We start from the raw sequence: 222,552 nt of genomic DNA, 5'->3' as shown, positions 1-222,552 counted from the left end.
AGCATGCCCCGCATGTACGCGGCGTTGTCGCCGTTGCGGAACAGCCCCCACTCCGGGTAGGAGACGGGCTTGCCGTGCGCCTTCGCGAAGTCGACGTGCGCCTGGAGGCCGTAGGGCTCCTTCACCTGCTCGTCGAACGTCATGCCGCGCGGCTGGTCGTAGGAGTCCATGCCGATGATGTCGACGGTGGCGTCGCCGGGATAGCACCGCGTCCAGGGCACGGCGTCCCGGCCGCGGCTCGGCGCGAAGTCGAACCGGAACTTCTGACCGGGCACCGCGCGCATGGTGGTGACGATCCGGTTCCAGTACGTCTTCCAGGCCTCGGGGTCCGGTCCGCAGCGGTGGGTGTAGGTGGTGCCGTTCATCTCCCAGCCGAGCACCAGGACGGTGTCCGGCACCTTGAGGGCGACGAGGCGTTCGGCGAGGGCGCGGAAGTGGTGGTCGAAGCGTCCGGCGGCGCCCTGGCGCAGCAGTTCGCGCACCTCGTCGTCGTCGACGTGCTCCTCGTTGCGTTCCATCATGGGCACGTTGAGGACGAGCATCCTGTCGGCCTTGCGGGTGCGCCAGTCGGCCCACACGTCGAGGAAGCCGGGGGCGCCCTCGATGTTGTTCCAGCGGTCGCCGGGCAAGTAGGTGTGGCCGACGCGCAGTTCGGCGCCGCCCAGCCAGTGGCTCAGCGCGGCCATCCGGGCCACGCCGCGCGGGCCGTAGTCCAGGTACGCGCCGAAGGCCGGGGCGGACTCGGCACCGGGTTTGGCACCGGGTTTGGCACTGGGGCCGGGACTGGGTTCGGTACTCGGTTCGGCACTGGGTCCGGACGCGGGTGGTTCGCCGGCGGCGACACCGGGGACCGCGGCCAGGAACACCGCCGCCGCGACCGCCGCCGCGGCGTGCGCGGGCCGCCGCCGCCCGGACCGGGCCCGTGACTGCCGTACGGCCATGCCGGCCTCCTTGGATCGCCGCGAATCACGCCTCCGTTACTGACACTCAGTCATATGAAATGCCATCACGCCACCGCCGTTACGGCGTTCGAGTGCGGCGATCGCCCGCACCGGTGAACCGCCTCCGCGGCACTCGCTCGCACAAGCCCGAATCCGAAGGATGTCTCCCGTGTCGCTGTTCGACACCCGGGTCCCCGCCGTAGTGCTGCGGACCGACCGGAATCCCTTTCACCACGGAACGCTGGGTGCCGTGCGCTCGCTCGGCCGCGCGGGGGTGGACGTGCACGTGGTCGCCGACTGCGCCGGGAGCCCGGTCCGCGCCTCCCGTTACCTGAGCGAGCTGCACACCCCGCCGCCGCCCGGCGCGTCGCCCGCCGAGATCGCGGCGACCCTGCGCCGCGTCGCCGCGCGGATCGCGCGCCCCGCCGTACTGATCGCGATGGACGACGCGTGTGCCGTGGCCGTGGGCCGGGCGCGGGCGGAGCTGGCGCACTCGTTCCTGCTGCCGGACCAGCCGGACGGGCTCGCGGAGCGCGTGGCCGACAAGGCGGAACTCGCCGGTGCGTGCGCGTCCCTGGACGTCCCGCACCCCGAGACCGTCGTCCCGGACGGCGCGGCGGAGGCGGCGCGGGCGGCGTGGCGGCTGGGTCTGCCGGTGGTGGCGAAGTGGAGCCGGCCCTGGCTGGTGCCCCCGGGCGGCGGGCTGCGCAGCACGGTGCTGGTGCGCTCGGCGCGGGAGGCCGGGGAGCTGTACGGGCGGGCCGAGGAAGCCGGGAGCCGGCTGCTGCTGCAGGCGTTCCTGCCGCCGGGGCCCGACCGGGACTGGTTCTTCCACGGGTACGCCGACCGCACGGGAGTGGTCCGGGCGGGCGGCCCCGGCCGCAAGACGCGGGCCAGGCCGCGCGGCGCGGGTCTGACGGCGGTGGGCCGCTGGACGCCGAACCCGGAGGTGCGGGCGCTCTCCGAACGGGTCGTCGCCGAGCTGGGCTACCGGGGCGTCCTCGACCTCGACTTCCGGCGCTGCGGCACGACCGGCCGCTATCACCTGCTCGACTTCAACCCGCGCCCCGGCGCCCAGTTCCGGCTCTTCGCCGACACCGCGGGGCTGGACGTCGTACGGGCCCTGCACCTGGACCTGACCCACCGACCGCTGCCTCAGGGGGCGCCGCGGCCGGGGCGGGCGTTCGTGGTGGAGAACTACGCGCCGCTGAGCGCGCTGCGTCCGGCCGGCGCGGGGCGCGGGGGCCGCGAGCTGGCCTGGTACGCCCGGGACGACCGGGCGCCGGGCCGGGCCCTGTGGGCGCTGTGGGGCCGGCACGTGAGCGCCCGGCTGCGGGACCGGGTGCACCGGGCCGGCGCCCGCCCGGACGCCACGGCCCCGGCCCGGGCCCGCGTCGTGCGCCAGGCCTCCGCCCCGGCCGCCGACCGTACCGGCGCCTCCGGCCGCCCGGAGGAGGGCCACGCGGACCGCCCCGACCCGGACCGGGCGGGCAGCCACTGACCCGCCCGGACACCGGGGACGGAACCCCGGCGCCCCCCGACGGCCCGTGCCAGGCCGGCCGAGGGCGTCGGGTGGACAGCGGCACGACCGGCAAACGGCCCGCCACAACGTCCGCGCCGACCGCCCGAACGGACAACGGACCGCCACCCCACCCGAAGCCCGCACGACAACGCCCCCGAAGGCCCGTGCCGGCCCGCGCCAGGGCGTCGGGTGGGCAGCGGCACGACCGACGGCCGGCCCCGCCGCCACCGCGCGGACGAGCGCGCACGACGACGCCCCCGGCGGCCCGTGTGGGGGCCGCCGGGGGCGTCGGGGCGCGCGGGGCGGGGTCAGCGGCCGGCGGCCGCCCGGCCCCGGCGGTACAGGATCGCTCCGCCCGCGATCAGCACGGCACCGGCGGCCGCGGCACCCAGCGTGCCCTCACTGCCGGTCTCGGCCAGGACGGGCGGCTGCTCCGTCTGGGGAGCCGGCGGGGTGTGCTCCTCCTCGCCGGGGGGCGGGGGCTGCTCCTCCTCGGGGGGCGGGGGGTGCTCCTCCTCGGGAGGCGGCGGGGGCTCCTCCTCGCCGTAGCCGGGAGGCGTGGTCGGGGGCGGCGGCTCCTCCTCGCCGTAGCCGGGGGGCTCCTCCTCCGAGGCGTTCTCGCACTCGTTGCCGAAGACCGGGTTCAGCGCGGCGATCACGTCGACGGTGTTGCCGCAGAGGTTGACCGGCACGTCGACCGGGATCTGCGTGCTGTTGCCGGAGCCCACGCCCGGCGAGCCCTCGGTCACGCTGTCCGCGTGGGACCCGCCGCCGGAGGACCCGGTCGAGGACGAGGACGACGCGTCCTCGCCGTACCCGCCGTCGTCGCCGTGGCCGTCGGTCTGCTCCTCCGAGGCGTTCTCGCACTCGTTGCCGAAGGCGGGGTTCAGCGCGGCGATCACGTCGATCGTGTTGCCGCAGGCGTTCACCGGCACGTCGATGGGCGCCTGGAGGGCGTTGCCGGACACGGCGCCCGGCGAGTTCGTGGCGGCTCCGTCCGCATGCGAGTCGGCAAGGGCGGGGCTGCCGCACAGGGAAAGGATGCCCGTCGCGGCGGCAGCCGCGACCATCCCCCTGCTCAGGGTCTGTCGCACTCTGGTTGTCTTCCTGCTTGGAGAGATGAGAGATGAGAGATGAGAGATCGTCGGAGAACGATGCGGAGCGATCCGGAGTGACGGGCCGCGGAAAGGCGGAAGGCCGGCCCGAACCAAACGAGTTGGCCTAGGCCGGCCGTGACGCAGCCGGTCGGTGCGGAACTGCGTCAGTCGTTCACGCACACATTGCCGAACGCGGGGTTCAGCAGACCAACGACGTTGATGGTGTTGCCGCACACGTTGGCGTCGACGTTCACCGGGATCTGGACGACGTTGCCGGACAGGACGCCCGGGGAGCCGACAGCGGCCCCCTCGGCGTGTCCGTCGGCGAAGGCCGGGGCGGCCATGCCGAGGGCCATGATCGCGCCCGCGACGACAGCAGCGCTCTTCTTCATGAACTTTCCCTTCTCTGCGGTCATGCCTGAATGACGGCCGAAACCGCGCGAGCACAGCATTGACGGCTCGCACCATGACCTGCAGCCTGCAAACGAGGAATTGACGGACGAAGAAACATCCGAACGTGGGACACCCCGTAATTCACTCGGATGCCCCACGACTCGGTCCGGCCGTTCCCCCAAGAGAGCGACGACGTCGATCCACTCTCCGGCGAAATCCCGTCCCGTTCACGGACGGGCGGCCCACGCGGAAGTCAGCGGGCCGCCCGTACCGGGCCGGGCTGGGCTCAGCGGCCCTCGCCGTTCGCCGACAGGACCGACAGGTCCTCCAGGACGTGCGACAGGGCGCCGTCCCGCTTGGCCTGCGTGGAGTTGTCCGCGCACTGCTGGTTCAGGTCGTCCGCCAGGACGTTGATGTCCTGGATCGGCACGAGGTTGATGACGGCGACGTTGACGTCCTCGACACCGAGGCACGGCTTGTTCAGCGTGCCCTCGACCAGCGACAGCTGGGGGCTCATGTCGCCCTTGGTCGCCGAGTTGCCGAACGCCGACTCGGCGCCGTTGCCGTTCAGCACGGCCGGCCCGTTGTCGTCCCCGATGGCCAGGGCCTGGGGAGCGGCGGCAGCCGACATGCCGATCACAGAAGCGGCAGCCGCCGCGGCGACCATTGCCTTCTTGAGCACTTCGCGTTCCTTTCGTCGTAGCGACGCACTGTCCTACGGCCTCATCAACCCGGTGCGCCATGATTGGTTGCGGGCGTTCACCCGGTTGGCCCGCACGGGATCTCAAAAAGAACCCAAGAATCGCCGGAATCACCGGGGCGGAACGCAACGCCGTACACACTTCCCGCTGTCCGCCGTCGGAGTGAACGAGAGAAACCCGGACGGACTCACGGAGTTGACCAGAGCGCTCCGGTGGACGGGGTTTCCTCAGAAAGGACTGGCCAGTGATCAAGAAGGTAGTTGCCTACGCGGCGATCGCCGCCTCCGTCATGGGCGCCTCCGCTGCCGCGGCCCCGCAGGCGATGGCGATCGGCGACGACAGCGGGCCCGTCGCCGCCAACGGGAACGGCGCTTCGCAGTACTTCGGCAACTCGATGACCACGGGCAACATGAGCCCGCAGATGGCGCTCATCCAGGGCTCCTTCAACAAGCCCTGCATCGCGGTCAGCGACATCCCGGTCAGCGTCATCGGTCTCGTGCCGATCCAGGACCTCAACGTCCTGGGCGACGACATGAACCAGCAGTGCGCGGAGAACTCCACGCAGGCCAAGCGCGACGGCGCGCTGGCCCACCTCCTGGAGGACGTCTCGATCCTCTCCTCCAACGGCGAGGGCGGCGGTCGCTGACAGCGGGCCCCGGGGCGGGCCGCCGAGCACTTCGGCGGCCCGCCCTTTCGCATGTTCGCGGCGCCGGGTGCGGGTCAGCGTCCCGGTGTCGCGTACAGCGCCTCGATGTCGTCGGCGTACGCCGCGACCGCCGCGTGCCGCTTCACCTTCAGGGACGGGGTGAGCAGCCCGTTCTCCTCGGTGAACTCGCCCTCGACCAGCCGGAAGGCGCGGATCGACTCGGCCCGGGAGACGGCCGCGTTGGCGTGGTCGACGGCCTTCTGGACGTCGGCGCGCATCCTCTCGTCCCGCACCAGCTCGGACAGCGGGGTGTCGGCGGGCAGCTTCCGCACCGCCAGCCAGTGGGCGACGGCCTCCGGGTCGAGGGTGATCAGCGCGGCGACGAAGGGGCGGTTGTCGCCGACGACCAGGCACTGGGCGACGGGCGGGCGGCTGCGCAGGCGGTCCTCCAGGACGGCCGGGGAGACGTTCTTGCCGCCGGAGGTGACCAGCAGGTCCTTCTTGCGGCCGGTGATGGTGAGATAGCCGTCGGCGTCGAGGGAGCCGAGGTCGCCGGTGGCGAACCAGCCGTCGGTGAGGGCCGCGTCGGTGGCCTCGGGGTTGCCCCGGTAGGCGCCGAAGACGATGCCGCCCTTGACCAGCACCTCGCCGTCGTCCGCGATGCGCACGGCGGTGCCGGGGACCGGCGGGCCGACCGTGCCGGGGCGGGGGCCGAGCGGCGGGACGATGGTGGCGGCGGCCGTGGTCTCGGTCAGGCCGTAGCCCTCGTAGACCATGATCCCGGCGGCGTAGAAGAACAGGTTGAGGTCTCTTTCCAGCGGGGAGCCGCCGCTGATGGCGTACCGCATCCGGCCGCCCAACTCCGCCCGCACCCGGCGGTAGACCAGCAGGTCGTACAGGGCCCAGCCGGCCCACAGGCCGAGGGTGGGGCCCTTGCCGCGGCCCAGGAAGCGTTCCAGGTGCGCTCCGCCGAAGCGGACGGCGAGGCGGTGGGCGCGTTCGAAGGAGGCGCCGCGGCCGATCTTCTCCGCGGTCGCCCGGCCGGTGTCGTGGATCTTCTCGAACAGGTACGGGACGCCGACCAGGAAGGTCGGGCGGAACGACTTGAGCGCGGGGCGCAGTTCGTCGGGCTTGATGCTGGGGAAGTGGCCGATCTCGATGCGGGCCAACAGGCAGGCGATCTGGATGGTGCGGCCCAGGATGTGGGCGAGCGGCAGGAAGAGGAGGGTCGAGGCGGTCTGGCCGGTGACCTCCTTGAAGATCGGGTGCAGCAGCTCGACCGTGTTGGCGGCCTCGGCGTGCAGGTTGGCGTGGGTGAGGACGCAGCCCTTGGGGCGGCCGGTGGTGCCGGAGGTGTAGCAGACGGTGGCGACCGCGTCCGGGGTGAGGGCGGTGCGGCGCTTGGTGACCTCCTCGTCGCTCACGCCCACTCCGAGGGCCGTGAGGTCGGCGAGGGCGCCGGCGTCGAGTTCCCAGACGCTCGGGTGCTCGGGGTGGTCGTCCGTGCCGGCCCGGACGGTGGCGGTGTGGGCGGCGGTCTCGGTGACGACGTGCCGGGCGCCGGAGTCGCGGACGATCCACTCGACCTGGTCGGCGGAGGAGGTGGCGTAGACGGGAACGGTCTGGCCGCCGGCCGCCCAGATCGCGAAGTCCAGGACCGTCCACTCGTAGCGGGTGCGGGACATGACGGCGACCCGGCCGCCGGGTTCGAGGCCGGCGGCGATCAGGCCCTTGGCCACGGCGGTGACCTCGCGGGCGAACTCCGCGGCGGTGACGGGCCGCCAGACCCCCTCCACCTGGCGGCGCAGGACCACCGCGCCGGGGGCCTCGGCGGCGTTGGTGAACGGGATGTCGGCGGTGCTGCCCTCGGTGGGAGGGGGCGCGAGGGGGGCGGTGCGGGCCTCGCGGACGGTGCCGCCCGCGTCCCTGACGGTCTCGGTCCTCGCACGGGACGCCGGACCACCGCGCCCCTTCGCCCGTTTCAGGTCCCTGCGTACGCCCATGACGGCTCCCGGTCGCGGTCGGACTGCTGCGCTGTCGCGTGAACTCCTGCGAACTCACTCACGAACTTACTTCGGAGTAAACTTACTCACGCGTAAGGAAACGTCAATGGGCGGACGCACCCCTGGGGTCAGGTCAGCCGGTCCGCCTCCTCGATGGCCTCGGCCAGCTCGCGCACGTCCTCGTCCTCCGTGCGGTCCGCCAGGCCGTCGGCCCGCTCGGACAGTTCGGACAGGCCCGGCGCGCCCGGCAGGGAGCTGCGGTCGCCCTCCGAGGAGCGGAGCGCGTCGGCGAAGTAGGCGGCGGTCGCCGTCACCCGCAGCCCGCGCCCGGCCTCCCAGACCGAGCCGTCGAGGGCGTCGGTCTCCACGACGCCGGACTCCTCGTGCGGGTCCCGGCTGTCGGGGTCGAGCCAGCGGACGGTGGCCGTGGCGAGGTGGCCGTCGGCGCCCGGCCTGGTGCGGACGGCGTAGAGGGCGGTGACCGTGTGGCCGGGACCGACCTCGCCGCCGTCGACGCGGTCGTCGCGGAAGTCCTCGTCGGCGACCTGGCGGTTGTCGTAGCCGACGAGGCGGAACTCGGCGACGGTCTCCGGGTCGAAGGCGACCTGGGCCTTGGCGTCGCGGGCCGTCAGCTCGATGTGGCTCGGGAGCTGCTCGCAGAACACCTCGCGGGCGTCCTCCGGTGTCGAGACGTACGCGGTGTGGCCGTCGCCCTTGTCGGCGAGGCGTTCCATCAGGGCGTCGCCGTAGTCGCTGCCGACGCCGACGCCGAAGAGGGTGATGCCGTGCTCGCGGCGCTCGGTGGCGATGCGTTCGAGGATGGTGTCCGCGTCGGTGTCGCCGGTGTTGGCGAGGGCGTCGGAGACGAGGACGACGCGGTTGGTGACGCCCTCGCGGCGGCCCTCGACGGCGGTCTCGTAGCCGGTCTCGACGCCCGCGCCGAGGTTGGTGGAATCGGTCGGCTCCAGGCTGTCGATGGCGTCGTGGACGCGGCCTCGGTGGTCGCCGAGCCGGGTCATGGGCAGGACGGTCTCGGCCTCGGCGCTGAAGGTGACGAGCGCGACGGAGTCGTCGTCGCGCAGCCGGTCGGTCATGGTGCCCAGGGCCTCCCGGGCGAGGTCGAGGCGGCCGGGTTCGCCCATGGAGCCGGAGATGTCGATGACGAAGGTCAGCGCGGCCGGCGGGCGTTCGCCCTGCCGTTCGGCGGAGCGGGTGGCCAGGCCGACGCGGACCAGTGACCAGTCCTCGTCGTCGGTGCGGGCGCCGTCCACGGTCACCGAGAAGCCGTCGCCGTCGGGCCGCTCGTAGTCCTGGCGGAAGCTGTTGACGAACTCCTCGGGACGGACCGTCGCCGGGTCGGGCAGCCGGCCCTCGGACAGGGTGCGGCGGGCGTAGCCGTAGGAGGCGGTGTCGACGTCGAGGGCGAAGGTGGAGAGGTGGTCGGGGTCGGGCGCGATCTCCCGGGAGTCCCCGTTCTTGCCGGCCTCTCCGTTGGCCGTGTCGCCGTCGTAACGCTGTTCGCCCTCGCCGCGCGGGCGGTCGGGGGCGGGCATCGGGGCCGAGCCGCGACGCCGCGAGTCGACCGTGGTGTCCTTCGCCCCACTGGCGGAGTCGTCCCCTCCCCCGCAGCCGGTGAGCAGCACTCCGCCCGCCAGGGTGAGCGCGAGCAGTGCGGTCGTGCCGCGCCGCCCCCGCTTCCCGTGCGTCCCGTACCGGTTCATCGTCCGTCCCCCTGTGCTTGTTCGGCGCCGGTGTACGTGACTGTGACGGGGCGGCGGGGCGAAACGTGCGGCACGGGGTGTTACGGCTGTGTCTCGAAGCGGGCACGCGGGCGCCGTGCCGAGACCGGTGGGTGATCCTCCGTTGACCTAGGACACGATGTCCTTGCGGGCGAAACTCCGGAAGGCCAGGGCGAACAGCACCAGCGCGTAGGTCACGGAGACCGCCGCGCCCTGGATCATGCCCGACCACTCCGGGTTCGGCTGGACGGCGTCCGCCCAGGCGAACTGCCAGTGCGCGGGCAGGAAGTCGCGCCAGTGGCCGAGCGCCGTCACGGCGTCCAGGACGTTGCCGACGATGGTGAGGCCGACGGCGCCGCCGACCGCGCCGAGCGGTGCGTCGGTGCGGGTCGACAGCCAGAAGGCGAGCCCTGCGGTGACCAGTTGGGACACGAAGACGTACGCCACGACCACCACCAGGCGCTGCGCGGCCGTGCCCGGCGCGAGCGAGCCGCCCGTGGGGACGGCCAGCGGCCCCCAGCCGTAGGCGACCGTGCCCACGGCCAGCGCCACCACGGGGAGCAGCACCATCGCGGCCAGGCTCAGCCCGAGCCCGACGGCCAGCTTGGAGGCGAGCAGCCGGGCGCGCGGCACCGGCGCGGCGAGCAGATAGCGCAGGGAGGACCAGCTCGCCTCGGACGCCACGGTGTCCCCGCAGAAGAGGGCGACCGGCACGACCAGCAGGAAGCCCGCCGAGACGAACAGGTTGACGGCGGCGAAGTTGGCGCCGGAGGCGGTGGCGGTGTCCATCAGAGTGATGCGGTCGCCGGGGCCCTCCGGCTCGCCGCCGATCGCGAAGGCGACGACGAGGACGAACGGCAGGACGGCGAGGATCGCGCCCATGACCAGGGTCCGGCGCCGCTTGAGCTGGCGCACCAGCTCCACCCGCAGGGGCAGGGTGCGGCCCGCCCGGTAGCCGTGCGCCGAGTCGGACGCCGACGCCGGTCCGGGCGCGGGCCCGGTCGTCGCCGGCTTGGTGGGCGTGCTCATGCGGAACCTCCGATCAGGGTGAGGAAGGCGTCCTCCAGGCGGCGGTGCGGGCCGACCGACGCCACCGGGATCTCCAACCGGACCAGTTCGGCGACCAGGCCGGGCGCGGTGCCGCCGGGGTCGAGGCGGACCAGGAGCCCGTCGTCGGTGTGCACGACCGAGGCGACGCCGGGCAGCGCGGCGACCTTGTCCACGAGCGGTTCGTCCACGGGCAGGCCGGTGCCGACCAGGAGGGTGTCGCCGGAGCCGACGATCTCGGCGACCGGGCCGGCCTGGACCAGCCGGCCCCGGTCCATGACCACGAGGTGGGTGCAGGACTGCTCGACCTCGGCCAGCAGATGGCTGGAGACGATCACGGTGCGCCCGGCGGCGGCGTAACGGGTCATCACCTCGCGCATCTCGCGGATCTGGGGCGGGTCGAGGCCGTTGGTCGGCTCGTCGAGGATGAGGAGGTCGGGCAGGCCGAGCATGGCCTGGGCGATGGCGAGCCGCTGGCGCATGCCCTGGGAGTAGGTGCGCACCGCGCGGGCGAGCGCGTCGCCGAGCCCGGCGATCTCCAGCGCCTCGTCCAGGTGGGCGTCCTCGGGCGGGCGGCCGGTCGCCCGCCAGTACAGCTCCAGGTTCTCCCGGCCGGACAGGTGCGGCAGGAAACCGGCGCCCTCGACGAAGGCGCCGACCCGGGACAGCACCGGGGCGCCGGGCCTGATGGCGTGGCCGAAGACCCTGATCTCGCCGTCGTCCGGTTTGATCAGGCCCATCAGCATCCGCAGGGTGGTGGTCTTGCCCGCGCCGTTGGGTCCGAGCAGGCCGAGCACCTGCCCCTTCTCCACGCGGAAGGACAGCTCCCGCACCGCGTACCGCTCGGCGGACCCGGCGTAGCGCTTGCTCAGGCCGGTGATCTGCAGGGGTACGTCGGCGAGCGCCGGGTCGGGTGCGGGGGCGGTGGTGCGGCGGCGGCCGGTCCACAGCAGGACCAGGGCGACGGCGGCACCGGCCGGGGGCAGCCACCACACCCAGGCGGGCAGCGGGGCGGCGGCGGTCGTGACGCCGGGGGCGGTCGGCACCTTCAGGTCGCCGTCGAGGGAGACGGTGTACGTCGCCGGCGCGGCCGGGGAGGCGTAGCCGAGGTCGGTGGAGGCGAGGACCAGGCGGAGGCGGTGGCCCTTCTCCACCTCGTGGTCGATCGCCGGGAGGGTGACCGTGACGTCCCTGCCCGCCTTGGCGTCCTCTACGCGGACGGGGGTGACCAGTTGGGAGGGGAGCACGGGTGCCGTGCCGCCGGGGCCGACGTCGTACACCTTGGCGAAGAGCACGGCCTCGTCGGTGGTGGAGCGGACGTGGACGGTGGCCGTCGGGGAGCCGGTGATCCGCAGGTCGTCGTCGACCGGGGCGGACTCGAACGCGGCGTACTGGCCGGGGAAGTCCAGGGAAACGCCGACGCCGAGCGAGGAGAGCTGGGAGAGCCCGCCGGCGCCGCCGATGCCGGGCAGGGCGGAGACGGCGGGCGGGTTGGCGCCGGCCGGGTTGTCGACGCTCTGCTCCCGGCCGTGCAGGGGCACCGACCGCTGTCCGTTCGTCAGGCCCGGGTAGTGGTCGGCGCTCGCGCCGCGCAACTGGGCCTGTCCGTCGGTGGAGTCGATGCCTCCGGTGCGGGTGACGCGGAAGGCGGGGCCGGTGTCGGCGCCCTTGTCGTCCTTGAGGTAGCGGTCGAACCAGTCGTCGATGCGCGCCTGGACGCGGTCGGTCTCCATGTCGCCGCCGTCGTGGCCGCCCGCGATCCAGTCGACGTCCACGGGGGCGCCGTTCGCCCGGATCGCCTTCGCCGCGGCGTCGGCCTGGCCGAGCGGGAACAGGGAGTCGGTCTGGCCCTGCACGAGCAGGGTGGGCACCTCGATACGCTCGCCCACCGCCTGCGGGCTGCGCGCTTCGAGGAGCTTCACGGCCTCGGCGTCGGGCGTGCCGGACTCCGCGACCCGCTGGTACATGTGGCACAGGTCGGCCTCGAACCGGTCGCAGCCGCCGCCGGAGTTGACGAAGATGCCGGCCCACAGCTTCTTGAACACGCCGTTCGGGAACAGCGCGTCCGCGAGGTTCCAGTACGTGATCGCCGGGGCGACGGCGTCCACCCGGGTGTCGTGCCCGGCCGCGAGCAGGGCCACCGCGCCGCCGTAGGAACCGCCCGCGATGCCCACGCGGGGGTCGCCGTCCTTGTCGAGCCGGACCTGGGGCTGCCGGGCGAGCCAGTCGATCAGGCGGGAGACGTCGGCGACCTCGCCGTCCGGCGCGTTCAGCCCGATCTTCCCGGTGGACTTGCCGAAACCGCGCGCCGACCAGGTGAGAACCGCGTACCCGTCCCTGGCCAGGTCCTCGGCCTGCTCCCGTACGTCGTCCTTGCTGCCGCCGAAGCCGTGCGCGAGCAGGACGGCCGGGCGGGGGCCGCCGGAGCCGGCCGTGAAGTACGAGGTGTCCAGGCGGACGCCGTCACCCACCGCCACGACCCGGTCGGCGCGCCGGACCGGGGCCGGATCGTCACCGGCGACGGCCGTCCACGTCCCGGCTCCGGCGAGCACGACGACGGCGGCCGCGGCGGAGAGCATCCGCCGCGGCCCCCGTAGCAGCCCTCGCACGCGGGGCAGTCGAAGATCCATGCGTCAACGGTACGGGCCGACGCCGACAACGACCGCCCTCCCGGGGGTGAACCGGCGGCCCTCCCACGGAAGTACGCGGCCGGCCCCACGTACCACGGGCGCGGTAGTCCGGGCGGGGCCGGCAGGCCCGTCCGGGCCGGTCAGGGTCGGGGCGGCAGCCGGGCTGCGGGGCGGCCGGGCTGCGGGGCGGCCGGCCTGCCGTCACGGCCCGGTGGGCTGCCACGGCCCGATGGGTGGCCACGGCCCGATGGGTGGCCACGGCTCGATGGGTGGTCACGGTCGGCGCGCAGTCACGGCCGGCGGGTGGTCGCGGCCGCTGGGGGCACGCCGATGCGCCGTCCCCGCCCGACGAGCGGTCCCGGCCCGGCATCCATCCCCGCCCGGCGACCCTCGTGGCCCTACGGCCCTCGTGGCCCTGCGACCCTCATGGCCCGGCGACCGGCCGTCGGCCTCCGGTGAGCCCGCCGTCGGCCTCCGATGAACCGGTCGTCAGCCTCCGGTGGGCCGGTCAGGGGCCGGCGGGCTCGCGGACGTCCTGCGGGACCGTCACCAGCCAGCGCGTGTCGCGGCGCGGGCGCAGGTACAGGGCCCAGTAGAGGGTGGCGACGGCCGCGATGCCGCCGGTCCACAGCAGGTGGCTCACCTCCTGCTGGGTCAGGATGTAGGCGAGGACCGCGATCAGCAGCACCGGCATCGCCGGCCACAGGGGCATGCGCCACGCGCGCGCGTGCCGGTGGGCGCCGCGCCGGGCCCCGAGGGCGGCGACGGCGACCAGCAGGTACATCGCGGTGACGGAGACGCCGGTGACGCCGTACAGCGTGTCCAGGTCGACGTAGCACAGCGCGGCGCCGGGCACGCCGACGGCGAGGGTGGCCACCCACGGGGAGCCGAACCGGCCGAGCCTGGCGAAGAGTCCGTTGACCGGGGCGGGCCAGGCCTTGTCGCGGGCGGAGGCGAACAGGACGCGCGAGTTCTGGATGACCATGACGATGCCGGCGTTGATGATGGCGAGGGCCACGCAGAGGCTGACGAAGGTGCCGACGGCGGAGTTGGACCAGGCGGCGACCATGGCGCCGATGTCGCCGCCGGTCAGCTCGGCCAGGTCGGACGCGCCGAGGGTGATGGCGGCGACCGGGACCAGGATGATCACGGTGGAGATGGCGAGGGTGGCCAGGACGGTGCGGGCGACGTTGCGGCGCGGGTTCTCCAGTTCCTCGGAGAGGTAGACGGCGGTGGAGAAGCCCTGCGTGATGAAGAGGGCGATGGCGAGCCCGGAGACGACCAGCATGGCCGTCACGGGGTCCGTGCCGCCGTGGGCGCCGCCCACCTCCATCGACAGGAGGCTGCCGGGTCCGCGCTCGGCGTGGGCGAAGCCCAGCACAGCGACGACGGCCGCGGCGATGACCTCCAGGACCAGGAAGACGCCGGTGATCCAGGCGTTGGCGCGCAGGTCGAGCAGGCCGGCCAGGGTCGCCAGGAGCATGACCGCGGCGCCGGCCAGGGACGGGTCGAGGTGCAGGACCGGTTCGAGGTAGTCGGCCGTGCCCATCGCGATCACCGGCGGCACGATCATGACGACCAGCAGGGACAGCACGAAGACCAGCCAGCCCGCGAGGCGCCCGGCCATCGTGGACACCATGGCGTACTCGCCGCCCGCGCTGGGGACGAGGGTGCCCAGCTCCGAGTAGCAGAACGCCACGGCGACGCAGAGCAGGGAGCCGATGGCGATGGTGAGCGCGGTCGCGGTGCCGAGCGAGCCGAAGAGGTCGGGGACCACCACGAACAGGGTGGAGGCGGGGGTCACGCACGAGAGCGTCAGGAGGGTGCCGCCGACGACCCCGATGGAACGCTTCAGCGCCCCAGACTCCTCGGGTGCCGGGGCGTCCGGGGGCGCGGCGGCGGTCTCGACGGGGCGGAGCGTGTCGGTCATGGAGCGGTTCCGATCGACTCGTGCGGCGTGGTTCGCGAGGGAGCGCTATCGCCTCCGGCGGCTGGTCGTACGTGGTTCTGGTTCGCTCCCGACGCCAGATGGAATACCGACGAAAACCGCTGCGTCAATGGGTGTTTACCTACGGAAACCGTTGATCGAAACCGTCATCCAACCGGAAACAGCAACATGCCCCTTGACGCCACGGGGCTTTGGGGCGTGCGGGAACCGTAGGGCCCGGGGCAAAAAAACGTGCCGTCGTCCGGTATCCGGACGCTGTCGGAGGGGGCCGGTAGAGTCCTTCGCACAGATGAATCACAGGAACACGGCAACGGGGTGGGGACTCATGAAGCTGAAGTACACCGCGGCCTGGGTGGGGTTCACGGCGGCCGCGATGGTCATGGCGACGGCGTGCGGCTCGGAGGGCGCGAAGACGGCGGCCGAGACGGCCGACAAGGCCGTGGACAAGGCGGACACGATCATGGCGGCCCTCACCCGGGCCACCGACCGGACCGAGGAACTGGGCTCCGCCGAGGTCAGGACGACGACCACGCTGGAGGCCACCGGCGGCGGGCCGGTCTCCATGGACGGCACGTACTCCTGGGGCGACGGCGCGGCCATGGACGTCGAGATGGACACCGCCGCCGCGCAGATGAGCGCCCTCCAGGACGACCCGACGACGCGGGTCATCATGGTCGACGGCGCCTATTACTACGACGTCGATCCCCAGCCGAACGGCCCCCTCGCGGGCAAGGAGTGGATGCGTGTCGACGTCGCCGCCGTGACGGGCGAGGCGGGCGCCGACAACATGGCGGCCAACGCCGACCCGACGGCGGGGCTGCGTTACCTGGCCGCTTCCTCGGAGGTGGAGAACCTCGGCGAGGAGACCGTCCTCGGCAAGGAGACCACGCACTACCGGGGCAGCGTCGGTGCGGAGCACATCGAGAAGTCCAAGCTCACCGAGGCCGAGAAGAAGGCCGCCATCACCGCCCTGCAGGCGAACGGCGGGAAGATGACCTGCGACATCTGGGTCGACGGCAAGGACCTGCCGGTGCGGATGTCGCAGACCGGCGCCGGGATGACCGTGAAGATGGACTTCGTGAAGTTCGGGGCCACCAAGGAGATCACGGCCCCGCCCGCCGCCGAGACCGGCGACCTCACCGAGCAGGTCAGGGAGCAGCGGGACGCGGCGATCGGCCAGTGAACCGCCGCTGACGCGCCGGCGCCCCCGGCCCGCCGTGCCGCTCGGCGGGCCGGGGGCGCCTGCACGGCCTTGGACGTCGCCGGCCTTGGTCGTTGCGCGGCCGTAGTGACAGCGCGGCCTCAGCGGCAGCACGGCCTCAGTGGCAGCGCGGCCTCAGTGGTTGCGCGGGAAGCCCAGGTCCACGCCCGCGGGGGCGTCGGCCGGGTCCGGCCAGCGGGTGGTGACGACCTTGCCGCGGGTGTAGAAGTGCGTGCCGTCGTTGCCGTAGATGTGGTGGTCGCCGAAGAGCGAGTCCTTCCAGCCGCCGAAGGAGTGGTAGCCGACGGGGACCGGGATCGGCACGTTCACGCCGACCATGCCGGCCTCGATCTCCAGCTGGAAGCGGCGGGCCGCGCCGCCGTCCCGGGTGAAGATCGCGGTGCCGTTGCCGAACGGCGAGGCGTTGATGAGGGCCACGCCCTCCTCGTACGTCTCCGCGCGCAGCACGCACAGGACGGGGCCGAAGATCTCGTCCTGGTACGCCTTGGCGGTGGTCGGCACCCGGTCCAGCAGGGAGAGGCCGATCCAGTGGCCGTCCTCGTGCCCCTCGACGGTGTACCCGGTGCCGTCCAGGACGACCTCGCAGCCCTCGGCCGCGGCGCCCTCGACGTAGGAGGCGACCTTGTCGCGGTGCGCCTTGGTGATGAGCGGACCCATCTCGGAGGACGGGTCGGTGCCCGGGCCGATCTTGATCTTCTCGGCGCGCTCGCGGATCTTCTCGACCAGCGTGTCGCCGACGGCGCCGACCGCGACGACCGCGGAGATGGCCATGCAGCGCTCGCCGGCCGAGCCGTAGGCCGCGCTGACCGCGGCGTCGGCGGCCGCGTCGAGGTCGGCGTCGGGCAGCACCAGCATGTGGTTCTTGGCGCCGCCGAGTGCCTGTACGCGCTTGCCGTTCGCGGAGGCGGTGGTGTGGATGTAGCGGGCGATCGGCGTCGAGCCGACGAAGGAGACCGCCTGGACGTCCGGGTGCTCCAGGAGGCGGTCGACGGCCACCTTGTCGCCGTGCACGACGTTGAAGACGCCGTCCGGCAGACCGGCCTCGGAGAGCAGTTCGGCGACCTTCACGGCGGCCGACGGGTCCTTCTCGCTCGGCTTGAGCACGAAGGTGTTGCCGCAGGCGATGGCGATCGGGAACATCCACAGCGGCACCATCGCCGGGAAATTGAACGGCGTGATGCCCGCGACGACACCGAGCGGCTGCCGGATCGAGGACACGTCGACGCGGGTGGCGACCTGCGTCGACAGCTCGCCCTTGAGCTGGACGTTGATGCCGCAGGCCAGGTCGACGATCTCCAGGCCGCGCGCGACCTCGCCGAGCGCGTCGGAGTGCACCTTGCCGTGCTCGGCGGTGATCAGCTCGGCGATCTCGTCGCGGTGCGCGTCCAGCAGGGCGCGGAACCGGAAGAGGATCGAGGTCCGCTGGGCGAGGGAGGACTGACCCCAGGTCAGGTATGCCTCCTTGGCGGCGGCGACCGCGGCGTCCACCTCGTCGACGGAGGCGAAGGCGACCTTGGTGGTGACCTCGCCGGTCGCCGGGTTGGTCACCGGCCCGTACGTGCCCGAGGCGCCTTCGGCGGTCTTGCCGCCGATCCAGTGGTTGACGATGTTCGTCATGACCGAGAACTCCTTCACAGATGGCGGCGGCGACGGGTCGAGACGTGCCGTGGGTACAGCGCGTGCCGCTCGTACGGCTCGTGCCGTACGTGGTGCTCGTGCTGCTGTTCGCTGGCCGGGACCCGCGACGGTCGGGGCGCGGTCTCGGCCATGACTCCATCCCAGCAGCCGGGCGCCGTGGGCGCGCCCGACACTGTGTCTGCGGTTTGGCCGTCCGCGTAGACACGTGGGGCAGTGTGGCCGCCCCCCGCCGGGACGCGACGCGGGAACCTCCGGCGCGGAGCCGGTGCGAGCGGGGAGTTGGCGCTCGTGCCTCGCTCCTGCCAGGGCGAGGCCGCCTTCCCGCGCCGGAGGCGTTCGGTGGGGGAACCGGCGCCCCGGCCGTGTGCCGTCGGGTCGTGCGCCATCGCGTTCCCTCCTTGCCCGCGCCCTTGCGTCACCCCGGTTTCTAGCCCCGCGCGTGCGGCCTGTCAATGTTTTGTCCGGACATTCGGACGACGTGTCCCAAGTGTGCGTCGAGAGACCGTCGGGGGACGCCGAAACGGAACACCTCCGACCGCCGCGGTCAACGCGCCGCGCCCGACCGACGGCGTACGCCTGTGTGGCACTCGTGTCACAAAAGCACCCTTCGTGTCACACATGTCACGCGTCTGCGGGTCTTGCGTCACACCCCGGTACGGCCCCTGACCGCCCCTCACCCGACGTCGTTCACCCGGAACAGGCTTGGTGATCGCCGGCGCAGCGCCCGGCTCCCCCCGGCGGCCGTCCCCGGTCGCCGCCGCGGCGCGCGCAGGGAGGTGCAGCGAGTGACCGACCGAAGGCTCTGGTCCTACAAGGACATCGCGGCCCACATCCACGTCCAGCCGGACACGGTGCGGTCGTACCGCAAGCACGGGCTGCTGCCCCCGCCCGACCACGTGGAGGGAGGAAAGCCGTACTGGTACGCGGACACGGTCCGGGCCTGGGTGGCGTCCCGCCCGCGCAACCGGAACAAGTAGGGGCGCGGTCCCTACGCAACAAGCACTGCCGGAAAACCGTTCGGTGCCCCGCGGCCGCTTGGGGCACAGTTCGGGCCATGGACTTCTCCGTCAAACCCGTACTGACCGGTGACCGGACCGTGCTGCGGCCGTTCACCGAGGCGGACGCCGAGCGCATGTGGGAGATCGTCAACGATCCCGAGGTCGCGCACTTCACCGGCGCACCGCCGCGCGAGCTCACCCCTCGGGTGCTGCGCGACTGGTACGGCACCCGCAGCGCCCAGCCCGACCGCCTCGATCTCGCGGTCACCGACCCCTCCGACGGGGAACTGCTCGGCGAGGTCGTGCTCCACGACTGGGTGCCCGCGGACCGCAGCTGCACCTTCCGCACCCTGATCGGCCCCCGGGGGCGCGGTCGCGGCGTCGGAACCGAGGCGACCCGGCTGATCGTCGGCCACGCCTTCGGGGAACTCGGCCTGCACCGCGTCCAACTGGACGCCTACGCCCACAACCACCGGGCGCTGCGGGTCTACGAGAAGGTCGGCTTCGTGCGCGAGGGCGTGCGGCGCGAGGTGGAGCAGCGGGACGGGGTGTGGGTGGACGAGGTCCTGATGGCCGTCCTCGACCACGAGTGGGCCGTGCACCGCGGGCACCCCGATGTCCCGCGACGGCACGACGACCCCCGCCCCGGCCACCCCGGGTCGGCCGTCACGGCCCGATGACCGTCAGCGGGGCGGCAGGGGCTCGATGACCGTCACCGCTGCGACAGGGGCTCGACGACCGTCGTCACGGCCGCAGCGGCTCGACGACCGTCATCGCGGCAGCAAGGGCTCGATGACCGTCACCCCGGCGCCGGGCGCCGTCCCCATCGCGGCGAGGGCCGCCGGGACCGCGTCCAGGCCGATGGTGGACGTCACCAGCAGGTCGGGCCGGAGCACTCCGGCGCGGACCAGTTCCAGCATCGGCGGATAGGTGTGTGCGCGGCCATCCCGTGGCTGCCCAGCAGCTCCAACTCCAGGGCGACCGCGCGGGCCATCGGCACCGGGGTGGTGCCGTCCGCCGAGGGCGGCAGCCCGACCTGGACGTGCCGGCCGCGGCGGCGCAGGCCGGTCACGGACGCGGCGCAGGTGACGGGCGAGCCGAGGGCGTCCAGCGAGAGGTGGGCGCCGCCGCCGGTGAGGTCGCGGACGGCCGCCGCCGTGTCCGGCGTCCCGGAGGCGTCCACGCACTCCACCGCGCCGAAGGTCCGCGCCAGCTCCAGCGCGCGGGCCGACACGTCCACGGCGACCACACGCGCACCCGCCGCCGCCGCGATCATCACCGCGGACAGCCCGACGCCCCCGCAGCCGTGCACCGCGACCCACTCCCCCGCCGCGACGCGCCCCTGCTGCACCACGGCCCGGAACGCGGTGGCGAACCGGCAGCCGAGCGAGGCGGCGGTGGCGTACGACATGCCGTCGGGCACGGCGACGAGGTTGACGTCGGCGTGGTCGAGCGCCACGTACTCGGCGAAGGAACCCCAGTGGGTGAAGCCCGGCTGGGTCTGGCGCTCGCACACCTGCTGGTCCCCGGCCGCGCACGCCGCGCAGCTCCCGCAGGCGCAGACGAAGGGCACGGTCACCCGGTCACCGGGCCGCCACCCGGTCACCCGGTCGCCGGTCGCCTCGACGACGCCGGCGAGTTCGTGGCCGGGCACGTGCGGCAGCGCGATGTCCGGGTCGTGACCCTGCCAGCCGTGCCAGTCGCTGCGGCACAGCCCGGTGGCCTCGACCCGCACCACCACGCCGTGCGGCGCGGGCGCGGGGTCGGCGACCTCGCACACCTCGGCCGGCTCCCCGAAGCGCTCGAACACGACCGCGCGCATCCGTCACCCTCACTTCCGTACTGTCGTGACGGTCGCGGCGTGCCGCGACCGTCGTGGCGGGGTTCGCGCCCCCTCGCCCCTCATCTCACGGCAGGCTCATCCGAAGCCATACCCCCTAGGGGTACAGTGGAGGTGAAGTGGTCCAGCCCGGACCCGCGGGTACCCGCCCGCGCACGCCCCCTCGACGAGGAGTAACGACATGACCGCCCAGACCGACACCGCCCAGGACTCCGTCACCACCGTCTACAAGGTGAGCGGCATGAGCTGCGGCCACTGCGAGGGCGCCGTTTCCGGCGAGATCTCCGAGATCGCGAGCGTCGGCTCCGTGCAGGCCGTGGCCTCCACCGGCGAGGTCACCGTCGTCTCCGAGGCCCCCCTCGACGACGCGGCCGTGCGCGCCGCCGTGGACGAGGCGGGCTTCGAGCTCGTCGGCCGGGTCTGATCCCGGCACACCCACCCCCGTCCTGGAGTCCGGACCATGACCAGCACCACCGCGGACACCCGCACCGCCCCGACGGCGACCGATCCCGCCCCCGGAACCGATTCCGGTCCCGGCCCCGCGGAGGTCGAGCTGCTGATCGGCGGGATGACCTGCGCCTCCTGCGCGGCCCGCGTCGAGAAGAAGCTCAACCGCATGGACGGTGTCACCGCCACGGTGAACTACGCGACGGAGAAGGCCCGGGTCAGCTACCCGGCGGGCACCGAGGTCGCCGACCTGATCGCCACCGTCGTGAAGACCGGGTACACGGCCGAGGAACCGGCGCCGCCCCCGGAGCCGTCCGCCGACGAGGTGGACACCGGGGCGAGCGGCACCGGGGACGACCCGGAGCTGTCGGCGCTGCGTCAGCGCCTGCTGGTCTCCGTCCTGCTCGCCGCGCCCGTGGTGCTGCTGGCGATGGTCCCGGCGCTCCAGTTCGACAACTGGCAGTGGCTCTCGCTCACCCTGGCCGCGCCCGTCGTGGTCTGGGGCGGGCTGCCCTTCCACCGTGCCACCTGGACCAATCTCCGGCACGGCGCGGCCACCATGGACACACTGGTCTCGCTCGGCACGCTGGCGGCGTTCGGCTGGTCGCTGTGGGCGCTGTTCTTCGGGGACGCGGGCATGCCGGGCATGCGGCACGGCTTCGACCTCACCGTCTCCCGCACCGACGGCGCCTCCGCGATCTATCTGGAGGCCGCCGCGGGAGTCACCGCCTTCCTCCTCCTCGGCCGCTGGCTGGAGGCCCGCTCCAAGCGCCGCGCCGGCGCCGCGCTGCGTGCCCTGATGGAGCTGGGCGCCAAGGACGTCGCGGTACTGCGCGAGGGCCGCGAGGTGCGGATACCGGTCTCCCGGCTGGCCGTGGGCGACCGGTTCGTCGTACGGCCCGGCGAGAAGATCGCCACCGACGGCACGGTGACCGAGGGCGCCTCGGCGGTGGACGCGTCCCTGCTGACCGGCGAGTCCGTGCCGGTGGACGTGACCGTGGGCGACGCCGTCACCGGCGCCACGGTGAACGCCGGGGGCCGGCTGGTGGTCGAGGCGACCCGGGTCGGCGCGGACACCCAGCTGGCGCGGATGGCGAAGCTGGTGGAGGACGCGCAGAGCGGCAAGGCCGAGGTGCAGCGCCTCGCCGACCGGATCTCGGGGATCTTCGTCCCGGTCGTCCTGCTGATCGCGGTCGCCACCTTCGGCGGCTGGCTGGGGACCACCGGTGACACGGTCGCCGCGTTCACCGCGGCCGTCGCCGTACTGATCATCGCCTGCCCCTGCGCGCTGGGGCTGGCCACGCCGACCGCGCTGCTGGTGGGCACCGGCCGGGGCGCCCAGCTCGGCATCCTCATCAAGGGCCCGGAGGTACTGGAGTCCACGCGCCGCGTCGACACCGTCGTCCTGGACAAGACCGGCACCGTCACCACCGGCCGCATGACCCTGCACGAGGTGTACGCCGCCGACGGCACCGCCGAGGAGGAGCTGCTGCGGCTCGCCGGGGCCGTGGAGCACGCCTCCGAGCACCCCGTGGCCCGTGCGATCGCGGCCGGTGCCGAGGAACGGCTCGGCACGCTGCCCGGGGCCGAGGGGTTCGAGAACGTCCCCGGACGGGGCGTACGGGCCCGCGTGGCGGGCCGCGAGGTGGCCGTGGGGCGCCTGTACGACACCCTCCCGCCCGAGGTGTCCCGCGCCGTGGACGAGGCCGAGCGGCGGGGCCGTACGGCCGTCGTCGTCGGCTGGGACGGCGAGGCGCGCGGAGTCGTCGCCGTGGCCGACGCGGTCAAGGAGACCAGCGCGGAGGCGGTGACCGAACTGCGCCGCCTGGGGCTCACCCCCGTCCTGCTGACCGGCGACAACCGACGGGTGGCCGAGTCGGTCGCGGCGGCCGTCGGCATCGACGAGGTGATCGCCGAGGTGCTGCCCGAGGAGAAGGTCGCGGTGGTGGAGCGGCTGCGGTCCGAGGGCCGTACGGTCGCCATGGTCGGCGACGGCGTCAACGACGCGGCCGCGCTCGCCGTCGCCGATCTGGGTCTTGCGATGGGCACGGGGACGGACGCGGCGATCGAGGCGGGCGACCTGACGCTGGTGCGCGGGGACCTCAGGGTGGCGGCGGACGCGATCCGGCTGTCCCGGCGCACCCTGTCCACCATCAAGGGCAATCTCGTGTGGGCCTTCGGCTACAACGTGGCCGCGCTGCCGCTGGCCGCCGCCGGACTGCTGAACCCGATGATCGCGGGCGCGGCGATGGCCTTCTCGTCGGTCTTCGTCGTCACCAACAGCCTCCGCCTGCGCGCCTTTCGGTGATCCGCGCACTCGTCCGCATTTCACGCAGGTCGTGGGGCTGAGCCTCTGGAGTCCGGCACCCACCTCACATAAGCTCTTCACAAGGCTCGCGCATCTTCCTTACGCTTGAGTCCCGCACGACGTACGGGGCTCTTGCGCACGTAAAGGACATATGCAAGAGACGCAGATCACAGTGATGCGAACGTAACCATCGAAGGGGTTCGAGGGTCTAAGTTGGCGATGTCAGGCAGCGTCTTGGGGGGCGCGACCTGGCATCTGGGGATGTCTTGGGGGACTTTCCCAGAGCTGCGTTGCCGGGGCACGTACACCGGGAAGCTTTGAGCGGCCCTCCCGGGCGTGCGCTGTCCCGGCAGACCGCACGAAGAGCACGACACAGCGATTCAGGCGCTGTCCTCACAGACGCCCGGCCGGATCCCGTGGGGGGAATCCGCACCGGGACATGGGAAGGCGCCCTGGTTCGTCGGCCCGTGGGGGGACCGGCGCCAGGGCGCCTTCTTTCTTACGTCGGGGCAAGCGCCCGAAGGGGCGCGGGACTGTGCGGATATGCGGCTGCCGCCGCGCGGGCGCGACCAGCCACACGACTGCCGCAGCCGCCCGCACCCCTCAGCGACGCACTCTTAGGCGCACTGCACCGGCACCGGCAGGTGTCAGCGTGCCTCGACGGGGACGAAGTCGCGCTCGACGACGCCCGTGTAGATCTGGCGCGGGCGGCCGATGCGGGAACCCGGCTCCTTGATCATCTCGTGCCACTGGGCGATCCAGCCCGGCAGCCGGCCGAGGGCGAACAGGACCGTGAACATCTCGGTCGGGAAGCCCATGGCCCGGTAGATGAGGCCGGTGTAGAAGTCGACGTTCGGGTAGAGGCTGCGCGAGACGAAGTAGTCGTCGGAGAGCGCGTGCTCCTCCAGCTTGAGCGCGATGTCCAGCAGCTCGTCGGACTTGCCGAGGGCGGAGAGGACGTCGTGCGCGGCGGCCTTGATGATCTTGGCGCGCGGGTCGAAGTTCTTGTAGACCCGGTGGCCGAAGCCCATCAGGCGGACGCCGTCCTCCTTGTTCTTCACCTTGCGGATGAAGGAGTCGACGTCGCCGCCCGCGTCGCGGATGCCTTCCAGCATCTCCAGCACCGACTGGTTGGCGCCGCCGTGCAGCGGGCCCCACAGGGCGTTGATGCCGGCGGAGATCGAGGCGAACATGTTCGCCTGCGAGGAGCCGACCAGGCGGACGGTGGAGGTCGAGCAGTTCTGCTCGTGGTCCGCGTGCAGGATCAGCAGCTTGTCGAGCGCCGCGACGACGGTCGGGTCGGGCACGTACTCCTGCGCCGGGACCGAGAACGTCATGCGCAGGAAGTTCTCGACGTAGCCGAGGTCGTTGCGCGGGTAGACGAACGGGTGGCCGATCGACTTCTTGTACGCGTAGGCCGCGATCGTCGGAAGCTTCGCGAGCAGCCGGATCGTGGAGAGGTTGCGCTGCCGCTCGTCGAACGGGTTGTGGCTGTCCTGGTAGAACGTCGACAGCGCGGAGACGACCGACGACAGCATGGCCATCGGGTGGGCGTCGCGCGGGAAGCCCTTGTAGAAGTTCTTGACGTCCTCGTGCAGCAGGGTGTGCTGCGTGATCTCGTCCTTGAACGCGGACAGCTGGTCGACGGTCGGCAGCTCGCCGTTGATCAGCAGGTAGGCGACCTCGACGAAGGAGGAGCGCTCGGCCAGCTGCTCGATCGGGTAGCCGCGGTACCGCAGAATGCCGGCTTCGCCGTCCAGATAGGTAATGGCGGATTTGTAGGCGGCGGTGTTGCCGTATCCGCTGTCCAGCGTCACCAGACCGGTCTGGGCGCGGAGCTTCCCGATGTCGAAGCCCTTGTCGCCGACGGTGCTGTCGATCACCGGGTAGGTGTACTCGCCATCGCCGTACCGCAGTACTACAGAGTTGTCGCTCACGTCTTCCCTCACCGACGTAGTGCCTCATCTTCGAGGTGCCCTGACTGTCTCTACCATCCCCCACTTGGCTCAGGAGAGTGCACTCGGGGTCGACCATCGGGCCTATTGGCGGCACTCAGTGCCGCCAACTTGCTCATCCTGCCCCCTGCGGGGCCCATCCGGAAGTGCTGTGTGACCTTTCCGACTCGTTTGATCGATCATTTTTTTCACACGGGTCGGGAGGTTTACGGGAAGGCTTCAGGGCCGGGGGCCCACCAGCCGGAAGTCGAGCGCCGTGCAGCGCCGTCCGGCCGACACCGTCCGCACCGCCTGACCGATCGCCTTGCGCGATCCGACGAGCACGACCAGCTTCTTCGCCCGGGTGACCGCCGTGTACAGCAGGTTCCGCTGGAGCATCATCCAGGCGCCGGTCGTCACGGGGATCACCACCGCCGGGTACTCGCTCCCCTGGGACCGGTGGATGGTCACCGCGTAGGCGTGCGCCAGCTCGTCCAGTTCGTCGAAGTCGTACGGCACCTCCTCGTCCTCGTCGGTCAGCACCGTGAGGCGCTGGTCCACCGGGTCGAGCGAGGTGACGACGCCGACGGTGCCGTTGAAGACGCCGTTCTCGCCCTTCTCGTAATTGTTGCGGATCTGGGTGACCTTGTCGCCGACCCGGAAGACCCGGCCGCCGAACCGCTTCTCCGGCAGGTCCGGGCGCCCCGGGGTGACGGCCTGCTGGAGCAGCCCGTTCAGCGTCCCCGCACCGGCGGGTCCCCGGTGCATGGGTGCCAGCACCTGTACGTCCCGGCGCGGGTCGAGCCCGAACTTCGCGGGGATGCGCCGCGCGGCGACGTCCACCGTGAGCCGCCCGGCCTCCTCCGTGTCGTCCTCGACGAAGAGGAAGAAGTCCTTCATCCCGTCGGTGACGGGATGCTGCCCGGCGTTGATCCGGTGCGCGTTGGTGACGACCCCGGACTGCTGCGCCTGCCGGAAGACGCGGGTGAGACGGACGGCGGGAACAGGGCTGCCCGGGGCCAGCAGATCCCTGAGCACCTCTCCCGCCCCCACGCTGGGCAGCTGGTCGACGTCCCCGACGAGCAGCAGATGGGCCCCCGGCGGCACGGCCTTCACGAGCTTGTTGGCGAGGAGCAGGTCCAGCATCGACGCCTCGTCCACCACCACCAGGTCGGCGTCGAGCGGACGCTCCCGGTCGTAGGCCGCGTCGCCGCCGGGCTTCAGCTCCAGCAGCCGGTGCACGGTGGACGCGTCGGCGCCGGTCAGCTCGGCGAGCCGCTTGGCGGCCCGTCCGGTGGGCGCGGCGAGCACGACCTTGGCCTTCTTCGCCCGCGCCAGCTCGACGATCGACCGCACGGTGAAGGACTTGCCGCAGCCGGGCCCGCCGGTGAGGACGGCGACCTTCTCGCTGAGCGCGAGCCTGACGGCCGCCTCCTGCTCGGGCGCGAGGTCGGCGCCCGTGCGCCCCTTCAGCCACCCGAGCGCCTTGTCCCAGGCCACGTCCTGGAAACCGGGCATCCGGTCCTCGTCGGTGTGGAGGAGGCGGCGCAACTGCCCGGCCAGGGCCAGCTCGGCCCGGTGGAAGGGCACGAGGTAGACGGCGGTGATCGGCTCACCCCCCTCCGGGTGCGGCACCTTCTCCCGCACGACCCCGGGGTCCTCGTCCGGCTCCTCCGGCTCGGCGGCCAGCTCGCCCAGGCACTCGATGACGAGCCCGGTGTCCACCTGGAGCAGCTTCACCGCGTCGGCGATCAGCTTCTCCTCGGGGAGGTAGCAGTGCCCCTGGTCGGTGGCCTGCGACAGCGCGTACTGCAACCCGGCCTTCACCCGCTCCGGGCTGTCGTGCGGGATCCCGACGGACTGGGCGATCTTGTCGGCGGTGAGGAACCCGATGCCCCAGACGTCGGCGGCGAGCCGGTAGGGCTGGTTCTTCACGACGGAGATCGATGCGTCCCCGTACTTCTTGTAGATCCGCACCGCGATCGACGTGGACACCTCGACGGTCTGGAGGAAGAGCATGACCTCCTTGATCGCCTTCTGCTCCTCCCAGGCGTCGGCGATCTTCTTGGTCCGCTTGGGCCCGAGGCCGGGCACCTCGATGAGCCGCTTGGGCTCCTCCTCGATGATGGTGAACGTGTCGAGCCCGAAGTGCTGCGTGATCCGGTCGGCGAAGATCGGCCCGATCCCCTTGACCAGCCCGGACCCGAGATAGCGCCGGATGCCCTGCACGGTGGCGGGGAGCAGCGTCGTGTAGTTCTCCACGTGGAACTGCTTGCCGTACTGCGGGTGCGACCCCCAGCGCCCCTCCATCCGCAGCGACTCCCCCACCTGCGCGCCGAGCAGCGCGCCGACGACGGTGAGCAGGTCGCCGGCGCCTCTGCCGGTGTCGACGCGGGCGACCGTGTAGCCGTTCTCCTCGTTGGCGTACGTGATCCGCTCCAGGACGCCTTCGAGCGTGGCGAGCCGCCGCTCGCCGGGGGCCGCGGGGGGCTGGGTGGGCATGATCCGACGGTACCGGTGGGGACTGACAGGGGCAGCCGTGACCGGCTTTAGCGGCGAGCGGGCGACTTGAGGGCTTCGAGGAAGGGGGCGAAGGCCTCCGGCGGGAAGGTGAGGGTGGCTCGGGCGGGGGCCTTGCTGTCACGAACGGCGACGTGGGCGGCCGACGTGGCTATCTCCACGCAGTTGTTGCCGTCGCCCTCGCCCGAGTATGACGACCTACGCCAGTTGCCCATGGGTGCTCACAGCTCCTTCGTCAGCCGGTGGATGAAGTCACGCGATCGATCCGGGTTGAGCGAGACCTCCTCTACCTTACGGAAGCGCGTTCGATAGGCGCCGAGTTGGGCCTCGGAGTCGATGAGGAACGCGCCATGGGGAGCATCGCGAGCCACCGTGTCCAGCTTGCGTACAACCCCGCCGACATACGTCATCGTGCTTGAGGCCCTGGCGAACCCGTCCAGATCGAACGGGATGACCCGCAAGGTGACACGGTCGGACTCGGAAGCCTCCAGAAGGTGTACGAGCTGAGACCGCGTGGCGGCACGATCGCCCACCCTGATACGGAGGGCCGACTCGTGGATCACGACGTCGTGAGGAAATGCGGCCTTGCTCTGCCGCGTCAGACGGTGACGCACACGCAGTTCCAACTCCTCACTGGTCAGTTCGGGAATCCTCGATGAGAAGACGGCCCGGGCGTAGTCCTCCGTCTGCAACAAGCCGGGCACATACAGGACGGCGACGTCCTGCTGGAAGGCCGCGTAGTGATCCAGCTCCGCCAGATCCAGAAACGGCGTGGGCAGCAGTCCTCGGTACTCCTCCCACCAACCCTTCGTGCGGTCGGTGGCCATTTCCGCCAGGGCATCGACGAGGGCCTCGTCCGTGCAGGCGTAGTGAGATGCCAGGCGCCGGAGCCGCTGCTCACTGACTCCCGACAGCCCCGACTCAATCTGGCTGATCTGCACGTTGCTTACGCCAAGCATGCTCGCCGCCTGCCGAGCCGTGAGGCCGGCCGCCTCGCGCAGTCTGCGCAGTTCCACCGCCAGGCGCAGTTGCCGCGCCGTTGGTTCGCGCCTCGTGGGCAATGGCCGCTCCTCACCTCAACGCGTCTGCTGACACGACTCGTTCGGGGGGAAGATTACGCGACCGGCTTGCTCCGCCGAAACTTTCAGGTCTACCGTCGGTGACGCGACGCACACCGTGCGACACCGGGTCACCGGCCCGCCCTCACCCCACCGCCCTCTGCGAGGAGTCCCGCATGCCCGAAAACGAACCCTGGGAGTACTCCCTCTACGTCCCCAACGACCTGCGCGCCGTCACCATCAGCCGCCGCACCCTCCGGCTGGTCCTCACGATGCACGGCCTGATCCGCCTCGTGGACGTCGCCGAACTGCTCGCCACGGAGCTGGTCTCCAACGCCGTACGGCACACCAAGGGTCCCGCCGCCCTCCGCATCCGCTGGTCGCCGCCGGGCACGCTGCGGATCGGGGCGTGGGACGCGGATCCCGAACCGCCGGAGCCGCCCGCGAAGTTCGAGAGGGTGACGGAGCTGGAGGAGGGGCGGGGTCTGGCGCTGGTGCGGGCCTGCGCCGACGTATGGGGCTGGCACCCGCTGGCCAGACAGGGCAACCGGGGGAAGTACGTGTGGTGCGAGCTGTCGGCGGCCTGACATCGGCGCTGTCAGTCCTGATCGGTAGGGTCCGGCGCATCCCTGCCTGAGCGATCAGGTTCGAGGCCGACGTTCAAGGGCGGTCTAGGGTGGCCCCTATGCGATGGGGGGATCGCCCGGCTTGGATCCGGTGCACGGCCGCGGTGTACGTGGTCGGGTTTCTGGAAGGGACGGGAGCGCACGGGTACGTTCTGGCGACGGGCGGACTCAATGCCTACGACTACGCACCGATGCTCGTCCAACTCTTCTTCCACCTGCTCTTGCTGCTGGATCCGCTGGCCGCACTGGTGATCATCCGCGCCCGCCCCGGTGGGCCGATGTTCGCTGCCCTGGTCATGCTCGCGGATGTGGTCGGCAACTGGAGCATCGCCTGGAGCGCGGTCACTGCGCATCCCACCGCGTTTCTCCGACCGGTAGGGCTCCTGCCGATCACGCTGTTCGGCATCTTCGTCCTGCTCACGGCACTTCCGCTTCGCCGAGCCTTCAAGGGCCCGGGCTCCTGCACCACGTCAACCCGCGGATCGGTCTGCGGGAGACCGACGTTCACACACTCGTCGGCTGGTACGACTTCATCGCACATGCCTGACGACCCGGCAAGCGGGGGTGGTTGAGGACGGCGGCCACCCCACCCCGTAGCCGGTCAGCCCGTGATCGAGAAGAAGAGCGTGTCCTGGGTGTACCAGTCGATGTTCTGCGTGGCGTACTCCCACTCCTTGTGCTCGAAGTCGAGTTTCTCGATCACCTCGCGGACGTCGTGGCGGAAGTCCTCGTTCATCCGGTCCAGCACCGCGCGGTAGGCGTCCGCCATCGGCTTGGCCCTGGCCAGCGGGAGCGTGCCGATGTGCGGGCCGTCCACGGGATACGGGAGGGAGAAGGGGATCTCGGCCGGCGGGCCGGAGAAGAGGTGGTCGTGCAGGAGGAGGTCGGCGTCCACGCCCAGGCGGCGCAGCTCCTCGTCGAGCAGCCCGAAGAAGGTGGAGGGCTTGGAGTACACGCCGAGGTCGGACGGGTCGGAGGCGTTGGAGTCGATGACGAGCTGGAGCGCGTGGTGGTAGGCGCTCGCCGCGCCCTCCGCCGTCGCGCTCGCGTGGCCGGCCACCAGGTGCTCCAGCGCGTCGGGTATGGACAGGCCCAGGTCGATGTCCTGCCTGTCCAGGTCGTGCTGGCGCTGCCGCGCCCGCTCGCGCATGCGGCCGAGACGGCGTTGCTGATCGGCCGTCAATTCCCCGGCGCTGCCCAGGAAGGCGAGGACGTCGGCCTTGTCGGCCGTGCTGTACGAGATGATCCGGCTCATGATCGGCATACTGCCAGTCGGCACTGACAGCGGCCCTCACAGCGCCGCGAACAACCCCGCCAGCGGGGCCGGTGTGCGGGCCGGGTCCAGGGCCTCCACCAGCACCCGGCCGTAGCGGATCTTGCGGCCCGCCTTGGTGCCGAGGAAGCGGCGCAGCTGTTGCTGGGCCGCGCGGCCCTGCTGGGCGGGCTGCTGGAGGAAGGTCTGCAGGCGCCGTGACTCGCCCTCTGCCTCGACGAGTTCGGTCACCGTGCTCACGCCCAGCGCGCGGATCAGCTCGTCCTCCAGGTCGGCCGCGCAGACGAAGAGGCTCTGCGGTGACGCGTCGGCGCGCTTCAGGGCCCGGGCGTAGAAGTCCTGCTCCCGTTCGTCGCACAGGCCCACCAGGCGGAGGTCCAGGCCGGAGGGTCCGAGGAGGCCGGCGAAGCGGCCGACGCTCATCGCGCCACCCATCGGGAGCACGCAGACGCCCTCCGCCGCCAGGTCCCGGCCGTGCCGTGCGGCCATCGCGTCGACGGCCGCCACGTCGCTCGGTCCTTCGAGCAGGACGGCGGTGTGGACGAGCAGCCGGTCGGCCAGGTCGTGGGCCGGACCGCCGGGGCCGCCGGCCGCCCACGCGGTGACCGCCTTCCGCAGTGCCCCCATGTCCGTCATGGGGAAAGTCTCCCGCCGTTGCCCGGCGTCGCGGTAGTGGGTTTTGACATGCAGCCGGTTGGCTGCCTATCGTTAAAGGCAGCCAATGGGCTGCATGTCAGAGGGGCGGAGATGGACGAGGTCTTCAAGGCGCTGGCCGACGGCAGCCGGCGACGGCTGCTGGACAGCCTGAACGCGCGCAACGGGCAGAGCCTGCGCGAGCTGTGCGCCGGGCTCGACATGACCCGGCAGTCGGTCAGCAAGCACCTGGCGGTGCTGGAGGCGGCCGGCCTGGTCACCACCGTGCGGCGGGGCCGAGAGAAGCTGCACCACCTCAACGCCGAACCGATCAACGCCATCGCCGAACGCTGGATCAGCCGCTACGACCGTGAGCGGGTGCACGCACTCGCCGACCTCAAGCACGCGCTGGAGGAGACCGCCATGGACAGCAACGCGTTCGTCTACACGACCCACATCAGGGCCACCCCGGAGAAGGTGTGGCAGGGGCTCACCGACCCGGCCTTCACCCGCCGCTACTGGGGGCTGGAGTTCGGCACCGACTGGGCGACCGGGTCGCCCGTGGTGTGGCGGGAGCGGGGGGCCGAGACCGCCCACCCCGAGCAGGTCGTCCTGGAGTCCGACCCGCCCCGTCGGCTGTCGTACACCTGGCACACCTTCACGCCGCAGTGGGCGGCGGCCAACGGGATCGACGACGAGACCCTGGCCGGGCTCTCCGCCGAGCGGCGCTCGAAGGTCGCCTTCGACATCGAGGACCTCGGCGGCGGCTCGGTGAAGCTGACCGTCGTCCACGACGGGTTCGAGCCCGGCAGCACCGTCCGCGAGATGATCCAGCACGGCTGGCCGGCCCTGCTGTCCAGCCTCAAGACGCTGCTGGAGACCGGAGAGGCGCTGCCGGAACCGCGCTGAACCGGTCAGCCTCGCCGAGCCGGCCGCCGGTCAGCGGCTCAGGGCCGTCGCCTCGCGCATGTACGACAGCTTCTCCGGGTTGCGCACCGCGTAGAGACCCGTGATGCGGCCGGCCTCCATGCGGACCGCGACCACGGTGTCGAGCTCACCGTCGAGCCTGATGACCAGGGACGGGTGCCCGTTGACCTGGGCCGGGTCCATGGTCACCGCGACGGGCAGCTTGACCAGGCCGCCGAGCACGAGGCGGGCCACCTTGTCGGCACCCACGATGGGCCGCAGCACCGCCTGCTTGATGCCGCCGCCGTCGCCGAGGAGGACGACGTCCGGGGAGAGGATGTCGAGCAGGCCCTGCAGGTCGCCCGTCTCCACCGCCCGCTGGAACGCCGCGAGCGCCCGGCGGGACTCCGCCGCCGTGACCTCCCCGCGCGGGCGGCGGGCCGCCACGTGCGCGCGGGCGCGGTGCGCGATCTGCCGGACGGCGGCCGGGCTCTTCTCCACCGCGTCGGCGATCTCGTCGTAGCCGAGGTCGAACACCTCGCGCAGGACGAACACCGCCCGCTCGACGGGCGCCAGCGTCTCCAGGACCAGCATCATCGCCATCGACACGCTGTCGGCCAGCTCGACGTCCTTGGCCACGTCGGGCGTGGTGAGCAGCGGCTCGGGCAGCCAGGAGCCGACGTAGGACTCCTTGCGGCGGCCGAGCGTGCGCAGCCGGTTCAGGGACTGGCGGGTGGTGATGCGGACCAGGTACGCGCGCCGGTCGCGCACCGCGCCGAGGTCGACGCCCGCCCACTTCAGCCAGGTCTCCTGGAGCACGTCCTCGGCGTCGGCGGCCGAGCCCAGCATCTCGTAGGCGACGGTGAAGAGCAGGTTGCGGTGCGCGACGAAGTCCTCGGTGGCCGCGTCCGCACAGCCGCGGTCGCCGGTCGCGTCGGCCTGTTCGCGTCCGTTGTCCTCGCTGGTCACCAGCTTCTCCCGTTCGTTCGGTTCCGGCGGTGTCACGCGCACAGGACACCGGCCGGCGTGATTCCGTGACACCCGACGGGGGTGGCCTGTGTCACATCGATGGTCTGTCACGGGATGGCGGGGCGCCGGTGTCTTGTGTGCGTCACCGAGGCATCGACACAGCGAGGACGAGATCATGGACACTCGATTCAACCTCTTCGAGAACGAGTTCGCCGGTCGGTTCGCGAAGCGGTTCGCGGGCATGGGCATGCTGATGCACGAGTCCGCGCTGCCGAAGGCGACCCAGGAGCTGGTGTCGCTGCGGGCCAGCCAGATCAACGGCTGCGGCCACTGCATCGACATGCACGTCAAGGAGGCCGCGGCCGCCGGGGAGAGCGCGGTCCGGCTGCACCTGGTCGCCGCCTGGCGCGAGTCCACCGTGTTCACCGAGGCGGAGCAGGCGGCGCTGGCCCTCGCCGAGGAGGGCACCCGGCTCGCCGACACGCACGAGGGCGTGTCCGACGAGACGTGGGCCCTGGTGCGCAAGCACTACGACGACGACCAGGTCGCCGCGCTGATCTTCCTGGTCGCCCTGATCAACGCGGCCAACCGGCTCGCCGTGATCACGCACCAGAAGGGCGGCTCGTACGAGGCGGGGATGTTCGCGACGGCCGTGGCGGACTGACCTCGCGGAGGACGGTTTCGGGCGGCACCCAGGGCCGAGTTGCCCGGGTGCCGCCCGTTTTTCCGGGCGCACCCCTGACCGGTCACGATTCGGCATCGGCGCCGGCCCGCCCCTTGAATCCGCTCGTGTAATCGTTTCCAATCCTCCGTGTAATCGATTCCACGAGGAGGTGGAACGACGATGGCGAGCATCAAGGACGTTGCCGCCGAGGCGGGCGTCTCCGTCGCCACGGTCTCGCGGGCGCTCAACGGCCACCCGTCCGTCAGCCCCGCCGCCCGCGCCCGCGTGCTGGCCGCCGTCGAGACGCTGGGCTACCGCCCCAACGCCGTCGCCCGGTCGCTGCGCACCGACCAGACCCGCACCCTCGGCCTGGTCATCAGCGACGTGATGAACCCGTACTTCACCGAGCTGGCCCGTTCCGTCGAGGAGGAGGCCCGCGCGCTCGGCTACAGCGTCATCATCGGCAACGCCGACGAACGCCCCGACCTCCAGGACCACCACGTCACCACGCTGCTCGACCGGCGGATCGACGGACTGCTCGTCTCCCCCACCGACGGCGGCTCCCCGCGCATGCTGGACGCCGCGCGGGCCGGGACGCCGATGGTCTTCGTCGACCGGTGGATCCCCGGCGTGGACGTGCCCGTCGTCAGGTCGGACGGGCGGGGCGCGGTGCGGGACCTCGTCGCTCACCTGCACGGACTCGGGCACCGCCGGCTCGCGATCATCGCGGGGCCCGCCGCCACGACCACCGGACGCGAGCGCGTCGACGCCTTCCGCGAGGCGCTCGCCGCCCACGGGCTTCCCCTCCCCGACGCCTACATCGGGCAGGGCGACTTCCAGGCCGGCAGCGGACGCCGGGTCACCGAGGGCTTCCTCGACCTGCCCGAGCCGCCCGAGGTCGTCTTCGCCGCCGACAACCTGATGGCGCTCGGCGCGCTGGACGCCGTACGCGCGCGTGGGCTGCGGATTCCCGAGGACATCGGGCTCGCCGCGTTCGACGACATCCCGTGGTTCGTGCACACCGATCCGCCGGTCACCGCGATCGCCCAGCCGACCCGGGAGCTCGGAAGGGCCGCCGTACGCGCGCTCGTCGAGCGGATCGCGGGGCGGGCCGGTGAGTCCGTCGCCCTGCCGGCGCGGCTCGTCGTGCGCCGCTCGTGCGGCGAGCCGGACGGCGCCACCCCCCACCAGTCCCCCTCCCCCGTACGAAGGAGTACGCCGTGAGCAGCCGCAGTCCGGACGAGTTGCTGCGCATCGAGGGCATCCGCAAGACCTTCCCCGGCGTGGTCGCGCTCGACAGCGTCGACTTCGACCTGCGCCGGGGCGAGGTGCACGTGCTCCTCGGCGAGAACGGCGCGGGCAAGAGCACGCTCATCAAGATGCTCTCCGGCGCCTACACGCCCGACGCCGGGCGGATCCTGGCCGGTGGCGAGGAGGTGCGCATCCACGGTGCGCAGGACTCCGAGCGCCTCGGGATCGCCACGATCTACCAGGAGTTCAACCTCGTCCCCGATCTGACGGTGGCCGAGAACATCTTCCTGGGGCGCCAGCCGCGCCGGCTCGGCATGATCGACCGGAAGAGGATGAACGCCGACGCCGAGGTGCTGCTGGAGCGGGTCGGGGTCAACGTGTCCCCGCGCGCGCGGGTGCGCGAACTCGGCATCGCCCGGCTCCAGATGGTCGAGATCGCCAAGGCGCTCAGCCTGGACGCGCGCGTGCTCATCATGGACGAGCCGACCGCCGTGCTGACCTCCGAGGAGGTCGAGAAGCTGTTCGCCATCGTGCGGCGGCTGCGCGAGGACGGCGTCGGGATCGTCTTCATCACCCACCACCTGGAGGAGATCGCCGCGCTCGGCGACCGGGTCACCGTCATCCGGGACGGCCGGAGCGTCGGGCAGGTGCCCGCCTCCACCCCGGAGGACGAGCTGGTCCGGCTCATGGTCGGCCGGTCCATCGAGCAGCAGTACCCGCGCGAGCGCACCGACGCCGGTGAGCCCCTGCTCAAGGTGGAGGGGCTCACCCGGGACGGCGTCTTCCACGACGTCGGCTTCGAGGTGCGGGCCGGTGAGGTCGTCGGCATCGCGGGGCTGGTCGGGGCCGGGCGCACCGAGGTCGTGCGGGCGGTGTTCGGCGCCGACCCGTACGACGCCGGGACCGTGCACGTCGCGGGTGCGCCGCTGCGCCGCCACGACGTGAACGCCGCCATGGCCGCCGGGATCGGGCTCGTGCCCGAGGACCGCAAGGGGCAGGGGCTGGTGCTCGACGCGTCCGTCGAGGAGAACCTCGGGCTCGTGACGCTGCGCTCCAGCGCCCGCGCCGGACTCGTCGACCTCAAGGGGCAGCACGCGGCGGCCGAGCGGATCGCCGGGCAGCTCGGCGTGCGGATGGCCGGGCTCGGGCAGCACGTGCGCACGCTGTCCGGCGGCAACCAGCAGAAGGTCGTCATCGGCAAGTGGCTGCTGGCCGACACCAAGGTGCTGATCCTCGACGAGCCGACGCGCGGCATCGACGTCGGCGCCAAGGTCGAGATCTACCAGCTCATCAACGAACTGACGGCCGCGGGCGCCGCCGTACTGATGATCTCCAGCGATCTGCCGGAGGTCCTCGGCATGAGCGACCGCGTGGTCGTCATGGCACAGGGGCGCGTCGCGGGCGAACTCCCCGCCGAACAGGCCACCCAGGACGCCGTGATGGCGCTCGCGGTGAGCACGCACACCAACGGAACGGACGGAACGGAGGCCTCCCGTGGCCACTGACACGCTCAAGAGCAAGCCGGGCGCGCAGGGCGGCGCCACGGGCGGCCTGCGCCGCCTGCTGCTCGACAACGGCGCGCTGACCGCGCTGATCGTCCTCGTCATCGCCATGTCGGCGCTGTCCGGGGACTTCCTGACCGCCGACAACCTCCTCAACGTCGGTGTGCAGGCCGCCGTCACCGCGATCCTCGCGTTCGGCGTCACCTTCGTCATCGTCTCGGCCGGCATCGACCTGTCGGTCGGCTCGGTCGCCGCGCTGTCGGCCACCGTGCTGGCCTGGAGCGCCACCGAGGCCGGGATGCCGGTCGCCCTCGCCGTGCTGCTGTCCGTCGCGACGGGCATCGCGTGCGGCCTGGTCAACGGCTTCCTCATCTCGTACGGGAAGCTGCCGCCGTTCATCGCGACGCTCGCCATGCTGTCGGTGGGCCGCGGCCTGTCGCTGGTCATCTCGCAGGGCTCGCCGATCGCCTTCCCGGACTCGGTCTCCCACCTCGGTGACACGCTCGGCGGGTGGCTGCCCGTGCCCGTCCTCGTGATGATCGTGATGGGTCTGATCACGGCGTTCGTCCTCGGCCGGACCTACATCGGCCGGTCCATGTACGCCATCGGCGGCAACGAGGAGGCCGCGCGGCTGTCCGGGCTGCGGGTGAAGCGGCAGAAGCTCGCCATCTACGCCTTCTCCGGCCTGTTCGCCGCCGCCGCGGGCATCGTGCTCGCCTCCCGGCTGGCCTCCGCGCAGCCGCAGGCCGCGCAGGGCTACGAACTCGACGCCATCGCCGCCGTCGTCATCGGCGGCGCCTCGCTCGCGGGCGGCACCGGCAAGGCGTCCGGCACGCTGATCGGCGCGCTGATCCTCGCGGTGCTGCGCAACGGCCTCAACCTGCTGTCCGTCTCCGCGTTCTGGCAGCAGGTCGTCATCGGTGTCGTCATCGCGCTCGCGGTGCTCTTCGACACGCTGCGCCGCAAGGCGGGCGCGGTCACTCCGGCCGCCGGGGCCTCCGGCGGCGGCAACCGGGGCAAGCAGGCGCTGACGTACGTGATCGCCGCCGTCGTGGCCGTCGCCGTGGTCGGCGCGACCTCGCTGCTGCACAACGGTTCCCCGGGCGGCAAGGACCAGAAGATAGGGCTGTCGCTGTCCACGCTGAACAACCCGTTCTTCGTGCAGATCAGGAACGGCGCCGAGGAGGAGGCGAAGAAGCTGGGCGTGGACCTGACGGTCACGGACGCCCAGAACGACGCCTCCCAGCAGGCCAACCAGCTGCAGAACTTCGTCAGCGGCAGCCTGTCCGCGATCGTCGTCAACCCGGTGGACTCCGACGCGGCCGGCCCCTCGGTGCGCGCGGCGAACAAGGACGACATCCCGGTCATCGCCGTGGACCGCGGCGTCAACAAGGCCGAGACGTCGGCGCTGATCGCCTCCGACAACGTCGAGGGCGGTGAGCTGGGCGCCAAGGCGCTCGCCGAGAAGCTCGGCGGCAAGGGCACCATCGTCATCCTCCAGGGCCAGGCCGGCACCTCCGCCAGCCGGGAGCGCGGGGCGGGCTTCGCGGCCGGGCTGAAGGAGTACCCGGGCATCAAGGTCGTCGCCAAGCAGCCCGCGGACTTCGACCGCACCAAGGGCCTGGACGTGATGACCAACCTGCTCCAGGCGCACCCCGACATCGACGGCGTCTTCGCCGAGAACGACGAGATGGCGCTGGGCGCGATCAAGGCGCTGGGTTCCAAGGCCGGAAAGTCGGTCCAGGTCGTCGGCTTCGACGGCACGCCGGACGGGCTCAAGGCGGTCGAGGCGGGCACGTTGTACGCGTCCGTCGCGCAGCAGCCGAAGGAACTGGGCAGGATCGCCGTACAGAACGCGCTGCGGGCTGCCGAGGACAAGAAGGTGGAGCAGACGGTGAAGGTGCCCGTGAAGGTCGTCACCAAGGAGAACGTGGCCGGCTTCGAGGGCTGAGACCGGCCCTCGGGACCCTGCGGAATCCAGCGGGAATCACTCGAATCGGAGAACGATTGATGTACGACTACGACCTGCTGGTCGTCGGGTCGGCCAACGCCGACCTGGTGATCGGTGTCGAGCGGCGGCCGGGGGCCGGCGAGACGGTGCTCGGCTCCGACCTGGCCGTCCACCCGGGCGGCAAGGGCGGCAACCAGGCCGTCGCCGCCGCCCGGCTCGGCGCCCGTACGGCCCTGCTGGCCCGGGTCGGCGACGACGACTACGGCCGGCTGCTGCTGGACTCGCAGCGGGCGGCCGGCGTCGACACGGTCGGTGTGCTGGTGGGCGGCGCCCCGACCGGCGTCGCGCTGATCACCGTCGACCCGTCCGGGGACAACAGCATCGTGGTCTCGCCGGGGGCGAACGGCCGCCTGGCGCCCGGGGACGTACGGGCGGCGGCCAGTCTCTTCCACGCCTCCCGGGTGGTGTCCACGCAGTTGGAGATCCCGCTGGAGACGGTGGTGGAGGTGGTCCGCTCGCTCGCGCCGGACAGCCGGTTCGTGCTGAACCCGTCGCCGCCGCGGCCGCTCCCGCAGGAGGTGCTGGCGGCGTGCGACCCGCTGATCGTCAACGAGCACGAGGCGAAGGTCATCCTCGGCGACGCCCTGGTCGGCGAGCGTCCCGAGGACTGGGCCCGCATCCTGCTGGCCAAGGGCCCGCGTTCGGTGGTCGTGACCCTGGGCGCCGAGGGGGCGCTGGTCGCCTCGGCGGCCGGGGGTGTGGTCCGGGTGCCGTCCGTGAAGGTGGACGCCGTGGACACCACGGGTGCGGGCGACGCGTTCACCGCGGCACTGGCCTGGCGGCTCGGCAGGGGCGAGTCGCTCGCCGACGCGGCGGCCTACGCGGCCCGGGTGGGCGCGGCGGCGGTCACGAAGGCGGGCGCGCAGGAGTCGTACCCGACCGCTGCGGAGGCCGAGGCGCTGTGAGGAAGGCGGGGATACTCAACCGGCACCTGGCGGGCGCGCTCGCCGAACTCGGCCACGGGGACGGTGTCCTGGTGTGCGACGCGGGGATGCCCATTCCGGACGGGCCGCGCGTCGTCGACCTGGCCTTCCGGGCCGGGGTGCCGGCCTTCGCCGAGGTGCTGGACGGCCTGCTGGCCGAGCTGGTCGTCGAGGGCGCGACGGCGGCGGCGGAGGTCCGGGAGGCGAACGCCGAGTGCGCCGCGCTGCTGGACGGGCTCTTCCCGGCGCTCGAACTCGTCCCGCACGAGCGGCTGAAGGAGTTGTCGGCGGGCGCACGGCTCGTCGTGCGCACCGGGGAGGCCCGGCCGTACGCCAACGTGCTGCTGCGGTGCGGCGTCTTCTTCTGAGAACACCTCCGAGAACGCCCGAGAACTTCGAGGGGGCCCGGTCGACGACCGGGCCCCCTCGGGTTTCCCCTCCCCTGCAGAACCCCGCGGATTTTCCCCCCCGGGTACCCCCACGGGAGTTCTGATGCCAAGTACGACCCGCGCGGAGGCGGAAGGGTTGCACGGGTCGCCGGGATTATTTTCCGGGCGCCCCGTCCCCCGCGTGCGCGGCGAAGCGGGCCGCCGTCTCGGCCAGCACCTCCCGGCCGTCCCGCGCCCACAGTTCCTCGTTGAACAGCTCGACCTCGATCGGGCCGCTGTATCCGGCCGCCTCGACGTACGACTTCCACTCGCGCATGTCGATCGCGCCGTCGCCGATCTGGCCGCGGCCGTTGAGGACGCCCTCCGGGAGAGGGGTGGTCCAGTCGGCGAGCTGGAAGGTGTGGATGCGGCCGCCCGCGCCGGCCCGGGCGATCTGCGCCGGGGCCCGGTCGTCCCACCAGATGTGGTACGTGTCGACGGTGACGCCGACCTGGTGGGCCGGGAAGCGTTCGGCGAGGTCCAGGGCCTGGGTGAGGGTGGAGACCACGCAGCGGTCGGCGGCGTACATCGGGTGGAGCGGCTCGATGGCGAGGCGCACGCCGTGCTGTTCGGCGTACGGCGCCAGTTCGCAGAGGGCTTCCGCGATGCGTTCGCGGGCCGCGTTCAGGTCCTTGCTGCCGGCGGGGAGGCCGCCGGAGACCAGGACCAGGGTGTCGGTGCCGAGGGTGGCGGCCTCGTCGACGGCTCGGCGGTTGTCGGCGAGGGCGCGGGCGCGCTCCGCCGGGTCGGTCGCGGTGAGGAAGCCGCCGCGGCACAGGGTGGTGACGGTGAGGCCCGCGTCGCGGACCAGCTTGGCGGCCGCCTCGACGCCGTAGGCCTGGACCGGCTCGCGCCACAGGCCGACGTTGCCGATGCCCAGGTCACCGCAGGCGGCGGTGAGTTCGGGCAGCGAGAGCTGCTTGACCGTCATCTGGTTGATGCTGAAGCGGGTCAGGCCGGGATCGCTCACTGGTTCACTCCGTACAGGCTCAGCAGGTTGCGCATGCGCTCCTGCGCGAGCTTCGGGTCCGGGAACAGGCCGAGGCCGTCGGCGAGTTCGTAGGCGCGGGCGAAGTGCGGCAGAGAGCGGGCCGACTGGAGGCCGCCGACCATCGTGAAGTGGCTCTGGTGGCCGGACAGCCAGGCCAGGAAGACCACGCCCGTCTTGTAGTAGCGGGTGGGGGTCTGGAAGAGGTGGCGGGACAACTCGACTGTGGGGTCGAGGAGTTCCCGGAAGCCGTCGACGTTCCCGGTGTCCAGGACACGGACCGCTTCCGCCGCCAGCGGGCCCAGCGGGTCGAAGATGCCCAGCAGGGCGTGGCTGAAGCCCTGGTCGTCGCCGGCGATCAGCTCGGGGTAGTTGAAGTCGTCGCCGGTGTAGCAGCGCACGCCCTGCGGAAGGCGGCGGCGCAGGTCGACCTCGCGCCGGGCGTCCAGGAGGGAGACCTTGATGCCGTCGACCTTGTCGGGGTGGGCGGCGATGACCTCCAGGAAGGTGTCCGTCGCCGCGTCCAGGTCGGACGAGCCCCAGTAGCCCTCCAGGGCCGGGTCGAACATCGGGCCCAGCCAGTGCAGTATCACCGGTTCGGTGGCCTGGCGCAGGAGGTGGCCGTAGACGTCCAGGTAGTCGTCGGTGCCTTTCGCGGTCGCGGCGAGGGCGCGGGAGGCCATGAGGATGGCCTGGGCGCCCGACTCCTCCACCACCGCGAGCTGTTCCTCGTACGCCGTCCGGACCTCCGCGAGGGTGGTGGTGGCCGTCGCGGTCAGCTGGTCCGTGCCCACGCCGCAGGCGATGCGGCCGCCCGCGTGCTTCGCCTCGGCGGCGGAGCGGCGGATCAGTTCGGCCGCCGTGGGCCAGTCCAGGCCCATGCCGCGCTGGGCGGTGTCCATCGCCTCGGCGACGCCGAGCCCGTGCGACCACAGGTGGCGGCGGAAGGCGAGGGTGGCGTCCCAGTCGACGGCGGCGGGCCCGTCGGGGGTGGTGTCCGCGAACGGGTCGGCGACGACGTGCGCGGCCGAGAAGACCGTACGGGAGGTGAAAGCGCTTCCCCCGCCGGTCCCCGGAACGGCCGGGGGTGCGGTGCGGGGTTCGTAGGCGCGCAGGGTGCCGTCGGGGTTCGGGAGGTGGAGGGTCACAGTCCGATCTCCGGTACGTCGAGGCGGCGGCCCTCCGCCGAGGACTTCAGGCCCAGTTCCGCGAGCTGGACGCCGCGGGCGCCGGCCAGCAGGTCCCAGTGGTAGGGGGCGTCGGCGTAGACGTGCTTGAGGAACAGCTCCCACTGGGCCTTGAAGCCGTTGTCGAACTCACCGTTGTCCGGGACCTCCTGCCACTGGTCGCGGAAGACCTCGGTGGCGGGGATGTCCGGGTTCCAGACCGGCTTGGGGGTGGCCGAGCGGTGCTGGACACGGCAGTTCCGCAGGCCCGCGACGGCGGAGCCCTCGGTGCCGTCGACCTGGAACTCGACCAGTTCGTCGCGGTTGACGCGGACCGCCCAGGAGGAGTTGATCTGCGCGATCGCGCCGCCGTCCAGTTCGAAGACGCCGTAGGCGGCGTCGTCGGCGGTGGCGTCGTAGGGCTTGCCCTTCTCGTCCCAGCGCTCGGGGATGTGGGTGGCGGTGAGGGCCTGGACGGACTTCACCCGGCCGAACAGCTCGTGCAGCACGTACTCCCAGTGCGGGAACATGTCGACGACGATGCCGCCGCCGTCCTCGCTGCGGTAGTTCCAGGACGGGCGCTGGGCCTCCTGCCAGTCGCCCTCGAAGACCCAGTAGCCGAACTCGCCGCGCACGGAGAGGATCCGGCCGAAGAAGCCGCCGTCGATCAGGCGCTTCAGCTTGAGCAGGCCGGGGAGGAAGAGCTTGTCCTGGACGACGCCGTGCTTGATGCCCGCGTCCCGGGCGAGCCGGGCCAGCTCCAGGGCGCCGTCGAGGCCGGTGGCCGTCGGCTTCTCGGTGTAGACGTGCTTGCCCGCGGCGATCGCCTTCCTGATCGCCTCCTCGCGGGCCGAGGTCACCTGGGCGTCGAAGTAGATGTCGATGGTGTCGTCGGCGAGGACCGCGTCCAGGTCCGTGGAGACGTCGGCGAGTCCGTGCCGCTCCGCCAGCGCCTTCAGCGCGTGCTCGCGGCGGCCGACCAGGACCGGCTCCGGCCACAGCACGGTCCCGTCGCCGAGATCGAGGCCGCCCTGTTCGCGCAGCGCCAGGATGGAGCGGACCAGGTGCTGGCGGTAGCCCATGCGCCCGGTCACACCGTTCATGGCGATACGCACCGTCTTGCGTGTCACGTCATTCCCTTCGTACGAGCCGTGCCGCGAGCCCCGGATCAAGTTCGAGCCGTACAGCAAGCGCTTTCTATGTAAGACGAAGCTAGCCTGTGAACGGTGGTCTGGACAAGACCGCGGTTCGGGTGAGTTGTTCGAGGGGGCGAACGGCGGCGGGCGGTGGCCGTAAGGTCAGCCGGTACGACGTTCGACTCACACGCGCGATGCGGAGGACGAGGACATGACGGTGACACTGGCGGACGTGGCGGCCCGCGCCCAGGTCTCCCCCGCGACGGTGTCGCGCGTACTGAACGGCAATTACCCCGTGGCCGCCTCCACCCGGGAGCGGGTGCTCAAGGCCGTCGACGAGCTGGACTACGTGCTCAACGGCCCCGCGAGCGCGCTGGCGGCGGCCACCTCCGACCTGGTGGGCATCCTCGTCAACGACATCGCCGACCCGTTCTTCGGCATCATGGCCGGCGCCGTCCAGTCCGAGATCGGCGGGCCGGGCGGCAGAGCGGGCGGCGAGAGACTCGCCGTGGTCTGCAACACCGGCGGCACTCCGGAGCGCGAGCTGACCTACCTCACGCTGCTGCAACGACAGCGCGCGGCGGCGGTCGTGCTGACCGGCGGCGCGATGGAGGACGGGGTCCATCAGGCGGCGGTGGCGGCGAAGCTGCGCAAGCTCACGGAGGCGGGGACGCGGGTCGTGCTGTGCGGGCGGCCGCCGGCGCCGGACACCGGGGCGATCGCGCTCACCTTCGACAACCGCGGGGGCGGACGGGAGCTGACCGAGCACCTGATCGGGCTCGGGCACCGGCGACTCGGCTACATCGCGGGCCCGGAGGAACGCACCACGACCCGGCACCGGCTGGAGGGCCACCGCACCGCCCTCGCCGCGCACGGCATCGAGGAGGACCCCCGCTGGACGGTCCACGGCCGCTACGACCGGCAGGCCGGGTACGAGGCCACGCTGGAGCTGCTGCGCAGGGACCCGACGCTGACCGCGGTCGTCGCCGCGAACGACACCGTCGCGCTGGGCGCGTGCGCGGCGCTGCGCGACTCGGGGCTGCGGATCCCGGACGACGTGTCCGTGGCCGGCTTCGACGACCTGCCGTTCAGCATCGACGCGGTGCCCGCGCTGACGACGGTCCGGCTGCCGCTGGCGGAGGCGGGCGCACGGGCGGGGCGGGTCGCGATGGGGCGGGAGGACGCGCCGGTGGGGGGGATCGCGACGGTGCGGGGGGAGTTGATGGTGCGGGGGTCCTCCGGACGGCCGCGGGGGTGAGACGGGCCGTTGGTGACGCGGTGGGCCCGCGTCGGGGTGGCCGCCCTGGGGGCTGCGCCCCCAGACCCCCGCTTCGGCCTGGACGGCCTCGTCCTCAAACGCCGGACGGGCTGAGAGTGCCGGCCCGCGTCCAAAGGTTTTCACCCGCACGCGTCGACAGGTAAAGCCAGTGATCGCGGGTACGCTCCGTGGGCATGAAGCTGGCGTTCTCCACCCTCGGTGTTCCCGGACTGCCCCTCAACGACGTGCTGGGGCTCGCGACCGCGCACGGTTACCACGGCGTCGAGTTGCGCGCCCACCCGGAGGAGCCGGTCCACCCGGGCCTGGGTCCCGACGAACGGGCGGCGGTGGCCGCGCAGTTCGAGGCGGCGGGTGTCGAAGTGCTGGGGGTGGCGGGGTACGCGCGGGTCGCCGCGCCCGGTGACGACGAGGCCGTGATCGCCGAGGTGCGGGGCCTGCTCGACCTCGCCCGCGACCTGGGCGCCCCGTACATCCGGGTCTTCCCCGGCGGCGGCACCGAGCAGAGCGCCGAGGAGGCCGACGCGGTGGCCGCGCGGCGGCTGGGTACGGCCGCCGAGTACGCCAACGAGCTCGGCGTGCGCATCCTGCTGGAGACCCACGACTCGCACCGTACGGGCGCCGACGCGATGCGCGTCCTCGGGCTGGTGGGGCACCGGCAGGCCGGTGCCCTGTGGGACGTGATGCACACCTGGCTGGGCGGAGAGCAGCCCTCCGACTCGTACGCGGCGCTCTCCCCGCACCTGGGCTACGTCCAGGTCAAGGACATCGCCTCCGCCGAGGACACCACGCCGCTGGCGCTGGGCGCGGGGGTGCTGCCGCTCACCGAGGTGGTGGACGTGCTGTCCCGGCACGGGTGGGACGGCTGGCTGTGCTGGGAGTACGAGAAGCGGTGGTACGAGTCGGCCGCCCCGCTGCCCGAGCTGCTGGGGCAGGGGCGCGAGCACCTCGCCCGGCTGCTCACGGACGCGGCGTGAGCGAGGCAGGCGGCACCGCACCGGACGGCGCCTACGCGGACCGTACCTCCGCCCACCGCGCCGCCGCCGCGCGCACCCGGCCCTCCAGCCGCTCCCGGCATCCCGGCCACTCCGCCGCCGTGATCGAGTAGATCGCGGAGTCGCGCAGCCGGCCCTCCTCGCCCGGCACGAAGGAGCGGGACCAGTTGCGCAGGACGCCCTCGAAGCGGGCGCCGGTCTTCTCGATCGCGGCGCGGGAGCGCTCGTTGCGGGCGTCGGTCTTCAGGTCCACGCGGGACACGCCCCAGACCTCGAAGGCGTGGCGGAACAGGAGCAGCTTGGCCTCGGCGTTGACGCCCGTGCCCTGGGTGGACCGGGCCAGCCAGGTGAAGCCGACCTCGACGGCGTCGAGCGCGTCGTCGGTGCGCCAGGAGCGGGGTTCCCAGTAGGCGGTGGCGCCGACCGCGCGACCGGTGGCGAGGGACACCTGGGCGTAGGGCGCGAGGCGTCCGGTGGCCGCCGTGGCCAGGTGGCCGTCGATGTAGGCGCCGACCTCGTCGGGACGCGGCACCGACGTGAAGTCGTAGGTGCCGCGGTCCTCCCGCGCCGCCACCGCCAGGTCGGCCGCGTGCCGGTGGTCCAGCGGCTCCAGTCGTACCAGCGTGCCTTCGAGGACCGGGCCCTTCAGTGCGAATGTCACCCGACGGATTCTTCAGCCGGGGCGGGGACCCGTCCAGCGAATTCCGGGGAGGTGCGAACAATCGCCTCCCGGGCGCGCCTGCGGGCGGGGGTGAGCGTCGTCAGCGCCACCCCGCCCACCAGCAGGGCCGCCGCGCACCAGCGCAGGGGGGTCACCGACTCGCCGAGGAAGAGGGCCGCCGACGACATGCCGAAGACCGGGACCAGCAGCGAGAACGGCGCGACCGTCGAGGCGGGGTGACGGCGCAGCAGCCAGCCCCAGGCGCCGAAGCCGAAAACGGTGGAGACCCAGGCGACGAAGAGGATCGTGCCCGTCCCCTGCCAGTCCAGGGCGCGCAGGGCCGCGAGGTCCTCGGCGGGGCCCTCGGTGAGCAGGGAGAGGGCCAGCAGGGGCAGCACGGGGACGGTGGAGACCCACACCATGAAGTTCAGCGCGTCGGGCGGGGACGCCTTGCGGGTCAGGACGTTGGACACGCCCCATGCCGCCGCCGCGCCGACCACCATCAGGAACGCGCCCAGCGGTCCCGAGGTGCCCTCGTCGACCGCCGCGACGCCGATGCCGGCCAGCGCGACCAGCATGCCCAGGGCCTGGACGCGGGAGGGGCGTTCACGCAGGACCGCGGCGGCGATCACCGCGGTGAACACCGCCTGGATCTGCAGCACGAGGGAGGACAGCCCGGCCGGCATGCCCGCGTCCATGCCCACGAAGACCAGGCCGAACTTGGCCACGCCGAGGACCAGTCCCACCGCCACGATCCACTTCCAGGCCACCTTCGGGCGGCCCACCAGGAAGACGGCGGGCAGCGCGGCCGCCAGGAAGCGCAGGGCGGAGAAGAGGAGCGGCGGGAAGTGGTCGAGGCCGATCTCGATGACCGTGAAGTTCACGCCCCAGACGGCGGCGACGAGCACGGCGAGGAAGAGGTGGGAAGGTCGCATGCGTCGAGGATCCGCCGGGGCGACCGTGTAGCACCAGCGATGATTACTGCATGGTTGGATGAAGCATTGCTGTTGAATTGTTGCTGTTGAATTACTGCCGGTGAACGCCCTTCACCGTCCCGCCGTCCGTTCCCCGGGAGCCGCCGTCATGCTCGACCTCCAGCGTCTGCGCGCCCTGCACGCCGTGTCCGTGCACGGAACGGTCGGGGCGGCCGCCGCCGCGCTCGGCTTCACCCCGTCCGCCGTGTCGCAGCAGATCGCCAAGCTGGAGCGGGAGACCCGGACGGTGCTGTTCGAGCGGGAGGGGCGCGGGGTGCGACTCACCGACGACGCGTGGCAACTCGTCGGCGTGGCGAGTGAGTTGCTGGCCATCGTGGAGCGGGCGGAGACCCGCCTGGAGGAGCGGCGCGGGGTGCCGTCGGGGCGGCTGACGATCGCGGCGTTCGCGTCGGCGGCGCGTGGTCTGCTGCCGTCCGTCCTGGCCGACCTGACGGTGCGCCACCCCGCGCTCGACGTGCGGCTCACCGAGGTCGACCCGCATCTGTCGGTGGACCTGGTCGCCAAGGGGGCGGTCGATCTGGTGGTGGCGCACGACTGGGACATCGCCCCGCTGCCGGCGCCCGCCGGGGTGGAGCAGGCGCGGATCGGGGAGGACCTGTGCGACCTGCTGGTGCCCGAGGGACACCGCCTCGCGGGACGGAGCGCCGTACGGCGGTCGGAGCTGGGTGGGGAGCGGTGGATCTGCCAGCCGCCCGGGCGGGTGTGCCACGACTGGCTGATGCGGACGCTGCGGGGCGCCGGACACGAACCTGACATCGTCCACCAGGCGGACGAGAACCCGACGCTCGTCGCACTGGTCGCCGCCGGTCTCGGCGTCGCCCTCATTCCCCGGCTGGGGCGCGGCCCCCTGCCCGCCGGGGTGGTGGAGGTACCGCTCGACCCGATGCCGGTACGGCGGCTGTACGCCCTGTGGCGCACGGGCGCGGCGCGCCGCCCGGCGATCGCGGAGACGGTCCGCACACTGCGGGCCCACTGGCCGGACGCCTCGGCCCACACCGCTCCGTCGACCCCGGCCGGCTCCGCCCGACCCGGGCAGCATGGAGCAAGCGCCTTCTAAGCGCTTGGCCGCGCTTGGCCTCTGTGCGGTCCCTTGACTGGCAGAAACTTCCCGGATATTGGTGACTCCTTGGCAGTTTCCTTCACCAGCTCTCCGGAAGGAGCGCACGTGCACCACAGCAGCACGGCCGGCACGGGAAGCACCGCACAGCCCTCCAGACGTACCGTCCTCACCGCCACCGCGGTCGTCACCGCGGCCCTCGCGGCCGGGGGCGGCACGGCGCACGCCGACGCCCGTAGGCCCGACGACGACAAGCTCCGCGCGCTCATCTCCCGGATGACGCTGGAGGAGAAGGTCGGCCAGCTCTTCGTCATGCGGGTCTACGGACACTCCGCCACCGACCCCGACCAGGCCGACATCGACGCCAACCTGAAGGAGATCGGCGTCCGCACCGCGGCCGAGCTGATCGCCCGTTACCGGGTCGGCGGCATCATCTACTTCGCCTGGGCGCACAACACCCGGGACCCGCACCAGATCGCCGACCTGTCCAACGGCATCCAGAAGGCCTCCCTGGAGCAGCCGCGCGGTCTGCCCGTGCTCATCTCCACCGACCAGGAGCACGGCATAGTGGCCCGCGTGGGCGAGCCCGCCACCCTGTTCCCGGGCGCGATGGCCGTCGGGGCGGGCGGGTCGTGCTCCGACGCCCGTACCCTCGGCCGGATCGCGGGCGCCGAGCTGAACGCCCTGGGCATCCGCCAGGACTACTCCCCCGTGGCCGACGTGAACGTCAACCCGGCCAACCCCGTCATCGGCGTACGGTCCTTCGGCGCCGACCCGGACGCGGTCGCGGAGCTGGTGGCCGCCGAGGTGACGGGGTATCAGCGGTCCGGCGTCGCCGCGTGCGCCAAGCACTTCCCCGGGCACGGCGACACCGCCACCGACAGCCACACCGGCTTCCCGGTCATCACGCACAGCCGGGAGGAGTGGGAGAAGCTGGACGCGCCGCCCTTCCGCGCGGCGATCGAGGCCGGCATCGACGCGATCATGACCGCCCACCTGATGGTCCCCGCGCTCGACGACTCCGGCGACCCGGCCACCCTCTCCCGCCCCATCCTCACCGGCATCCTGCGCGAGGAGCTGGGCTACGACGGGGTCGTGGTCACCGACTCCCTCGGCATGCAGGGCGTGCGGACCAAGTACGGCGACGCGCGGGTGCCGGTGCTGGCGCTGAAGGCCGGGGTCGACCAGCTGCTCAACCCGCCGGACCTGCCGCTCGCCTGGAACGCCGTCCTGACGGCGGTCAAGGACGGCGAGTTGACCGAGGCGCGGCTCGACGAATCGATCCTGCGCGTGCTGCGGCTGAAGGCCAAGCTGGGGCTGTTCGGGGACGCGTACACCAGCCGCCGGGACGTCGACCGGACCGTCGGCACCCGGGCGCACCTGGCCGCGGCCGACCGGATCGCCGAGCGGACCACTACGCTGCTGGTCAACGAGGGGCACCTGCTGCCGCTGTCGCGCCGCGAGCACCGCAGGCTGCTGGTGGTGGGCGCCGACCCGGCCTCGCCGTCGGGCACGACGGGGCCGCCCACCGGTGTCCTCGCGGGCGCGCTCACGGAACTGGGCTTCACGGCCACCGCCCTGTCCACCGGCACCGCGCCCTCCGCCGCCGTGATCGACCGCGCCGTCGCGGCGGCCGGGGACGCCGACGCGGTGGTCGTCGCCACGTACAACGTGACCGCGGGCAGCAGCCAGCGCACCCTGGTCACCCGCCTGCTGGAGACCGGGAAGCCGGTCGTCGCGGTCGCCGTCCGCAACCCGTACGACGTCGCCCAGCTCCCCGACGTCCCCGCCTTCCTCGCCGCCTACTCCTGGACCGACGTGGAGGTACGGGCGGCGGCCCGCGTGATCGCCGGGCGGGCACGACCACGCGGGAAGCTACCGGTGCCGGTGGTCCGGGCGGACGACCCGGACACGGTGCTCTTCCCACTCGGACACGGCCTGACCTACCGGCCGTAGCGCGAGGCGCCGGTCCGGTCGCAGGCGCGGGGCGCGGTCCGGCCATGCCCCGGGCCGTCATCCGGTCGTCGGGCGGGGCGCGGTCAGGTCCAAGGCGCTGGGCGGCGGTCCGGCCATGCCCGGGCCGCCATCCGGTCGTCGCGCAGGGCGCCATCCGGTCGTGCCCCGGGTCGCCATCCGGTCATGGGCGCGGCTCGCGATCCAACCGAGCCCCGCATCGCCGTCCGGTCACAACGCGGCTCGCGGTCCTGCCGTGCCCCGGGCCGCCATCCGGCCGAAGCGCGGGCCGCCATCCGGTCGTCGCGCAGGGCGCCGTCCGATCGTGCCCCGGGTCGCCATCCGGCCACGGCGCAGGGCGCGGTCCGGCCGTAGGCGCAGGCCGCCGTCCGGCCGTAGCGCGGGGCGTCGTCCGGGCGTAGTGGTCGTGGTGCGGGCTGCGACGCGCGCCGGGGGCGCTCCCGTGCTCCGTGCGCGAAGCCTCTCGCGCGGCTGGCGTGCGCCCGTTCCGGCGGGCCACGCTGGAGCGGGGACCGCAGGGGGGCGGCGATGCGTGAGCGAGGGGCTGCCGGGGGGCTGTCGGCGGTGTTGGTGGCCGCGGTATTGAGCGGGGCACTGACGGGGTGTCACGGGGCGTCGGTCGGTCCGGCGGGCAACGGAGCCCGCGGGGGGTCGGCGGGCTCCGCCGAGGTGCGGCCGTCCGGATACGGGGCGGTGTTCCTGGCGGTCGGCGAGTGCAGTTCGTTCGGCACGGTCGACCCGACCGAGGTGCCCTGCGACAGCGAGCGGGCGGCGGCCCGGGTGGTGGCCCGGGAGGGCGGCCGCGCGAGCGCCGGACCGCCGTGCCCGGCCACCACGGACTTCGTCCTGCACATCAGCGAGCGGCGGCCGGCGGCCGACGAGGACGGCGACGGGGCCGTACCCCTGGGGTACGCCTGCATGCGCAGGTTGCAGCCGCCGCACCCCGGTGACCCGGGCGGCGGGGGCGGCCCGCGCACCATCGTCGGAGACTGCGTCCGCGACATCGGCGGCGGCCGGGTCCGCGAGGCGGCGTGCGAGGCCGAGGGCGAGCGCGCACCGCGGTTCAAGGTGGTCGAGGCGGTCGCCGACCGGGCGGACTGCCCCGCCTCGACCCGTCTGTACGTCCGGCTCGGCGGCGCGCACCCGGTGGGCTGTGCCCGGCCGCTGTGAAAGCGGCGGCCGGGCAGAGCCCACCGTGCCGGAGGAGACGCCGCTACGGGCGCAGCGCCGGCTCGCGCTCGACGTTCCGCTTGTCGAGCCTCGCGTCGAACGTCGCCAGCGGCTCGGCCGCCGACGGGTTCTCCCGGACCTCGGCGGAGGCGACGCCCGCCCAGTCCAGGATGCGGGCGGTGGCGAACGCCTTCTGGTCGGGCACCAGACCGGCCACGTTCGCCCCGTGGTTCATACCGGGCGCGGTCATGACGTAGGAGTCGCGCGCACCGTGCCCGAGGCGGAAGCGCTCGGCACCCCACGGGTCGTTCTCGCCGTACACGAACAGCATGTGCCGGGCGTTGTGCCGCACCCAGGTGTCGACGTCCCGCATCGCCCACGGCTCGAACTTCATCGGGATCGAGCGGGGCACGAAGTTGCGCGGCGGCTGGTAGCCGTAGCGGATGTACTTCTTCTCGATGTGCGGGAAGTGGATCGTCGGCGCGCCCAGCTGCGTGCCCGCCTGGTAGTAGTACGGCGTGTAGGTCTGCAGGCCCTGGTCGGTGTAGGCGGAGAAGCCGGAGATGGTGTCGACGGAGTCCCAGATCGCCTCGTCGGTGGCGTGCTTCGCGTCGGCCGGGATGTCCGCGCAGTCGGCGAGGGTGCTGTACTGCCAGAAGCCCCACACGTAGTCGAGGACGACGGCCTCGTAGGCGCGGTCGAGGCTGCCGATGGTGTCGAAGGTGTAGCCGTTCTCGGCCGCGTACGCCGCGTACTTCTGCTCCAGCGGCGCCCGGCGCACCAGCGCCTCGCGCTGCACGCCGTTCAGCTTGTCGCGGCACTCCTCGGTGCCGACGCGGGCGAAGAAGCGGTCGTAGGCCGAGTCCTCCTTGTTCACCACGTCGTTGGGGGCGACGTAGGCGACGACGCCGTCCATGTCGCGGGGGTAGAAGCGCTCGTAGTAGGTGGCGGTCATGCCGCCCTTGGAGCCGCCGGTGGAGATCCAGTTCTTGGAGTAGAGCGGCTTCAGGGCCTTGAAGATGCGGTGCTGGTCGCTGGCGGCCTGCCAGATGTCCAGCTTGGACCAGTCGGCCGGGGCGGGCCGGGACGGCGTGAAGTAGCGGTACTCCATGGAGACCTGGTTGCCGTCCACGATCTGGGTCGGCTCGCGCCGGCTGGGGTTCGTGGAGACGTTGTAGCCGCCGGTGTAGAAGACCGTCGGCCGGTTCACGTCCTTGTGCAGCACGGTGATCCGCTGCTGGAACGTGCCCTTGGACGGGTGCCGGTGGTCCACCGGCTGGGTGTAGTTGAGGACGAAGAAGCGGTAGCCGGTGTACGGCTTCTCCTCGATCAGGCTCATGCCCGGTATGGACAGCAGCCGGTCCTTGATGTCGACGGCCTTCGGCTCGGCGGCGGTGGCCGCCCCCGCCGTGCTGACGGTGCCTATGAGCACCACGAGCGCCAGCAGCCATCTGAGCGCCTTGCGCATGCACCCTCCCTGTGAAACCGATGTCCGCCGGAAGCTATCGGAGCAACTCCCGTGGCACCAGAGTCAGCAGAGGATCCAGCCGGAGCTGACCGAGGACTTGGACACCTTGCCGGTCACCCAGACACAGCGTTTCCCGGCGTGCACGGTCACCGGTCCGGCGCGATGGGCGAACCGGCCCGAGTCCACGACCGCGCGGCTGCCCCGGGCCCGCACGCCGACGGACATCTGCCGCTTCGTGCCCGGCTTCTTGGGGACGGTGACGGCGCAGACGTATCCGCCGCGTTTGTGGACGAGGACGGATCCGGTGGCGAAGTGGAGGGTGCGCACCTTGCGGCCGGGGCACCCCGTGGCGGCCTGCGCCTGCTGCGGCAGCGCGACGGTGAGCAGCGCGGCGGCGCTCAGCACGGCCGTGCCGAGCGCCAGCCGACGGCGGGTTGCGGCACCGTCCCGGCCCACTGCGGTCCCCCTCCGTGGCGTGATCACTGACGACGGCACGGTCTGTGACGACGTACGGGTGTACGGACGCAGGACACGTGTCGCACGGTTGCGCGAGCGGTGCGGCGTCTCGCTCGCGTCAGCGCGTCGCGCCGACCGGCTCCTCCGGTTCGGACGCGCCGACGAAGGTCCGCCACAGCCGCGCGTACCGTCCGTCGAGGGCCAGCAGTTCGTCGTGCGTGCCGTCCTCGGCGACCCGGCCGCCGTCCATGACGACGACGCGGTCCGCGCGGGCGGCCGTGGTCAGCCGGTGGGCGACGACGAGTGTCGTACGGCGTCCGGCGATGCGGTCGGTGGCCTGGTTGACCTGTGCCTCGGTGGCCAGGTCCAGGGCGGCCGTGGCCTCGTCGAGGAGCAGCACGTCCGGGTCGACCAGTTCGGCGCGGGCCAGCGCGATCAGCTGCCGCTGTCCGGCGGAGAGGTTGCGGCCCCGCTCGGCGACCTCGTGCAGGTAGCCGCCCTTGAGCGTGGCGATCATCTCGTGCGCGCCGACCGCCCGCGCCGCCGCCTCCACCTCGGCGTCGGTGGCGTCGGGGCGGCCGTAGGCGATGGCGTCGCGCACGGTGCCGGGGAAGAGGTACGCCTCCTGCGGGACGACGCCCAGCCGGTGCCGGTAGGAGGTGAGGTCGAGGGCGCGCAGGTCCTGGCCGTCGACGGTGACCCGGCCGCCGGTCGGGTCGTAGAACCGGGCCACCAGCTTCACCAGCGTCGACTTGCCGGCGCCGGTCTCGCCGACGAAGGCGACGGTCTGTCCGGCCGGGATGCGCAGGTCGATGCCGGAAAGGGCCGCGTCCGCCTCGTCGGCGCCGCCGTACTTGAAGTGCACGTCCTCGAAGGCGATCTCGCCGCGCAGGCCGGTGACCTCGGAGGGCTGGTCGGCGGCCCGGGTCGAGGTGGGCTCGCGCAGCAGCTCCTGGATGCGGCCCAGCGAGACGGACGCCTGCTGGTAGCCGTCGAAGACCTGGGAGAGCTGCTGGACCGGGGCGAAGAACAGGTCGATGTAGAGCAGGTACGCCACCAGCGCGCCGGTCGTCAGCGTGGCGTCGTCGATCCGCGCGCCGCCCACGACCAGCACGGCCGCTGCGGCGGCCGAGGACAGCAGCTGCACGAACGGGAAGTAGATGGAGATCAGCCACTGTCCGCGGATGCGGGCCTGCCGGTAGCTGTCGCTGCGCTCGGCGAACCGCCGCCCGCCGTCCCGCTCGCGCCGGAAGGCCTGCACGATCCGGAGGCCCGCCACCGACTCCTGGAGGTCGGCGTTGACCGTGGACACCCGCTCGCGGGCCAGTTCGTACGCCTTCACGCTGGCCCTGCGGAAGAAGTACGTGGCGACGATCAGCGGCGGCAGGGTCGCGAAGACGATCAGCGCGAGCTCCACGTCGATCACCAGCAGGGCGACCATGATGCCGAAGAAGGTGACGACCGAGACGAAGGCGGTGACGAGTCCGGTCTGCAGGAACGTCGACAGCGCGTCCACGTCCGTCGTCATCCGGGTCATGATCCGGCCGGTCAGCTCGCGCTCGTAGTAGTCGAGGCCGAGCCGCTGGAGCTGGGCGAAGATCTTCAGGCGGAGCGAGTACAGGATCCGCTCGCCGGTCCGCCCGGTCATGCGGATCTCGCCGGTCTGCGCCGCCCACTGGGCGAGTACGGCGAGCAGCCCGAGCAGCGAGGACGCCCACACCGCGCCGAGGGCGGCCCGGGTGACGCCGTCGTCGATGCCGTTGCGGATCAGCACCGGCAGCAGCAGGCCCATGCCCGCGTCCACGGCCACCAGGGCGAGGCTGATCAGCAGCGGGGTGCGGAAGCCGCGCAGCAGGCGCCGCAGGCCGTACGAGGACTCGGGGCGCACCGCCTGCTGCTCGTCGATGTCCGGGGTGCCGTTCGCCGGGGGCAGCGCGTCGACCTGGGCGAGCAGCTCCGGGGTGGCCGGGGTGCCGGCGAGGGCGGTGTCCTTGGGCGCTCGGTCGCCGGTCCACAGCCGGGGGGTGACGCCGCGCTCGGCGTCGAACTCGGCGTCCAACTCGTCGCGTACCGAGGTGTCCTCGGTCTTCTCGGCGGGGCGGGTGTGGCCGGGCGAGACGCCGCCCAGCTCGTCGGGGTCGGTGAGCAGACGCCGGTAGAGGGCGGAGCGCTCCTGGAGTTCCTCGTGGGTGCCGAGGTCGGCGAGGCGGCCCCGGTCGAGGACGGCGATGCGGTCGGCGAGGCCGAGGGTGGAGCGGCGGTGGGCGATGAGGAGCGTGGTGCGGCCCCGCATCACCTGCTTCAGCGCCTCGTGGATCTCGTGCTCCACGCGGGCGTCCACGGCGGACGTGGCGTCGTCCAGGACCAGCAGCCGGGGGTCGGTGAGGATCGCCCGGGCGAGCGCGACGCGCTGGCGCTGGCCGCCGGAGAGGGTCAGCCCGTGCTCGCCGACGGTCGTGCCGTAGCCCTCGGGCAGCTCGGTGATGAAGCCGTGGGCCTGCGCGGCCCGTGCGGCGGCCTCGATCTCCTCGTCGGTGGCGTCGGGGCGGCCGTAGGCGATGTTGGCGCGGACGGTGTCGGAGAAGAGGAAGGAGTCCTCGGGCACCAGGCCGACGGCGGCCCGCAGCGAGTCGAGGGTCAGCTCGCGCACGTCGTGGCCGCCGACGAGGACGGCGCCGCGCGTCACGTCGTAGAAGCGCGGCAGGAGCAGCGAGACGGTGGACTTGCCGGAGCCGGAGGAACCGACGACCGCGAGGGTCTCACCGGCGCGGATCTCGAAGGAGAGCCCGTCGAGCACGGGCCGCGACTCCCCGTCGGCCGTGTCGTAGCCGAAGGCGACGTCGTCGAACTCGACGGTCGCGGGCGCGTCGGCCGGGAGGGTCTTGGTGCCGTCCTTCATTGCCGGCTCGGTGTCGATCAGCTCCAGGACGCGCTCGGTGCCGGCGCGGGCCTGCTGGCCGACGGTGAGCACCATGGCCAGCATGCGGACCGGGCCGACCAGCTGGGCGAGGTAGGTGGAGAAGGCGACGAAGGTGCCGAGGGTGATGTGTCCGCGGACGGCCAGCCAGCCGCCGAGGGCGAGCATGGCGACCTGTCCGAGCGCGGGGACGGCCTGGAGGGCCGGGGTGTAGGTGGCGTTCAGCTTGATGGTGCGCAGCCGCCCCGCGAAGAGCTTGCGCCCGACCTCCCTGAGCTTGCCGGTCTCCTGTTCCTCCTGCCCGAAGCCCTTCACCACGCGTACGCCGCTCACCGAGCCGTCGACCACTCCGGCGACGGCGGCGGCCTGCGCCTGCGCGTACCAGGTGGCGGGGTGCAGCCGGGTGCGGCTGCGGCGGGCGATGAACCACAGGGCGGGGGCGACGGCCAGCGCGACCAGGGTGAGCGGCAGGGACAGCCACGCCATGATCACCAGGGAGATCAGGAAGAGCAGGACGTTCCCGATGGTCATCGGGAGCATGAAGAGCAGGCCCTGGATCAGCTGGAGGTCGCTCGTCGCCCGCCCGACCACCTGCCCCGTGGACAGCTCGTCCTGGCGTCTTCCGTCGAGCCGGGTGATCGTCCCGTACATGTCGGTGCGCAGGTCGTGCTGAACGTCGAGGGCCAGCCGGCCGCCGTAGTAGCGGCGGATGTAGGTCAGGGCGTAGACGGCGAGCGCGGCGCCGACGAGCAGACCGGCCCACACGGCCATGTCCCTCGTCTTGGCGCCGATCACGTCGTCGATGATCACCTTGGTGATCAGGGGGACGAAGGCCATGACGGCCATGCCGCCCAGCGAGGCCCCCAGGGCGAGAACGACGTCCTTGGGATACCGCCAGGCGTACCCCGCCAGTCGTCGTACCCAGCCCCGTTGCGCGTCCACGCCGTGCCCTCCGGTCGTTCGTCCGGTCGTCCTGCTCACCTGATCTACCGGAAGGCACCAACACGGGCGAGCGGGGATTTCATCCCGCCGCAATGATCGGCCGGGTGATCAGGCGCGTACGCGGAGCCCGAGGAAGCGGGTGGTCTGGACGTCGTTCTGGTTGTCGTCACTGACGACGAGCACGTCCGTACGGCCTCCGGAGCGGCCGGTCACGGTCATCCCCTCGAAGTTGTCGAGGAGCGGGTTGGGCTGCGGCTGCCCGGCGGTGGCGCCGAGGGTGGGGCAGTCGGCGAGGTCGGCGAGGAGCCGTTTGCGCAGCGCGGTGCCGTGGCCGGGCCGGTCGGCCAGGTGGAGGCGGACCGTGTTGCCGACGCCGGCGGTGAAGCCGCGCTCCAGGACGAGGAGGCGGCCGTCGGGGGTCGCGGTGACCTCCGAGACGCCGAGGCCGGGGTCGGTCCGGTAGGTGTAGCCGGCCCCGAGCCGGAAGTCGCCGTGCCGCGTCCGCTGCCACGTCTGGAAACGGACCAGGTCGGCCGGGTCGCCGTCCAGCGGGTACTCCATCGAGGCGAGCAGGGTCCGTCCGCCCGGCAGGAGCGTCAGCCCCTCGAAGCTGCCGTTGGCCCTCGCCCGGCCCTCGGGAGCGGTGCGCAGGTCGTCGGGCACGGGCAGACGGCCGAGCAGCTCGCCGGTGCGCGAGTAGCGGCGGACGGACGGCTCGGTCTCGGAGGAGACGAGGTACGTGCCGTCCCGGTCGACGACCAGTCCCTCGGAGTCGAGCGCGGCGCCGTTCTCGTCGGCGAGCCGGATCACGCCGCGCGGCTCGAGGGTGCGGGCGTCCAGCCGGAAGAGGGAGGAGCGGTCGGAAAGAGCGGCCACGGCGCCGCGCCGGTCGGGGGCGAGGGCGGAGAGGTTGCCGACGTACGTGCCGTCGTACGTCGTCTTGTCGAGGACGTCGGAGTAACCGGTCAGGGAGACGGCGGGCGAGCAGGCGTGCCGGGGCGGCCGGTCGTGCGCGGCGGCGGCCGGTCCGGCGGCGACGAGGCAGCCGGCCGCCGCGAGGCCCGCGGTGAGGGTGGCGAGGGAGGTGCGGAGCATTCTCGGACGCATGGCCGAAACCTTAAGCGGGAGGAATGGCCAAGAGTTGGCCGTTTTGCGAAGGGCAGGGTTCGGCGGCGTACCGGTGGCAAGTAATGAGCCATGCCGGAGCAGAACGAGAGCGGCCACAGGTTGGCCGGTCGGCTGTACGCGACGATGCGGGTGCTGAAGTCCCTCACCGAGCCTTCCGGGCCGAAGCCGGTCGGCGACGAGGAGTTCGCTGGGCAGGACAGTCCGAGGGAACGCGTCCAGGCCCTGAAGCTGGACCTCTTCAACGATCTGGTGGCCACCGTCCAGAAGGGGCGGCACGCCAAGGCTGTCGGCGAGATGTTCCGCGCGATGCCCGCCCTGGTGCCCAGGCAGAGCGTCGCCTTCGACAAGAACCTCGGTGAGCGCGGACTGGCCGAATTCAACGCCGGATACCGCGCCCAGCTCGCCGAGCTCAAGGAGGCTTACCCCGAACTGGTCGAGTGAGGGCGGACCGGCCCCCGCGCGCGACGTCGTCACGCAATCGACACCGTCCGTACACCCCACCTCCTACATGTCCATGTCACGCTCGATCTACCGCAGGAATCCACACGCGTAGATCGGACACCCCACATGCTCGCGATACGCACCCGCCGCCGGAGGGCGGCAGCCCTCGCCACGGCCGCCGTACTGGCCGCGGTCGCCGCCCCCTCGCTGACCGCGACCCCGGCCACGGCCACGACCGCATCGGCGGCCACCACGTCATCGGACTATGACTCGACGTACTACAAGGACGCGATCGGGAAGACCGGCGACAGCCTCAAGTCCGCCCTGCACACCATCATCAGCGACCAGACGAAGCTGTCGTACTCGGCGGTCTGGGACGCGCTCAAGGCCACCGACGAGGACCCGGACAACAGCGGGAACGTGATCCTGCTCTACTCGGGCGTCTCCCGCAGCAAGTCGCTCAACGGCGGCGACACCGGCGACTGGAACCGCGAGCACGTGTGGGCCAAGTCCCACGGCGACTTCGGTACCTCGACCGGACCCGGCACGGACATCCACCACCTGCGCCCCTCGGACGTCCGGGTCAACAGCGTCCGGGGCAACAAGGACTTCGACAACGGCGGCAGCGCGGTCAGCGAGGGCGGCGGCAGCCTCACCGACTCCGACTCCTTCGAACCCCGCGACGCCGTCAAGGGCGACGTGGCCCGCATGATCTTCTACATGGCGGTCCGCTACGAGGGCGGCGACGGCTTCGCCGACCTGGAGGTCAACGGCCAGGTCGACAACGGCAGCAACCCGTACATGGGCAAGCTCTCGGTACTGAAGGCGTGGAACGACGAGGACCCGCCGGACGCCTTCGAGGAGCGGCGCAACCAGGTCATCTACGACGAGTTCCAGCACAACCGCAACCCGTTCGTCGACCACCCGGAGTGGGTGGAGTCGATCTGGTAGGCGGTCAGCCCACGAGGTCGGCGTAGACGATGATGTTGTCCGGACGGTGGCCGTCGGTGATCTCGCCGCCGCAGGTGATCAGGCGCAGCTCGGGACGGTCGGTCCTGCCGTAGACCTTGTCGGTGGGGAACGCGTCCTTGTCGACCTGTTCCAGCGCGGTGACGGCGAAGACCGCCCGGGTGCCGTCCTCGCGGGTCACGTCGATCGTGTCGCCGGGCTTGATCTTCCCCACGTTCCGCATGACCGCCGGGCCGTTCACGGTGTCGAAGTGGCCCACGAGGACGGCCGGTCCGGTCTCACCGGGAGTGACGCCCTTCTCGTACCAGCCGATGCGGTCGGCCTGCGGGACGGAGGGGACCTCGATGGTGCCGTCGTCGTTCAGTCCGAGCCGGAGCAGGGGTGCGGTGTCGACCCCGGCGGCGGGGATGGCGACGCGCACGGGCACGGAGGCGGGCATCGCGGCCGGGGTACTCGCCCCGCTCGGCGCGGGCGTGCCGGGCGCGGCGGCGGACGGGGCGATGTGCGGGGGCGGGGTGGCCGCGTGCCCCTCCGCCCCGCAGCCGGCGAGTGCGGCGGCGCAGGGCAGGACGAGCAGGGCCGCGGCCAGGCGGCGTCCGGCGGTCAGGCGCATGGTCGGGTCTCCTGATGGCCCTGGTCCGGCGGGCCGGACCAGGGTGCGGGTGGTGGCTCGCTTCAGCGCGTGGCGGCCGGCCGGCGGCGGCGCAGTGCGACGAAGCCCAGACCGGCGGCACCGGCGGCCGCGGCGGCCCCGCCGATCGCCACGAGCGACGAGTCGCCGCCGTCCGCGGCCTCGTAGCCCGCCGCGACGCCGCCCTTGGGGACGACGGACGTCTGGACGGTGCCGCCCTGCCCCGCGGCGCCCGACTGGCCCGACTCGTCGGTCCGGTAGGTGAAGCCGCACCCCTCCGGCAGGCTCGGGAACGAGGTGACCGACGCCGGGTGGCCGCCGCCCTCCATGTTCGTCCGCAGCTGCGGGTGGCTGCTGTTGGGCTTGAGGATCTCGGCGAGGAAGCCGGCGCTCGCGGGCAGCTTCGGGTGCGTGCGGTCCAGGGACAGGCCCGGCAGGTAGCCGTCCTCGCCCGCGCCCTTGAAGCGGACGGAGGGGCCGGAGGGGCTGATCGTCAGGACCGCGGCGGTGCCGGCGCCTATGTTCTGGGTCTTCGTCGCCACGCAGCGGACGGGCGTCACCGGACCCTGGCCGTCCGAGCCGCCGTCGGTGACCGAGGGCGTCGGAGTCGGCGAGGTGACCGGCGTCACCGGGCCCTGACCGGGGGAGCCGCCGTCGGTGACCGAGGGCGTGGGGGTCGGCGTCGGGGAGGAGTCGGCGACGGCGGTCAGGGCGGAGCCCAGGACCATGCCGGTCACCGCGACGGCGCCGACGGCTCCGCGCAGCACGCGCCGGCGGGGGGAGGACACAACGGACGGGGAGGAATCAACAAAAGCGGGCGCAACGGTCTTCTTCAAGGAAGTGCAACCTTTCCGGTCGGCATGATTCCTTGACGCTATAAATCGCCTACGGGTGGAACCGTGTGCTCCGCGTCACAGCACTGTCACAGGTCGCGCGCGAACCCTCCACATCTCGTGACGTCCCGTCAACCCAGGTGTGTCGGCGCGAACATCCGCAGGACGGCCGGGAGGACGACCACCGAGGGGCCCGGTGCGGCCAGGGCCTTCGCGAGGTCGGCCGCCAGGGTCTGCGGGGACGTCCGCACGCCCGGCACCCCGAACGACTCGGCCAGCGCCACGTAGTCGGGGCGGGTCAGCTCCGTCGCCGTCGGCGCGCCGAAGGCGTCGGTCATGTACTCGCGCAGGATGCCGTAGCCGCCGTCGTCGACGATCAGCCAGGTGACGTTCAGGTCGTACTGGCGGGCGGTGGCCAGCTCGGCGACGGAGTACAGGGCGCCGCCGTCGCCGGAGACCGCCAGCACCGGGTGGGTGGGGTCGGCGACCGCCGCTCCCAGGGCGGCCGGGAAGCCGTAGCCGAGGCCGCCGGCGCCCTGGGCGGAGTGCATGGTGTTCGGGGCCTTGGCGTCGAAGGCCGACCACGCCCAGTAGGCCAGGATCGTCATGTCCCAGAAGGACGGGGCGCCGGGCGGGAGGGCCGCGCGGACGGCGGCCAGGACGTCCTGCTCCAGGGTGAGTTCCTGGGCCGCGATGCGGTCGCGGACCTTGTCCAGTACCGCGCGGACCCGCTCCGGGGCGCTCGGGTCGGTGCGCTCCCCCACCGTCTCCAGCAGCGCCTGGAGGGCGAGGCGGGCGTCGGCGTGGATGCCGAGGGCCGGGTGGTTGGACTCCAGCTTGCCGAGGTCGGCCTCGATCTGGATCACCCGGCCGCGGGGCTTGAACGTGTGGTAGTTCGAGGAGAGTTCGCCGAGGCCCGAGCCGACGACGAGGAGGACGTCGGCGTCCTCCAGGAAGTCCGTGGTGTGACGGTCCTCCAGCCAGGACTGGAGGGAGAGCGGGTGCGTCCAGGGAAAGGCGCCCTTGCCGCCGAAGGTCGTGACGACGGGGGCCTGGAGGCGTTCCGCGAGCTGCCGGAGCTTCTTCGCGGCGTCGGCCCGGACGACGCCGCCGCCCGCGACGATCGCGGGGCGCTCCGCGCGGGACAGCAGGTCGGCGGCGACCGCGGTCAGTTCGGGGCGCGGGGGCAGCTCCTCGGGGAAGGTGTCGCCGCCGGTGACGACCGGGACCGCCGTCTCCGCGAGGAGGACGTCCTGCGGGATCTCCACCCACACGGGACCGTGCGGGACGGTCAGCGCCGAGGTCCACGCCTCGGCGATGGCGGACGGGATCTGGGACTGGGTGCGGACGGTGTGGACGGACTTCACGACACCCCGGAAGGACGCCGCCTGGTCGGGGAGTTCGTGCAGATAGCCGTGGCGTCCGCCGCCGAGGCCGGCCGTCGGGACCTGGCTGCTGATCGCGAGGACGGGGGCGGAGGCCGCCCGCGCCTCCTGGAGCGCGGCCAGGGAGGTGAGGGCTCCCGGGCCGGTCGACAGGAGCAGCGGGGCGGCCTCGCCGGTGACGCGGCCGTAGGCGTCGGCGGCGAACCCGGCGTTGTTCTCCACCCGCAGGCCGATGTAGCGCAGGTCGGAGCGGCGCAGGGCGTCGAACATGCCGAGGGCGTGCTGGCCGGGCAGGCCGAAGACGGTGGTCGCGCCGAGCCCGGCCAGACTCTCCACGACCAGGTCTCCGCCGTTGCGGCCGGGAGGCGGGTTCAGCGCGGCCTCCGTCTGGGCGGCGGTCGGACGGAGTACCAGGTCGTGGTCGTGGGTCACTTCGCTGCCTTCTCCTGGGCGATCTGGCGGGACATGATCGTCGTCAGTTCGTACGCGGTGTGGGAGGCCGCGACGGAGGTGATCTCCGCGTGGTCGTAGGCCGGGGCGACCTCGACGACGTCGGCCGAGACCAGGTTGCAGGAGGCCAGGCCGCGCAGGATCTCCAGCAGCTCGCGGGAGGTCATGCCGCCGGCCTCGGGGGTGCCGGTGCCGGGGGCGTGGGCGGGGTCCAGGCAGTCGATGTCGATGGAGATGTACAGCGGACGGTCCCCGATGCGCTGCCTGAGCTGGTCGGCGATCTCGTCGGCGCCGCGGCGGTAGACGTCGGCGGAGGTGACGATGCCGAAGCCCATCTTCTCGTCGTCGGTCAGGTCCTGCTTGCCGTACAGCGGGCCGCGGGTGCCCACGTGGGAGAGGGCGGAGGTGTCGAGGATGCCCTCCTCGACGGCGCGGCGGAAGGGGGTGCCGTGCGTGTACTCGGCGCCGAAGTAGGTGTCCCAGGTGTCCAGGTGGGCGTCGAAGTGGAGCAGGGCGACCGGGCCGTGCTTCTTGGCGACCGAGCGCAGCAGCGGCAGGGCGATGGTGTGGTCGCCGCCGAGGGTCATCAGGCGGGCGCCGGTGCCGAGGAGGTCGTCGGCGGCGGCCTCCACGGTCTCGACGGCCTCGTTGATGTTGAAGGGGTTGACGGCTATGTCGCCGCCGTCCGCGACCTGGGCCAGGGCGAAGGGGGAGGCGTCCTGCGCCGGGTTGTAGGGGCGCAGGAGGCGGGAGGCCTCGCGGATGGCGTTGCCGCCGAAGCGGGCGCCGGGCCGGTAGGAGACGCCCGAGTCGAACGGCACGCCCACCACGGCGACGTCGGCGGTGCCGACCTCGTCCAGGCGCGGGAGCCGGGCGAAGGTCGCGGGTCCGGCGTAGCGCGGGATCCGCGAGGAGTCGACGGGCCCGCGGGGCGTCTCGTTGCTGCTCATGTACTGCCTTCCTTCTTACGCTTCGTCGCGTATGTACTACTGCTGTCCGACTGTACTGGTGAGCGAGGCAGCCGGTCGTCGCAGACTAGATGGCCGAAACCGGGCCGCGACATGTACATCCCGTCCACCCGCGCCCCGGGGACTGGAGGAATCGGCTATCCCGCCGGGACCGGCTGCTGCCCGGACCCGGGCTGCTACACAATGGAGCCATGCCGATACCCGGGACACCCAGCCGCGCCGAACTCGCCGAGCACCTCGTCAGAACCCGTATCGCGGGTGACGTCGCCACTCCCCGCGAGAACAACCTCTCCCACTACCGGAAGCTGGCCAACGGCGACCGGGGCTTCTGGCTCGGTCTGGAACTGGGCGACCGCTGGAGCGACGAGCAGGACGTGCTCGCGGTGATGGCGGAGCGGGTCGGCGTCAACGACGATCCCGAGCACCGGTACGGCCAGGACACCATCGATCCCGAGCTGACCGTTTCGGCGCTGGAGCGGATGGCGGGGCGGCTGCGCAAGGCGGCCGACGGCGGGCAGCGGGTGCTGTTCGCGACCGGTCACCCCGGCGGACTGCTCGACGTGCACCGCGCCACGGCCGCCGCGCTGCGGGACGCGGGCTGCGAGATCGTGGTGATCCCGGAGGGGCTGACCACGGAGGAGGGGTACGTCCAGCAGTTCGCGGACGTGTCCGTGCTGGAGCACGGGGCCTCGCTGTGGCACACCCACTCGGGCGAGCCGATGAAGGCCATCCTGACCGGCCTGGAGCGCGAGGGCCGCCCGCTGCCGGACCTGGTGGTCGCCGACCACGGCTGGGCCGGGTACGCCGCCCAGCACGGTGTGGACTCGATCGGCTACGCGGACTGCAACGACCCGGCCCTCTTCCTCGCCGAGTCCGAGGGCACCCTCCAGGTGGCGGTGCCACTGGACGACCACGTGGTCAGCCCGCGCTACTACGACCCGATGACGGCGTACCTGCTGACGGAGGCCGGACTGAAGTAGGCCCGGCTCCGCCACGCGGTCCCGCCGTCGTCACCGGGGGACGCGGACCACGCCCTCCTGGACGACCGAGACGGCGAGCCGGCCGTCCTGGGTGTGGATGCGGGCCTGGCCGAGGCCCCGGCCGCCGGACGCGGACGGCGACTGCTGGTCGTACAGCAGCCATTCGTCGGCGCGGAAGGGCCGGTGGAACCACATGGCGTGGTCCAGCGAGGCCCCGACGACGTCGCCCACGGCCCAGCCGCCGCGGCCGTGCGCGAGCAGGACCGAGTCGAGCAGCGTCATGTCGGAGACGTAGGTGGCGAGGACGACGTGCAGCAGCGGGTCGTCCGCGAGCTTGCCGTTGGTGCGGAACCACACCTGGGAGTGCGGTTCGCGCGGGGTGCCGAAGTCGCCGAAGGGCGGGTCGTCGACGTAGCGCAGGTCGACGGCGGCACGGGCCTCCAGGAAGCGCTCCACGGTCTCGGCGGGCAGGTGCGGGTAGGCCCGCAGCCGTTCCTCGCCGGTGGGGAGGGTCGCCGGGTCCGGTGCGGGCGGCATCGGGGCCTGGTGGTCGAGGCCCTCCTCGTACGTCTGGAAGGACGCCGACAGGGTGAAGATCGGCTTGCCGTGCTGGACGGCGACGACGCGGCGGGTGGTGAAGGAGCGGCCGTCGCGCAGCCGGTCGACGTTGTAGACGATGGGGGCGCCGGGGTCGCCGGGGCGCAGGAAGTACGCGTGCAGGGAGTGCGCGTGCCGGTCCGCGGGGACCGTGCGGCCGGCGGCGACCATGGCCTGGGCCGCCACCTGCCCGCCGAAGACCCGGGGGACGACGGCGGACCGGGAGCGGCCTCGGTAGATGTCCTCCTCGATCCGCTCGAGGTCGAGCAGGTCGAGGAGGGACTGGAGTGCTTCGCTCATGACCTGTGGTCTACAGGCCCATGTTCTTCGCGATGATCGACTTCATGATCTCGCTGGTGCCGCCGTAGATGCGGTTGACGCGGTTGTCCGCGTACAGGCGGGCGATCGGGTACTCGTTCATGTAGCCGTAGCCGCCGTGCAGCTGGAGGCAGCGGTCGATGACGCGGTGGGCGACCTCGGTGCAGAACAGCTTGGCGCTGGCGGCCTCGGCGGGGGTCAGCTCGCCGGCGTCCAGGGCCTCGGTGGCGCGGTCGACGACGGCTTCGGCGGCGTCCACCTCGGCCTGGCAGGCGGCCAGCTCGAACTTGGTGTTCTGGAAGTGGGCGACCGGCTTGCCGAAGACGGTGCGGTCCTGCACGTACTGCTTGGCGAAGCGGACGGCGGCCTTGGCCTGCGCGTAGGCGCCGAAGGCAATGCCCCAGCGCTCGGAGGCCAGGTTGTGGCCGAGGTAGTAGAAGCCCTTGTTCTCCTCGCCGAGCAGGTCCTCGACGGGGACCTTGACGTCGACGAAGGCCAGCTCGGCGGTGTCGGAGGTGCGCAGGCCCAGCTTGTCGAGCTTGCGGCCGACCGAGTAGCCCTCGGACTTGGTGTCCACGGCGAACAGGGAGATGCCGTGGCGGCGGTCCTCGGCGGTGGGCGCGGCGGTGCGGGCGCAGACGATGACCCTGTCGGCGTGCACGCCGCCGGTGATGAAGGTCTTGGCGCCGTTGAGGACGTAGTGGGTGCCGTCCTCGGAGAGCTTGGCGGTGGACTTCATGCCCGCGAGGTCGGAGCCGGTGCCCGGCTCGGTCATCGCGATGGCCCACATCTCCTCGCCGGTGACGAACTTCGGCAGGTAGCGCTTCTTCTGCTCGTCGGTGGCCAGCATGTTGATGTAGGGCAGGGCGAGCAGCACGTGGACGCCGGAGCCGCCGAACTGGACGCCCGCGCGGGCGGTCTCCTCGTAGAGGACGGCCTCGAACTTGTGGCTGTCCATGCCGGCGCCGCCGAACTCCTCGGGCACGTTGATGCCGAAGATGCCCAGCTCGCCGAGCTTGTAGTAGAACTCGCGCGGCGCCTGACCCGCGGCGAACCAGTCGTCGTAGACGGGGACGACCTCGGCCTCGATGAAGGCGCGCAGGGTCTCCCGGAACGCCTCGTGGTCCTCGTTGAACACCGTACGGCGCACCGCGCCACCTCCAGGGTACGAATATCTAAGCGCTTGCTCAGATACCACCGTACCGGCGAGTAGTCAGAGGCGTCCAGACCGGGACGCGGGTAACCCTCGTCACTCCCGGAGGCGGGGGGCCGGCCCTACGCCTCCCCCACCGCCGCGAACGCCCCCCGCGCCATCCGGTGCAGCAGCTCCGCCGTCACCGCGCGCCCCGGGCGACCCAGGTGGGGGGTGGAGTTCAGGAGGCCGAAGACCGAGTGGACGGCGGAGCGGGCAGCGGGCTCGGCGAGCGCCGGGTAGACCTCGCGGAGCACCCCGACCCACAGCTCGACGTACTGCCGCTGCAGCTGCCGCACCATCTTGCGGTCGGCATCCCGCAGGCGGTCCAGCTCGCGGTCGTGCAGGGTGATGAGCGGGCGGTCGTCGAGCGCGAAGTCGATGTGTCCCTCGATGAGCGAGTCGAGGACCGCCTCGGGACCCGTCGCGCCGGCGCCCGCCCCGGAGCCGGCCGCCCCGTCCGCCTCCGCCAGCCGCCGCTTCGCCCCGGTCAGCAGCGAGTCGCTGATCCCGACCAGCAGCTCGGCGAGCATCGCGTCCTTGCCGGGAAAGTGCCGGTAGAGGCCGGGGCCGCTGATGCCGACCGCGGCGCCTATCTCGTCGACGCCGACCCCGTGGAAGCCGCGCTCGGCGAAGAGCCGGGCGGCCTCCTTGAGGATCTGCTCGCGGCGGGTGGGGGCGTCGGTTCTGGTGGCCATGGAGTCGATTCTAGACAGGGAGGTTAGCGGTCGTTAACCTGAAGGAAATGCGTTAACGCTCATTAACTGGTCGATCACTGGGTGAGGGGACCGCAGGATGCAAGAGGCACCGGAGCTGACGACGGCGGCGGACCCCGCCTCGGAGGCCTTTCGGGCCAACGAGGAGGCGCACGCCGCCCTCGTTCAGGAGCTGCGCGCCAAGCTCGCGGCGGCCCGGCTGGGCGGCGGCGAGCGGGCGCGGGCCCGGCACACCGCGCGGGGCAAGCTGCTGCCGCGCGACCGCGTGGACACGCTGCTCGATCCGGGCTCGCCGTTCCTGGAGCTGGCGCCGCTCGCGGCCGACGGGCTCTACGACGGAGCGGCCCCGGCCGCCGGTGTCATCGCCGGCATCGGCCGGGTCAGCGGCCGGGAGTGCGTGATCGTCGCCAACGACGCCACGGTCAAGGGCGGCACGTACTACCCGATGACCGTGAAGAAGCACCTGCGGGCGCAGGAGGTGGCGCTGGAGAACCGGCTGCCGTGCCTCTACCTCGTCGACTCCGGGGGCGCCTTCCTGCCGATGCAGGACGAGGTCTTCCCCGACCGCGAGCACTTCGGGCGGATCTTCTACAACCAGGCCCGCATGTCCGGCGCCGGCATCCCGCAGATCGCCGCCGTCCTCGGCTCCTGCACGGCGGGCGGGGCGTACGTCCCGGCGATGAGCGACGAGGCGGTGATCGTCCGCAACCAGGGCACGATCTTCCTGGGCGGCCCCCCGCTGGTGAAGGCGGCCACCGGCGAGGTGGTCACGGCGGAGGAGCTGGGCGGCGGCGAGGTCCACTCGCGGGTGTCCGGCGTGACCGACCACCTCGCCGAGGACGACCCGCACGCCCTGCGCATCGTGCGGCAGATCGTCTCCACCCTGCCGGAGCGCGGCCCCCTTCCCTGGGGCGTCGAGGCGGCCGTCGAGCCGAAGGTGGACCCGCAGGGGCTGTACGGCGCGGTGCCGGTCGACTCCCGCACCCCCTACGACGTCCGCGAGGTCATCGCGCGCGTGGTGGACGGCTCCCGGTTCGCCGAGTTCAAGTCCGAGTACGGGCAGACCCTGGTCACCGGCTTCGCCCGGATCCACGGCCACCCGGTCGGCATCGTCGCCAACAACGGCATCCTGTTCTCCGAGTCCGCCCAGAAGGGCGCCCACTTCATCGAGCTGTGCGACCAGCGCGGCATCCCGCTGGTGTTCCTTCAGAACATCTCCGGGTTCATGGTGGGCCGGGACTACGAGGCCGGTGGCATCGCCAAGCACGGCGCCAAGATGGTGACGGCGGTGGCGTGCACGCGCGTGCCGAAGCTGACGGTCGTCGTCGGCGGTTCGTACGGCGCGGGCAACTACTCGATGTGCGGGCGGGCGTATTCGCCGCGCTTCCTGTGGATGTGGCCCAACGCCAAGATCTCCGTGATGGGCGGCGAGCAGGCCGCGTCCGTGCTGGCCACGGTCAAGCGGGACCAGCTGGAGGGGCGCGGCGAGCAGTGGCCGGCCGAGGAGGAGGAGTCCTTCAAGGCGCCGATCCGCGCCCAGTACGAGCACCAGGGCAACGCCTACTACGCGACCGCCCGCCTGTGGGACGACGGCGTGATCGAGCCCGCCGACACCCGGCAGGTGCTGGGCCTGGCCCTGACCGCGTGTGCCAACGCGCCGCTGGGCGAGCCCCAGTTCGGCGTCTTCCGGATGTGAGGAGGGGACCCATGGACAACACGAAGGACACGCCGCGCATGTTCGACACCGTGCTCGTCGCCAACCGCGGCGAGATCGCCGTCCGCGTCATCCGGACGCTGCGCTCGATGGGCGTGCGTTCGGTGGCGGTCTTCTCCGACGCCGACGCGGACGCGCGGCACGTGCGGGAGGCCGACGAGGCGGTACGGATCGGCCCGGCGCCGGCGACCGAGAGCTACCTGTCCGTCGAGCGGCTGCTGGAGGCGGCGGCCCGGACGGGCGCGCAGGCCGTGCACCCGGGGTACGGCTTCCTCGCCGAGAACGCCGGCTTCGCGCGGGCCTGCGAGGAGGCGGGGCTGGTCTTCATCGGGCCGCCCGCCGACGCGATCGCTCTGATGGGCGACAAGATCCGCGCCAAGGAGACGGTGCGGGCGGCCGGGGTGCCGGTCGTCCCCGGCTCCAGCGGCAGCGGGCTCACCGACGAGCAGCTGGCGCAGGCCGCCCGCGAGATCGGCACCCCGGTGCTGCTGAAGCCCTCGGCGGGCGGCGGCGGCAAGGGCATGCGGCTGGTGCGGGACGAGGCGGTGCTGGCCGACGAGATCGCCGCCGCCCGCCGCGAGGCCCGCGCCTCCTTCGGCGACGACACGCTGCTGGTGGAGCGGTGGATCGACCGCCCCCGGCACATCGAGATCCAGGTGCTGGCCGACGGCCACGGGGGCGTCGTGCACCTGGGCGAGCGCGAGTGCTCGCTCCAGCGCCGCCACCAGAAGGTGATCGAGGAGGCGCCGAGCGTCCTCCTGGACGAGGCGACGCGGGCGGCGATGGGCGAGGCGGCCGTGCAGGCGGCCCGTTCCTGCGGCTACCGGGGCGCGGGCACGGTGGAGTTCATCGTGCCGGGCGGCGACCCCTCGCAGTACTACTTCATGGAGATGAACACCCGTCTCCAGGTCGAGCACCCGGTGACCGAGCTGGTGACCGGCCTGGACCTGGTGGAGTGGCAGCTGCGGGTGGCGGCCGGCGAGCGGCTCGGGTTCGCGCAGGAGGACGTACGGCTGACCGGCCACGCGATCGAGGCCCGCCTGTGCGCGGAGGACCCGTCCCGCGGCTTCCTCCCCTCCGGCGGCACGGTGCTGCGGCTGCGCGAGCCCGAGGGCGACGGCGTGCGCACCGACTCGGGGCTCAGCGAGGGCACCGAGGTGGGCAGCCTGTACGACCCGATGCTGTCCAAGGTGATCGCCTACGGCCCCGACCGGGAGACCGCGCTGCGCAGGCTCCGGGCGGCGCTGGCCGGGACGGTCACCCTGGGCGTGCCCACCAACGCCGGGTTCCTGCGCCGGCTGCTCGCGCACCCGGCGGTGGTCGCGGGGGAGCTGGACACGGGGCTGGTGGAGCGGGAGGTCGACGGACTCGTACCGGACGAGGTGCCGGCGGCGACGTACGCGGCGGCCGCACTGCTGCGCCAGGCCTCCCTCGCGCCCGTCGGCGGCCCCGGCTGGGCCGACCCGTTCGCCGCCGCGGACGGCTGGCGCATGGGCGGGGAGCGCGCCTGGACGGCGCACCACCTGCGGGCGGCGGGCCACGACCCGGTGACCGTGCGCGTGCGCCGGGCACCGGACGGAGGAGTGGAGCTGCTGCTGCCGGGACGCGACACGCCCGTGCGGGGGTCCGGGGGCACGCCCCCGCGGCCCGGGGACGAGCACCGGTTCACCTTCCTCCTCGACGGCGTCGCCCACACCTTCACCGCTCTGCCGGACGGCACCTGGCTGGGCCGCGACGGCGACGCCTGGCACGTGCGCGACCACGACCCGGTCGCCGCCTCCCTGAACCGGGCCGCCCACGCGGGCGCCGACTCGCTGACCGCGCCGATGCCGGGCACGGTGACGGTGGTGAAGGTCGCCGTCGGCGACGAGGTGAGCGCCGGGCAGAGCCTGCTGGTGGTGGAGGCGATGAAGATGGAGCACGTCATCTCCGCCCCGCACGCGGGCACCGTCGCCGAGCTGGACGTGGCGCCGGGCACCACGGTCGCCATGGACCAGGTGCTGGCGGTCATCGCACCCACCGACGAGGGGCAGGAGACGACATGAACACCCCGGAGCTGGATCTGCCCATGGCCGTACCGGCGACGGGCCTGCCCGCGCGCGTCCGCATCCACGAGGTCGGCGCCCGCGACGGGCTCCAGAACGAGAAGGCGACCGTGCCGACGGCCGTCAAGGCGGAGTTCGTCCGCCGCCTGGCCGGCACGGGCCTGACCACGATCGAGGCGACGAGCTTCGTCCACCCCAAGTGGGTCCCCCAACTGGCCGACGCCGAGGACCTGTACCCGGAGATCTCCGGCCTGCCGGTGTCGCTGCCGGTACTGGTGCCGAACGAGCGGGGCCTGGACCGGGCCCTCGCGCTCGGCGCGCGCCGCGTCGCGGTGTTCGCGAGCGCCACGGAGTCCTTCGCCAAGGCCAACCTCAACCGCACGGTGGATGAGGCGCTGGCCATGTTCGAGCCGGTGGTGACCCGGGCGAAGGGGGAGGACGTCCACGTACGCGGTTACCTCTCGATGTGCTTCGGCGACCCGTGGGAGGGCCCGGTGCCCGTCCCCCAGGTGGTGCGGGTCTGCCGGGCCCTGCTGGACATGGGCTGCGACGAGCTGAGTCTCGGCGACACCATCGGGGTGGCCACCCCGGGCCATGTGACGGCCCTGCTCACCGCGCTGACCGGGGCGGGCGTGCCGGTGTCCGCGCTGGGCGTCCACTTCCACGACACCTACGGCCAGGCCCTGGCCAACACGCTGGCCGCGCTCCAGCAGGGCGTCACCACGGTCGACGCCTCCGCCGGCGGGCTGGGCGGCTGCCCGTACGCGAAGTCCGCCACCGGCAACCTCGCCACCGAAGACCTCGTGTGGATGCTGCGCGGCCTCGGCATCGACACCGGGGTCGACCTCGGCCGTCTCGTCGCCACAAGCGTCTGGATGGCCGCACACCTGGGCCGGCCCAGCCCGTCCCGCACCGTTCGAGCCCTCTCCCACCAGGAGTCGTGAACACCATGGACCACAAGCTCTCCCCCGAACTCGAGGAACTGCGCCGCACGGTCGAGGAGTTCGCCCACGACGTCGTGGCACCCAAGATCGGCGACTTCTACGAGCGGCACGAGTTCCCGTACGAGATCGTCCGCGAGATGGGCCGCATGGGCCTGTTCGGGCTGCCGTTCCCGGAGGAGTACGGCGGCATGGGCGGCGACTACTTCGCCCTCGGCATCGCCCTGGAGGAGCTGGCCCGGGTCGACTCGTCGGTGGCGATCACGCTGGAGGCGGGCGTCTCGCTGGGCGCGATGCCCCTGCACCTGTTCGGCACCGAGGAGCAGAAGCGCGAGTGGCTGCCCCGGCTGTGCTCCGGCGAGATCCTGGGCGCGTTCGGCCTCACCGAGCCGGACGGCGGCAGCGACGCGGGCGCGACCCGGACCACGGCCCGCCTGGACGAGGCCACGAACGAGTGGGTGATCAACGGCACCAAGTGCTTCATCACCAACTCCGGCACGGACATCACCGGCCTGGTGACGGTCACGGCGGTCACCGGCCGCAAGCCGGACGGACGGCCCCTGATCTCGTCGATCATCGTCCCCTCGGGCACCCCGGGCTTCACGGTGGCCGCCCCGTACTCGAAGGTCGGCTGGAACGCGTCGGACACCCGTGAGCTGTCCTTCGCCGACGTCCGGGTCCCGGCGGCGAACCTGCTGGGCGAGCAGGGGCGCGGCTACGCGCAGTTCCTGCGCATCCTGGACGAGGGCCGGGTCGCCATCGCCGCGCTGGGCACCGGGCTCGCGCAGGGCTGTGTGGACGAGTCGGTCGCCTACGCGAAGGAACGTCACGCCTTCGGCAGGCCCATCGGCGCCAACCAGGCGATCCAGTTCAAGATCGCCGACATGGAGATGAAGGCCCACACGTCCCGTCTCGCCTGGCGGGACGCGGCTTCGCGGCTGGTGGCGGGTGAGCCGTTCAAGAAGGAGGCGGCGCTGGCGAAGCTGTACTCGTCGACGGTCGCGGTGGACAACGCCCGGGACGCCACCCAGATCCACGGCGGCTACGGCTTCATGAACGAGTACCCGGTGGCCCGCATGTGGCGGGACGCGAAGATCCTGGAGATCGGCGAGGGCACCAGCGAGGTCCAGCGGATGCTGATCGCACGGGAGTTGGGGCTGGCGGGCTGAGACCCGGACGGACGGGGGTGGGGCGGCCGGTGGGCCCCACCCCTGGACAAGATCTGAGGTTAGGCTAACCTACCTTCGAATTGTCCCGCAGGGCACGACGCTCCGCACCGTTCGAAGGCAGCCACCACCATGTCCAACGCCAGCGCTACCCACCCGACCCGCCGTGGAATCCTCGCCGCCGGCGGCGCCCTCGGCCTCGGTGCCGTGCTCGCGGCCTGCGGGGACGACGACGGCAAGAGCGGCGGCTCCGGCGACGAGACGGGCGGCGCGGCCGCCAAGTCCGGCCCCTGGTCCTTCAAGGACGACCGCGGCACGACCGTGAAGCTGGACAAGGTGCCGACGAGCATCGTCGCCTTCACCGGTGTCGCCGCCGCCCTCCACGACTACGGCGTCGAGGTCAAGGGCGTCTTCGGCCCGACCACCACCAAGGACGGCAAGCCCGACGTGCAGGCCGGCGACCTCGACGTCGACAAGGTCACCGTCCTCGGCAACGAGTGGGGCAAGCTCAACGTCGAGAAGTACGCCTCCCTCGCCCCCGAGGTGCTCATCACCACGACCTTCGACACCGCGGGCACCCTCTGGTCCGTCCCGGAGGAGTCGAAGGACAAGATCGCCAAGCTCGCGCCGAGCGTGGCCATCTCCGTCTTCGACCGCCAGCTCACCCAGCCGCTGCAGCGCATGTGGGAGCTGGCCGAGTCGCTCGGCGCGGACATGAAGGCCAAGAAGGTCACCGACGCCAAGGCCGCCTTCGACAAGGCCGCCGCCCGGCTGCGCGCGGCCGCCAAGGCCCGGCCCGAGATCCGGGTGCTGGCCGGTTCGGCGAGCCCCGACCTGTTCTACGTCTCCGGCACCAACCTCTCGGTGGACCTGGAGTACTTCAAGGCCCTCGGCGTGAACTTCGTCGAGCCCTCCGAGGAGGCCAAGAAGGCGACCGGCGGCTGGTTCGAGTCCCTGAGCTGGGAGAACGTCGACAAGTATCCGGCCGACGTCATCATCATGGACGACCGCGCCTCCACCATCCAGCCCGCGGACATCACCGAGGGCACCTGGAAGAAGCTCCCCGCGGTCAAGGCCGGCCAGGTCATCGCCCGCTCCCCCGAGCCGATCCTGTCCTACGACAAGTGCACGCCGCTCCTCGACAACCTGGCCGAGGCGATCGAGAACGCCAAGAAGGTCGGCTGACCCTCCCCCCTTCTCCCCCGGAGCCCTCCATGACGACGGCCGTGGCCGCCCCGTTCCGTTTCTTCTCCCTCCAGGTCGTACGGACGCGGCGGCTCGGACCGTCCCTGGCCAGGGTCACCTTCGCGGGGCCCGACCTGCGCGACTTCCGCTCCGACGGGCAGGACCAGTCCCTGTCGCTGTTCCTGCCGCACCCGGGGCAGACCGAGCCCGCGGTGCCGGTCGGGCTGGGCGAGGGCTGGTGGCAGGGCTGGCGCGAACTGCCCGACGACGTACGGGCGGTGATGCGCTCGTACACGCTGCGGGCACTGCGCCGGAACGGCGAGGGGCACACCGCCGAGATCGACATCGACTTCGTGCTGCACGGCGTCGACCCGGGCTCGCCGGTCCAGGCGGGCCCCGCCGCCCGCTGGGCCGCCGACGCCGCCCCCGGCGACCGCGTGCTGGTGCTCGGCCCGGCGGTCGCGGACAACCGGGCGATCCGCTTCCGGCCGCCCCAGGACACCGACCTGGTGGTGATCTGGGGCGACGAGACCGCCGTACCGGCCGCCTGCGCCGTCGTGGAGGCACTGCCGGCCGGCACCCGCGCCCGGGTCTGGCTTCAGGTGCCGCACGCCGAGGACGTGCAGGACCTCGACACGGCCGCGGACGCCGAGGTCACCTGGCTGGTCCGGGACTCCGACGGCGGCACCGAGGCCACCCTCGCCACCCTCCGCGACGCCCAACTCCCGCCGGCCGGGCACCCCTACGTCTGGCTCGCGGGCGAGTCCGGGTGCGTCAAGGAGCTGCGGCGGCACTTCGTGCGCGAGCGCGGCATCGACCGCCGGCGCGTCACCTTCGTCGGCTACTGGCGCCGGGGCCTGACGGAGGAACAACTCCGCGAGCAGGGCTGACGCCTGCCCCTCCAGGGGCCGCAGTGACGGCGGTCACCCCTCGACGCGCGTTTGATCCATTCGACTTAGGTTAGGCTAACCTAAGTCGAACTGAGGAGGGTTCAGCCCTCTCCCGCCCCTCTCGGACCGTCCCCACCGGAGGACCCCCACATGCGCTCGCACCTGCTCAACGACACCACCGCGGAGCAGTACCGCCGCTCCGTGACCGAAGGAGTCGAGCGGGTGGCCGCCAAACTCGCCACCACCGACCGCCCGTTCACCGGTGTCACGGTCGACGCCCTCTCCCCCCGCATCGACGGGATCGACCTCGACCGGCCCCTGCGCGACACGGCCGCGGTCCTCGACGAGCTGGAGGACGTCTACCTCCGCGACGCCGTCTACTTCCACCACCCCCGCTACCTCGCCCACCTCAACTGCCCCGTCGTCATACCGGCGGTGCTCGGCGAGGCGGTCCTGTCCGCCGTCAACTCCTCCCTGGACACCTGGGACCAGTCGGCCGGCGGCACGCTCATCGAGCGGAAACTGATCGACTGGACCACGGGGCGCATCGGCCTCGGCCCCGCGGCCGACGGCGTGTTCACCTCCGGCGGCACCCAGTCCAACCTCCAGGCGCTGCTCCTCGCACGCGAGGAGGCGAAGACCGAGAACCTCGCCGACCTCCGCATCTTCGCCTCCGAGGTGAGCCACTTCAGCGTGAAGAAGTCGGCGAAACTGCTCGGCCTCGGCCCCGACGCCGTCGTGTCGATCCCCGTGGACCACGACAAGCGCATGCAGACCGTCGCCCTCGCCCGCGCACTGGAGCGCTGCGCGCAGGACGGCCTCGTCCCCATGGCCGTCGTCGCCACCGGCGGCACCACCGACTTCGGCTCCATCGACCCGCTGCCCGAGATCGCCGGGCTGTGCGAGCAGTACGGCGTGTGGATGCACGTGGACGCGGCCTACGGCTGCGGGCTGCTGGCCTCGCTGAAGTACCGGGACCGCATCGCCGGCATCGAGCGGGCCGACTCCGTCACGGTGGACTACCACAAGTCGTTCTTCCAGCCCGTGAGTTCGTCCGCCGTACTGGTCCGCGACGCGGCCACCCTGCGCCACGCCACCTACCACGCGGAGTACCTCAACCCGCGCCGCATGGTGCAGGAACGTATCCCCAATCAGGTGGACAAGTCCCTCCAGACCACCCGCCGCTTCGACGCGCTCAAGCTGTGGATGACCCTGCGCGTCATGGGCGCCGACGGCATCGGCGAACTCTTCGACGAGGTCTGCGACCTGGCCGCCGAGGGCTGGAAACTGCTCGCCGCCGACCCGCGCTTCGACGTGGTCGTCGAGCCGTCGCTCTCCACCCTGGTCTTCCGCTATGTCCCGGCGGCCGTCACCGACCCCGCCGAGATCGACCGCGCCAACCTGTACGCCCGCAAGGCCCTGTTCGCCTCCGGCGACGCCGTGGTCGCGGGCACCAAGGTGGCCGGACGCCACTATCTGAAGTTCACCCTGCTCAACCCCGAGACGACCCCGGCCGACATCGCCGCCGTCCTCGACCTGATCGCCGGCCACGCCGAGCAGTACCTGGGAGACTCCCTTGACCGCGCTTCCTGAAGCCCCGGAGACCACCTACGACTTCGTGGGCATCGGCCTCGGCCCCTTCAATCTCGGCCTCGCCTGCCTCACCGAGCCCATCGACGGGCTGAACGGCGTCTTCCTGGAGTCCAAGCCGGACTTCGAGTGGCACGCCGGCATGTTCCTGGACGGTGCCCACCTCCAGACCCCGTTCATGTCGGACCTGGTCACCCTCGCCGACCCGACCTCGCCGTACTCCTTCCTCAACTACCTGAAGGAGAAGGGGCGGCTGTACTCGTTCTACATCCGGGAGAACTTCTACCCCCTGCGCGTCGAGTACGACGACTACTGCCGCTGGGCCGCGCACAAGCTGAGCAGCGTCCGCTTCTCCACCACCGTCACCGAGGTCACGTACGACGAGCGGGAGCAGCTGTACGCCGTCGCCACCACCTCCGGCGACACCTACCGCGCCCGCCGCCTCGTCCTCGGCACCGGCACCCCGCCGCACATCCCGGACGCCTGCCGGGGCCTGGCCGGCGACTTCCTCCACAACTCCCGCTACGTCCAGCAGCGGGCGGAGCTGGTGAAGAAGAAGTCGATCACGCTGGTCGGCAGCGGCCAGTCCGCCGCCGAGATCTACCAGGACCTGCTGAGCGAGATCGATGTCCACGGCTACCAGCTCAACTGGGTGACCCGCTCCCCGCGCTTCTTCCCCCTCGAATACACCAAGCTCACTCTGGAGATGACCTCGCCGGAGTACGTGGACTACTACCACGCGCTCCCGGAGGACACCCGCTACCGCCTCACGGCCGAGCAGAAGGGCCTGTTCAAGGGCATCGACGGCGACCTGATCAACGAGATCTTCGACCTGCTCTACCAGAAGAGACTCGGCGGCCCGGTCCCCACCCGTCTGCTCACCAACTCCGCGCTGACCAGCGCCCGGTACGCGGACGGCACGTACACGCTCGGCTTCCGCCAGGAGGAGCAGGGCGCGGACTTCGAGATCGAGACCGAGGGCCTGGTCCTCGCCACCGGCTACAAGTACGCCGAGCCGGAGTTCTTGAAGCCCGTCCGCGACCGTCTGGTGTACGACTCCCACGGCAGCTTCGACGTCGGCCGCAACTACGCCGTCGACGTCACCGGACGAGGCGTCTTCCTGCAGAACGCCGGCGTCCACACCCACAGCATCACCAGCCCCGACCTGGGTATGGGCGCCTACCGCAACAGCTGCATCATCCGGGAGCTGCTCGGCACCGAGTACTACCCGGTCGAGAAGACCATCGCGTTCCAGGAGTTCTCCGTATGACCTTCACGTTCCGCCCCCTCGACCCGCTGAAGGACGCCGAGCTCCTGCACACCTGGGTCACCCACCCCAAGGCCGCCTTCTGGATGATGCAGGACGCGAAACTGGAGGAGGTCGAGCGCGCGTACATGGAGATGGCCGCCGACGAGCACCACCACGCCCTGCTCGGCCTGAAGGACGGCGAGCCCGCCTTCCTGATGGAGAAGTACGACCCCGCCCACCGTGAACTGGCGGGCTTGTACGAGCCGCAGCCCGGGGACGTCGGCATGCACTTCCTCACGCCGCCGACGGACAAGCCGGTGCACGGCTTCACCCGCTCCGTCATCACCGCCGTCATGGCGCACCTCTTCGAGGACCCGGCGACCCGGCGGGTGGTCGTCGAACCCGACGTCCACAACAAGGCCGTCCACGCACTGAACGAGGCCGTCGGATTCGTGGCGGAGCGCGAGATCCAGAAGCCGGAGAAGAGGGCGCTGCTGAGCTTCTGCACCCGGGCACAGTTCCTCGCCGCGACGGGGGTGCCGGCATGAGCCTCGCCGACGCCGTCGCCCACCTGAGCCCGGAACACTGGGAGCGGGCCAACCGCCTCCTGGTCCGCAAGGCGCTGGCCGAGTTCGCCCACGAGCGGCTGATCACGCCGGACGCGACCACCGGGGACACGTACGCCGTCCGCTCCGACGACGGCAAGACCGAGTACCGCTTCACCGCCACCGTCCGCGCCCTGGACCACTGGCAGGTGGACGCCGACTCGATCAGCCGCCACCGCGAAGGTGCCGAACTCCCGCTCGCCGCACTGGACTTCTTCATCGAGCTGAAGGAGTCGCTCGGCCTGAGCGACGAGATCCTCCCGGTCTACCTGGAGGAGATCTCCTCCACCCTCTCCGGCACCTGTTACAAGCTGACCAAGCCGCAGGTCACCTCCGCCGAGCTGGCCCGCGGCGACGACTTCCAGGCGGTCGAGACCGGCATGACCGAGGGCCACCCGTGCTTCGTCGCCAACAACGGCCGGCTCGGCTTCGGCATCCACGAGTACCTGTCGTACGCCCCCGAGACCGCGAGCCCGGTCCGGCTGGTGTGGCTGGCGGCGCACCGCTCGCGGGCGGCGTTCACGGCGGGCGTGGGCATCGAGTACGAGTCCTTCGTCCGGGACGAGCTGGGCGCGGCCACCGTCGACCGGTTCCACGGCGTGCTGCGCGAGCGCGGCCTGGACCCGGACGACTACCTCCTCGTCCCGGTCCACCCCTGGCAGTGGTGGAACAAGCTCACCGTCACCTTCGCCGCCGAGGTCGCCCGCGGGCACCTGGTGTGCCTGGGCGAGGGCGACGACGAGTACCTGGCCCAGCAGTCCATCCGCACCTTCTTCAACGCCTCGCACCCGGAGAAGCACTATGTGAAGACGGCCCTGTCCGTCCTCAACATGGGCTTCATGCGCGGGCTGTCGGCGGCGTACATGGAGGCCACCCCGGCCATCAACGACTGGCTCGCCCGGCTGATCGAGGGCGACCCGGTGCTGAAGGCGACGGGGCTGAGCATCATCCGGGAGCGGGCGGCCGTGGGCTACCGGCACCTGGAGTACGAGAAGGCCACCGACCGCTACTCGCCGTACCGCAAGATGCTGGCCGCGCTGTGGCGGGAGAGCCCGGTGCCCTCCCTCCAGGAGGGCGAGACGCTCGCCACCATGGCCTCCCTGGTCCACGTCGACCACGAGGGCGCCTCCTTCGCGGGCGCGCTGATCGAGCGGTCGGGGCTCACGCCCACCGAGTGGCTGCGGCACTACCTGCGCGCCTACTACGTCCCGCTGCTGCACAGCTTCTACGCCTACGACCTGGTGTACATGCCGCACGGCGAGAACGTGATCCTGGTCCTGGCGGACGGGGTGGTGCGGCGCGCGATCTACAAGGACATCGCCGAGGAGATCGCGGTGATGGACCCGGACGCCGTGCTGCCGCCGGAGGTGTCCCGGATCGCGGTGGACGTGCCGGACGACAAGAAGCTCCTGTCGATCTTCACGGACGTCTTCGACTGCTTCTTCCGCTTCCTCGCCGCGAACCTGGCGGAGGAGGGGATCGTGGCGGAGGACGCCTTCTGGCGGACCGTCGCGGAGGTCACCCGGGAGTACCAGGAGTCGGTGCCGGAGCTGGCCGGGAAGTTCGAGCGGTACGACATGTTCGCCCCCGAGTTCGCGCTGTCCTGCCTCAACCGGCTCCAGCTGCGCGACAACCGGCAGATGGTGGACCTGGCCGACCCGTCCGGCGCGCTCCAGCTGATCGGGACCCTGAGGAACCCCATCGCGGGGCTCTGATCCACAGACGGGCGGGCACCCCGGAGACGGTCCTCCGGGGTGCCCGCCGTGCCGTCCGGGTCAGGTCCAGGGCACCTGCGGCGAGCGGTAGTAGTCGATCCCGGCCGCCTCCCAGTACGGGGCCTGCGCGGCGAGCCGCACCTTGTAGGTGTCCCAGTCGTGCGTGGACGCCGGGGACCAGCCCAGTTCGGCGACGCCCGGCAGCCTCGGGAAGGCCATGAAGTCCAGCTGGTCCGGGTCGGACAGGGTCTCCGTCCACAGCGGGGCCTCGACCCCGCGGACCGCGTCGGCCGGGGCGCCCGGCAGATAGCCGGCCGGGTCCCAGTCGTAGGACCGCCGCACCTCGACGTAGCCCGCCCAGGACAGGCCCAGCGGGGTGTCCTTGGTGTACTTCATGTCCAGGTAGGTCCGGTCGGCCGGGGAGAGGATCAGCCCCGTGCCGTTCCTGGCGGCCTCGGCGACCTCGGCCTTCTCGGCGTCGCCGGTGCGGTCCAGGCCCCAGTACTGGACCAGCGCGCCCTCGGCCGGCTCGGCGCCGGCCAGCTGGTGCCAGCCGACGACCGTCTTGCCGTACTTGGCGACGATCGGCTGGACGCGCTTCATGAACGCCACGAAGTCGGCCTTGGGCGTGGAGTGCGCCTCGTCGCCGCCGATGTGCAGGTAGCGGCCGGGGGTGAGCGCGGCGAGTTCGCCGAGGACGTCGTCCACGAAGTCGTAGGTGACGTCCTTGTCCACGCACAGGGAGCTGAAGCCCACCTTGGTGCCGGTGTAGAGCGGGGGTGCCACGCCGTCGCAGTTCAGCTCCGCGTAGGAGGCGAGGGCGGCGTTGGTGTGGCCCGGCATGTCGATCTCGGGGATCACCTCCAGGTGGCGGGAGGCCGCGTAGCGGACGATCTCCTTGTAGTCCGCCTTGGTGTAGTAGCCGCCGGGGCCGCCGCCGACCTCGGTGGAGCCGCCGTAGGTGGCCAGGCGCGGCCAGGAGTCGATGGCGATGCGCCAGCCCTGGTCGTCGCTGAGGTGCAGGTGGAGCTTGTTGTACTTGTAGCGGGCGACGCGGTCGATGTAGCGCTTGACCTCGTCGACGCCGAAGAAGTGCCGGGAGACGTCGAGCATCGCGCTGCGCCAGGCGTAGCGCGGGCTGTCCTTTATGGTGCCGCCCGCGACCAGCCAGGGGCCGGGCTGCGCGGTGTCCTTCTCGACGGCGGGGGGCAGCAGCTGACGCAGGGTCTGGACGCCGTGGAAGAGGCCCGCGGCCTTGCCGGCGGTGATGGTGACGCCGGAGCGGCCGCTGTCGAGGCGGTAGCCCTCGTCGCCGTAGGAGCCCTTGGTCAGGCGCAGTTGTATGCCCCCGTGGCCGTGGGTGGTGACGGGGAGCCGGTATCCGGTGGCGGGCCGCAGGAGGTCCGCGAGGTAGTCGCCGACGCGGCGGGCCTCGCGCGAGTCATCGACGCGGATGTGGGTGCCGCGGGTGATGCGGTACGGGGCTCCGCCGGGGTCGACCGAGGCGGGGGCCGGGATCACCCGGTCCAGGGGCGTGGGTTCCGCGGCCGTCTTCCGGTCCGGGGCGGCGCCGGTGGTCATGGCGCCGACCGCCGCCACCAGCAGCAGCGCTCCCAGCAGCCGGGTGATGCGGGGAGTCGTTCTGTGGTGCCGTCGATGAGGTCTCACGTGCGCTCCCTTCGCGAGGCGTGCAATCGGGGTGTGGGTCATGGGTGTTGGGGACGGACGGGTGTAGACCACACTCTCCCGCACCATCACCGCCCGCGGGAGCGATGAAACAATCCAGGCATGGCGGAAATCATCCAGAAGGACGGTACGTGGGTCTTCGACGGCGACGCCCTGCGGTTGACACCCGGGCGGGACAAGAACGTCGGTCTGCTCCGCAGGGAGCTGGGTGAACTGCTCGTGCCGCTCGCCGCGTTGGCGGGCGTGTCGTTCGAGCAGGGGAAGAAGTCGGGGCGGCTGAGGCTCCGGCTGCGGGACGGGGCCGACCCCTTGGTGCACGCGACGGGCGGCCGGCTGACCGAGCCGCACGACCCGTACCAGCTCCTGGTGGAGCCCGACCGGTACGGCGTGGCCGAGTACTTCGTGGACGAGGTGCGCAACGCCCTGCTCCTCGACCAGGTGCCGTCCGGCCCGGTGGACGCGTACCTGCTGCCGGGTCCGTCGGTGCCGCTGTCGGTGTCGGCCGGGGACGGCATCGCGCACTTCGACGGCGAGCAGGTGCGCCTGGAGTGGAAGTGGCAGGCGGAGGACTCCAAGTCGGCCGCCGGTCCGCGCACCCTGCCCCTCGCGGACATCGTCGCGGTGGAGTGGCAGCCGTCGGCCGGTCTGGAGAACGGCCATCTGCGCTTCACCGTGCGGGCGGCGCCGGGCAAGGTGCCGCCGAAGTACGACCCCAACGCGGTGGAGCTGTGGGGCTTCAAGAAGGACCCGCTGATGGCCCTGGTGGCCGCGGCCGTGCAGGCCCGCCTGCCGCACCCGGCCGCCCGCCCCGCCCCGGAGGACGCGGGTCCGGCCGGCGAGAGCCCCGCGCCGGCGCCCACGCCGGCCGCCGAGGACGATCACGACGCGCTGCTGCGCCGGCTGCGCGAGCTGGGCGATCTGCACCGCTCGGGAGTGCTGACGGACGAGGAGTTCACCCTGGCGAAACAGGCGATTCTGAAGCGGATGTAGACACAGCACCCCCACAGACACGCTCACCCCTGCCCGATATCGGGCAGGATTCTTGCACAAGCGTCTCCCTTACCCCAGGATCTACCGGGTGCACGACGAACTCGTTGATCATCTGACGCGGTCCACCCCGCTGAGCCGGGGCGAGGCGCTGCGCGTGGTCCAGGACGTGCTCGCCTACTTCGACGAGACGACCGAGGAATACGTCCGTCGCCGCCACCGCGAGCTCCAGGCCCAGGGCCTGGTGAACGCGACGATCTTCGAACGGATCGAGGCGGAACTGAAATACCGCGCGGTCGCGCCGCCGGAGCTGTCGCTCCGTCAGCTGCGCCGCATCGTCTACGGCTGAGCAGGCCGAGAAGGACACGAGGGATACGTCTACATGTGCGGAATCGTCGGATACATCGGCAAGCGTGACGTCGCGCCCCTGCTCCTGGAGGGTCTGCAGCGCCTGGAGTACCGCGGCTACGACTCGGCGGGCATCGTCGTCACCTCCCCGAAGGCGACCGGCCTCAGGATGGTCAAGGCCAAGGGCCGGGTGCGCGACCTGGAGGCCAAGGTCCCGGCGCGCTTCAAGGGCACCACCGGCATCGCCCACACCCGCTGGGCCACCCACGGCGCCCCCTCCGACGTGAACGCCCACCCGCACATGTCGGCCGACAACAAGGTCGCCGTCGTCCACAACGGCATCATCGACAACGCCGCCGACCTGCGCCGCAAGCTGGAGGCGGACGGCGTCGAGTTCCTCTCCGAGACCGACACCGAGGTCCTGGTCCACCTCATCGCCCGCTCCGAGGGCGAGAAGCTGGAGGACAAGGTCCGCGAGACCCTCAGGGTCATCGAGGGCACGTACGGCATCGCCGTGATGCACGCCGACTTCCCCGAGCGCATCGTCGTGGCCCGCAACGGCTCGCCGGTCGTCCTCGGCATCGGCGAGAAGGAGATGTTCGTCGCCTCGGACATCGCCGCGCTGGTCGCCCACACCCGGCAGATAGTCACGCTCGACGACGGCGAGATGGCCACCCTCAAGGCCGACGACTTCCGCACCTACACCACCGAGGGCACCCGCACCACCTCCGAGCCCACCACGGTGGAGTGGGAGGCCGCCTCCTACGACATGGGCGGCCACGACACCTACATGCACAAGGAGATCCACGAGCAGGCGGAGGCCGTGGACCGCGTGCTGCGCGGCCGGATCGACGACCGCTTCTCCACCGTGCACCTCGGCGGCCTCAACCTGGACGCCCGCGACGCCCGCGCCGTGCGCCGCGTGAAGATCCTGGGCTGCGGCACCTCGTACCACGCGGGCCAGATCGGCGCCCAGATGATCGAGGAGCTGGCCCGCATCCCCGCGGACGCCGAGCCGGCCTCCGAGTTCCGCTACCGCAACGCGGTCGTCGACCCCGACACCCTGTACATCGCCGTCTCCCAGTCCGGTGAGACGTACGACGTGCTGGCGGCCGTGCAGGAGCTGAAGCGCAAGGGCGCCCGCGTGCTGGGCATCGTCAACGTCGTCGGCTCGGCGATCGCCCGCGAGGCCGACGGCGGCATGTACGTGCACGCCGGTCCCGAGGTGTGCGTCGTGTCCACCAAGTGCTTCACCAACACCTGCGTGGCGTTCGCGCTGCTCGCCCTGCACCTGGGCCGCACCCGCGACCTGTCGGTGCGCGACGGCAAGCGGATCATCGAGGGCCTGCGCAAGCTGCCCGCGCAGATCGAGGAGATGCTGAAGCAGGAGGAGGACGTCAAGAAGCTGGCCGCGCAGTACGCCGACGCCCGCTCGATGCTCTTCATCGGCCGTGTGCGGGGCTACCCGGTCGCCCGCGAGGCCTCCCTGAAGCTCAAGGAGGTCTCCTACATCCACGCCGAGGCCTACCCGGCCTCCGAGCTGAAGCACGGCCCGCTCGCCCTGATCGAGCCCGCCCTGCCGACGGTCGCGATCGTGCCGGACGACGACCTGCTGGAGAAGAACCGCGCGGCCATGGAGGAGATCAAGGCCCGCAGCGGCCAGATCCTCGCGGTGGCCCACCGGGAGCAGGAGAAGGCCGACCACACGATCGTCGTCCCGAAGAACGAGGACGAGCTGGACCCGATCCTCATGGGCATCCCGCTCCAGCTCCTCGCCTACCACACGGCGCTGGCCCTGGGCCGGGACATCGACAAGCCGCGCAACCTGGCCAAGTCGGTGACGGTGGAGTAGCCGGCGCCAGCCCGGTCAGGGGATGACGACCACGGGCCGCTTCGCCCGCTTGGCGAGGCGGCCCGCCACGGAGCCGAAGAGGCGGCCGACCAGGCCGTGGCTGGAGCCGACGACGATGGCGTCCGCCTCGTACTCCCGCCCCACCTCCTCGAGTTCGTGGCAGATGTCGCCGCCGCGCTCGACCAGGATCCACGGCACCTCGGCGAGGTAGTCCGCGCACGCCAGCTCCAGCCCGAGCACCTCGGTGCGGTGGTCGGGCACGTCGACGAAGACCGGGGGTTCGCACCCGGCCCACACCGTGGTGGGCAGCCGGTTGGCGACGTGCACGATGACCAGGCCCGAGCCCAGCCGGGAGGCCATGCCGATGGCGTAGGCGAGGGCGCGCTCGCTGGAGGTGGAGCCGTCGAAGCCGACGACGACGCCGTGCTTGAAGGCTGGGTCGCACGACTGGCGTGGCTCTTCGGCCGCCAGGGGCTCGGCCGCCGTAGGTTCGGCGACGGGCCGCTTGCGGTCCGCGGGTTCGAAGAATTCGTGACCGGCCATGGCTGTCTCGGCGTTTTTATCCTCTATGGGGGACAACAGTGGGCGGCGGAGCTGTGTGTCCGGGAATGGTCTTCCCAACCCCATACCCCCAAGGGTACGGCGGCACGCCTCCTTCGCCCAGATCCCGCGGAGGGTCCGCCGCGGGCTGCACCGGAGCATGCCCGAGAGGGCGCCCGTAACGCAATGGTTGCTGCTCTGTACAGGCGGTTTGCACGGGATTCAACTGCCGGTCACCGGTCGTGACCGATGCGCCGCGCGGACGTTGATCTCCATGCCGCCACCCCAGGGAGCACCCGTGACCGGACCGCACCGCCCCGCCGAGCCGACGTCCGGCGCGCCCGGCCGCGACGGCGTCACCGACCTCGTCCGCTGGGCGGCGTTCAGCTGCTTCCTCGTCCCGGTCGCGCTCCTCTGGTACGGCGCCTCGTTCGCCGGCGCCGCGGGCACGGCCCTCGGCCTGGCCGCCGTCACCGGCGTGTGCCGTGTGCTGCTGCGGCGGTCCGAGCGCGTCGCGGCGCGGCGGCGGGCCCGCAGGGGTGGACGGCACGCCGGGGAAAACACACCGGTCGACTGACCGGTTTCCGCGCACCGTTCCGCTTCTTTTCAGCCAACTTCCGCAGGTGGCGCATCAACACCCTTCACCACCCCCAAACCCCCGTTCCACCTGCACGTAAAGGGTCTCGGAACCCCTTCGCACCCTACGTGGATTGGCCACTGACACGAGGCGCACTTCCCAGGGGCTCCCGGGAGTGCGACGCTTCGTGATCGACTGCTTCACGCCAAGTTGCCATGTCGACAATGTCCCAAGTGCCGAACCAGCCACCTCGGCGCGGTGGGACGCAGTAGATTCGATCTTGACCGTCTGGGCGGGGGACTCGTGCAGGACCGAGGGGAAACGTGTTGGAGCGACAGGCCCGAAGGGTAAGGGGCGCCGCGACCACCGAGGGGGGCTTAGCAGGATGAGCCACGACTCCACTGCCGCGCCGGAAGCCGCGGCCCGGAAGCTCTCCGGGCGACGCCGCAAGGAGATCGTCGCGGTGCTGCTGTTCAGCGGCGGCCCCATCTTCGAGAGTTCCATACCGCTGTCGGTGTTCGGGATCGACCGCCAGGACGCCGGCGTACCGCGCTACCGGCTGCTGGTGTGCGCCGGCGAGGAGGGCCCGCTGCGGACCACGGGGGGCCTGGAACTCACCGCGCCGCAGGGCCTGGAGGCGATCTCCCGCGCGGGCACCGTGGTCGTGCCGGCCTGGCGGTCGATCACCTCGCCGCCGCCGGAGGAGGCGCTCGACGCGCTGCGCCGGGCGCACGAGGAGGGGGCGCGCATCGTCGGACTGTGCACGGGCGCCTTCGTCCTCGCCGCGGCGGGCCTGCTGGACGGCCGCCCCGCCACCACGCACTGGATGTACGCGCCGACGCTGGCCAAGCGCTATCCGTCGGTGCACGTGGATCCGCGCGAGCTGTTCGTGGACGACGGCGACGTGCTGACGTCCGCGGGCACCGCGGCCGGGATCGACCTGTGCCTGCACATCGTGCGCACGGACCACGGCAACGAGGCGGCCGGCGCGCTCGCCCGCCGCCTGGTGGTCCCGCCGCGCCGCAGCGGCGGCCAGGAGCGCTACCTGGACAGGTCTTTACCGGAGGAGATCGGCGCCGACCCGCTCGCCGAGGTCGTCGCCTGGGCGCTGGAGCACCTCCACGAGCAGTTCGACGTGGAGACGCTGGCCGCGCGCGCCTACATGAGCCGCCGCACCTTCGACCGCCGGTTCCGCTCACTGACGGGCAGCGCCCCGCTCCAGTGGCTGATCACCCAGCGGGTCCTGCAGGCGCAGCGCCTCCTGGAGACGTCGGACTACTCGGTGGACGAGGTCGCGGGCCGCTGCGGCTTCCGCTCGCCGGTCGCCCTGCGCGGCCACTTCCGCCGCCAGCTGGGCTCGTCCCCGGCCGCCTACCGCGCCGCCTACCGGGCCCGCCGCCCCCAGGGCGAGCGCCGGCCCGACCCGGACCCGACGGGACCCTCCCGCCCCCTGCCCCCGTCCGACCCGCCGGCCGCCCTCCCTCCGGAGACCGCGGTCCCCTTCCAGACCCGCCGCACGCCGACCCCGATGCCGGCGGGCGCGGCCGGCGTACCGGGCCAGCGCAGCGCGCCGTGAGCTGAGCGGACGACCCCTTGAACGCCGGACGGGCACACCAGCCCGTCCGGCGTTCACGTCCGAGGCCGGGCAGGGCAATCCATCCCGCCCGGGCCGTTCACGTCCGACGCCGGGCGGAGCGCTCCAACCCCTCCGACCGTTCACGTCCGACGCCGGGCGGGGCCATCCAGCCCGTCCGGCGTTTGAGGACGAGGCCCGTTCAGGGCCGAAGCGGGGGCCTGGGGGCGGCAGCCCCCAGCGAGGCCCGCACCGACGCCGGGGGCCCGATAAACAGGCGCCCACCGTAAAGTGGCCCGCATGAACGATCGCATGGTGTGGATCGACTGCGAGATGACCGGCCTCTCGCTGTCCGACGACGCGCTCATCGAGGTTGCCGCCCTCGTCACCGACTCCGAGCTGAACATCCTCGGCGAGGGCGTCGACATCGTCATCCGCCCGCCGGACCGGGCCCTGGAGACGATGCCGGAGGTGGTGCGCGAGATGCACACCGCGTCCGGCCTGCTCGCGGAGCTGGACGGCGGCACCACCCTGGCCGACGCCGAGGCCCAGGTCCTGGCCTATGTGCGGGAGCACGTGAAGGAGCCCGGCAAGGCCCCCCTGTGCGGCAACTCCGTCGGCACCGACCGCGGCTTCCTGCTGCGGGACATGGCCGCGCTGGAGGGCTACCTCCACTACCGGATCGTCGACGTCTCCTCGATCAAGGAGCTGGCCCGCCGCTGGTACCCGCGGGCGTACTTCAACAGCCCCGAGAAGAACGGCAACCACCGCGCGCTCGCCGACATCCGCGAATCCATCGCCGAGCTGCGCTACTACCGCGAGGCGGTCTTCGTCCCGCAGCCCGGCCCCGACTCCGACACGGCCCGGGCGATCGCCGCGAAGCACGTCGTACGCGCCGGGTAGCGGCTCGGGACCGCCGGGCGGCGGCGTCCGGAAAGCCGGGCGCGAGCACCCCTTCGGACCCTGTACACTTTTTCTCAGCCGGTCGGGAAACCCCGCCACGCGGGATTCGAGCACCGGCCTTGGTGGGTGTAGCTCAGCTGGTAGAGCACCTGGTTGTGGTCCAGGATGCCGCGGGTTCAAGTCCCGTCACTCACCCTGAGTGATCAGCCGGTGGCTCTCGAAAGAGAGTCACCGGCTGATTGCGTTGGAGCACCAGTGGAGCGGGAGCACCGCGGGACCGCGCCGTCGCACGGTCCCGCCCCCCCCTCAAGACGACCCCTCAGGACGACCGGCGTTCCACCAGCTCCGTCGCCAGCACCACCTGGTGCCGCTCCAGCCCCCGCGAGGCGGCCGGCCTGCGGTCGGCGATCTCGGTCAGCAGCAGGTCGATCATCGCGCGGCCCATCTCCTCGATGGGCTGGCGCACGCTGGTCAGCGGCGGCTCCATGTGCCGGGCGATCGCCGAGTCGTCGTAGCCGACCAGCGCCACGTCGTCCGGGATGCGCCGCCCCGCCTCGCGCAGCACCTGGCCGGCACCGGCCGCGGTGACGTCCGAGGCGGCGAAGACCGCGTCGATGTCGGGGTGCCGGCGCAGCAGTTCCGCCATCGCGCGGCGCCCGCCCTCCTCGGTGAAGTCGCCCGGCTCGATCAGCGCCTCGTCCACCTCGTGGCCCGCCTCGCGCAGCGCGTCGCGGTAGCCGTCGACGCGTCGCTGGGCGCCGTAGACGGCGAGGTGGCCGGTGATGTGGGCGATGCGGCCGCGGCCGCGGGACAGCAGGTGCTCGACGGCCGAGCGGGCGCCGCCGTAGTTGTCCGAGTCCACCGACGCCAGCGGCTCCGCGGCCGAGCGCGGGCCGCTGATCACCGCGGGGATCTCCAGCTGGGTCAGCAGGTCGGGCAGCGGGTCGTCGGCGTGCACCGAGACCAGCAGGACGCCGTCCACGCGGTGCGCCGCGAGGTACTGGGCGAGCCGCTCCCGCTCCCGGTCGCTGCCCGCGAATATCAGCAGCAGCTGCATCTCGGTGTCGGACAGCTCGGAGCCGACACCCTTGAGCATGTCCGAGAAGTACGGTTCCGCGAAGAACCGGGTCTCCGGCTCGGGCACCACCAGCGCGATCGCGTCCGTGCGGTTGGCCGCCAGCGCGCGGGCCGCCGTGTTCGGGACGTAGCCGAGCTCCTCGACCGCCGCCTCGACGGCCGCCCGGGTCGCGTCGCTCACCCGGGGGGAGCCGTTGATCACGCGGGAGACCGTGCCGCGGCCGACGCCCGCGCGTGCCGCCACCTCTTCGAGGGTGGGCCGGCCACCGCTCCGCCCACGCACTCCGTGGCTTGCCATCGGCCCCGCCTCCCGTCGTCACCCCCGCACTCTGCGGCTGGCCTGGAATTTAACAGGCCGGTCGGGTGTAATGACCGACTCCGGCCCCTCCACCGCCGTACGGGGGTGTCTCCGCGCCGCTCGCAACGTCCAGTTAACAGGCCGATAACTGAACGCAATTCGTCGCGTCCGTTCCCTTGACACCCCCGCCCGGACCCGCGACTCTTCAACACATCACTTGTGGGAGCGCTCCCACACTACCTGGCACATACACATCCCGCACGTTCCACGCCCGAGCCGCAGCGACGAACGCACCACATGAAGCAGCGGGTCCAACCATGCAGTTGGCCGGGGGGTCGGCACGTCAGGGCAACAGGAGGACGCAATGCGAGCAGCACGCAGAGGATCGGCCCGCAGAGTGGTGGTCATGGCGGCCATCGCATCGCTGGGCGCCGGGCTGCTGGCCGGCTGTGCCGACGACGGGAAGGACGAGGACAGCTCGTCGTCGGGCGACAGCAGCGGCAAGACCACGATCACCCTCGGTCTGTTCGGGACGATGGGCTTCAAGGAGGCCGGGCTCTACGAGGAGTACGAGAAGCTCAACCCGGACATCAACATCGAGGAGAACGTCACCGAGCGGAACGAGAACTACTACCCCGCTCTGGTCAACCACCTCACCACCAACAGCGGCCTCCAGGACGTGCAGGCGATCGAGGTCGGCAACATCGCCGAGGTCGTCGCCACCCAGGCGGACAAGTTCGAGGACATGTCCAAGGCCGAGGGCGTCAAGAAGGACAACTGGCTGGACTGGAAGTGGCAGCAGGCCACCACCAAGGACGGCGCCACGATAGGCCTCGGCACGGACATCGGCCCGATGGCCATCTGCTACCGCAAGGACCTCTTCGAGAAGGCGGGCCTGCCGACGGACCGCGACGAGGTCTCCAAGCTGTGGGCCGGCGACTGGAGCAAGTTCATCGAGGCCGGTGAGAAGTACAAGAAGGGTGCCGGCAAGGACACCTACTTCATGGACTCCCCCGGTGGTCTGATCAACGCCATCCTCAGCAGTGAGGAGGAGAAGTTCTACGACTCCTCCGGCAAGGTCATCTACAAGACCAACCCGGAGGTCAAGAAGGCCTTCGACCTGACCGCCGAGGCGGCCGAGAAGGGGCTGGTCCAGTCGCAGACCCAGTTCCAGCCGGCCTGGGACCAGACCATCTCCAACAGCCTGTTCGCCACCGTCGCCTGCCCGCCGTGGATGCTCGGCACCATCAAGGCCAAGTCGCAGCCGGACTCCGCCGGCAAGTGGGACGTGGCCCAGGCCCCGAAGTCCGGCAACTGGGGCGGCACCTTCCTGGGCGTGCCCAAGGGCGGCAAGCACGTGAAGGAGGCCCAGAAGCTGGTCACCTGGCTGACCGCGCCCGAGCAGCAGGCCAAGCTGTTCTCCAAGATGGGCAGCTTCCCGAGCGCGCCCGCCGCGTACAAGCTCCCGCAGGTGACCGGCGGCAAGAACGACATGACCGGCGACGCGCCCATCGGTGAGCTGTTCGCCAAGGCCGCCGAGCAGATCCCGACCCAGGTCATCGGCCCGAAGGACCAGATCATCCAGCAGGGTCTGACGGACAACGGCGTCATCCTCGTCACCCAGGGCAAGTCGGCCAAGGACGCCTGGGACAACGCCGTGAAGACCATCGACAACAACCTGGAGAAGTGACCGGAATGACCACCCGGCACGACACCGCCGCGTCCCCCGTCAAGGGGGGCGCGGCCCCGGGCCGCCCGCCCGGCGGCAGGGCGGCCGCCGAGGCCGACCGGAAGAAGCGGGCGAAACTCTCCCGGCGCTGGCAGCGGGACATCCGCTGGAGCCCGTACGCGTTCGTCTCGCCGTTCTTCCTGCTCTTCGTCGCCTTCGGCCTGTTCCCGCTGATCTACACCGGCTGGGCCTCGCTGCACACGGTGGAGCTGACCGCGCCCACCGACATGAAGTGGACGGGCCTGGACAACTACACCCGCATCTTCGACGACGACTTCTTCTGGAACGCGGCGAAGAACACGTTGTGGATCGGCATCATCTCCACGGTGCCGCAGCTGCTGATGGCCATGGGCCTCGCGCACATCCTCAACTACAAGCTGCGGGCCTCGACCTTCTACCGGGTCGTGATGCTGGCGCCGTACGCGACGTCGATCGCGGCGGCCTCGCTGGTCTTCGTGCTGCTCTTCGGCCGCGACTACGGCATGATCAACTGGGTCCTCGACCTGGTGGGCCTGGACAAGATCGACTGGCAGAACGGCTCGTGGGCGTCGAAGTTCGCCGTGTCCTCGATCGTCATCTGGCGCTGGACCGGCTACAACGCGCTGATCTACCTGGCCGCGATGCAGGCGATCCCGCAGGACCTGTACGAGTCGGCGGCGCTGGACGGCGCCAGCCGCTGGCGGCAGTTCATCCACGTCACGCTGCCCTCGCTGCGTCCGACGATCCTGTTCACGGTCGTCGTGTCGACCATCGGCGCCTCGCAGGTCTTCGGCGAGCCGCTGCTGTTCGACGCGAACAAGGGTGCCTCGGGCGGTTCCCAGCACCAGTTCCAGACGCTCGGCCTGTACCTGTACGAGCAGGGCTGGGTCAACCAGCACCTGGGCCGCGCCTCCGCGATCGCCTGGGCGATGTTCCTGATCCTCATCGTGATCGGCATCCTGAACGCCGTCATCTCGCGCCGGCTGCGCGCCAGTAGTTAAGGAGAACCGGCCGTGACGACGACCATGACGAAACCCCCGGCCGACGCGGCACCCGACCCGTCCCGCAAGGGCAGGGGCCGACGAGGCGCCAAGTCCTCCCGGGCCGGCGGGCACATGCACGCGGGCCCGATCGCCTACATCATCCTCGCCCTGTTCACCATCGGCTCGCTGTTCCCGCTGGTGTGGACGGCGATCGCCGCCTCGCGCGACAACCAGCGGCTCGCCCAGACCCCGCCGCCCTTCTGGTTCGGCGGCAACCTCTTCGACAAGCTGGAGATCGCCTGGAACGACGCCAACCTCGGCGAGGCGTTCCTCAACACCACCATCGTGGCCGGCACCTCGGCGCTCACGATCGTCTTCCTGTCGACGATCGCCGGGTTCGCCTTCGCCAAGCTGCGCTTCCGCGGGCGGGGCGCGCTGATGCTGATCGTCATCGGCACGATGATGGTGCCCCCGCAGCTCAGCATCATCCCGCTGTACATGATGGTCGCGAAGCTGGACTGGTCCGACCAGCTCCAGGCGGTGATCCTGCCGTCCCTGGTGAACGCGTTCGGCGTGTTCTTCATGCGGCAGTACCTGCTCCAGGCGCTGCCCGACGAGATCATCGAGGCCGCGCGCGTCGACGGGGCCAGCAGCTGGCGCGTGGTGTGGCACGTGGTGTTCCCGGCGGCGCGGCCCGCGATGGCCGTGCTCGGCATGCTGATGTTCGTGCAGTCCTGGAACGACTTCCTGTGGCCGTTCCTCGTACTGACGCAGAACGGCAGCCCGACCGTGCAGGTCGCCCTCGCCGGACTGGGCCGCGGCTACACCCCGGACCAGTCCCTGATCATGGCCGGCGCGCTGCTGGGCACGCTGCCGCTGCTCCTGGTGTTCGCGATCTTCGGCAAGCAGATCGTGGGCGGCATCATGCAGGGCGCCGTCAAGGGCTGACACTCACCGGCGGCTCACCCGCGGGGGCCGGGCCACCGCCGCCCCGGCCCCGGAACGGGCGACCGCCGTGGCCGCCGCCCCCTGCCCGGCTTCCCCCCTCGTCCTTCCACCCGTCGGTCCACCGGCCGGGCCTCGCGCCGGCCGGGACGACCCGCCACGAACCCTCTATGGGAGCGCTTCCATGCTTGAGTCCGCAACGCCGGTGACCCCGGTGACCTTCCCCCCTGCCTTCCTCTGGGGCGCCGCCACCTCGGCGTACCAGATCGAGGGCGCGGTGCGGGAGGACGGCCGTACCCCCTCGATCTGGGACACCTTCAGCCACACCCCCGGAAAGACGGCCGGCGGGGACACCGGTGACATCGCTGTCGACCACTACCACCGCTACCGCGACGACGTGGCGCTGATGAAGGACCTGGGCCTCGGCGCCTACCGCTTCTCGATCTCCTGGCCCCGGGTGCAGCCGACCGGCCGCGGCCCCGCCGTCCAGCGCGGCCTGGACTTCTACCGCCGCCTGGTGGACGAGCTGCTGGCCGCCGGGATCAAGCCCGCCGTCACCCTCTACCACTGGGACCTGCCGCAGGAGCTGGAGGACGCGGGCGGCTGGCCCGAGCGGGACACGGCGTACCGGTTCGCCGAGTACGCGCAGATCGTCGGCGAGGCCCTCGGTGACCGGGTCGAGCAGTGGATCACGCTCAACGAGCCGTGGTGCGCCGCCTTCCTGGGCTACGCCTCCGGGGTGCACGCCCCCGGCCGTACCGACCCGGCGGCCGCGCTGCGCGCCGCGCACCACCTGAACCTGGCGCACGGCCTGGGCACGGTGGCGCTGCGTTCGGTGATGCCGGCCCGCAACTCGGTGGCGATCAGCCTCAACACGTCCGTCGTGCGGCCGCTGTCGCAGAACCCGGCGGACCTGGCGGCGGCGCGGAAGATCGACGACCTGTCCGGCGGGATCTTCCACGGCCCGATCCTGCACGGCGCCTACCCGCAGTCCCTGCTGGAGGCGACGGCGCCGGTGTCGGACTGGTCGCACGTCCAGGACGGCGACCTGGGGCAGATCCGGCAGCCGGTCGACGCGATCTGCCTCAACTACTACACGCCCACCGTGGTGTCGGCGGCCGACGCCGACTCGCGCGCCCCGCGCGCCGACGGCCACGGCGCCAGCGACCACTCGCCGTGGCCCGCCGCGGACGACGTGGCGTTCCACCAGCCGCCGGGCGAGCGCACCGAGATGGGCTGGAGCGTCGACCCGTCCGGCCTGCACGAGCTGATCATGCGCTACCACCGCGAGGCCCCCGGCATGCCGCTGTACATCAGCGAGAACGGCGCCGCCTACGACGACAAGCCCGGCGCGGACGGCTCGGTCCACGACCCCGATCGGGTCGCCTACCTGAACGGCCACCTCACGGCGGTCCGGCAGGCCATCGCCGACGGCGCCGACGTGCGCGGCTACTACCTGTGGTCCCTGCTGGACAACTTCGAGTGGGCGTACGGCTACGAGAAGCGCTTCGGCGCGGTGTACGTCGACTACGCCTCCCAGCAGCGCACCCCGAAGTCGAGCGCCCTGTGGTACGGCCGGGCGGCCCGCACGGGGACGCTGCCGCCGCTGGACGCGGCCGAGTAGGCCTTCGGGCAGCCGGAGGAACGCGGGAGGAACGACGCGGGAGGTACGCGTCGGGAACGCGGGACACGGGGCGCGGCATCCCACGGGGGGATGCCGCGCCCCGCTCGCAGGGCCGGTGTGGGGCCCGGCCCTGTTCGGGGGAGCCGGGGCCGGGCTACTTGTAGGCGGCGAACGCCTTGGAGAAGGCGTTGGGCGCCTGGTCGACGGAGCTGCAGGTGGCGTCGGCCGAGGGCTTGGGGCCGCCGGGGCAGGCCTTGTCGCGGGTGGCGGACCACATGGACAGCGCGCCGAGGCCCTTGGACTCGGCGAACTCCACGAGCTGGGTCGCGTCGTCGACCTTGAAGACCTCGGAGGCGACGTCGTTGACGCCGATCATCGGGGTGACGGCGACCGTCTTCCAGGCCTCCGCGTCGGACAGGCCGAGGACGCCCTTGATCTGGGCCTGGGTGGCGGTGGCGGCCTGGATGGCGTAGGTGCCCATGTCGTCGCTGTACGCGGGGCCGTAGTCCATCGCCATGATGTTGACGGCGTCGATGTCCACGCCGTTCTTCTCGGCGTCGGCGAGCAGGTCGACGCCCGCCTGGGTGAGGCCCTCGGGCATCACCGGGAGGGTGAAGGAGACGTCCAGGCCGGGGTGCTGCTTCTGGAGCGCGGCGATGGCCTGGGCGCGGCGGGTGTTGGCGGCCTTGTCGGGCAGCGCCCCGCCCTCGACGTCGAAGTCGACCTTGGTGAGCTTGTACGCGTCGACGACCTTGCCGTACGCCGCCGCGAGCGCGTCGGCCGACGTGCAGGTCGTGCCCAGTTCGGAACCGGAGGCGCCGCCGAACGAGACCCGCACGTCGCCGCCCTTGGCACGCAGGTCGCCTATCTGGTTCGCGACGGCGTCACTGCCGAGGTCGGTGACGCCGCCCCACTTGGGGGTGCAGCCGCCGCCGTCGGTGACGAAGGCGAGGTTGTACTCCTTCACGCCGGTCGCCGCGGAGTGCGCGAGCAGGTCGAAGGCCGGGTAGAGGGAGGTGTCGACGTACGGCGCGAAGCCGGCGCCCGCGTCGGTGCCGTCGCCGGGGGTTCCGGTGGGCGCCGGGGTGGTGGGGGTCTCGGTCGGGGCCGGCTCGGTGGTGCCGGTGGGGGTGGGGGTCGGCGTGGGCGTAGGGGCCGGGGGCTCGGTGGGGCGGCCGCTGGGCTCGGGGGTGGCGCCGTCGTCCGTCGAGCAGGCGGCGTCGTCGACGAGGCAACCGGTGGGGTCGGCGGTGCCGTTGACGACGAAGCCGACCGTGACGGACTCGCCGGCCTTCAGCCCGTCCGTGTCCCACTTCGGCGGGGTGACGGTGACGTGCTGCCCGTCGACCTTCGACTCGGCGTTCCACAGCGAACCGAGCTTCGCGCCCGAGGGCAGGTCGAACTCCAGCGTCCAGTCCGCCTTCGCCTGCCCGCTGGTGTTGGTGACTACGTACTGGGCGGTGTAGCCCGTCGACCACTCGCTGGTCTTCGTGTACGCGGCGCCGACCGCGGCCGCCTGGGCGGTGCTGGTGAACAGCAGCGCGCCGCCCCCGGCCACGGCCGCCGCGACGACGGCGCCGATCGCCTTGTTCCTGCCACTGACCTTGCGTCGGTGCGTACGCATCACGTGCCTGCCTTCGCTGTTCACGGTGCCCTCGCGGGGACGCGGCGAGGGCGGGTGGGGGTGGGTGCGGCAGCACGCTAGCGATCCGGAAACGGGCAAAGCGCCTGATCCGGGCGGGGATTGGCGATCTTAGGGTGGGCTTAAGGAAGGGATCGGGACCGATTAATGGTCGCGACCGGCCCGGACCGCCGGTGACGGCGCCGACGTCTGCGTCTGCGTCTTCGCCCGCGCCTGCGTACGGCCCTGTCTGCGTCGGCGTACCGCTCCCCGGTGCCCGCGCCGCGCCGGTGCCGTCCGCCCGTCCAGCTGGATCCAGATCCGCACCTCGGTGCCGCCCAGCACGGAGGCGCCGATGCGTACGTCGCCGCCGGTCGACTCGGCCATCCGGCGCACGATGTCCAGGCCGAGCCCGGTCGACCCGTCGGTGCCCGAGCCCCGACCGCGGGCCATCGCCGCCTCGGGGTCGGCTATCCCGGCGCCCGCGTCGGAGACCAGCACGATCACCGCGTCCTCGCCGTTGTGCAGGTCGACGGCGAAGGCGGTGCCCTCGGCGGTGTGCCGGAAGACGTTGCCGAGCAGCGCGTCGAGGGAGGCGGCGAGGTCGGCGCGGGCCACAGGTATGCGCACCGGCCGGTCGGCGCCGGCCACCCGCCACTTGCGGCCCTCGTCCTCGGCGAGGGCCGACCAGAACCCCATGCGTTCCCGGACCACCTCGGCGGCGTCGCACCCGGCGCCGGGTCCGGCGGCGGCGGTCTGCGGCTTGGCGTCCCGGGCGGTGCGGATGATGGTGTCGACCTCGCGCTCCAGCTGCTCGACGGCGGCCCGGGTCTGCTCGGCGGCGGGCCCGTCGCCGAGCGAGGCCGCGTTGAGGCGCAGCACGGTCAGCGGGGTGCGCAGCCGGTGGGACAGGTCGGCGGCCAGCTCCCGTTCGTTGGCGAGGAGCTGGACGACCTGGTCGGCCATGGAGTTGAACGCGACCGCGGCGCGCCGCAGTTCGTCCGGCCCCTCCACGGGCACCCGCGCGCCCAGCCTGCCCTCGCCCAGCTCGTGCGCCCCGTCGACCAGGCGCCGCGCGGGCTGCACCATCCGTACGCCCAGCCGGTCGGCGACCGCGACGGAGCCGACGATCAGGGCGGCGCCCACCGCCGCGAGCACCGCCCAGGCGGTGCCGACGCCGTTGGTCACCGCGGACTCGGGGACGTACACCTCGACGACGGCGATCTCGCCGGAACTGAGCGCGACCGGCTGGAGCAGGGTGGAGCCGCCGCCCACCTCGGTGGTGGAGGCCCGCCCCATCTCCCGTACGGCGGCGATGTCCTCGTCGGTGGCGCGCTGCCGGCCGATGTCGGTCGCGTCCCCGCTCCCGTCACCGGGCGCCGGTATGTGCACGGCCATCCCGGCGTCCGAACCGGCGGAGGCCACGACGCGTTCCAGCTGCTCGCGGTCGGTGGTGATGGACAGGGCGGGGGCGACGGCGGCGGCCTCCCGTTCGGCGTTGGAGAAGGCGCGGTCCCGGGCCATCTCGCGGATGACGAGTCCGAGGGGCACGGCGAAGGCGACCACGACCATGGCGGTGACCGCCAGCGAGACCTTGACCAGGGCCCATCTCATCGGGGTGGCTCCAGTCGCGGCGGCTCCAGCTTCACGCCGACGCCGCGCAGGGTGTGCAGATAGCGCGGCCGGGCCGCGGTCTCGCCCAGTTTGCGGCGCAGCCAGGACAGGTGGACGTCGATGGTCTGGTCGTCGCCGTAGGACTGCTGCCAGACCTCGGCGAGCAGCTCCTTGCGGGGGACGACGACCCCTGGCCGGCCGGCCAGGAAGGCGAGCAGGTCGAACTCGCGGCGGGTCAGGTCCAGGACCGCGCCGTCCAGTTCGGCCTGGCGGCGCAGCGGGTCGACGGTGAGGCCGCCGACCCTGAGGACGGTCGGGGGCGCCGCCTCCGCCGGGCCGCCGCGGGCCCGGCGCAGCACGGCCGCCATCCGGGCCGACAGGTGCTCGACGGAGAACGGCTTGGTGAGGTAGTCGTCCGCGCCCGCGTTCAACAGCCGCACCACCTCCGCCTCGTCGTCCCGGGCGGTGGCGACGATCACCGGTACGTCGGTGATGCCGCGCAGCATCTTCAGCGCCTCGGAGCCGTCCAGGTCGGGCAGTCCGAGGTCCAGGATCACCACGTCGAACCGGAAATGGGCGACCTCGCGCAGCGCCTCCAGTGCCGTGCCCACGCTGCGCACGGTGTGCGAGGCGTCGGTCAGCTGCCGGATGAGCGCCGAGCGTACGAACTGGTCGTCCTCGACCACGAGCACACTTGCCATGGGCGGCACCGTACGCCATGCGGACCGACCCGGTCCGAGCCTGTGGACAACTCCGCCCGGGCCCGCGTCACACGGCGTTCGGGCGACACGCGTGGGGCGGGTGAGGCAGTATGGCCGCGATGCGCAGAGGACTCGTCCACGTGATCGCCTGGCTGCTCGCCACCGGCGCCGCGGTCACCCTGTCGTGGTGGGGCGTCCACACGGTGATGGCCGGCACGGCCTACGACGCTCCCCGCGCGCTGCCCATCACGGCCGCCGACGCGAGCGTGCGGGACGGGGAGGACGGCGACGACGGGGAGTCCCTGGCGTCGTCCACCAGCCGGCCCTCACCCTCGCCCTCACCGTCGGACAGCGCGTCGCCGGCGCCGGGCGGCACACCCCGCGAGCCGGACCCCGCCCCCTCGCGCACCGCACCCTCCACCACGCCGCCCGCGGCCCCGGCGAGCCCCGCTCCCGCGACGTCCGGCCGGGTCAGGAGCTACGACACCGACGGGGGCCGCGCGGTCTTCGACCTCGGTACGTCGTCCGCGTCCCTGGTGTCGGCGACGCCCGGCGCGGGCTGGTCGATGCAGGTGTGGAAGACGGAGTCGTGGATCCGGGTGGAGTTCACCTCGGGCGCGGACCGGGTGTCGGTCTTCTGCACGTGGCACGACGGGCCGCCGCGGGTGGAGATCGGCAGTTACTGACCCGAGCCGCCCCGGTAGGGCTCACTTGAAGACGGACTCCGGCGGCGCCGGCGAGTCCACCGCGGCCGCGTCCGTCACGGGCTGGGCGCCGCCGGTGAAGTCGGCGAGCGCGCGGCCGTGTTCCACGCGCGCGGTGTGCGGGTCGGAGGCGGCGCGGCGGGTGAGTTCGGCGAGGGGCAGCGGGTGGTCGGAGGCGACCAGGATCGCGTTGCCGAAACGTTTGCCGCGCAGTACGGCCGGGTCGGCGACGAGGGCGAGTTCGGCGAACCGGGCGGCCGCGGTGGCGATCTGGCCGCGCAGGTGGGCGAGCGGCGGCCCATCCGCGAGGTTGGCGGCGTAGACCCCGCCGGGCGCGAGCGCGCGCCGCACCTCGTCGAGGAACTCGGTGGAGGTCAGGTGGCCCGGCGTGCGGGCGCCGGCGAAGACGTCCGCGACGACGAGGTCGGCCCAGCCGTCGGGCACCTTGGCCAGCCCGGCGCGGGCGTCGGTGGAGCGCACCCGTATCCGCGCGGCCGGGTCCAGGGGGAGCTCCCGGCGGACCAGGTGGACGAGGGCCGCGTCGCGTTCGACGACCTGCTGGGTGGAGCGGGGGCGGGTGGCGGCGACGTAGCGGGCGAGGGTGAGGGCGCCGCCGCCCAGGTGCACGGCCCGGACCGGCTTGCCCGGCGGGGCGGCCAGGTCGATGACGTGGCCGATGCGGCGCTGGTACTCGAAGGACAGGTACGCGGGGTCGTCGAGGTCGACGTGCGACTGCGGGGCGCCGTCGATCAGCAGCGTCCGGGCCCGCGGCCGGTCGCGGTCGGGCACCAGCTCGGCGCGCCCTCCGTCGACGTCCTCGACGACGGTTTCGGCGGCGGCGCGCCCGCGACGGGCGTTGTTCCTGGACTTTCCCATGGGTCCATTGTCGGACCGGGTGGAAGCGCCCCGCGCAGCGGCCGCGGTCCACGGGCACTGCTCAGCGGCAGCAGTCCGCGGGATTCCTCAGCGGCAGCTGTCCGCGGCCCTGATCAGGCGGGCCGCCTCGCCGAGCGCGGCTCGCAGGACGGCGGGGTCGGTCGCCAGGTCCGCCTCGCCGGGCGGCAGCAGCCAGTCGGAGCCCTCCAGGGGCGGCTCGGGCTCCGGGACGATGCTCAGGCCCCGGCCGTCCGTCTCCGTGCAGGTGCTGCCCGGCACGTCCCAGGCGGCGGCGGTGCCCGGCGGCACCAGGAAGCCCAGGGTGTCGCAGCCGTCGTCGTGGAGCACCGAGCCCACGCCCTCACCGGCTCCCCGCCGGATGATGTCGACCGCCTCCAGACCCTGCCGGGTCGGCACGGTGACGACGTCACAGGCATCGCAGGGGGGAACGCTGACACTGGTGTCCATCCCGGCCTCCACCACGGAACTCCTCCTCGGACGAGCGGATCGGGAGTCGGGGGGTCTCCCGGTCCACCCGGTTCAACGCGGCGGACCGTCAACGGCTACGGCACGGGGCCGCCGCAAAGGATGGCACTTCATGGCAGATCGTGGATGAGATATCCGGTTTGTAGCCAAACAGCGCGTACCGGCTTCGTCACAGCCGGTACGTTCTTGCTCGCCGGAAACAGGGCCGCGCGGTCGTGTCCTTCCCCGGCATGGTTCGACGGTTCGCACGAGAGGACCCGGCCATGGCGTCGTCAACGGTGACCTCCGCCCAGCCAGAACGGCCCCCGCGGCCGAACCTCGCCTTCAGGCGGTTGCGCGGCAAGCGCTCCCCGGCGGAGTTCGCGGCGGCGGTCCGCCGGGCCGCGCGCGAGATCGGCGAGCGGGTCAGCTGCGACGCGCGCTATGTGGGCCGGGTCGAGGCGGGCGAGATCCGCTGTCCCAACTACGCCTACGAACGGGTGTTCCTGCACATGTTCCCCGGCCGCACGCTCACCGACCTGGGGTTCGCACCCCGCTCGTCGGTGCGCGGACGGCAGGCGCGCACCCCGGGTGAGTCGCGAGGGGCGGGTGAGCCGTATGAGACGCATGACACGCAAGACGTCCGAGACACGCAAGACCTGCAAGGCCTGCAAGACCTGTACGAAACGCACGACAACAACGAGGAGAGCGACGTGCTGCGTCGCGCATTCATGACGAGCGGTGCCACGGTGGCCGCCGCCTCGCTCGGCCCCCTGGGACTCGCCCTCGACGCCGCGGCGGCCGGGCGCCCCACGCGCCGGGCCGGGACGGGGGAGGCCGGCGCCCTCGAGGAAGCCGTCCGCCGGATCCGGCTGCTGGACGACCGGCACGGCGCGGACGGGCTCTACCGGCGCGCGGCGGCCCCGCTGCGCACCGCGTACGCGCTCCTGGACGCCGGCGCGTCCCGGCAGGCGACCGCGGACCGGCTCTACACGGGCGCCGGTGAACTGGCGATCTCCGTGGGCTGGCTGGCGCACGACTCGGGGCGCTTCGACGACGCGCGCTCCCACTACGCCGAGGCCCTCGCCACCGCCCGCATGAACGGCGACGCGGGCCTGGAGGCGCACGCCTTCTGCAACATGGCGTTCCTGGCCCGCGACGCCGGCCGGCCGCGCGAGGCGGTACGGGCGGCTCAGGCCGCGCAGCGCGCCGCCCGCCCGCTGGGCTCGGACCGGCTGATGTCCCTGCTCGCGCTGCGCGAGGCGGGCGGCTGGGCGGGGCTCGCCGACCGGGTCGGCTGCGAGCAGGCACTGGCCCGCGCGCAGGCCTTCTACGGGCGGGGTCCGTCGGACACCGACCCCGAGTGGATGAGCTTCTACGGCGAGGCCGAACTGGAGGGGCTGGAGGCCCAGTGCTGGTCCACCCTGGGCGACTGGCCCCGGGCGGCCCGGCACGCGCGGCGGGCGGCGGACCTCCAGGACCCGCACTTCACCCGGAACCTCGCGCTGTACTCGGCGGAGCTGGCGGACGACCTGGCCCGGGGCGGTCGCCCCGACGAGGCGGCGGGGGCGGGGATGCGGGTCCTGGACCTGCTGGGCGAGGTGCAGTCCTCCCGCATCCACACGATGCTGGCGGGCACGGCCCGGGTCCTCCTCCCCCACCGCCGCTCCCCAGCCGTCTCCACCTTCCTGGACCGCCACACAGCACTCGCCCGACCGGCATAGCCACCCCCCGCCCCCACGGCACGCAGCCGCACCACTCCCGGCCGCCGCGCGCAGTCGCACCACCCCCACACCACCGCCCTGCGCAGCCGCACCACTCCCCCGCCACCGCCGCGCGCAGTCGCACCACCCCCGCCGCAGCTGCGGGCAGTCGTGCCGCTCCCCGCCGCCGCACGCAGCCGCACCACCCCCACACCGCCGCCCCGCGCAGCCGCACCACTCCCCCGCCACCGCCGCGCGCAGTCGCACCACCCCCGCCGCAGCTGCGGGCAGTCGTGCCGCTCCCCGCCGCCGCACGCAGCCGCACCACCCCCACACCGCCGCCCCGCGCAGCCGCACCACTCCCCCGCCACCGCCGCGCGCAGTCGCACCACCCCCGCCGCAGCTGCGGGCAGTCGTGCCGCTGGGGCGGCACGGGTGGGCGCAGCGGCACCCCGCAACGCCGGGCCGCGCACCCCACCCCCGCCCAGCCCCGACGCCGGGCACCGCCGAACACGGCACCGTCAAACACGGCACCGGCACCAACCGTCAGCCGACGAGGTGCCCCACGTCGTTCCAGCTCTCCACCGCCGGCTCCCCGTACGCCCACCCCAGCACCGAAAGCGACGTCGGATTCAGCCGTATCCGCGCCCCGAACGACACCGGCAGCCCCAGCCACCGCGCCCCGATCGCCCGCAGCACGTGCCCGTGGGCGAAGACGAGCACGTCCCGCTCCGCCTCCCGCGCCCACGCCACCACCTCGTCCGCGCGCGCGGTGACGTCCGCCACGCTCTCCCCCTCGGGCACCCCGTCCCGCCAGATCAGCCAGCCGGGCCGCACGGCCTGGATCTGGTCCGGCGTCATGCCCTCGTACGCGCCGTAGTCCCACTCCATCAACGTGTCCCACGCGCGTGCGCGCTCGCCGAAGCCCGCCAGCTCACAGGTCTCGCTCGCGCGCACCAGCGGACTGGTCCGCACCTCCACGCCGTCCAGCCCGTCCAGCGGCGCCCGGTGCAGCCGCTCGCCGAGCAGCTTCGCGCCGCGCCGGCCCTCCTCCAGGAGCGGCACGTCGGTCCTGCCGGTGTGTCTGCCGGACAGCGACCACTCCGTCTGTCCGTGCCGGGCCAGCAGAATGCGCGGTGCCATGAAGAGGCCTTTCCGGGAGAAATGTCTGAGAGGACGCCTCCATCATCCCGTACTGTCCGTGCGGGCAACCCGAGGGGCACTGCCCGCGTCTATCCGGTCCGAGGGCGCTTCGCGGGGCGGGCCCGGCGAGGCCGTAGAGTGGCTCGTCCGTGTCCGTCCGGGCGCACGAGTGAACGAGAAACGGGAACGAGAAGAGGGGGAGGGCGATCGGATTGCGGCACACCGAGAAACCGGGCACCGAGACAGCCCCGAAGACTCGGCTGCGCTGGTGGACCGAGCTGCCGCTCATCGTCCTCGTGTACGCCTGTTACAGCGCCGGGCGCCTGCTCGTGCGGGGCGACGTCACCGACGCCGTCGACCACGGCCTGGCCATCCTGGACATCGAGAAGGCGCTCTTCCTCAACGCGGAGCACCCCCTCAACCGTCTCTTCACCAAAGAGCCGTGGATCGGCGTCCCGGCGGACTTCTGGTACGCGTCGCTGCACTACCTCGTCACCCCGGCGATCCTGATCTGGCTGTTCCGCTCCCGCGCGGTGCGCTACCGGGCCGCCCGCACCTGGCTGATGACGTCCACGTTCATCGGTCTCATCGGCTTCACCCTCCTGCCGACCTGCCCGCCCCGGCTGCTGGACGCCTCCCACGGCTTCGTCGACACGATGGCCCAGTACAGCTCGTACGGCTGGTGGGGCGGCGCGGCCAGCGCGCCGCGCGGCATGGGCGGCATGACCAACCAGTACGCGGCGATGCCGAGCCTGCACGTGGGCTGGGCGCTGTGGTGCGGGGTGATGCTGTGGCGCTACGGCGGCACGCGCGCGGCGAAGGTGGTCGCCGTCGTCTACCCCCTGGGCACCACGATCGTGGTCATGGGCACCGCCAACCACTACTTCCTCGACGCGGTCGCGGGCGCGGCCGTGATGGGCGTGGGGCTGCTGCTGACGCCGTTCGTGCTGCGGACCGCGCAGCGGCTGCGGTCCCGGCTCCCGGCCCGTCTCGCACCGGCCGGGACCGCCTCCGGCAACGCCCCGGCGGCCGCTGCCGGGTCCGCCCCCGCCACGGCCTCCGCCACCGCCGCGGACGGCGCGGGTTCCGCGAATGTCAGTGGCGGATGCCAGACTTCCGCGGGTGAGCGATTTCCACGGCAGCGCGAGCAGCGGTTCGGAGCGGGAGCCGAGCCGGACCCCGCCCCCTCGGACGCGGGGGACGAGACTCCGGCACCGGCTCGCTGAGCTGCGCGGTCCCGACGTACCGGCCAAGGCGCTGGACGCGCGCGCCCTGGCCGCCCTCGCCGCCAACCCGGGGTGCCGCCGACGGGCGATCCTCGACGGCGCCGGGGTGGACAAGGGCTCGCTGGCGAGTGCGCTGGGCTCTCCGTCGGTCTTCGGGCAGTCGCAGTTCGCCCTCGTCCGGGGCAACGCCTTCGAGGCGAAGGTGAAGGCGGACGGCGGCGCCGAGCTGCTGCGGCTCGTGCACGAGAAGCTGGACCGGGGTGCCGAGCCGCCCGCCGAGGCCCGGGTGGAGGTGCCCGACCTGTCCGCCACCGGCCCCGAGGGGCGTGCGGCGCGCACGGCGCTGGCCCTGCGCGAGGCCACCGGCACCGCCGGCGCGTGGACGCTGCTCGACCATCCGATGCTCGCCCTCGAGGTCGCCGGTTCCCCCGCCTTCCTGGAGCCGGACGCCGTGGTGGTGCATCCGGACGGCAGCTGGACGGTCGTCGAGATCAAGTCCTTCCCCATGCTGGACGGCTCCGCCGACCCGGCGAAGGTCGGCGCCGCCGCGCGGCAGGCCGCGGTGTACGTGCTGGCCCTGGAGCGGGTCGCGGCCCGGCTGGACCCGGCCCCGCGCGTGCGCCACCGCGTCCTGCTGGTCTGTCCCAAGGACTTCTCCAACCTGCCCACCGCCTCCGCCGTCGATGTGCGCAAGCAGCGCGCCGTCACCGACCGCCAGCTGGCCCGGCTGACCCGTATCGAGGAGATCGCCGACGCGCTCCCGGAGGGCGTCTGCTTCTCCCCCGAGCAGTCGGCCGAAGAGCTCGCGGCGGCGGTCGAGGCGGTCCCGGCGACGTATGCGCCGGAGTGTCTGTCCGCGTGCGAGCTGGCCTTCCACTGCCGTGCCCGCTCCCGCGACGCCGGTGCGGTGACCCGCCTGGGCCGCCCGGTCCGGGCCGAGCTGGGCGGGCTGTCCACGGTCGAGGAGGTGCTGGCCGCGGCCCGCGGGGAGGCCGGCGACCCGGACGACCCGGCGGTGGCCGCGCTGCGCAGGGCGGCCCGGCTGCGCGCGGAGGCGCTCGCGACGGCCGGTGCGGGACCCGGCGGGCCGGCGGGCGCCGGCGGCGCTTCCGAAATCGGCGCCGGGATCGGGATCGGCCTCGGGGCCGGGGCCGGCGAGGTGTCCGCGTGTCGCTGATCACCACGCTCGCCCGGCTGGAGGCCGTGCGCTCCGGCCGTGCCCAGCCCGCCGCCACCGTCCGGCACCGGCACCTGTCCGACCGTCCGCTGGTCTTCGTACCGCTGATCACCGCCGGTGAGGCCGGAGCCCCGCTCGGCGCGCTGGTCGGCACCGACCGGGACGCGCCGCGGCTGCTGGTCGTGCCGCAGCCCCGCGACCGCGACCTGCGCTTCGCGTTCCTGGCCGAGCTGGCCGACATCGTGTTGCCGCACGTCGAGGCGTACGCGGAGCGCGTCGAGGCCGCCGAGCGCACCGAGACCGATCCGGAGACGGGCAAGCGGGTCAAGGTCGAGGTCGACCTGTGCGCGGACGCCGCGCAGCTGGTCGTGCCGAGCCGCGCCGGCGTCGACTTCGTACGGCTGCTGGGCCGCTCCATGCGCTTTCGGCGTACGGCGGAGCAGGACCCGGAGACCCCGCACCCCGCGCCGCCCCGGGTGCCGCTGCTCGGCCGATGGCTGACCCACTACGGCGAGCGGGCCCGCGTGCCCGGCTCCTCGCTCCTCCTGGCCATGACCGACCTGCTGGGCCGGCACTGGGCGACCGGGCAGTCCACGCTGGAGGACCAGCACCTGGGCGCCCTGCTCGCGTGGATCGCGCCCGAGGACGCGCGGAACCCCGGCCTGACCGGCGCCGAGGCGGCCCGCCGCGCCGAGCTGGCCCGCGACGCCGACGGTCAGTTGCTGTGCCCGCCCGCGGGCCCGGCGACCGACCCGGCCTTCGACAACAAGCTGCTCGCGCCCGCCATCGAGCGCTACGACCGCGCCCGTACCGCGCTGGCCGCCGCCGAGGACGGACTGGAGGCCGACGACCGGCTCGGCGCGCTCGTGGCCGCCGAGCGGGAGATCCGCGTCCTGGTCGAGAGCCGTACCCGCCCCACCTGGGACGCGGTGTGGCGCGGCCTGGACCTGCTGGGCGAGCTGCCCGAAGGGGCGCACGTCGAGGACCGCTGGACCCGCGACCGCTGGTCGTTCACCTCGCACCGCGACCGCATCCTGGCCGGTGAGCCCCCGCAGCCCCGCCGCGACGACGCGGTGACGGCGGCGAACAAGCTGGCCACGCGCGAGCGTGAGCAGGCCCGCCTGGAGGCCCAGGAGGCGCTGGACGATCCGCTGGTGATGGCGGGACGCCGGCTGTCCGGGGAGGCCTTCGCGGGTGAGGTCGTCGACGTGGTGATGGCGTACAGCGAGAGCAAGCGGCCCAGCCCGCGCCCGCTGGTGACGATCCGCACGGACGACCGCCCGCACCTGGGCGAGCGGGTGAAGGTGTACCGCTCGCTGGGCGGCAAACCCCAGACGGCCGAGTACGTCGGCCCCGCGCCGTCCGACGACGACCCGGACGACGGGACCGGGACGGGGGCCGGGACCGGGGCAGCCGACGACGGGACGCTGGTCCTGCGGATCATGGACAAGATGGGCCGCGGCAAGGAACCCGAGGCCGGGTCGGTGCCCGAGAAGGGCGACCTGGTCTGCTTCACGCTCTTCGAGCACGAGCAGCGGGGCGGCGCGAAGCTCCCCGACCCGGAGCAGACCCCGTGGACGCACGGCGGCCCGCCCGGTGAAGCGGCCGCGGTGCCGGAGGCCGCCGACGCCCAGACCGAGGAGGACGTGCTGTGACCGCCGAGGCCCTGTCCGCACCCGCATCCGCACCCGAGGCCTTCGACCCGGGCGCGGAGGCGGCCCGCGCCACCGCGGCGATCCTCCACGACACCCTGCACGGCACGGAGCGCGGTGTCGTCGTGGACTCCCCGCCCGGCGCCGGGAAGTCCACGCTCGTGGTGCGGGCGGCGCTGGAGCTGGCTGAGGCGGGCCGCCCCCTGATGGTGGTGGCGCAGACCAACGCGCAGGTGGACGACCTGGTGCTGCGCCTGGCCGAGAAGAACCCGGACCTGCCGGTGGGCCGCCTGCACAGCAGTGACGCCGACCCGTACGACAAGGCGCTCGACGGGCTGGAGAACGTCCGCAAGTCGGCGAAGGCGGCCGACCTCGCCGGGCTGGCCGTCGTCCTGTCCACGGCGGCGAAGTGGGCGCACGTCACGGTGGACGAGCCGTGGCGGCACGCGATCGTCGACGAGGCGTACCAGATGCGTTCGGACTCCCTGCTCGCGGTCGCCGGGCTCTTCGAACGGGCGCTGTTCGTGGGCGACCCGGGCCAGCTGGACCCGTTCGCGACGGTGGGCAGCGAGCAGTGGGCGGGCCTGGCCTACGACCCGTCGTCCTCGGCGGTGACGACCCTCCTGGCCCACAACCCGGGGCTCCCCCAGCACCGTCTCCCGGTCTCCTGGCGCCTGCCCGCGTCGGCGGCCCGCCTGGTCTCCGACGCCTTCTACCCGTACACGCCCTTCCGCAGCGGCACGGACCACGGCGACCGGAGCCTGGCCTTCGCGGTGCCGTCGGACGGCTCGGGCCCCGACCGGGTGATCGACGAGGCGGCCGCCTCGGGCTGGGGCCTGCTGGAGCTTCCGCCCAGGCACACCCCGCGCACCGACCCGGAGGCGGTGCGGGCGGTGGCGGCGGTGGTCCGGCGCCTGCTCGACCGTGAGGGCCGGGCGACCTCCGAGCGCTCGCCCGACCCCGCTCCCCTCACCGCCGCCCGCATCGCCGTCGGCACCGCGCACCGCGACCAGGCGGCGGCGGTCCGCGCGGCGCTGGCCGACCTCGGTGTGCACGACGTGACCGTGGACACGGCCAACCGCCTCCAGGGCCGCGAGTACGACGTCACGGTCGTCCTGCACCCGCTCTCCGGCCGCCCCGACGCCACCGCCTTCCACCTGGAGACCGGCCGCCTGTGCGTCCTGGCCTCCCGGCACCGGCACGCGTGCATCGTGGTCTGCCGCGAGGGCGTGGGCGCACTCCTGGACGACTACCCGTCCACGGAACCGGTCCAGCTGGGAACGCTGGTGAAGTTCCCGGACGGCTGGGAGGCCAACCACGCGGTACTGGCCCACCTCGCGGAACACCGGGTGGCCTGGCGGCCCTGAGCGGGCGCCGGAGGGCGTCGGAGCGGACCGACGGACGGGGGATTTCCCTTAGGGCTAAGATTTCTCCCATCTGAACGTACGCCGCGAGGGGAAGACATGGCGCAGGGCAGGGCGGCGAGGCGGCCGGACGCGGTGGCGGGGATCGTCGGGGACTGGGCGCGGGAGCGGCCCGAGCTGGACACCTCGCCGCTGGAGGTGCTGGCCCGGCTGCACCGGTCGTATCTGCAGTACCAGTCGCGGATGACCTCGCGGCTCGACGAGCACGGGCTGTCCGTCGCCGGGTTCGACGTGCTGACCGCGCTGCGCCGGTCCGGGGCCCCGTACCGGCTGACCGCCGGGCAGCTCGCCGCCTCCGGGCTGGTCTCCTCGGCGGGGGTGACCCTGCGGCTGGACCGGCTGGAGAAGGACGGCCTGCTGGTGCGCGAACGGGACGCCGAGGACCGGCGCGTGGTGTACTCGCGGCTCACCGAGGCGGGCCTGGCGAAGGTGGACGAGGTGTTCAGCGAGCACCTGGAGAACGAACGCCGGATGCTCGGCGGGCTCTCCCCCGCCGAGCACCGTCAGCTGAGCCGTCTGCTGTCGAAGCTGGAGCGCTCGATCGTGGACTCCGACGCCGTCGCCCCGGATCAGCCGGCCGGGACGGGCTGAACCGCCGACTGCTGTTCCGCCTGCGCCCGGTACAGCCGGCGCAGCCGGACCACACCGAGGTCGTGCTGGTAGAGGTTCTCGCGCTGGTCGGCGTCCGCGGGCATGTTCTCCAGCATCACGCGGTCCTGCTCCAGCACCTCCCAGTGGCGGGCCTCGATGAGCGTCTTGTACAGGAACCGCCAGGTGTCGCGCTGCCAGTCGCCCACCTTGCGGTAGCGCCAGAAGAAGACGCCGGTGCGCCCCGCGTCCACCGGGCAGGCCATGCCGACGATGCCGAAGGGTCCGCCGGGGCCCGCGGACGGCGGGTAGGGGATGGAGAGGTCGACCCAGTCGACGCCGGTGCGGCACAGTTCGACCCAGTCGAAGTTGACGCCCCGCTGGTCGGTCTTCTCGAAGAAGTAGCCCCGCCCGGTCTCCCGGATGCGGAACTTGGCGGTGGTGTCACCGGCGAACATGGTGTGCGACTCGGAGTGCAGGAACGCGCCGTGCATCGGGTCGAGCAGGTTCTCCATGGCGAACCGCCACGGCACGTCCCACTCCGCGTAGCAGAGGAACGCGGAGATCTCGTCGTCGGCCAGCGGCTCGGGGAGGGTGAGTTCGACCGGCTCCGGGTGCTCCTCGTCGCCGAAGTAGGCGAGGATCGCGCCGCCGACCTCGCGCACGGGCAGCGAGGTGACCAGCGTCTTGCCCTCCAGGGTGCAGCCGGGCAGTCCGGGCACCGAGGTGACCGTGCCGGCGGTGTCGACCTCGACGCCGTGGTACCAGCAGGCGACCCGGTCGCCCAGGTGCTTGCCGAGGGAGAGGGGCGCGCCGCGGTGGGGGCAGCGGTCGGCGAGCATGGACAGGCCGCCGTCGGACTTGCGGAACAGCAGCCAGTTCTCGCCGAGTGCGGTCACCCTGCGCATGCCGCCGGGCGCGACGAAGTCCGACGGTACGACGGGGTGCCACTGGTTGCGCAGGCCGTGGGCGTAGATGTGGTCGGCGGAGTCGTGGGTCGAGAGGGTCATGTCAGGCTCCCAGGCGGTTCATCTCGGCACGGAAGGACTCCTCGGTCCAGGGCTCGCCGGTGGGCGTGCGCAGCTGGCGGGAGTTGAGTCCGTCGATCACGTCGGTCAGTTCGTGACCGTCCTTGGTGAAGATGTCCTCGAGCGTGCGGGCGAGCTTCAGCTCGTACGGGGTGGGCTCGTGGTCGCGGGTCTGGTGGGGGTCCAGGTACGGCCAGGTGGTCTCGGGCACGGCGTTCTCCATCGGAGGCGTGAGGTGGTCAGAGGTTCAGGACGAGGCGGTCCGAGGCGCAGCGCGAGACGCAGATCATCATCGTCTCGCCCGCGGCGCGTTCGGCGTCGCTGAGCAGGAAGTCACGGTGGTCGGGGGTGCCGGCGAGGACGCGGGTCTCGCAGGAGCCGCAGATGCCGTCCCGGCAGGAGGAGGTGACGGCCAGTCCGGCGTTCTCGGCGGCCTCCAGGATCGAGGTGCCGCCGTCCACGCGCAGGGTCACGCCCGATGCCCGGCACTCGACGTCGAAGGCGCTGTCGTCGCCCTCGTGGGTCACGGCGGGCGCGGCGAACCGCTCGGTGCGCAGCCGTCCCTCGGGCGCCGCGTCCTCGACGGCCTTGAGCAGGGGTTCGGGTCCGCAGCAGTACACGAGCGCGTCGGCCGGGAGGTCCGCGAGCGTGCCGGCCACGTCGATGTGCCCCTGCTCGTCCTGCGGTACGAGGGTCACCTCACCGCCGAGCGCCGCGAGTTCGCCGCCGAAGGCCATCGAGGCGCGGGTCCGGCCGCCGTGGACCAGCCGGTACGGGATGCCGTCCCGCTCGGCGCGGCGGGCCATGGCGAGGATCGGGGTGATGCCGATGCCGCCGGCGACGAAGACGTAGGAGGCGGCGGGTTCGAGGGCGAAGTGGTTGCGCGGCCCGGCCACCCGCACAGTCTGGCCGGGCCGCAGCTTGGTGTGCACGTGGCGCGAACCGCCGCGCGAGGCGGGCTCGTCGAGGATGCCGAGCCGGTACCTCCCGGCGTCCTCGGGGTCGCCGCACAGGCTGTACTGGCGGACGTGGCCGCCGACGTGCAGGTCGAGGTGGGCTCCGGGTGTCCAGGCGGGCAGCGGCTTGCCGTCCGGGTGGACCAGTTCGACGGACAGGACGCCCTGCGCCTCCCAGGTGGTGCGGTGGACGAGGAGGTCCAGTTCCTGCTCTTCGGTGCTGCTCATGTCGGCGGGCCTCCCTACCGGGCGGGGATCTTGACGGGCGGGGTGAACGGGTTCTTCATCGGGCCGAGCGCCGCCAGGTCGACCTCGACGAGGGTCGGCCCGTCGGAGGCGACGGCGGCGTCGATCACCTTGGCGGCCTCGCTCTCGTCGCCGATGCGCGCGTACGGGAGGGAGCAGGCGGCGGCGAGCCGGGCGAAGTCGGGGGTGAACAGGTCGACTCCGAAGCGGCGTTCGGTGTAGGTCGCCTGCATGTTGCGCAGTACGCCGTAGCCGCCGTCGTTGAAGACGACGAGGGTGAGGCGGGGCCGCTCCTGGGCGAGGGTGAGCAGTTCGCCCAGGTGCACGGCGAGGCCGCCGTCGCCCGCGATGACGACCGTGGGCTCGTCGGGCCGGGCGAGGGCGGCGCCGATGCCCATGGCGAGGCCCTGGCCGATGCCGCCGCCGCGCGGGAAGACGTTGGCGCGCGGGTCGTGGATCGGCAGCAGGCGGTTGCCCCAGGCGGAGGAGGGGATGGTCACGTCCCGGGCGACGACGCTGCCGCGCGGCAGGGCGTCGGCGAGGGCGTCGCAGATCGCGGCCTGCGGGCCGATGCCGTCGTGCAGGGCGGCCCGCACCTCGTCGCGCACCCGGCGGACCCGGTCCGTCCAGTCCGCGTCGGCCCGTACGGCGGTCTCGGTGAGCGACGGCAGGACGGCCCGCGCGTCGCCGTGCAGACCGTGCCGTGCGGGGTACGCCCGGCCGAGGGCGGCGGCGTCGGCGTCGATCTGGATGTGCGCCTCGGGGAGGCGGAGTCCGTAGTCGGCGGTCTCGTTGGAGCGGAAGTGGGTGCCGACGGTGACCAGCACGTCCGCGTCGGTCAGGAGCGCGCGTCCGGCGGGCGTGGTGGCGAAGTTGCCGACGACCTGTTCGTGGTCCTCGGGTACGGCTCCGCGCCCGGAGTTGGAGGTGAGCAGGCCCGCGCCGGTCGCCTCCAGCAGGGCGAGGAGCTGGTCGCGTGCGGTGTTCGCGCCACCGCCGGCCCAGATCAGCGGGCATCGGGCGGAGGCCAGCAGCTCGCGCGCCGCGGCCAGCTCGGACGGGTCCGGCACCGGGGGTTCGGCGAGGGGGACGGTCTCGCCGTCGTCCTCCTGGGCGGCGTACTGGAGGTCGATCGGCCACTCCACGCTCGCCGGACCACCGGGCACGGCGAGCGCGGCGGCGGACGCCTCGCGCAGGACGCGGCCGGCGTCGCGGGCGGAGGTGACGGTGGCGGCGTACGCGGACACCGCGGCGAGCATGCCGAGCTGGTCCTTGGTCTCGTGGATGAAGCCGCGCCCGCTGCCGAGGTGGGCGGACTCCACCTGCCCGGTGATGTGCAGCACCGCCGTCCCGGAGGACAGCGCCTCGATCAGGGAGCCCGCCGCGTTGCCCGCGCCGGTGCCGGTGGAGGTGAGCGCGCAGCCGATCGAGCCGCGGGCCCGGCCGTACGCGTCGGCGGCGTTGACGGCGCTCGCCTCGTGCCGCACCGGCACGAACCGCAGCTCCGGGTCGGCCTCGACGGCCTCCACCAGCGGCAGGTTGTGCACGGAGACGATGCCGAAGACGGTGTCGACGCCGAGGGACTTGAGATGGGCGGTCAGGAGTCCGCCACCGTGGTCGTAACGCATGCGAACTCCTCAGAGGATGCCGCGGCCGACTCCGCCGCAGACGTCGATGCTGGTTCCGGTGATGTAGGAGGCGCGCGGCGAGAGCAGCGAGACGATCGCGTAGGCGACCTCCTCGGCCCGGCCCAGCCGCCCCAGCGCGATGCCCCGGTCGGCGGCGATCTCCGCCTGCCACTCCTCGTACGTCAGCCCGCTGTCGGCCACCGCGTGGCGGCGGGTCCACTGGCCGGTGTCGACCAGGCCGAGGCAGACGGAGTTGACGCGAATGCCCTCGGGGGCGAGTTCGCGGGCCAGGGAGGCGGAGAGGTTGAGGATGCCGGCGCGGGCGGCGCTGGTCGTGATCAGCCGGGTCTCGGGCTGCTTGGCGAGGACGGCGTTGACGTTGACGACCGCGGCGGCGTCGGAGGCGCGGAGCCGGTCGCGGGCGGCGGCCAGGGGATGGAGCACGCCCGCGAACTTCAGCTCCAGCTCGTCGCGCCAGTCGTCCTCGGTGGTCTCGTCGAGGGACTTCATCCGCGACTGGCCCGCGTTGTTGACGAGCCCGTCGAGCCGTCCGCCGAGCTGTGCGGCGGCGCGCTCGGTGAAGTCCCGTACGGCGTCGGCGTCCCGGACGTCGCAGACGCCGGTGTACAGGCGGTCCGTTCCGGCGCCGAGACCGGCGGCGGCCTTGGCGAGCCGGTCGGCGTCGCGGCCGCAGGTGGCGACGCGGGCGCCCTCGTCGAGCAGGGCGCGGACCGTGGCCAGGCCGACGCCGGAGCTGCCGCCGGTGACCAGGACGGTGCGGTCGGCGAGGCCGAGGTCCATGGGTACTCCTTGCGAACGGGGATGCGGAGGGGGTCGGGGAGCGGGGCGGGGAGCGGGGTTCAGTGCATGGTGAAGCCGCCGTTGACGGCGACCACCTGTCCGGTGAGGTAGCGGGACTCCTCGCCGAGCAGGAAGGAGACGAGCCCCACCAGGTCGTCGGGCTGCTGCGGTCGACGGATCGCGCGGTTCGCCGCGTACAGCGCGTGCCGCTCGGCCGGTACCGTCTCGGTCGCCTCGACCTCCGTCAGGCCGGGTGCCACCGCGTTGACGGTGATGCCCCGCTCGCCCAGCTCGCGGGCCATCGCCCGGGTCAGGGCCAGGACGGCGCCCTTGGAGGCGATGTAGTGGGCGAGGCGCGGGGAGCCGTAGAGGGCGGCGTCGGAGGCGATGTTGACGATGCGTCCGGGGTCGGACATCAGGGGCAGCAGGTGCTTGGCGACGAGCCAGGGGCCGCGGGCGTTGACGGTCATCAGCCGGTCCCAGGCCTCGACGTCGATCTCCTGGAACTCCCGGCCGCCGACGCCGTTGGCCAGCGCCGCGTTGTTGACCAGGCCGTACACGGGGCCGCCGTACGCGGGTCCGCCGGGGGCGACGCGGGCGGCCAGCGCCGCGACGGAGGCGGGGTCGGCGACGTCCAGCGGGACGAAGTCGGCCGCGCCGCCCGCGTCCCGGATCGCCGCCGCCGTACGGGCGCCCCACTCCTCGTTCAGCTCGGCGACGACGACGCGGTACCCGTCGGCCGCCGCCCGGCGGGCCATGGCCTCCCCCAGGCCACGGCCGGCGCCGGTCACGACGACCGTGGGGCGTGCGCCCGCCGGGTCAGTCACGGGTGACGCCGTACAGCGGGGAGTACTCGGGGTAGGTCGGCACCTGCGGCTTCCGCGTGCCGATGATCACGCAGAACAGCGCGTCGGTGTCGCCCTCGTTCTTCAGCGAGCGGGTCACCCCGGCCGGGACCACGATCATGTCGCGGTAGCCGAGGGTGCGGTACTCGGTCTCGTCGGGGCCCCGGTGGATGCCGACGCGGACCTGGCCCTCCAGGACGAAGAAGGCCTCCTCGACGTCGTGGTGGGTGTGGGCGGGGCCCTCGGCGCCGGGCGGCAGCAGCATGTTGGAGAAGGTGAAGCCGCCGGAGGGCAGGATGCGGCCGTCGTCCTCGTGGTTGCCGGTGGCGCCGGATCCGACGTAGCGGATCTGCGCCCGCTTGTACTGCGGGCCCGCCTTCTCCTGGAAGGACAGCGTGCCCCAGTCCGGCTCGCGGGAGGCCTTGGTGGCGATCAGGGAGTCGGTGTACTTGGCGAGGTCCGAGCCGTTGTCGTACTCGTCGGTGGTCAGCGGCATGGTGATCAGCCCTTCTCGAGGTGGTTGCGGGTGTCGGTGACGATGTGGAGGTGGGAGAGCAGCCAGGCGTTGAAGTGCTCGGGCTGTTCCTGGTTGGCCAGGTGACCGGCGTCCTTGACGATCACGTAGGCGGTCCGGTGCAGACCGCCGGCCAGGACCTGTGAGGCGTCGGGGCCGGTGATCCGGTCCTGGTCCCCGCACAGGACGAGCGTGGGCGCGGTGACGTCGGCGAGTTCGCCGCGCAGGTCGGTGGCGGCCATCGACTCGGCCGCCTGCCGGTAGCCGGGCGTGCGGATCGAACCGGCCATGGTGTCGACGACACGCCGCACCAGTTCGGGCGGCGCGTCCGGCGACAGCAGCCGGGGGCCGCGTTCCTCGGCGAAGGCGCGCGGGCCGAGGCGCTCCAGCTCCGGAACGCGGGCGCGCATGGCGGCGGCCTTCTCGGGGCTGGTGCCGGAGCCGGGGGTGGAGTCGGCGACGGTGAGGGAGGCGACGAGTTCGGGGTGCCGGGTGGCGAGCCGCAGTGCGATCACGCCGCCCCAGGAGACGCCGACGACGTGCGCCTCGGCGGCCCGGGCGCGGATGACGGCGGCGGCGGTGTCGGCGTAGTCGTCGAGGGTGAGGTCGCCGTCCGGGTCGGCGGACCTGCCGTATCCGGGGGCGTCCCAGGCGACGACCCGGTGACCGGCGGCGGCGAGGGTCCCGGTCTGGGGGGCGAAGGCGGCGGACGAGGATCCGATGCCGTGCAGGCACAGCACCAGCGGCCCGCCGTCGCCGCTCTCCGCCAGGTGCAGCCCGGCGAGGTCGTGGGCGCTCACAGGATCTGCCCCCGGCGTCCGGCGAGGGCGGCGAGCGAGCGCAGGACGGCGTACGGGACGACCTGGCTGGTGGCGGGGTTGCCCGGGTCGGGGACGTGCCGCACCTCAAAGCGGTAGGAGCCCTGCGGTCCGCTCGCCTCGACGACGTGGGAGGTGTGGGAGGCGGTGGGGTCGGCCACCACCCGTACCCGCACGGCGTCGAGGTCCCCGACCGCGAGGGCGACGGAGGCGGCGACGTTCGTGGACTTGGGGAACTTCGCCGGTACGTCGCGTGCGGTGCCGGTCATGACCTCCACCGGTGCGGTCGCCGACCGCAGCCGGGCGAGGGTCTCCTCGTCCATCCAGGGCTGTTCGAGGGTGGACGGCAGTTTGGTGGTGGTGAGCGTGACCTCGCCGAGCGGTCCCATGGCCCGTACGGCCTGGAGCAGGTCGAGTCCGCCGACCGCGCCGCCGGTGAAGTAGACCCGGCCGGGTCCGGCCGCGAGGAGCTTCTTGGCGAGTTCCTCGTCGGTGAGCGCTCCGGTGGAGGCCACGAGCAGGTCGGTGCCGGAGGCGAGGATCGTCTCTCCCCATTCCCGTACGACGCCCTGTCCCGCGGCCTCGACGACGAGGTCGCAGGCGGCGAGGGCCTGCTCCACCGTGAGCTGCGGCGCGGGAACGGCGTCGCCGAGGGGGCGGTTGTCGACGATGCCGGTGAGTTCGGCGCCGGGCACCTCGCCGGCGGCGAGGGCGCCGCCGACGGTGCGGCCGATGGCGCCCCATCCGATGAGGCCGACCTTGCGTGTGCCGCCGTTCATGCCGCTGCTCCTTCGGTGCCGGTGCCGGTGCTCGTGCGGGCGGGGGCGTCCACCGGGGCGTCCACGGGCGGGACGACGGGGCTGCCGTCGGGGGTGCCCGCCATGTGGGCGCGGATCCGCGGCGAGGGCGGGCCCGCGGTGCCCCACAGGTCGGACAGTTCGGGGGTGCGCCGCCACACCTTGCAGATCCAGGTGTCCTCGACGATCTGGGCGACCTCGGTGGTGTACTCGCACACCAGGCCGGTGGGGTCGGTGAAGTAGGAGAAGGTGTTGTTGCCGGGCCCGTGCCGGCCGGGGCCCCACTCGGGGGTGATGCCGTGGTGGCGGAGCCGGCCGAGGCCGCGCATGAAGTGGTCCAGCGACGTCATCTCATACGCGACGTGGTTCAGGGAGACCCACGGCGCCTGGTTGAAGGCGACGCAGTGGTGGTCGGAGCCGCAGCGCAGGAACGCCATCTGGTGCTCGGACCAGTCCGAGACGCGCATGCCGAGCACGTCCTGGTAGAAGGCGACGGAGGCGTCGATGTCGGGGGTGTTGAGGACGGCGTGGGTGACGCCGACCGGCAGGGACGCGTCCCGGCCGCGTGCGGTGACCGCCCAGGTGTCGGCGGAGAGTTCGATCAGCCGTCCGTCGAGGTCGTGGAAGCGCAGCCCGTAGCCGCCGCCGACCTGGTCGAGGGGGCCGGGTTCGGTGACGAGCGCGATGCCGCGCGCCCGCAGCCGCTGCCCGGCCAGGTCCACCTCCGCCGGGGTGCCGAGGGCGAAGACGAGCCGGCCGAGGCCGATCGTGTCGGAGCGGGTCAGCCTGAGCGCGTGGTGCTCCTCGCCGGTGCCGCGCAGCCAGCTCGCGCTGTGTTCGGCCTCGACGACCTCCAGGCCCCAGACCTCCTCGTAGAAGTCGACGGCGTCGGCGAAGTCCGGGGTGAGCAGCTCGACCGAGCGCAGGGCGCGCAGGCGGCCGATCGGGGGCAGCGGGGGCTGGTTCATGACGGGGTCTCCCTCGGGGTGGGTCAGTTGGCCCAGGGCAGGGGCGTGGCGTCGGTGCCCCAGTACAGGGACTTCTGCCGCTGGTAGGCGCGGATCAGGTCGCGGCCCTTCTCGATGCCGAGCCCGGAGTCCTTCATCCCGCCGAAGGGGGTGGAGATGGAGAACTGCTTGTAGGTGTTGATCCAGACGGTTCCGGCCTCGATACGACGGCCGAGCCGCCAGGCGGCGCGCGCGTCGCGGGTCCAGATGCCGCAGGCGAGCCCGTACACGGAGTCGTTGGCCCGGTCGACCAGTTCGTCCTCGTCCTCGTAGGGCAGGGCGACCAGGACCGGGCCGAAGATCTCTTCCTGGCAGACGCGGGCGGAGTTCGGCAGGGAGTCGATGACGGTCGGCAGGTAGTAGGCGCCCTTGGCGTACCGCTCGCCCTCGGGGGCGGCGCCGCCGCACAGCACCCGGCCGCCCTCCTCGCGGGCGCGGTCGACGGCCGCGGCGACGGCGTCGCGGTGCGCGTGGTGCACGAGCGGCGCGACCTGGGTGTCGGGGGACGTGCCGGGTCCGACCCGCAGTTCGCGCACCCGTTCCACCAGTTTGCCGACGAAGGAGTCGTACAGCGAGCGGTGGACGAACAGCCGCGACCCCGCGATGCAGGACTGGCCGCTGGAGGAGAAGATCCCGTACATGACGCCGGCGAGGGCCTGTTCGACGTCGGCGTCCTCGCGCACGATCGTCGGCGACTTGCCGCCCAGTTCGAGCGAGGCGGGGACGAGCTTGTCGGCGGCGGCGCGGGCGATGGCACGCCCGGTGGTGGTGCCGCCGGTGAAGCCGATCCGGCCGACCAGTGGGTGCCGGACGATCGCGTCGCCGACGACGCGGCCCTTGCCCGGCAGTACGGCGAGCAGCGCGGTCGGCAGCCCCTCCTCGGCCAGCACCCGGTGGACCAGGCGCCCGAACGCGAGGGAGACCAGCGGGGTCCACTCGGCGGGCTTGAGCAGGACGGCGTTGCCGCCGCCCAGTGCCGGGGCGACCTTCTGCGCGTCGGAGGCGATCGGCGAGTTCCACGGGTTGACGGCGCCGACGACGCCGATCGCCTCGTAGGTGCTCATGGTCAGGTACGGGCCGCGCGAGGGGGTGATCGCCTCCTCGGCGGTCTCCAGCGCGGCGGCCGTGTAGCGGAAGGTGCCGGCGGCGCTCAGTGCGAGCGCGTGGGTCTCGGCGAGCGTCTTGCCGGTGTCGGCGGTCTGGAGCGCGGCCAGGTCGTCGGCGTGCTCCTCGATCAGGTCGCCGATCCGGTACAGGACGCGGGCCCGGCGGTGGGGTCGCAGGTCGCGCCACTCGGGGGCGGCGGCGGCCCGGGCGGCGGCGTGCGCGGCCTCGTCCACGTCCGTCGGCGAGGCGGCGTGGACGGTGGCGAGGACGGTGCCGTCGGCCGGGTCGACGGTGTGGATCGGCAGGCCGCCGCCACGTCGCCACTGCCCCGCGATGAGGATCTCGTCGGCTGGGATGCGCGGCATGGGGACCTCCGGAAGGGGGCGTGTCTAAGCGCTAGAAATCTAAGGGCTTAAATAATTTTCCCGCAAGGGCCCTGGTCGGGGAATTTTCGACGACGTCGAGAGTAAGGCTTGCCTAACCTCGGCGGGCTACCGGTAGAACTTAAGCACTGAGACATTCAGCGCCTACATAAGTGGGGCGTCGCCGCACCTCTCCAACCCTCATCGCCGCCGGCACGCGGCCGCTCCGCCGTGCCGTGCGGCCCGAACCCTTCCGTGCGGGCTCGCGAATCCCCCACGCACGGGACACCGGAGACCCACCCATGACGATCGACGCAGCCCGTGACACCCCGGGCCGACAGGACGACGGCGAGAACGACGACGACTCGGCGGCGCTCGCGGCCACCATCGGCGCCCGCTTCGAACGCCTGCCGCTGTGCCGCTGGCAGGTGATGGTCCGGCTCGTCGTCGGCGCCGTCACGTTCTTCGAGGCGTTCGACCAGCTTCTGATCGCCTACGCGCTGCCCGAGCTGCGCACCGAGTGGCACCTCGGCACGACACAGGTCACCGCCCTGATGACGGTCGGCTCGATCGGCATGCTGATCGGCGCCCTGGTCTCGGGCCGGCTCGCGGACCGGATCGGCCGGGTGAAGGTCATCGCCGGCTGCATCGCCCTGTCCGGCGTCTGCAACCTGGCCCTGACCCTGTGCACCTCCCCCGAGCCCTTCATGGCGCTCCGCTTCGTCCAGGGCATGGCCATCGGCGGCGAGGTGCCGATCGCGGCCACCTTCATCGCGGAGATCACCCGCGCCCACCGGCGCGGCCGCTTCGTCCTCCTGTACGAGCTGGTGTTCCCGGCCGGTCTGACCGCGGGCGCGCTGCTCGCCGCGTGGCTGGTGCCGCTGCTCGGCTGGCGCTGGATGTTCGGCCTGGCGGCCGTCCCCGGCCTGCTGTGCCTCGCCCTCGCCCGCTGGGTCCCGGAGTCGCCGCGGTGGCTCGCCGACCACGGCAGGCACGAAGAGGCCGTGGCGACGATGGCGTCGATCGAGCGGAAGGTGGAGCGGATCACGGGAGCCCCGCTCCCGGAGCCCGCCCCGGCGCACCCCGCCCCCACTCCCTCGGGCAAGAGCGGGAGCGGCGGCCTGCGCGAACTCCTCACCGGCAGGTACGGCCGGCGCACGCTCGTCGTCGGGTCCCTGTGGTTCACGGGCTACTTCGCCAACTACGGCATCACGTCCTGGCTGCCGACCATCTACAAGGACCACTTCGACCTCGACCTGTCCACGGCGCTGCTCTACTCGACGGTGACGAGCTGCGCGGGCCTGGCCGGCTGTCTGCTCGTGGCCCTCACCGTCGACCGGGTCGGCCGTCGCAACACGGTGATCTGGTGCATGGCGGCGGCCGCACTGTGCCTGCTCGTCCTGGGCCTGACCGCCGGCGACTCGGCGGGCGGCGTCCTGGCCTGGACGTCCCTGGCGGCGGTCTTCCTCTTCGGCTCCAACATCTGCCTCTACCTGTACACGCCGGAGCTGTTCCCCACCCGCATCAGGGCCCTGGGCTCCAGCGTGGGCGGCGCGATGAACCGCCTGGGCGTCATCCTGGGTCCGATCGTCGTGGGCGCCATCTACGCCGGGGGCGCGATCGGCACGGTGTTCGTGACCCTCGCGGTCGTCGCCGTCGCGGGCTCACTGTCGGCGGCGGCCTGGGCGGAGGAGACAAGCGGCCGCACGCTGGAGGACATGGCGCCGTAACGGGCCGGCACCGGCTCCGATCCCGGGGCCGGTGCTATCCGGTGTGCGTACGGGCGATCCCGGCCGCGAGCCGCTGGACAAGCCGCCGTGCGGCCTCCGGGGCGACGACCTCGATGTGCTCCCCGAACTGGAGCAACTGCCGCACGGCGTCCACCCCGTCGTACGCCACGGTGATCTCGACCCGCCCGTCCTCCCCCTGCTCGCCCGCCGCCCTGAGCCTGGCGCCCAGGATCCGGCGGGCGATGTCGAGGCTGGCGGCGTCGACGCGCGCCGTGACCATTACGCGCTCCCTGCTCTCCAGCGCCTCGCCCAACTCCCGTGCCGTACCGGCGAGGTCGGCACCCGGCCGCAGCCGGCTCCCCTCGTCGAGCGCGGACCACCGCTGGAGCCGGGTGAGCGCGAACAGGCGTGGCTCGCCGTCCCGGTCGGCCACGAGATACCACCGCCCGCCCCGCTGCACGAGCCCGTACGGATCGACCACGAACTCCCGCGCGGACGCTGCCCCGCTCCTGCGGTAGGCGATCCGCAACCTCCGCCCGGTACGCACGTCCCGCACCAGCCCCGCGACATCCGGCAGCGGCGCGGCCTCCCCGAACCAGGGCCGGTTGTCGATGGCGATCACGTCCGTCAGCGCGAGCGGCAACTCGTCCCGGGCGGGCGGCGGTCGCCTGCGCGAGGTGAGCTTGCGCAGCGCCGACCGGGCCGCGGCCTCACCGCCGAGCTGCCGGGCCCGCTCCAGGTCGAGACCGACCGCCCGCAGCAGGTCCGCCTCGCCGGTCGTCAGCTTCGACAGGTCGGCCTGGTCACCGGGCAGCAGGCTGATGCCGCCGTACTTCCCCCGCTCGGTGAAGACGGGAATGCCCGCATCGACGAGCGCCCGCACATCGCGCAGCACGGTCCGCGTCGACACCCCCAGCTCCTCGGCCAGCTCCTCGGCGGTGGTCCGCGGCCGCGCCTGCAGGGCCGCGAGAAGCTCGATCAACCGCTGCGGCCGACTCATCCGACAGCCCCCTCACCCGAAGACCCGAACAGGACAACTCCTGTCATGTTCTCAGGCGAGGCTGGCACCAAGGGCCGGAACCGACCGGCCCGCCCGGAAGGAGCTGTCACCCATGTCCGCACCCAACCTCTTCCTCGTCTACGTCACCGACGTCGAGCGCGCGACCGCCTTCTACTCCGACCTGTTCGACATCAAGCCGGTGATCACCACCCCCCGCTACATCCCCTTCGAGGTCGCCCCCGGAGTCCTCTTCGCCCTCTGGAGCGGCCGCGCCGACCAGGTCACGCCCGAGACCCCGCGCACCTCGGAGGTCGGCCTGATGATCCCCGGCTCCTCGGCGGCCATCGACGCCCTCCACGCCGAGTGGGCCGCCAAGGGCGTCACCGTGGCGGAGGAACCCCACGACGAGCCCTTCGGCCGCACCTTCGCGATCACGGACCCGGACGGCAACCTGATCCGGGTCGCGCCGGTCGACTAGGGCGCGGCCGCGCCCTCCCGGATCGGCTGCGGCACCCGGCCGGTGGCCGTACCGTCGGACCCGAACGGCTACCCGAGGAGGCCTTCCGATGCGCAGGGTGACCTATTCGATGAACACGTCCCTCGACGGCTTCGTCGCCGATCCGGACGGCGCCATCGACTGGAGCGACCCGGACGGGGAGGTCTTCCGCCACTTCACCGACGAGCTGCGGCAGACCGGCGTCCACCTGCTGGGCCGGCGCCTTTACGAGACGATGCTGTACTGGGAGACCGCCGACCAGGACGAGTCGCTCGACGCGGCGGAACTGGAGTGGGCCGCGCTCTGGAAGGCGCTGCCGAAGGTGGTCTTCTCCAGGACGCTGACGACGGTGCGGGGCACCAACACCCGCCTGGCCTCCGGCACCCTGGCGGAGGAGATCGAGCACCTGCGGACCGAACCCGGCGACGGCGACATCGCGATCGGCGGAGCGAACCTCGCCGCCGAGGCCGCCGAGTCCGGCCTGATCGACGAGTACCGGACCGTGGTCCACCCGGTACTCGTCGGCGGCGGCACCCCGTACTTCCCCCGGGACGAGCGCCGGGTGAAGCTCGAACTCGTGGAGTCCCACACCTTCGCGTCAGGCGTCGTCCGCCTCCGCCACCGCGTGACCCGCTGACCGCGACGTCAGGCCGTCCGTCCCACCGCAGCCGGGCCCGCGCCCAGCTCGCACCATACGTACTTGCCCCTGTTCCCCTCACGGGACAGGGGCTGCCACCCCCACACGTCCGCACAGGCCCGGACCAACCCCAGCCCTCGCCCGCCCTCCCGGTCCACGGCCCGGTCGAACGGTTGCGGCGGCTCCGGCGGCGAGGGATCCGCGTCCCAGGCACCGAGCCGCAGCACTCCGCCCCCGGACCACCGCACCCGCAACGCGGCGGGCCCCTTGGTGTGCCGCACGGCGTTGGACACCAGCTCCGTCGCGAGCAGTTCGGCCAGGTCGACCATCCCGATCAGCCCGTGCATGGTCAGGATCAGACGCAGGGTGCGGCGGCAGACGGTCACGGCTCTGGGGTCGTTCGGGATGTAGAGGGAGTACTCCCACGGATCGTTTTCGGGCACGACGGTTCCCTTCGGGGATGAGGTGGATGGTCACGGCGCCGGTGTCTCTGCCGCGTTGCCACGGCAGGGCAAAGCGGTGCACTTCCGACGCCAGATGGTCGCACTTAGTGCGTCACACATCACGGACAGTAGGGCATAGATTTATTACTGGGCAAGCGGATCGCGTAACCTTGCCTCGAACGAGCCGCTCGCGGACGGCCGTTGAACAAGGAGGAGACGTGCCGCCCAGACGCACCCCCACGGCTCGCCAGGAGCGCCTGGGAGTCGAGTTGCGAAAGATGAGGGAAGCCGCCGGCCTCAAGGCAACCGAGGCGGCAAGTCTCCTCGGCGTGAACTCCGTGCAGATCAGTCAGATCGAATCCGGCATCGCGGGCGTGAGCGAGGAGCGCTTGCGTCTCCTTGCCGCGCATTACGCCTGTGCGGACGAGGGACTGATCGCGGCACTGGTAACGATGGCCACCGGCCGCACGCGCGGTTGGTGGGAGGAGTACCGGGGACTACTCCCCCACCCCTTCCTGGACCTCTCAGAGTTGGAGCATCACGCCACTCTTCGGTGGGACGTGGATTTCCTGCACGTGCCGGGGCTTTTGCAGACCGCCGACTACGCTCGCGCCCTCTTCACCTACGTCAACCCCCAGTTCTCGGTCGAGGAGATCCAGCGTTGGGTGGATCACCGCATGAAACGCAGAGTCATCGTCGAGCGCCCCGAGCCGATTCCCTACGAAGCCGTCATCCATGAGGCTGCCTTGCGCATCAAGGTGGTCGACGACGCCGGAATGAAGGTTCAGCTCGCCCACGTGCTACGCCTCTCCGAATCCGACCACGTGACCGTACGCGTCATTCCGTTCGACGTGACCGGCTTCGCAGGCGCCGGGAGCGCGATGGTGTACGCAGGCGGACCCGTACCGCAGTTGGACACAGTTGTCCGCGACACACCGCACGGCACCGTCTTTGTCGATGCCGAAGCTCAGTTGAGCCATTTTCGAACGTTGTTCCGCAGGGTAGAGAAAGTAGCCTTCGAGCCCGAACGTTCCCGTGAGTTCATTCACCGGCTGATGAAGGAGCTGTGACCCGATGACGCGCGGCCCATGGAAGAAGTCGTCCTACTCCGGCGGCGGCGAAGGCAACGCCTGCGTCGAGGTCGCCCTCGACCACCCCCACATAGCCGTCCGCGACTCCAAGGCCCCCGCCCGAGCCGTGCTCACCTTCCCCACCCCCGCCTTCACCGCCTTCCTCGCCGCCCTTCGGAACCCACCCGGGGCGATGAAGTAGTCAGTCCAGGGATGCCAACGCATCCGTTATGAGCGAACGTGCTGCCGCTCCCCTCACAGCCTCCTGCGACAGCCGGTCAAAGGCACGGGCATACAGCTCGACCTGGCCGGGCTGCGTAAGAGTGGCAGCGGCGTCCAGGGTGTCCGCGTGCCCGGGTCACGCAGTGCTCCCAACGGATGTAGTCCGACACCGGCTCGGACGCACGGTCCTCCCAATCGATCCGCTCACCGCGCTTCCACGCCTCGAACCGGTCCGTCGGGGCGTAGGAGTCGCGCATTTCCAGGTGGACGGCGGACCGCTCGCACCGGCCGAGCGACTCAGCGAAGTCGGGCACGCTCGACGGCATCGCACGCCTCCCTGATCATCGGGATCATCCGGGCAGGCATCCTGACGATGGCTTCACTGTCGGGCACTGAGCCGTTCGCGGGGCTGCTCGCCTCGCACCCCGTCTGAGTCTCGGTGTCCGGCTTCCAACCCTGCAACAAGATCTCTTGAGCGTCCGCGTCGGCCCACACCGTGGGGCAGTGGTCCCGGTCCGTGTCGGGGTCGATCCCGATGAACTCTACGGCCATGGCGGCTCGCACAACATCGCCGAGCAAGGAATGAGGCGCCGGCGCGGTCACCCGGTCATGCGGTGGAAGCCGGGCGGCTCGCCGTGACCAGCCACGACGTGCTGAGGAGCCGGACCGTACCGTCGGCCGTCTCGTGCGCGCGCAGATGGTCCGTCAGGATGCCGCGGGCGCGGGCCCGTGCGGTCGGGTCGGCCTGTTCCAGGAGGTGGCGTCCGGGGCCCGTGCCCAGCAGGAACTCCGCCGCGTCCGCGGCGTCCCGGCCCCACGTCCCGTGGGCCTGGACCTGCTCGACGACGAGGTCGGCGAATCCCGCCGCGGTGAGGACGTCGCCGATGCGCTCCGGGGTGGCGAGGGAGAACATGCCGGGCAGCCCGGGCCGTCCGAAGTCGCCGACCGGCAGGACGTCACGCAGTGACGCCATCGCCGTGACCCAGCAGTTGAGCACCGCGTCGGCGGGGCAGACGAACGCCAGGCGTCCGCCGGGTCGCAGCGCCCGGCCGATGTTGCCGAAGGCCGCCAAGGGGTCGGCGTAGAACATCACTCCGTAGCGGCTGACCGCCGCGTCGAACGCGCCCGCCTCGAAGGGGTGCACCTGCGCGTCGCCCCGCACGAAGGAGACGTTGGCGACGCCTTCGCGCTCGGCGCGGCTCCTGGCCTCGGCCAGCATCGGGCCGGACAGGTCTAGGCCCAGCGCGTGCCCTCGCGGCGCCCGCAGCGCGGCGAGGCGCGTGGTCTGCCCCGAGCCGCAGCCGAGGTCGAGGACCCGATCCCGGCCGGTGATGCCGGCGGCGTCGAGGAGCGGCTCGTTGAAGCCCTCGTTCACGGCGTTCCACCGGTCCTGGTGGCGCGCCCAGTGGGCTCCTTCGGGGCCGTTCCACGCGTGGGCCTGCTCGGTGTTGACGATGTCCGGCACGGGTGTCTCCTGGGGCGGGCGACGAAGAATGGGCGTGCGCCCAAACAGTATGGGCATGTGCCCGTACTCGCAATCCCGCTACCATCCACGGAGGTTGAGCCCATCCAGGGCGCAGGCCCCGGAACGAATGAGAGGCCCATGGCACCGCGCGGAGTGGCGACACCGGACGTGCGCGAGCGGCTGTTCGCGGCCGCCGAGCGCATCGTGGAGCGGGACGGCCCCGGCGCGCTCACCAGCCGGGCCGTCACCACCGAGGCGGACTGCGCCAAGGGACTGTTGCACGCGCACTTCGCCGGGTTCGACGGATTCGTGGCCGAGCTCTGCCTCGACCGGTTCGCGAAGACGGCGGCGAAGGCGCGGGTCCTCACGGAAACCGCCGGTCAGGGCACGGTGGAGCGGAATCTGAACGCCGTCGCTCTCGCACTGTTCGACTCCGGCGGCCTCGCCCTGTCCGGCCTCGCCATGACCCGTCCGGCCGCCACCCTGGCCATCCGCGAGGCGCTGGAGCGGGGCGCGCCCGGCTTCACCGAGATCCAGGACGCCGTTGCCGAATACCTGGAGGCCGAGCGGGCCCTCGGCCGCGTGGCACGGACCGTCGACCCGCCCTCGGTGGCCCTCGCCCTGGTCGGCACGGCCCACCATCTCCTGATGACCAGCCACCCCGGAGCGGCCGACCCCCGCCCCCTCGTCGCACGCCTGATCGCCACCCTGGTCCCCGGCGGGGAATAACCGGAGACCCCCTCCTGTTACGTCGCGAAGCGACCCGCGTACGAGTACGTCAATCACAGGAGGCACCCCACCATGGCCGCAGACGCCGCAGAGGAGATCCGGGGCACCGCCCACGGCACCGCTCCCGTCCCCCTCTCCGTACTGGACCTGGTGACCGTCGGGGCTGGTCGGACCGCCACCGACGCGCTGCGGACCAGCGTGGACATCGTGCGGCTCGCCGAGGCGCGCGGCTTCCAGCGGTACTGGGTCGCCGAGCACCACTCCATGCCCGGCGTCGCCTCCTCCTCCCCCGCGGTGATCCTCGCCCACCTCGCGGCCCACACCGACCGCATCCGGCTCGGGTCCGGCGGCGTCATGCTGCCCAACCACGCGCCGCTCGTCATCGCGGAGCAGTTCGGGACGCTGGAGGCCATGGCACCCGGGCGGGTCGACCTCGGGCTGGGCCGGGCGCCCGGGACCGACGGGGCCACGGCCGCCGCCCTGCGTCGCACCGACCGGCTGAACGAGGGCGCCGACGACTTCCCGCAGCAGCTCGCCGAGCTGATCCGGTTCCTGGACGACGACTTCCCGGACGGGCACCCCTACGCCCGTATCCACGCCGTGCCGGGCCCCGTGCAGGCCACCTCCCCCGGGGGCGTGCAGTCGGCGCACCGGCCGCCGGTGTGGCTGCTCGGCTCCTCCGGGTTCAGCGCGCGGCTGGCCGGCACCCTCGGGCTGCCGTTCGCCTTCGCGCACCACTTCTCGGCGCAGAACACGATCCCCGCGCTCGACCTGTACCGGGAGTCCTTCCGGCCGTCCGCCGTGCTGGACGCGCCGTACGCCCTCATCGGCGTCTCCGCGCTCGCGACCGACGACGAGAAGGAGGCGCGCAGGCAGGTGCTCGCGGCCGCGCTGAACATGGTCCGGCTGCGCACCGGGCGCCCGGGGCTGGTGCCGACGCCGGAGGAGGCCGAGGCGTACGCCTTCAGCCCGATGGAGGAGGAGTTCGTGCGCTCCTGGAACGCCAACGTCGTCCACGGCACCGCCGACGAGGTCCGGGCCGGCCTCGACGACCTGCAGAAGCGCACCGGCGCCGACGAGCTGATGCTCACCGCCAACGCCCACGGCGGCGACGTACGGCTGCGCTCCTACGAGCTGATCGCCGACGCCTACGGGTTGCCGACGCCGGCCTGAACCCCCGCGGGTCCCGAGCCCAGCAGTGCGGAGATGCGGTCCGGTGCCACCGGCCGGGAGTAGAGCCAGCCCTGGCCGGTGTCGCAGCCGATGCGGCGCAGGCGGCTCGCCTGGTCGGAGGTCTCCACGCACTCGGCGGTGACGGTGAGACCGAGGCGGTGGGCGAGCTGGACCATCGCCTCGACGATGACCTCGTCGGCCGGATTGGCGACCCCGGCACCCTCACCAGCACTGGCACCCGTACCCGTCCCCGTACCGGCACCCTCACCGCTACCGGCACCGGTCCCGGCCCCGGCCGCCTCCGAAACGGCGGCCTCGTACTGGAAGCCCCGTACGAACGCGCCGTCCAGCTTCAGCACCGAGACCGGCAGCCGGCTGAGGTAGGCCAGGTTCGAGTAGCCGGTGCCGAAGTCGTCGATGGCGATGTGGACGCCCATGTCACTGAGCGCCTTGAGGACCTGGAGCGGGCGTCCGGCCGAGCCCATCACCGCCGACTCCGTCAGCTCCAGCTGGAGCAGCTCCGGGGCGAGGCCCGTCTCCTCCAGGGTGTGGGCCACGTCCGCGACCAGGTCGGAGTCCCAGACCTGGCGGACGGCCACGTTGACGCTCACGAAGATCGGCGGCTCGTCGGGGTGGGCCAGCTGCCAGCGGCGGGCCTGGTGACAGGCGGTGCGCAGGATCCAGCGGCCGAGGGGAACGATCGAACCATCCTCCTCCGCCAGTGCGATGAACCGATTCGGCGCAAGTACGCCGAACTGAGGATGATTCCAGCGGATGAGCGCCTCGACGCCCCGCACCCGGCCGTCCTCCATGCCGACCAGCGGCTGGTACTCCAGCGCGAACTCGCCGCGTTCGATGGCGGGGCGGAGCGTGGCGGCCAGCGCCTGGCGGGTCATGCGGTTGGCGTTGCGCTCGGGGTCGAAGAGGGTCCAGCGGGCCCGGCCGTCCGCCTTCGCCCAGTACAGGGTGGTGTCGGCGGCCTGCATCAGGGCGGTGGGGGTGGTCCCGGCCGTGTGGCGTTCGACGACGCCGACCGAGGCGGTGACCGACAGACGCCGGTCGCAGAGCTCGAAGGGCGGCTGGAGGGCCGCCAGGACCGATCCGGCCAGGTCGGCGAGCTGGTCGGTGCCGGTGGAGTCCTCCACCAGGAGGGCGAACTCGTCGCCGCCGAGCCGGGCGACCAGCGGCGGGCCGGAGCGGGCCTGGGCGGCCTCCTCCGCGCACCTGGTCAGCCGTTCGGCCACGGCGGCCAGGAGCCGGTCGCCGACACGGTGGCCGTGGGTGTCGTTGACGGCCTTGAAGCCGTCCAGGTCGAGGTAGCACACGCCGATCCGGCCGGTGCCGCCGTTCTCGTACGACTCGGCCTCCAGCGCGGCCGTCAGGCGTTCGAAGAACAGGGCGCGGTTGGGCAGCCGGGTCACCGGGTCGTGCATCTGGAGGTGGCGCAGCCGCGCCTGCAGTTCGCGCCGGGCGCTGACGTCGGCGACGGAGAGCAGCAGCCCCTCGGAGTCGCCGTGCCCCTCGCCCCCGGAACCGGCCAGCGGTTCGACCGTCACCTGGGCCCACAGGGAGTGCCCGTCGGCCCGCTTGAGCCGTCTGGTGCAGCGCAGCCGGGACCGGTGCCCGCGCAGCACCTCGCGGTACGCGTGCCAGGTGCCGGCGTCTGAGGCGAGGTCGACGAGGTCGGCCGCGACGGACCCGGCCAGCGTTTCCGGATCGGTGCCGAGCAGGCTGCCCAGGGAGTCGTTGGCGCTGACGACCAGGCCCTCGGCGTCGACGACGGCCATGGCGAGCGGGGCCGTGGTGAACACCGACCGGTAGGCCGGGGGCTCCGTACGTCCGGCACGAGGAGCCAGACCTTCGTCACTGTCCGTGATGGCCGACGGGCCGAGGTCTGCCGCGGGCGCCGGCCCTTCGGAGGTTCCGTTCACCGCTCGCTCCCGCAGTGCCTCGATCTCTGTTCGTGCTCTGTTCGTGCAGGAAAGTGTGCCGATCATAGAGGCTGACACCGGGCCCTTCCAGCCGCCGTTCCGCGTCGCGGACCGAGCGGCCCCTCTGGCAGATCGTTTCTGCTCACACCTGGACGGGTCCGTCACCCCTCCGACCAGTTGTGACGTTCCGTGAGTGTCTTCGGGGTGTCGTTCGGGAGAACTCCGGCGAAATCCCGGTCGGCTCACCCATCCGGTGCAGGCGAACAGGTCGTAATACGACAATCATGCACAAGCTGGGTGCGGTGTCCCGTCGACCGCGTCCGGAGGTTCATGTGCCGCGCCAGCTTCCCCTGAGGCGACTTCCCCGGGAGGCGGGCACGGTGCGGGCGGCGCGGACGAGGCTGCGCAGCACCGCGGCGGTGTGCACCACGATGTCGGCGCTCGCCGCGACCTCCCTGATCACCGCGCCCTCGGTCGCCGAACCCTTCTCGCCGGAGCCCTGCGCCCTTCAGCGCACCGACGTGCACCACTCCGAGGGCCTGGACACCTGGAACGCCGCCTACCCCAGGCCGGCCCGCGCCCTGGACGCGGTGATGGTGTTCCTGTCCTTCCCCGACTCCCAGCCGCTGACGGCACCGGCCGAACTCGCCGCCGACCACTTCCCCGCCACCGGCGACTTCTTCCGGCGCGCCTCCTACGGCGCCTTCACGCTGCGCTCGCATCCGCTGCGGGACTGGATCCGGATGCCGAGCCCGTCGACGTCGTACGCCATACGGCGCGACTGGAGCCCGGGGCACCGGGCCGCCTACCTGCGCGACGCGCTGGCCGCGGCCGACCCGCACGTCGACTTCTCCCGGTACGACGTCGTCTACTTCGTCGCGGACCCCGACGCGCCCGGGGTGGACTCCGACGCCACGAAGGTCGTCAACCTGGACACCCCGATGCGGGCCGACGGCACGGACATCCGGCGGGTCGTCACGGTCTTCGAGAACCATCCGCCGGACCGGCTGGTGCTGGCCCACGAGACGGGGCACGTCTTCGACCTGCCCGACCTGTACCACCGTCCGGTCGACGGCAAGGGCGACTGGGACACGCACGTCGGCGACTGGGACCTGATGGGCAGCCAGTTCGGACTCGCCCCGGACCTCTTCGGCTGGCACAAGTGGAAGCTGGGCTGGCTTCAGCCCCGGCAGGTGGCGTGCGTGCGGGGCAGCGAGCCGACCCGGCTGACGCTGGAGCCGCTGGGCGCGGGCCCGGGGGTGGTGGTGACCGGTGCCGCCGGCGCGCCGGCCTTCGGTCTCGGGCGGGGTACGAAGCTCGCGGTGGTGCGCACGGGGGCGGGCAGCGCCCTCGCCTTCGAGGTGCGCACGCCGGTCGGCAACGACGTCTCCGCGTGCCGGGCGGGGGTGCTGGTGTACCGGGTGCGCAGTGGGGAGCAGTCGGGGGGCGGGCCGATCGAGGTGGTCGACGCCCACCCGGGCACCGAGGCCTGCTGGGCCGACTCGGTCTACCCCCCGCTCGCCGACGCCCCGGTGGGTCTCGGCGAGAGCTTCACCGTGCCGGGAGACGACGTGCGGGTGGAGGTCGAGGCCCGCACGGAGTCGGGCGCCTGGACCGTAGAAATCACACCCGGCTGACCCCACACCCCCCGGCCCACACAGACATCGGCCAACCCACTCGTCCCCGACCCACCCCAACATCGCGCGAGCCCGGCACCTCTGGCCCACCCCGGCATCGGGCAAGCCCGCCATCTCCGGCCCACCCCGGCATCGGGCGAGCCCGGCACCTCTGGCCCACCGAGCGTGGGGGTGTGGGTGGCGAAGCCCCCACAACGCGCGGCAAAGCCGCGCAAAAACAACGATGGCGAGGCCGGTTCGCGCTTTCCGCGAACACGCCTCGCCATCGCCAACGTGCGCCGCCAGGGACTCGAACCCCGGACCCGCTGATTAAGAGTCAGCTGCTCTAACCAACTGAGCTAGCGGCGCCTGCTGACGTCGTAGACCTTAGCATCCTGGTCGGCGGGAGGAAAAATCGAAATCCGCACCGCCGCGCGGGCCGCCCGCACGGCCGCCCAGAGCAGGATCTCCGGGCCGGGCAGCCAGGGCCGGCGGGTGTCCGGGGCCACCAGCCAGCGGGACCCGGAACGCGGCGTACCGGCGGTGACCGCGGCGCCCGTGGAGCCGGCGGGGGCCGGGACGGTCACCGTGTCCCCGGCGCCGTGGCACAGCAGCGGCGGTACCGCACCCGTACGGCCGCCCGCCCGGCCGCGGGCGCCCCACTCCTCCCAGTCGAGGAGCGAGGGCAGGCGCTGAGCGGTGCCCGGCGCGGCGAACAGCAGCATCCGGCCGCGGAACTCCGCCACCGGGCCCGAACCCGGGCCGTCCTCCCACATCCGGTCGAGCATCCGGCGGCCGAAGATCGCGGGTGCGCTCACCACGTCGAAGGCGGAGCCGCAGGGCAGGACGACCGGCGCCCCGGGCCGCTCCTCCCACAGCGCGAGCGTGCGGCGCGGGTACGCGCCCGCCGACGCCAGCCAGGCGGCGCCGTCCGAGGTGACGTCCGAGACGTGGGGCGTGGCGTTGCGTGGGCTGCTCATACCGCAAATATCTACCCGGTGTGAGGGAGCCGCTCCGCCGGGTTACGGGAAACGGTGACACGACGACCGGGAGGGGAGTATCTTGCCCACCCCCCTGTCATATGCGCTCCGGTTACTCGGCCGGTTCGCCGCGCATCAGGTCACGGCCGAACTCCACCATCTTCTTGGCGTAGTCCTCGGTCCACTCGGCGCGCTCGGCGATGTCGGCGGTGGTCAGCCGGTCGAACCGCCTCGGATCGGCCAGCTGTGCCGCCGCGATCGCCTGGAACTCCATGGCCCGGTCCGCCGCGGCGCGGAACGCGTGGGTCAGCTCGGTGGCCCGTTCCAGCAGGGCCCGGGGGTCGTCGATCGACTCGAGGTCGAAGAAGTGCTCGGGGTCGGCGGCCGCCTCGGCCGGCTCGAAGAGCAGGGGCGCGGGGCGTAGCCGCGGTTCGTGCCGACGCGGCGTGGGCTCCGCCATGTCTGGTCCTCCTCGTACGTCACGACGGCCCTCCCCGGGACGCGGGGGCACTCCGGTGGAGTGGGCCACCGTCCATTGTCCCGCGCCCGCGCAAGAGGGCGGGGTGTGTCCGGTACCGCGATCCGGACACACCCCGCCCTCTCTCGGCCGGGTCAGCCGCCGTACGTCTCGAACTCGGCGACCTTCGGGGTGCCCGAGGCGCCGGTGATCTCGAAGGTGATCTTCTCCAGCGAGACCGGGGAGAAGGCGATCACGCCCGCTCCGCTGCCGGAGGCCAGGACGGCGCCGGTGTCGTGGTTGAGGACGCGGTACGAGCCGATCGTGCCCTCGGAGCCCGCCGCCTCCCGGATGTTGATCTTGCCGACGGTCTGGGCGGAGGACCACTTGACGGAGACGGAGCCCGTCGTGCCGGCCGGGGACCAGTACGTGCCGAGGTCACCGTCGCGGACGTTGCCGTAGCTGGTGCCGCTCGCCTTGGACGAGCCGTCGGAGCCGGCCCCGATGCTGAGGTTGGTCCCGCTCGGCGGATCGGTCGGGTCCGGGTCGGTCGGGTCCGTGGGGTCCGTCGGGTCGGTCGGGTCCGGGTCGGTGGGGTCGGTCGGGTCCGGGCTCTGCGGCGTGCAGCTGCCGTCCGACACCTTCAGGCCCTTGTTCGCGCCCGCGGTGGCGCTCACCACGGACGGCACGCAGGAGGCGTCGTCCAGGGTGTAGGAGTACGGGATGGACACCGTGGTGGTGGACTGCGGGTCCGGGCCGGCCGGGTTGTTGTCCCCGCTGCGCTCGGACCAGGTCACGTTGTCGTAGATGTTGCCGCTGACCTGCCAGGTGCCGGCCTCGTCGGTGTAGAAGGTGCCGAGGACGTCCTTGGAGTCCTCGAAGTAGTTGTTGTCGACCTTGGCCTTGGCGCCCGCCCGGGAGTTGATCCCGGACTTGTTCAGGCTCACGTAGTGGTTGTTGTACATGTGGGCGGTGCCGCCGCGCAGCAGGGGCGCCCGGGAGTCGATGTTCTCGTAGAGGTTGTGGTGGAAGGTGACGTAGCCGTTGGAGCGGTCGCTCTCGCTGGAGCCGATGAGTCCGCCGCGGCCGGAGTTGCGCAGGACGCTGTAGGACAGGGTGACGTACTGGGTGTTGTCCTTCATGTCGAAGAGGCCGTCGTAGCCCTCCGACTCCCCGCCCGAGGCCTCCAGGGTGGAGTGGTCGACCCAGACGTTGCGGACGTCGCTCTCCATGCCGATGGCGTCGCCGCCGTTGGAGGTGGGCGAGCCGGACTTCTTGACGTTCCGTACGGTCACGTTCTGGATGATGATGTTGCTGGACTCCCGGATGTGGATGCCCAGTTGGTCGAAGACGGCACCGCTGCCGACGCCGACGATCGTGATGTTGCTGACCTGCTTGAGCTCGATCTTGTCGGCGGCCGTGTTGCAGCTGTCGCCCGACACCTTGCTGGTGTTGCCGTGGTTGATGGTGCCCTCGACCTCGATGACGATCGGGGTGGAGCTGCTGGCCCGGCCGCACAGGGCCTCGTGGATCGCCGTGCCGGTGGTGGCGCGGACGGTCTGTCCGCCCGCGCCGCCGGTGGTGCCGCCGTTCTGGGTCGCGTAGCCGGTGGCGCCGCCGGCCGCCGCCGACGCCGTCTCGGGCATCGTCAGCACCACACCGGCCGCGGCCGCGAGGGCCAGCGTGCCCAGTGCCGCTTGGAGTCGCAGCGCGACTGGTCGTCTCATCCTCGGTCTCCCCATTCGCCTTCACATGCCGGAACGGAAACCATGACGTGATCATGTCAATCGTGTCATGGCGGAAAGCGCTTTCTCGGCGTGAGAATAGGGGCCGCTCCGGGAGCTGACAAGAGGTCAGGCGAGATCTCGAACGTTCAGAGTGACAATCAGCGTCCCTCTACATGAACGAACGCGGCTCGATGTGCACCTCGGCCGAAGCTGCGATACGATCATCCTGCCTGATCACGGAGGCCAACCTCCCGCAGCAGGCAGTGCGTTGGTGGTCCAAGGAAAGACGCCCCACTTCCCGTGGGGAAATGCAGGTGCAAGGCCTGCCCAGCGCTCGACGAGAACCCCCGGTCCCGCTCACGCGGGCCGGGGGTTCTTCCGTGTCAGCTCCGGCCGGCTCCCCGCGTGCGTGCGTACCGCGCCGGTTTACCCCGCCTACGACGTTCGTTGTCGCACGCTCGTTGGACACCTGGTGGGCCCTGCGTACGCCCTGACCGCGCCGACACCCTCCCCGGGGGCGGGGCCGGGAACCGCTCCGGCCCCGCCCCCGGCGCCCCTCCTCAGACCTGCACCACCGGCTCCCGGGTGAACAGCGCGCCCAGCTCGGGGGCGTTGACGCGGCGGTCGGCCAGGCGCAGGGCCTCCCAGATGGTGACCTGGTTGGCGGTGAGGACGGGCTTGCCCAGTTCCTTCTCCAGGGCCGGGATGTGGGCCGCCGTGTGCAGGGCCGTGTCCGGGAGGAGGACCGCCTCGGCGTCCGGGCGGTCGGCGGCGCGGGCCAGCGCCAGTACCTCCTTCTCGGTCCAGGTGCCGACCTCCGCGGCCGTGATGATGCCCGAGCTGACGACGTCGGCCACCTCGATGCCGGCGGCGCCGAGGAAGTCCGCGAAGATCCGGGCCACGTCCTCCGGATAGGTCGCGCCGATCGAGACCCGCCGCACGCCGATCTCCTTCGCCGCGTGCACGAAGGCGAAGGAGGTGGACGAGGCCGGCATGCCCGCCACCCGGGCCAGGGCACGCACCTGTTCGTGGGCGCCGTCCCAGCCGTGCACGAAGCTGCCGCTGGTGCAGGCCCACACCACCGCGTCGGCGCCGGCCAGCCGCAGCTCGGCCACGCCCGCCTCGAGCCGCTGCGGCGAGCCCATCTCGAGCAGCGCGTCCACCCGGTGGGCGTCCTCACCGATGTCCGTGTGCACCAGGTCCACCCGGATGCCGCCGCTCAGGAGCTGCTCGATGCGTGGGTAGTCGTCCTCGCCGGAGTGGCCCGGGTACAGGATTCCCAGTGCTGTCATGTCCACCCTTCCTGCTGCTGTTCCGAGTCCGGTACGTCACCGACGCCCGGCAGGTCCGCCGCGGCGGGTCCGACCGGGCCCGCCACCGCGGGGTCGACGGGACCGGCGGGCCCCACCACCGCGGGACCGGCCGCACCCGTCGCCGCGGGGCCGATCCGGGCCGACGGATCGGTCAGCGCCTGGTACGGCCCCACCGCAGGGGTACCCAGTCGGCGCAGCGCCGCCCACATCGTCACTTGGTTGGCCGAGATCACCGGGATCCGCAGCTCGGCCTCCAGCTGCGGGATGACGTCGTAGGTGGGGAGGTTGGTGCACGAGATGAACAGGGCGTCCGCCGATCCCGGCGTGGGCACGGCCCGGCGGGCCATGTCGGCCACGTCGCGGTACGGGACCTTCCAGATGTGCCGGGTCAGCCCCATGAAGGCGCAGCCGCTGATCGTGACGCCGGCCTCGGCCACGTACGCCTCCAGCGCCCGGGTCACGGACACGGTGTACGGCGTCACCAGCGCGACCCGGCGTACGCCCAGCTCGGTCAGCGCGTCGAGCAGTGCGCCGGAGGTGGTGACGGACGGGACGGCGCCCGCCCAGGTCATCGCCTCGCACATGGCGCGCTCCCCGGCGATGCCGCCGACGAAGCTGCCCGAGGTGCAGGCGTAGGCGACGACCTGGGGTGCGATGGCGTTGAGGGTGCGGACCGCCTCGCCCAGGGTCTCGTGCTCGCTGACCATCCGGGCGAGGTCCAGACTGACCTCGACGGGTACGAAGGGTGTCCGTGTCATGTGGAGTGACACGTCGTCGGGCACCCATCGCCACAGCTCGCGGTCGAGTGCGAAGTCGAACGGGGCGACCACGCCGACCCCGCGTTGCGGAGCTGGTCCGCCGAGAAAGGAGATGTCCATGGCACGCACCGGCCTCACACTGAGGAAGGAGAGGGCAACGCACCGTTATGAACGGCCGTGTTGACGAAGGTAGGTTCCGGTGCGAGCGTGGTCAATCCGCCCGCATCACCTCCAGGTCAACAGCTGGTTGAGTCCCCCGTCAACTCCTGAACCGCCCCCGCTTCCCCCGACCGGAGACAGGCCCGCCGATGACCACGTCCGCGCCCTCGCCCACGCCCGCGTCCCCGCCCGTGCCCACGCTCCTCGTCCTGGACGCCGAGCCGCTCCCCCGTCTGGGCCGGCTGACCGGCCGGGCCCGCATCGAGCACGCCGACGCGGCGACGCTGGCCGAGCGGCTGCCGTACGCCGACGTCCTGCTGGTGTGGGACTTCACCTCGCACGCGGTGCGCGAGGCGTGGCCCGGCGGCGGCCCGCGCCCGCGCTGGGTGCACACGGCGAGCGCCGGAGTGGACCATCTGATGTGCCCGGAGCTGGCCGAGTCGGACACGGTGGTGACCAACGCGCGCGGCGTCTTCGACCGGCCGATCGCCGAGTACGTCGCCGCGCTCGTCCTGGCGATGGCGAAGGATCTGCCGGCCACGCTGCGGTTGCAGGGCGAGCGGACCTGGCGGCACCGCGAGTCGATGCGGGTGGCCGGGACCCGCGCCTGCGTGGTGGGCTCCGGGCCGATCGGGCGGGCGATCGCGAGCACGCTGGAGGCGCTCGGCGTCACCACCGCGCTGGTCGGCCGCACCGCGCGCCCCGGTGTGCACGGGACCGAGGAACTGGACCGGCTGCTGGCCGGCGCCGACTGGGTGGTGGCGGCGGCACCGCTCACCGACGTCACGCGCGGCATGTTCGACGCCCGGCGGTTCGGGCTGATGCGGCCCTCCGCCCGGTTCGTGAACGTGGGGCGGGGCCAGTTGGTCGTCGAGGAGGACCTGGTCGAGGCGCTGACCGCGCGCCGGATCGCGGGCGCCGCCCTGGACGTGCTGAACGACGAGCCGCTCGCGCCGGACAGCGCGCTGTGGAAGGTGCCGGAGCTGATCGTCTCGCCGCACATGAGCGGGGACACCATCGGCTGGCGGGACGAACTGGGCGCCCAGTTCGTGGAGTTGTTCGAGAGCTGGGCGGCGGGCGGACCGCTGGCCAACGCGGTCGACAAGAAGCGCGGATACGTACCCGGACACTGACGTCGCCGACGACATCGACGTCCCAAGACCTGCGGGAGGGTGCTGCATGACCGACCTCACCGAGCTGACCGCCGTACAGCTCGTCGACGGCTACGGCAAGGGTGCTTTCAGCCCCGTGGAGGCGACCCGGGCGGTCCTGGAGCGGGCCGAGCGGATCCAGCCGGAGGTGAACGCCTTCGTCCGGCTGACCGGCGAGGAGGCGCTGGACCAGGCCCGGCGGGCCGAGGAGCGGTGGCGCCGCGGGGAGCCGTGCGGGCGGCTCGACGGGGTGCCGGTCACGGTGAAGGACATCCTGCTGACGCGTGGTCAGCCGACGCTGCGCGGCTCGCGGGCCGTCGCGCCGGACGGCCCCTGGGACGAGGACGCGCCGTCCGTGGCCCGGCTGCGCGAGCACGGCGCGGTGTTCGTCGGCAAGACCACGACGCCGGAGTACGGCTGGAAGGGCGTGACGGACTCGCCCCTGTCCGGCGTGACGCGCAACCCGCACGACCCGTCCCGTACGGCGGGCGGTTCCAGCGGGGGCGCGGCGGCGGCCGTGGCGCTCGGGGCGGGGCCGCTGGCGCTGGGCACGGACGGCGGCGGCAGCGTGCGCATCCCCGCCTCCTTCTGCGGCATCTTCGGCCTGAAACCGACGTACGGGCGGGTGCCGCTGTACCCGGCGAGCGCGTTCGGCACCCTCGCGCACGTCGGTCCGATGACCCGGGACGCGGCGGACGCGGCGCTGATGCTGGACGTCATCGGCACCCCGGACGCCCGGGACTGGTCGGCGCTCGGGCCGGCGCCGGGCTCGTACACCGAGGCGCTGTCGGGCGGGGTGCGAGGGCTGCGGGTGGCGTACTCGCCCTCGCTGGGCGGGCAGGTGGCGGTGCGTCCCGCGGTGGCCGGGGCGGTGCGGCGGGCGGTGGAGCGGCTGGCGGAGCTGGGCGCGTACGTGACGGAGGCCGACCCGGACTTCGCCGACCCGGTGGACGCCTTCCACACCCTGTGGTTCAGCGGGGCGGCGCGGGTGGTGCAGCACCTGCGGGCGGGGCAGCGGGAGCTGCTCGATCCGGGGCTGCGGGAGATCGTGGGGGCGGGGGCGCGGTACTCGGCGCTGGACTATCTGGCGGCGGTGGACGTGCGGATGGAGCTGGGGCGGCGGATGGGGGTCTTCCATCAGGAGTACGACCTGCTGGTGACGCCGACGTTGCCGATCACGGCGTTCGAAGCGGGGGTGGAGGTGCCGAAGGGGGCCGGGTACCGGCGGTGGACGGGGTGGACGCCGTTCACCTATCCGTTCAACCTGACGCAGCAGCCGGCGGCGACTGTTCCCGCGGGGGTTGACGGGGATGGGCTGCCTGTGGGGGTGCAGGTTGTTGCCGCGCGGCATCGGGACGATGTGGTGTTGCGGGCGGCGCATGCGCTGTACGAGGCCGGGGTCGGGGTGGTGGGTACGTCGGCCGAGTAGTGCCCGGGGTGGGCGCGGGCGCAGGGTGGACACTGGCCTGCGTTCGCCGGGTGCCGCTGCGCCCACCCGTGCCGCCCCAGCGGCACGACTGCCCGCAGCTGGGGCGGGGGTGGGGCGGTCGTGCGACTGCCCGCAGCTAGGGTCGGCGGCGGAAGCTGAGCGTCTCGCCCGCTGCTCCCGTGCGCCACAGGTCGTTGCAGGCCTCCGCCATCGCGTCGAGGCCCTCGGTGATGCGGCCCCAGACGGTGCCGGGGACCCAGCCGACGTCGGCGTTGAGGAGGAGGTTGTTGCGCTCGTAGAAGAGGGCGAGGTCGACGAGGGTGGTGCCGGGGCGGACCTCGCGGTCGTAGCCGTACGCCTTGGTGCCCAACTCGGCACCCGCGAAGGCGAAATAGCACAGGTCGCCCGGAATGGGAGTTACCGTCGGGTTCTCCAGCGGTGGTTCGGATGTCGCGAAGGGCGGGAAGAGGGCGTAGATCTCGTTGCGGGCGTATTTGGCGTGATACACGTCGCCGCCGAGGGGGAGCGCGTCCCAGACGGCCGCGCAGGTGATCGGGGCCCGGTCGTCGAGCAGTTGGGCCGTGCAGGTGATTCCACGCTTGACCAGCGAGACTTCGATGTAGCGATCAGCCATGCCCTCCATGGCAGTGCCCCGGGGCCCCGCGGTCAAGGGCGCCGGGCCGATGTATCGGACTGAAAAAGATCGGCATAACCTGCCCACCTTCGGGTAGCTGCGCGCCCATGGCTCCACCACACAGAACCCCTCCATGGGGTATATCCGACCAAAGGTCCAGGACAGCCGGGCCCACTCGCCGGTCGCTGCTCGCGGGGGTCGCGGCGCTCGGCGCGCTGGGGGCGGCCGGCTGCTCGCGGGTGGCCACGGCGTCCGACGTCAAGGGAGGTGACCTGCTCGGTCGGCTCAGGGCCCAGGGTGTCGCCCGGCTCGGCATCGCGGGCGAGATCCCCTTCGGGTACATCGACAAGAACGGCGAGCTGACCGGTGAGGCGCCGGAGCTGGCGAAGGTCATCTTCAAGCGGCTCGGAGTGGACCGGGTGCAGCCGGTGCCGACGGAGTTCGGCTCCCTCATCCCGGGACTGGCCTCGCAGCAGTTCGACGTCGTGGCGGCCGGGATGTACATCAACCCCGACCGGTGCCAGCAGGTCATCTTCTCCGACCCCGACTACCAGATGCTCGACGCGTACATCGTGCGCAAGGGCAATCCGCTCGGGCTCCACAACTACGAGGACGTCGTCAAGAAGAAGGCCAAGTTCGCGACCGGCACCGGCTACGCCGAGATCGCCTACGCGGTGGAGCACGGGTACAAGGAGGACGACATTTTGATCGTCCCCGACCAGGTGGCCGGACTCAACGCCGTCGAGTCCGGGCGCGTGGACGTCTTCGCCGGTACGGCCCTGACCGTGCGCGAAGTGGTGAAGAAGTCCAGCAAGGCGGAGGCGACCGAGGCGTTCGCGCCGGTCGTCGACGGCAAGCCGCACGTCGACGGCGGCGGTTTCGCCTTCCGCCCGGACGAGACCAACCTGCGGGACGCCTTCAACGTCGAGCTGCAGAAGCTCAAGAAGAGCGGCGAACTGCTGCGCATCCTCAAGCCCTTCGGTTTCACCCAGAACGAGATGACCGATCTGACCGCGAAGGAGCTCTGCGGCGGATGACCTCGGGACTGTGGGAACTCGTACTCCAGGGCGTCTGGGTCACCATCCAGCTGCTCTTCTTCAGCTCGCTGCTGGCGGCGGGCGTCTCCTTCGTGGTCGGCATCGCGCGCACCCACCGGCTGTGGATCGTCCGCTTCCTCGCGGGCTTCTACACCGAGGTGTTCCGCGGCACCTCCGCGCTGGTGATGATCTTCTGGGTCTTCTTCGTGCTGCCCCCGGCCTTCGGCTGGCAGCTGGTGCCGATGTGGGCGGGCACGCTGGCGCTCGGCCTGACCTACGGTGCCTACGGCTCCGAGATCGTGCGCGGCGCGCTCGGCGCGGTCGACCCGGCGCAGAAGGAGGGCGGCATCGCCCTCAGCTTCACGCCCTGGCAGCGGATGAAGCTGATCCTGCTGCCGCAGGCGGTGCCGGAGATGATCCCGCCCTTCTCCAACCTGCTGATCGAGCTGCTCAAGGGCACCGCCCTGGTGTCGATCATGGGCATGGGCGACCTGGCCTTCAGCGGCAACCTGGTCCGTCTGGCGCTGCAGGAGAGCGCGGAGATCTACACGTACATCCTGCTGATCTACTTCGTGATCGCGTTCCTGCTCACGCGGGTGATGCGCGGCCTGGAGAAGAAGCTGAAGGCGGGCGTCGGCAAGGCGCCGCAGAAGAAGACGGCGGCCGTGCGGGTGCCTGAGGGAAGTGGTGTGTCGTGAAATGGGACTGGAGCGCGGTCTCCGACTTCATGCCGCACTTCTGGGACGGCCTGCTGGTCACCCTGCAGATCCTGGTGCTCGGCTCGCTGGTCTCCTTCGGCCTCGGCCTGGTGTGGGCGCTGCTGATGCGGGTGCCGAGCCGCTGGGTGACCTGGCCGGTCGGGGTGATCACCGAGTTCGTCCGGAACACCCCGCTGCTGGTGCAGCTGTTCTTCCTCTTCTACGTGCTGCCCGAGTGGAACATCACCTTCTCGGCGCTCACCACCGGTGTGGTCGCCATCGGGCTGCACTACTCGACGTACACGATGCAGGTCTACCGGGCCGGCATCGAGGGGGTGCCGGTCGGCCAGTGGGAGGCCGCGACGGCGCTGAACCTGTCGATGCGGCGGACCTGGACGGCGGTCGTCCTGCCGCAGGCGATCCGCCGGGTCGCTCCCGCCCTCGGCAACTACGTGATCTCCATGCTGAAGGACACGCCGCTGCTGATGGCGATCACGGTGCTGGAGATGCTCGGCGAGGCGCGGCTGTTCTCGCAGCAGAACTTCCAGTTCACCGAGCCCCTGACGGTGATCGGCGTGGCCTTCATCGTCATCTCCTACCTGGCCTCCCTTGCCCTGCGAGCCCTGGAGCGACGCCTTGCCCACTGACACTCTTCCCAACCCCGAGAAAAGCCCCGAGCGCAGCTCCGGCGAGCTGATACGCCTGGAGCAGGTCACCAAGCGGTTCGGGGACAACACCGTCCTCGACCACCTGGACTTCTCCGTCGACGCCGGCAAGCACGTCACCCTGATCGGCCCGTCCGGGTCGGGCAAGACGACGATCCTGCGGCTGCTGATGACGCTCCTCAAGCCCGACGAGGGCACGATCACCGTGGACGGGCAGAAGCTCTTCCCGGCGACGGAGAAGGAGCGGCGCGAGGTCCGCAAGCAGATCGGGATGGTGTTCCAGCAGTTCAACCTGTTCCCGAACATGAGCGTCCTGCGCAACATCACGGAGGCGCCGGTCACGGTGCTCGGGATGTCCAAGGACGAGGCCGTGGAGCGGGCCAAGGGCCTGCTCGACATGGTGGGCCTGGCCGACAAGTGCGACGCCCGGCCGGCCCAGCTCTCCGGCGGCCAGCAGCAGCGGGTGGCGATCGCCCGGGCGCTGGCGATGCGGCCGAAGGTGCTGCTGCTCGACGAGGTCACCTCGGCGCTCGACCCGGAGCTGGTCGCGGGCGTCCTGGACCTGCTGCGGGACATCGCGCGCACCACGGACATCACGATGCTCTGTGTGACCCACGAGATGAACTTCGCCCGGGACATCTCGGACCAGGTCCTGATGTTCGACTCGGGCCGGGTCATCGAGGCCGGAGCGCCGGAGAAGATCTTCAGCGAGCCGGAGCACGACCGTACGCGGGAGTTCCTCAGCGCGGTCCTGTGACCACACGGCGTGACTGCCCCAACGTCCGAGGTCGGGACGTTGGGGCATTCCTCTGTCATATGCCAGAGGGCCAGTGTCGCAGTTGGGGGCCCTGAAATTGGGCCAACACCCCCTCACATCGGGCACCTTGGCGGCTATCGTGGACGCCATCCGCTGTCCGCACCGGGGGCACAGGCAGGGACAGGGGCAGGGGCCGAACGAGCTAGCGCAGGGGGAGACCACCGTGGCGCTGCAGCACAAGCCGAAGCGCAAGCCGACCGCGCCGCACCACTCGGCCCAGGACGCCCTGCGCGTCCTGGAGACGGTGACGCGGCACACCTCCGGTGTCACCGACACCGAGATCGCCCGCCTCAGCGGCCTCGACCGGGAGCGACTGACCCCGCTCCTGCGCATGCTGCGCCGCGAGGGCTACGTCGAGCAGACCGCCGACGGCACGTACGTCACCGGGGAGGCACTGGCCCGCCTGGGCTCGGCCCACGGACGGGAGCAGGCCCTGCGCGACAAGCTCCAGCGCACCCTGGACCGGCTGCGCGACTCGGTGGGCGCCGCCGTCTACATCAGCCGGTACGTCGACGGTGAGGTCAGCGTCACCCAGTACGCCGACAGCCCGGCCACGCCCAAGGTCAACGAGTGGGTGGACTTCCGGGTCTCGGCGCACGCGACCGCGGTGGGCAAGTCCCTGCTGACCCAGCTGGACCACGCGGGCCGCCGCGACCACCTGTCCCGGCACCGGATGGCCCGTCTGACCTCGCGCACCATCACCAGCGACAAGCTGCTGCTGTCCCGTCTGGAGTCCCAGCCCGCCACCGTGCCGGTCCTCGACCTCCAGGAGTACGCGGTGGGCACGGTGTGCGCGGCCGTCCCGATCACCGCCGGTTCCGCCGTGGGCTGCCTGGCCCTGTCGCTCCCGGTCGAGCACGCGCACCGGCTGCGCGAGGCCGCGGACGAGCTGAACCGGAGCGCGGCGCCGGTGCTGCTGTCCATGGCGATCTAGGGCTGGTCACGAGCACTGCCCGGGACCGGGTAGTATTTTCTTCGTCGCCGGCCGCGAAAGCGGACGGCGGGAGTCATGCGCCGCTAGCTCAGTTGGTTAGAGCAGCTGACTCTTAATCAGCGGGTCCGGGGTTCGAGTCCCTGGCGGCGCACAGAAAGAAGGGCCCCTCGCCGAGCGAGGGGCCCTTCGCCTGTTCGGAACCTGTTCGGACCCCGGTCAGAAGGTGACGTCCGAGCATGCGTAGAACGCGTTGCCCGTGTCGGCCACCGTCCACACCGCGAGGATCACGTGGTGCCCGCTCAGCCCGGACGGCAGGGTGCCGGTGTGGGAGAGCGTGGCCGGGGGCTGCTTGCCGCCGTAGGGCACCGTGAAGAACGGCGTGAGGTTGAGGTCGGACCGGGCGAGGTTGTGGTTCTGGTTCCAGCCCGGCTTGGTGACGTAGTACTTGAAGTCGGTCGTGGCGTGCCGGGCGGTGAACTGCCAGCGGAAGGTGTAGCTCTGCCCGCCGTTCACCCGGGTGGTCGGCCACGCCTGGCCGTTCGGCTGCTTGGGGCTGTCGAGCGCGGCGAACGACCCGTGGCCCGCCGAACAGATCCTTCCGTCGGCAGGCCCGGAGGCGGGGAAGCCCTTGGGACCCTCGACGCTCTGCGGCTCCCACTGGATGGCGCCGCACCCGCTGACGGTGCCGTTCTGGCACACCTTCTGCCGGCTGACGGGCAGGTCGGTGTAGCCGTGACCGCTGGCGCCGCCGGAGGAGAGCACGAGGGCTCCGGTGGTCGCCATGCCCAGCGCGGCCGCGTACAACTTGGTCCTTGTGCGCATACTGCTGCTCCCTGTGACGTGTGGGGAAGTTCAGGGGAAGTTCAGTGAGCCGTGCAGGTCTAGACCAAGTTTCAGATTATTGCCGTGAGTTGAACATGTCCATACCAAAGGCGGAACGCGCTGCCCGCCCACGCCGGGCAGCCGGACGGGTCACGCCCCGGTGTCCCCCCGTCCCGCGCAGAACGCCACGGTCAGGTCCTTCACCAGCACCTTGCGCTCGTAGTCGTCCAGTTCGACCAGACCGCGCATGGTCAGCCGGGTCACCGTGTCCTCCACCGAGTCCACGACCGAGGTCAGCACGCTCGCCCGCTGAGCCGCGTCCAGCGCCGCGATCCGGCGCCGGTGCATCGCGGCGGCGACCTCGGGGGCGTACTCCACCCGGACCGGCCGCACCGAGAACACCTCCAGGCCGACCGGCGCCGCGTCCGCCGCCACCAGCCGGGTCAGCGTGTCCCCGGCCACGTCCGCCGAGCTGCGGACCGTGCCGAGCGGCTCCACCGGAACCCGGGCCAGCGCCGCCTCGACGCACTCGCGCAGATACGTCTCGTGGTCCTCGACGCCCAGCGTGGCCTTCACGGTGTCCCGCACCCGCCACACCACCAGCGTCACCGCCCGCAGCGCGACCCCGTTCCCGTCGGCCGCGGGCATCGGCTCGCTGCGCCAGTGCCGCAGCCGCACGTCCACCCGGTGGCGCAGCAGCAGCGGGTTCACCCACATCAGGCCGGTGCGCCGCACCGTTCCCCGGTAGCGGCCGAACAGCCCGAGCACCCAGGCCCGTCCGGTCCGGCCCCGGGCCAGCCCGCCGAATCCGAACATCCCGAGCACACCGGCGGCCGCGTACGCCGCCCACTGCGCGGGCCCGAGCCCGGCACCCGCGTACGCCGGCAGCCCCAGCGCCTGCGCCGCGAGCGGCGGTACGAGACCGGCCCACCAGGAGGTCGCCGCGCACCCGGCCACCCCGCACAGCCCCGCGGCCACGCCCGCCGCGCCGGGCAGCACCCGGGCGGGACGCTCCCTCAGCTCCGGGTCGACCGACGGCACCGGGCGGGGGCGGGCGTTGACGGGGCGCCGGGTCGCGGGCCGCTCTCCGGGCCGCTCCCCCGGGCCCTGCCGCCGCGCGACGACCGCGGGCCGCAGCGGCACCGGCGCCGGGTCGGGGTCGTCGCGGAACAGCAGGTGGACGGGGATCTCCGTGGTGGCCTCGTTGTGAATGAGCCGGGCGGGCCGGGGCCCGGCCTCGGGCGCCACGGCCCGCGCCCCCGTGCCGGACTCCGCCGACGCGCCGGCCGAGGGGTCGGCCGAGGAGCCGGTCGGCGGGGCGGTCGAGGAGCCGGTCGACGGGGTCGAGGAGTCGGTCGAGGATGTCGTGTTCGTACTCATGCGTGCTCCAGCCTCCGCGCCAGACGCGTCATGAACGGGTGATCACCTGCGGGGTGACGGTCACGAGAAGAGCCGCCGCCAGGTCTCCGGCCCCGGGAAGCCGTCCGCCGCCCCGCCGCGCCAGCCCTGCGCGCGTTGGAAGGCCTGGACGCCCAGCCGGTCCGCCTCGCCCCAGCGCGGACCCGGCCCCCTCGTGTAGTGGGCGCCGAACCCCTTCTTCACCAACTGCCTGCCGAGCCGGGTGACGTACACGTTGTCGGCGCCCGGCCGGAACATGCCCCGCCCGGGGTAGCCCGCCACCCCGTGCGAGGCGGGCCCCGCGGCCGCGGGCGGCACGTCCCCGCCGCCCGCCTCGCCCGCCTTGGTCTCCGTGACCCCCTTGTAGCGGTACGGCAGGTACTTGGCCGAGTTGCTCCAGTAGGCGTACGGCGTGTCCAGCCTGCGGGTGTGCGGCGGGGTCTGCTCGTACGCCGTGTAGGCGGTGCGCGTCCCGTCCGTCCAGCCGCCGAAGATCACCACGTGGGAGCCCTTCTCCGGGTCGGACGCGTTGTGGAACAGCAGGATGTCGCCGGGCCGCAGTTCCTCCTTGGTGATGCGGTCGGCGACGGTGCCGAGGCTGCCGGTCCACTCGTTGGCGGGCAGCTTCCAGGCCATCGACACGAAGCCCGAGCAGTCCTGCCGGTAACCGTCGGACCAGTACGCGGTCAGGCTGTAGGGGACCTTCGCGGCCACCCAGGTCTTGGCCCGGTCGATGATCTCCGTACGGGTGATGCCGGCCGCCTCCGCGCCGGCCGGGGGCGCGGCGGGCCGGCCGGTCGGGCCGTACAGCGGGGCTCTGGGGCCCTGAGGGGTGCCGGGCTCGTCGCTCGCCGGATCCGCCGCATCCGCAAAAGCGGAATCCGGAGGGACACCCGGCCGGTGGGGTGCGTGGGCGGCCGCCGGGAGTGCGGCCGCCGGCCCCGCGCCGAGGGCGGACACGGCGGTGGCGGAAGCGGCGGCGGTGGCCACGACCAGCGTGCGGTAGGCCGCCGGGTGGGCGAGCGCGCGGCCTGCCGGGGAATGCGGCAGAACGCGCCGCCAGTGACGGCAGCCGGGGCATTCACAATCGATCGCGGGATCGATTTCCTCGAATACGGGAGTCTCCATGCGATTCCCCTCACACTCCCGGTGGATATGTCCGCGGCGGCCCACTTCGGTACATGTCGGTCAGTTTCTCAACTGTCCACATCACTCGCATGTTGACGGTCCGAATGATGTACCCGGCCGATATCGCCGTACGCCGGGGACGGCCGGCGGTGGTCCGGAGCACCGGTCGGCATCGGGTAGAGTTGTGCAGGTCAGCAGGCGCCGCTAGCTCAGTTGGTTAGAGCAGCTGACTCTTAATCAGCGGGTCCGGGGTTCGAGTCCCTGGCGGCGCACAGACGGTCGAAGGCCTCTCGTATCACACGAGGGGCCTTCGGTGCATTCGGCTCCGGGACGTCTTGCGATCATGACGAACGCCGTAGAACCCTGGTCCGGTTGGGGGCCGGGTGCGGAGGGGATGCCGAGGGGGGCATCATGCAACCGGGGGTCGCCATTTCCATGTCTATATGGTGTGCATGCCGTGGTGACCATGACCCACCACTGACACGTCCGTGACGGTCGAGGGGGACCCGAGCAGGCGAAGGAAGCGACGAAACACGCACTGACCCGCGTGTGGGGGGATGACACATGACGTCGACGCCGACGGGCGCCGGGCCGGACGACCCGTCCCAGACCACCCAGCTCCGGGTGCCCGGGCACCGGAACTGGAACACCGGTTCGTTCCGGCGGATAAAGAAGACGCTGCCGAAGTACGACTACGAGCACTACAGCCGCCTCGCGGGCCCCCTCACCCAGCCCGACCCGAACAAGCCGTACCGGGTGCAGTACCGCTCGCTGATCTCGCAGGAGCCGCACCGCATCCGGGTCGCCCTGATGCTGGCCGCCGCGCCGCTGCTGTCGGTGGTGCTGCTGGTGTGGCTGCTCCAGCCCGAGCACTGGACGGAGCGCGACTACCCGGCCTTCTCCTGGCTGCCCGCGCTCGACATCGTGATGCTGGTCGCGATCGGCCTGATCGAGCTGTTCCGCTGCCTGAACGTGCTGTCGAACGCGCACGCCACCCTGGTCGCCCGCGACCCGGTGCCGGTGGTGCCCGAGACCGGCACCCGGGTCGCCTTCCTCACCTCCTTCGTGCCCGGCAAGGAGCCGCTGGAGATGGTGACGAAGACCCTGGAGGCGGCCGTGAAGATCCGCCACCGCGGTCTGATGCACGTCTGGCTCCTCGACGAGGGCGACGACCCGGAGGTGAAGGAGGTGTGCGCGCGCCTGGGCGTGCACCACTTCTCCCGCAAGGGCGTCGCCAAGTGGAACCGGAAGAAGGGCCCGCACCGCGCCAAGACCAAGCACGGCAACTACAACGCCTGGCTGGAGGCGCACGGCGACGACTACGACTTCTTCGCCTCCGTCGACACCGACCACGTGCCGCTGCCCAACTACCTGGAGCGGATGCTCGGCTTCTTCCGCGACCCGGACGTCGGCTTCGTCATCGGCCCGCAGGTCTACGGCAACTACGACAACCCGATCACCAAGGCCGCCGAGTCGCAGCAGTTCCTCTTCCACGCGCTGATCCAGCGCGCCGGCAACCGCTACGGCGGGCCGATGTTCGTGGGCACCTCCAACGCGGTGCGCATCAGGGCGCTCAAGCAGATCGGCGGCCTGTACGACTCGATCACCGAGGACATGGCGACCGGGTTCGAGATGCACCGCCACAAGAACCCGGCCACGGGCCGCAAGTGGCGCTCGGTCTACACCCCGGACGTGCTCGCGGTGGGCGAGGGCCCGAACGCCTGGACGGACTTCTTCACCCAGCAGATGCGCTGGTCGCGAGGGACGTACGAGACGATCCTCAAGCAGTACTGGAAGGGCTGGTACTCGCTTCCGCCGAGCAAGCTCTTCAACTACACGATGATGATCATCTTCTATCCGATGTCGGCCCTGAACTGGATCCTGGCGGCGCTGAGCTGCTGCCTGTTCCTGGGCCTGGGCGCGTCCGGCGTCAACATCGACCCGGCGGTCTGGCTGATGCTCTACGGCAACGCCTCCGCGCTCCAGATCGGCCTGTACGTCTGGAACCGCCGCCACAACGTCTCCCCGCACGAGCCGGAGGGCTCCGGCGGCGTGGCCGGCATGATCATGTCCGCGCTGTCGGCGCCGCTGTACGCGAAGGCGCTCATCGACTCCGTACTGCGCCGCAAGAGCAAGTTCGTGGTGACCCCGAAGGGCGACTCGGCCAGCCCGGACACGCTGTTCGGCACCTTCCGGTACCACTGGTACTTCATCGTGATCTTCGCCGGTTCCATCGCCGCCGGCCTCGTCCTCGGCCACTCGCACCCCGCGATGATCATCTGGGCGACGTTCGCGCTGCTGATCACCGCGTCGCCGATGTTCGCCTGGCGCCACGAGCTGAGGAAGGCGAAGAAGCAACCGCCGGTCGCGGCGGCGGAGCCCGCACCGCGGGTCCCGTCGCAGCAGCCCGCGCCCGGACCGGCCGACGCGCCGTACGGACAGCAGCAGGCGCCCTACGGACAGCCCTACGGACAGCCGTACGGACAGCCGTACGGACAGCACGCGCCGCAGCAGACGCCCAACTGGGCCGCCTCCGCCGACGGGGGCGACGACCAGACCATGCAGATCGCCCTTGGTGGACTTGGGGGACGTAAGGAATGAAAGACCGTGCCGGCCGCCGCCGGGCCCGTCGCTTCGCGATAGGTACGGCGGTGGTAGTCGCGCTGGCCGGGATGAACGGGCCGTGGCTCTACCGCTTCAGCACCGAGAAATACCACCAGTACAAGATCAACCAGCCGGAGTACAAGGCCGCCAACGGCAAGTGGGAGATCATCGAGTTTCCCGAGAAGTACCGGCAGAACACCATCCACGCGGCCCTGCTGCGCACCGGCAAGGTGCTGATGGTCGCCGGGTCCGGCAACAACCAGGACAACTCCGACGACAAGCAGTACGACACCCGGATCTGGGACCCCGTCAAGGGCACCATCAAGAAGGTGCCCACGCCCAGCGACCTGTTCTGCACCGGACACACGCAGCTCGCCAACGGCAACCTGCTGATCGCGGGCGGCACCAAGCGGTACGAGAAGCTCAAGGGCGACGTCACCAAGGCCGGCGGCCTGATGGTCGTCCACAACGAGAACCCGGACAAGCCGATCACCCTGCCGGCGGGCACCAAGTTCACCGGCAAGGAGAACGGCAAGACCTTCGTCTCCAAGGACCCGGTCCTGGTGCCCCGCGCCGAGAAGGTCTTCGACAAGGAGACCGGGAAGTTCCTGCGCAACGACCCGGGCCTCGGCCGGATCTACGTCGAGGCGCAGAAGAGCGGCAGCAAGTACGAGACGGGCACCGAGGACAACTACCGCGTCCAGGGCCTGTCGGGGGCCGACGCCCGCAACACGTACGGCATCGCGCAGAAGCTCGCCCTCGACAAGAAGGACTTCCAGGGCATCCGGGACGCCTTCGAGTTCGACCCGGTCGCCGAGAAGTACATCAAGGTCGACCCGATGCACGAGGCCCGCTGGTACCCGACGCTCACCACCCTGAGCGACGGCAAGATCCTCAGCGTCTCCGGCCTCGACGACATCGGCCAGCTGGTCCCGGGCAAGAACGAGATCTACGACCCGAAGACCAAGGAGTGGACCTACACCGACAAGGTCCGCCAGTTCCCGACGTACCCGGCGCTGTTCCTGATGCAGAACGGCAAGATCTTCTACTCGGGCGCGAACGCCGGCTACGGCCCCGACGACGTGGGCCGCACCCCGGGCATCTGGGACGTGGAGACCAACAAGTTCACCGAGGTCCCCGGCATGAGCGACGCGAACATGCTGGAGACGGCGAACACGGTGCTGCTGCCGCCGGCGCAGGACGAGAAGTTCATGGTGATCGGCGGCGGCGGGGTCGGCGAGTCCAAGCTGTCCAGCGAGAAGACCCGGATCGTCGACCTGAAGGCGGACGACCCGAAGTTCGTGGACGGGCCGTCACTGGAGAAGGGCACGCGCTATCCGCAGGCCTCGATCCTGCCCGACGACAGCGTGCTGGTCTCCGGCGGCTCGGAGGACTACCGGGGCCGCAGCGACTCCAACATCCTCCAGGCGCGGCTCTACCACCCGGACACCAACTCGTTCGAGCGGGTCGCCGATCCGCTGGTGGGCCGCAACTACCACTCGGGTTCGATCCTGCTGCCCGACGGGCGCCTGATGTTCTTCGGCTCGGACTCGCTCTACGCCGACAAGGCGAACACCAAGCCGGGCAAGTTCGAGCAGCGGATCGAGATCTACACGCCGCCGTACCTGTACCGCGACTCGCGGCCGGACCTCTCCGGGGGGCCGCAGACCATCGAGCGCGGTGGGTCGGGCACGTTCACCTCGCGTACGGCGTCCACCATCAAGAAGGTGCGGCTGATCCGGCCGAGCGCGTCCACGCATGTCACGGACGTGGATCAGCGGTCCATCGCGCTGGACTTCAAGGCGCAGGGGGACAAGCTGACGGTGACGGTGCCGACGAACGAGAACCTGGTGCAGTCGGGCTGGTACATGATGTTCGCGACGGACGGGGAGGGGACGCCGAGCAAGGCGGAGTGGGTGCGAGTTCCGTAGCGCTCCCGCAGGTTGCGACCAAGGGTGCGGGAGCGCTGTGGCTTGTCGCGCACACGCGGCGGTAGCCGCACATGTCACAGCCCCGCGCCCCTGGGGTGTTTATCCCTGCGCCAATTTCAAGGCGTACTCCGGCCACCACTCGCCCGCCTTCGGGCCGCCCTTGCATTCGCCGTCCGACTCACCCGGGCGCTTGACCCACAGGTAGGCGTCCACCAGGGGGTCGGCCGTCTTCGTCGTCGGGGTTTCGCCGAGGGCCCGGCCCGGGGGGTTGCACCAGCGTTCGTCCGGGGCGCCCTCGGTGTAGGGGCCGTTGCCGTTGCGGCTGGTGTCGACGACGAAGTGCTTGCCGCCCACCTTGGCGGAGAGCTGCTTGCCGTAGGCGATGGAGTCCTCGGTGGTGTAGAAGTTCGAGACGTTGACCGCGAAGCCGTCGGCCCGGTCGATGCCGGCCCGCTTCAGGGGGTCGAAGATCTGGTCGGGGTGGCCCCAGCCGGCGTTGCCCGCGTCCAGGTACACCTTGGTGTTCTTCAGGGCGCCGAGCTTGGCGATCGCGCCCTTGAGGAGGTCGTAGCGCTCCTCGTGGAACTCCTGCGGGGTGCAGCCGTCGACGAGGTGGAGCACGGCGTCCGGTTCCAGGACGACGGTCGCGGCGCGGTCGCCGATGCCCTTGGCGACGCCGTCGACGAAGGAGCGGTAGGCGTCGCCGTCCGCGGCGCCGCCCCCGGAGTACTGGCCGCAGTCGCGGTGCGGGATGTTGTAGAGGACGAGCAGCGCGGTGCGGCCGGCCTCGTCGGCGGCCTCGGTGAAGCCGCGGGCCTGCTCCTCGGGGTTCTCCGGGCTGATCCACTCCCCGGTCGGCTGCTGGGCGATCCTGCGGATCTGTTCGGCCTGGTCCTTCTTGCCCGCCTCGGTCAGCGAGGCCACCTGCCGGGCCGCGGTGCCGTCGGGGTTGACCCAGAACGGGTCGGCCTCCTTGGGCTGTTGCGTGATCCCGGCGCCCGCGCCCTTGCCCTCGCCGTCCCCGTCACCGGACGAGGAGCAGCCCGCGAGCAGCAGGGCCGCCGCTCCGAGCACCGCCGCCGACGCAGCCCGCCTCCTGGACATGCTTCCGGCCGGCCTGCTGCCGTACATCCAACCCCCCTGGGTGCACTGTTCCGAGGCTCAATCCTGACATACGCCTCGTGCGCCCACGGGGTCGTCGCTCGAAGGACGGCAGGGGGCGCAAGGGGGTCGGCCCCGAGTGCTCTCGCCGCCGCACGTGGTCTGATGACGCAGGAGTTACCGCTGGAGGACCGGGGGCGAGTGGTGGAACTACGGGACATCGAGATCTTCTTGACGCTGGCCGAGGAGCTGCACTTCGGCCGGACCGCGGACCGGCTGCACGTGTCGCAGGCGCGGGTGAGCCAGTCGATCGCCAAGCAGGAGCGCAAGATCGGGGCGCCCCTGTTCGCCCGGAACAGCCGCAAGGTCGAACTGACCGCCATCGGCGCCCAACTGCGGCGCGATCTCGGCGCGGGCTACCACCGGATACTCGACGGCACCCGCGCGGCCACCGCCGCCGCCCGGGGCGCGACGGGCACGCTGACTCTCGGGCTGCACGGTTCCCAGGCGCACGACCACATACATCTGCTCGACCTGTTCCGCAGCCGGCACCCCGAGGTCGCCCTCCGCATTCAGGAGGTCATCTTCACGGACCCCTTCGGCCCGCTCCAGAACGGTTCGGTGGACGTGGCGACCGCCTGGCTGCCCGTCCGTGAACCGGACCTCACCGTCGGACCCGTCGTCGTGACCGAACCCCTGCTTCTCATGGTCGCCGACGACCACCCCCTCACCCGCCGCGACGCCGTCAGCATGGAGGACCTGGCCGACTGGCCCCTGCCGCACTCCGCCACCCCCATCCCCGAGTACTGGCAGCAGACGCTCGTCCCCACCCACACCCCCGGCGGCCGGCCCACCCGGCGCGGCCCGAAGGTCTCCTCGTTCCAGGAACTGGCCGCCGTGGTCGTGGCGGGCGGGGCGATCAGCCTCGTCCACGGCGATGCCGCGCGCTACTACCAGTGGCGCGGCCTGCGTTATCTCCGCCCGTACGACGCTCCGACGGCGAGCTGGGCCCTGATCTGGCCGACGGCCGGGGAGACGGCACTGGTCCGGGCCCTCGCGAGGGCGGCGCGGGAGACGGGACCGCTCACCGGGTGACGGAGCCGGCGGGACCGGTTCCGGTCAGGTAGGCGGAGACGACGACGTTGGCCGTGTAGCGGTCGGTGGTCTGGTCGAAGGTGCCGCCGCAGGTGATGAGGCGGAGTTCGGAGCGGCCCGTGTCGCGGGGTCCGTAGGCCTGCTGGGCGTCGAAGCCGTCGCGGGTGAGGACCTGGACGTCGTCGACGGTGAACTCGGCGACCTCCGCGTCGTCGCGGGCCACCCGGATCGTCTGGCCGGGTTCGATGCTGCTGAGCCGGTAGAACACGGCGGGCCGGGTCTCTGTGTCGACGTGGCCGACCATCAGGGCGGTCCCGGCGGCTCCGGGGGCGACCCCGGCCGCGTACCAGCCGACGGTGCCGGGCTGGTCGAAGGGCGGTGGTTCGATGGCGCCCTTGGCGTCGAGGCCGCGGGCCACGACGGGGGCGTCGATGTCGAGTCCGGGGACGTCGAGCCGCTGCGGCCGGGCGGCGTCGAGGGGCGCGTGGGCCGGGGGCAGCGGGACGTCCGGGGGGCGGCCGGCCGCCGCCATGTCCCCGGTGGCCGGCCGCGATATGCCCTCGCGCACGTCGGTGGCCTCGCGGCCCCACAGCCACAGCCCGAGGAGCAGCACCACCCAGGCGATGCCGGTGACCAGACGCCCGCCGGGGGCCGCGGTCGCCGGCGTGGTCTCCGAGACGGTCCCCGGCCCGGTCACCCGTACGGTGTCCTGCTCGCGCCGCCCGTTCCGCTCGACCCGTTCATCCCGCTCGTCCCGTTCGTCCCGTTCGGACATGGTCAGTCCGTCCTGCGGCTCCGGCTGCGGACGCTGCGCAGTGCCACGGCGACGGCGGCGATGCCCGCGAGCACCAGGCCGGTCACGGTGTGCGCCGTGCCGGGGGGATCGACGCGCGCCCCGTCCCCGGTCCCCGACGCGGCCAGCTCCGCGGTGCCGCCGCCGCCCGCGTCGACGGGGGCGACGGGCGAGGCGGGTGCGGTCGGGCGCCGCGTGTCGTGGACGGTGATGGTGCCCTTGCGTGCCTGCTCGCCGCACTTGACCTGCACGGCGTACGCACCGGCCCGCACGCTGGTGCGAACCTGGCTGGAGCCGACGAGGACGCCGTCCCCCGCGGCCAGGCTGAGCCGTACGTCCGACTCGAAGGCCGCGGACACGGCGACGGCCGTCTTCTCGGTGCAGTCGGGCACGCGGAGCGTGACGTCGGTGCCGGGGGCGGGCGAGGACGGCGACACGGAGATGCCGCCGCCGTCCGCCGCGTAGGTGTAGGCCGCCGGTGCGCACAACGCGGTGGCCAGCGCGGCACCCGCACAGAGGGTGACTTTCAGTGAGCCCATCGTGTACCTCCAGTTACCTGGAGGCTCCCCCGCGTGCCCCGTCACCGCATCCTGCGCGGGGCCGGGGCTACTCCGATTGGGTCATGCGGAGGAAGTCCGCGTTTCAGACCCGTTCGACGAGGTCCGCGATGGAGTCGACCACCTGGGACGGGCGGTACGGGAAGTTCTCGACCTGCTCGGGCCGGGTGAGGCCGGTGAGGACCAGGAAGGTCTGCATCCCGGCCTCCATGCCCGCCAGCACGTCGGTGTCCATGCGGTCGCCGATCATCGCGCTGGTCTCGGAGTGGGCGCCGATCGCGTTGAGCCCGGTGCGCATCATCAGCGGGTTCGGCTTGCCGGCGAAGTACGGCTGCTTGCCGGTCGCCTTGGTGATCAGGGCGGCCACCGCGCCGGTCGCCGGGAGCGGGCCCTCGGTGGAGGGGCCGGTCTCGTCGGGGTTGGTGCAGATGAAGCGGGCGCCTGCGTTGATCAGCCGTACCGCCTTCGTCATGGCCTCGAAGGAGTAGGTGCGGGTCTCGCCGAGGACCACGTAGTCGGGGTCGTGGTCGGTGAGGATGTAGCCGATGTCGTGCAGAGCCGTGGTCAGACCGGCCTCGCCGATGACGTAGGCCGAGCCGCCGGGCCGCTGGTCCTCCAGGAACTGGGCGGTGGCCAGCGCCGAGGTCCAGATGGACTCGATCGGCACTTCCAGCCCCATGCGGCGCAGCCGGGCGTGCAGGTCGCGCGGGGTGTAGATCGAGTTGTTGGTCAGGACCAGGAAGGGCTTGCCGGATTCGCGGAGCCTCTTGATGAAGGCGTCGGCGCCGGGGATCGGCACGCCCTCGTGGATGAGGACCCCGTCCATGTCGGTGAGCCACGACTCGATGGGCTTGCGGTCTGCCATGTGCTCGGTCTCCTGCCTGGGCGGTCCTGCGTGCGCCCCAGCCTAGACAGTGCGGGATCTTGTGGGAACGGCCGTCTCAGGTCCCGGTCTCGTCAGGTCCGGACCTTCTCGGATTCCGGCCTCCTTCGGATCAGCCGCCGTTGCCGTGGCCGAAGAGGGGGGCGAGCAGCAGTTGGGCCGCGCCCTCCGCGACGCCGCGCGGACCGCCCGACGCGAGCCGCACCGGTACGGCGCCGTCGTGACCGCCCTCGCGCCGGGCGCGGGCGTCGAGGACCGCGCCGACGCCCCGGACGAAGGCCTCGGGCGCGGCGGCGACGGTGCGGCCGCCCAGCAGCACCTGGTCGATGTCCAGCAGCCCGGCGAGGTTCGCGGCGCCCGTGCCGAGCACCCTCGCCGCCTCCGCGAGGTCCCCGCGGGCGACGGCGGCGAGGCACAGGGCCTCTATGCAGCCCCGGGCGCCGCAGGTGCAGGGCGGCCCGTCGAGCTGGACGACCTGGTGCCCGAACTCCCCGGCGCCGGTCCGGGCACCCCGGTGCACGCCGCCGCCGAAGACGAGCCCGGCGCCGAGTCCCGTACCGAGGTGCAGATAGGCGAAGGAGCCGCCGCCCCACCCCCCGTCGGCTCCCCCGCCCGCGATCGCGAGGCCGAGCGCCGCCGCGTTGGTGTCCTTGTCGACGACGACCGGGACGCCCAGCCGCCGCTCCAGCGCGTCCCGCAGCGGGTAGCCGTCCCACTCCGGGAAGCCGGTGACCCGGTGCAGCACACCCCGGACGTGATCGAGCGGCCCGGGAAGCGCGACGCCGAGACCGAGGAGGGTGGGCGCGGCGTCGAGAGCGGCGCCGCCCAGCGGTGCGCCCTCCCCGGCGGAAGACACCCGCCTCTCCGAGGCCCGCTCCCGCTTCCCCGGCTCCCGCCCCTCCGAGGCCCGCTCCCCCGGCTCCCGCTTCCCCGAGGCCTGTTCGCCCGGACCCTGTTTCACCGGACCCCGTCCCCCCAAGGGCCGTCCCCCCAAAGCCCGCTCCCCCCGGGCCGACGCGCCCGACCGCTCCGACGCCTCCGTCGCCGGCGTCCGCAGGCCCTCCGCGCCGGGCGAGCCGGGTCCCCTCGCGGCAGGCGGCCCCAGTACCTCCGCCACGAGTTCCTCCGCCGCGCGCACCACCCCCGCAAGCACGGCCTCGGCCCCCGCACCCAGGTCCAGCGGGGCGCACCGCTCCCCCACCACCGTGCCGTCGAGGTCGACCAGCACCGCGCGCAGCTCGTCGCGGTCCAGGTGGACGCCGACGGCGTGGCCGGCCTCGGGCACCAGGCGCAGTACCGTGCGCGGCTTGCCGCCGGTGGACGCGCGGCGTCCGGCCTCGGCGGCCAGGCCCTCGCCCCGGAGCCGCGCGGTGATCTTGCTGACCGCCTGCGGGGTGAGCCCGGTGTGCTCGGCGAGCTCCAGCCGGCTGATCCCCTCGGCACCGGCGCCGCGCAGCAGGCCGAGCACCAGGGCGGTGTTGTGGCTGCGCAGGGCGAGCAGGTTGGCACCGTCACCCGCACTCGCGTTACTCCTGTTCACACCCCCATTGTCCCCGGCGCTTGCACTTTGGCAACACCGTTGCGAAAGTAGGACGCATGACTGCTACCCCTCCCGGCACTCCCCCCGTGCGCGTCGGCCTCGTCGGCTACGGCCTCGCGGGCTCCGTCTTCCACGCCCCGCTGATCGCCGCCACCGAGGGCCTGGCCCTGGACACGGTCGTCACCTCGAACCCGGAGCGGCAGCAGCAGGCCCGCGCCGAGTTCCCGGACGTGCGCACCGTCGCCACGCCCGACGAGCTGTTCGACCGGGCCGGCGAGCTGGACCTGGTCGTCGTCGCGTCCCCGAACAAGACGCACGTACCGCTCGCGACCCGGGCCCTGGAGGCCGGTCTGCCGGTCGTGGTGGACAAGCCGGTCGCGGGCACCGCCGCCGAGGCGCGCGCGCTGGCGACGCTGGCCGAGGAGCGCGGTCTGCTCCTCTCCGTCTTCCAGAACCGCCGCTGGGACAACGACTTCCTCACCCTGCGCGCCCTGCTCGCCGAGGACGCGCTGGGCGAGGTGTGGCGCTTCGAGTCCCGCTTCGAGCGCTGGCGGCCGAAGCCGAAGGGCGGCTGGCGCGAGTCCGGCGACCCGGCGGAGATCGGCGGTCTCCTGTACGACCTCGGCAGCCACGTCGTCGACCAGGCCCTGGTCCTGTTCGGCCCGGTCACGCAGGTGTACGCCGAGTCCGTGGTCCGGCGGGCGGGCGCGGAGGCGGACGACGACACCTTCCTCGCGCTCACCCACGCGAACGGCGTCCGCTCCCACCTCTACGTCTCCTCCACCGCCGCCCAGCTCGGCCCCCGCTTCCGGGTGCTCGGCTCGAAGGCGGGCTACGTCAAGCACGGCCTCGACCCGCAGGAGGCGGCGCTGCGCGAGGGCAAGCGGCCGGGTCCCGGCTGGGGCGAGGAGGCCGAGTCGCTCTGGGGCCGCGTCGGCGCCGGGGAGTCACCGCTGACCGGCGGTGGACAGGTGACGGCGACCGTCGCGGGCGACTACCCCGCGTACTACGCGGCGGTGGCGCGGGCCCTGCGCGAGGGCGGCCCGAACCCGGTGGACGCCCGGGAGGCGGCCGCCGCCCTGGACGTACTGGAGGCGGCCCGCCGGTCCGCCCGCGACGGAGTGGTGGTGGCCCTGTGAGCACCGCACCGACGACCCCCACCGTCGCGGAGCTGGAGGAGCAGGAACGCCGCCTGGTCTTCCGCCGGTTCACGAACGACGACGCGTGGGCGCTGGGCTCCCTGCTCGTCGAGCTGGCCCGGGAGCGCGAGGCCCCGGTCGCCATCGACATCCACCGTGCCGGACAGCAGCTCTTCCACGCCGCTCTGCCGGGCTCCGCCCCGGACAACGACGCCTGGATCGCCCGCAAGCGCCGCGTCGTGGAGCGGTACGGAGCGGCCTCGTACCTGGTCGGCTCCCGCTTCCGGGCCAAGGGCACGACCTTCGAGGAGTCCTCGCGGCTCGACCCCGACACGTACGCGGCGCACGGCGGCTCCTTCCCGGTCACGGTGGCCGGCGTCGGTGTCGTCGGCGCGGTGACGGTCTCCGGACTGCCACAGGTGGAGGACCACCGGCTGGTGGTCGAGGCACTGGAGCGTTTCCTGGGCGATTGACATCCTCGCCGCCCTGAAGGACGGCGATTCCCGCCTACCGCGCCGTTGAAGGCTGCGGTGTCGAGTGGGTTCCTGCTTCGCTGCGCGGTGCGGGCACGGGTGCCCGTCTTACCTGCGCTCCACAGGCTGACACGACCAGTCCGGCCGCCTTGGCGACGTTGACCGCCGCGTTGATGTCCCGGTCCAGGACGGCCCCGCAGGCCCCGCAGGTCCACACACGGACGTGCAGGGGCTTGGGGCCGTCCTTGACGCCGCACTGCGAGCACACCTGGGACGTGGGCTCGAAGCGGCCGATCCGGATGAGGGTGCGCCCGTACCGGGCGGCCTTGTACTCCAGCATGCTCACGAACGCCGCCCATCCGGCGTCGTGGACGGACTTGGCCAGGCGCGTACGCGCGAGTCCCTTCACCGCCAGGTCTTCCACGGCGACCGCTTGGTTCTCGCGGATCAGCTGTGTGGAGAGCTGGTGGTGGAGCTCCCGGCGCGCGTCCGCGACACGGGCGTGTGCGCGTGCGACGCGAACCCTGGCCTTGTCCCTGTTCTTGCTGCCCTTCTCCTTGCGCGAGAGGACGCGCTGCGCCTTCTTCAGACGCTTCTCGGCCCGGCGCAGGAATCGCGGGCTGTCGATCTTCGTGCCGTCCGAGAGGACCGCGAAGTGCCCGAGGCCGAGGTCGATACCCAGCTCGGGCGTGGTCTCCGGCAGGATCTCCTCCGGGCCGGTCTCGACGACGAAGCTCGCGAAGTACCGGCCCGCGCTGTCCTTGACCACGGTCACCGTAGACGGCGTCGAGGGCAGCATTCGGGACCACTTCACCTTCAGGCCGCCGATCTTCGGCAGGTGCAGCTTTCCGCCGGTCGTGATCGACCAGCGGGCGTTCGCCGTGAACCGCACCGCCTGCCGGGTGTCCTTCCGCGACCTGTACCGGGGCGCGCCCATGCGCGGGCGCTTGCCCTTCAGCCCGTCGAAGAAGTTCTTGTACGCGGTGTCCAGGTCGCGAAGGGACTGCTGGAGAACAACCGCAGAGACTTCACCGAGCCAGGCCCGTTCCGGGGTGTTCTTCGCCTCGGTGATGAGCTGCTTCGACAGGTTCCCGGTCTTCGGGAACGGCATGCCTTCGCCGCGGGCGGTCTCCCGAGCACGGAGCGCGTCGTTGTAGACCACCCGCGCGCACCCGAACGCCTTGGCCAACGCCATGCGCTGACCGGCGCTCGGGTACAGGCGGAAGCTGTACCGAAGCTGCACGCGGACCACGGTACACAATTGGCTTATGGGTATCGATGAGAACGTTCGTACTGGTCGTCACTGTGTTTTCCGCATGCATGTCCACTTGGTTTTCGTCACGAAGTACCGGCACAAGGTCTTCGCCGACCGGCACCTGACGCGGTGCGAGGAGATCATGCGGGCCGTGTGCGAGGACTTCGAGGCCGAGCTGGTCGAGTTCAACGGCGAGAACAACCACGTTCACCTGCTCGTGAACTTCCCACCGAAGGTCGCCGTTTCCAAGCTGGTCAACAGCCTCAAGGGCGTCACTTCCCGGCGGCTGCGCCAGGAGTTCCCCGACCTCGTCCGCCACTACTGGCGGGATCAACGACTCTGGTCCGGCTCGTACTTCGCCGGCTCCGTCGGCGGCGCACCGCTCAGCATCGTGAAGCAGTACATCGAGCAGCAGAACCGGCCGCTCCGACCTGGGCCGAGGTGAACAGTGCGGATCCATGCACACAGCTGAGGTCAGAGCAACACTCAGATTCGCTTCACCACCGGACTGAACCCCGGTGCACTGCGAATAGTCCGGGTGCCCGACCGGCCCCGGACGGGCGCGGTCCGGGAATCAGCGGTGGGTACCCGTGGTTGGCAGGCAGACACGCAGCATGATCACGGTGCCCACCGGAGGGATCGCAAGCGATGAACGAGGCGACGGCTTCCCGCAAGGACCTGAAGGAATCGGTCGGACGGTACGGCGTCTGGAGCGGGCAACTGCGCGCCGAGGACCCACAGGGCGCGGCCGAACGCGCCGAGGCCGCCGCAGAGTTGGAGCGGCTCGGCTACGGCGCCCTGTGGCTCGGCGGCAACAGTTCCGCCCGGAACGCCGCCCCGCTGATTGGGGCGACGGAGCGGATCGTGGTCGGCACCAGCATCCAGAGCATCTGGGAGCACAAGGCGTCCGAGGCGGCGGCGGGCTTCGCCGAGCTGGAGGTGTCCCACCCGGGCCGCTTCGTACTCGGCCTCGGCGTGAGCCACGCCCCGCTCGCGGAGGGGTACCGCCGCCCGTACTCGACGATGGTCGGCTACCTGGACGAGCTGGACCGGGCCGGGATGCGCTCCGGGCACCGGGTGCTGGCGGCGCTCGGCCCGAAGATGCTGGACCTGTCCCGGGACCGGGCGGCGGGCGCGATCCCGTACCTGGTCACCCCGGAGCACACCGCGCAGGCCCGCGAGCGGCTCGGGGAGGGCCCGCTGCTGGCCCCGGAGTTCAAGGTCGTCCTCGACTCCGACCCGTCCCGCGCCCGTGCGACGGCCCGCGCCTACCTCGCCATGTATCTGAAGCTGCCGAACTACACGAAGAACTTCCTGAACCTCGGCTTCACGGAGGACGACGTCACGGGCGGCGGCAGTGACCGCCTCATCGACGCCGTGTTCGCCTGGGGCGACGAGGCCACGATCCGCGCCCGCATCGACGCCTTCCACGCCGCGGGCGCCGACCACGTGGCCCTCCAGCTGGTGGAGGACGACACGGCCCGCCTCCCGCGGGAGGGCTGGCGCCGGCTCGCCGCGCTCCTGGCGTGACGCGGGCGCGGGCGAACGCGCGAACGCCGGCCGCGGGGTGAGATCCCCGCGGCCGGCGTGGTGTGCGTCCGGGTCGCGCCGCCGCTACTTGGTTCCGTACTCGGAGCCGGAGCCGGAGCCGTAGCCGCCGTCGTGCCCGTCGTCACCCCCGTGATCGCCGTCGTCGCCGTAGCCGCCGTGGCCGTCGTCGCCGCCGTCGTCACCCTCGCGCTCGTTGTCGATCCGCACGGTGACGCCGTCCTCGGCGTTGGCCTCGGTCACCCTGATCGGGCCGGTCACCGGGTCCGCGGGCAGCTCGTACCCCTGGGGCACGGCGGTCTCCCGCAGGTAGTACGACCCGGGGTCGAGGTCCTCGAAGACGCAGCCGCCGGAAGCGTCGGTGGTGCAGTCCCCGGTCAGGGTGTCGGCGTTGTCACCAGTGGTCTGGAGACCGGCCAGTCCGTTGGTCTCCGCCCACAGCTCGAACTCCGCGCCGGCGAGCGGCCGGCCGTTCCCGGCGTCGGTCTTCTCCACCTCGATGGAGCCCTCGTCGTCAGGTCCCGGCGGGCCGGGCTCGTCCTCGGCGGTGTTCTCCGCCTCGATCTGCACGCCCTCCTCGAGGTTGCCCTCGGTCAGCACCAGCGGGCCGAAGACGTTGGGGTCGGGCAGCTCGTAGCCGTCGGGAGCGGCGGTCTCGCGCCAGTAGTACGTACCGGCCTCCACCGTCCGCGCGCACCGGCCCAGGGCGCCGGTCACGCACTCGCCGCCGATTCGGGTGTCGGGGTCGGCACCGTCGGTCTGGAGGCCTTCGACGCCGTTGGTCTCCTCCCACAGCTCGAAGACCGCTCCCGGCAGCACGGCGCCCGACTCGGCGTCGATCTTCCTGATCCGCACCTGTCCCGTGTCGGGGCCGTTGTCGCCACCGGCGGTGTTCTCCGCCTCGACCCGGACGCCGTCCCCGGCGTTGGCCCCGGTCAGCTCCAGCGGGCCGAAGACGTTCGGGTCGGGCAGCTCGTAGCCGTCGGGAGCGGCGGTCTCGCGCCAGTAGTACGTGCCGGTCGGCACCGTCCGGGTGCACTCGCCGTCGGTGTCCGTCGTGCAGACGTCACCGACCTGCGTGTCCGGGTCGGCCCCGTCGGTCTGGAGACCGTCGACGCCGTTGGTCTCCTCCCACAGCTCGAACTCCGCCCCGGCCAGCGCCTCGCCGCTCTCCGCGTCCGTCTTGACGACCTGGACCAGCCCCGTCACCGGACCGGGCTCGTCCTCGGGGGTGTTCTGCGCCTCGATTCGCACCCCGCCCGCGGCGTTGTCCTCGGTCAGCTCCAGCGGGCCGAAGACGTTCGGGTCGGGCAGCTCGTAGCCGTCGGGCACGGCCGTCTCGCGCCAGTAGTACGTACCGGTCGGCACGGTCTGCGCGCACACGCCGTCGGTGTCCGTCGTGCAGACGTCGCCCACCTGCGTGTCCGGGTTGGCCCCAGCCGTCTGGAGACCGTCGACGCCGTTGGTCTCCTCCCACAGCTCGAACTCCGCCCCGGCCAGCGCCTCGCCGCTCTCCGCGTCCGTCTTCTCGACCCGCACCTCACCCGTCACGGGGCCCGGGCCGGGACCGGGAGGGGTGTCACCGCAGTCCGGGAGGTCGCCGTCGAACGGGTAGGCGTGGAACTCGACGCCCGTCTGCTCGCTGGTGTGGGTGATGGAACCGGCGCTGAAGAAGCGCCCGTTGATGCCGGGCAGCGACACCGTGGACATGGAGTTCTGCGGCCCGACCAGCACGCTGCCCTGGAACTGGCCCGTGCCGACGAAGTTCGCCGTGGTGGCGTCGGGGAAGTTCCACAGCAGACGCTCGCGGTAGGCGTTGAGCGGGTCGGTGGCGTCGACGATACCGCCGCTGTAGGTGTTGATGGTGCGCTCGGAGCCGAGCATGTTCACCAGGACGGTCGCGTCGTCGGGGATGTTCCGGAAGACGATCCCCTGCTGCCCGCCGGAGGCACTGGCCAGGTCGAAGTCCACGTTGAACACCTGGATGTCCGACGTGCCGTCGCCCGTGAACACGGTCTGGTAGCCCTGGTTGACGGCCGTTCCCGTGGCGGTGCGGAGCTCGCCGTCCACCCGGGCGTAGCACTGGCTGGCCACGGTGAGCTGGTCGCGCAGACCGAGGTAGGGGTCGGCGGCGTCCGGGTCGTGTTCGAGGTCGCCGGTCACGGTCCCGGTCACCGTGCCGCCGTAGCGGACGACTCCGCCGTCGGCGAGCAGCCGCTGCCCCGGGGCGACGGTGATGTCGTTGCCGGTGGTCAGGAAGTCGGCCCCGTCCGGCGGCGGTACGCGCGAGCCGACGCCCGCGATGCCGATGTCGTAGACCGCGCTGCCGCCCTCGCTCTTGTTCATGTCGAAGTCGTCGAGGACGACGACCCGGCCCTCGGCCTCGGCGGCCCGTCCCCGGACGCGGAAGTCGTCACCGGCGAAGACGTTGATGGCGTTGTCGCGCCCCGCGAACGGGCCGTTGTTGATCTCGGGGAACTCGTCCGGGCACTGCCTCCCGGCACACGGCCCGAGTCCGCCCGGCAACGGTTCGGCCTGCGCCTGCGAGGCTCCGGCCCCGACGACCAGGGCGGGCGCGAGGCCCGCCACGAGGGCGCAGGCCAGCCCGGTCCGGCCCAGGCGGGGTCGGAGGGCGGCCATGCGTTGTCTGATGGAGTGCATGGCCCACAGGCTCTACGTCGGCCGCTCGCGCCCGCCGGAGAACATTCCCCCGCCGGGCGAGGGTCACACGAACGGCCCCGGCACGGACACCCGACCGGCCGGAGCCGGCCAGGGACGGAACCGGAACCGGGGCCCGGTCGGCCCGGCAGGGCTCCCGGTTCCGGCCGCCCTCGCGCTCAGGCCCCCTTCAGCTCCTGCCGCTGCCGCCCCAGCCCCTCGACCTCCAGCTCGACTACGTCCCCCGCCCGCAGGTACGGCTTGGGCTCGGGCTGCCCCATCGCCACGCCCGCCGGCGTCCCGGTGTTGATGACGTCGCCGGGGCGCAGCACCATGAACTGGCTGACGTACCGCACGACCTCCCCCACGGGGAAGATCTGCTCCGCCGTCGTCCCGTCCTGCTTCAGCTCGCCGTTGACCCACAGCCGCAGCGACAGCCGCTGCGGGTCGGGCACCTCGTCGGCGGTCACCAGCCACGGGCCCAGCGGGTTGAACGTCTCGCAGTTCTTGCCCTTGTCCCAGGTCCCGCCGCGCTCGATCTGGAACTCCCGCTCGGACACGTCGTGCGCGACCGCGTACCCCGCGACGCACGCGAGCCCTTCCTCGGCCGACTCCAGATAGCGGGCCGTACGCCCGATCACGACCGCCAGCTCGACTTCCCAGTCGGTCCTGGTGGACCCGCGCGGCACGAGCACCGTGTCGTGCGGCCCGACCACCGTGTCCGGCGCCTTGAAGAAGACGACCGGTTCGGCGGGCGGCTCGGCCCCGGTCTCGCGGGCGTGGTCGTGGTAGTTCAGCCCGATGCACACGATCTTGCCGATGCGTCCCACCGGCGGTCCGACGCGCAGGCCGGTGGCGTCCAGGGCGGGCAGCTCACCGGCCTCGGCGGCGGACCGGATCCGGCCGAGTGCGCTGGCGTCGGCGAGCAGTTCGCCGTCGATGTCCGTGACGACGCCCGACAGGTCTCGCAGGGTCCCGTCGGCGTCGAGCAGTGCGGGACGCTCCGACCCCGCCGTACCGACTCGCAACAGCTTCATGATCCCCAACTCCTCGATCGCGGGCAGCCCGCCCGACGATGCGCGACCTGGGTGCGGCAGCGACGCGACAAGCATCGGAGGACTGGTCGATCCTCCAAGGCGGGGGTGCACTCCGCAATACCCCGTTCACGTACTGGACCGTAGCCACGCCCCCGGCGGGCCGCGTGGACGGTCGCCGCACGGACGGTCGCCGCGTGGACGGTCGCCGCGTGGACAGCCCGGTTCCGCAGGATCCGATCACCGATGAGCAGTCGCCCCGGCACCGGAGGACTCAGTCCTCGGCGACCGCCGGCTCGAGCAGGGACAGCGTCCGGTTGTCCGCGTCCACGTGGGCGCGGACGCCGAGGGGCAGCGGCAGGTTCGGCGAGGTGTGACCGAAGTCGACCTGCGCGAGGACCGGGATGTCACGCCGGCCCAGGACGTCGAGTACCACGTCCCGCAGATCCGCGCGTTGCCCGCCGTCCTCGTGGGGCGTGACCTCGGTCGGGATGCCGACCACCATGCCGGCGATCCGGTCCAGCACCCCGGACAGCCGCAAGGCGTGCAGGTCGTTCCAGATCCGCGAGACCGGCCGCTGCAGCTCCTCCCAGAACAAAACGGCGCCCTCGAACCGTTCGGCGGGCGGCGCGAACGGCGTCGCCTGGAGGAGGACCAGGCGGTTGAGCAAGCCGCCGAACAGTGGCCCCTGCGCGCTGCCCGGCCGCCAGGTCTCCCAGGCCGCCCGCGCCGGAAGCGCGCCCGGCGCCTCGGCCCTGGTGAGCACCCGGGTGTAGAGGTCGACGAGCTCGGCGCGACGGGCCTCGTCGCCCAGCGTGTACCAGTCGCTGCCGAAACCGTGGGTGGCGATGTCGGCGTGGAAACCGACGAGGCCGGTTCGGGCGTGCAACGCCATGTGCAGCAAGGAGATGTCGCTGTAGCCGATGATCGGTTTCGGGTCGGCCCGGATCGCGTCGAGATCGATCAGGTCGAGATAGCCGATCGTCGTCTGTCCCCCGGTATGCGCGACGACGGCCCGCACCTCCGGGTCCCGCAGCAGAGCGTTCAGTTCGTCGGCCTGCTCAGCGGGAGTGCCCGACGCCCACCAGCGATTCCGCGCCGGGTCGACCATCGGGCTGACCCGCACACGGAAACCCATCCGCTCCAGGATCGCCACACCGCGGGCGAGCAGGGGTTCCTCCCCCGGCGCGAGCTGGCCCGAGGGAGCGGTGACGACGACGAGGTCGCCGGGACGCAGCGCCCGGGGCCGAAGGATCGCAGGCACAGGGGTCTCCTCCTTGTTGATCGACAACGGCGGTCAACAAGGCCCCCGCTTCCGGTATTCCGCCTGACCAGGCCGTTCACCCCTGGAACCCCTGGAACCCCTGGAACCCGGCCGCGCCGACCGGCCGCCGACCGGCCGCCGGCGCTCAGCGGTAGAGCACCGCCCGTTCGACGGCGCTCCACGTCGTGCTGGTGACGACGTACAGCGCGGCGGCCAGCGGCACCACGGCCACGGTGACGAGCGTGAAGAAGGACATGAACGGCATAACCTTGGTGATCGCGCCGACACCCGGCACGGGCTCCCCGTCACCGGTGGGCAGCACCGGACGCGCGGCCATCGTCCGCTTCGTGAGCCGGTAGCTGAAGGTGGCGACCCCGGCGACGACCGCGAACAGCGCCACGTACACGAGCCCCGCGCCCCCGACCGCCCCGCCGTCGCCGAGCGCGTCGGCCCAGCGTCCGCCGAGCGGGGCCGCCAGGAGCTGGTGGGAGAGGAGTTCGTTGGTCCGCCCGCCGATCTCCGAGCTGGAGAAGACGTGGTAGAGCAGGAAGAACGCGGGCAGCTGGAACAGACTGGGCAGGCATCCCGACAACGGGGACACCCTTTCCTCGGCGTGCAGTTCGAGGACCGCCCGCTGGAGCTTCTCGGGGTTCTTGGCGTGCTTGCGGCGCAGTTCGGCGATCCGCGGCTGGAGCTCGGTGCGCGCCTTCTGCCCGCGCGCGGCGGCCCGGGAGAGCGGGTGGACCAGCAGCCGTACGAGGGCGGTGAACAGGACGATGGCGGCGGCCGCGGCCGAGGCGCCGAACAGGGGCTGGAGCAGGTCGGCGAGGTGCTCGACCAGGCTGGCGAAAACGGACATGGGTGGGTGAGCCCTCCGGGGGTCTCGTCGTGCCGGTGAGAGTGGGACGGCATGACGACACGACCGGCGCGGGGCCAGGAGTACGGGAGAAGCCTCGCCCTACGCGGTGGTCGCCGGGAGGGCGTGTCCGGGCGCTCGGGGCCGGCGGCGGCCGGGGGCGTCGGGATCGCGTTGGGGCAGGAAGGCCGTACGCAGGTCACGGTCCCTGATGGCGGTGCGCACCCGGGTGGGCGGCACGGCGGGCGCGCAGCGGGCGGCCACGACGGCGCACGCGGCGAGCGCGGACGCGACCGCGGTGGTCGCGGCGAGGGCGACGGTGGCGGAGAGGCCGCCGACGTCGACGAGCGCGACGGGCAGGAGGACCAGCAGCAGGACGAGAAGGGGGCGCAGAGGACGCAGGACGGCCGGGTGGTTCCCGGTTGGCGTCGGCGGCATCGGCGGCTCCTCCTCTCGCGCGCGCGTTTGCCCCAGTTATACAGGACGCCGCTCGGGGCCCTGCTCGGTCTCGATCGGCTGGAGCAGGCGCCGCGTGCCGAGCAGTGCCCGGCTGACCGGGTCCGCCGGGTCGGGGTCGAGCCCTGGCCCCGGCCGCATGTCGATGTCGCGGACGGCGACGAGCTTCCCGCAGGCGGGGCAGGCGCCGTACGGGCTGAGTTCGGTGCCGCAGTCGGCGTGCCAGAAGGTGCGCATCGGCTCGCCGCCGAGCTGCTCGCGCCCCCAGATGCCGAGCGCCCGCAGGGCCGGCCAGAGGGCGATGCCGCGCTCGGTGACGACGTACTCGTCCCGGGGCGGTGACTCCTGGTACCTGCGCTTCTCCAGGATTCCCTCGGCGGTGAGCGCCTGGAGGCGGTTGGCCAGGACGGCGCGCGGGATGCCGAGGTGGACCAGGAAGTCGTTGTACCGCCGGACGCCGTAGAGGGCGTCGCGGATCACCAGCAGCGTCCAGCGTTCGCCGACGACCTCGAGCGCGCGGGCGATCGAGCACTCCTGCGTCGCGTAGTCCTTGCCCAGTGCCATGCCGTCCACTGTAGCCACTTTCCGCAAATAGGTTCAGTCACCGAACCGATGGTGTTAGCTTGGTCCGCCTCGGGTCAGTTCATTGACCGAACCCATACTCCTCGCCCCTTCCCCATCTCCGGCGCACTCCCCAGCCCCTCCTCCTCCGTCGAGCCATCGAGAGCGGACCGCAGACTCATGAGCGACACCGGCACGGACTCCCCCACCACACCTCCGGCACCCACCACCGCGGCCACCGGGACGCCCGCGCCCCTCGCGGGGCGTGCCTCCCCGCCCCCGCACCCCGGCCGCACCCTCGCGCTGACCAGCGCCGCCACCGCCGTCGCGCTGATGACGTACACCGCACCGCTGGTCACGCTCCCCGACACGGCCGCCGCCCTGCACACCCCGCTGTCCGCCCAGGCCTGGCTGATCAACGGCACCCCGCTCGGCCTGGCCGCTCTCCTCCTGGTGGCCGGCAGCCTGGCCGACGACTACGGGCGCCGCCGGCTCTTCGTCTCCGGCACGCTGGCCCTCGGCGTCACCACCGTCCTGGGCGCGCTGGCCTCCACGACCTGGCTGTTCACGCTGGCCCGCATCGCGCAGGGCGCGGCGAGCGCGGCGCTGCTCGCCAGCAGTCTCGGCCTGCTCGTGCACGCCTTCCCGACCCCGGCCGGGCGGCTGCGCGCGACCGGCGTGTGGGGTGCCTTCGTGAGCGGCGGGATAGCGGTGGGCCCGGTGCTCGTCGGGGCGATCCAAAACTGGCGGCTGGCCTACGGCGTGCTCGGCGCCGCCGCGCTCGTGGTGGCGGGTCTCGGCGCACGGGCGCTGACGGAGTCGCGTTCACCGCGCAACGGGCGGCCGGATCTCGCCGGGGCGCTGACGTTCGGACCGGCGCTGATCGCGCTGGTGGCGGCGCTGACGCTGGGCCGCGACGGGTGGCTGCGGGCGCCGGTGGGCCTGCTGCTGGCGGCGGCTGTGCTGCTGGCCGGGCTGTTCGTGGTCGTGGAGCGTCGCGCGGCCACCCCGATGATCGACCTGTCGCTGCTGCGCCGCCCGCTCTTCCTGGCCTCCTCCGCGGGCGGGCTGTTCACCGGCCTGTCGGTGATCGGGCTCTTCAGCTTCCTGCCGACGGTGCTTCAGCGGGCGCTCGGTCTGTCCCCGATGGACACGGCCCTGCTCTCCCTGGTCTGGGCCGGCCTCGCCTTCGCGGTGGCCCTCCAGGCCCGCCGCTTCGCCCCCCGGGTCTCCCCTCGCCACCAGTTGGCCGCCGGTTTCGCCCTGCACGGGATCGGCGTCCTGACCATGCTCGGCGCGGTCGACGCGGGCTCCTGGGCACGTCTGCTGCCCGGCCTGGTCGTGGCGGGCGTCGGCAGCGGCCTGCTGAACGCGGCGCTGCCGCTGCTCGCGGTGGAATCGGTACCGGCGGCCCGGGCGGCGATGGGCTCGGGCGCCCAGCAGACGTTCCGCTACATCGGGTCGTGCGCCGGGGTCGCCCTGACGATCGCGATCGCGACGTCGGCGGGGAGTCCGGGGGCGGGCACGGACGTGGCGCTGTGGGTGTCGGCGGGGCTGGCCGCGGTGGCGGCGGTGCTGGTGGGGGCGGTGCGGGAACGGCACTGAGCGGCACGGCGCCTCGCCCGCCCGTGCCCGGTCCGCGGCCCCCGGGTGGCTGACCCTTGTCACCTCACGGCAGTACGGTGTCCCCCATGCGCCCCGACACGCCCGCCGAAAACGTCGACCACGCCGCCGAGGCGGCCCGCCTGGAACGGACCGCCGGCCTCTACCCCGAGGACGCCGAGGCCCTGCTGCTGCGCGCGGCGGCCCACCTGGAACTGTCCGGCGACCGCCCGGCCGCGACCAAGCTCTACGACCGCCTGCTGTCGCCCTCCGAAACGGCCCCCGCGCCCCTGGACAACCCGTCCCTGGTCCGCGCCCTGAAGGCCTCGAACCTCTGGGAGTACGACCACGAGGCGGAGGCCAGGGCGATCATCGACGGCGTGCGTGCGGCGGCGCCGCGCGACCCGGCCCCCTGGGTGATCGTGGCCGAGGCCCTGGAGTCCCACGACGAGCTGGAGGCGGCGCACGAGACGTTCACGGAGGGCGCCCGCCTGCTCCTCACCGACGTACCGGAACCCCCGTACGCCACGCACCCCCTCCTCTACGGCCGCCACCGCGTCCGCCGCATGCTGGGCCTGGCCCACGACGAGTGGGACACCCTGGCCGACACCCTGCACTCGATGCCCATCTCCCTGGACGAGCTGCACGACCCCAAGCGGGTCTGGTCCCTGGGCTCGGACAACCCGGCGGACCTGGAGGCGGAGATCTCCCGCCTCCGCGCCGAGCTGGGCGCCTACCGCGAGGCCCTGTCCCGCCCCTTCCCGGTGGCCATGCTCCACTGGCCGGCCGGCGAGCTGGCGGAACTGATCGAGGCGTACCCGCCCCTCGCCGCCGAGTACCCGTCCTACGAGGACCACCTGGCGTCGATAGAGGCGGCCCTGCGCGAACTGGCCTCCTCGGGCACCCCGAACCTGGGCGTGGTCCCGGGCACGGTCCCGTCCTACGAGGCCTTCGCGGCGTCGGAGGGCATGTCCCCGGCCGACCCGACGCTGCTCCCCCAGTACGCGACGACACTGGCGGCCCGGGGCCTGGCGACGGCGTGGCCGCCGCAGCGCGGGGCGGCGTGCTGGTGCGGGTCGGGGCGGGCGTACGGGGAGTGCCACGGGCGGTAGGAAACCGGCGCGGGGCGTACGGGGAGTGTCACGGACAGCAGGAAACCGGCGCGGGGACCGATGAGTTCCGGCGCCTCCGGTCGTCCACCGGCGCGAGAGCCTCGCCGACAGCGGGCGGGGCGTCGTCACCCGAGCCGACCGAGCAGGGCCCGCGCGACACGGTGATCGGGAGGTGCGGGGACGCACGGGGGGACGCGCCCCAACGGTGGGCGCCCCCAGGTGACGAACGCGTTCGTTACGATCGGCGTATGACTGGCAAGCGAGTACCGATCAGCCGACGCGAACGACCCGCCAAGCCGGCCCTGACCCGGCGGGGGATCGTCGAGGCGGCGGTGCGGGTCATGCGGTCCGAGGGGCTGGAGAAGGTGACCATGCGGCGCCTGGCCCAGGAGCTGGACACCGGCCCGGCCTCGCTGTACGTCTACGTGGCCAACACCGCCGAGCTGCACGCCGCCGTCCTGGACGCGCTCCTCGGCGAGGTGGAACTGCCCGCCGACGGGTCCGGGACCGGCTGGCGCGAGGACCTCGTCGCGGTCCTGACCTCCTACACCCGTCTGCTCTTCGAGCACCCGCAGCTGGCCCGCTCCGCCCTGGTCGCACGCCCCAGCGGCGCGAACTACCTCGACCTGGTCGAGCGTCTCCTCCTGCTGCTCTCCCGCAGCGGCGCCCCGCGGGAGCAGGTCGCCTGGGGCGTGGACAACCTCCTTCAGTACGCGACCGCCACCGCGGCGGAGCACGGCACCCAGGAACGCGACCCGACGAGCCAGGACGACTGGGACGCGCTCACCCGCGCCGCGCACGGCGTGGACGAGGCCGAGCACCCGACGATCAGGGCACACCTGCCGGCACTGCTGTCCGGCACCCAGGACGCCCGGCTGTCCTGGGGCTTCGACCTCGTGATCAACGGCATCCTCCACACCCCCGTCCCGGACACCACCGGCTGAATCCTCGCCGACCACCACTCCGGACGGCTGATCCGCGCGAAGGCGGGCGGAAGGGGCACTGCGCCCCCATGGACGAACTTGTTCGTCACGAACACGTTCGTTACGCTGGAGAAGCAGGCCGTTCAAGACGGCCCCTCAGCCCCAGGAGGCCCCCATGAACACGCATCACCCCATCGCGATCATCGGCGGAGGTCTCGGCGGCCTCACCGCCGCCCGTGCCCTCCACGTCCACGGCATCGAGGCGGTCGTCTTCGAGCTGGAGCCGTCCCGGGAGGCCCGCACCCAGGGCGGCATGCTCGACATCCACGAGGAGAACGGCCAGAAGGCCCTGCACGCCGCCGACCTCCACGACGGCTTCCTCGAGATCGTCCACGCGGGCGGCCAGGCCTTGCGCCTGCTCGGGCGCGACGGCACCGTTCACGTCTCGCAGGAGGACGACGGCACCGGCGGCCGGCCCGAGGTCGACCGCGGCGACCTGCGCGACCTGCTCCTCGACTCGCTCCCCGCCGGCACGGTCCGCTGGGGGAAGAAGGTCACCGGCGTTCGCGCCCTGGACGGCGGACACCACGAGGTGACCTTCGCCGACGGCTCGGCCCTCACCACCGACCTGCTGATCGGCGCCGACGGTGCCTGGTCGCGCGTGCGTCCCCTGCTCTCCGGCGCCAAGCCCGCCTACACCGGGATCTCCTTCGTGGAGACCGACCTGCTGGAGGCCGAGAGCCGCCATCCGCGCAGCGCGGCCGTCGTCGGCGGAGGGTTCTTCATCTGCCTCGGCGACGAGCGCGGCCTCCTCGCCCACCAGGAGACCGACGGCAGCCTCCACGTCTACGCCGCCCTCAGGACGGACGAGGGCTGGCTGGACACGGTCGACTTCTCCGACCTGCCGACGGCCAAGCAGGCCGTCCTCGCCCGCTTCGAGGGCTGGGACGAGGCCCTGCGCGGCCTGATCGCCGACGCGGACACCATGATCCCGCGCCGCATCCACGCCCTGCCGGTGGGCCACCGCTGGGACCGCGTGCCGGGCGTGACCCTGCTCGGCGACGCCGCCCACCTGATGTCGCCCTTCGCCGGCGAGGGCGCGAACCTCGCCATGTTCGACGGCGCCGAACTCGCTCTGGCCATCGCCGCCCACCCCGGCGACACCGAGGCCGCCCTGACCGCCTACGAGGAAGCCCTCTTCCCGCGCAGCGAGGCTTCTGCCGCCGACTCCGCCCAGAGCCTGGACACGATGTTCAGCCCGCAGGGCCTGGAGAAGACGACGGCGTTCTTCACCGCCGGCCCGTCGGCTTCGTAACCGGCTCCCACGGCGTCGACGGAGGCACCCGCGCCGTCGAAGCCCCCCCGCCCGGGGCCAGGGCCCAGAGTCGTCAGTTGATGATCTCGGCGCGCCCCTCCAGACGCATCGCGTCCAGCCGCTCTCGCCACATCCGGAGGGCTTCGGGCGTCTGCCGCGTCCAGTCGGTGACCTCACCGAGGACCCGGAGCGGTTCCTTGCTCCGATAGGAACGGGTGGGATTGCCGGGGAACTTCTTGTCGGTCACGTTCGGGTCGTTCTCGAACTTCCCGGTCGGCTCGACGGCGTACACCCGCGGTTCCCCGTCCCCGGCGGCAAGCTCGGCGGCGAGCCCCGCACCGTCACGCAACGCGGTGAAATAGATGTGGTTCATCAGGATCTCGGGCCGGTAGTTCGAAGGGAACCCGGCGGTGAGGTGCTCCCCGACCCGCAGATCGGCCTTCGTACCGTGGAAGAACGGCCCCTCGTCCAACACCTCGTCCATTGCGGCAGGTTACCAATCCGACCGCGATCCGTTCCGGCGTGCGGGCGATCAGTCGGCCTCTTCCCAGTTGAAGGCGGAGCAGGTGTCCTTCAGGACCTTGCGGCTGCCGTACTCGCCCAGACAGACGCGGTAGCTGATCCATCCGTCCTCGGGGATGTTCATGTTGGCGTCGAGTCTGTGGTACTTGCCGTAGTAGTTCCAGGCGCGCAGGTAGTCGGTGCCGTTCTCGTCGGAACGCTCGTACTCCACCACCACCGAATGCCCGTCCGCAGCGTTGTCCCAGACCAGCAGGTGATCGCCGTCATGGACGAACGATGCCGAGCCGGCACAGCTGTTGGCGTAGGTGCACCGGTCGCCCTTGTGCGGCGCGGACTCGGTGGTCACGGTGTATTCGACCGCCGAAGCGGTGCCCGCCAGGGGCAGTACGGCCAGAGCGGCCGCACTGGCGGCGCCGACGAACGCGGTGCGCTTCTTCATTGCGGTGATCCTCACGTTGATTGCCCTCATGGGTTCCGGCAGCGCTCCAAAATTCACCCGGGCCGCATTCCGCATGCGGGACACTGCCCGCCCCGGGCGGTCACAGACTGCCGCGCGCCAAAGACCCGAACAACGACCGGCTTCGCATGATCGGATAAGCCCGGGGTTATCGGTTGCCCGAATGGGCGACGGGCCCTCTCGATCGTCCGGCAGCTCTCGCGGGTCAGCCGCTCGCTACCGGAGGCCCTTCGGGCCTCTACGGCGGTCACCGGCTGCGCTGTTCATCCAGGGACGAAGGCGGCGGACGGCGCTCCTCCTCGGAAAGCCAGTCGTCGCCGTGCACCCAATGGCAGGATCTCCGGCACAATGGCAGCGTGTCCAAGCCCGTCCCCTCCTCCGCCTCCGTGTCCGCCCGCATGAGCCGCCAGGGTTCCCGCGACACGGCCCCGGAGATCGCGGTGCGACGACTGCTCCACGCGTCGGGCATGCGCTACCGCGTGAACGTGCCGGTGCCGGGCATGGCCCGCCGCACGATCGACATCGCCTTTCCCCGGGCCAAGGTCGCCATCTTCCTCGACGGCTGCTTCTGGCACGGCTGCCCGCAGCACGCCACGCAGCCGAAGTCGAACGCCGAGTGGTGGCGCACCAAGCTCGACAAGAACATGTCCCGCGATGCCGAGACGACCGGTCACTTGCAGGAGCAGGGGTGGACGGTGCTCCGGTTCTGGGAGCATGAAGCACCGGTGGATGTGGCCCATCGGGTCGGAAAGGCGCTGACAACGGTCAGGGACGCAAGCGTCGACACCCCTTAGGCCACCGGTGTCGGCGAGTCGGCCCCTTCGACTGGGGATTCGCGGTCGGTGCGCCGGCTCACCCGGCGGGCGTCGGCTTGTTCGGGGACCATGGAGGTAGGGCGGATCGCGCAGGGCGGCGGTCTCGGCCGGTGGCTACGGTGTTGAGGAGTGCGCCGTGGTCGCGACGAAGCGATGCCAGGAGCCGCTGATGTCCGGGAATCCGAGCGAGGCGCAACCGCCGGTCGTCGACCGCGCGACGTTCGAGCGGCAGCTGGAAGGGCTGCGGGTGAGGGAGAAGGCCCACACCAGGGAGGGCGACGCGATCGCCGCGGCGCGCCGCAGGCTTCCGATGGTGGAGGTGGCCGCGGACAGTCCGCTGCTGGGGCCGGACGGTCCCCTGACGCTCCTCGACGCGTTCGAAGGACGGCGTCAGATGATCGCCTACTACTTCATGTGGTGGCCCGGACGGTCGGCCGCAGAGCAGTGCGAAGGCTGTACCTGGGTGATGAGTCACGTGGGCGAGCTGGCGTACCTGCACTCCCGCGACATCACGTTCGCCGTGTTCTGTCAGGGGCGGAACACGGCCTACGGCTTCGGGGACGCGCGGACGTCGTACGAGGAGAGCCTGCGCTACCGCGCCTTCATGGGCTGGACGATGCCGTGGTACTCCGCCCAGCCCTCACTCGGGTCGCTTCTTGCCGGCCGGGAGCCCGGTCTGTTCCACCTGGTGTGCTACCTGCGCGACGGCGACCGTGTCTTCGAGACGTACTGGACCAGGCGTCGCGGGGCCGAGGCGGCGGACTACAGCTACGCGCTCATGGATCTCACGGCGTTCGGGCGTCAGGAGGACTGGGAGGACTCACCGGCGGACTGGCCCCGCCTCGGGCACGCCACGCGGACCCTGGGCGGGGCTCCCGACTGGCCCCCGCTGCGGGAGTGGCCGGGCGGACGTCCTACGGCACAGTGGCCGCGCCTCGACGCCGGACGCTCCGACGAGCTGGGCGCCCCCGGCGCCGGCACAGGCGCCGACACCGGCACCCGCGCCGGCCCGGCGGCCGAGCCCGGTCACTGTCACTGATCGCGTGCGGTGTCCGGGCGGGGCCGCCGTCAGACCCCGGTGAGGTCGAAGGTTCCGGAGCCGTCCTGCCTGCCGCTGGAGTACTGGCGTATGAACTCGCCGTCCGCGTACCGGTCGTAGCCCATCATGGAACCGGTGTACTTGTTCTGCACGCCGATCTTCGAGCTGCCGGGGACGTCGCGGTAGATGTAGAACCGCTGGAGGTCGTCCTCCGCGCACGGGACCGTCATCAGGACCGCTCGTTCGGTGGACGCGTTCTGCTCGGCGACGGTCGCGCAACCGCCGTTGCCCCAGTTCCACAGGGACGCCTCGATGACGCCGTTCCGCTCCGTCACGTCGCACAGGCGCCAGTTGTCCAGGTGGGCGCTGAAGATCGACGAGGGCCGCAGCCGGACGCCGTCGTCCGCGAGGAGCGGTGCGCCCCAGGACAGGGGCTTGCCGGGTACGGCGATCTTGTAGGCCTCGGTCGAGCAGTCGAGGGCCGTCCGCGTGGTGCTCGCGCTCGCCGTGGGCCGTTGGGTGGAGGTGCCGTCGGCGGGAGCCGGGCGCGGGGCGGGGCTTTCCTGCTTCTGCCGCGCCGTCGGCGCGACCTCGCCCGCCGGGTGGTCGGCCCGCGCGGCCGCCGAGCCGCAGTCGAGGAGGGCTTGCGCCCGGGCCATGATGCTGTCGGCGGGCACGCTGTCCTGGCAGCGCACCGCGCCTTCCTCAAGGGTGGTGAAGGTGGTGAAGCTGCCGCTGCCGGACCCCTCGGTCCACTCCAGCGCCCAGCTTCCGTCGTCCTGTTGGGTGCGGTTGCAGTTGAGGCTGCCGTACGTGCCGGTGACCTTCTTGGTGCCCTTGTAGAAGCCGTAGTAGCCCGGCTGGGTCAGGTTCCAGGTGACCGAGTTCGACTCCTTGCTGGTGGAGGTGTATTCGAGCTTCACGTCCAGGCCGACGGTCGCCTTGACGTTGCTGAGCGCCTCGGTCGCGAAACTGGTCTCGATCGTGTCGTCGAGGCCGACGGAGACCGTGATGACCGTCGTGGTGTCGGTGCTGACGGTCTGCTGGCCGGTGGTGCCCTCGGTGACGTACCAGCCCTTGAAGTGGGTGATGGTCGGGGACACTTCGGTGGTCTTGATGTACGGGTGGCGGGTGCCGAGGTCGGCCGCCGTGCAGGCGCCGCCGGGCCGGGCCTCCGTGGTCCGGGTGGGTCCCGCGGCGGCCGGCTGGGCGGCGAGGCTCAGGGCGGTGACCGCCCCGGCGGCCGCGGTGGCGGTCGTCGCCATGAGTAATCTGCCGATGCGACGGACGGGTCCTGTGGAACGCATCGTTGTCTGTTCCCCCCTGGTCGTGTGGGTCCGGTCGGGGGGTGAATGTAACGGCCACACGGTGGGGTGGTGTGAGGGCCGAACTGGCCACAGATCGTGACGGAGGGGCCTATTCCGCCCCTGGCGACCAGGGAGCGGACCGCACGTGCGCGACGCTGTGCCGGTCACGGCCCTCCGGCGGCCCGCCGGCCGCCTTGCCCACCGCGACGATGGAGACGATCGCCCAGTCCGGGTTCGGGTCCAGCTCCTTGGTGAGCGCTTCCAGGTCGAAGGCCCGGAACTGGTGCGTGGCCAGTCCCATGGCCTGCGCCTGAACGGTCAGGTGGGCGACGGCCTGGCCGAGGTCGTAGTCCGCGAACTCGGAGTAGGACAGCGTGCCGTCGACGTGCCGGCGCGTCAGCGTCACGACGAGCAGGCTCGCGTCCGTCGCCCAGCGGGCCGAGCTCGGCGCGAGGTGAGGGAGCAGCCGGTCGTGCTCCGGTTCACCGGGCCTGGCGGTGAAGAAGGCCCACGGCTGGGAGTTCCCCGCCGACGGCGCCCACCGCGCGGCTTCCAGCAGCAGCCCGAGGGCGTGGTCGTCGACAACGGCCGTCGGATCGAAGCGGTAGGGGCTGAAACGCCCGGCCAGCAGGGGGTGTATGCCGCCGGGCGGCTGCGGAGAGCGGTGCATGCTCCGCCGCAACCGGCGACCGCGAGCGCGTATTCCGGCCGGTGCGGGCGCACTCCCGCGGCGGGCGTCACCGCACGTCGGGTGCGCTCTCCCCGGGCGGGGCCCGCCTCGGCTGCGGGCCGGCCTCCGTCAGTCCGTCACGAACTTCAGCAGGTCCGCGTTGAACTGCTCCGCGTGACTGACGTAGAGGCCGTGTCCGGCGGCCCGGGTACTCGAGGTAGGTGCACTCGGGCAGCAGCTCGGCGGTGCGCCGTCCGGTGAGCTCCACGGGGGCGGAGAAGTCCGCGTCGCCGTGCACGACGAGTGCCGGTACGCCGATGCCGCGCAGTGCCGCGCGGTTGTCGGCGTGGAAGCAGGACTCCTGCGTCTTCAGCATCGCCCACGGCGCGGTCGACAGGCACTGTCGGTAGGTGACGTCCATCTGCTCGGGTGAGACGTCGCTGCCGAGGTGGGTGGTGAAGTACAGCTGGGTCTGGCGGGCCAGCCACTTCGGCCGGTCAGCGCGGACCGCCGCGACGAGACCGTCGAAGGCCGCCTGGGGCATGCCCTGCGGGTTGTCGTCGGTCTGCTTCAGGAGCGGCAGGGTGGCGGAGAGGAACACGGCCCGCGCGACCCGGTCCTCGCCGTGCCGGGCGAGGCAGCGGGCGATCTCCGCGCCGCCCATCGAGTGGCCGACGAGCGTGACGCCGGTCAGGTCCAGGTGGTCGAGGAGCGCCGCCAGGTCGTCGGCGGTGCTGTCGATGCCGTAGCCGTCGGCCGGGCGGTCGGAACGTCCGTGACCGCGGCGGTCGACGGCGACGCAGCGGTAGCCGCGCTCGACGAAGTAGGGGATCTGGTACTCCCACATGTCTGCGGGGAGCATCGCGCCGGCGACGAAGACGATCGGCGTGCCCCGGCCGTAGTCCTCGTAGGCGATGCGGGTGCCGTCGTGGCTCTCGAAGTACATCGGACCTTCCCTCCCGTTGCGCTCTGCGTGCTTCGGATACTGCACGAGGCCGGGGAGGCCGGCGATTACCCGTGAGGTAGTGCGGGCGGCCCCCGTGCCGTACCGGGGTGGGATATTCGGTGTCCGCCTGCTCCGTGAGGGCCCAGGATGGATCGCATGCGTCTGGCCACCCCTGTACTGCACACTCCCCGCCTGCGGCTGCGGCCCTTCACCGATGCCGACGGGGACCGCCTCTTCGCGCTGCACGGCAACACCCGTGTGATGCGCTACTGGGACTCCCCGCCGTGGACCGAGCGGGCACGCGCGGAACGCTTCCTCTCCAACTGCCGGAAGATGGAGGAGGAGGGCACCGGCGCGCGGGTTGCCGTCGACCGGGTGTCCGACGGGGCCTTCGTCGGCTGGTGCGGCCTGTCCGCATGGAACCCGGTCTACCGCAGCGCGTCGTTGTGTTACTGCCTCGACGAGCCGATGTGGGGCCACGGTTACGCACCGGAGGCGGCGCACGCCCTGCTGCGGTGGGCCTTCGGCACGCTGGACCTGAACCGGGTCCAGGCCGAGGCCGACACGCGCAACCCGGCGTCCGCCCGCGTTCTGGAGAAGCTCGGGTTCGTGCGTGAGGGGACGTTGCGCGAGGACTGCGTCGTGAACGGCGAGGTGTCCGACTCGTGGGTGTACGGGCTGATCAGGCGAGAGTGGCGGCCCGAAGCCGACCCGCGCTGACGCCTCCCGGCGTACGTCCGGCGATCGACGGGCGGGGAGGGCCGGGGCGTTCCGCACGCGTCCCCGGCCGGCGCGTTCCGCACGCGTCCCCGAAGTGTTTCCCCGCCGCACCTCTGCCGTTCGCCGTGCCCGGCTACCTTCGCGCTGCCCGGTCCGGCAGCAGGAGAGGTATGTCCATGAGCGCCCCTGTCCACCGCTCCTCCGAACGGCCCTCCGCAGCCACCCTGGCCGCGGCCCGGCAGCGTCGCGAGGAGGGACGGGCCGGTACGTCGTCCGGGGCCGGGACCTCGGCGGAGCAGGCCCTCCTCGGGCTCCAGTCCAGCGCCGGCAACCGGGCGGCGACCGCCACCGTGCAGCGCGCCAGGGGCCGGACCCTGGAGCGGACCCCGGGGACCGACACCGCCCGGCCCGGCTCGGCCCCCGGCGCCCGGCACGCCCCGGCCGGCCTCACGCGACGGGGGTCGGCACCCGGTGCCCTGGGCGACCGTGCCCCGCTCGGCACGGGTTCCGGCACCCGACCCGCGTCGGTCGCCGAAGTCCGGGTCGACACCAGCGCCCCGGAACCCGTCGCGGCCCCCGGGACCACCGCGGCCACCCGCTTCGCCCCGTCGGGCCGTACCCGGCGCGGCTCGGACACCGACACCCGCCCCGGCCCCACCGCCCTCACCCGACGCGGCTCGGAATCCGGCACCCACGGCCTGGAAGTCGACCCCGGCTTCCAGGAGCACGTCGACACCGCCCGGGAAGAGGCACGCACCGCCGCCGCCGAACGCGCCGCCGCCGAAGAAGCCGAACGCCGCGCCGCCCTCGCCGCCCGCTTCACGCCCTCGGGCCGTACCCGGCGCGGCTCGGACACCGACACCCGCCCCGGCCCCACCGCCCTCACCCGACGCGGCTCGGAATCCGGCACCCACGGCCTGGAAGTCGACCCCGGCTTCGAGGAGCACGTCGACACCGCCCGGGAAGAGGCACGCACCGCCGCCGCCGAACGCGCCGCCGCCGAAGAAGCCGAACGCCTCGCCGCCGAACGCGCCGCCGAAGAGGCACGCCTCGCCGCCGAACGCGCCGCAGCCGCGGAGGAGGAGGCGGCTCGCCGCGCGGCCCTCGCCGCCCGCTTCACCTCCACGGGCCGCGCCCGGCGCGGCTCGGACACCGACACCCGCCCCGACCCCACCGCCCTCACCCGACGCGGCTCGGAATCCGGCACCCACGGCCTGGGAATCGACCCCCGCCTCCAGGAGGAGGCGCGCCTCGCCGCCGAACGCGCCGCCCAGGAGCGTGCCGCCGCGGAGGAAGCGGCTCGCCGCGCCGCCCTCGCCGCCCGCTTCACCTCCACGGGCCGTACCCGGCGCGGCTCGGACACCGACACCCGCCCCGACCCCACCGCCCTCACCCGACGCGGCTCGGAATCCGGCACCCACGGCCTGGGAATCGACCCCGTTTTCCAGACGGAGCTGGACACCGCCCGAGACGCGGCGCGCGTCACGGAGGCCCCTTCGGGGAAGAAGAGTGACCGTCTGAAGGAGATCGCCGAGAACGCGGACCAGGGGAAGCGGATCCTCGATCCCGCGGACGCCCTGGGCAAGGGGGTCCAGGCGCCCACCGCCGCCGGCCTCGGCCAGCAGGCCACGGAAGAGGCGGCCGCCGCGGCGAAGCCGGACGCCACCCCGGCGGAGGCCTCCGGGGCGTCGGCGGCCTCCGTCCTGAAGCACGACGCCGCCGCCGCGGGAGTCGCCGGCGCGTCGCTGAGCGCCGGCGCGGAGCTCCTCGCCCTCGGGTCCAGCGTCGCGGACGCCTTCAGGAACCTGAAGACGTCCCTGCAGAAGAAGACGGGCGCCGGATATCACAACGCGCGGAGGAAGGCCAAGGTCAAGGCGGGCGACGCGGGTATGAGCGTCGCCAGCACGGGGGCCAACGCCGGTGCCATCGCCAAGGAGGCGATCAAGGTCGAGGGCGTGGCGAGCACCGCGGCCAGCGCCGAGGCGAGCGGTGTGCTCAGCGGCGTCGCCGGTGTGGCGAAGAGCATCCGCGCCCTCGGCAAGACCGGCGGCGCGATCCGCAAGTACCGGAACCTGGGCAAGCTCCCGGACGCCGAAACCGCCCACGCCGGACTGCTGGCCCGTCTGAAGGCTCCGGCGGACGCCGAGGAGCGACGGGCCAAAGCGGCGTACGACGAGGTCGTGGCGTTGCAGAGGGAGTCCGAACAAGGGCGTCCGCGGGAGGGGTGGCAGGCGGCGTTCGACGCCGCCGTGCGGAGCTACGAGGCGGCGGCGCACCGCGAGGCCCAGGCCAAGCTCACCTACCTCCGTGCCCTGAACGACGCGAGGACCGTGGACGGGACCAAGAAGTTCGCGCGGCGCAAGCAGGTCTCCAAGGCCGTCAAGGAAGGGATGGGCGGCGGCCTGGGCGAGGGGCTGAAGGGCGCGGGCGGCATCGCGACCGTGGCCATCGTCGCCACGGGAGCCCTGGCCTCCAACCCGGCCGGTTGGATCGTCGCCGCCGCCGGGGCGGGCCTCGTCGTCCTCACCGCCGGCTACAAGGGAGTCCGGTCGGGCTACGGCCGTTTCCAGGAGGCCCACCACCCCGAGCGCTACACGCCGCACGGCGAGGAAGTACCGGAGGCCAAGCCCACCTGGGAATCGCTGAAGCACGCCATGAAGGTCTGGAAGAAGGTGTCGAAGTACAAGCGCCAGCTGGCGGCGCACAAGCTCTACGACATGGTCTCGCGTCCCGACACCGAGCCCGAACTGCGCCGCTCCGCCCTGGATCTGCTGGTGGTGCTCAAGGCCGGCCCCACGGACCACGGGATGGATCCGAGGACGTGGCAGGAGAGCCTGATGGACCCGGCCGCCAAGGCCGACTGGATCAAGGAGATCACGGACCAGCTCAGCTCCGGATCGTGACGGAGCGGGGGCGAGGGCGGGAGCGGGGCGGGGACGAGGGGCGAGGACAAGGGCGAGGCGGGGACGAGCGGGGCGAAGGCGAGGGCGAGGGCGAGGCGGGAGCAGGGTGCCGCGCGAGGACGACCCCGCTCCCTCCAGCCGCCCGAATCCGCCGACCGGATCAGCCGGCGGCCGGCCGCTCGCCCGCCGGCCGGCCCAGCGCCTCCCCCAGCACCTCCCGCATCCCGACCGGCTCCCGGCCCAGCAGCGTGCCCAGCGTCGGGTCCGGGGCGGCGAACTCCCCCGCACGGGCGGCGGCGAAGATGCCGAGGACCTGGTCGGCGTAGTGCGCGGGCACGCCCTGGGCCACCAGGTGGTCCCGGAAGCCGGCCTCGGGTGCGGTGCTCCTCGTGAACGTGCGGCCGGTCACCTCGGTGGCGAGGGCCGCGAGGTCGTCGAAGGACAGGGCCCGCGACGCGGTGAGGGACGGGGTGGGCCCCTCGAAGCGGCCCTCGTCGGCCAGTATCGCGGCGGTCGCCTCCGCGAGGTCGGCGTGCGTGGTCCAGGCGACCGGGCCGTCCCCGGGGAGCAGGATCTCGCCGGTCTCCCGGGCGTGGTCGAGGAAGCGCGTCGCGCTGGCGGCGTAGAAGCCGTTGCGCAGTGAGGTGAAGGGGATCCCGCAGCCGCGCAGGATCTCCTCGGTGGCGGCGTGGTCGCGGCAGGCCTGGAAGTGGGAGGCCGCACCGGCACCCATCTGGCTGGTGTAGAGGACGCGGCGGGCGCCCGCCGTGACGGCCGCCTCGATCGCGGCCCGGTGCTGCTTCACGCACTCCTCGCCCATCCTGTCCACGGAGACGACGAGGACCTGCGAGGCGCCCTCGAAGGCGTGGGCGAGGCTCTCGGTGTCCGTGAAGTCGCCCCGCCGTACGCGGACGCCCCGGTCGGCGAAGGCCCGCGCCCGCGGGTCCTCCGGGTCGCGGACGCTGACGCCGACCCGCTCCGCCGACATACGGGTGAGCAGGTGCTCGACGATGCGGTGTCCCAGTTGTCCGGTGGCTCCGGTCACGATGATCATGCTGCGCTCCAATGTCCACGGTGAGTGTTCAGGGCGACGGTTCCGTTGTTTCCAATGGAAACATTTATACGGTAACAGCGATAATCACGATGGCAACACATACGCGCTATCGTTGATTCCATGCCATCCCGTTCCGACCAGACCCGGCAGCGGGTCATCGAGGCCGCCATCGGCCTGCTGACGCGCGGCGGCCGTGACGCGGTCACCACACGTGCGGTCGCCGAGGCGGCGGGGCTGCAGGCGCCGGCCATCTACCGGTTGTTCGGCGACAAGGACGGACTGCTCGACGCGGTCGCCGAGCACGGCTTCGCGAGCTTCCTCGCCGCCAAGCACGTGGACCCCGACCCGGCGGACCCCGTCCAGGACCTGCGGGACGGCTGGGACCTGGCGGTCGAGTTCGGCCTGGCCAATCCCGCGCTGTTCACGCTGATGTACACCGAACCCGCCCGGACGGACTCGGCCGCGTTCAAGGCCGGCATGGAGATCCTCATGGGCCGCATGCGGCGGCTGGCCGCCGGCGGATGGCTCCGCGTGGACGAGGAGCTGGGGGCCCAGATCATCCACGCCACGGCGCGCGGCGCCGTGCTCACCTGGCTGTCCCAGCCCGAGGACCGGCGCGATCCGGCCCTGTTCACCACCCTGCGCGAGTCCATGGTCGCCGCCGTCACCAACGAACGGCCGGCCGTCCGGGACGCCGGCCCGCGGGGCGCCGCCCGCGCCCTGCGCGCCGCCCTGCCCGAGCAGACCGTACTCAGCGACGCGGAGCGCCTGCTGCTGGACGAGTGGCTGAAGCGCCTCGCCGACGCCGGCTGAGCCACCGCCGGACCGCCTTTACCAGGACGCTGCCCTTCGGGCCAACTCCCTTTCCAGCCAAAGACGTTCGGCCGCCATTCGGGCATTTTTCGCGTCAAACCCCCGGCTGCTCCGGCTCGTAGTCACGAGGCTGCCACGACCCGTGAGCACAAGCGGTAGTGTCCCCTCCTGTACGTCGAACGCCGTTCGCGGATACGGGAGTTCGAGGTGGTCGGACCGTGTCCCGTGCCGCTTCGAGTCCGCGTCGTCGGCACCCCCTGCTCGTACCGGCCCTCGCGTGTTCCCGGGAGATCCATGTCGTGCGCCTTCGCCGTCGCCCGCCTCGCTGCTGACTCCGCAGCCCGAGGCGCCCTTCGCAGACTCCGGTCCGCTCCGGCCCGTTGAGCCCGGTCGTCATCGGGCCGGTCGGCGCCCCGCCCCTGCGCGCCGTCCCGCCTCGGCCACCCTCGCCCACACCGACGGCTTCCGATCCGTGAGGACCTGATGACTGAACTGATAGTGACCGCCACCGCCGTGCTGGCGGTGGCCGGAGTCGGGGCCGCGTGGTACTTCCGGCGCAAGGGCGAGCAGGCCCGGCGCCGGGCCGAGCAACTGCGCGAGCACGCCGACCGGCTCACCCTGCAACTCGTCGCCGCCGAGCAGTGCGTGGGGCACCTGGCCGCCACCGTGATCCCCGCGGTCGCGAAGGGCGGGCCCGGCGGTACCGGCCCCGACGGCGGGCTGCCCGTGCCGGCGCAGCTCGACGGTACGCCGCTCGCCGAGCGGCTGCGTGCCGTGCCCGGCGCGGTGGCGGCGGCGGTCGGGGACGTACGGGCGCAGGAACGGACGGCCGCCCAGCAGGCCGCGGCCCACGCCGCCGAGCAGGTACGGCAGGACACCGAGCGGCGGATCGCCCAGGTACGGCAGGAGTCCGTCGGGGTGGCCCGCGCCGCCGTGCGCGGCTTCGCCAACAACGTCGTGGCCCGCGCGGCCAAGCTGGGCCGGGCCGTCAGCCACGGCGTACGGCGGCACATCTCGGACGAGGCGTACGCGACGCTCGTGGAGATCGACCACCTCGCGCAGCAGATGCTGCTCACCGCGTCCGGGTACTCCGTGCTCGCCGGGGACAAGCTGTCCCGGCGCTGGCCGGCCACCACGTTGACCGACATCGTGCGCGCGGCCATGGGCCGGATCGAGGGGTACGAGCGGATCAAGCACCCCGAGATGGGGTCCGTGGTGGTCGAGGGCCGCGCCGTGGAGGCGGTCGTGCACGCGCTCGCCGTACTGCTGGACAACGCGCTGCGCTACTCGCCGCCCGCCGCCAGCGTCCACGTCTCGCTGGAACAGGGGCACCACGCCTGCTTCCTGATCGTGGACGACGCCGGGCTGCGCATGGACGACGAGCGGCTGCTGTGGGCGAGCGACGTGATGTCCGGCGAGCAGCGCGACGACATCACGCGCCTGGGCGCCCACCCCCAGACCGGGCTGCGCGTGGCGTCGCTGCTCGCGGAGAACTACGGCTTCCGCGTGGAGCTGACCGCGCCCAACATCTACCAGGGGACCCGGGCCATGGTCGTCCTGCCGAAGAACCTGATCGTCGACCCGGCGGCGGCCCAGCCGGCGCCGCAGGCCGTGTCCCGGGCACTGCCGCCGAAGGCGGTGGCGCATGCGGCGGAGGCGGAGGAGACCCCGGGCCGGACGGTGCCCACGGCTCCCGCCGCACCCGCCCCCGAACCGGGCCCGGCTCCGGCCCCCGCCCCTGCACCGGACCCGGCGCCCGAGCCGGCCCCCGCACCCGCTCCGGCCGCATCGTCCCCCTTCGCCGAGGCCGCCCCTTCGGCCGCCCCCGAGACCGCACCCGCCACCACCACCGCCAGCGGCCTGACCGTCCGCCGGCGCTCCCCCGCGCCCGCCCGCGCACCCCGCCCCGCCGCTCCCGACGACACCGAGCCCGGCCGTCCCGCCGTTGCCGCCGCCTGGGCGGCCGGCACCCGCAGCGGCCGGGAGGGCGAGCGGCCCTCGCCGACCTCCGCCGACGCCATCCGCACCTCCGCCGCCCACCCCACCCCTCACGACGGCGCTGACGACGAAGGAAACTGATCGTGCAAGACACACACACCAACGGCCTGGGCTGGCTGCTGGACCAGGAACTCGGCAGCGTCGAGGGCGTCCGGTACGCCGTGCTGATGAGCAGCGACGGGCTGCTGAAGGCCCGCACCGAGACGATCGGCCAGGACGACGGGGAGAAGTTCGCCGCGCTGACGGCGGCGCTGCGCGCGGCGGGCAAGGCCTGGGACGAGTTCACCGGCGGCTCGGGGATGCGGCAGCTGCTGATCGAGTCGGTCGGCTGCATCGGGCTGACGACCACGGCCGCGAAGAACACCATGCTGTCGGTGTGCACGACCGGCCCCGACGCCGACGTCGGTCTGATCTCGCACCACATGGTGCGGCTCGCCACCCGGGTGGGGCACGAGCTGGCCACCGAGGAGCGGGTGCCGGTCCAGGCGCGGGTGCCGGCCGCGGACGGCGGCTCACCGGTATGAGCGGGCCGCGGCGTGACCCCGACATGGTCCGGCCCTACGTCCGCACCCAGGGCCGGGTCCGTGCGCGCGACGACGTGCGCCTGGAGAGCGTGGTCATCGCCGCGACCGGCCCCACGGACACGCTCGGGCCGGACGCCCGCCGGGTGATGCGGCTGTTCGCGGGCGCGGAAGGCGGCCTGGCCGTCGCCGACATCGCCGCAGCGCTGGAGCTGCCGCCCTCGACGGTGCGCATCCTCGTCTCCTCGCTGATGGACTCCGGCCACCTCGCCAGCCCGGTCGACGCGACCGACGACCAGCCCGACTTCGACCTGCTGCAGGAGGTACTCCGTGGACTTCGCTCCATGGTCTGACCGGACCGACGCGTCCACCCGGACCGACGAGTCCACCCCGGCCGACGAGTCCACCCCGGCCGAAGGCGCCGGCCGGGCCCACGGCACCGGCCGGGCCGACGGGGCCGTCACCTACGTCCCCGCCACGGTGACCCGGTCGGCCAAGATCGTGGTCGCGGGCGGTTTCGGCGTCGGCAAGACGACGCTGATCGGCAGCGTCTCGGAGGTGCGGCCGCTGCGGATGGAGGAGCCGATCACGCAGGCCAGCGCCGGTGTGGACGACCTGCGCGGCACCCCGCACAAGACGACGACCACCGTGGCGATGGACTTCGGCCGCATCCACATGGCCGGCGGCCGGCTCGCCCTGTACCTGTTCGGGCTGCCGGGGCAGTCCCGTTTCCAGCCGCTGTGGGAGGACCTGGCCGAGGGCGCCCTCGGCTGTCTCGTCCTGGCCGACACCCGCGACCTCGACGCCTCCCACGACGCCCTCGGGCTGCTCGACGGCGCGGGCATTCCGTACGCCGTCGCGATCAACACCTTCCCCGGCGCCCCGGGTTACCCCGAGGCCGAACTGCGCGAGGCCCTCGCCCTGGAGCCGGCCACGCCCCTGACGTACTGCGACGCCCGCGACCGCACGTCCTCCCTGCACGCCCTGATCACGCTCACCGAGTACCTCTCCGAGCACCGTTCAGCCGCCCTCCTGGAGTCCCGCCGATGACGCAGCCCTCCGCCGAGTCCGCGCCCGCCGGTCCCCCGGGCCGTATCGCCCTGTACGCACCGGAGTTCGCCGCCGACCCGCACGCCGCCTACCGGAGCATGCGCCGCACCCACGGCCCGCTCGTCCCGGTCGACCTGGCGCCCGGTGTGCCCGCGACCCTGGTGATCGGCTACTACCAGGCCCGCCGCATCCTCAACGACCCGCTGCACTTCCCGGCCGACCCGCGGGCCTGGGAGAAGCTGATCCCGGCGACCTGCCCGGTGCGGCCGATGATGGAGTGGCGGCCCAACGCGCTGCGCTCGGGCGGCGCCGAGCACGCCCGCTACCGGTCGGCCAACACCCACGCCATCGACCAGGTCGACCAGCACGGGCTGCGGGCCCTGGTCGAGAAGGTCGCCGACGGCGCCATCGACGGCTTCCGCGCGGCCGGCTCGGCGGACCTGCTGACCCAGTACTCCTTCCCCATCGCCTTCAGCGTGCTCAGCGCGCTGCTCGGCTGCCCGGACGAGATCGGGCAGCGCATCGCCGACGGCATGGCGAAGATCTTCGACACCACCAACGCCGAGCAGGGCAACGTCATCCTCGCCCGGGCCGTGTCCGACCTGGTGGCGCTGCGCCGGGCCCACCCCGGCGACGACATCACGTCCCGGCTGGCCCTGCACCCCGTCGAGCTGAGCGACGAGGAGATGAGCCACCAGCTCGTCACGCTCTACGGCGCCGGGATCGAACCCATGACCAACCTGATCAGCAACACGATCCTGAAGATCCTCACCGACGACGAGTTCTCCGCCGACCTGCACGCCGGGCTGTCCACGGTGCGCGACGCGCTCGACGCCGTCCTCTACACCGACCCGCCGATGGCCAACTACTGCATCTCCTACCCGCCGTACCCGATCGACGTGGAGGGCGTGCTGCTGCCGGCCGACCAGCCGGTGGTGATCTCGATGGCCGCCGCGAACAACGACCCGGCCCTCACCGAGGGCGTGCCCGCGGGGCGGCTCGGCGGCAACCGCGCCCACCTGGCGTGGAGCGCCGGCCCGCACACCTGCCCCGCCCGCTCGCACGCCTACCTGATCGCCGAGACCGCGGTCACCCACCTCCTGGACGCGCTGCCGGAGACCGACCTGGCCCGGCCGGCGGCCGAACTGACCTGGCGCCCCGGCCCGTTCCACCGCGCCCTCGAATCCCTGCCCGTCACCTTCCCCGCCGCGCAACCCGCCGCACACTAAGGAGCCAGGCCATGGCGACCCAGCAGCCCGCCCTCGTCCTCGACCCCTACGGCGCCGATCACCACGCCGAGCACCGCACCCTGCGGGAGCGCGGCCCGGCCACCCGGGTGGACGTCCTCGGCGTCGAGGCCTGGTCGGTAAGCGACCCCGTCCTCCTCAAACAGCTGCTCACCAGCCCCGACGTGTCCAAGGACTCCCGGGCGCACTGGCCCGCCTTCGCCGAGGTCGTCACCACCTGGCCACTGGCGCTGTGGGTGGCGGTGGAGAACATGTTCACCGCGTACGGGCCGAACCACCGCAAGCTGCGCCGGCTGGTGGCGCCCGCCTTCAGCGCCCGCCGGATCGAGGCGATGCGGCCGGCCGTGGAGAAGACGGTGACCGCGATCGTCGACCGGCTCGCGGAGCTTCCCGCCGGTGAACCGGTCGATCTGCGGCAGGAGTTGGCCTACCCGCTGCCCATCGCGGTGATCGGTCACCTCATGGGCGTGCCCGAGGACCAGCGCGGGGGCTTCCGCACCGTCGTGGACGGCGTCTTCGACACCACGCTGGACCAGGCCGAGGCGCAGGCCAACGCCGCGGGCCTGTACGCGGTCCTGGACCGGCTCATAGCGACCAAGCGCGCGACGCCGGGCGACGACATGACGTCGCTGCTCATCGCCGCGCGGGACGACGAGGGGGACGGCGACCGCCTGTCCCACGACGAGCTGCGCGACACCCTGCTGCTGGTGATCAGCGCCGGTTACGAGACCACCGTCAACGTCATCGACCAGGCCGTGCACACCCTGCTGACCCGCCCCGACCAGCTCGCCCTGGTCCGCAAGGGCGAGGTCACCTGGGGGGACGTGGTGGAGGAGACGCTGCGACACGAACCGGCGGTCAAGCATCTGCCGCTGCGGTACGCGGTCAACGACATCCCGCTGCCGGACGGGCGGACCATCGCCCGCGGGGAGGCCATCCTCGCCTCGTACGCCGCCGCCAACCGGCACCCGGACTGGCACGAGGACGCCGACACCTTCGACGCGACCCGCACCGTCAAGGAGCACCTGGCCTTCGGCCACGGCGTCCACTTCTGCCTGGGCGCGCCGCTGGCCCGCATGGAGGTGACCCTCGCGCTGGAGAGCCTCTTCGGCCGCTTCCCGGACCTGCGGCTCGCCGACCCGGCCGAGGAGCTGCCGCCCGTGCCCTCGCTGATCAGCAACGGCCACCAGCGGCTCCCGGTCCTGCTGCACGCCGGCTGAGCGGCGGACGACGGGACCGGGCGGCCGGGGACTACGGCTGGGGCGGTGCCGGCCTCAGCCGAACATCCCCGGCTCGTAGTCGCCGGCCGGCTGCTGGGTGATCACGTTCAGGCGGTTGTAGGTGTTGATGACGGCGATCAGCCCGACGAGGGCGGTGAGCTGCTCCTCGTCGTAGTGCTTCGCCGCGTTCGCCCACGCCTCGTCGGTGACGCCGCCGGAGGCGTCGGCGAGGCGGGTGCCCTGCTCGGTCAGCTCCAGGGCGGCGCGCTCCGCCTCGGTGAACACCTTGGCCTCCCGCCAGGCGGCGATCAGGTTGAGGCGCAGCGAGGTCTCCCCCGCCTTCGCGGCGTCCTTGGTGTGCATGTCGAGGCAGAAACCGCAGCCGTTGATCTGGCTGGCGCGGATCTTGACCAGCTCCTGGGTGGCGTCCGGCAGCGTCGAGTCGCTCACGGCCTTGCCCGCGGAGTTGATGTGACGCAGGATCTTGCCCGCGAGCGGGTTGGTGAACATGTTGAGACGCGCTTCCATGACGGGTTCCTCTTCGTCCTTGCTGATGGGCTTCTTGGTCCTACACAGCTACGACGGATGCCGCCGGAGCGATGTGACAGGCCGGAGCACGCCCCGCATGTGACCTGCGTCTCACCTGTTCGAAGTCGGTCGTTCCAGCAGTCGGCCCAGTGCCGCCGTCACGGCGTCCGGGCGTTCGTCCATCACCCAGTGGCCCGCGTCGTCCAGCAGCGTCAGTTCGGCGCCGGGCACGGACCCGGCCAGCTCGGTCGCGATCGCCGGGCTCAGATACGGGTCGGCACGGCCCCAGACGACCGCCGTCGGGCAGGTGAGGTCACGCAGGTGCCGGCGCAGTTCGGGGCGGGGCGGGGTGCGGTAGTCGCCGAAGTAGTGCAGCAGCCAGCGGCGGCCCTCGGGGGTGGCCATCCAGTCGACGTAGCCGTCCAGGACGCCGGGCTCCAGGTGTCCGGCGCGTACGAGCGGGGCGAGGGCCCGGCGGTGCAGGGCGGCGTAGGGCAGGCGTGTCGCCGGGCGGCGCAGGGCGGGGGTGCGTCCGGCGAGACTGACCAGGCTGAACACGGCGTACCAGCGGCGGGTGAAGGTGCCCTGCGCCCGGCTGTTGAGGATCGCCAGCCTGCGTACCCGTCCGGGGTGGGCCTGGGCGAGGCCGAGGGAGAGGAAGCCGCCGTAGTCGTGGCCGGCCAGGTTCACCGCGTCCAGTTCCAGCGCGTCCAGGAGCCGGCCGAGCCGGGCGACCTCCGTGTCGTAGTCGAAGGACAGGTGCAGCGGCCGCTCGGACGCGCCCCAGCCGAGGAGGTCCGGGGTGATGACCCGGTACCGGTCCGACAGGGGCGGGACCTGATGGCGCCAGCAGTGGTGGTCGGCCGGGTAGCCGTGCAGGAGCAGTACGGGCTCGGCGTCCCCCGGTCCCGACTCCCAGCAGGCGACGCGGGCGCCGTCCACGGTGACCGTCCGGGGGCGGGGCGGGTCGTAGGCGCGGGGGCGCTGCGTGGTCATCGTCTCCTCCGGTGCTCGTCGTCCCCCTCCCCAACGCGACGCATACCCGCGAGTGTCGCGATCAGGGCTCGGTGCTCGGCCGAAAGGGGCGGGGATTAGCCTCGAACCCGACAAGTCGGTTCACCGGACATCGGTTCGACCGGGACCGGTGGGGCAGTGCAGGAGGCAGAGATGGCGAAGGTTCCCAGCGCGGTGGTCGCCGCGGGCGGTCTCGTCGGCGGGTACGGCGTGGCCCGCTGGACGAAGAAGCGGCAGCTCGGCGGGGCCGTGCTCGCCGTCGCCGGGGCCGCCGCCGCGCAGCAGTGGCGGGCGCGGGCCGGCGGGAAGGCCGCGGGCGCGCTGACGGCGGCCTACGTCGCCGGGTTCGCGGGGTCGCACCCGCTGGCCAAGAAGGTGGGCGCCTGGCCCGCCGTGTTCGGCGTGGCCGGTGCCGTGGCGCTGGCGTCCTGGGCGGTCGCCGACCGGCGCGCCTGAGCGGCACGGCACCGGCCCGGCCGGGACCGCCGGCCCGGGGAAGGGCTCAGGTCAGGTGGGTCAGCACGTTGATCACCCGGCCGTCCGGGGCCCGGACGAAGAAGCGCCGTACGCCCCACTCCTCGTTCCGCGGCTCGCGCACGATCTCGGCGCCCGACGCGGCGACCTGGTCGTAGACCGCGTCGACGTCCTCGACCTCCACGCTCAGGTCGGGGACGACGGGCGCCGTGCGTTCCTCGGTGAAGAGGCTGATCTGGGCGGTGGGGTTGGACGGGGAGGCCAGGGTGGTGACCCAGCCCATGTCCATGACCTCCTCGAAGCCGAGCAGGCCGTAGAAGTCGCGGCTCGTGTTCCACTGCTCCTCGGCCTCGACGTGGATGTTCGGGACGATCCTGCGGATGCTCATCGGGGACTCCTCGACGTCTGTGCCGGGTCGGACCGGATCGGCGTGTGTGACGCTACGCGGTCTTCGCGCCGGAGCCCGCGGTTCCGGGCGTATCCGGCGCCGCCGCCGACAGCGGCTCCGCGATGTCCTCCAGCGAGCGGCGTTCCGCCTTCACCGCGAGGAACGCCGCCACCAGGCCGGCCGCGCACATCAGGCCGGCGCCGATCTGGAAGGCCAGGACCGTGTCGCCGACCACGCCCGACTCGGTCAGGTCGGCGAAGAGCAGCGGGCCGCTGATGCCGCCGGCGGCGGTGCCGAGGGCATAGAAGAAGGCGATGGCCATGGCGCGGGTCTCCATCGGGAAGATCTCGGAGACGGTCAGGTACGCGCTGGACGCGCCCGCCGAGGCGAAGAACAGCACCACGCACCAGCAGGCCGTCATGGTCGTCGCCGTGAGCGAGCCGCGGTCGAAGAGCCAGGCCGTGCCGAAGAGCAGCAGGCCGGAGAGCAGATAGGTGCCGGAGATCATGATGCGGCGGCCGACCGTGTCGAAGAGGGGGCCGAGGAGCAGCGGGCCGCAGAAGTTGCCCGCGGCGATGACGGCGAAGTAGTAGCCCGTGCTGCCGGTCGGCACGTCGAAGAACGTGATGAGGATGGTGCCGAAGCCGAAGGTGATGGCGTTGTAGAGGAAGGCCTGGCCGATGAAGAGGGACAGGCCGAGGATCGCGCGGCGCGGGTAGCGGCCGAAGACGGTCCTGGCGATCAGGCCGAAGCCGATGGACCTGCGCTGGTGGATGGTGATCTCACCGGCCGGCGGCGGCAGCTTCTCGCCCTTCTCCCGCTCGATCTCCCGTTCGACGGAGGAGACGAGGGTGTCCGCCTTCTCGCCCTGGCCGTGGATGAACTGCCAGCGTGGACTCTCCGGCACATGCCGCCGCACCAGCAGCACCACCAGGCCCAGGAGCACGCCGAGGGCGAAGCTGAGCCGCCAGCCGACGTCCTTGGCGAAGATGTCGGTGTCCAGCATCACGATGGACAGCAGGGCGCCGCCGATCGCGCCGAGCCAGTAGCTGCCGTTGATGATGAGGTCGACCCGGCCCCGGTAGTGGGACGGGATCAGCTCGTCGATCGCGGAGTTGATCGCCGCGTACTCGCCGCCGATGCCGAAGCCGGTGAGGAAGCGGAAGAGGAAGAACCACCAGGACTCGAAGGAGACCGCGGTCAGCGCGGTGGCCGCCAGATAGACCACCAGCGTGATCATGAACAGCTTCTTGCGTCCGTGCCGGTCGGTCAGCCAGCCGAAGAACAGGGCCCCGGAGCAGGCGCCCGCCACGTACAGGGCGGCGGCCAGGCCGGTGATCTGGGCGGAGCTGATGTCGAGGCCGCTGCCGTCCTCGGCGATCCGTCCGGCGACGTTGCCGACGATCGTGACTTCAAGCCCGTCCAGGATCCAGACGGTGCCCAGGCCGATCACGATCATCCAGTGCCAGCGCGACCAGGGCAGCCGGTCCAGCCGGGCGGGGACGGCCGTGGTGACCGTCCCGGTGGAGGCGGGCACCGGCGCCGGCGAGTCTCCTGTCATGGCGAGGGAGTGCCCGCGGCGGGCGGGATTACGCCCCCAGGATGCGGGAGACGGTGTAGATCAGCAGCCCGGCCAGGGAGCCGACGACGGTGCCGTTGATGCGGATGAACTGGAGGTCGCGGCCGATGTTCGCCTCGATCTTCTTCGTGGTGTGCTCGGCGTCCCAGCTCGCCACCGTGTCGGTGATCAGCGAGGTGATCTCCTTGCGGTAGGTGGTGACGACGTACACCGCGGCGCTCTCCACCCAGCCGTCGACCTTGCCCTGCACCTTGGGGTCGGAGGCCATCCGGGCGCCCAGCGACAGCAGTGAGGCGCGCACCCTGAGCCGCAGTTCGCTGCGCTCGTCCTCCGCCGCCGAGACGATCATCGACCGTACGGCCGTCCAGGCGGACGCGATCAGGTCCTGGACCTCGCCGCGGCCCAGCACCTCGGTCTTCAGCCGCTCCACGCGCGCGCGGGTCTCCGTGTCGGACTGGAGGTCGGCGGCGAAATCGGTGAGGAAGCGGTCGAGGGCGCCGCGCGCCGGGTGGGCGGGCATGTCGCGCATCTCGGTGACGAAGCGCAGCAGCTCCTTGTAGACCCGGTCGCCGATCTTCCGGTCGACGAACCGGGGCGTCCAGCCGGGCGCCCCGCCCTGGACGGCGTCCATCACGGAGTCGCCGTGCAGGATCAGCCAGTCGTGGGCGCGGGAGACGATCAGGTCGACGGCGCGCCGGTGACCGCCGTCGGAGACGACGCGGTCCAGCATCTTGCCGATGCCGGGTGCGATCTCCTGGGCGTCGGCACGGCGTGTGATCGCCTCGCCGACCACCGCCTGGACGTCGGAGTCGCGCAGCACGGTGAGGGCGCCGCGCAGGGCGGCGGACAGCTCGGCCGTCACCCGGTCGGCGTGCTCGGGCACGGCCAGCCAGGCGCCGAGACGGCTGCCGATGCCGACGGCGCGCAGCCGGTGGCGCACGACGTCCTCGGAGAGGAAGTTCTCCCCGACGAACTCGCCGAGCGAGACGCCCAGCTGGTCCTTCTTCTTCGGGATGATCGCGGTGTGCGGGATGGGGATGCCGAGCGGGTGGCGGAAGAGGGCGGTGACCGCGAACCAGTCGGCGAGCGCGCCGACCATGCCGGCCTCGGCGGCGGCCGACACATAGCCCGCCCAGGCGCCCGCGCCCCGGTGGGCGGCCCACTCGGACAGGACGTAGACCACGGCGACGAAGAGCAGCAGGCCGGTGGCGGTGAGCTTCATCCGGCGCACGCCGCGGCGCTTGATCTCGTCGGCCGGGCTGAAGGACGTCATCGCCCGGTCACGGACCGCACCCGCGCCGCCGGTGCCCTCCCCCGCGCCCGCCCCGGCGCCCCCGGAACCACCCCTGTCCCCCGCACCCGCAGGAAGTTCCGCCTTCGTGCGTTCCATCCGCTCCACCGTTCGCTGATACGTCCCTCACACATTGTCCCTTCCTGACCGACTCCCGGAACGGAACACAAGTTCCCGGCGTCTGTCCCGGGAGGGGGAACGCCCGGGGCTCCCGCGGCCTTTCCTCCACCCATGACGCATCATGGGTTCATCGGACCGGAGCCTCGGGGCTCCCCTCGCCCGAGGAGAACAACACAGCATGACCCCTGGTCGTGACGGGGGTGCGGGGGCGCCTCCCACCAAGCACCGTGCCCTGCTGGCGGCGATCGTCACCCTGATAGTGGCGATCTCCGCGGCCATATACGCCGGAGCGTCCGCGGACGTCGGCACCGGGGACCACGCACTGCGGGCCGGAGGCCGCCTCCCCCGGGGACAGGCCGCCCCCGCCTCCACGGGCGTCTGGGTGGGCGCCTGGGCCACCGCGCCGGCCGCGGCCGAACCCGGCACCGAGACGACCGGCATGGCGGGCCGCTCCGTGCGCAACGTCGTGCACACCTCGGTCGGCGGCACCAGCGCGCGCATCACCCTGTCCAACCTGTACGGCCAGTCGCCGCTGACCGTCACGCACGCCTCGATAGCCCTGGCCGCGGGGCCCGACACGGCCGCCGCCGTCGGCGACACCATGCGCCGGCTGACCTTCGGCGGCAGCGCCCGGGTGATCATCCCGGCGGGCGGCCGGGTGATGAGCGACGTCGCCCGCATCGCCATCCCCTACGGGGCGAACGTCCTGGTCACCACGTACTCCCCGATCCCGTCCGGGCCGGTGACCTACCATCCGATGGCCCGGCAGACCAGCTACCTCGCCGACGGCGACCGCACGGCCGACGTCACCGGCGTCGCGTACACCACGCCCACGCCGTACTGGCGCTACCTGACCGCGCTGGACGTGCTCAGCCACGAGGCCGACGGCACGGTGGTGGCGTTCGGCGACTCGATCACCGACGGTCTCGGCGCCGACGTCGACGCCAACCACCGCTGGACCGACGTCCTCGCCGAGCGGCTGCACGACGCGGCCGGCGACGGCCGGGACACGCCCCGCTACAGCGTCGTGAACGAGGGCATCAGCGGCAATCGCCTCCTGACCGGCAGGACGGGACGGCCCGCCGACAACCCCAGCGGCCTGAGCCGCTTCGAACGGGACGTGCTGGACCGCACGGGCGTCAAGGTCGTCGTCGTCCTCCTCGGCGTCAACGACATCCTGCACAGCCCCGAACTCGCCGACCGCGACGGCATCCTCACCGGCCTGCGCACCCTCGTCGACCGGGCGCACGACCGGGGCCTGCGGGTCGTCGGCGGCACGATCCTGCCGTTCGGCGGCTACGGCGGCCACACCGAGGCCCGCGAGACGATGCGGCAGCAGATCAACGAGGAGATCCGCTCCGGCCGGGTCTTCGACGCGGTCGTCGACTTCGACAAGGCCCTGCGCGACCCCTACGACCCGCGCCGGATGCGCTCCGACTACGACAGCGGCGACCACCTGCACCCCGGCGACAAGGGGTACGCGCGCATGGGCCAGGTCCTCGACCTCGACACCCTGAAGGGCGCGGCACCGGTCGCGGCGTAGGGCCGCCCGGCCCGCGTCGCCGTCAGTCCTCGCCGCGCCTGCGGCGGTCGCGGTCCTCGCGGCGCAGGTCGCGCCGCTCGCGGCGGTCCTCGCGGTGCTCGCGCAGCATGTCGCGGTGGTCGTCCAGCATCCTGCGGTGGGCGTCCATCGCGTCATCGCGGACGGCGGAGTGCAGCTCTCTGCGCGCGGCCCTGCGCTCCAGCTTCTCCTGCCGGCGCTCCTCCTTCAGGCGCTGCCGCTCCGCCCGCGTCACCTTGCGCTCGACGCCGACCCCGCCCCAGAAGGCGAAGCCCGTCACGACGACGCGCGGGGCGCCCGGGTCGCCGGGGACGCCCTCCTCGCGGTGGTCGAAACCGCCCATGATGCCGATGCCGCGCACGATCACCTCGACGCCGGGCGGCACGATCACCTGCATCCCGCCCATGATCGCGACGCAGTTGAGCACGACCTCGCCGGCCGAGAAGTCCGCCTCGCGCAGGTCGATCTCACCGCCGCCCCAGAACGCGAAGGAGTTGAACCGCCCCGGCACCGTCCAGCGCCCCTTGCGCTGGAAGCCGGACATCACGGCGACCGCCCAGGTCGACGAGGGCTCCGCGCCGGTGATCCGCCCCGCCCAGCCCCCGGCCCGCTCGGGCTCCTTGGTCATCGACACCCTGGGCGCCGCGGGTGCCGCCGGTGCCGCGCCGACCGGCAGGTCCCGGGTGATCGGCGCCAGCTCCCCGTAGGTCCGCGCCTTGTAGGTGGCGTCCAGCCGCTCCTCGAACTCGGTCATGTCCAGGCGTCCCTCGGCGAGGGCGTCACGCAGGACCTCGGCGACTCGTTCACGGTCGGCGTCGGATGCGCGGAGTTCCGGGGCCTCGTCGGTCATGTACAGCAGCCTACGAGGTGACCGCGCCGGACACTACGCGCCCGCGCGTTCCGCGTACATCTTCGCGATCACCGACTCGATGTCCGGCTCCCGCACCGACAGATCCACCAGTGGATACCGGGCCGCGACCGCCGCAACCAGCCCGGCCGCCGACGCCGACGCCGGGAACGCCAGCCACTGCCGCGGCCCCTCCACCCGCACCACCCGCGCCGGCTCCGGCGCCTCGATCGGCGGCAACTCCCGTGCCAGGTCCACCACCAGGGTGCGTTCGCTCTCCCCGGCCTCGTGCAGGCCCTCCAGCGGGCCGTCGTACATCAGCCGGCCGTGGTCGATGACCATCACGCGCGAGCACAGCTGCTCGATGTCCTGGAGGTCGTGCGTGGTCAGCAGCACCGTCGTGCCGCGCTCCGCGTTCAAGTCCCGCAGGAAGCCCCGCACCTTGGTCTTGGAGACGACGTCGAGTCCGATGGTCGGCTCGTCCAGGTACAGCACCTCCGGATCGTGCAGCAGCGCCGCGGCGATGTCGCCGCGCATCCGCTGGCCGAGCGACAGTTGCCGTACCGGCACGTCCAACAGGTCCTGGAGCTGGAGGAGTTCGACGCAGCGGTCCAGGTCCTCGCGGTAACGGGCGTCGGGGATGCGGTACATGCGGTGCATCAGCCGGTAGGAGTCGATCAGCGGCAGGTCCCACCACAGCGTCGTGCGCTGCCCGAAGACCACGCCGATGCGGTGCGCCAGCCGGGTCCGCTCCCGGGACGGGTCGATGCCGGCCACCCGCAGCCGGCCCCCGCTCGGCGTCAGGATGCCGGTCAGCATCTTGATCGTCGTCGACTTCCCGGCGCCGTTCGGGCCGATGTAGCCGACCACCTCGCCGCGCGACACGGTGAACGACAGGCCGTCCACGGCCCGCACCTGCCGCCGCTCCCGCTTCAGGAAGCCCGTCTTCTTGCGCACGTCGAAGACCTTCTCCACGCCGTCCAGCTCGATGAAGGCCCCGCCGTCCGCCTCCCCGCTCGTCCCGGTCGCCGTCCCCGCCGTGGTCCCGGCCGTCCCAGCAGTCCCAGCCGTCTCGGTCATCTCCCTCAGCTCCCCGTACTCCGGTACGAACGCAGGCCCGCCCGCCAGGCCAGCCCGGCGAGCGCACAGCAGGCCGCGGCCACGAGCGGCGTCGTGAACGCCACCCACCCCGGCAGGCCCAGCGGATACGGCCGCCCCAGCACATGGCTCGCCGGCAGCCAGTTCACGAACGCCAGCGGCACCACGAACGTCGCCCCGCGCACCAGGTCCAGCGCGAACACCGTCGGCGGGTACTGCAACAGCGTCGTACCGCCGTAGGTGAAGGCGTTGGCCACCTCCGAGGCGTCCTGCGCCGCGAACTGGAACGCCCCCGCCGCCAGGAACACCGCGCAGAAGATCCCCGCACCGCCGAGCAGCATCAACGGCATCAGCAGCAGCTTCGCCGCCGTCCAGTCCACGTCCACGACCACCAGCGCGTACCCGAGCACCAGCGCCCCCTGCGTCACCCGGCCCAGCCGGCGCAGCGCGAACCGGTCCGCCGCCACCTGCGCGAGCACCGGCACGGGCCGCACCAGCAGCGTGTCCAGCGTGCCGTCGCGCACCCGGCGCCCCAGCCGGTCCATCGAGCCGATCGCCAGGTCGGCCAGACCGAAGGAGACCCCGGACAGCCCGTACAGGAACGCCACCTCGGGCAGCGACCAGCCGCCCAGCGCGTCGACGCGGGAGAACATCAGCAGGATCGCCACGAAGTCCAGCGCGGTCATCGCGAAGTTCCCGAACGTCGTCAGCGCGAACGACGTCCGGTAAGCCATCGTCGACCTGATCCACATCCCGGCGATCAGCCCGTACGCGCGCACCCCCTCGACGACCCGTCCCCGCCGCACCTCCGTACCCGCCGCCTCAGCCACCCTGGACCACCACCCGTCGCGTCGCCGCCGACTGCACCAGACGGCCCAGCGCCAGCAGCGCCACCGCCCAGGACGCCTGGAACAGATACGTGGGCAGCGGGTCCGCCTCCCCCAGCAGCACGTCCGCCGGCGCCTGGAGCAGCGACGACCACGGCAGCGCCCGCACCACCTCGCCGAGCGCCCCGGGGAACACGTTCAGCGGCAGCAGCATCCCCGAGCAGAACAGCCCCGCCAGCCACGCCATCTGCGTCACCCCGGACCCGTCCAGCAGCCAGAACGCCGAGAGCGCCACCAGATAGCGCAGCGCAAATCCCACCAGCATCGCCAGCACCAGCGTCACCAGGAACGCCGCCCACACACCCACCTCGCGCGGCAGCGCCACCGGGAAGAACAACGATCCGAACACGAACGGCACCACTCCGCGGCCCAGCAGCTGGAACAGCGCCCGGCCCACGTCCGCCGCCAGCCACCACAGCTGAAGATCGACCGGACGGTACAGATCGACGGCGACATCACCCGTACGGATGCGCTCCATCAGCTCGTCCTCGAAGCCCCCGCCGCCGATCGCCAGCGCCGCCAGCAGCGCCTGCCCCAGCCACACGAAGGTCACGGCCTGCGCCTGGTCGTACCCGCCGAGCTGCGGTTTCTCGTCCCACAGGGCCAGATAGGTGTATACGAGGATCAGTCCGAAAACGGTGTTCGTGAACACCCCGGCCGCAGTGGCCGCCCGATACGTCGCGTACCGTCGGAATCCACCCGCCGCGACGGCCACGTACAACCGCCCCGAGCCCGCACCCACAGCCCTCCCCCTCCGACCGGCACCGAAGCGCAGGAGCCTAGTGCGACCGCGAAGGCCCCCGCCACGGAATTTCACGGGTGTGCCGTCGAGTGGGAACGGAACTCACGGTGCGAGAGTCTTCTTCAGAAGAACTCAGACGTACGAAAACCGTACGAAATGAAACAGGAGTCCGTGCACGAGATGAGCGACGAGCCGCAGCCGCAGCCACAGCAGCCGAACCGGGGCTGGGCGTCGGGAACACCGGACGCCGCCGGGAAGGCGAAGAAGGCCAAGCGGCCCAAGCGCACCGGCTGGCGCCGGCTGATCCCCACCTGGCGCATCGTGCTCAGCACCGTCGTCATCGGCCTGCTGCTCGTCGTCGGCGGCTTCTTCCTCGGCTACCACCTCGTCCAGATCCCCGCGGCCAACGCCCTCGCCACCAAGCAGTCCAACGTCTACCTGTACGCCGACGGCACCGTCCTCGCCCGCGACGGCGAGGTCAACCGCGAGAGCGTCGGGCTCGCCCGCATCTCCAAGGACGCCCAGCACGCGGTCCTCGCCGCCGAGGACCGCGACTTCTACACCGAGTCCGCCATCGACCCCATGGCGATGGTCCGCGCCGGCTGGAACACCGCCACCGGCAAGGGCAAGCAGTCCGGCTCCACCATCACCCAGCAGTACGTCAAGAACTACTACCTGGCCCAGGAGCAGACCGTCACCCGCAAGGTGAAGGAGTTCTTCATCTCGATCAAGCTCGACCGGGAGAAGAGCAAGGACGAGATCCTCGAGGGCTACCTCAACACCAGCTTCTTCGGCCGCGGCGCCTACGGCATCCAGTCCGCCGCCCAGGCCTACTTCGGCGTCGACGCCAAGGACCTCACCGCCGCGCAGGGCGCCTACCTGGCCTCCCTGCTCAACGCCCCCAGCCAGTACGACGTCGTCGCGCACCCCGAGAACCGGCCCGCCGCCGAGGCCCGCTGGAACTACGTCATGAACGGCATGGTCGACAAGGGCTGGCTCAGCGCCTCCGACCGCGCCGCCGCGAAGTTCCCCAAGCCCAAGCAGTCCACCATCTCCACCAACATGTCCGGACAGCGCGGCTACGTCGTCAACATCGTCAGGAAGTACCTGATCGAGAACGGCATCGTCGACGAGGAGGAACTGGGCCGCGGCGGCTACCGCATCACCACCACCCTCCAGAAGGACAAGCAGGACGCCTTCGTCAAGGCCGTCGACGACAAGCTCATGTCCCAGCTGGACAAGAAGGAACGCAAGGTCGACACCTACGTCCGCGCCGGCGGCGCCTCCGTCGACCCGAAGACCGGCAAGGTCGTCGCGATGTACAACGGCATCGACTACGTCAAGCAGTACACACCCAACGCCACCCGCCGCGACTTCCAGGTCGGCTCCACCTTCAAGCCCTTCGTGTTCACGTCCGCCGTCGAGAACCACTCCGAGACACAGAGCGGCCGGACGATCAACCCGAACACCCGCTACGACGGCACCAGCGAACGCCCCGTCCAGGGCTGGGCCGGCGGCCGCTACGCCCCCGAGAACGAGGACCAGCGCGACTACGGCCACGTCACCGTCCGCGAGGCCACCGACAAGTCCATCAACGCCGTGTACGCCCAGATGGCCGTCGACGTCGGCTCCGACAAGGTCATGCAGACGGCGATCGACCTGGGCCTCTCCAAGAACACGCCCGAACTGACCCCCTCCCCCTCCATCGCCCTCGGCGTCGCCACCGCCAGCCCCCTCGACATGGCCGAGGCCTACGCCACCCTCGCCAACCACGGCAGGCACAGCACCTACACGCTGGTCGAGAAGGTCATGAAGGACGGCAAGCAGGAGGTCGAGCTGCCCGAGCGGCGCGAGCACCAGGCCGTCAGCCGCGAGGCCGCCGACACCACCACGTCCGTCCTGCGCAGCGTCGTCCAGAACGGCACCGCGAGCGCCGCCCAGGCCGTCGGCCGCCCCGCCGCCGCCAAGACCGGCACCGCCGAGGAGGACACGGCCGCCTGGTTCGCCGGCTACACCCCCGACCTCGCCACCGTCGTCGCCGTCATGGGCCAGGACCCCAAGACCGCCGCCCACAAGTCCCTCTACGGCGCGATGGGCCTCGCCCGCATCAACGGCGGCGGCGCCCCCGCCGAGATCTGGAGCCAGTACACCCGCAACGCGCTCAAGGGCGAGCCCGTCGCCGACTTCGACCTCCAGCTCCAGGCCGGCGCCGACGTCACCGCGCCCCCCAGCAGCGACGCCTCGGACGAACCCGGCGACGGCGACGAGAGCGGCAGCAGCGACCCGGACGCCCCGTCCACCGGCGACGAGGACGGCTCCGGCAGCGACACCCCGGGCGACTCGGGCAGCAGCACCCCGCCCGGCGACTCCGGCGGCACCGAGTCCGACCCCCCGTCGACCGGCGGCGGCACCCCCGGCTCGGGCGGCCCCAGCACCGAGCCGGGCCCCACGGGCGGCGGCGACTCGGGCGGCGACGACTCCTCGAGCGGCGGCACCGACCCGGGCGGCGGGGACACCGACGGCGCGGGCGGCGGCGACACCGACACCGGCTTCCCCGGCATCCCCGTCACACCCCGGCGTCAGTGACCGGAGGTCGCCTTCAGCCCCACGACGGCGACCAGCAGCAGACAGATGAAGAAGATCCGGGCGGCGGTCGCCGGCTCCCCCAGCACCACCATGCCGAGCACCGCCGCGCCGGCCGCACCGATGCCCACCCACACGCCGTAGGCGGTACCGATGGGCAGCGTCCGGGCGGCGTACGACAGCAGCATCATGCTCGCGACGATCCCGGCACCGGTGAACACACTCGGCCACAGCCGCGTGAAACCGTCGGTGTACTTCATCCCGATCGACCAGCCGACCTCGAGCAGACCGGCGACGACGAGCAGAACCCACGCCATGACAGGCACCTCCGTGAACGAACTGAACGGGGTGCGTCGTCTTTTCCTTCAGCCCGGTACGGCGCGTCTCGTCGGGGTGCTTCCCAAGGTAGCAAAGACAGGGGAAAGGGGCCGGTGACCTTGATCACCAGCCCCCGAGTCGTACTGCGCACCCGTGAATCAGAGGTTCAGAGGTACAGCCCGGTGGAATCCTCCGACCCCTCGAACCGGTCCGCGGCCACGGCGTGCAGATCCCGCTCGCGCATCAGCACGTAGCCCACGCCCCGCACCTCGACCTCGGCACGGTCCTCCGGGTCGTACAGCACCCGGTCGCCCGGCTCCACGGTCCGTACGTTCTGCCCGACCGCGACGACCTCGGCCCAGGCCAGCCGCTTGCCGACGGCCGCCGTCGCGGGGATCAGGATGCCGCCCCCGGAACGCCGCTCGCCCTCGCCGGTGTCCTGCCGCACGAGCACGCGGTCGTGCAGCATCCGGATGGGCAGCTTGTCGTCCTGGGGACCGTGCTCGTTTCTCTTGGCGCTCACGCCCTGAACCTACCTGCCCCCGCTCAGCGCTTCCGCCGCCGGGTGCCGCTCAGGGCGAGCAGCCCGACGACCCCGACCACGACCAGCGCGGCCGGCACGACCCGCTCCATGCGCGGGGCGCCCTCCTCGTCCACGAACTGCGCCCTCACATCGCTGACCACCCGGTTGACCTGGACGTACGCCCGGCCGAGGGTGTGATCGACGCTGGCGGCGACCTTGGCCTTCGCATCGTCGACGATCGTCTTCGGGTGCACCCGCATCCCGAGCTCGTCGAGCGTCTCGGCCAGCACCTCGCGGCGGCGCTTGATGTCCGCCTCGATCTGCGCCGGGGTTCTGATGTCCGACGTGTCCGCCACCGTACGCCTCCGAAGTCCTCTGACACTGTCCCGGACAGTCTGTCAGCTCCACGCCCGCTCGCACTGTCAGGACCCCCCGTTACCCTGACCGGATGAGCGAGCGACTCCAGCCCGGGGACCGGGCCCCGGCCTTCACCCTCCCGGACGCCGACGGCAACGAGGTGTCCCTGTCCGACCACCAGGGCCGCAAGGTCATCGTCTACTTCTACCCTGCGGCGCTTACCCCCGGCTGCACGAAGCAGGCGTGCGACTTCACGGACAACCTGGAGCTGCTGGCCGGCGCCGGGTACGACGTGATCGGCATCTCCCCCGACAAGCCCGAGAAGCTGGCCAAGTTCCGTGACACCGAGTCCCTGAAGGTCACCCTCCTCGCCGACCCGGACAAGAAGGTCCTCGACGCGTACGGCGCCTTCGGCGAGAAGAAGAACTACGGCAGGACCTACATGGGCGTCATCCGCTCCACGATCGTCGTGGACGAGGAGGGCAAGGTCGAACGCGCCCTGTACAACGTCCGCGCGACGGGCCACGTGGCCAAGATCATCAAGGACTTGGGGATCTGACGGCGCTGCCCGACCAGTAGCATGGCCGGGCAGCAGCGCCGGGCGGCCGTGGTGGAATTGGCAGTCACGCTGGGTTTAGGTCCCAGTGGGGTAACTCCCGTGAGGGTTCGAGTCCCTCCGGCCGCACCAGTACGTTTTCCGCTGCTCAGCCGAGCAGCTCGCGCACGACGGGCACCAGCGCCCGGAACGCCTTCCCGCGGTGGCTGATCGCGTTCTTCTCCGCCGCCGTCAGCTCCGCGCACGTTCGCGTCTCGCCCTCCGGCTGGAGGATGGGGTCGTAGCCGAAGCCGCCCGTGCCGGCGGGGGCGTGGCGGAGGGTGCCGCGCAACTGGCCCTCGACCACCCGCTCCGTGCCGTCGGGCAGGGCCAGGGCCGCCGCGCAGGCGAAGTGGGCGCCCCGGTGTTCGTCGGCGATGTCGGCGATCTGGGCGAGGAGGAGGTCGAGGTTGGCCTTGTCGTCGCCGTGGCGGCCGGCCCAGCGGGCGGAGAAGATGCCGGGGGCGCCGTTCAGGACGTCGACGCAGAGGCCGGAGTCGTCGGCGACGGCGGGCAGGCCGGTGGCCCGGGCGAGGGCGTGGGCCTTGAGCAGGGCGTTCTCGGCGAAGGTGACGCCGGTTTCCTTGACGTCGGGGATGTGCGGGTAGGCGTCCGCGCCGACGAGGTCGTGGGGCAGGCCCGCGTCGGCGAGGATGGCCCTCAGTTCGGTGATCTTGCCGGCGTTGCGGGTGGCGAGGATGAGGCGGGTCATGGCGTCCAGTATTCCGGAGCCGCTGTCCCGCCCCACCGTGCCCTCCGCTACGGCGTGCAGACCTTCGTCAGTTCGCCCGCCGCGTCGGTGACGGGGCTGAGATCGGGGGTCTCGTCGCCGTTCTCCACCGAGGTGCGGACGTTGTCGACGGCCTTGCCGAGGTCGTCGACGGCCTTGTTGACGTCGGCGTTGTCGGTCTGGTCGCCGATCTTGCCGAGGTTCTTGTCGATGGAGTCGAGGGACTCCTCCCACTGCGTGGGGTCGTCCGTGTTCTCCACCGCCTGCTGGAGTTCGGTGACGCTGTCGGCTATCGCGTCGGCCGTGCGTACGCAGTCGAGCGCCTTGTCGACGGCGTCGCAGCCGGTGGTGAGTCCGGCCGTCAGGGCGATGGTCGCCACGGTGGCGGCGGTGACAGCGGTGCGGCGAAGGCGGCGGTGGCGGCTCGCGGCCATGGGTCTCGGTCCTCCCCTTGGGACAGGGCCGGGCGGCCCGTGTGCGGTGCGACGGCGGGCGTACGGCGAGGTCTGCCGCCGTACGCCCGTGGTGCTGTACTGCTAGGGACGCGCCTGCGTGCGGCCGAGTTGCGTGCCCTTGGCTTTCCCTTTACTCGCTTTGCTCGCGGTGCCGCGTCACCTGTCGAGGGTCGCGTCGAGTGCCTTGCGCTGGAGCTCGGCCAGTTCCGTGCAGCCCGCGGCGGCGAGGTCGAGCAGGGTGTTGAGTTCGTCGCGGGCGAAGGGCTCGGCCTCGGCGGTGCCCTGGACCTCGACGAAGCGGCCGTCGCCGGTGCAGACGACGTTCATGTCGGTGTCGGCGCGGACGTCTTCCTCGTAGCGCAGGTCGAGGAGCGGGGTGCCGCCGACGATGCCGACGGAGACGGCGGAGACCGTGCCGGTGAGGGGCTTGCGGCTGGGCTTGATCAGCTTCTTGGTGTGCTGGGCCCAGTGGACGGCGTCGGCGAGGGCGACGTAGGCGCCGGTGATGGCGGCGGTGCGGGTGCCGCCGTCGGCCTGGAGGACGTCGCAGTCGAGGACGATGGTGTTCTCGCCGAGCGCCTTGTAGTCGATGACGGCGCGCAGGGAGCGGCCGATGAGGCGGCTGATCTCGTGGGTGCGGCCGCCGATGCGGCCCTTGACGGACTCGCGGTCGCCGCGGGTGTTGGTGGCGCGGGGAAGCATGGCGTATTCGGCGGTGACCCAGCCTTCGCCGCTGCCCTTGCGCCAGCGGGGGACGCCTTCGGTGACGGAGGCGTTGCAGAGGACCTTGGTGTCGCCGAAGGAGACGAGGACGGAGCCTTCGGCGTGCTTGCTCCAGCCGCGTTCGATGGTGACGGGGCGGAGCTGTTGGGGGGTGCGGCCGTCGATTCGTGACATGCGGGTGAGCCTAGCGGCCCATGGGGAAGGGGCCTGCCCCGCCGTGGAACGGGCGGGACAGGCCCCTTGCCGGTGAACCGGTGGTTCACATCATGTCTTCGATCTCCGCCGCGATCGGGTCGGCGTCGGTGCCGATGACGACCTGGATGGCGGTGCCCATCTTGACGACGCCGTGGGCGCCGGCGGCCTTGAGGGCGGCTTCGTTGACCAGGTCCGGGTCGTTGACCTCGGTGCGGAGTCGGGTGATGCAGCCTTCGATCTCGTCGATGTTGTCGATGCCGCCGAGGCCGGCGACGATCTTCTCAGCCTTGCTGGCCATGTTGGTTCTCCCTGATCCGAGCCGCTTTGTCGCAGTAACCCACAGTTGGCCCATCTTCGCGAGCCATCATGCGGTTCCGTCGCGAATGATGGGCCTCACGACGGCGGAGCCGTCCGTCTACTGGTCTACACCAGTGTACCGGCGACCGAATGGAGACCGGATGAGTGCCGACAGCACGGTCAGTCCCGCTCGGGTCCGCTGGAACAAGGCGTTCCAGGGGCTGCAGAAGATGGGCCGCAGTCTTCAGCTGCCCATCGCGGTCCTGCCCGCCGCGGGCATTCTCAACCGGCTGGGGCAGCCGGACGTGTTCGGGGACGACGGCCTGGGCTGGACGAACGTCTCGAAGGTGATGACGGGCGCGGGCGGCGCGCTGCTCGACGGGTCGCTGGGGCTGCCGCTGCTGTTCTGCGTGGGTGTGGCCATCGGGATGGCCAAGAAGGCCGACGGTTCGACGGCGTTGGCGGCGGTGGCGGGGTTCCTCGTCTACTACAACGTGCTGCGGCAGTTCCCGGAGGACTGTCCGGAGGGGTCGAAGGCCGTCCCCCAGATCGGTTGCCAGGTGACCGACGGGTCGGGCGAGGTGACGGCGTTCGTCTTCCAGAACCCGGGGGTCTTCGGCGGCATCGTGATGGGGCTGCTGACGGCGTACTTCTGGCAGCGGTTCCACCGGACGAAGCTGGTGGACTGGCTGGGCTTCTTCAACGGCCGCCGGCTGGTGCCGATCATCATGGCGTTCGTGGCGATCGTGTTCGCGGCGCTGTGTCTGTGGGTGTGGCCGCCGATCGGTGACGCGCTGGAGAGCTTCAGCGACTGGATGACCGGGATCGGCGCGTGGGGCGCGGGTGTCTTCGGGGTGGCGAACCGGGCGCTGCTGGTGATCGGTCTGCATCAGTTCCTGAACGTGCCGATGTGGTTCCAGTTCGGCTCGTACACCAAGCCGGACGGGACGGTGGTGCACGGTGACATCAACATGTTCCTGGCGGGGGATCCGACCGCGGGTCAGTTCACGACGGGCTTCTTCCCGATCATGATGTTCGCGCTGCCCGCGGCGGCGCTGGCGATCACGCACTGCGCGCGGCCGGGCCGGCGCAAGGAGGTCGGCGGTCTGATGCTGTCGGTGGGCCTGACCTCGTTCGTGACGGGGATCACGGAGCCGCTGGAGTACTCGTTCATGTTCATCGCTCCCCTTCTGTACGCGGTGCACGCGGTGCTGACGGGGGTGTCGATGGCGGTGTCGTGGGCGCTGGGGGTGAAGGACGGGTTCAGCTTCTCGGCGGGGCTGATCGACTACGTCATCAACTGGAACCTGGCGACGAAGCCGTGGCTGATCATTCCGATCGGGCTGTGTTTCGCGGTCGTGTACTACGTGGTCTTCCGGTTCGCGATCACGAAGTTCGATCTGAAGACTCCGGGGCGGGAGCCCGAGGACGAGGTGGAGGACGTCACCAAGGTGTAGACCTCTTCCGTTCCTCACGTACCCTTTGAGGGTGGTCTCGCGAAGGCCCCCGGACCATTGGTCCGGGGGCCTTCTCCGCGCCCTCGCGCGCCTGTGATCAGGGGACTTGGCCGGGTACTGCGCGTAGCGCTCCGGTCGCGGAATCACGGGTTCCTTACGCGGCCTTCATCGTGCTACAACAGGTCTACACCACTGAGTGGTGTAGACCACCACCCGATGGAGGAAGCATGAGCACCGCCACCGACAAGGCGGCCCCCGCAAAGAAGCGGGGATCAGGTCTTTTCCAGGGGCTGCAGAAGGTAGGACGCAGCCTCCAGCTCCCGATCGCCGTGCTGCCGGCGGCGGGCATCATGGTCCGGCTCGGCCAGGACGACATCTTCGGCAAGGACGGCCTCGGCTGGGACAAGGTCGCCGCCGTCTTCAACAACGCGGGCGGTGCGCTCACCGGCTCGCTGCCGATCCTGTTCTGCATAGGCGTGGCCATCGGCTTCGCCAAGAAGGCGGACGGTTCGACCGCGCTGGCCGCGGTGGTCGGCTTCCTCGTCTACAGCAAGGTCCTCGAGGCCTTCCCGGTCACCGAGGCGGTGGTCCAGAAGGGCGAGGACGTCGCCGCGACGTACAACGACCCGGGTGTGCTCGGCGGCATCATCATGGGTCTGCTGGCCGCCGTGCTGTGGCAGCGGTACCACCGCAAGAAGCTGGTGGACTGGCTCGGCTTCTTCAACGGCCGCCGCCTGGTGCCGATCATCATGGCGTTCGTCGGCATCGTCGTGGGTGTCTTCTTCGGTCTGGTCTGGGAGCCCATCGGCGACGGCATCTCGAACTTCGGCGAGTGGATGACCGGCCTCGGCTCCGGCGGCGCGGCCCTGTTCGGTGGCGTGAACCGCGCGCTGATCCCGGTCGGCATGCACCAGTTCGTGAACACGGTGGCCTGGTTCCAGCTCGGTGACTTCACCAACTCCGCCGGTGACGTGGTGCACGGCGACATCACCCGCTTCCTGGCCGGTGACCCCTCCGCCGGCATCTTCCAGTCGGGCTTCTTCCCGATCATGATGTTCGGCCTGCCGGCCGCCGCCCTGGCCATGGCGCACACCGCCCGCCCGGAGCGCCGCAAGGCCGTCCTCGGCATGATGCTCTCGCTGGCCGCGACCTCGTTCGTCACCGGTGTGACCGAGCCGATCGAGTTCTCGTTCATGTTCATCGCGCCGGTCCTGTACGTGCTGCACGCGGTGCTGACCGCGATCTCGATGGCGGTCACGTGGGGCCTGGGTGTGCACGCCGGCTTCAACTTCTCGGCCGGTTTCATCGACTACGCCCTGAACTGGCACCTCGCCACCAAGCCCTGGCTGATCATCCCGATCGGTCTGGTGTTCGCGGCGATCTACTACGTGACGTTCCGCTTCGCGATCGTCAAGTTCGACCTGAAGACCCCGGGCCGCGAGCCCGAGGAGGAGGTCGAGGACCTCACCAAGGCGTGAGCCCCGGCCCCACGGCGCACGGAAGGCCCCGGAACCGCGAGGTTCCGGGGCCTTCCCCCGTGTCCGGGGATCAGATCTCGTACACCGCGCCCGTCACGGCGACGTGCACGGGCCCGTCGTAGACCTCGCGCGCGTCGGCGCGGTTGACCTCGGGGTCGGTCCACGGGGGGATGTGGGTGAGCACCAGGCGCCGGGCGCCGGCCCGGGCGGCGCTCTCGCCCGCCTCGCGTCCGTTGAGGTGCAGGTCGGGGATGTTCTCCTTGCCGTGCGTGAAGGCGGCCTCGCACAGGAACAGGTCGGTGTCGCGGGCGAGTTCGTCCAGCACGGGGGTGGCTCCCGTGTCGCCGGAGTACGTCAGTGAGCGGCCGCCGTGCTCGACGCGGATGGCGTAGGCCTCCACGGGGTGGGCGACGCGCTCGGTGTGCACGGTGAACGGGCCGACCTCGAAGGTGGACGGCTTGACCGTGTGGAAGTCGAACACCTCGCTCATGGAGGAGGCCGAGGGGGTGTCGGCGTAGGCCGTGGTCAGCCGGTGCTCGGTGCCCTCGGGTCCGTAGACCGGGAGGGGCGCGCAGCGGCCGCCGTCGTGCCGGTAGTAGCGCGCCACGAAGTAGGCGCACATGTCGATGCAGTGGTCGGCGTGCAGGTGGCTGAGGAAGATCGCGTCGAGGTCGTAGAGACCGCAGTGGCGCTGCAGCTCGCCGAGGGCGCCGTTGCCCATGTCGAGGAGCAGCCGGAAGCCGTCGGCCTCGACGAGGTAGCTCGAGCAGGCCGATTCCGCGGACGGGAACGACCCCGAGCAGCCGACGACGGTGAGCTTCATGAAGCAGAAACCTCCGCTGGCGCGTATGGAGAGACGGGGGTCGTGCGGTTTGTCGAGCGTAAGGCGCAAAACCTGTGGTCGCTCCTCCGCCAGGGGCCGTTGTGGGCGAACTCACCTGTGGGATCACCGGTTCGGCTGGAAGTGGGGAGCGCGGGGCCACTGAGGGGGCGCGCGGGAGCGGTGTGCGCCGGTACGGTCCTCGGTATGAACACGTCCTGGTGGCTCGTCTTCGCGGCGGTGGTCCTGCTCGCGCTCGTCGCCACGGTCGTCGACGGCTGGGGCCGGGGGCGGCGGCCTCGCGGCCGGGGACGACGGCCTCCGGACGGGCGGGACGGGTCCGGCGGGCCGGGGCCCGAAAACTGACGCGCCCCGCGACGCGTACGTCACGGGGCGGTGGTGCGGGCGGCTGTGCGGGCGGAACCCTCAGGCCCAGAGCTGGCCGTGGAGGGTTTCGATGGCGGCCTCGGTCGTCTCGGCGGTGTAGACGCCGGTCGACAGGTACTTCCATCCGCCGTCGGCCACGACGAACACGATGTCCGCGCTCTCGCCGGCCTTGACGGCCTTCTTGCCGACGCCGATCGCGGCGTGCAGGGCGGCACCGGTGGAGACGCCGGCGAAGATGCCCTCCTGCTGGAGCAGCTCGCGGGTGCGGGTGACCGCGTCGGCGGAGCCCACCGAGAAGCGGGTGGTGAGGACGGAGGCGTCGTACAGCTCGGGTACGAAGCCCTCGTCGAGGTTGCGCAGGCCGTACACGAGGTCGTCGTAGCGCGGTTCGGCGGCGACGATCCTCACGTCCGGCTTGTGCTCGCGCAGGTAGCGCCCGACGCCCATGAGGGTGCCGGTGGTGCCGAGGCCGGCCACGAAGTGGGTCACGGAGGGCAGGTCGGCGAGGATCTCCGGGCCGGTGCCGGCGTAGTGGGCGCCCGCGTTGTCCGGATTGCCGTACTGGTAGAGCATGACCCAGTCCGGGTGCTCGGCGGAGAGTTCCTTGGCGACCCGTACGGCGGTGTTGGAGCCGCCCGCGGCCGGGGAGGAGATGATCTCCGCGCCCCACATGGTGAGCAGGTCCCGGCGTTCCTGGGAGGTGTTCTCGGGCATCACGCAGACGATGCGGTAGCCCTTGAGCCTGGCGGCCATGGCCAGTGAGATGCCGGTGTTGCCGCTGGTGGGCTCCAGGATCGTGCAGCCCTTGGTGAGCCGGCCGTCCTTCTCCGCCTGCTCGATCATGTGGAGCGCGGGGCGGTCCTTGATCGAGCCGGTCGGGTTGCGGTCCTCCAGCTTGGCCCAGATGCGGACGTCGTCGGACGGCGACAGCCGCGGCAGGCGCACCAGGGGGGTGTTGCCCACCGCGGCCAGGGGGGAGTCGTAACGCATCGGCGATCAGGCCATGCCGCCGGCGACGGCCGGCAGGATCGTGATGCTGTCGCCGTCGGACAGCTTGGTGTCGATGCCGTCGAGGAAGCGGACGTCCTCGTCGTTCAGGTAGACGTTGACGAAGCGGCGGAGCTGCTCGCCGTCGACGATGCGGGCCTGGATGCCCGCGTGCCGGGTCTCGAGGTCGGCGAAGAGCTGGGCGAGGGTGTCCCCGTTGCCCTCCACCGCCTTCTGGCCGTCGGTGTACTGGCGGAGGATGGTCGGGATGCGGACCTCGATGGCCATGGCTGAGTGCTCCTGTCGGAAGTTTGTCGTGGGTTCGTAGGGCGCGCGGCGCACACGTCAGCACGCCGCGGCTCACGGCCGTACGGCGGCGGCGAAGATCAACAGATGGCGCTTTTCAGCCTGCACAGGTCGACGTGCAGCCGCGCCACGAGCAGGGTGCCCGGCGCCTTTTCGCTCACGTCGAGAAGAACCATGGGCTCATCGTATCGATTCCCGGTCCGGCATCCGGAGTGTGATCTCACCTGATGGACTCTTTCCGTCCGCAGGTCGGGATCAGTACGCCTCGACGACCTTGACCTCCTCCTCCGTGACCTCGCCCTCCAGGATGCGGAACGACCGGAACTGGAACTCGCCGGCGCCGTCGGTGTCCGCGGTGGAGACGAGGACGTAGTGGGCCCCGGGTTCGTTGGCGTAGGTGATGTCGGTGCGGGAGGGGTGGGCCTCGGTGGCGGTGTGGGAGTGGTAGATGACCACCGGCTCCTCGTCGCGGTCGTCCATCTCCCGGTAGAGCTTGAGGAGGTCCTGCGAGTCGAACTCGTAGAAGGTGGGCGAGCGGGCGGCGTTGAGCATGGGGATGAACCGCTCGGGACGGCCCTCGCCGACGGGACCGGCCACCACGCCGCACGCCTCGTCGGGGTGGTCGGCGCGCGCGTGGGCGACGATCTGGTCGTACAGGGCCTGTGTGATGGTCAGCATGCGGCCAGGATAAGCAGACGGGCTCCTCCGTACCGGTGGGTGGTACGGAGGAGCCCGTATGCCGGACATCCTGAGCGGTGGCCGTGGGGATGCCACGAGCGTCCCCGGTGGCCGGACGTCCTGGAGTGCGCGCGAACGCGCTGGTCGGGGCCGGCTGCTCGGATCAGCCGATCTTCTCGAACTCCGGCTCGCCGGGCCGCTCGGTGATCTTCGGGTTGCGGCTCTTGAGCACCGCCCAGCCGATGCCGAGGGCGACGGCCCAGCCGGCCATCACGTACAGGCAGATGCGGGAGTCGGCGTCGTAGGCGATCAGGCAGGTGACGAAGAGGAGGAAGGCGATGGCGATGTAGGAGCAGACCGAGCCGCCGGGCGCCGGGAAGGAGGAGGCGGGCAGGCGGCCCGCGACGACCTTGCGGCGGTACAGCACGTGGCTGATCAGGATCATCAGCCAGGTCCAGATGCCGGCGGCGGTGGCGACGGAGGTGACGTAGCCGAAGGCCTTCTCCGGGACGAGGTAGTTCAGCACCACGCCGATGGCCATGAAAACGACCGAGACGGAGATGCCGATGGCCGGGGTCTTCGTCGAGGACAGCTTGTTGAAGACCCTGGGGGCCTCGCCGTTGTCCGCGAGGGTGCGCAGCATGCGGCCCGTGGAGTACATCCCGGAGTTGCAGGAGGACAGGGCGGCGGTGAGCACGACGAAGTTGACGATGCCGGCGCCGGCCGGGATGCCGATGACCGCGAAGGCCTCCACGAAGGGGCTGACGCCCTCGGCGAACTCGGTCCACTTGACCACGGCCAGGATGACGGTGAGGGCGCCGACGTAGAAGAGGGCGATGCGCCAGGGCAGGGTGTTGATCGCCTTGGGCAGGGTCTTCTCCGGGTTCTCCGACTCGCCCGCGGTGACGCCGACCAGCTCGACGGCGAGGTAGGCGAACATGACGCCCTGGAGGGTCATCAGGGACGAGCCGATGCCCTTGGGGAAGAAGCCGTCGAACTCCCACAGGTTGGAGACGGCGGCCGTGTCGCCGGCCTGGCTGAAGCCGAAGGTGATGACGCCGATGCCGATCACGATCATGCCGATGATGGCGGTGACCTTGACCATCGAGAACCAGAACTCGATCTCGCCGAACAGCTTCACCGAGATCAGGTTGGCCACGAACAGCAGGACCAGGAAGACCAGGGCCGAGACCCATTGCGGGATGTCCGGGAACCAGTAGTGGATGTAGATGGCGGCGGCGGTGAGTTCCGCCATGCCCGTGACCACCCACATCAGCCAGTACGTCCAGCCGGTGAAGTAACCGAAGAAGGGGCCGAGGAACTCGCGCGAGTACTCGGCGAAGGAGCCGGAGACGGGACGGTAGAGGAGCAGCTCGCCGAGCGCCCGCATGATGAAGAAGATGATCACGCCCGCGAGGGCGTACATGAGGATGATGCTGGGGCCGGCCTTGGCGATGTTGGCCCCGGCGCCCAGGAAGAGGCCGACGCCGATGGCGCCGCCGATCGCGATCATCTGGACCTGGCGGCTGTTGAGACCGCGCTCGTAGCCCTCTTCGGGGGCCTTGTCCGTGTCGACCTGCGCAGAGGTCATGTGTGGTGCGCCTTTCTCCATGCCGACCCGGGCCTCGACTCGGCCGCGGATCGGGTCTCGATCCCCCCGGATGATGGAGCTGAGCGGGCCTCACATCCCGCTCGGTGCCTGGCCGGCGGTCTGCCGGCTCGGTGGCGCACCCGGCCGAACATTCGGGTGGTGTTCGCCGGGCGGTCGTGAAGATTTACCACGACCGCGAGGCTGATCACAGGGGTGGATTGTGACGTGTCACACAGGGAGAAGCGGACAAAACGCGCCCCTTTTCGTCAAAAGGGGCGCAGCTTTGACGGGATCGTTATCCGGATTTGAGGCTCCGCTGAGCGGACACGGAGAGTGAGGAAACGGTCCGGTTCAGGGCATAAGGGTGGCGACCAGCGACTCCTGGAGCCCGCCGAGCCACAGGTAGGCCATCACCATCGGCTTGCGCGGATCCTCGTCGGGGAGCCGGTAGAGCAGGTCGGTGTCGTCCTCGTCGGCGATCTCCAGGCGGGAGCCGATCGCCAGGCGCAGGTCGTTCAGGGCACGCAGCCACTGCTGGGACTCCTGGGGCGACAGTTTCAGCACCGCGCCCTCCTCGCCCGCCGACGCCGAGGAGAGGGCATCCAGGGTGCGGACCACCGCCAGCGCGTTCTCCCGCTTGCCGGCCCGCAGGTCGTTCTCGGTGTAGCGGCGGAACTCCGCGGAGTGCGCCCGCTGCTCCTCGGCCTCCTGGGCCTGCGGGGCGCCCTCGGGGTCACCGTAGGCGTCCGGGAACAGGCGGCGCAGCACCGGGTCGGAGGGCGGTTCGCTCGGGCCCTCGGCGAACAGCTCGGCGAGCGGGTCGTCGGAGGCGTCCTCGGCGGGTCCGGGGCCGATCAGCTCCAGGAGCTGCACAGCCAGCGAGCGGATGATGGAGATCTCGACGTCGTCGAGCGCGACGGCCGCGCCGCCGCCGGGGAGCGGTTCGAATTGTCCGGGCATGAAGGCGATTCAGCTGCTTCCGTCCTGCGGGCGGGCGTGGGTCGTTTCCGGGCTCATTTCCGGTCCTGCTGGAGGGTGGCCCACAGACCGTAGCCGTGCATGGCCTGTACGTCCCGCTCCATCTCCTCCCGGCTGCCGCTGGAGACGACCGCCCGGCCCTTGTGGTGGACGTCCATCATGAGCTTGGTGGCCTTGTCCTTGGAGTAGCCGAAGTACGTCTGGAAGACATACGTCACGTAGCTCATGAGGTTGACGGGGTCGTTGTGCACGATCGTCACCCAGGGCACGTCGGGCTCGGGTACGGCGAAGACCTCCTCCGCCGACTCGGTCTTCTCGATCTCCATGGGTGCGGCTGCCGTCACACAGCCCATGCTGCCACCACAGGGGGGCACCCGCACAAACGGGCCTGTGGCGGGCGCCACGCGAACCGCTCGGGCCCGGAAATCGTCAGAGTGACGAAATGGGGGTACGATCCGTCCTATGAACACAGCGGACCTTGGGCTGCCGGTGGACGTCCCCTCGACGGCGCTCTTCACGGACCAGTACGAGCTGACCATGCTGCGGGCAGCCCTGAAGGCCGGTACGGCCGGGCGGCGCAGCGTGTTCGAGGTCTTCACCCGGCGGCTGCCGGACGGCCGCCGCTACGGCGTCGTGGCGGGCACCGGCCGGGTGCTGGACGCGGTGGAGAACTTCCGCTTCGACGCGGGCGTGCTGCGCTTCCTGCGCGAGAAGGACATCGTCGACGAGGAGACCCTGGACTGGCTCGCGGAGTACCGCTTCGCCGGGGACATCTGGGGCTACCCCGAGGGCGAGGTGTACTTCCCGGGGTCGCCGATCATGCGGGTGGAGGGCACCTTCGGCGAGTGCGTGCTGCTGGAGACGGTGATCCTGTCCATCCTCAATCACGACTCGGCGATCGCGGCCGCCGCCTCCCGGATGTCGTCCGCCGCCGGGGACCGCCCGCTGATCGAGATGGGCGCCCGCCGCACCCACGAGCTGGCCGCCGTCGCCGCCGCCCGCTCCGCCTACGTCGGCGGCTTCGCGACCACCTCCGACCTGGCCGCCGGCTTCCGCTACAACATCCCCACCGTCGGCACCTCCGCCCACGCCTTCACCCTGCTGCACGACAACGAGCGCGACGCCTTCCGCGCCCAGGTGGAGTCGCTGGGCCGGGACACCACCCTCCTGGTGGACACCTACGACGTCGCCGAGGCCGTCCGTACGGCCGTGGAGATCGCCGGGCCCGAGCTGGGCGCCGTGCGCATCGACTCCGGCGACCTGCTGCTCGTCGCCCACCGGGTGCGCCAGCAGCTGGACGAGCTGGGCGCGACCGAGACGAAGATCGTCGTGACCTCGGACCTGGACGAGTACGCCATCGCCTCGCTGGCGGCGGCGCCCGTGGACGCGTACGGCGTCGGCACCCAGCTGGTGACCGGCTCCGGCCACCCGACGGCCTCGATGGTCTACAAGCTGGTGGCCCGCGCCGAGTCCGGCGAGGAGGGGGCACCGCTGGTGCCGGTGGCGAAGAAGTCCAGCGGTGGCAAGACGTCGGTCGGCGGCCGCAAGTGGGCCGCCCGGCGCCTGGACGCGGACGGGTACGCCGAGGCGGAGGTGGTCGGCACCGGTCCGGTGCCCGACGCCCTCGCCGACCGGCAGCTCCTGGTCGAGCTGGTCAAGGGCGGCGAGGTCGTCGCCCGCGAGCCGCTGGACGCCGCCCGGGACCGGCACGCGGCGGCCCGCGCCAACCTGCCGCTGTCCGCCACCCAGCTCTCCCGAGGGGAACCCGTCATTCCGACGGAGTACGCGCACGGGGGCTCGGGTAGCTAAAGCTGGTGCGGCCCCGCAAGGCCCGAATCAGCCCCGTCCGTCCAGCCACTCCCCGCTCCCGCCCCACAGCCGACCCAGTCGAAGGACACCGACCATGCGCCGCGCCTTGATCGTCGTAGACGTGCAGAACGACTTCTGCGAGGGAGGCAGCCTCGCGGTGTCCGGCGGTGCCGACGTGGCCGCCGCCATCACCGAGCTGATCGGGCAGGCGCCCGCCGGCTACCGCCACGTGGTGGCCACCCGCGACCACCACGTCGCGCCGGGCGGCCACTTCGCCGACAACCCGGACTACGTCCACTCCTGGCCGGCGCACTGCGTCGCCGGCACCGAGGGGGTCGGCTTCCACCCGAACTTCGCCCCGGCCGTCGCCTCCGGCGCGATAGACGCCGTCTTCGACAAGGGCGCGTACGCGGCCGCCTACAGCGGCTTCGAGGGCGCCGACGAGAACGGCACGGCGCTCGCCGAGTGGCTGCGGGCCCGGGAGATCGACGAGGTCGACGTCGTGGGCATCGCCACCGACCACTGCGTCCGGGCCACCGCCCTGGACGCCGCCCGCGAGGGCTTCCGTACGCAGGTGCTGCTCGACCTGACCGCCGGGGTGGCAGTGGAGACCACGGAGCGGGCGCTGGAGGAGCTGCGGGAGGCCGGCGTGGAGCTGTCCGGGAAGCCGGTCGTGCAGTAGGGCCGGGCCCCTATGTCCGGGCGGTCGGGCGTCTGAGCAGGGCCCTGATCGGGTGCCACAGCTCCTGGACCGGGTCCGGGCCGCCCACGGCGCCCGCCACCGGCGCCGTGCGCCATATCAGGCCGTCCGGATGGTGCAGGACCGCGGTGACCTCGTCCGGGGTGGGCGGGGCCGCGTTGCCCCGCAGGTAGACGCTGCGCAGCCCCAGGTTGCGCAGCCTGGTCAGGGCGCGCGCCCGGTTCTGGGCGTGGACGAGAAAACGCACGCTGCCGGCGCTCGACGGGGCGGGGCTGGGCAGGTTCAGTGCCACCACCACCGTGCCGTTCGGCAGCTTGCAGAAGCCTCCTGCGGCCATGCGGTCATACCCCCGAGTCAGCCTGGGTCGGTCCGGGCACCGGGCCCGGTGTCAATAAGAGAACCACAGGACGCACCTAAACACGGATCGGCGGCGACCCGCCAGGGGGTCGCCGCCGATCATGCTCTGACCTGGGCAGATGCTATTTACCTGCCCGCGGGGCCAACCTCGAGCTCGATCGTCGAGCCGTTCTTGGCCTCCTTGAGGATCTTGATCTTCGTGTTGGTGTCAGTGATCTTGACACCGCCGGTCGGGTTCGCCGGGTCGTAGTAGTCGTTCTTGCGGTC

At 72.1% G+C, this 222,552-nt stretch carries 209 protein-coding genes, 5 tRNA genes, 3 pseudogenes and 1 riboswitch (2 of these 218 cut by a window edge); of the genes and pseudogenes, 101 read left to right on the top strand and 116 right to left on the bottom strand.

From position 1 onward, the window contains the following. Positions 1-941 carry the 5' portion of a glycosyl hydrolase gene (locus tag D1J63_RS23925; RefSeq protein ID WP_125631535.1) on the bottom strand. It extends 319 nt beyond the left edge of the window, so the window shows 941 of its 1,260 coding nt (coding positions 1-941); the start codon lies at positions 939-941; the stop codon falls past the left edge of the window. Positions 942-1,110: 169 nt separating this feature from the next. Here D1J63_RS23925 and D1J63_RS23920 point away from each other — a divergent pair, with 169 nt between their 5' ends. Continuing rightward, positions 1,111-2,442, top strand: coding sequence for an ATP-grasp domain-containing protein (locus D1J63_RS23920; RefSeq protein ID WP_125631533.1), 1,332 nt, complete (start codon positions 1,111-1,113; stop codon positions 2,440-2,442). Between the two features lie 329 nt (positions 2,443-2,771). Here the strand turns inward: D1J63_RS23920 and chpA are convergent, their stop codons facing one another. The 3 genes from chpA to rdlA all read right to left on the bottom strand — a co-directional run bounded on the left by chpA (position 2,772) and on the right by rdlA (position 4,635). Next, complete coding sequence (chpA, locus tag D1J63_RS23915; RefSeq protein ID WP_276323110.1) at positions 2,772-3,557, bottom strand: LAXTG-anchored chaplin ChpA; 786 nt, start codon at positions 3,555-3,557, stop codon at positions 2,772-2,774. Between the two features lie 167 nt (positions 3,558-3,724). Beyond that, a complete protein-coding gene (gene chpD / locus D1J63_RS23910; protein WP_102929832.1) occupies positions 3,725-3,952 on the bottom strand; it encodes a chaplin ChpD in 228 nt (75 codons plus the stop codon). 287 nt (positions 3,953-4,239) lie between these two features. Then, a complete protein-coding gene (gene rdlA / locus D1J63_RS23905) occupies positions 4,240-4,635 on the bottom strand; it encodes a rodlin RdlA (RefSeq protein WP_125631531.1) in 396 nt (131 codons plus the stop codon). 263 nt (positions 4,636-4,898) lie between these two features. On the opposite strand from rdlA, the gene rdlB reads away from it, so the two are divergent. Continuing rightward, positions 4,899-5,300: a rodlin RdlB gene (gene rdlB, locus D1J63_RS23900; protein WP_102929833.1), complete on the top strand. Its 402-nt coding sequence runs from the start codon at positions 4,899-4,901 to the stop codon at positions 5,298-5,300. 74 nt (positions 5,301-5,374) lie between these two features. Here rdlB and D1J63_RS23895 read toward each other — a convergent pair whose 3' ends face one another. The 5 genes from D1J63_RS23895 to D1J63_RS23875 form a co-directional block, all read right to left on the bottom strand. Next, positions 5,375-7,303 (bottom strand): AMP-dependent synthetase/ligase, encoded by a 1,929-nt coding sequence (locus D1J63_RS23895; protein ID WP_125631529.1) that lies wholly within the window; start codon positions 7,301-7,303, stop codon positions 5,375-5,377. Between the two features lie 128 nt (positions 7,304-7,431). After that, a complete protein-coding gene (locus D1J63_RS23890) occupies positions 7,432-9,024 on the bottom strand; it encodes a VWA domain-containing protein (RefSeq protein WP_125631527.1) in 1,593 nt (530 codons plus the stop codon). A 147-nt stretch (positions 9,025-9,171) separates the two neighbouring features. Beyond that, entirely contained in the window at positions 9,172-10,071 is a 900-nt protein-coding gene (locus D1J63_RS23885; protein ID WP_125631525.1) for an ABC transporter permease, read from the bottom strand. Further along, complete coding sequence (locus D1J63_RS23880; protein WP_164712947.1) at positions 10,068-12,719, bottom strand: CocE/NonD family hydrolase; 2,652 nt, start codon at positions 12,717-12,719, stop codon at positions 10,068-10,070. Before D1J63_RS23880 ends, D1J63_RS23885 begins: the two co-directional genes overlap by 4 nt. Positions 12,720-13,227: 508 nt before the next feature. Beyond that, positions 13,228-14,649 (bottom strand): APC family permease, encoded by a 1,422-nt coding sequence (locus D1J63_RS23875; RefSeq protein WP_125631523.1) that lies wholly within the window; start codon positions 14,647-14,649, stop codon positions 13,228-13,230. 343 nt (positions 14,650-14,992) lie between these two features. On the opposite strand from D1J63_RS23875, the gene D1J63_RS23870 reads away from it, so the two are divergent. Beyond that, positions 14,993-15,850: a hypothetical protein gene (locus D1J63_RS23870; protein WP_125631521.1), complete on the top strand. Its 858-nt coding sequence runs from the start codon at positions 14,993-14,995 to the stop codon at positions 15,848-15,850. Positions 15,851-16,003: 153 nt separating this feature from the next. Here D1J63_RS23870 and mmsA read toward each other — a convergent pair whose 3' ends face one another. Both mmsA and D1J63_RS37305 read right to left on the bottom strand, forming a co-directional pair. After that, positions 16,004-17,506, bottom strand: coding sequence for a CoA-acylating methylmalonate-semialdehyde dehydrogenase (mmsA, locus tag D1J63_RS23865; protein WP_125631519.1), 1,503 nt, complete (start codon positions 17,504-17,506; stop codon positions 16,004-16,006). A gap of 14 nt (positions 17,507-17,520) precedes the next feature. After that, positions 17,521-17,658 carry a hypothetical protein gene (locus tag D1J63_RS37305; protein ID WP_307811937.1) on the bottom strand — a complete coding sequence of 46 codons (138 nt, stop codon included), beginning with the start codon at positions 17,656-17,658 and terminating at the stop codon, positions 17,521-17,523. A gap of 654 nt (positions 17,659-18,312) precedes the next feature. On the opposite strand from D1J63_RS37305, the gene D1J63_RS36800 reads away from it, so the two are divergent. Both D1J63_RS36800 and D1J63_RS23850 read left to right on the top strand, forming a co-directional pair. Further along, positions 18,313-18,504 (top strand): MerR family transcriptional regulator, encoded by a 192-nt coding sequence (locus tag D1J63_RS36800; protein ID WP_061444657.1) that lies wholly within the window; start codon positions 18,313-18,315, stop codon positions 18,502-18,504. Between the two features lie 77 nt (positions 18,505-18,581). Then, entirely contained in the window at positions 18,582-19,205 is a 624-nt protein-coding gene (locus tag D1J63_RS23850; RefSeq protein WP_125631514.1) for a GNAT family protein, read from the top strand. 90 nt (positions 19,206-19,295) lie between these two features. On the opposite strand, the pseudogene D1J63_RS23845 reads toward D1J63_RS23850, so the two are convergent. Further along, positions 19,296-20,347 (bottom strand): annotated as a pseudogene (locus D1J63_RS23845) (zinc-dependent alcohol dehydrogenase family protein). A 199-nt stretch (positions 20,348-20,546) separates the two neighbouring features. Here D1J63_RS23845 and D1J63_RS23840 point away from each other — a divergent pair. Beyond that, a complete protein-coding gene (locus D1J63_RS23840) occupies positions 20,547-20,789 on the top strand; it encodes a heavy-metal-associated domain-containing protein (RefSeq protein ID WP_125631512.1) in 243 nt (80 codons plus the stop codon). A gap of 36 nt (positions 20,790-20,825) precedes the next feature. Further along, complete coding sequence (locus tag D1J63_RS23835; protein ID WP_125631510.1) at positions 20,826-23,120, top strand: heavy metal translocating P-type ATPase; 2,295 nt, start codon at positions 20,826-20,828, stop codon at positions 23,118-23,120. A gap of 647 nt (positions 23,121-23,767) precedes the next feature. Here the strand turns inward: D1J63_RS23835 and D1J63_RS23830 are convergent. The 4 genes from D1J63_RS23830 to D1J63_RS23815 all read right to left on the bottom strand — a co-directional run bounded on the left by D1J63_RS23830 (position 23,768) and on the right by D1J63_RS23815 (position 28,635). After that, on the bottom strand, positions 23,768-25,057 hold the full coding sequence (locus D1J63_RS23830) for a citrate synthase (protein WP_125631508.1): 1,290 nt from the start codon (positions 25,055-25,057) through the stop codon (positions 23,768-23,770). A 237-nt stretch (positions 25,058-25,294) separates the two neighbouring features. Beyond that, positions 25,295-27,556 carry an ATP-dependent RecD-like DNA helicase gene (locus D1J63_RS23825; RefSeq protein WP_125631506.1) on the bottom strand — a complete coding sequence of 754 codons (2,262 nt, stop codon included), beginning with the start codon at positions 27,554-27,556 and terminating at the stop codon, positions 25,295-25,297. A 47-nt stretch (positions 27,557-27,603) separates the two neighbouring features. Further along, on the bottom strand, positions 27,604-27,789 hold the full coding sequence (locus tag D1J63_RS23820) for a DUF397 domain-containing protein (RefSeq protein ID WP_125631504.1): 186 nt from the start codon (positions 27,787-27,789) through the stop codon (positions 27,604-27,606). Positions 27,790-27,795: 6 nt separating this feature from the next. Then, positions 27,796-28,635: a helix-turn-helix transcriptional regulator gene (locus D1J63_RS23815; RefSeq protein WP_125631502.1), complete on the bottom strand. Its 840-nt coding sequence runs from the start codon at positions 28,633-28,635 to the stop codon at positions 27,796-27,798. Positions 28,636-28,808: 173 nt separating this feature from the next. Here D1J63_RS23815 and D1J63_RS23810 point away from each other — a divergent pair, with 173 nt between their 5' ends. After that, on the top strand, positions 28,809-29,219 hold the full coding sequence (locus D1J63_RS23810; protein ID WP_125631499.1) for an ATP-binding protein: 411 nt from the start codon (positions 28,809-28,811) through the stop codon (positions 29,217-29,219). 143 nt (positions 29,220-29,362) lie between these two features. After that, complete coding sequence (locus D1J63_RS23805; protein ID WP_176155247.1) at positions 29,363-29,830, top strand: hypothetical protein; 468 nt, start codon at positions 29,363-29,365, stop codon at positions 29,828-29,830. A gap of 29 nt (positions 29,831-29,859) precedes the next feature. Here the strand turns inward: D1J63_RS23805 and D1J63_RS23800 are convergent, their stop codons facing one another. Both D1J63_RS23800 and D1J63_RS23795 read right to left on the bottom strand, forming a co-directional pair. Continuing rightward, positions 29,860-30,513, bottom strand: coding sequence for a hypothetical protein (locus D1J63_RS23800; protein WP_125631497.1), 654 nt, complete (start codon positions 30,511-30,513; stop codon positions 29,860-29,862). A gap of 36 nt (positions 30,514-30,549) precedes the next feature. Next, on the bottom strand, positions 30,550-31,167 hold the full coding sequence (locus D1J63_RS23795; RefSeq protein ID WP_102927172.1) for a TOPRIM nucleotidyl transferase/hydrolase domain-containing protein: 618 nt from the start codon (positions 31,165-31,167) through the stop codon (positions 30,550-30,552). A gap of 111 nt (positions 31,168-31,278) precedes the next feature. On the opposite strand from D1J63_RS23795, the gene D1J63_RS23790 reads away from it, so the two are divergent. Further along, entirely contained in the window at positions 31,279-32,073 is a 795-nt protein-coding gene (locus D1J63_RS23790; RefSeq protein WP_125631494.1) for a metalloregulator ArsR/SmtB family transcription factor, read from the top strand. Positions 32,074-32,103: 30 nt separating this feature from the next. Here the strand turns inward: D1J63_RS23790 and D1J63_RS23785 are convergent, their stop codons facing one another. Then, complete coding sequence (locus D1J63_RS23785; RefSeq protein ID WP_125631492.1) at positions 32,104-33,081, bottom strand: RNA polymerase sigma-70 factor; 978 nt, start codon at positions 33,079-33,081, stop codon at positions 32,104-32,106. 133 nt (positions 33,082-33,214) lie between these two features. Here D1J63_RS23785 and D1J63_RS23780 point away from each other — a divergent pair, with 133 nt between their 5' ends. The 6 genes from D1J63_RS23780 to rbsD all read left to right on the top strand — a co-directional run bounded on the left by D1J63_RS23780 (position 33,215) and on the right by rbsD (position 39,758). Beyond that, entirely contained in the window at positions 33,215-33,703 is a 489-nt protein-coding gene (locus D1J63_RS23780; RefSeq protein WP_125631489.1) for a carboxymuconolactone decarboxylase family protein, read from the top strand. A 180-nt stretch (positions 33,704-33,883) separates the two neighbouring features. Next, a complete protein-coding gene (locus D1J63_RS23775; protein ID WP_125631486.1) occupies positions 33,884-34,927 on the top strand; it encodes a LacI family DNA-binding transcriptional regulator in 1,044 nt (347 codons plus the stop codon). After that, the gene (locus D1J63_RS23770; RefSeq protein WP_125631484.1) at positions 34,924-36,459 is read left to right on the top strand and encodes a sugar ABC transporter ATP-binding protein; all 1,536 of its coding nucleotides are present in this window, start codon (positions 34,924-34,926) and stop codon (positions 36,457-36,459) included. Before D1J63_RS23775 ends, D1J63_RS23770 begins: the two co-directional genes overlap by 4 nt. Further along, the gene (locus D1J63_RS23765) at positions 36,449-38,407 is read left to right on the top strand and encodes a substrate-binding domain-containing protein (protein ID WP_125631480.1); all 1,959 of its coding nucleotides are present in this window, start codon (positions 36,449-36,451) and stop codon (positions 38,405-38,407) included. The genes D1J63_RS23770 and D1J63_RS23765 overlap by 11 nt, the downstream gene beginning before the upstream one ends. 59 nt (positions 38,408-38,466) lie before the next feature. Next, entirely contained in the window at positions 38,467-39,372 is a 906-nt protein-coding gene (locus D1J63_RS23760; RefSeq protein ID WP_125631478.1) for a ribokinase, read from the top strand. Further along, complete coding sequence (gene rbsD, locus D1J63_RS23755; protein ID WP_125631476.1) at positions 39,369-39,758, top strand: D-ribose pyranase; 390 nt, start codon at positions 39,369-39,371, stop codon at positions 39,756-39,758. The genes D1J63_RS23760 and rbsD overlap by 4 nt, the downstream gene beginning before the upstream one ends. A 175-nt stretch (positions 39,759-39,933) precedes the next feature. On the opposite strand, the gene D1J63_RS23750 is transcribed toward rbsD, so the two are convergent. The 3 genes from D1J63_RS23750 to D1J63_RS23740 are packed head-to-tail and all read right to left on the bottom strand — an operon-like array spanning position 39,934 to position 43,102. Continuing rightward, positions 39,934-40,788 carry a sugar phosphate isomerase/epimerase family protein gene (locus tag D1J63_RS23750; RefSeq protein ID WP_125631474.1) on the bottom strand — a complete coding sequence of 285 codons (855 nt, stop codon included), beginning with the start codon at positions 40,786-40,788 and terminating at the stop codon, positions 39,934-39,936. After that, complete coding sequence (locus tag D1J63_RS23745) at positions 40,785-41,954, bottom strand: dihydrodipicolinate synthase family protein (protein WP_125631472.1); 1,170 nt, start codon at positions 41,952-41,954, stop codon at positions 40,785-40,787. The genes D1J63_RS23750 and D1J63_RS23745 overlap by 4 nt, the downstream gene beginning before the upstream one ends. Then, complete coding sequence (locus D1J63_RS23740; protein WP_164712946.1) at positions 41,951-43,102, bottom strand: Gfo/Idh/MocA family oxidoreductase; 1,152 nt, start codon at positions 43,100-43,102, stop codon at positions 41,951-41,953. The genes D1J63_RS23745 and D1J63_RS23740 overlap by 4 nt, the downstream gene beginning before the upstream one ends. Positions 43,103-43,319: 217 nt before the next feature. On the opposite strand from D1J63_RS23740, the gene D1J63_RS23735 reads away from it, so the two are divergent. Next, entirely contained in the window at positions 43,320-44,366 is a 1,047-nt protein-coding gene (locus D1J63_RS23735) for a LacI family DNA-binding transcriptional regulator (protein ID WP_102927162.1), read from the top strand. 194 nt (positions 44,367-44,560) lie between these two features. Next, a complete protein-coding gene (locus tag D1J63_RS23730; RefSeq protein ID WP_164712945.1) occupies positions 44,561-45,361 on the top strand; it encodes a sugar phosphate isomerase/epimerase family protein in 801 nt (266 codons plus the stop codon). A 31-nt stretch (positions 45,362-45,392) separates the two neighbouring features. On the opposite strand, the gene D1J63_RS23725 is transcribed toward D1J63_RS23730, so the two are convergent. Continuing rightward, the gene (locus tag D1J63_RS23725) at positions 45,393-46,040 is read right to left on the bottom strand and encodes a GNAT family protein (RefSeq protein WP_125631467.1); all 648 of its coding nucleotides are present in this window, start codon (positions 46,038-46,040) and stop codon (positions 45,393-45,395) included. Further along, the gene (locus tag D1J63_RS23720; RefSeq protein ID WP_102927159.1) at positions 46,037-46,975 is read right to left on the bottom strand and encodes an EamA family transporter; all 939 of its coding nucleotides are present in this window, start codon (positions 46,973-46,975) and stop codon (positions 46,037-46,039) included. Before D1J63_RS23720 ends, D1J63_RS23725 begins: the two co-directional genes overlap by 4 nt. 148 nt (positions 46,976-47,123) lie before the next feature. Between D1J63_RS23720 and D1J63_RS23715 the strand changes: the two genes are divergently transcribed. From D1J63_RS23715 to D1J63_RS23705, 3 genes are all read left to right on the top strand, one after another. Continuing rightward, positions 47,124-48,092: a LysR family transcriptional regulator gene (locus D1J63_RS23715; RefSeq protein WP_125631465.1), complete on the top strand. Its 969-nt coding sequence runs from the start codon at positions 47,124-47,126 to the stop codon at positions 48,090-48,092. A gap of 108 nt (positions 48,093-48,200) precedes the next feature. Next, complete coding sequence (locus D1J63_RS23710; protein ID WP_125631463.1) at positions 48,201-50,048, top strand: glycoside hydrolase family 3 protein; 1,848 nt, start codon at positions 48,201-48,203, stop codon at positions 50,046-50,048. A 546-nt stretch (positions 50,049-50,594) separates the two neighbouring features. Beyond that, the gene (locus tag D1J63_RS23705; protein WP_125631461.1) at positions 50,595-51,236 is read left to right on the top strand and encodes a hypothetical protein; all 642 of its coding nucleotides are present in this window, start codon (positions 50,595-50,597) and stop codon (positions 51,234-51,236) included. Between the two features lie 43 nt (positions 51,237-51,279). Here D1J63_RS23705 and D1J63_RS23700 read toward each other — a convergent pair whose 3' ends face one another. The 4 genes from D1J63_RS23700 to D1J63_RS23685 form a co-directional block, all read right to left on the bottom strand. Further along, on the bottom strand, positions 51,280-52,704 hold the full coding sequence (locus D1J63_RS23700; RefSeq protein ID WP_125631460.1) for a S28 family serine protease: 1,425 nt from the start codon (positions 52,702-52,704) through the stop codon (positions 51,280-51,282). Positions 52,705-52,767: 63 nt separating this feature from the next. Then, entirely contained in the window at positions 52,768-53,160 is a 393-nt protein-coding gene (locus D1J63_RS23695) for a hypothetical protein (RefSeq protein WP_125631457.1), read from the bottom strand. Positions 53,161-53,278: 118 nt separating this feature from the next. Next, positions 53,279-57,019: an ABC transporter ATP-binding protein gene (locus tag D1J63_RS23690; RefSeq protein WP_125631455.1), complete on the bottom strand. Its 3,741-nt coding sequence runs from the start codon at positions 57,017-57,019 to the stop codon at positions 53,279-53,281. Positions 57,020-57,127: 108 nt separating this feature from the next. Beyond that, positions 57,128-58,126, bottom strand: coding sequence for an esterase-like activity of phytase family protein (locus tag D1J63_RS23685; protein ID WP_125631453.1), 999 nt, complete (start codon positions 58,124-58,126; stop codon positions 57,128-57,130). 90 nt (positions 58,127-58,216) lie between these two features. Between D1J63_RS23685 and D1J63_RS23680 the strand changes: the two genes are divergently transcribed. Both D1J63_RS23680 and D1J63_RS23675 read left to right on the top strand, forming a co-directional pair. Continuing rightward, the gene (locus D1J63_RS23680) at positions 58,217-58,588 is read left to right on the top strand and encodes a hypothetical protein (RefSeq protein WP_125631451.1); all 372 of its coding nucleotides are present in this window, start codon (positions 58,217-58,219) and stop codon (positions 58,586-58,588) included. Between the two features lie 126 nt (positions 58,589-58,714). After that, positions 58,715-59,539, top strand: a complete 825-nt coding sequence (locus D1J63_RS23675; RefSeq protein ID WP_125631449.1) for an endonuclease — start codon at positions 58,715-58,717, stop codon at positions 59,537-59,539. Positions 59,540-59,543: 4 nt separating this feature from the next. On the opposite strand, the gene D1J63_RS23670 is transcribed toward D1J63_RS23675, so the two are convergent. From D1J63_RS23670 to speB, 4 genes are all read right to left on the bottom strand, one after another. Continuing rightward, positions 59,544-60,170, bottom strand: a complete 627-nt coding sequence (locus D1J63_RS23670; RefSeq protein ID WP_125631447.1) for a class F sortase — start codon at positions 60,168-60,170, stop codon at positions 59,544-59,546. A gap of 62 nt (positions 60,171-60,232) precedes the next feature. Beyond that, the gene (locus D1J63_RS23665) at positions 60,233-60,976 is read right to left on the bottom strand and encodes a hypothetical protein (RefSeq protein ID WP_125631445.1); all 744 of its coding nucleotides are present in this window, start codon (positions 60,974-60,976) and stop codon (positions 60,233-60,235) included. A 176-nt stretch (positions 60,977-61,152) separates the two neighbouring features. Next, positions 61,153-62,838: a thiamine pyrophosphate-binding protein gene (locus D1J63_RS23660; protein ID WP_125631443.1), complete on the bottom strand. Its 1,686-nt coding sequence runs from the start codon at positions 62,836-62,838 to the stop codon at positions 61,153-61,155. Then, a complete protein-coding gene (gene speB, locus D1J63_RS23655; protein WP_125631441.1) occupies positions 62,835-63,806 on the bottom strand; it encodes an agmatinase in 972 nt (323 codons plus the stop codon). The genes D1J63_RS23660 and speB overlap by 4 nt, the downstream gene beginning before the upstream one ends. Before the next feature lie 209 nt (positions 63,807-64,015). Between speB and D1J63_RS23650 the strand changes: the two genes are divergently transcribed. Then, positions 64,016-64,804 carry a phosphatase gene (locus D1J63_RS23650; protein ID WP_102932858.1) on the top strand — a complete coding sequence of 263 codons (789 nt, stop codon included), beginning with the start codon at positions 64,016-64,018 and terminating at the stop codon, positions 64,802-64,804. 30 nt (positions 64,805-64,834) lie between these two features. On the opposite strand, the gene D1J63_RS23645 is transcribed toward D1J63_RS23650, so the two are convergent. From D1J63_RS23645 to D1J63_RS23635, 3 genes are all read right to left on the bottom strand, one after another. Continuing rightward, positions 64,835-65,701 (bottom strand): acyl-CoA thioesterase II, encoded by an 867-nt coding sequence (locus D1J63_RS23645; RefSeq protein ID WP_102932859.1) that lies wholly within the window; start codon positions 65,699-65,701, stop codon positions 64,835-64,837. 10 nt (positions 65,702-65,711) lie between these two features. Further along, positions 65,712-66,869, bottom strand: coding sequence for an acyl-CoA dehydrogenase family protein (locus D1J63_RS23640; RefSeq protein ID WP_052838028.1), 1,158 nt, complete (start codon positions 66,867-66,869; stop codon positions 65,712-65,714). A gap of 125 nt (positions 66,870-66,994) precedes the next feature. Continuing rightward, entirely contained in the window at positions 66,995-67,609 is a 615-nt protein-coding gene (locus D1J63_RS23635) for a TetR/AcrR family transcriptional regulator (RefSeq protein WP_125631439.1), read from the bottom strand. 97 nt (positions 67,610-67,706) lie between these two features. On the opposite strand from D1J63_RS23635, the gene D1J63_RS23630 reads away from it, so the two are divergent. From D1J63_RS23630 to D1J63_RS23585, 10 genes are all read left to right on the top strand, one after another. Continuing rightward, positions 67,707-69,323, top strand: a complete 1,617-nt coding sequence (locus D1J63_RS23630) for a carboxyl transferase domain-containing protein (protein WP_125631437.1) — start codon at positions 67,707-67,709, stop codon at positions 69,321-69,323. A 38-nt stretch (positions 69,324-69,361) separates the two neighbouring features. Beyond that, positions 69,362-71,386, top strand: coding sequence for an acetyl/propionyl/methylcrotonyl-CoA carboxylase subunit alpha (locus tag D1J63_RS23625; RefSeq protein ID WP_125635740.1), 2,025 nt, complete (start codon positions 69,362-69,364; stop codon positions 71,384-71,386). Further along, positions 71,383-72,330 (top strand): hydroxymethylglutaryl-CoA lyase, encoded by a 948-nt coding sequence (locus D1J63_RS23620; protein ID WP_125631435.1) that lies wholly within the window; start codon positions 71,383-71,385, stop codon positions 72,328-72,330. Before D1J63_RS23625 ends, D1J63_RS23620 begins: the two co-directional genes overlap by 4 nt. 5 nt (positions 72,331-72,335) lie before the next feature. Beyond that, the gene (locus D1J63_RS23615) at positions 72,336-73,496 is read left to right on the top strand and encodes an acyl-CoA dehydrogenase family protein (protein ID WP_102931382.1); all 1,161 of its coding nucleotides are present in this window, start codon (positions 72,336-72,338) and stop codon (positions 73,494-73,496) included. 129 nt (positions 73,497-73,625) lie between these two features. Then, entirely contained in the window at positions 73,626-74,678 is a 1,053-nt protein-coding gene (gene desE / locus D1J63_RS23610; RefSeq protein WP_125631433.1) for a siderophore-binding protein DesE, read from the top strand. A gap of 29 nt (positions 74,679-74,707) precedes the next feature. Next, on the top strand, positions 74,708-75,568 hold the full coding sequence (locus D1J63_RS23605; RefSeq protein ID WP_125631431.1) for a siderophore-interacting protein: 861 nt from the start codon (positions 74,708-74,710) through the stop codon (positions 75,566-75,568). 150 nt (positions 75,569-75,718) lie between these two features. After that, on the top strand, positions 75,719-77,161 hold the full coding sequence (gene desA / locus D1J63_RS23600) for a lysine decarboxylase DesA (RefSeq protein ID WP_125631429.1): 1,443 nt from the start codon (positions 75,719-75,721) through the stop codon (positions 77,159-77,161). Next, positions 77,145-78,428 (top strand): lysine N(6)-hydroxylase/L-ornithine N(5)-oxygenase family protein, encoded by a 1,284-nt coding sequence (locus D1J63_RS23595; RefSeq protein ID WP_164712944.1) that lies wholly within the window; start codon positions 77,145-77,147, stop codon positions 78,426-78,428. Before desA ends, D1J63_RS23595 begins: the two co-directional genes overlap by 17 nt. Further along, positions 78,425-78,955, top strand: a complete 531-nt coding sequence (locus tag D1J63_RS23590) for a GNAT family N-acetyltransferase (RefSeq protein ID WP_125631427.1) — start codon at positions 78,425-78,427, stop codon at positions 78,953-78,955. Before D1J63_RS23595 ends, D1J63_RS23590 begins: the two co-directional genes overlap by 4 nt. Further along, the gene (locus D1J63_RS23585; protein WP_125631425.1) at positions 78,952-80,727 is read left to right on the top strand and encodes an IucA/IucC family siderophore biosynthesis protein; all 1,776 of its coding nucleotides are present in this window, start codon (positions 78,952-78,954) and stop codon (positions 80,725-80,727) included. Before D1J63_RS23590 ends, D1J63_RS23585 begins: the two co-directional genes overlap by 4 nt. Before the next feature lie 60 nt (positions 80,728-80,787). Here D1J63_RS23585 and D1J63_RS23580 read toward each other — a convergent pair whose 3' ends face one another. Beyond that, entirely contained in the window at positions 80,788-82,395 is a 1,608-nt protein-coding gene (locus D1J63_RS23580; RefSeq protein WP_125631423.1) for a beta-N-acetylhexosaminidase, read from the bottom strand. A gap of 120 nt (positions 82,396-82,515) precedes the next feature. On the opposite strand from D1J63_RS23580, the gene D1J63_RS23575 reads away from it, so the two are divergent. From D1J63_RS23575 to glmS, 3 genes are all read left to right on the top strand, one after another. Then, the gene (locus tag D1J63_RS23575) at positions 82,516-83,403 is read left to right on the top strand and encodes a DUF4429 domain-containing protein (protein WP_125631421.1); all 888 of its coding nucleotides are present in this window, start codon (positions 82,516-82,518) and stop codon (positions 83,401-83,403) included. Between the two features lie 88 nt (positions 83,404-83,491). Continuing rightward, the gene (locus D1J63_RS23570; RefSeq protein WP_003976012.1) at positions 83,492-83,749 is read left to right on the top strand and encodes a hypothetical protein; all 258 of its coding nucleotides are present in this window, start codon (positions 83,492-83,494) and stop codon (positions 83,747-83,749) included. Between the two features lie 33 nt (positions 83,750-83,782). Beyond that, a complete protein-coding gene (gene glmS, locus D1J63_RS23565) occupies positions 83,783-85,600 on the top strand; it encodes a glutamine--fructose-6-phosphate transaminase (isomerizing) (RefSeq protein WP_125631419.1) in 1,818 nt (605 codons plus the stop codon). Positions 85,601-85,615: 15 nt separating this feature from the next. Here glmS and D1J63_RS23560 read toward each other — a convergent pair whose 3' ends face one another. Further along, the gene (locus tag D1J63_RS23560) at positions 85,616-86,143 is read right to left on the bottom strand and encodes a universal stress protein (RefSeq protein WP_007449983.1); all 528 of its coding nucleotides are present in this window, start codon (positions 86,141-86,143) and stop codon (positions 85,616-85,618) included. Between the two features lie 295 nt (positions 86,144-86,438). Here D1J63_RS23560 and D1J63_RS36795 point away from each other — a divergent pair, with 295 nt between their 5' ends. The 4 genes from D1J63_RS36795 to D1J63_RS23540 all read left to right on the top strand — a co-directional run bounded on the left by D1J63_RS36795 (position 86,439) and on the right by D1J63_RS23540 (position 89,388). After that, positions 86,439-86,717 (top strand): hypothetical protein, encoded by a 279-nt coding sequence (locus D1J63_RS36795; RefSeq protein ID WP_164712943.1) that lies wholly within the window; start codon positions 86,439-86,441, stop codon positions 86,715-86,717. A 385-nt stretch (positions 86,718-87,102) separates the two neighbouring features. Beyond that, the gene (locus D1J63_RS23550) at positions 87,103-88,293 is read left to right on the top strand and encodes a helix-turn-helix domain-containing protein (protein ID WP_125631417.1); all 1,191 of its coding nucleotides are present in this window, start codon (positions 87,103-87,105) and stop codon (positions 88,291-88,293) included. 297 nt (positions 88,294-88,590) lie between these two features. Continuing rightward, positions 88,591-89,193 carry an oligoribonuclease gene (gene orn / locus D1J63_RS23545; RefSeq protein ID WP_102929449.1) on the top strand — a complete coding sequence of 201 codons (603 nt, stop codon included), beginning with the start codon at positions 88,591-88,593 and terminating at the stop codon, positions 89,191-89,193. A gap of 122 nt (positions 89,194-89,315) precedes the next feature. Beyond that, positions 89,316-89,388 (top strand) — tRNA-His (locus D1J63_RS23540). A 124-nt stretch (positions 89,389-89,512) separates the two neighbouring features. Here the strand turns inward: D1J63_RS23540 and D1J63_RS23535 are convergent. Then, positions 89,513-90,568, bottom strand: coding sequence for a LacI family DNA-binding transcriptional regulator (locus D1J63_RS23535; protein WP_125631415.1), 1,056 nt, complete (start codon positions 90,566-90,568; stop codon positions 89,513-89,515). Between the two features lie 364 nt (positions 90,569-90,932). On the opposite strand from D1J63_RS23535, the gene D1J63_RS23530 reads away from it, so the two are divergent. The 4 genes from D1J63_RS23530 (at position 90,933) to D1J63_RS23515 (ending at position 95,828) form a co-directional block, all read left to right on the top strand. Further along, on the top strand, positions 90,933-92,258 hold the full coding sequence (locus D1J63_RS23530) for an extracellular solute-binding protein (RefSeq protein WP_102929451.1): 1,326 nt from the start codon (positions 90,933-90,935) through the stop codon (positions 92,256-92,258). Between the two features lie 5 nt (positions 92,259-92,263). Then, the gene (locus D1J63_RS23525) at positions 92,264-93,277 is read left to right on the top strand and encodes a sugar ABC transporter permease (protein WP_102929452.1); all 1,014 of its coding nucleotides are present in this window, start codon (positions 92,264-92,266) and stop codon (positions 93,275-93,277) included. Between the two features lie 12 nt (positions 93,278-93,289). Then, positions 93,290-94,207 (top strand): carbohydrate ABC transporter permease, encoded by a 918-nt coding sequence (locus D1J63_RS23520; protein ID WP_102929453.1) that lies wholly within the window; start codon positions 93,290-93,292, stop codon positions 94,205-94,207. 181 nt (positions 94,208-94,388) lie between these two features. Continuing rightward, positions 94,389-95,828, top strand: a complete 1,440-nt coding sequence (locus tag D1J63_RS23515; protein WP_125631413.1) for a GH1 family beta-glucosidase — start codon at positions 94,389-94,391, stop codon at positions 95,826-95,828. A gap of 154 nt (positions 95,829-95,982) precedes the next feature. Here D1J63_RS23515 and D1J63_RS23510 read toward each other — a convergent pair whose 3' ends face one another. The 3 genes from D1J63_RS23510 to D1J63_RS23500 all read right to left on the bottom strand — a co-directional run bounded on the left by D1J63_RS23510 (position 95,983) and on the right by D1J63_RS23500 (position 99,764). Beyond that, complete coding sequence (locus D1J63_RS23510; RefSeq protein WP_125631411.1) at positions 95,983-97,452, bottom strand: cellulose binding domain-containing protein; 1,470 nt, start codon at positions 97,450-97,452, stop codon at positions 95,983-95,985. Positions 97,453-97,614: 162 nt separating this feature from the next. Beyond that, positions 97,615-99,063, bottom strand: coding sequence for a HAMP domain-containing sensor histidine kinase (locus D1J63_RS23505; RefSeq protein WP_125631409.1), 1,449 nt, complete (start codon positions 99,061-99,063; stop codon positions 97,615-97,617). Beyond that, a complete protein-coding gene (locus D1J63_RS23500) occupies positions 99,060-99,764 on the bottom strand; it encodes a response regulator transcription factor (protein ID WP_164276689.1) in 705 nt (234 codons plus the stop codon). The genes D1J63_RS23505 and D1J63_RS23500 overlap by 4 nt, the downstream gene beginning before the upstream one ends. A gap of 119 nt (positions 99,765-99,883) precedes the next feature. On the opposite strand from D1J63_RS23500, the gene D1J63_RS23495 reads away from it, so the two are divergent. Beyond that, positions 99,884-100,450: a hypothetical protein gene (locus D1J63_RS23495; protein WP_164712942.1), complete on the top strand. Its 567-nt coding sequence runs from the start codon at positions 99,884-99,886 to the stop codon at positions 100,448-100,450. Positions 100,451-100,471: 21 nt separating this feature from the next. Here D1J63_RS23495 and D1J63_RS23490 read toward each other — a convergent pair whose 3' ends face one another. Together D1J63_RS23490 and D1J63_RS23485 are read right to left on the bottom strand one after the other, a co-directional pair. Further along, positions 100,472-101,344, bottom strand: a complete 873-nt coding sequence (locus D1J63_RS23490) for a fused MFS/spermidine synthase (protein ID WP_102929458.1) — start codon at positions 101,342-101,344, stop codon at positions 100,472-100,474. An 87-nt stretch (positions 101,345-101,431) separates the two neighbouring features. Continuing rightward, a complete protein-coding gene (locus D1J63_RS23485) occupies positions 101,432-101,812 on the bottom strand; it encodes a hypothetical protein (protein ID WP_164712941.1) in 381 nt (126 codons plus the stop codon). 281 nt (positions 101,813-102,093) lie between these two features. Here D1J63_RS23485 and D1J63_RS23480 point away from each other — a divergent pair, with 281 nt between their 5' ends. Then, the gene (locus tag D1J63_RS23480; RefSeq protein WP_125631402.1) at positions 102,094-103,533 is read left to right on the top strand and encodes a hypothetical protein; all 1,440 of its coding nucleotides are present in this window, start codon (positions 102,094-102,096) and stop codon (positions 103,531-103,533) included. Positions 103,534-104,058: 525 nt separating this feature from the next. Here D1J63_RS23480 and D1J63_RS23475 read toward each other — a convergent pair. Continuing rightward, a complete protein-coding gene (locus D1J63_RS23475) occupies positions 104,059-104,655 on the bottom strand; it encodes a histidine phosphatase family protein (protein ID WP_007390057.1) in 597 nt (198 codons plus the stop codon). A gap of 212 nt (positions 104,656-104,867) precedes the next feature. On the opposite strand from D1J63_RS23475, the gene D1J63_RS23470 reads away from it, so the two are divergent. The 5 genes from D1J63_RS23470 (at position 104,868) to D1J63_RS23450 (ending at position 110,725) form a co-directional block, all read left to right on the top strand. Beyond that, positions 104,868-105,881: a phosphatase PAP2 family protein gene (locus D1J63_RS23470; protein ID WP_125631400.1), complete on the top strand. Its 1,014-nt coding sequence runs from the start codon at positions 104,868-104,870 to the stop codon at positions 105,879-105,881. Position 105,882: 1 nt separating this feature from the next. Further along, positions 105,883-107,058 (top strand): hypothetical protein, encoded by a 1,176-nt coding sequence (locus tag D1J63_RS23465; protein WP_232250202.1) that lies wholly within the window; start codon positions 105,883-105,885, stop codon positions 107,056-107,058. Then, positions 107,049-108,713 (top strand): hypothetical protein, encoded by a 1,665-nt coding sequence (locus D1J63_RS23460; protein WP_164712940.1) that lies wholly within the window; start codon positions 107,049-107,051, stop codon positions 108,711-108,713. Before D1J63_RS23465 ends, D1J63_RS23460 begins: the two co-directional genes overlap by 10 nt. Then, positions 108,710-110,077 (top strand): AAA family ATPase, encoded by a 1,368-nt coding sequence (locus D1J63_RS23455; protein WP_125631397.1) that lies wholly within the window; start codon positions 108,710-108,712, stop codon positions 110,075-110,077. Before D1J63_RS23460 ends, D1J63_RS23455 begins: the two co-directional genes overlap by 4 nt. A gap of 96 nt (positions 110,078-110,173) precedes the next feature. After that, the gene (locus D1J63_RS23450; RefSeq protein ID WP_007449958.1) at positions 110,174-110,725 is read left to right on the top strand and encodes a MarR family transcriptional regulator; all 552 of its coding nucleotides are present in this window, start codon (positions 110,174-110,176) and stop codon (positions 110,723-110,725) included. On the opposite strand, the gene D1J63_RS23445 is transcribed toward D1J63_RS23450, so the two are convergent. The 11 genes from D1J63_RS23445 to D1J63_RS23395 are packed head-to-tail and all read right to left on the bottom strand — an operon-like array spanning position 110,704 to position 120,834. Next, positions 110,704-111,732, bottom strand: a complete 1,029-nt coding sequence (locus tag D1J63_RS23445) for an aromatic ring-hydroxylating dioxygenase subunit alpha (protein ID WP_125631395.1) — start codon at positions 111,730-111,732, stop codon at positions 110,704-110,706. The genes D1J63_RS23450 and D1J63_RS23445 overlap by 22 nt on opposite strands. Before the next feature lies 1 nt (position 111,733). Further along, a complete protein-coding gene (locus D1J63_RS23440) occupies positions 111,734-111,961 on the bottom strand; it encodes a recombinase-like helix-turn-helix domain-containing protein (RefSeq protein WP_087790846.1) in 228 nt (75 codons plus the stop codon). A gap of 28 nt (positions 111,962-111,989) precedes the next feature. Further along, positions 111,990-112,934 (bottom strand): PDR/VanB family oxidoreductase, encoded by a 945-nt coding sequence (locus D1J63_RS23435; protein ID WP_102931639.1) that lies wholly within the window; start codon positions 112,932-112,934, stop codon positions 111,990-111,992. Positions 112,935-112,948: 14 nt separating this feature from the next. Further along, a complete protein-coding gene (locus D1J63_RS23430; RefSeq protein ID WP_125631393.1) occupies positions 112,949-114,580 on the bottom strand; it encodes a thiamine pyrophosphate-binding protein in 1,632 nt (543 codons plus the stop codon). A 9-nt stretch (positions 114,581-114,589) separates the two neighbouring features. After that, positions 114,590-115,381 carry an SDR family oxidoreductase gene (locus D1J63_RS23425; RefSeq protein WP_125631391.1) on the bottom strand — a complete coding sequence of 264 codons (792 nt, stop codon included), beginning with the start codon at positions 115,379-115,381 and terminating at the stop codon, positions 114,590-114,592. A gap of 59 nt (positions 115,382-115,440) precedes the next feature. Continuing rightward, on the bottom strand, positions 115,441-116,208 hold the full coding sequence (locus D1J63_RS23420; protein ID WP_125631389.1) for an SDR family oxidoreductase: 768 nt from the start codon (positions 116,206-116,208) through the stop codon (positions 115,441-115,443). Continuing rightward, entirely contained in the window at positions 116,201-116,722 is a 522-nt protein-coding gene (locus tag D1J63_RS23415) for a cupin domain-containing protein (RefSeq protein WP_125631387.1), read from the bottom strand. The genes D1J63_RS23420 and D1J63_RS23415 overlap by 8 nt, the downstream gene beginning before the upstream one ends. Before the next feature lie 5 nt (positions 116,723-116,727). Further along, positions 116,728-117,540: an alpha/beta hydrolase gene (locus D1J63_RS23410; protein ID WP_125631385.1), complete on the bottom strand. Its 813-nt coding sequence runs from the start codon at positions 117,538-117,540 to the stop codon at positions 116,728-116,730. Continuing rightward, positions 117,537-118,337, bottom strand: coding sequence for an aspartate dehydrogenase domain-containing protein (locus D1J63_RS23405; RefSeq protein ID WP_102927573.1), 801 nt, complete (start codon positions 118,335-118,337; stop codon positions 117,537-117,539). Before D1J63_RS23405 ends, D1J63_RS23410 begins: the two co-directional genes overlap by 4 nt. Beyond that, complete coding sequence (locus tag D1J63_RS23400; RefSeq protein WP_125631384.1) at positions 118,334-119,323, bottom strand: VOC family protein; 990 nt, start codon at positions 119,321-119,323, stop codon at positions 118,334-118,336. Before D1J63_RS23400 ends, D1J63_RS23405 begins: the two co-directional genes overlap by 4 nt. Before the next feature lie 23 nt (positions 119,324-119,346). Further along, a complete protein-coding gene (locus D1J63_RS23395) occupies positions 119,347-120,834 on the bottom strand; it encodes an aldehyde dehydrogenase family protein (RefSeq protein ID WP_125631382.1) in 1,488 nt (495 codons plus the stop codon). A 299-nt stretch (positions 120,835-121,133) separates the two neighbouring features. Between D1J63_RS23395 and D1J63_RS23390 the strand changes: the two genes are divergently transcribed. Further along, complete coding sequence (locus D1J63_RS23390; protein ID WP_125631380.1) at positions 121,134-122,561, top strand: MFS transporter; 1,428 nt, start codon at positions 121,134-121,136, stop codon at positions 122,559-122,561. Positions 122,562-122,595: 34 nt separating this feature from the next. On the opposite strand, the gene D1J63_RS23385 is transcribed toward D1J63_RS23390, so the two are convergent. Continuing rightward, positions 122,596-123,561, bottom strand: a complete 966-nt coding sequence (locus D1J63_RS23385; RefSeq protein ID WP_125631378.1) for a WYL domain-containing protein — start codon at positions 123,559-123,561, stop codon at positions 122,596-122,598. Between the two features lie 112 nt (positions 123,562-123,673). Here D1J63_RS23385 and D1J63_RS23380 point away from each other — a divergent pair, with 112 nt between their 5' ends. Together D1J63_RS23380 and D1J63_RS23375 are read left to right on the top strand one after the other, a co-directional pair. Next, a complete protein-coding gene (locus tag D1J63_RS23380; protein WP_125631376.1) occupies positions 123,674-124,039 on the top strand; it encodes a VOC family protein in 366 nt (121 codons plus the stop codon). A gap of 88 nt (positions 124,040-124,127) precedes the next feature. Then, positions 124,128-124,694 carry a dihydrofolate reductase family protein gene (locus D1J63_RS23375; protein ID WP_125631374.1) on the top strand — a complete coding sequence of 189 codons (567 nt, stop codon included), beginning with the start codon at positions 124,128-124,130 and terminating at the stop codon, positions 124,692-124,694. Positions 124,695-124,702: 8 nt separating this feature from the next. Here D1J63_RS23375 and D1J63_RS23370 read toward each other — a convergent pair whose 3' ends face one another. Next, a complete protein-coding gene (locus tag D1J63_RS23370) occupies positions 124,703-125,137 on the bottom strand; it encodes an ATP-binding protein (RefSeq protein ID WP_102927580.1) in 435 nt (144 codons plus the stop codon). Positions 125,138-125,355: 218 nt separating this feature from the next. On the opposite strand from D1J63_RS23370, the gene D1J63_RS23365 reads away from it, so the two are divergent. Further along, positions 125,356-126,207, top strand: a complete 852-nt coding sequence (locus D1J63_RS23365; RefSeq protein WP_125631372.1) for a helix-turn-helix transcriptional regulator — start codon at positions 125,356-125,358, stop codon at positions 126,205-126,207. Between the two features lie 4 nt (positions 126,208-126,211). Beyond that, the gene (locus D1J63_RS23360) at positions 126,212-126,409 is read left to right on the top strand and encodes a DUF397 domain-containing protein (RefSeq protein ID WP_102927582.1); all 198 of its coding nucleotides are present in this window, start codon (positions 126,212-126,214) and stop codon (positions 126,407-126,409) included. Here the strand turns inward: D1J63_RS23360 and D1J63_RS37300 are convergent. The 4 genes and pseudogenes from D1J63_RS37300 to D1J63_RS23340 form a co-directional block, all read right to left on the bottom strand. After that, a pseudogene (locus D1J63_RS37300) lies at positions 126,410-126,559 on the bottom strand (transcriptional regulator); the annotation flags it as partial. Further along, positions 126,558-126,755: pseudogene (locus D1J63_RS37295) on the bottom strand (DUF6879 family protein); the annotation flags it as partial. The pseudogenes D1J63_RS37300 and D1J63_RS37295, both read right to left, overlap by 2 nt. Further along, complete coding sequence (locus D1J63_RS37290; RefSeq protein WP_125631370.1) at positions 126,727-126,981, bottom strand: hypothetical protein; 255 nt, start codon at positions 126,979-126,981, stop codon at positions 126,727-126,729. The pseudogene D1J63_RS37295 and the gene D1J63_RS37290, both read right to left, overlap by 29 nt. Before the next feature lie 55 nt (positions 126,982-127,036). Beyond that, a complete protein-coding gene (locus tag D1J63_RS23340; protein WP_125631368.1) occupies positions 127,037-127,894 on the bottom strand; it encodes a class I SAM-dependent methyltransferase in 858 nt (285 codons plus the stop codon). 138 nt (positions 127,895-128,032) lie between these two features. On the opposite strand from D1J63_RS23340, the gene D1J63_RS23335 reads away from it, so the two are divergent. Both D1J63_RS23335 and D1J63_RS23330 read left to right on the top strand, forming a co-directional pair. Beyond that, positions 128,033-128,623 (top strand): TetR/AcrR family transcriptional regulator, encoded by a 591-nt coding sequence (locus tag D1J63_RS23335; RefSeq protein WP_164712939.1) that lies wholly within the window; start codon positions 128,033-128,035, stop codon positions 128,621-128,623. Between the two features lie 72 nt (positions 128,624-128,695). Then, positions 128,696-129,796 (top strand): LLM class flavin-dependent oxidoreductase, encoded by a 1,101-nt coding sequence (locus tag D1J63_RS23330; protein ID WP_125631365.1) that lies wholly within the window; start codon positions 128,696-128,698, stop codon positions 129,794-129,796. On the opposite strand, the gene D1J63_RS23325 is transcribed toward D1J63_RS23330, so the two are convergent. Beyond that, positions 129,772-131,727 (bottom strand): EAL domain-containing protein, encoded by a 1,956-nt coding sequence (locus D1J63_RS23325; protein ID WP_125631363.1) that lies wholly within the window; start codon positions 131,725-131,727, stop codon positions 129,772-129,774. The two genes, D1J63_RS23330 and D1J63_RS23325, sit on opposite strands and share 25 nt — an antisense overlap. Before the next feature lie 284 nt (positions 131,728-132,011). Here D1J63_RS23325 and D1J63_RS23320 point away from each other — a divergent pair, with 284 nt between their 5' ends. Continuing rightward, complete coding sequence (locus D1J63_RS23320) at positions 132,012-133,364, top strand: M6 family metalloprotease domain-containing protein (protein WP_125631361.1); 1,353 nt, start codon at positions 132,012-132,014, stop codon at positions 133,362-133,364. A 274-nt stretch (positions 133,365-133,638) separates the two neighbouring features. Here D1J63_RS23320 and D1J63_RS23315 read toward each other — a convergent pair. The 6 genes from D1J63_RS23315 to D1J63_RS23290 all read right to left on the bottom strand — a co-directional run bounded on the left by D1J63_RS23315 (position 133,639) and on the right by D1J63_RS23290 (position 138,698). After that, positions 133,639-133,712 (bottom strand) — tRNA-Lys (locus D1J63_RS23315). After that, the gene (locus D1J63_RS23310) at positions 133,703-134,323 is read right to left on the bottom strand and encodes a bifunctional DNA primase/polymerase (protein ID WP_125631359.1); all 621 of its coding nucleotides are present in this window, start codon (positions 134,321-134,323) and stop codon (positions 133,703-133,705) included. Before D1J63_RS23310 ends, D1J63_RS23315 begins: the two co-directional genes overlap by 10 nt. 112 nt (positions 134,324-134,435) lie before the next feature. Next, positions 134,436-134,783, bottom strand: a complete 348-nt coding sequence (locus D1J63_RS23305; protein WP_102927141.1) for a hypothetical protein — start codon at positions 134,781-134,783, stop codon at positions 134,436-134,438. A gap of 152 nt (positions 134,784-134,935) precedes the next feature. Continuing rightward, positions 134,936-136,507 carry a pectate lyase gene (locus D1J63_RS23300; protein ID WP_125631357.1) on the bottom strand — a complete coding sequence of 524 codons (1,572 nt, stop codon included), beginning with the start codon at positions 136,505-136,507 and terminating at the stop codon, positions 134,936-134,938. Between the two features lie 560 nt (positions 136,508-137,067). Next, positions 137,068-137,799, bottom strand: a complete 732-nt coding sequence (locus D1J63_RS23295; protein ID WP_125631355.1) for an aspartate/glutamate racemase family protein — start codon at positions 137,797-137,799, stop codon at positions 137,068-137,070. After that, positions 137,796-138,698 carry an aspartate/glutamate racemase family protein gene (locus D1J63_RS23290; protein ID WP_125631353.1) on the bottom strand — a complete coding sequence of 301 codons (903 nt, stop codon included), beginning with the start codon at positions 138,696-138,698 and terminating at the stop codon, positions 137,796-137,798. The genes D1J63_RS23295 and D1J63_RS23290 overlap by 4 nt, the downstream gene beginning before the upstream one ends. Positions 138,699-138,886: 188 nt before the next feature. Here D1J63_RS23290 and D1J63_RS23285 point away from each other — a divergent pair, with 188 nt between their 5' ends. Together D1J63_RS23285 and D1J63_RS23280 are read left to right on the top strand one after the other, a co-directional pair. Further along, on the top strand, positions 138,887-139,870 hold the full coding sequence (locus D1J63_RS23285; RefSeq protein ID WP_125631351.1) for a D-2-hydroxyacid dehydrogenase: 984 nt from the start codon (positions 138,887-138,889) through the stop codon (positions 139,868-139,870). Positions 139,871-139,916: 46 nt separating this feature from the next. Continuing rightward, positions 139,917-141,317 carry an amidase gene (locus D1J63_RS23280; RefSeq protein ID WP_125631349.1) on the top strand — a complete coding sequence of 467 codons (1,401 nt, stop codon included), beginning with the start codon at positions 139,917-139,919 and terminating at the stop codon, positions 141,315-141,317. A gap of 136 nt (positions 141,318-141,453) precedes the next feature. On the opposite strand, the gene D1J63_RS23275 is transcribed toward D1J63_RS23280, so the two are convergent. Continuing rightward, on the bottom strand, positions 141,454-141,951 hold the full coding sequence (locus D1J63_RS23275; protein WP_164712938.1) for a DUF3830 family protein: 498 nt from the start codon (positions 141,949-141,951) through the stop codon (positions 141,454-141,456). A gap of 107 nt (positions 141,952-142,058) precedes the next feature. Here D1J63_RS23275 and ehuB point away from each other — a divergent pair, with 107 nt between their 5' ends. From ehuB to D1J63_RS23245, 6 genes are all read left to right on the top strand, one after another. Beyond that, positions 142,059-142,988 carry an ectoine/hydroxyectoine ABC transporter substrate-binding protein EhuB gene (ehuB, locus tag D1J63_RS23270; RefSeq protein ID WP_125631345.1) on the top strand — a complete coding sequence of 310 codons (930 nt, stop codon included), beginning with the start codon at positions 142,059-142,061 and terminating at the stop codon, positions 142,986-142,988. Continuing rightward, complete coding sequence (gene ehuC, locus D1J63_RS23265; protein ID WP_125631343.1) at positions 142,985-143,686, top strand: ectoine/hydroxyectoine ABC transporter permease subunit EhuC; 702 nt, start codon at positions 142,985-142,987, stop codon at positions 143,684-143,686. The genes ehuB and ehuC overlap by 4 nt, the downstream gene beginning before the upstream one ends. Beyond that, on the top strand, positions 143,683-144,333 hold the full coding sequence (gene ehuD, locus D1J63_RS23260; RefSeq protein WP_102927150.1) for an ectoine/hydroxyectoine ABC transporter permease subunit EhuD: 651 nt from the start codon (positions 143,683-143,685) through the stop codon (positions 144,331-144,333). Before ehuC ends, ehuD begins: the two co-directional genes overlap by 4 nt. Continuing rightward, the gene (gene ehuA, locus D1J63_RS23255; RefSeq protein ID WP_007449894.1) at positions 144,323-145,108 is read left to right on the top strand and encodes an ectoine/hydroxyectoine ABC transporter ATP-binding protein EhuA; all 786 of its coding nucleotides are present in this window, start codon (positions 144,323-144,325) and stop codon (positions 145,106-145,108) included. Before ehuD ends, ehuA begins: the two co-directional genes overlap by 11 nt. A 223-nt stretch (positions 145,109-145,331) precedes the next feature. After that, on the top strand, positions 145,332-146,102 hold the full coding sequence (locus D1J63_RS23250) for an IclR family transcriptional regulator C-terminal domain-containing protein (RefSeq protein WP_125631341.1): 771 nt from the start codon (positions 145,332-145,334) through the stop codon (positions 146,100-146,102). Positions 146,103-146,179: 77 nt separating this feature from the next. Next, a tRNA-Lys gene (locus tag D1J63_RS23245) sits at positions 146,180-146,253 on the top strand. 65 nt (positions 146,254-146,318) lie between these two features. Here the strand turns inward: D1J63_RS23245 and D1J63_RS23240 are convergent. The 3 genes from D1J63_RS23240 to D1J63_RS23230 all read right to left on the bottom strand — a co-directional run bounded on the left by D1J63_RS23240 (position 146,319) and on the right by D1J63_RS23230 (position 149,450). Further along, a complete protein-coding gene (locus tag D1J63_RS23240; protein ID WP_102927152.1) occupies positions 146,319-146,924 on the bottom strand; it encodes a lytic polysaccharide monooxygenase auxiliary activity family 9 protein in 606 nt (201 codons plus the stop codon). 150 nt (positions 146,925-147,074) lie between these two features. After that, positions 147,075-148,304 carry an SPFH domain-containing protein gene (locus tag D1J63_RS23235; protein WP_125631339.1) on the bottom strand — a complete coding sequence of 410 codons (1,230 nt, stop codon included), beginning with the start codon at positions 148,302-148,304 and terminating at the stop codon, positions 147,075-147,077. Between the two features lie 60 nt (positions 148,305-148,364). Then, positions 148,365-149,450 (bottom strand): peptidoglycan-binding protein, encoded by a 1,086-nt coding sequence (locus D1J63_RS23230; RefSeq protein WP_125631337.1) that lies wholly within the window; start codon positions 149,448-149,450, stop codon positions 148,365-148,367. A 198-nt stretch (positions 149,451-149,648) separates the two neighbouring features. Between D1J63_RS23230 and D1J63_RS23225 the strand changes: the two genes are divergently transcribed. From D1J63_RS23225 to D1J63_RS23215, 3 genes are all read left to right on the top strand, one after another. Next, positions 149,649-149,722, top strand: a tRNA-Lys gene (locus tag D1J63_RS23225). A 292-nt stretch (positions 149,723-150,014) separates the two neighbouring features. Then, positions 150,015-152,051 (top strand): cellulose synthase catalytic subunit, encoded by a 2,037-nt coding sequence (locus D1J63_RS23220; RefSeq protein ID WP_125631335.1) that lies wholly within the window; start codon positions 150,015-150,017, stop codon positions 152,049-152,051. Beyond that, positions 152,048-153,985, top strand: a complete 1,938-nt coding sequence (locus tag D1J63_RS23215; protein ID WP_125631333.1) for a kelch motif-containing protein — start codon at positions 152,048-152,050, stop codon at positions 153,983-153,985. Before D1J63_RS23220 ends, D1J63_RS23215 begins: the two co-directional genes overlap by 4 nt. A gap of 99 nt (positions 153,986-154,084) precedes the next feature. On the opposite strand, the gene D1J63_RS23210 is transcribed toward D1J63_RS23215, so the two are convergent. After that, a complete protein-coding gene (locus D1J63_RS23210) occupies positions 154,085-155,116 on the bottom strand; it encodes a glycoside hydrolase family 6 protein (protein WP_164712937.1) in 1,032 nt (343 codons plus the stop codon). A gap of 135 nt (positions 155,117-155,251) precedes the next feature. Here D1J63_RS23210 and D1J63_RS23205 point away from each other — a divergent pair, with 135 nt between their 5' ends. Continuing rightward, the gene (locus D1J63_RS23205; protein ID WP_232250463.1) at positions 155,252-156,181 is read left to right on the top strand and encodes a LysR family transcriptional regulator; all 930 of its coding nucleotides are present in this window, start codon (positions 155,252-155,254) and stop codon (positions 156,179-156,181) included. Here D1J63_RS23205 and D1J63_RS23200 read toward each other — a convergent pair. From D1J63_RS23200 to D1J63_RS23185, 4 genes are all read right to left on the bottom strand, one after another. After that, a complete protein-coding gene (locus tag D1J63_RS23200) occupies positions 156,171-156,956 on the bottom strand; it encodes a class F sortase (RefSeq protein ID WP_232250464.1) in 786 nt (261 codons plus the stop codon). The genes D1J63_RS23205 and D1J63_RS23200 overlap by 11 nt on opposite strands. Before the next feature lie 2 nt (positions 156,957-156,958). Beyond that, complete coding sequence (locus D1J63_RS23195; protein ID WP_125631328.1) at positions 156,959-157,513, bottom strand: hypothetical protein; 555 nt, start codon at positions 157,511-157,513, stop codon at positions 156,959-156,961. Positions 157,514-157,616: 103 nt separating this feature from the next. Continuing rightward, on the bottom strand, positions 157,617-158,396 hold the full coding sequence (locus D1J63_RS23190; RefSeq protein WP_061444532.1) for an HAD-IIA family hydrolase: 780 nt from the start codon (positions 158,394-158,396) through the stop codon (positions 157,617-157,619). 130 nt (positions 158,397-158,526) lie between these two features. Next, positions 158,527-159,954, bottom strand: a complete 1,428-nt coding sequence (locus D1J63_RS23185; RefSeq protein ID WP_125631326.1) for an ROK family transcriptional regulator — start codon at positions 159,952-159,954, stop codon at positions 158,527-158,529. A 56-nt stretch (positions 159,955-160,010) separates the two neighbouring features. Here D1J63_RS23185 and D1J63_RS23180 point away from each other — a divergent pair, with 56 nt between their 5' ends. Continuing rightward, complete coding sequence (locus tag D1J63_RS23180; RefSeq protein ID WP_125631324.1) at positions 160,011-161,093, top strand: Gfo/Idh/MocA family oxidoreductase; 1,083 nt, start codon at positions 160,011-160,013, stop codon at positions 161,091-161,093. Next, entirely contained in the window at positions 161,090-161,566 is a 477-nt protein-coding gene (locus tag D1J63_RS23175; protein WP_125631322.1) for a heme-degrading domain-containing protein, read from the top strand. The genes D1J63_RS23180 and D1J63_RS23175 overlap by 4 nt, the downstream gene beginning before the upstream one ends. Positions 161,567-161,600: 34 nt before the next feature. Here the strand turns inward: D1J63_RS23175 and D1J63_RS23170 are convergent, their stop codons facing one another. Beyond that, the gene (locus D1J63_RS23170) at positions 161,601-162,809 is read right to left on the bottom strand and encodes an RNA-guided endonuclease TnpB family protein (RefSeq protein ID WP_125631320.1); all 1,209 of its coding nucleotides are present in this window, start codon (positions 162,807-162,809) and stop codon (positions 161,601-161,603) included. A 25-nt stretch (positions 162,810-162,834) separates the two neighbouring features. Here D1J63_RS23170 and tnpA point away from each other — a divergent pair, with 25 nt between their 5' ends. Continuing rightward, a complete protein-coding gene (gene tnpA / locus D1J63_RS23165; RefSeq protein ID WP_125631318.1) occupies positions 162,835-163,266 on the top strand; it encodes an IS200/IS605 family transposase in 432 nt (143 codons plus the stop codon). Between the two features lie 203 nt (positions 163,267-163,469). Next, complete coding sequence (locus tag D1J63_RS23160) at positions 163,470-164,351, top strand: LLM class F420-dependent oxidoreductase (protein WP_125631315.1); 882 nt, start codon at positions 163,470-163,472, stop codon at positions 164,349-164,351. Positions 164,352-164,435: 84 nt separating this feature from the next. Here D1J63_RS23160 and D1J63_RS23155 read toward each other — a convergent pair whose 3' ends face one another. From D1J63_RS23155 to D1J63_RS23130, 6 genes are all read right to left on the bottom strand, one after another. Continuing rightward, the gene (locus D1J63_RS23155; protein WP_206436782.1) at positions 164,436-167,030 is read right to left on the bottom strand and encodes a choice-of-anchor A family protein; all 2,595 of its coding nucleotides are present in this window, start codon (positions 167,028-167,030) and stop codon (positions 164,436-164,438) included. Between the two features lie 176 nt (positions 167,031-167,206). Further along, a complete protein-coding gene (locus D1J63_RS23150) occupies positions 167,207-168,064 on the bottom strand; it encodes a fumarylacetoacetate hydrolase family protein (protein ID WP_125631313.1) in 858 nt (285 codons plus the stop codon). Positions 168,065-168,335: 271 nt separating this feature from the next. Further along, the gene (locus D1J63_RS23145) at positions 168,336-169,325 is read right to left on the bottom strand and encodes a S66 peptidase family protein (protein WP_125631311.1); all 990 of its coding nucleotides are present in this window, start codon (positions 169,323-169,325) and stop codon (positions 168,336-168,338) included. A gap of 145 nt (positions 169,326-169,470) precedes the next feature. Beyond that, on the bottom strand, positions 169,471-170,184 hold the full coding sequence (locus D1J63_RS23140) for a YidC/Oxa1 family membrane protein insertase (protein ID WP_125631309.1): 714 nt from the start codon (positions 170,182-170,184) through the stop codon (positions 169,471-169,473). Between the two features lie 99 nt (positions 170,185-170,283). Further along, entirely contained in the window at positions 170,284-170,619 is a 336-nt protein-coding gene (locus D1J63_RS23135; RefSeq protein ID WP_125631307.1) for a DUF6412 domain-containing protein, read from the bottom strand. Positions 170,620-170,655: 36 nt separating this feature from the next. After that, a complete protein-coding gene (locus D1J63_RS23130; protein ID WP_164712936.1) occupies positions 170,656-171,201 on the bottom strand; it encodes a helix-turn-helix domain-containing protein in 546 nt (181 codons plus the stop codon). A gap of 177 nt (positions 171,202-171,378) precedes the next feature. Between D1J63_RS23130 and D1J63_RS23125 the strand changes: the two genes are divergently transcribed. From D1J63_RS23125 to D1J63_RS23110, 4 genes are all read left to right on the top strand, one after another. Then, a complete protein-coding gene (locus D1J63_RS23125) occupies positions 171,379-172,803 on the top strand; it encodes an MFS transporter (RefSeq protein WP_125631303.1) in 1,425 nt (474 codons plus the stop codon). Positions 172,804-172,889: 86 nt separating this feature from the next. Then, the gene (locus tag D1J63_RS23120) at positions 172,890-173,912 is read left to right on the top strand and encodes an SEC-C domain-containing protein (RefSeq protein WP_125631301.1); all 1,023 of its coding nucleotides are present in this window, start codon (positions 172,890-172,892) and stop codon (positions 173,910-173,912) included. Positions 173,913-174,160: 248 nt separating this feature from the next. Continuing rightward, on the top strand, positions 174,161-174,856 hold the full coding sequence (locus D1J63_RS23115; protein ID WP_125631299.1) for a TetR/AcrR family transcriptional regulator: 696 nt from the start codon (positions 174,161-174,163) through the stop codon (positions 174,854-174,856). A 154-nt stretch (positions 174,857-175,010) separates the two neighbouring features. Continuing rightward, entirely contained in the window at positions 175,011-176,150 is a 1,140-nt protein-coding gene (locus D1J63_RS23110) for an NAD(P)/FAD-dependent oxidoreductase (protein WP_125631297.1), read from the top strand. 73 nt (positions 176,151-176,223) lie between these two features. Here the strand turns inward: D1J63_RS23110 and arr are convergent, their stop codons facing one another. Next, entirely contained in the window at positions 176,224-176,634 is a 411-nt protein-coding gene (gene arr / locus D1J63_RS23105) for an NAD(+)--rifampin ADP-ribosyltransferase (RefSeq protein WP_125631295.1), read from the bottom strand. A 48-nt stretch (positions 176,635-176,682) separates the two neighbouring features. After that, complete coding sequence (locus D1J63_RS23100) at positions 176,683-177,111, bottom strand: hypothetical protein (protein ID WP_125631293.1); 429 nt, start codon at positions 177,109-177,111, stop codon at positions 176,683-176,685. A gap of 374 nt (positions 177,112-177,485) precedes the next feature. Here D1J63_RS23100 and D1J63_RS23095 point away from each other — a divergent pair, with 374 nt between their 5' ends. Both D1J63_RS23095 and D1J63_RS23090 read left to right on the top strand, forming a co-directional pair. After that, positions 177,486-177,923 (top strand): very short patch repair endonuclease, encoded by a 438-nt coding sequence (locus D1J63_RS23095; protein WP_241235597.1) that lies wholly within the window; start codon positions 177,486-177,488, stop codon positions 177,921-177,923. A gap of 190 nt (positions 177,924-178,113) precedes the next feature. Further along, positions 178,114-178,983 (top strand): DUF899 family protein, encoded by an 870-nt coding sequence (locus D1J63_RS23090; protein WP_125631291.1) that lies wholly within the window; start codon positions 178,114-178,116, stop codon positions 178,981-178,983. 29 nt (positions 178,984-179,012) lie between these two features. Here D1J63_RS23090 and D1J63_RS23085 read toward each other — a convergent pair whose 3' ends face one another. From D1J63_RS23085 to D1J63_RS23075, 3 genes are all read right to left on the bottom strand, one after another. Further along, the gene (locus D1J63_RS23085) at positions 179,013-180,290 is read right to left on the bottom strand and encodes a hypothetical protein (RefSeq protein ID WP_125631289.1); all 1,278 of its coding nucleotides are present in this window, start codon (positions 180,288-180,290) and stop codon (positions 179,013-179,015) included. 109 nt (positions 180,291-180,399) lie between these two features. Next, positions 180,400-180,960, bottom strand: coding sequence for a nitroreductase family protein (locus tag D1J63_RS23080; RefSeq protein ID WP_125631287.1), 561 nt, complete (start codon positions 180,958-180,960; stop codon positions 180,400-180,402). 67 nt (positions 180,961-181,027) lie between these two features. Next, on the bottom strand, positions 181,028-181,906 hold the full coding sequence (locus D1J63_RS23075; protein ID WP_241235596.1) for an alpha/beta hydrolase: 879 nt from the start codon (positions 181,904-181,906) through the stop codon (positions 181,028-181,030). Between the two features lie 156 nt (positions 181,907-182,062). Between D1J63_RS23075 and D1J63_RS23070 the strand changes: the two genes are divergently transcribed. Both D1J63_RS23070 and D1J63_RS23065 read left to right on the top strand, forming a co-directional pair. Then, on the top strand, positions 182,063-182,626 hold the full coding sequence (locus tag D1J63_RS23070) for a GNAT family protein (protein ID WP_125631285.1): 564 nt from the start codon (positions 182,063-182,065) through the stop codon (positions 182,624-182,626). Between the two features lie 176 nt (positions 182,627-182,802). Continuing rightward, complete coding sequence (locus D1J63_RS23065) at positions 182,803-185,529, top strand: hypothetical protein (protein WP_125631283.1); 2,727 nt, start codon at positions 182,803-182,805, stop codon at positions 185,527-185,529. 160 nt (positions 185,530-185,689) lie between these two features. Here the strand turns inward: D1J63_RS23065 and D1J63_RS23060 are convergent, their stop codons facing one another. Beyond that, complete coding sequence (locus D1J63_RS23060) at positions 185,690-186,583, bottom strand: SDR family oxidoreductase (protein WP_125631281.1); 894 nt, start codon at positions 186,581-186,583, stop codon at positions 185,690-185,692. 120 nt (positions 186,584-186,703) lie between these two features. Here D1J63_RS23060 and D1J63_RS23055 point away from each other — a divergent pair, with 120 nt between their 5' ends. From D1J63_RS23055 to D1J63_RS23025, 7 genes are all read left to right on the top strand, one after another. After that, positions 186,704-187,396: a TetR/AcrR family transcriptional regulator gene (locus D1J63_RS23055; RefSeq protein ID WP_125631279.1), complete on the top strand. Its 693-nt coding sequence runs from the start codon at positions 186,704-186,706 to the stop codon at positions 187,394-187,396. Between the two features lie 483 nt (positions 187,397-187,879). Next, entirely contained in the window at positions 187,880-189,475 is a 1,596-nt protein-coding gene (locus D1J63_RS23050; RefSeq protein ID WP_125631277.1) for an ATP-binding protein, read from the top strand. Between the two features lie 2 nt (positions 189,476-189,477). Beyond that, positions 189,478-189,918, top strand: coding sequence for a roadblock/LC7 domain-containing protein (locus tag D1J63_RS23045; RefSeq protein WP_061444491.1), 441 nt, complete (start codon positions 189,478-189,480; stop codon positions 189,916-189,918). After that, positions 189,915-190,268 carry a DUF742 domain-containing protein gene (locus D1J63_RS23040; protein ID WP_125631275.1) on the top strand — a complete coding sequence of 118 codons (354 nt, stop codon included), beginning with the start codon at positions 189,915-189,917 and terminating at the stop codon, positions 190,266-190,268. Before D1J63_RS23045 ends, D1J63_RS23040 begins: the two co-directional genes overlap by 4 nt. Further along, positions 190,246-190,965 carry an ATP/GTP-binding protein gene (locus tag D1J63_RS23035; protein WP_241235595.1) on the top strand — a complete coding sequence of 240 codons (720 nt, stop codon included), beginning with the start codon at positions 190,246-190,248 and terminating at the stop codon, positions 190,963-190,965. The genes D1J63_RS23040 and D1J63_RS23035 overlap by 23 nt, the downstream gene beginning before the upstream one ends. After that, the gene (locus tag D1J63_RS23030) at positions 190,962-192,194 is read left to right on the top strand and encodes a cytochrome P450 (protein ID WP_125631273.1); all 1,233 of its coding nucleotides are present in this window, start codon (positions 190,962-190,964) and stop codon (positions 192,192-192,194) included. The genes D1J63_RS23035 and D1J63_RS23030 overlap by 4 nt, the downstream gene beginning before the upstream one ends. 11 nt (positions 192,195-192,205) lie before the next feature. Further along, complete coding sequence (locus tag D1J63_RS23025) at positions 192,206-193,432, top strand: cytochrome P450 (protein ID WP_125631271.1); 1,227 nt, start codon at positions 192,206-192,208, stop codon at positions 193,430-193,432. A gap of 54 nt (positions 193,433-193,486) precedes the next feature. Here D1J63_RS23025 and D1J63_RS23020 read toward each other — a convergent pair whose 3' ends face one another. After that, entirely contained in the window at positions 193,487-193,960 is a 474-nt protein-coding gene (locus tag D1J63_RS23020; RefSeq protein WP_102929010.1) for a carboxymuconolactone decarboxylase family protein, read from the bottom strand. A gap of 111 nt (positions 193,961-194,071) precedes the next feature. Further along, positions 194,072-194,956: an alpha/beta fold hydrolase gene (locus tag D1J63_RS23015; RefSeq protein ID WP_125631269.1), complete on the bottom strand. Its 885-nt coding sequence runs from the start codon at positions 194,954-194,956 to the stop codon at positions 194,072-194,074. Positions 194,957-195,127: 171 nt separating this feature from the next. On the opposite strand from D1J63_RS23015, the gene D1J63_RS23010 reads away from it, so the two are divergent. Then, positions 195,128-195,430 carry a hypothetical protein gene (locus D1J63_RS23010; protein ID WP_125631267.1) on the top strand — a complete coding sequence of 101 codons (303 nt, stop codon included), beginning with the start codon at positions 195,128-195,130 and terminating at the stop codon, positions 195,428-195,430. Between the two features lie 46 nt (positions 195,431-195,476). On the opposite strand, the gene D1J63_RS23005 is transcribed toward D1J63_RS23010, so the two are convergent. Genes D1J63_RS23005 through D1J63_RS22995 form a run of 3 tightly spaced genes read right to left on the bottom strand, consistent with a single transcriptional unit; the run spans position 195,477 to position 198,805 of the window. Beyond that, positions 195,477-195,836, bottom strand: a complete 360-nt coding sequence (locus tag D1J63_RS23005) for a VOC family protein (protein WP_102930572.1) — start codon at positions 195,834-195,836, stop codon at positions 195,477-195,479. Between the two features lie 52 nt (positions 195,837-195,888). Next, complete coding sequence (locus D1J63_RS23000) at positions 195,889-197,397, bottom strand: MFS transporter (protein ID WP_125631265.1); 1,509 nt, start codon at positions 197,395-197,397, stop codon at positions 195,889-195,891. Between the two features lie 28 nt (positions 197,398-197,425). Next, positions 197,426-198,805, bottom strand: coding sequence for a DUF445 domain-containing protein (locus tag D1J63_RS22995; RefSeq protein WP_125631263.1), 1,380 nt, complete (start codon positions 198,803-198,805; stop codon positions 197,426-197,428). Positions 198,806-199,004: 199 nt separating this feature from the next. On the opposite strand from D1J63_RS22995, the gene D1J63_RS22990 reads away from it, so the two are divergent. Beyond that, on the top strand, positions 199,005-200,369 hold the full coding sequence (locus D1J63_RS22990; protein WP_125631262.1) for an SGNH/GDSL hydrolase family protein: 1,365 nt from the start codon (positions 199,005-199,007) through the stop codon (positions 200,367-200,369). Positions 200,370-200,391: 22 nt separating this feature from the next. Here the strand turns inward: D1J63_RS22990 and D1J63_RS22985 are convergent, their stop codons facing one another. The 4 genes from D1J63_RS22985 to D1J63_RS22965 are packed head-to-tail and all read right to left on the bottom strand — an operon-like array spanning position 200,392 to position 203,961. Continuing rightward, positions 200,392-201,237, bottom strand: coding sequence for a DUF1707 domain-containing protein (locus D1J63_RS22985; RefSeq protein WP_125631261.1), 846 nt, complete (start codon positions 201,235-201,237; stop codon positions 200,392-200,394). 33 nt (positions 201,238-201,270) lie between these two features. Then, positions 201,271-202,314, bottom strand: coding sequence for an ATP-binding cassette domain-containing protein (locus tag D1J63_RS22980; protein ID WP_241235594.1), 1,044 nt, complete (start codon positions 202,312-202,314; stop codon positions 201,271-201,273). Positions 202,315-202,319: 5 nt separating this feature from the next. Next, positions 202,320-203,162, bottom strand: coding sequence for an ABC transporter permease (locus tag D1J63_RS22970; RefSeq protein WP_125631256.1), 843 nt, complete (start codon positions 203,160-203,162; stop codon positions 202,320-202,322). Beyond that, the gene (locus D1J63_RS22965) at positions 203,155-203,961 is read right to left on the bottom strand and encodes an ABC-2 family transporter protein (RefSeq protein ID WP_125631254.1); all 807 of its coding nucleotides are present in this window, start codon (positions 203,959-203,961) and stop codon (positions 203,155-203,157) included. Before D1J63_RS22965 ends, D1J63_RS22970 begins: the two co-directional genes overlap by 8 nt. A gap of 180 nt (positions 203,962-204,141) precedes the next feature. Between D1J63_RS22965 and D1J63_RS22960 the strand changes: the two genes are divergently transcribed. After that, positions 204,142-206,547, top strand: a complete 2,406-nt coding sequence (locus D1J63_RS22960) for a transglycosylase domain-containing protein (RefSeq protein WP_206436814.1) — start codon at positions 204,142-204,144, stop codon at positions 206,545-206,547. On the opposite strand, the gene D1J63_RS22955 is transcribed toward D1J63_RS22960, so the two are convergent. The 3 genes from D1J63_RS22955 to D1J63_RS22945 form a co-directional block, all read right to left on the bottom strand. Then, positions 206,541-206,861, bottom strand: a complete 321-nt coding sequence (locus tag D1J63_RS22955; protein ID WP_019325643.1) for a multidrug efflux SMR transporter — start codon at positions 206,859-206,861, stop codon at positions 206,541-206,543. The genes D1J63_RS22960 and D1J63_RS22955 overlap by 7 nt on opposite strands. A gap of 30 nt (positions 206,862-206,891) precedes the next feature. Next, positions 206,892-206,959: riboswitch (guanidine-III (ykkC-III) riboswitch) on the bottom strand. A gap of 69 nt (positions 206,960-207,028) precedes the next feature. Then, entirely contained in the window at positions 207,029-207,385 is a 357-nt protein-coding gene (locus D1J63_RS22950) for a co-chaperone GroES (RefSeq protein WP_003975911.1), read from the bottom strand. 23 nt (positions 207,386-207,408) lie between these two features. Beyond that, positions 207,409-207,741, bottom strand: a complete 333-nt coding sequence (locus D1J63_RS22945) for a DUF3618 domain-containing protein (protein ID WP_102930564.1) — start codon at positions 207,739-207,741, stop codon at positions 207,409-207,411. Between the two features lie 92 nt (positions 207,742-207,833). Here D1J63_RS22945 and bcp point away from each other — a divergent pair, with 92 nt between their 5' ends. Together bcp and D1J63_RS22935 are read left to right on the top strand one after the other, a co-directional pair. Next, complete coding sequence (bcp, locus tag D1J63_RS22940; protein WP_125631252.1) at positions 207,834-208,301, top strand: thioredoxin-dependent thiol peroxidase; 468 nt, start codon at positions 207,834-207,836, stop codon at positions 208,299-208,301. Between the two features lie 42 nt (positions 208,302-208,343). Continuing rightward, a tRNA-Leu gene (locus tag D1J63_RS22935) sits at positions 208,344-208,430 on the top strand. 16 nt (positions 208,431-208,446) lie between these two features. On the opposite strand, the gene rdgB is transcribed toward D1J63_RS22935, so the two are convergent. The 4 genes from rdgB to D1J63_RS22915 all read right to left on the bottom strand — a co-directional run bounded on the left by rdgB (position 208,447) and on the right by D1J63_RS22915 (position 210,738). After that, positions 208,447-209,049: an RdgB/HAM1 family non-canonical purine NTP pyrophosphatase gene (gene rdgB / locus D1J63_RS22930; protein ID WP_125631250.1), complete on the bottom strand. Its 603-nt coding sequence runs from the start codon at positions 209,047-209,049 to the stop codon at positions 208,447-208,449. Between the two features lie 47 nt (positions 209,050-209,096). After that, a complete protein-coding gene (locus tag D1J63_RS22925) occupies positions 209,097-209,501 on the bottom strand; it encodes a hypothetical protein (RefSeq protein ID WP_102930562.1) in 405 nt (134 codons plus the stop codon). 177 nt (positions 209,502-209,678) lie between these two features. After that, the gene (gene rph, locus D1J63_RS22920; protein WP_125631248.1) at positions 209,679-210,419 is read right to left on the bottom strand and encodes a ribonuclease PH; all 741 of its coding nucleotides are present in this window, start codon (positions 210,417-210,419) and stop codon (positions 209,679-209,681) included. Positions 210,420-210,504: 85 nt separating this feature from the next. Further along, positions 210,505-210,738: a PTS glucose/sucrose transporter subunit IIB gene (locus D1J63_RS22915; RefSeq protein WP_007388582.1), complete on the bottom strand. Its 234-nt coding sequence runs from the start codon at positions 210,736-210,738 to the stop codon at positions 210,505-210,507. A gap of 160 nt (positions 210,739-210,898) precedes the next feature. On the opposite strand from D1J63_RS22915, the gene D1J63_RS22910 reads away from it, so the two are divergent. Further along, positions 210,899-212,194, top strand: coding sequence for a PTS transporter subunit EIIC (locus D1J63_RS22910; RefSeq protein WP_125631246.1), 1,296 nt, complete (start codon positions 210,899-210,901; stop codon positions 212,192-212,194). A 227-nt stretch (positions 212,195-212,421) separates the two neighbouring features. Further along, positions 212,422-213,672, top strand: coding sequence for a PTS transporter subunit EIIC (locus D1J63_RS22905; RefSeq protein ID WP_102930558.1), 1,251 nt, complete (start codon positions 212,422-212,424; stop codon positions 213,670-213,672). A 70-nt stretch (positions 213,673-213,742) separates the two neighbouring features. Here D1J63_RS22905 and D1J63_RS22900 read toward each other — a convergent pair whose 3' ends face one another. Next, entirely contained in the window at positions 213,743-214,495 is a 753-nt protein-coding gene (locus D1J63_RS22900; protein ID WP_125631244.1) for an MBL fold metallo-hydrolase, read from the bottom strand. Between the two features lie 204 nt (positions 214,496-214,699). Here D1J63_RS22900 and D1J63_RS22895 point away from each other — a divergent pair, with 204 nt between their 5' ends. Beyond that, positions 214,700-214,858 carry a hypothetical protein gene (locus D1J63_RS22895; RefSeq protein ID WP_125631242.1) on the top strand — a complete coding sequence of 53 codons (159 nt, stop codon included), beginning with the start codon at positions 214,700-214,702 and terminating at the stop codon, positions 214,856-214,858. Positions 214,859-214,918: 60 nt separating this feature from the next. Here the strand turns inward: D1J63_RS22895 and D1J63_RS22890 are convergent, their stop codons facing one another. The 7 genes from D1J63_RS22890 to clpS form a co-directional block, all read right to left on the bottom strand. Continuing rightward, positions 214,919-215,869, bottom strand: a complete 951-nt coding sequence (locus D1J63_RS22890; protein ID WP_125631240.1) for a cysteine synthase — start codon at positions 215,867-215,869, stop codon at positions 214,919-214,921. A gap of 6 nt (positions 215,870-215,875) precedes the next feature. Continuing rightward, the gene (locus D1J63_RS22885) at positions 215,876-216,154 is read right to left on the bottom strand and encodes a MoaD/ThiS family protein (RefSeq protein WP_102930554.1); all 279 of its coding nucleotides are present in this window, start codon (positions 216,152-216,154) and stop codon (positions 215,876-215,878) included. A 98-nt stretch (positions 216,155-216,252) separates the two neighbouring features. Next, positions 216,253-216,348 (bottom strand): putative leader peptide, encoded by a 96-nt coding sequence (locus tag D1J63_RS37680; RefSeq protein ID WP_309546867.1) that lies wholly within the window; start codon positions 216,346-216,348, stop codon positions 216,253-216,255. A 79-nt stretch (positions 216,349-216,427) separates the two neighbouring features. After that, complete coding sequence (locus D1J63_RS22875) at positions 216,428-216,850, bottom strand: M67 family metallopeptidase (protein ID WP_007388578.1); 423 nt, start codon at positions 216,848-216,850, stop codon at positions 216,428-216,430. A 163-nt stretch (positions 216,851-217,013) separates the two neighbouring features. Beyond that, positions 217,014-218,441: an amino acid permease gene (locus D1J63_RS22870; protein WP_102930552.1), complete on the bottom strand. Its 1,428-nt coding sequence runs from the start codon at positions 218,439-218,441 to the stop codon at positions 217,014-217,016. A gap of 351 nt (positions 218,442-218,792) precedes the next feature. After that, on the bottom strand, positions 218,793-219,401 hold the full coding sequence (locus tag D1J63_RS22860; RefSeq protein WP_102930551.1) for a DUF2017 domain-containing protein: 609 nt from the start codon (positions 219,399-219,401) through the stop codon (positions 218,793-218,795). A gap of 53 nt (positions 219,402-219,454) precedes the next feature. Continuing rightward, a complete protein-coding gene (clpS, locus tag D1J63_RS22855; RefSeq protein WP_102930550.1) occupies positions 219,455-219,772 on the bottom strand; it encodes an ATP-dependent Clp protease adapter ClpS in 318 nt (105 codons plus the stop codon). Positions 219,773-219,881: 109 nt separating this feature from the next. Here clpS and D1J63_RS22850 point away from each other — a divergent pair, with 109 nt between their 5' ends. Together D1J63_RS22850 and D1J63_RS22845 are read left to right on the top strand one after the other, a co-directional pair. Next, positions 219,882-221,228, top strand: a complete 1,347-nt coding sequence (locus tag D1J63_RS22850; RefSeq protein ID WP_125631238.1) for a nicotinate phosphoribosyltransferase — start codon at positions 219,882-219,884, stop codon at positions 221,226-221,228. 94 nt (positions 221,229-221,322) lie between these two features. Continuing rightward, positions 221,323-221,910, top strand: a complete 588-nt coding sequence (locus D1J63_RS22845) for a nicotinamidase (protein ID WP_061444463.1) — start codon at positions 221,323-221,325, stop codon at positions 221,908-221,910. 10 nt (positions 221,911-221,920) lie between these two features. On the opposite strand, the gene D1J63_RS22840 is transcribed toward D1J63_RS22845, so the two are convergent. Together D1J63_RS22840 and D1J63_RS22835 are read right to left on the bottom strand one after the other, a co-directional pair. Then, a complete protein-coding gene (locus D1J63_RS22840; protein WP_102930548.1) occupies positions 221,921-222,265 on the bottom strand; it encodes a hypothetical protein in 345 nt (114 codons plus the stop codon). A 146-nt stretch (positions 222,266-222,411) separates the two neighbouring features. After that, a protein-coding gene (locus tag D1J63_RS22835) for an immune inhibitor A domain-containing protein (protein WP_125631236.1) crosses the window boundary here: on the bottom strand, positions 222,412-222,552 show its 3' portion. Its footprint extends 2,205 nt past the window's final position; 141 of the gene's 2,346 nt are visible here — the last part of the coding sequence; the start codon falls outside the window, past its right edge — the gene reads right to left on this strand; its stop codon occupies positions 222,412-222,414.

Source organism: Streptomyces sp. KPB2 (assembly GCF_003950055.1).
Taxonomy (GTDB): Bacteria; Actinomycetota; Actinomycetes; order Streptomycetales; family Streptomycetaceae; genus Streptomyces; species Streptomyces salinarius.
This window is presented reverse-complemented; position numbering and strand designations above follow the sequence as displayed.

Excerpts from the sequence above, each read along its gene's own strand:
- chpD (WP_102929832.1), bottom strand. The coding sequence starts at position 3,952 with ATGAAGAAGAGCGCTGCTGTCGTCGCGGGCGCGATCATGGCCCTCGGC.
- D1J63_RS23895 (WP_125631529.1), bottom strand. The coding sequence starts at position 7,303 with ATGGGCGTACGCAGGGACCTGAAACGGGCGAAGGGGCGCGGTGGTCCG.
- D1J63_RS23890 (WP_125631527.1), bottom strand. The coding sequence starts at position 9,024 with ATGAACCGGTACGGGACGCACGGGAAGCGGGGGCGGCGCGGCACGACC.
- D1J63_RS23885 (WP_125631525.1), bottom strand. The coding sequence starts at position 10,071 with ATGAGCACGCCCACCAAGCCGGCGACGACCGGGCCCGCGCCCGGACCG.
- D1J63_RS23880 (WP_164712947.1), bottom strand. The coding sequence starts at position 12,719 with ATGGATCTTCGACTGCCCCGCGTGCGAGGGCTGCTACGGGGGCCGCGG.
- D1J63_RS23875 (WP_125631523.1), bottom strand. The coding sequence starts at position 14,649 with ATGACCGACACGCTCCGCCCCGTCGAGACCGCCGCCGCGCCCCCGGAC.
- D1J63_RS23870 (WP_125631521.1), top strand. The coding sequence starts at position 14,993 with ATGAAGCTGAAGTACACCGCGGCCTGGGTGGGGTTCACGGCGGCCGCG.
- mmsA (WP_125631519.1), bottom strand. The coding sequence starts at position 17,506 with ATGACGAACATCGTCAACCACTGGATCGGCGGCAAGACCGCCGAAGGC.
- D1J63_RS37305 (WP_307811937.1), bottom strand. The coding sequence starts at position 17,658 with ATGGCCGAGACCGCGCCCCGACCGTCGCGGGTCCCGGCCAGCGAACAG.
- D1J63_RS23850 (WP_125631514.1), top strand. The coding sequence starts at position 18,582 with ATGGACTTCTCCGTCAAACCCGTACTGACCGGTGACCGGACCGTGCTG.
- D1J63_RS23840 (WP_125631512.1), top strand. The coding sequence starts at position 20,547 with ATGACCGCCCAGACCGACACCGCCCAGGACTCCGTCACCACCGTCTAC.
- D1J63_RS23835 (WP_125631510.1), top strand. The coding sequence starts at position 20,826 with ATGACCAGCACCACCGCGGACACCCGCACCGCCCCGACGGCGACCGAT.
- D1J63_RS23825 (WP_125631506.1), bottom strand. The coding sequence starts at position 27,556 with ATGCCCACCCAGCCCCCCGCGGCCCCCGGCGAGCGGCGGCTCGCCACG.
- D1J63_RS23820 (WP_125631504.1), bottom strand. The coding sequence starts at position 27,789 with ATGGGCAACTGGCGTAGGTCGTCATACTCGGGCGAGGGCGACGGCAAC.
- D1J63_RS23810 (WP_125631499.1), top strand. The coding sequence starts at position 28,809 with ATGCCCGAAAACGAACCCTGGGAGTACTCCCTCTACGTCCCCAACGAC.
- D1J63_RS23800 (WP_125631497.1), bottom strand. The coding sequence starts at position 30,513 with ATGAGCCGGATCATCTCGTACAGCACGGCCGACAAGGCCGACGTCCTC.
- D1J63_RS23795 (WP_102927172.1), bottom strand. The coding sequence starts at position 31,167 with ATGACGGACATGGGGGCACTGCGGAAGGCGGTCACCGCGTGGGCGGCC.
- D1J63_RS23790 (WP_125631494.1), top strand. The coding sequence starts at position 31,279 with ATGGACGAGGTCTTCAAGGCGCTGGCCGACGGCAGCCGGCGACGGCTG.
- D1J63_RS23780 (WP_125631489.1), top strand. The coding sequence starts at position 33,215 with ATGGACACTCGATTCAACCTCTTCGAGAACGAGTTCGCCGGTCGGTTC.
- D1J63_RS23775 (WP_125631486.1), top strand. The coding sequence starts at position 33,884 with ATGGCGAGCATCAAGGACGTTGCCGCCGAGGCGGGCGTCTCCGTCGCC.
- D1J63_RS23760 (WP_125631478.1), top strand. The coding sequence starts at position 38,467 with ATGTACGACTACGACCTGCTGGTCGTCGGGTCGGCCAACGCCGACCTG.
- D1J63_RS23735 (WP_102927162.1), top strand. The coding sequence starts at position 43,320 with ATGACGGTGACACTGGCGGACGTGGCGGCCCGCGCCCAGGTCTCCCCC.
- D1J63_RS23730 (WP_164712945.1), top strand. The coding sequence starts at position 44,561 with ATGAAGCTGGCGTTCTCCACCCTCGGTGTTCCCGGACTGCCCCTCAAC.
- D1J63_RS23720 (WP_102927159.1), bottom strand. The coding sequence starts at position 46,975 with ATGCGACCTTCCCACCTCTTCCTCGCCGTGCTCGTCGCCGCCGTCTGG.
- D1J63_RS23715 (WP_125631465.1), top strand. The coding sequence starts at position 47,124 with ATGCTCGACCTCCAGCGTCTGCGCGCCCTGCACGCCGTGTCCGTGCAC.
- D1J63_RS23705 (WP_125631461.1), top strand. The coding sequence starts at position 50,595 with ATGCGTGAGCGAGGGGCTGCCGGGGGGCTGTCGGCGGTGTTGGTGGCC.
- D1J63_RS23700 (WP_125631460.1), bottom strand. The coding sequence starts at position 52,704 with ATGCGCAAGGCGCTCAGATGGCTGCTGGCGCTCGTGGTGCTCATAGGC.
- D1J63_RS23685 (WP_125631453.1), bottom strand. The coding sequence starts at position 58,126 with ATGCGTCCGAGAATGCTCCGCACCTCCCTCGCCACCCTCACCGCGGGC.
- D1J63_RS23680 (WP_125631451.1), top strand. The coding sequence starts at position 58,217 with ATGCCGGAGCAGAACGAGAGCGGCCACAGGTTGGCCGGTCGGCTGTAC.
- D1J63_RS23675 (WP_125631449.1), top strand. The coding sequence starts at position 58,715 with ATGCTCGCGATACGCACCCGCCGCCGGAGGGCGGCAGCCCTCGCCACG.
- D1J63_RS23670 (WP_125631447.1), bottom strand. The coding sequence starts at position 60,170 with ATGCGCCTGACCGCCGGACGCCGCCTGGCCGCGGCCCTGCTCGTCCTG.
- speB (WP_125631441.1), bottom strand. The coding sequence starts at position 63,806 with ATGAGCAGCAACGAGACGCCCCGCGGGCCCGTCGACTCCTCGCGGATC.
- D1J63_RS23650 (WP_102932858.1), top strand. The coding sequence starts at position 64,016 with ATGCCGATACCCGGGACACCCAGCCGCGCCGAACTCGCCGAGCACCTC.
- D1J63_RS23645 (WP_102932859.1), bottom strand. The coding sequence starts at position 65,701 with ATGAGCGAAGCACTCCAGTCCCTCCTCGACCTGCTCGACCTCGAGCGG.
- D1J63_RS23635 (WP_125631439.1), bottom strand. The coding sequence starts at position 67,609 with ATGGCCACCAGAACCGACGCCCCCACCCGCCGCGAGCAGATCCTCAAG.
- D1J63_RS23630 (WP_125631437.1), top strand. The coding sequence starts at position 67,707 with ATGCAAGAGGCACCGGAGCTGACGACGGCGGCGGACCCCGCCTCGGAG.
- D1J63_RS23625 (WP_125635740.1), top strand. The coding sequence starts at position 69,362 with ATGTTCGACACCGTGCTCGTCGCCAACCGCGGCGAGATCGCCGTCCGC.
- D1J63_RS23620 (WP_125631435.1), top strand. The coding sequence starts at position 71,383 with ATGAACACCCCGGAGCTGGATCTGCCCATGGCCGTACCGGCGACGGGC.
- D1J63_RS23615 (WP_102931382.1), top strand. The coding sequence starts at position 72,336 with ATGGACCACAAGCTCTCCCCCGAACTCGAGGAACTGCGCCGCACGGTC.
- desE (WP_125631433.1), top strand. The coding sequence starts at position 73,626 with ATGTCCAACGCCAGCGCTACCCACCCGACCCGCCGTGGAATCCTCGCC.
- D1J63_RS23605 (WP_125631431.1), top strand. The coding sequence starts at position 74,708 with ATGACGACGGCCGTGGCCGCCCCGTTCCGTTTCTTCTCCCTCCAGGTC.
- desA (WP_125631429.1), top strand. The coding sequence starts at position 75,719 with ATGCGCTCGCACCTGCTCAACGACACCACCGCGGAGCAGTACCGCCGC.
- D1J63_RS23590 (WP_125631427.1), top strand. The coding sequence starts at position 78,425 with ATGACCTTCACGTTCCGCCCCCTCGACCCGCTGAAGGACGCCGAGCTC.
- D1J63_RS23585 (WP_125631425.1), top strand. The coding sequence starts at position 78,952 with ATGAGCCTCGCCGACGCCGTCGCCCACCTGAGCCCGGAACACTGGGAG.
- D1J63_RS23575 (WP_125631421.1), top strand. The coding sequence starts at position 82,516 with ATGGCGGAAATCATCCAGAAGGACGGTACGTGGGTCTTCGACGGCGAC.
- glmS (WP_125631419.1), top strand. The coding sequence starts at position 83,783 with ATGTGCGGAATCGTCGGATACATCGGCAAGCGTGACGTCGCGCCCCTG.
- D1J63_RS23560 (WP_007449983.1), bottom strand. The coding sequence starts at position 86,143 with ATGGCCGGTCACGAATTCTTCGAACCCGCGGACCGCAAGCGGCCCGTC.
- D1J63_RS23550 (WP_125631417.1), top strand. The coding sequence starts at position 87,103 with ATGAGCCACGACTCCACTGCCGCGCCGGAAGCCGCGGCCCGGAAGCTC.
- orn (WP_102929449.1), top strand. The coding sequence starts at position 88,591 with ATGAACGATCGCATGGTGTGGATCGACTGCGAGATGACCGGCCTCTCG.
- D1J63_RS23535 (WP_125631415.1), bottom strand. The coding sequence starts at position 90,568 with ATGGCAAGCCACGGAGTGCGTGGGCGGAGCGGTGGCCGGCCCACCCTC.
- D1J63_RS23530 (WP_102929451.1), top strand. The coding sequence starts at position 90,933 with ATGCGAGCAGCACGCAGAGGATCGGCCCGCAGAGTGGTGGTCATGGCG.
- D1J63_RS23525 (WP_102929452.1), top strand. The coding sequence starts at position 92,264 with ATGACCACCCGGCACGACACCGCCGCGTCCCCCGTCAAGGGGGGCGCG.
- D1J63_RS23515 (WP_125631413.1), top strand. The coding sequence starts at position 94,389 with ATGCTTGAGTCCGCAACGCCGGTGACCCCGGTGACCTTCCCCCCTGCC.
- D1J63_RS23510 (WP_125631411.1), bottom strand. The coding sequence starts at position 97,452 with ATGCGTACGCACCGACGCAAGGTCAGTGGCAGGAACAAGGCGATCGGC.
- D1J63_RS23505 (WP_125631409.1), bottom strand. The coding sequence starts at position 99,063 with ATGAGATGGGCCCTGGTCAAGGTCTCGCTGGCGGTCACCGCCATGGTC.
- D1J63_RS23500 (WP_164276689.1), bottom strand. The coding sequence starts at position 99,764 with ATGGCAAGTGTGCTCGTGGTCGAGGACGACCAGTTCGTACGCTCGGCG.
- D1J63_RS23495 (WP_164712942.1), top strand. The coding sequence starts at position 99,884 with ATGCGCAGAGGACTCGTCCACGTGATCGCCTGGCTGCTCGCCACCGGC.
- D1J63_RS23490 (WP_102929458.1), bottom strand. The coding sequence starts at position 101,344 with ATGGGAAAGTCCAGGAACAACGCCCGTCGCGGGCGCGCCGCCGCCGAA.
- D1J63_RS23485 (WP_164712941.1), bottom strand. The coding sequence starts at position 101,812 with ATGGACACCAGTGTCAGCGTTCCCCCCTGCGATGCCTGTGACGTCGTC.
- D1J63_RS23480 (WP_125631402.1), top strand. The coding sequence starts at position 102,094 with ATGGCGTCGTCAACGGTGACCTCCGCCCAGCCAGAACGGCCCCCGCGG.
- D1J63_RS23475 (WP_007390057.1), bottom strand. The coding sequence starts at position 104,655 with ATGGCACCGCGCATTCTGCTGGCCCGGCACGGACAGACGGAGTGGTCG.
- D1J63_RS23450 (WP_007449958.1), top strand. The coding sequence starts at position 110,174 with ATGGCGCAGGGCAGGGCGGCGAGGCGGCCGGACGCGGTGGCGGGGATC.
- D1J63_RS23445 (WP_125631395.1), bottom strand. The coding sequence starts at position 111,732 with ATGACCCTCTCGACCCACGACTCCGCCGACCACATCTACGCCCACGGC.
- D1J63_RS23435 (WP_102931639.1), bottom strand. The coding sequence starts at position 112,934 with ATGAGCAGCACCGAAGAGCAGGAACTGGACCTCCTCGTCCACCGCACC.
- D1J63_RS23430 (WP_125631393.1), bottom strand. The coding sequence starts at position 114,580 with ATGCGTTACGACCACGGTGGCGGACTCCTGACCGCCCATCTCAAGTCC.
- D1J63_RS23425 (WP_125631391.1), bottom strand. The coding sequence starts at position 115,381 with ATGGACCTCGGCCTCGCCGACCGCACCGTCCTGGTCACCGGCGGCAGC.
- D1J63_RS23415 (WP_125631387.1), bottom strand. The coding sequence starts at position 116,722 with ATGCCGCTGACCACCGACGAGTACGACAACGGCTCGGACCTCGCCAAG.
- D1J63_RS23405 (WP_102927573.1), bottom strand. The coding sequence starts at position 118,337 with ATGAACGGCGGCACACGCAAGGTCGGCCTCATCGGATGGGGCGCCATC.
- D1J63_RS23400 (WP_125631384.1), bottom strand. The coding sequence starts at position 119,323 with ATGAACCAGCCCCCGCTGCCCCCGATCGGCCGCCTGCGCGCCCTGCGC.
- D1J63_RS23395 (WP_125631382.1), bottom strand. The coding sequence starts at position 120,834 with ATGCCGCGCATCCCAGCCGACGAGATCCTCATCGCGGGGCAGTGGCGA.
- D1J63_RS23390 (WP_125631380.1), top strand. The coding sequence starts at position 121,134 with ATGACGATCGACGCAGCCCGTGACACCCCGGGCCGACAGGACGACGGC.
- D1J63_RS23385 (WP_125631378.1), bottom strand. The coding sequence starts at position 123,561 with ATGAGTCGGCCGCAGCGGTTGATCGAGCTTCTCGCGGCCCTGCAGGCG.
- D1J63_RS23380 (WP_125631376.1), top strand. The coding sequence starts at position 123,674 with ATGTCCGCACCCAACCTCTTCCTCGTCTACGTCACCGACGTCGAGCGC.
- D1J63_RS23375 (WP_125631374.1), top strand. The coding sequence starts at position 124,128 with ATGCGCAGGGTGACCTATTCGATGAACACGTCCCTCGACGGCTTCGTC.
- D1J63_RS23360 (WP_102927582.1), top strand. The coding sequence starts at position 126,212 with ATGACGCGCGGCCCATGGAAGAAGTCGTCCTACTCCGGCGGCGGCGAA.
- D1J63_RS37290 (WP_125631370.1), bottom strand. The coding sequence starts at position 126,981 with ATGGCCGTAGAGTTCATCGGGATCGACCCCGACACGGACCGGGACCAC.
- D1J63_RS23335 (WP_164712939.1), top strand. The coding sequence starts at position 128,033 with ATGGCACCGCGCGGAGTGGCGACACCGGACGTGCGCGAGCGGCTGTTC.
- D1J63_RS23330 (WP_125631365.1), top strand. The coding sequence starts at position 128,696 with ATGGCCGCAGACGCCGCAGAGGAGATCCGGGGCACCGCCCACGGCACC.
- D1J63_RS23320 (WP_125631361.1), top strand. The coding sequence starts at position 132,012 with ATGCACAAGCTGGGTGCGGTGTCCCGTCGACCGCGTCCGGAGGTTCAT.
- D1J63_RS23310 (WP_125631359.1), bottom strand. The coding sequence starts at position 134,323 with ATGAGCAGCCCACGCAACGCCACGCCCCACGTCTCGGACGTCACCTCG.
- D1J63_RS23305 (WP_102927141.1), bottom strand. The coding sequence starts at position 134,783 with ATGGCGGAGCCCACGCCGCGTCGGCACGAACCGCGGCTACGCCCCGCG.
- D1J63_RS23300 (WP_125631357.1), bottom strand. The coding sequence starts at position 136,507 with ATGAGACGACCAGTCGCGCTGCGACTCCAAGCGGCACTGGGCACGCTG.
- D1J63_RS23295 (WP_125631355.1), bottom strand. The coding sequence starts at position 137,799 with ATGACAGCACTGGGAATCCTGTACCCGGGCCACTCCGGCGAGGACGAC.
- D1J63_RS23290 (WP_125631353.1), bottom strand. The coding sequence starts at position 138,698 with ATGGACATCTCCTTTCTCGGCGGACCAGCTCCGCAACGCGGGGTCGGC.
- D1J63_RS23285 (WP_125631351.1), top strand. The coding sequence starts at position 138,887 with ATGACCACGTCCGCGCCCTCGCCCACGCCCGCGTCCCCGCCCGTGCCC.
- D1J63_RS23280 (WP_125631349.1), top strand. The coding sequence starts at position 139,917 with ATGACCGACCTCACCGAGCTGACCGCCGTACAGCTCGTCGACGGCTAC.
- D1J63_RS23275 (WP_164712938.1), bottom strand. The coding sequence starts at position 141,951 with ATGGCTGATCGCTACATCGAAGTCTCGCTGGTCAAGCGTGGAATCACC.
- ehuB (WP_125631345.1), top strand. The coding sequence starts at position 142,059 with ATGGCTCCACCACACAGAACCCCTCCATGGGGTATATCCGACCAAAGG.
- ehuC (WP_125631343.1), top strand. The coding sequence starts at position 142,985 with ATGACCTCGGGACTGTGGGAACTCGTACTCCAGGGCGTCTGGGTCACC.
- D1J63_RS23240 (WP_102927152.1), bottom strand. The coding sequence starts at position 146,924 with ATGCGCACAAGGACCAAGTTGTACGCGGCCGCGCTGGGCATGGCGACC.
- D1J63_RS23235 (WP_125631339.1), bottom strand. The coding sequence starts at position 148,304 with ATGAGTACGAACACGACATCCTCGACCGACTCCTCGACCCCGTCGACC.
- D1J63_RS23230 (WP_125631337.1), bottom strand. The coding sequence starts at position 149,450 with ATGGAGACTCCCGTATTCGAGGAAATCGATCCCGCGATCGATTGTGAA.
- D1J63_RS23220 (WP_125631335.1), top strand. The coding sequence starts at position 150,015 with ATGACGTCGACGCCGACGGGCGCCGGGCCGGACGACCCGTCCCAGACC.
- D1J63_RS23215 (WP_125631333.1), top strand. The coding sequence starts at position 152,048 with ATGAAAGACCGTGCCGGCCGCCGCCGGGCCCGTCGCTTCGCGATAGGT.
- D1J63_RS23210 (WP_164712937.1), bottom strand. The coding sequence starts at position 155,116 with ATGTACGGCAGCAGGCCGGCCGGAAGCATGTCCAGGAGGCGGGCTGCG.
- D1J63_RS23205 (WP_232250463.1), top strand. The coding sequence starts at position 155,252 with ATGACGCAGGAGTTACCGCTGGAGGACCGGGGGCGAGTGGTGGAACTA.
- D1J63_RS23200 (WP_232250464.1), bottom strand. The coding sequence starts at position 156,956 with ATGTCCGAACGGGACGAACGGGACGAGCGGGATGAACGGGTCGAGCGG.
- D1J63_RS23195 (WP_125631328.1), bottom strand. The coding sequence starts at position 157,513 with ATGGGCTCACTGAAAGTCACCCTCTGTGCGGGTGCCGCGCTGGCCACC.
- D1J63_RS23190 (WP_061444532.1), bottom strand. The coding sequence starts at position 158,396 with ATGGCAGACCGCAAGCCCATCGAGTCGTGGCTCACCGACATGGACGGG.
- D1J63_RS23180 (WP_125631324.1), top strand. The coding sequence starts at position 160,011 with ATGACTGCTACCCCTCCCGGCACTCCCCCCGTGCGCGTCGGCCTCGTC.
- tnpA (WP_125631318.1), top strand. The coding sequence starts at position 162,835 with ATGGGTATCGATGAGAACGTTCGTACTGGTCGTCACTGTGTTTTCCGC.
- D1J63_RS23160 (WP_125631315.1), top strand. The coding sequence starts at position 163,470 with ATGAACGAGGCGACGGCTTCCCGCAAGGACCTGAAGGAATCGGTCGGA.
- D1J63_RS23155 (WP_206436782.1), bottom strand. The coding sequence starts at position 167,030 with ATGCACTCCATCAGACAACGCATGGCCGCCCTCCGACCCCGCCTGGGC.
- D1J63_RS23150 (WP_125631313.1), bottom strand. The coding sequence starts at position 168,064 with ATGAAGCTGTTGCGAGTCGGTACGGCGGGGTCGGAGCGTCCCGCACTG.
- D1J63_RS23140 (WP_125631309.1), bottom strand. The coding sequence starts at position 170,184 with ATGTCCGTTTTCGCCAGCCTGGTCGAGCACCTCGCCGACCTGCTCCAG.
- D1J63_RS23135 (WP_125631307.1), bottom strand. The coding sequence starts at position 170,619 with ATGCCGCCGACGCCAACCGGGAACCACCCGGCCGTCCTGCGTCCTCTG.
- D1J63_RS23130 (WP_164712936.1), bottom strand. The coding sequence starts at position 171,201 with ATGGCACTGGGCAAGGACTACGCGACGCAGGAGTGCTCGATCGCCCGC.
- D1J63_RS23125 (WP_125631303.1), top strand. The coding sequence starts at position 171,379 with ATGAGCGACACCGGCACGGACTCCCCCACCACACCTCCGGCACCCACC.
- D1J63_RS23120 (WP_125631301.1), top strand. The coding sequence starts at position 172,890 with ATGCGCCCCGACACGCCCGCCGAAAACGTCGACCACGCCGCCGAGGCG.
- D1J63_RS23115 (WP_125631299.1), top strand. The coding sequence starts at position 174,161 with ATGACTGGCAAGCGAGTACCGATCAGCCGACGCGAACGACCCGCCAAG.
- D1J63_RS23110 (WP_125631297.1), top strand. The coding sequence starts at position 175,011 with ATGAACACGCATCACCCCATCGCGATCATCGGCGGAGGTCTCGGCGGC.
- arr (WP_125631295.1), bottom strand. The coding sequence starts at position 176,634 with ATGGACGAGGTGTTGGACGAGGGGCCGTTCTTCCACGGTACGAAGGCC.
- D1J63_RS23100 (WP_125631293.1), bottom strand. The coding sequence starts at position 177,111 with ATGAAGAAGCGCACCGCGTTCGTCGGCGCCGCCAGTGCGGCCGCTCTG.
- D1J63_RS23090 (WP_125631291.1), top strand. The coding sequence starts at position 178,114 with ATGTCCGGGAATCCGAGCGAGGCGCAACCGCCGGTCGTCGACCGCGCG.
- D1J63_RS23085 (WP_125631289.1), bottom strand. The coding sequence starts at position 180,290 with ATGCGTTCCACAGGACCCGTCCGTCGCATCGGCAGATTACTCATGGCG.
- D1J63_RS23080 (WP_125631287.1), bottom strand. The coding sequence starts at position 180,960 with ATGCACCGCTCTCCGCAGCCGCCCGGCGGCATACACCCCCTGCTGGCC.
- D1J63_RS23075 (WP_241235596.1), bottom strand. The coding sequence starts at position 181,906 with ATGTACTTCGAGAGCCACGACGGCACCCGCATCGCCTACGAGGACTAC.
- D1J63_RS23070 (WP_125631285.1), top strand. The coding sequence starts at position 182,063 with ATGCGTCTGGCCACCCCTGTACTGCACACTCCCCGCCTGCGGCTGCGG.
- D1J63_RS23065 (WP_125631283.1), top strand. The coding sequence starts at position 182,803 with ATGAGCGCCCCTGTCCACCGCTCCTCCGAACGGCCCTCCGCAGCCACC.
- D1J63_RS23060 (WP_125631281.1), bottom strand. The coding sequence starts at position 186,583 with ATGATCATCGTGACCGGAGCCACCGGACAACTGGGACACCGCATCGTC.
- D1J63_RS23055 (WP_125631279.1), top strand. The coding sequence starts at position 186,704 with ATGCCATCCCGTTCCGACCAGACCCGGCAGCGGGTCATCGAGGCCGCC.
- D1J63_RS23050 (WP_125631277.1), top strand. The coding sequence starts at position 187,880 with ATGACTGAACTGATAGTGACCGCCACCGCCGTGCTGGCGGTGGCCGGA.
- D1J63_RS23040 (WP_125631275.1), top strand. The coding sequence starts at position 189,915 with ATGAGCGGGCCGCGGCGTGACCCCGACATGGTCCGGCCCTACGTCCGC.
- D1J63_RS23030 (WP_125631273.1), top strand. The coding sequence starts at position 190,962 with ATGACGCAGCCCTCCGCCGAGTCCGCGCCCGCCGGTCCCCCGGGCCGT.
- D1J63_RS23025 (WP_125631271.1), top strand. The coding sequence starts at position 192,206 with ATGGCGACCCAGCAGCCCGCCCTCGTCCTCGACCCCTACGGCGCCGAT.
- D1J63_RS23020 (WP_102929010.1), bottom strand. The coding sequence starts at position 193,960 with ATGGAAGCGCGTCTCAACATGTTCACCAACCCGCTCGCGGGCAAGATC.
- D1J63_RS23015 (WP_125631269.1), bottom strand. The coding sequence starts at position 194,956 with ATGACCACGCAGCGCCCCCGCGCCTACGACCCGCCCCGCCCCCGGACG.
- D1J63_RS23010 (WP_125631267.1), top strand. The coding sequence starts at position 195,128 with ATGGCGAAGGTTCCCAGCGCGGTGGTCGCCGCGGGCGGTCTCGTCGGC.
- D1J63_RS23005 (WP_102930572.1), bottom strand. The coding sequence starts at position 195,836 with ATGAGCATCCGCAGGATCGTCCCGAACATCCACGTCGAGGCCGAGGAG.
- D1J63_RS23000 (WP_125631265.1), bottom strand. The coding sequence starts at position 197,397 with ATGACAGGAGACTCGCCGGCGCCGGTGCCCGCCTCCACCGGGACGGTC.
- D1J63_RS22995 (WP_125631263.1), bottom strand. The coding sequence starts at position 198,805 with ATGGAACGCACGAAGGCGGAACTTCCTGCGGGTGCGGGGGACAGGGGT.
- D1J63_RS22990 (WP_125631262.1), top strand. The coding sequence starts at position 199,005 with ATGACCCCTGGTCGTGACGGGGGTGCGGGGGCGCCTCCCACCAAGCAC.
- D1J63_RS22985 (WP_125631261.1), bottom strand. The coding sequence starts at position 201,237 with ATGACCGACGAGGCCCCGGAACTCCGCGCATCCGACGCCGACCGTGAA.
- D1J63_RS22980 (WP_241235594.1), bottom strand. The coding sequence starts at position 202,314 with ATGACCGAGACGGCTGGGACTGCTGGGACGGCCGGGACCACGGCGGGG.
- D1J63_RS22960 (WP_206436814.1), top strand. The coding sequence starts at position 204,142 with ATGAGCGACGAGCCGCAGCCGCAGCCACAGCAGCCGAACCGGGGCTGG.
- D1J63_RS22955 (WP_019325643.1), bottom strand. The coding sequence starts at position 206,861 with ATGGCGTGGGTTCTGCTCGTCGTCGCCGGTCTGCTCGAGGTCGGCTGG.
- bcp (WP_125631252.1), top strand. The coding sequence starts at position 207,834 with ATGAGCGAGCGACTCCAGCCCGGGGACCGGGCCCCGGCCTTCACCCTC.
- rdgB (WP_125631250.1), bottom strand. The coding sequence starts at position 209,049 with ATGACCCGCCTCATCCTCGCCACCCGCAACGCCGGCAAGATCACCGAA.
- D1J63_RS22925 (WP_102930562.1), bottom strand. The coding sequence starts at position 209,501 with ATGGCCGCGAGCCGCCACCGCCGCCTTCGCCGCACCGCTGTCACCGCC.
- rph (WP_125631248.1), bottom strand. The coding sequence starts at position 210,419 with ATGTCACGAATCGACGGCCGCACCCCCCAACAGCTCCGCCCCGTCACC.
- D1J63_RS22915 (WP_007388582.1), bottom strand. The coding sequence starts at position 210,738 with ATGGCCAGCAAGGCTGAGAAGATCGTCGCCGGCCTCGGCGGCATCGAC.
- D1J63_RS22910 (WP_125631246.1), top strand. The coding sequence starts at position 210,899 with ATGAGTGCCGACAGCACGGTCAGTCCCGCTCGGGTCCGCTGGAACAAG.
- D1J63_RS22905 (WP_102930558.1), top strand. The coding sequence starts at position 212,422 with ATGAGCACCGCCACCGACAAGGCGGCCCCCGCAAAGAAGCGGGGATCA.
- D1J63_RS22900 (WP_125631244.1), bottom strand. The coding sequence starts at position 214,495 with ATGAAGCTCACCGTCGTCGGCTGCTCGGGGTCGTTCCCGTCCGCGGAA.
- D1J63_RS22895 (WP_125631242.1), top strand. The coding sequence starts at position 214,700 with ATGAACACGTCCTGGTGGCTCGTCTTCGCGGCGGTGGTCCTGCTCGCG.
- D1J63_RS22890 (WP_125631240.1), bottom strand. The coding sequence starts at position 215,869 with ATGCGTTACGACTCCCCCCTGGCCGCGGTGGGCAACACCCCCCTGGTG.
- D1J63_RS22885 (WP_102930554.1), bottom strand. The coding sequence starts at position 216,154 with ATGGCCATCGAGGTCCGCATCCCGACCATCCTCCGCCAGTACACCGAC.
- D1J63_RS37680 (WP_309546867.1), bottom strand. The coding sequence starts at position 216,348 with ATGGTTCTTCTCGACGTGAGCGAAAAGGCGCCGGGCACCCTGCTCGTG.
- D1J63_RS22875 (WP_007388578.1), bottom strand. The coding sequence starts at position 216,850 with ATGCTGACCATCACACAGGCCCTGTACGACCAGATCGTCGCCCACGCG.
- D1J63_RS22870 (WP_102930552.1), bottom strand. The coding sequence starts at position 218,441 with ATGACCTCTGCGCAGGTCGACACGGACAAGGCCCCCGAAGAGGGCTAC.
- D1J63_RS22860 (WP_102930551.1), bottom strand. The coding sequence starts at position 219,401 with ATGCCCGGACAATTCGAACCGCTCCCCGGCGGCGGCGCGGCCGTCGCG.
- clpS (WP_102930550.1), bottom strand. The coding sequence starts at position 219,772 with ATGGGCTGTGTGACGGCAGCCGCACCCATGGAGATCGAGAAGACCGAG.
- D1J63_RS22850 (WP_125631238.1), top strand. The coding sequence starts at position 219,882 with ATGAACACAGCGGACCTTGGGCTGCCGGTGGACGTCCCCTCGACGGCG.
- D1J63_RS22845 (WP_061444463.1), top strand. The coding sequence starts at position 221,323 with ATGCGCCGCGCCTTGATCGTCGTAGACGTGCAGAACGACTTCTGCGAG.
- D1J63_RS22840 (WP_102930548.1), bottom strand. The coding sequence starts at position 222,265 with ATGGCCGCAGGAGGCTTCTGCAAGCTGCCGAACGGCACGGTGGTGGTG.